The following is a 207,475-nucleotide window of genomic DNA, read 5'->3' on the forward strand; positions in this document are numbered from 1 at the left end:
TGATGCTGGACGTCGCGGGCGCGGCCGGCGGCCGCCTGGTCAACGGCGACCGGATGTGGCACTACACCGAGGGCATCGAGAACTGGAACCCGATCTGGGCCCGGCACGGCATCCGCATCCTGCCCGGCCCGTCCTCGCTCTGGCTGGACGCCACCGGACAGCGCCTTCCCGTCCCGCTGTTCCCCGGCTTCGACACCCTCGGCACCCTCGAACACATCATGCGCACCGGGTACGAGCACACCTGGTTCGTGCTCACCCAGAAGATCATCGAGAAGGAGTTCGCGCTCTCCGGCTCCGAGCAGAACCCCGACCTGACGGGCCGTTCGATCCGACAGGTGCTCGGCCGCGCGCTGCCCGGCGCCACCGGCCCAGTCGAGGCGTTCAAGCGGCACGGCCCGGACTTCGTGGTCGCCGACACGCTGGAGGAGCTGGTGCGCGGCATGAACGAACGCCAGGGCGGGGCGCCCCCGATCGACGGCGCCGAGCTGCACCGCCAGATCGAGGCCCGGGACCGCGAGATCGCCAACCCGTTCGGCAAGGACCTCCAGGTCACCGCGGTCCACGGGGCCCGGCGCTACCTCGGCGACAAGCTGATCCGCACCGCCGCGCCGCACCGGCTGCTCGACCCCGGGGCCGGGCCGCTGATCGCCGTCCGGCTCAACATCCTCACCCGCAAGTCGCTCGGCGGCCTGCAGACCGACCTCGACTCCCGGGTCCTGCGCGCCGACGGCAGCGTGCTGGACGGCCTGTACGCGGCCGGCGAGGCGGCGGGCTTCGGCGGCGGCGGCCTGCACGGCTACCGCTCGCTGGAGGGCACCTTCCTCGGCGGCTGCCTGTTCTCCGGCCGCGCCGCCGGCCGCGCGGCGGCGGCCGCCACCGCCTGAGCCGCCGCTAACGCCCGGTCACGCCGTCGATCTGCTCGCGCAGGATGTCGGCGTGCCCGGCGTGCCGGGCCGTCTCGCTGGTCATGTGGGCGACCACCCAGCGGACCGACAGGTACTCGTCCCTGATCGGGAGGGCCACCGGGCGGGTCAGGTCCTCGGAGGAGCGGAGCGCGGCGTCGCTGGCCGCGACCGCCGCCCGGTAGCGGGCCAGCACCTGATCGGCCGTCAGCTCCGCCGGCACGTCCATCCCGAAGTCGTGCTGCTCGTCCTCCGCCCGGCCCGCCACGTGGTGGCCGAACCAGTGCAGTTCGGCGGTGGCCAGGTGGTGCACCAGGCCCAGCAGCGACGTCCCCGTCGGCACCAGGGCCCGGCGCAGCTGCTCCTCGGTCAGCCCCTCGGTCTTCTTCACCACGCACTCCCGGGCGAAGGCCAGGAAGGCGAGCGCGGTGTCCGACTCCCCGTTGTCGTCGAAGGGCACGGGGCGGCGCTGCGTCTCGGTCTCGGTCATCCCGCGAACCTATCCGCCGACCCGGTGGCGGGGCACCGGGATTTCCGCCGGGGCCGGAGAATGGGGGCGTGAGCGGAGACGGCGTGGTGGCGGAGTTGGACGGGCGGCCGGTGACGGCGGACCAGTTGCAGGCGTTGGCGCTGACCAACTACGGGCACTTCACCACGATGGTGGTGGAGGACGGGCGGGTGCGCGGGCTCGGCCTGCACCTGGAGCGGCTGGAGCGGGACTGCGCGGCGCTGTTCGGGGTGCGGCCGGACCGGGGGCGGATCAGGGAGTTCGCCCGGCGGCGGGCCCCGGCGGCGGGGGCGGTCGCGGTCCGGGTGACGCTGTTCGACCCGGCGATCGACCTGGGCAGCATCGGCGGCCGGGCCGAGCCCCGGGTGCTGGTGACGTCCCGTCCGGTGGCCGCGGGGGCGCCGGGGCCGCTCCGGGTCCGGACGGCCCGGTTCGAGCGGGAGCTGCCCGAGGTGAAGAGCGTCGCCCTGTTCGGGGCGCTGCGCCAGCGCCGGCTGGCCCAGCAGGCCGGGTACGACGACGCGCTGTTCGTGGACGCCTCCGGCGCCGTCACCGAGGGCGGCACCTGGAACGTCGGCTTCCTGCGCGGCGGCGAGGTGCTCTGGCCGCGCGGCGCCTACCTGGCGGGTACCGCGATGGCGCTGCTGCGCGCGGCGGTCGGCGGCGCGGAGGAGCGGGTCGGGCCGGAACTGGCGGGCGTGGACGGGGTGTTCGCCACCAACGCGGCGGTCGGGGTGCGCCCGGTCGCGGTGGTGGACGGCCGGGAGTTCGGGGTGGAGGGGGCGGCCCGGCTGCGGGCGGCGTACCTGGCGGTGCCGGGCGAGCCGCTCTGAGCGGCCCGGCGGCCGGTCCACGAGCGGTTTTACCAACACATGGTCGGATCATGTGCTCGGCCAGACCGGCACGATGACGCTCGTTCACCGACCGGGCGGGTGGCGGCCATCGGCCGCTGACAGTCTCCCGCGCATGGATATCCCCAACATGGGCGTGCCCGCCCGGCTCGCCGCCCGGATGAGCATGGCCGAGCAGCACGAGTACCTCCGCAGCAAGCTGTCCCGCCGCACCCTGCTGCGCTCCGGCGCGGTGACGGTCAGCGCGCTCGCGGTCGGCGGGGCGCTGGGCTCCGGCACCGCGTCCGCCGCCCCGGCCGGCGGCACGGCGGACGCGGTGACCGGTTCGCTGGTCGCCCCGGTCGGCCGCCACCTGCAGTTCGGCGCCGAGGCCGACACCCAGATGCGGGTGTCCTGGCAGGTCCCGGCCCCGGTGAAGAAGCCGTTCCTGCGCTTCGGCCGCCACCCGTGGGACCTCAGTCACAAGATCGAGGCCGAGGTGCGCGCGCTGCACACCCCGGCGCTGACCCCGACCGGCACCCCGGTCGACCAGTACTACCTGCACGTCGCGCTGGACCGCCTGCAGCCCGGCACCACGTACTACTACGGTGTCGGCCACGAGGGCTTCGACCCGGCCTCGCACCAGGCGATCTCCACCCTGCAGACCTTCACCACCGCGCCGTCCCGGCACGGCCGGCACAACCGTCCGTTCGAGCCCTTCACCTTCACCGCCTTCGGCGACCAGGGCGTCAGCGCGCACGCGGCCGGCAACGACAACGTCATCCTGGCGCAGAAGCCGGTCTTCCACCTGCACGCGGGCGACATCTGCTACGCCGACCCGATGGGCCAGGGCCAGGACAGCGACAAGGTCGCGTACAACGCGCTGACCTGGGACGCCTTCCTGGCGCAGACCGAGACGGTGGCCTCGAAGGTGCCGTGGATGGTCTCCTACGGCAACCACGACATGGAGGCCTGGTACTCGCACAACGGGTACGGCGGCGACGACGCCCGCTTCACCCTGCCGACCGACGGCCCGGACCCGCGCAAGGCGCCCGGTGTCTACTCCTTCACCTACGGCAACGTCGGCGTGATCTCGCTGGACGCCAACGACGTCTCGTACGAGATCCCGGCCAACCTGGGCATCACCGCGGGCCGGCAGACCGAGTGGCTGGAGCGCCGGCTGCGCGAGCTGCGGGCCGACGAGTCGGTGGACTTCGTGGTGGTGTTCTTCCACCACTGCGCCTTCTCCACCACCCACCAGCACGCCTCGGACGGCGGCGTCCGGGACGCCTGGGTGCCGCTGTTCGAGAAGTACCGGGTGGACCTGGTCGTCAACGGCCACAACCACGTGTACGAGCGCACCGACGCGATCCTCGGCAACAAGGTCAGCAAGGCGGTGCCGTCCGGCGCGAGCATCGACCCGGCCAAGGACGGCGTGGTGTACGTGACGGCGGGCGCGGCGGGCCGCAGCCTGTACTCCTTCGACGCCCCCGACACCTACGAGGGCCACGAGAACCACCAGGACGAGGTGGTCACCTACCACTTCGACAAGGGCAGCGTGAAGGTCGCCGAGACCGTGCACTGGTCCCGGGTCCGCTACACCGGCTACTCCTTCATCAAGGTCGACGTCACCCCGGCCCACCGGGGCGCCGAGTCCACCATGACGGTCACCGCGCTGGCCGAGAACGGCAGCCGGATCGACCACTACTCGATCGTCCGCCGCGCGGGCCGCAGCGAGCACGGCCACTGACGGCGCGCCCGACGGCGCGTCGACGAACGGGGGGCGGGGCCTCCGGACCCGGTGCTGTCGGGTCCGGAGGCCCCGCCGTCTAGGGTGGGGCGGTGAGCACCGCCCGTTCCGTCCTGCTGTTCGCGCTGGCCGCCGTCCTGGAGATCGGCGGCTGCTGGCTGGTCTGGCAGTCCGTCCGGGAGGCCCGGCCGTGGTGGCTGGCCGGGCTCGGGGTGGTGGCGCTCGGGCTGTACGGGTTCACCGCCGCGCTCCAGCCGGACGCGGACTTCGGGCGGGTGCTGGCCGCGTACGGCGGGGTGTTCGTGGCGGGTTCGCTGCTGTGGGGCGTCGTCCTGGACGGCTTCCGCCCCACCCGCTGGGACGTGCTGGGCGTGCTGGTCTGCCTGGCCGGGGTCGGCCTGATCATGTACGGGCCGCGCCGCTGAGCGCTCTCCCTGACGGGGTGTCAGGAGGCGATCCAGCGCCAGCCGTTCTTGTCCACGCAGACGATGGTCCGGCCGGTGGCGTCGGTGCCGGACGCGCCGTGGTCGGAGTTCCGGCAGAACTGGCCCGCCTTGTAGCAGTTGCCCGCGTTCGACAGCGGGTGGCAGCCTGCGGCCTCGGTGGCGTGCGTCGGCTCGGCGGCCGGCTTGGCGGTGGTCCGGGTCGCGGCGGGCTTGGTGGTGGCGGGCGCGGGTGGCGGCGGGGTGCTCGGCGTCTCGACCACCGTCGGCGTCGGCGTCGGCGTCGGCGTGGGGGTCGGCGTGGGCGTGGGCGTCGGGCTGGGGCTGGGCGCGACGGAGGCGGGCGCGCTCGCGCTCGGCCGGACCGACGCGGCGGGCGTCGGGTCGGCGGGCTCGCAGGCGGTGGCGAACAGGGCGGCGGCCAGCAGCGCGCCGGCCGCGGAGGCCCGGCGCAGGCGGAGGGAGAGGGACAAGACGGCTCATCTCGGAAGGACGGCTCGGGACGGACGCCATCCTTCCGAGTGTGTGCGAGCGGTGCGTTTCGAGTGACTGGTTCGTTACCGTTCGGCAATCCGAACGCCGCGTCGGGCCGCGTCGGGCCGCGGCTACTGGCGGTAGGTGGCGAGGAAGCGGCCGATCCGGCTGATCGCGGTCTCCAGCTCGTCGGCGCGCGGCAGGGTGACGAAGCGGAAGTGGTCGGGGCGGGGCCAGTTGAAGCCGGTGCCCTGGACGATGTGGATCTTCTCGCGGAGCAGCAGGTCCAGGACGAAGCGCTCGTCGTCGACGATCCGGTGCACGGCCGGGTCGAGCCGGGCGAAGGCGTACAGCGCGCCCTTCGGCTTGACGCAGGAGACGCCGGGGATCTCGTTGAGGGCCCGCCAGGTGACGTCGCGCTGCTCGGTGAGGCGGCCGTTGGGCAGCACCAGGTCGTTGATGGACTGCCGGCCGCCGAGCGCGGCCTGCACGGCGTACTGGGCGGGCACGTTGGGGCACAGCCGCATGCCGGCCAGCATGGTCAGGCCCTCCAGGTAGTCCTTGGCGTGTTCCTTGGGGCCGGAGACCACCAGCCAGCCGCTGCGGAACCCGGCCACCCGGTACGCCTTGGAGAGGCCGTTGAAGGTGAGGGTGACCACGTCCTCGGCGAGGGCGCCCAGGCAGTGGTGCTCGGTGCCGTCGTAGAGGATCTTGTCGTAGATCTCGTCGGCGAAGACCAGCAGGTGGTGACGGCGCGCCAGGTCGAGGATGCCCTCCAGGAGTTCCTTCGGGTAGACCGCGCCGGTCGGGTTGTTCGGGTTGATCACCACGATCGCCTTGGTGCGGTGGGTGATCTTGGCGGCGATGTCGTCCAGGTCCGGGTACCAGTCGGCGCCCTCGTCGCACAGGTAGTGCACCGCCTTGCCGCCCGCGAACCGCACCACGGCCGTCCAGAGCGGGTAGTCCGGCATCGGGACGAGCACCTCGTCGCCGTCGTCGATCAGCGCCTGCACGGCCATCTGGATCAGCTCGGAGACGCCGTTGCCCAGGTACACGTCGTCGACCGTGACGCCCGGGACGCCGCGCTGCTGGTAGTACTGCACGACGGCGCGGCGGGCCGGGAGGATGCCGCGCGAGTCGGAGTAGCCGTGCGCGTTGGTGAGGTTGCGGACGATGTCCTGGACGATCTCCTCGGGGGCCTCGAAGCCGAACGGGGCCGGGTTGCCGGTGTTCAGCCGGAGCACGCTGTGGCCGGCCTCCTCCAGCGCGTTGGCGGTGTCGACGACCGGGCCACGGATCTCGTAGCACACGTCCTTCAGCTTGCTGGACTGGCGGAACTCCATCAGCGGCCTCCCGATCCCCGCCGGGCCCCTGCGGCCGGCTTGCTTCGTTCTACCAAGTAAGGACTTGGAAAGTCCAACCTCTTGGCTATGCTGACGGCATGCCACGCCGAAGCTACGACCAGTACTGCGCCGTCGCCCGCGCCCTGGACGCGGTGGGGGAGCGCTGGAGCCTCCTGATCGTCCGGGAGCTGCTCGGCGGCCCGCGCCGCTACACCGACCTGCACGCGGACCTGCCCGGCGTCTCCACCGACATCCTCGCCACCCGCCTCAAGCAGCTGGAGGCCGAGGGCCTGGTCGAACGCCGCCGCCTGGAGCGCCCCGCCAACGCCACCGTCTACGAACTCACGCCCCGCGGCACCGAGTTGCGCCCCGTCGTGGAGGCCCTCGCGCACTGGGGCGCCCCCGAGCTCGACCCCCGGCGCCCCACCGACGCCGTCCGCACCCATTGGTACACCGACCACCCCGGTGCGGCGGCCCGGCCGCCGGGGCGATAGCCTCCCCGCGGCCTGTCCCACCAGCCCCAGGAGACCCGCGATGTTCGAAGGCGACCACGTCCGGCTGCGCGTGCTGCGCGCCGAGGACGCCGAGCACCACCTGCGCTGGCGCAACGACCCCGAGGTGATCCACTGGGCCACCGCCGGGGACCCCGGCTTCGGGCCGATCACCGCCGAGGGGGTGTCCCTCTCCGTCGAGTCGATGCTCCGTCTGGTGCCGTCGCGGGAGGCCGTGTTCACGGTCGAGGACCGGGCGGACGGCCGCCCGATCGGCATGGTCGACTACCGCGACCTCGACCTGTACACGGGGACGGCCACGCTCGGCATCACCATCGGCGAGCGCGGGTCCTGGGGGCGGGGCCACGGCTCCGAGGCGCTGCGGCTCCTGGTGGACCACCTCTTCGGCGCGTTCCCGCTGCGGCGGCTGGAGCTGGACACCTGGAGCGGCAACGAGCGGGCCGTCCGCGCGTTCACCCGGCTCGGCTTCCGGGAGGAGGGACGCCGCCGGCGGGCCGTCCGGCTGGCCGGCGAGTGCTACGACCGGGTGCTCTTCGGCATGCTCCGGGAGGAGTGGCCCGCTCGCCCGGCCACCGGCGGTCCGGGCACCGGCGGTCCGGGCACCGGCGGTCCGGGCACGGCGGGCTGACGCCCCGTCGGCCTGTCGGCGCGGCGTGCTTGGCTGGGCCGCATGGACGACTCCTCGCGCATGTGGATCACCGCCGTTCCGCCCTTGGGACCGGAGGACGTCGGGGTGCTGCTCGCGGTCGACGGCGGCTCCGCCGAGCCGGGCGAGCGGGCCGCCTGCCGGCTGCTCGCGCTCGGGCACGAGGGCGAGGAGGGCGTGCTGTACCTGCTGCCCTTCGACCTCGCCGCCCGCTACGCCCGCGCGGGCGACCGGCTGGTGGTCACGCTGGTCGCCCCGCTCGGCGTGCTGGACGGTGTGCTGGACGGCGAACCCGCCGGGGCTGCCGGGGCGGACACCTTCACCGAGGACGGCGCCGAGTGGGCCGTCCTGCTGCGCCGCGAACTCGTCACCGACTTCGTCCCCGAGGAGCAGGACGGCGAGAAGCAGGCCGTCCTGCTGATCGAGCGCACCGGCGCCGGGGATGCCTCGCCGGACGCGCTGTTCGCCCTGTTCGAGGCGGGGGAGACGGGCATCGCGGTGCTCAACGCCCGGTGACCCCCCGACGGCCCGTCAGCGCAGGCTGCGGGCCGGCCACCAGACGCGCGCGCCGAGGTCGTGGACCAGGGCCGGGACGAGCAGCGAGCGGACCAGCAGGGTGTCCAGCAGCACGCCGAAGGCGACGATGAAGGCGATCTGCGCCAGGAAGGCCAGCGGGATCACGCCGAGCGCGGCGAAGGTCGCGGCCAGCACCACGCCCGCCGAGGTGATCACGCCGCCGGTCGCGGTCAGGCCGCGCAGCACGCCGACCCGGGTGCCGTGCGCCGCGGCCTCCTCGCGGACCCGGGTCATCAGGAAGATGTTGTAGTCCACGCCCAGCGCCACCAGGAACACGAACCCGTACAGCGGCACCGACGGGTCGGTCGCCGAGAAGCCGAACACGTGCGGGAACACCAGCGCCGAGACGCCCAGCGTCGCCAGGTAGGACAGCGCCACCGTCGCCGCCAGCAGCACCGGCGCCAGCACCGAGCGCAGCAGCAGCATCAGCACCGCCAGGATGCACAGCAGCACCACCGGCATGATCAGCGTCCGGTCGTGCCGGGCGGTGGCCCGGGTGTCGGCCTGCTGCGCCGAGTACCCGCCCACCAGGGCGTCCGCGCCGTCCACCGCGTGCACCGCGGCGCGCAGCCGCCCGACGGTGGCCAGCGCCGCGTCCGAGTCGGCCGGGTCGGCGAGCGTCGCGTCCAGCCGCACCCGGCCGTCGGCCACCACCGGCGGGGCGGTCGGCGCGCCGCCGGTGTACGGGCGGACCACGGCCACACCGGGCACCCGCGCGGCGGCGGCCGTCACGGCGTCCGCGTGCGCGGCGTCGGCGACGATCACCGCCGGGTTGCCGGAGCCGCCCGGGAAGTGCGCCGACAGCAGGCGCTGCGCGGCCACCGAGGGCTGCGCGGTGGTGAACAGCTCGGACTGCGGCACGCCCCGGGCGTCCAGCAGCGGGGAGCAGGCGGCCAGCGCGGCCAGCACCGCGACCGAGCCGATCCACAGCGCCCGCGGCCGACGGCCGACCAGGTCGGCGACCCGCTGCCAGATCCGGTGCGAGCCGCCCGTGCCGTCGGTCTTGGGCCGGGCCGGCCAGAACGCGGCCCGGCCGCAGAGCGCCAGCGCGGCGGGCAGGAAGGTCAGCGCCGACAGCACCGCGCAGGCGATGCCGATCGCGCCGACCGGGCCGAGCGCCCGGTTGTTCGTCAGGTCGGACAGCAGCAGCACCAGCAGGCCCAGGCCCACCGTCAGGCCCGAGGCGGCGATCGGCTCGACCGAGCGGCGCAGCGCGGTGCGGGCGGCGGTGAAACGGTCCTGCCCGGCGGCGAGCTCCTCCCGGAAGCGGGCCGCGAGCAGCAGGCCGTAGTCGGTGGCCGCGCCGATCACCAGGATCGACAGCAGGCCCTGCACCTGGCCGTCCACCCGCACCACGCCGTGCCGCGCCAGCGCGTAGACGACCGCGCAGGCCGCGGCGAGCGCGAACACCGCGCCGAGGATCACCAGCAGCGGCAGCAGCACCGCCCGGTACACCAGCAGCAGGATCAGCAGCACCACGCCGAGGGCGACCCCGAGCAGCAGCCCGTCGATGCCCGCGAACGCGCCGGACAGGTCGGCCAGCACCGCGGCCGGACCGGCCACCCCGGTCACCGCGCCGGGGACGTCGGCGAGTTCGCGGATCGTCGCGACGGCGTCCTTGGTGTCGGGGCCGAGGTCGGCGCGCAGCTGCACCACCGCCTCCAGCGCCCGGCCGTCCTCGGAGGGCAGCAGCGGCGAGACCTGGCCGGTGGCGCCGTCCACCTTCGCGGCGGCGGCGGCCAGCGCGGTCCCGGCCGCCGCCCGCAGGCCGTCGTCCACCTGTCCGGACCGGGCCTCCCAGATCAGCACCACCGGCAGCGTGGCGTCGGTGCGGAAGTCCTTCTCCAGCTGCGCGACCCGGGTCGACTCCGCGCTGCGCGGCAGGAACGCGGCCCCGTCGTTGGTCGACACCTCGCCCAGCCGCCCCGCGAACGGCCCGAGCGCGCCGCCGACGGCGAGCCAGACCAGCAACAGGACGAGCGGAACCAGGAAGCGGGCGCGCCGGGCGGTGCCGGCAGGGGGTGAAGTGGTGGCCATGACCGGAAGATATCTCAATCATTGAGAGACTTACCAGTCGAGACACCCGCGCGGCACCCCCCTTTCGGAGCAGCCCGCGCAACGGATGGGACGGGGCATAGGCTGGCGGGATGTCAGTACCACTGCCCGGGGCCGACGAGGCCGGGCTGAGCACCGGGGCGCTGGCCCGGCGGCTCGGGGTCGCGCCGACCACCGTGCGGTCCTGGGAGCGCCGGTACGGGATCGGGCCCGCCGAGCGGGAGGCCGGTCGGCACCGGCTCTGGCGGCCCGCGGACGTCGCGGTGCTGGAGGCGATGTGCGCGCTCACCGCGCGCGGCGTCGGACCCGCCGAGGCCGCCCGGCTGGCCCGGGCCGGGACGGCGGTCGGTGCCCGGCCGGTCGGGGTCGAGGCGCCGGACGGGGCCCCCGCGCCCGAGGTGCGGGGGCTGGCCCGGGCCGCCCGCCGACTGGACGGGCCCGAGGTCGCCCGCATCCTGGACGGCGCCGTCGGACGGCTCGGCACCGCCGCCGCCTGGACGGACGTCATGACGCCTGCGCTGCGCGCCGCCGGACGCCGCTGGGCCCGCGGCGGCGAGCAGTACGTCGAGGTGGAGCACCTGCTGTCCTGGCAGGTCTCCGGCGCGCTGCGCCGCGCCTCCGCCGGTCCCGGTCCCGGTCCCGTCCCCGCCGGGCCGCCCGTGCTGCTGGCCGCGATGCCCGGCGAGCAGCACGTCCTGCCGCTGGAGGCGCTGGCCGCCGTGCTCGCCGAACGCGGCCTGCCGTTCCGGATGTTCGGCGCCGCCCTGCCCGCCGCCGCGCTCGCCGACGCGGTCCGCCGCACCGGCCCCGCCGCCGTCCTGCTCTGGTCGCAGACCCGGGCCACCGCCGACCCCGGCCCCGCCCGGGCCGTCGCCGCCGGGGCCCGCGGCGGCCGGGGCGCCCGCACCGCCCCCGTGCTGCTCACCGCCGGCCCCGGCTGGACCGCCGCCCGCCGCCCGCCCGGCGCGCAGACCCCCCGTGACCTGCCGGGCGCGCTCGCGCTGCTGGCCGGGGCGCTAGGGTCGCGGACGTGGTGACGCATGGTGAGCGGGACGAGAAGCAGCAGCCGGGGCGGTCGGGACGGCCGGCCCCGGCGGGGCACGGGCGGCCCGGGCGGGAGCCCGGGGGCCGGGAGTTCGGGCGGCTGCTGCAGGGGCTGGCGTCCGAGATGAACCTGCTCGGGCACGACTTCGCGGGCGCCTCCGGCCTGCACGCCACCGACGTGCAGGCGCTGCTCGCCGTGCTGCGGGCCGACGACCCGCCCGGCATCACGCCCGGCGGGCTGCGGGCCGAACTCGGCCTCACCTCCGGCGCCGTGACCGCCGTGCTGGACCGGCTGGAGCGGGCCGGCCACGTGCACCGCACCCGGGACGCCGCCGACCGGCGGCAGGTCCACGTGCACTACCACCCCGACGCCGCCCGGATCGCCGGCGGCTGGTTCGCCCCCGTCGCCGAGTGCACCGACCGGGTCCGGGCCGAGTTCGAGCCGGAGCAGGTCGCCGCCGTGGTCCGCTTCCTCACCCGGATGACCGAGGAACTGGCCGTCCTCCGGCAGGCCCGGCGGGACGGCACCGCCTGAGGCCGAAGTCAACTCCACTGCTGGACAAGGGAGTTGACGGACAGTGAAGGCGTCGGGCGCGGGACACGCCCGCCGGGCGCCATGGCAGGGTCCGGGGCTTTTGCCCGGTATGGTCGGCGGGCGTCCGAACAACCCGGCAGCCCCCTGGGAGCCCCCACCATGCCGCAGCCCCAACCGGTCCTCGCCGCACTGACCGGGGCCGCCGTGTTCCTGGTGCTCGGTGTCGAGGAGGGCGGTGAACCGGCCGTCCGCGACCTGCTGCCGGACCTCGGCGGCATCGCCCGCACCGTCTCCACCCGGGCCCCGCACGACCGGGTCGGCCTGGTCCTCGGCATCGGCTCCGACGTCTGGGACCGCCTGTTCGCCGGCCCCCGCCCGGCCCGGCTGCACCCCTTCGTCGAACTCGCCGGCCCCCGGCACCTCGCCCCCGCCACCCCCGGCGACCTGCTGCTGCACATCCGCGCCGAACGCATGGACCTGTGCTTCGAGATCGCCGCCCTGATCACCCGCCGGCTCGGCGACGCCGTCACCGTGATCGACGAGACCCACGGCTTCCGGTACTTCGACTGCCGCGACCTGATCGGCTTCGTCGACGGCACCGAGAACCCGGTCGGCCCCGACGCCGCCGAGGCCGTGCTGATCGGCGACGAGGACCCGGACTTCGCCGGCGGCTCCTACGTCGTCGTGCAGAAGTACCTGCACGACATGGCCGGCTGGCACAGCCTCAGCACCGAACGCCAGGAACTGATCATCGGCCGGACCAAGCTCGACAACGTCGAACTCCCCGACGCCGCCAAGCCCGCCGACTCGCACGTCGCGCTCAACACCGTCACCGGCCCCGACGGCGAGGGCCGCGACATCTGGCGGCTCAACATGCCGTTCGGGTCCTTCACCGACGGCGGCGAGTGCGGCACCTACTTCATCGGGTACGCCCGCGACCCCGGGGTCACCGAGCAGATGCTCCGCAACATGTTCCTCGGCCGCGGCCCCGCCGCCCACGACCGGCTGCTCGACTTCTCCACCGCCGTCACCGGCACCTTCTTCCACGTGCCCGGTGCGGACTTCCTGAACGACCCGCCACCCGCCCCCGGCGCGGCCGCCGACGCCCCGCCGCCCCCGCTGACGGGGCTGCCGCCCGACGACGGCAGCCTCCGCATCGGCAGCCTGAAGAGGAGCACCGCACCGTGAACAACCTGCACCGCGACCTGGCGCCCGTCTCCGCCGCCGCCTGGGCCGAGATCGAGGAGGAGGCCCGGCGCACCTTCGAACTCCACGTGGCCGGCCGCCGGGCCGTCGACCTGCACGGCCCCGACGGGCCCGGGCTGGCCGCCGTCGGCACCGGGCACCTCGCCGACATCGCCGCGCCCGGCAGCGGCGTCCAGGCCCGGGCCCGCGAGGTCCAGCCGCTGGTCGAACTGCGGGTGCCGTTCAGCGTCACCCGGGCCGCCGTGGACGACGTCGAACGCGGCTCCAAGAACTCCGACTGGGACCCGGTCAAGGAGGCCGCCCGGACCGTCGCCCTGGCCGAGGACCGGGCCGTCTTCGACGGCTACCCGGCGGCCGGGATCACCGGCATCCGCGACGGCTCCAGCAACGCGCCGGTGCTGCTGCCCCCGGACGTCCGCGAGTACCCCAACGCCGTCAGCCGCGCCCTCACCGCGCTGCGCCTGGCCGGCGTCGGCGGCCCCTACTCGCTGCTGCTCGGCGCCGACACCTACACCGCCGTCAACGAGACCTCCGACCACGGCTACCCCGTCCACAACCACCTCGCCCGCCTCCTCGACGGCGACATCATCTGGGCCCCCGCCGTCGAGGGCGCCGTCCTCCTCTCCACCCGCGGCGGCGACTTCGAACTCCACCTCGGCCAGGACCTCTCGATCGGCTACCTCTCCCACGACGACACCGCCGTCCACCTCTACCTCCAGGAGTCCCTGACCTTCCAACTCCACACCCCGGAAGCCGCGGTGGCCCTCACCTCCTCCTCCTGACCGCGCTTCCCGGAACGGGGGCGGGAGGCCGAACGCCGGCCCCCGCCTGTGGCGGGCGGTGGGGGCGTGGGGTGATGGTGTGTCAGAGCCCCGGAGGCAGCGGTCATCCTCGCCTCTTCCTGGCCGCGCTTCCCGGGACGGGGGTGGGAGGCCGAATGCCGGCCCCCGCCTGCGGCGTGCTTCGGGAGGGGCGGGTCGTGGGGGCGGGGGGGTGATGGTGTGTCAGAGCCCCGGGGGCAGCGGTCATCCTCGCCTCTTCCTGGCCGCGCTTCCCGGGACGGGGGTGGGAGGCCGAATGCCGGCCCCCGTCTGTGGCGGGCTTCGGGAGGGGTGGGCCGCCGGGTCGTGGTGGCAGGGGTTGATGGTGCGTCAGAAAGCCTGTGGGGTAGTGGAGTTGGTGGATTTCGGCCAAACCGGTGGGGGGTCTTCCGGGGGTGTCGGGTGGGCACCATGATGTGACTGCGCCGAGTGTTCGACAGGTCACGGAGGGGAATCGGGGCCGTCGGGGGCGGGGCGTTCCATCGGGTGGAGGTGAGGGGAGCATCGCCATGTCGTCGTCCGCTTCGTCGTCCGGTACGGGGTGTCCGTTTCTCGATCCGGCGGGCAGTGCCCTGCACGAGGAGGCCGCGGAACTGCGGGCCGCGGGGCCGGCCGTGCTGGTCGAGCTGCCGGGGAAGGTGATGGCCTGGTCGGTGACCAGGTACGGGGTGATCCAGGCGCTGACCACGGACCCGCGGGTGTCGCGGGACTTCCGGCGGCACTGGCCGGGGGCGGCGGACGTGCCGGAGGGCTGGGTGCTGGGGCCGGTCGCGTTCCAGGACAGCTTCGTCAACGCGTACGGGGCCGAGCACCGCAAGGCCCGGGGCCGGATCGGACCGACCTTCCTGCCGCGCCGGGTGGAGCTGATGCGTCCTCAGGTGCAGGCGACCGCGGACCGGCTGGTCGCGGCGCTCGGCGAGGTTCTGCCGGGCGAGGCCGTCGACCTGCGGACGGCGCTGTCGCGGCCGCTCACGCTGACGGTGATCTGCGACCTGTTCGGCGTGCCGGAGGGGATGCGGGCCGCGCTCTGCGCGGTGATCGACGCAGTGCTGGACTCCTCGCTGGACGAGCGGCAGGCGCTGGCCGCGCAGACCGAACTGGCCGAGCGGCTGACCGCCCTGCTGGCGCACAAGCGTGCGCACCCGGGCGCCGACCTGGCCACCGACCTGCTGCTGTCGGAGCGTCCGGGCGTGGAGTCGCTCTCCGACGAGGAGCTGATCGGCACCCTGTTCACGATGATCACGGGCGGCTTCGAGACCGCCGTCAACCTGATCACCAGCGCCGTGCTGGCGCTGTTCGACCACCCGGCGCACCTGGCCGAGGTCCGGGCGGGCACGATCGGCTGGGCCGACGTGGTCGAGGAGACGCTGCGGGTCGAGGGCCCGGTGATGCACGTGCCGCTGCGCTACGCGGTGGCGGAGATCGACCTCGGCGAGGGCGTGGTGATCCCGGCGGGCGACCCGATCATCCTCGGGTTCGCCGCGGCGGGCCGCGACCCGGAGGCCCACCCCGACCGGCCGGACGCGTTCGACCCGACCCGGGCCGACAAGTCGCACCTGGCGTTCGGCTACGGCCCGCACTTCTGCGTCGGCGCGCCGCTCGCCCGCCTGGAGGCGGAGATCGCCCTGGACACGCTGTTCGACCGGCTGCCGGAGCTGGCCCCGGCCCGGCCCGGGGAGCGGCCGCCCCGGCTCCCCTCGATGATCATCAACGGCCCGGCGGAGCTGTCCGTCGTCCCGCGCCCGGCCGCCCGCGCCTGAACCGCGCCCGAACCGCACCCGCGTCCGCACCGCACCCGCACCGCCCCGCCGTGGAGGGAGCACCGCCATGCCGTCCCCGTCCCTGCCCGCACCTTCCTCTTCCGCCGACCCCGTCCCGAGATGCCCGGTCCTCGACCCGAGCGGCAGCGCCCTGCAGGAGGAGGCCGCCGAGCTGCTGGCCGCCGGGCCGGCCGTGCTGGTCGAACTGCCGGGCCCGGTGCGGGCCTGGTCGGTGACCCGGCACAGCGTGATCCAGGCGCTGACCACCGACCCCCGGGTGTCCCGGGACTTCCGCCGGCACTGGCCGGGCGCGGCCGACGCGCCGGAGGGCTGGGCGCTGGCGGCGGTCGCGTTCCAGGACAGCTTCTTCAACATGTACGGGGCCGAGCACCGCACCGCCCGGGGCCGGATCGCCCCGGCGTTCTCGCCGCGCCGGGTGGAGCTGATGCGTCCTCAGGTGCAGGCGACCGCGGACCGGCTGGTCGCGGCGCTCGGCGAGGTCCCGCCCGGCGCGGAGGTCGACCTGCGGCAGGCGCTGTCGCTGCCGCTGACGATGACGGTGATCTGCGACCTGTTCGGGGTGCCCGAGGAGTCCCGGGAGGCGCTCGGCCACGCCATCGACACCGTGCTGGACTCCACCCTCGGCCCGGCCGAGGCGCTCGCCGCGCAGGCCGAACTGCACACCCGGATCAGCGCGTTCATCGCGCACAAGCGCTCCCACCCGGGCCCCGACCTGACCACCGACCTACTGATCGGCGACGGCGACGGCGGCGCCCCGGGGCGGGAGCCGATCCCGGACCCGGTCCTGATCGGCACCATGTTCGCGATGATCGGCGCGGGCTACGAGACCGCCGTCAACCTGATCACCAGCGCCGTGCAGGAACTCCTCGACCACCCGGCGCACCTGGCCGAGGTCCGGGCGGGCACGATCGGCTGGGCCGACGTGGTCGAGGAGACCCTGCGCCTCGACGGCCCGGTGATGCACCTGCCGCTGCGCTACGCCCTGGCGGAGATCGACCTCGGCGAGGGCGTGGTGATCCCGGCGGGCGACCCGATCGTGATCGGCTTCGCCGCGGCGGGCCGCGACCCGGAGGTCCACCCGTCCTGCCCGGCGGAGTTCGACCCGGCCCGGGCCGACAAGTCGCACCTGGCGTTCGGCTACGGCCCGCACTTCTGCCTGGGCGCGCACCTGGCCCGGCTGGAGGCGCAGGTCGCCCTGGCCACCCTGTTCGGCCGGCTGCCGGACCTGGCGGCGGCCCGGCCCGGGGAACGGCCCGAGCGGATCGCCTCGATCATGGTGAACGGCCCGGCCCGGCTGGACGTCGTGCCCCGCCCCGCCGCCGCCGTTCCGCCGCCTCGGTAGGGTTGGGGGCACGGACGACCCAGGAGGCGGAGTGCGGCAGTACCGGGCGATGGTGGCGGTGGGGGACTCGTTCACCGAGGGGATGTGCGACGACCTGCTGCCGGACGGGCAGTACCGCGGCTGGGCGGACCGGGTGGCGGACGCGCTGGCCGCCGAGCGGCCCGGGTTCCGGTACGCCAACCTGGCGGTGCGCGGCAAGCTGATCGGCCAGATCCGGGCCGAGCAGGTCGGCCCGGCGGCGGCCACCGACGCCGACCTGGTGACGCTGGCGGGCGGCCTGAACGACGTGCTCCGCCCCGGCTGCGACGTGGCCGAGGTGGAGCGCCGGCTCGGCGAGTGCGCGGCCGTGCTGCTCGCCGAGGGCCGCACCGTGGTGCTGTTCACCTCCACCAACCCGACCCGCCGGATGGCGGGCAGCGCCCGGCTGCTGCCCGCGATCCTGCGGATGAAGGGCTTCGTGGAGGGCGTGGTGCGGGACAACCCGGGCCGCGCGGTGCTGGTCGACCTGTTCTCCGCCCCGGTCTTCGACGACCGCCGGCTCTGGGCCGAGGACCGGCTGCACCTCTCGCCGGAGGGCCACCGCCGGGTCGCGCTGGCCGTCCTGGAGGCGCTCGGCCGCCCCGCCGACGAGGACTGGCGGGCGCCGCTGGCCGCGCCCGACACCCGCACCCGGGCCGAGAAGGCGCGCGCCGACCTCCGCTGGATCGGCACCCACGTCGGCCCGTGGATCGGCCGCCGGCTGCGCGGCCGCTCCTCCGGCGACGGCCGCCCGCCCAAGCGCGCCGAGCTGCTCCCGTACGGGAGCTGACGGACCGTCAGGACCCTTCGGCGGGGCGGACGGTGATCCCGACGGTGCCCGCCGTACCGCGCCGCAGCCGGCTGCCGAGCAGGGTGAGCCGGCCGAGCAGGCCGTACTTGCGGGCCAGCAGCCGCCGGTAGCGCTCGGTGGTGGCGGCGTCGGCGATCACCGCGGTGGCGGGCACCGGCTCGCCGGTCGGGTTGCCGCGGACGTCGCACGGGCCGACCAGGACGTCGCCGCGCCGCCGGATGCGCTTGACCTTCCAGGAGTCGGCGACCGTCCACACCCCCAGGGCGTCGCCGTCGCGCACCGTCCAGACGGGGGTGGGCACGGCGCCGCCGTCCCGCTTGTAACTGGTGATCAGCAGGTACTTGCCGGCGGCGAGCCGGTCGAGCGCGGTGTCGGCCATGCGCAGGAGTGTACGGCCGGTTCAGCCGGCCCGGACGGGGTCGGCGGCCGGCGGCGGCGCGGCGGCCGGCAGCGGTGCGGCGGTGGCCCGCCAGAGCCGGGCGGCGGACCACAGCGCGGCGGCCAGCAGCAGCCCGTTGCGGGCCAGGATGACGGCGGTCGGCCGCCAGCCGCCGGCCTGCATCGCGTCGAAGAACAGCGGGAAGTCGAGGGTGGTGATGCCCGTCATCGGGAGCAGCAGCAGCGCCACCGGCCGCTGGGTGGTGCCCTCCACGGTCAGGCAGACCGCGGCCAGGCCGATCAGCCAGACCAGGTACTGCGGGGAGATCACCCGGCTGGTCAGGGTGAACAGCAGCACCGCGGTCAGCGCCGCGTCGTAGGGGGTGGCGGCCGTCCAGCGGCGGGCCCGGACCCGCCAGAGCAGCAGCCAGCCGAACGCGGCGGCGGTCAGCAGCAGCGACAGCTGGGAGATCCGGCGCACGTGCGGGCCGAGGAACTCCATGGAGCCGTAGTGCAGTTCGACCCGGCCGGACCAGCCGAACAGCCGGGCCACCTGGAGCACGCTGCCGCCCAGCGACTCGATCTCCACGCCCCGGCCGCGCTGCGCGTGCAGGAAGTCGAAGGTGTGGTCGAACAGCGCGGCCAGCACCAGCAGCAGGGCGAGCGCGGAGACCGCGGCGGCCGTCCAGGCCTGCCGGGTGGTGCGGCCGCGCGGGGTGCCCAGCAGCGTCAGCACCGGCCACACCTTGACCAGGGCGCCGATCCCGGCGAGCAGCCCGGCGGCCCGCGGCCGGGCGGGCAGCAGCAGGAGCGCGCCCACCGCGAGCGCGGTGGCCACCAGGTCGTAGCGCCCGTACGGCAGGCCCAGCAGCAGCGGCAGTGCCAGCGCCCACAGCCAGGCCCCGTACCGGGAGCCGCCGGGCCGCCCGAGCGGCACCCGGACCAGGGCGACCTGCACCGCGGCGTCGACCAGCAGCATCAGCAGCACGAAGCCCTGCAAGTACGTCAGGAACGGCAGCACGCCCGGCGCGAGCATCGGCAGCGCGGCGCCCGGCGGGTACTGCCAGGTGACGTCGTCGACCGGGAAGGTGCCGGTCCGCAGCACCCGGTACCAGGAGTGGTAGAGCCGGTACACCTCGACGGCCTGCTCGGCCCGGCCCGAGCGGACCATGCCGAGCATCAGCAGTCGGCTCGCGCACCAGAACGCGGCCAGCAGGAGCAGGTCGTGGGGCCAGGTCGCGGGGCGGGTCCAGCGGATCGGCCGGCCGGCGGCCGGGCTGCCGACGGGGGTGCCGGCCGGGGAGCCGGCCGGGGCGGGGGCCTGCGCGGGGGCCTGCGCCACCGTGTCCTCCAGTGCGGTTCGAACGACCGTGAGATCTCTCTCATATCAGACAAATCGGACCAGTCGGAGTCGGTGTCCCGCGTGTCCCCGCGCGTCCCCGGAACGCGCCACGCCACGGGCGGCCACCCGGCCCAGCCGCTTCCGTCGGCCGGACCTGCCAGAATGCACGGGCGACAGCAGCAACCGCAGAGAGGGTGACCGGCACCGTGACGATGTCCGTCGAACGCAAGATCGCCGAGGAGCTCGGCGTCCGCGAGAACCAGGTGCAGGCCGCCGTCGACCTGCTCGACGGCGGGGCGACCGTCCCGTTCGTCGCCCGCTACCGCAAGGAGGCCACCGGCGCCCTCGACGACACCCAGCTGCGCACCCTGGAGGAGCGGCTGCGGTACCTGCGCGAGCTGGAGGAGCGCCGCGCCGCCGTCCTGGAGTCCGTCGCGGCCCAGGGCAAGCTGGACGACGCGCTGCGCGCGCAGATCCTCGCCGCCGACTCCAAGGCCCGGCTGGAGGACATCTACCTCCCGTACAAGCCCAAGCGGCGCACCAAGGCGCAGATCGCCCGCGAGGCCGGCCTCGAACCGCTCGCCGACACCCTGCTGAACGACCCCGGCCAGGACCCGGCCGCGCTGGCGGCGACCTTCCTGAACGAGCAGGTCGCCGACGCCCCCGCCGCGCTGGAGGGCGCCCGCGCCATCCTGGTCGAGCGCTTCGGCGAGGACGCCGACCTGGTCGGCTCGCTGCGCGAGCGGATGTGGACCCGCGGCCGGCTGGTCGCCAAGGTCCGGGACGGCAAGGAGCAGGACGGCGCCAAGTTCGCCGACTACTTCGACTTCGCCGAGCCCTACACCAAGCTGCCCTCGCACCGCATCCTGGCCATGCTGCGCGGCGAGAAGGAGGAGGTCCTCGACCTCGACCTCTCCCCGTTCGACGGCGAGCAGGAGGCCGACCTGCCCGGCGCCAGCGACTACGAGCAGCGGATCGCCGCCCGGTTCGGCATCGCCGACCGCGGCCGCCCCGCCGACAAGTGGCTGACCGACACCGTCCGCTGGGCCTGGCGCACCCGGGTGCTGGTCCGGCTCGGCATCGACCTGCGGACCAGGCTGCGCGCCGAGGCCGAGGACGAGGCCGTCCGGGTCTTCGCCGCCAACCTGCGCGACCTGCTGCTCGCCGCCCCCGCCGGCACCCGCGCCACCATGGGCCTGGACCCGGGCTTCCGCACCGGCGTCAAGGTCGCCGTGGTCGACGCCACCGGCAAGGTCGTCGCGCACGAGACGATCTACCCGCACCAGCCCGCCAACAAGTGGGACGCCGCGCTCGCCACCCTGGCCGCGCTCGCCGCGAAGCACCACGTCGACCTGGTGGCGATCGGCAACGGCACCGCCTCCCGGGAGACCGACCGGCTCGCCGCCGACCTGATCACCCGTCACCCCGAGCTGGGCATCACCAAGGTGATGGTCAGTGAGGCCGGGGCCTCGGTCTACTCCGCCTCCGCGTTCGCCTCCCAGGAACTCCCCGGCCTCGACGTGTCGATCCGCGGCGCGGTCTCGATCGCCCGCCGGCTCCAGGACCCGCTGGCCGAACTCGTCAAGATCGACCCCAAGTCGATCGGCGTCGGCCAGTACCAGCACGACCTGAGCGAGCTCAAGCTCTCCCGCTCGCTGGACGCCGTGGTCGAGGACTGCGTCAACGCCGTCGGCGTCGACGTCAACACCGCCTCCGCGCCGCTGCTCACCCGGGTCTCCGGCATCACCGGCACGCTCGCCGACAACATCGTCGCGCACCGCGACGCCAACGGGCCGTTCCGGACCCGCAAGGCGCTCAAGGACGTCGCCCGGCTCGGCCCCAAGGCGTTCGAGCAGTGCGCGGGCTTCCTGCGCATCCCCGCCGGGGACGACCCGCTGGACGCCTCCGCCGTCCACCCCGAGGCGTACCCGGTGGTGCGCCGCATCCTCGCCGCGACCGGCGGGCAGCTCGGCGAACTGATCGGCAACGGCGCGGTGCTGCGCGCGCTGCGGCCCGGCGACTTCGCCGACGCCACCTTCGGCGTCCCGACCGTCACCGACATCCTCGGCGAGCTCGACAAGCCCGGCCGCGACCCACGCCCCGCCTTCCGGACCGCCACCTTCAAGGACGGCGTCGAGAAGATCGGCGACCTGGAGGTCGGCATGGTGCTGGAGGGCGTGGTCACCAACGTCGCCGCGTTCGGCGCCTTCGTCGACATCGGCGTCCACCAGGACGGCCTGGTGCACGTCTCCGCGCTGTCGAAGAACTTCGTCAAGGACCCGCGCGAGGTGGTCAAGCCCGGCGACATCGTCCGCGCCAAGGTCACCGCCGTCGACGTCCCCCGCAAGCGGATCGGCCTCACCCTCCGCCTCGACGACGACACCACCCCCGGCAGCGGCGGTGGCGGCAACCGCCGCGAGCAGTCCCCCCGCCAGGGCGCCCGCCCGCCGCGCCAGGACCGCCGCCAGGACCGCCGCCCGAACCCCGCCGCCGCGCCCGCCCCGGCCAACTCCGCGATGGCCGACGCCCTGCGCCGCGCGGGCCTGGGCAAGTAGCGCCGCACGCCGGAACGCCCGGCCGGGGTCTCCCGGCCGGGCGTTCCGGTGCGTGCGGTCGCGTGCGGTCGAGCGCGCCCGCTACGAGGCCCAGCCGCCGTACGGCACGGTGATGAGTTCCATCGCGTGGCCCGCCGGGTCCATGAAGTACACGCCGCGGCCGCCGTCGTTGTGGTTGATCGCGCCGGGCCGCTCCCGCCGGGGGTCGGCGTAGTGCTCCACGCCGCGCTGCCCGATCCGGGCGTACGCCGCGTCGAACTCCTCCTCGGAGACCAGGAAGGCGTAGTGCTGGGGGGTGATGCCGTCCGCGGGGACGGTGGCGAAGTCCAGCGTGACGCCGTTGCCCAGGGCGACGGCGATGAACGGGCCCCACTCCGAGGTGATTTCGAGGCCGAGCAGGTCCGCGAAGAACTCAGCGGACTCCCGGTTGTCCCGGGCGTGGACGATCGTGTGGTTCAGGTCGACTGACAAGGAATGCCTCCGAGGGCATGTCCCGACACCTCCATGTCTCACCCAGCCGGTGACCGACACGCGATGCTGCCGTGGACCCTAACTCCGGTCCACGGAGCGGGTCAACATCAGCCGGTGCGGGACTCGACGGCGAGCGCGACGAGTTCGGACCACCAGGGTTCGCGGTGGTGGGTGAGGAGGAGCCGGGCCTCCTCGGGGGTGACGGGGCGGACCTCGACGACCTGCTCGCCGTCGGCCGGGTTGGTGGGGGCGGCGTCGACGGCGACCTCGGCCCAGCCCCAGAGCCACGCCTTCACGGGGTGCGGCTGCCAGGGGCGGTAGGGGGTCGGGCCCTCGCTGACCGCGAGGTGGTGGCCGATCCAGGTGGGCGGGCCGAGCAGGCGCGCGCCGGCCTCCTCCAGGAGCTCGCGCTCCAGGCAGGAGTCGACGCTCTCGGCGGCCTCCCGGGTGCCGCCCGGCAGGAACCAGTGGCCGCGGGCGTCGCGGCAGAGCACCACCCGGCCCTCGGTGAAGCCCACCAGGTGGATGTTGGTGACCAGTTCGTCCGGCGGCAGCTCGGTGGTGAACCGGGCGTCGATGCCGCCCCACTCCCAGCGCTGCGGGGCGTGCAGGACCGGGTACCGGGCCGCGAGCGCGGCGCTGTCGCTCGTTCTGCGTGTGGTGTCCGTCATTGATCGATCGTAGTCCTGGGCGGTCCCGGACGGACCCGAATCGTCAACAGAGCGGACAAAACGTCACCCTTCAGTGGCAGAACGGCAACCCGCCGCCCCCGCAGTTCACTTGACGCCCCCTCACGCCGGACCGACCACCACCGCGAGCGCCGCCGCCCGGACGTCCGGATCGGCGTGGGCGCGCAGCGCGCCCAGCACGTCGAGCCAGCGGCCCGTCCAGGCACTGCGGGTGCCCAGCCGGTCGGCCAGCGCCACCGCCAGCAGGCCGGTGGCCGGACCGTCCCCCGGCAGCAGGGCGAGCAGCGCCGCACCCGCGGCGGCGTCCGCCGCGGGCGGCAGCGCCGCGCTCCCCGCGACGGTGTCGGCCAGCGCGGGCGCCAGGTGCGCGGCCAGCACCGGGCGGTGGGCCAGCGCCGCCGCCAGCCGTGCCACCGCGGGCCCGAACCCGGCGTCGGCCGGATCGGCGGCCCGGGCCAGCACGGCCGCCCGGACCTCCAGCAACTCCCCGTACGGGCACAGCAGTTCGGCCTGCGCCGCGAGCAGGCCGCGGTACCGGGGCGAGCGGTCCGGCGAGGTCAGCGCCTCGATCCGCCGCCGGACCGGCAGGTCGCGGGCCACGGCGGGGCGCGGATCGTCGGGCAGCGCGCCGAGCAGCGCGGCCAGCGCCCGGTGCGCGGTACTGCCGGGCGCGGCCCCGCCCACCGGGTGCGGCAGCCCGGAGACCGCCAGCTCCTGCACCGAGCGGACGGCCTGCCGCCAGAGCTGCCGCTCGTCGAGGTCGGCGACCAGCCCCGGCAGCACCTCGGCGGCCCCCGGCGCGTACCGGGCCCACTGCGGCAGCGCGGCGACCGCGGCCCGGGCGACCGCCGGATCGTCGCCCGGCCGGGACGCCACGGCGGTCACCAGCCCGGCCAGGAAAGCCCGGTGACGCTCCGGCAGCAGGTGCGGCGGGACACCGAGGACGGCCTGCCGGACCTGCGGCTCCGGCGCCCCGGCGGCCTCGGCGAGCACCGCCCGGACCGCCCCGGCGTCCAGCAGCTCCACGCCCCGGGAGGCCGCGGCGGCCCGCACGTCGGGATGCTGGCCGGGCGCCCGGAACGCCGCGGCCACCAGCTCGGCGGCCCGGGCCGGCGGCAGGTGCGCGGCGGCCAGCCGGACCGCCTCCTTGCGGGCGGTGACCTTGCTGCCGACGGTGCCGGTGGCCAGGCCGGTCAGCAGCGGGTCGAGCCGGGCGGGCGGCGTCAGCCGGGCCACCCGGGACGCCGTGTACAGCGCGACCCGGGCCCGGTCGTCGCCCGCGTGCGCCAGCAGCTCGGGCAGCGCGGCGGCCGGGTCGTCGGTCCGGGCGAGCGCGCCCAGCGCGGCCTCGGCGACCAGCACGTCCGGGTCGTCCAGGTACCGGCGGACCAGCGCCGCGCCGTGCCCCGGCAGCACGGCGGCCTGCCGGATCGCCGCCGCCCGCTCCTCCCTGGTCCGGCCGGTGTCGGCGGCGACCCCCGCGAACAGCTCGGCGACCCGGGCGACCTGACGGGGCGTCCAGCCGTCGGCCTGCCCGGTGGGCGGCAGCGGGCGGCGCTCCCCGGCCTTCAGGAACCGCCCGGTGGGCGGCCGTTCGGTCAGCGCCAGGTCCAGCAGATCGGTGCGGACGCCCGCCAGGTACCCCTGTACCGGCGGGAAGAACACGGCCGACGGGTCGAGCCGCAGCGCCGTCAGCACCTTCGCGTCCCGGCCCGGGCGCGGCCGCAGCCACAGCGTCAGCGCCTCGGCGAAGACCTGCTCCCGCTCGTCGCGCAGCGCCCGGCCGAGCCGCTCGTCCAGCTCCGGCAGCCGTTCGGCGCGCGGCCCCAGCGCCCGGGCCAGGGCGAACAGCAGCCGGTGCCGGCCGTGCGCCGCCTCCTTGTCCAGCCAGGGACGCAGCGCCTCCAGCACCTGCCGCTCCTGGCCGCGGCGCAGCCGGTGGGCCAGCGCCGGGAGGGTGAGCCCGCCGCCGCGGGCGGCCAGCCGCTCGACCGTGCCCAGCGCGAAGGCCAGCAGGTCGGGGCGGGCCCCGGTGGGGTGCGCGGCGAGCACGGCCGGTGCCAGCGCGGAGAGCGCGGCGCGGGTCGGCTGCGAGCAGTCGCGGGCGTCCAGCGCCCCGGCCACCAGCAGGCCGAGCGCCTCGGCGTGCTCGTCGGCGAAACGGTGCGCGGGGAACGCGGCCAGCGCGGCGAGCGCGGCCTGCCGGACCGGGTCCTGCTCGTTGCGGACCCGGGCCAGGTCGGCGAGCAGCCGCGCCGGGGCCGCCGGGTCGGGGTCGTCGGCGGCGACGGCCACCAGCAGCCGCCACGCCTCGGCGCGCTCGGCGGCGTCCGGGCGGCGGGTGGCGGGCAGCAGCGCCGCGCGGGCCTCGGCGGGTGCCAGCAGCGCGGTCAGCGGCCGCAGCGCCCGCTCCTCGGCACCCCGGGCCCGGCCCTCGGCGAGCAGCCGCCCGGCCTCGGCCCGGCGCCGCTCCCGGGGCAGCAGTCGCAGCGCCGGCACCGTCAGCCGGCCCGCGTCCAGCGGCTGCCCGTCGGCGGCGGCGTCCAGGAACGCGGCCCGCCGGGACGGCGGGACGGCCCGCAGCAGGACCGCGAACCGGTCCGGCGCGGCCAGCCAGCGGCGGCCCAGCGCGGCCAGCGCGGGCGGGTCGGCCTGCGCCAGCCGGTTCAGCGCGCTGCGGGACGGCCGGGGCTCCCAGCTCCGCCACGGCCGCTCCGGGTCGGCCAGCCAGGCGGCGGCGCGCCCGGCGTCCACGCCCAGCAGGTGCGGGAACCCGGACACCAGGACGGCGGGCAGCAGGTCGAGCGGACGGCGCTCCAACAGCGCCAGGACCCGGGCCGGCCGCAGCGGCAGCACGGCCGCCACCCGGTCCCCGAGCCGGTGCCACCACAGCGCGCGGTCCTCCGCCGGCAGCCCGGCCAGCTCCCGCTCGACCTGGTCGAGCACCAGATCGGGGTGGCGGGCGGCGAGCAGCGACCACGAACCCACCGCGACGGCCAGGCCAGGCAGTTCGGCCGCCACCGTCTCCGGCGGGCAGTGCGCCAGCAGCGCCGCGGCCTCGTGCGCGCCCCAGTGCTCCCGGGCCACCGGCAGCAGCAGCGCGGCCAGGTCGGTGCGCCGCCCGCGGACCACCGCCCGCCGCAGCCCCCGGCGGACCTCGGCCGAACCGTCCCGGTACGCGGCCAGCACCTCCGCCACCGGGAGCGGCAGGTCGCGGACGGCGGCCAGCGCGCGGCCGCGCACCTCGCGGTCCGGGTCGGTCAGGTGCGCGGCGAGGGCCGCCGTGTCCCGGCGGAGCGCGGCCGCGAAGACGTCCAGCCGCCGCCCGTACTGCCCGTGCCGGGCCAACTCGGCCCGCAGCGCTTCGAGTTCACCGGGCGAGGCGGCGCGGACGGTGCGCGCGAACAGGGCGGTCCGCCCCGCGCGGGGGAGGGCGTCCATGGCGGCCAGCAGGGCGGCGGCGTCGAAGGCTTCGGGGGTGTCGAGAGTGCTGGGGGCGTCGGGGGCGTCGGGGGTCGGCATGTCGGCCATTCTTCCCGGGCCGGGCAAGCGGTTTACCGGGACGCCCCGGGCTGTGCGGTGCTGTGGTGGGGCCCGGTCGGTCGCGCGTACTGACCGTGGGGGAGCGCGACCGCCGGGCCGACCGTTGACCGGCCCCAACCCCCGCCCCCGGGCAGGTGGTCGGACCGGTCCACGCGGCGGAGCCGCCGCCGCGTGTCCCTCAACATGGCCCGCCCGGCCAGGAGGCGTCAAGGCGTTCCCGTGCGCTTGGGCCGCCCTTAAGGCTCCCTTGGCCGACAGCACCGGTAGCGCCCCGTCCGCTTCCCCGGCTCAGGTGCCACCGGCCCGGCCGCCGTCGCCCCCCGGGTGCACCTCGCTCCACAGGTCGTCCCGCGCGACACCGCCGTTGCGCACGGCCGGTATGTGCCGGTGCCCCCAGCGGTCGCCCAGCGCGAGGGCCGCCAACACCCCCGGCACGTCCGGCGCCGGCCGGGTCAGCCGGACCTCCACCCGGTACCCCTGCGCGGTGACGTTCAGCCGGGCCTCCTCACCCCCGGCCGCCGTCAGCCGCTCGGCGATCGCCCAGGCGCGCCGCCGCGAGACCTCGAACAGGTGCTCCCGGTCCGCCACCGGCTCAGTGCGGACGGCCGGACGCGAGCAGCGTCACGACGAGGACCAGCAGGACCGCCAACGAGACCGCGTGGACGGCACGGGGCGGAGAAGGTTCGCGCGCGGGCTGCGGCACTTCGGCGGCGCGGGAGTCGTCGTGGTCGCCGCTCACCGGGCGGCGTCCGCTCCGGGCCTGCCGCCGCCGCAGCCTGCCGCCGGACCCTTCCGGCATTCGAAGTCGCCCCGTCGGACGGCGAGTCGGAGCAGCGACTCGGCCGGCACCCGGGTGTCCGGTCTCATTGATCATGGCGGACGCGACTATGTCGAGCTGCAGATTGCCAGGTCCGGTGAGACGGATCCGGGATACCGGGTTCAGGGATCATGGCGGTTCCTGGCATAGGTGTCAGGATCCTGATCGACGGAGGAACTCCGACACCGTCCGCGCAGTGCGGGGCGTGCTCGGATGCTCCGGCCCGGCAGTTGCCCGTTCGTCCACGGTCCGCCGCCGAGCCGCTGTTCCGGCGGCTACGAAGGCGGCCGGAGCGCCACGAGTTCCCGTGTCCATAGCAAGCCGTCGACCAGGGACTGGTTCTGAAGAACGATCACGCCGTGCTCGGGGTCCTCGGCGACGGACGTGACGCCGCTGACGACTGCGGGGACCTTCCAGGTCACGCGGCCACCGGCGGGGTCCAGCGCGACGAAGTCGAGTTTCGGGGCGGTCCCCGCCAAGACGCTTCGAGGATCCGGGGTGGGGGAGACGGCGGAGTTGTCGGCCATCGCCAACGCCAGCGGGTCGGACAGGTCGTGGGAGAACTCTCCCCGCGGGCCTTGGATCAGCCACAGCTGCTCCTTCTCCCAGCGGACATCGCCGGTTTTGAGGCCGTAGCAGCGGGCTGCGGGCGGCCGGGGCATCGTGTCGCCCTTGAACTGCATGGGTGCGACCAGCAGGCCGCCGCCGGTCAGTAGCATGCGGCAGTCCCAGCCCCGGTCCGGGAACTTCCCGCTCCACAGTTCCTTCCCGCTGTCGAGCGAGTACGCGGAGAACGTGAGGTACTGGGACTCGACGATCTCGTCCCCCTTCCTCCTGACGACGAACACGCGTCGGCCCGGATCCACGACGGCGAGCTCGGAGTGCCGGTCGCCGTGCCAGAGTTCGGACCCGTCGTCGGTGTTCAGCAGGATCAGCACCTCGTCCGGGGCGCGTTCCGCCGTCACGATCGCCCGGCCGCCGGAGCAGTGCTTGACATCGGTGGCCATGAGCCGCTTGCCCAGGGCGCGATCGGGCAGGGCGAGGAAGTGCAGGTACTCCCCCCGGTCGGCGTCGGCCGGGTCGCGGGGGCGGTCCAGCAGCAGCAGCGTGCTGTCCGACGGTGCCGCCAGGGCGGTGAACATCGGTTGGGGATCCACGTCGTACGACCAGATGCTTCGCGGTTGAGCCCCGTCGGAGGTGTTGAACGCCCTGACGAACTTCGTGCGTGCGACGTAGAGGGTCTTCCCGTCCGGCGAGAGCGCCGGAAGCGGAACCGTCCCGACGTTGACCCACCCGCCCCCGTCCGGCGGGTCGGGCAGGTCGTACTGCTCGGACCAGATCGGCTTTCCCGTGGCGGGGTCGAGCCGCTGGACCTCGAGGTCTTCGGTGACGACGTACAGGGAGCCGTCCCGGCCGGTGACGTGCACCCACTTGGGCAGCTCGTCCCCGGCATGCGGCGGCGGGAAGTCCCAGAGCTGTCCACCGGTGGCCAGGTCCACCCCGACGAGCCGGTCGCCCTTGCGCAGCAGGAGCGTCCCGCCGAGGATTCGGTCCAGCTCGATGTCGGTCCCGTCGGCCCCGCCGGCCCCGCCGGTCGGGAGGCGCCACAGCACCCTGCCTTCGCGGGGCGGGGCGTCCTTGCCCCCGGTGAGGGCGTCCTCCAGGTAGGGGAGCAGTTGGAAGCCGGTCGCGGCGGTCCCGCCGCCCGCCACCACGCAGATCCCGATCAGGAAGGTGCGCCGGCTCGGCCGACCCCGTCCGGTGGCGGCGCCGGACGGTCGCCTCAGGTGCAGTCGGCGCGGCTTGCGCCTCGCGGCCCGGGCGAGGGTGCCGTCGGCAGCCATGGCGGCCAGGTGCTCGGCCACCGCCACCGCCGAACCGGGCCGTTCCTCGGGCGACTTGGCGAGCAGCGCCAGCACCAGGTCGTCCAGGGCGCGCGGGATCCCGCCCTGCAGTCGGCCGGGCGGAACGGGTGCTTCCTCGACGTGGGCGACGATGAGGGAGTACGGGTCCTGCTGGTCGAAGGGCGGGCGGCCGGTGAGCAGGTGGTGAAGCAGACAGCCCACGGAGTACAGGTCGGAGCGGTGGTCGACCGGCCCGTTCCTCGCCTGTTCCGGAGGCATCCACGGGTACGACCCTATGGGCCCGGCCGTGGCGCTCAGCCGGGTCAGGTTGTAGGAGGCGTCGAAGCGTGCGATGCCGAAGTCGAGCACGGTCACGTGCCCGCGGTCGTTCACCATCACGTTCGCCGGCTTGATGTCGCGGTGCACGATGCCCTTGCTGTGCGCGGCGGCGAGTGCGAGGCACACCTGCCGCACATGGTCCGCGGCGACGGCCGCAGGCAAGGGCCCCCCGTCGAGGAGGACGTCCCTGAGGCTCCGGCCCTCCACCAGGGCCATCACGATGAACACCTCTTCACCGTCACGGCCGAAGTCGAAGACGGTCACCACGTGCGCGTCGTCCACCTGGGCGATCGCCCGCGCCTCGCGTTCCAGACGGTGGAAGTCCTCGGGCCCGGCAGCTGACAGGCCACGGATCAGCTTCACCGCCACCGTCCGGTTCAGCGCCGTGTCCCGGGCGCGCCACACCTCGCCCATCCCACCGGCCCCCAGCGCCCGCTCCAGCCGGTAGCGGCCGGCCAGTAAACGCCCTTCCGGGGACTGCTCCCGGACGTTCTCCATGTTCGTTCCCCCTCCTGTCGGAACCGGTGGCCCCGTTGCTCTGCCCTCGCCGACAGCTTGGCCGGGCCTCTGGGGTGACGTGTCGCCACAGCAGGAACTGTTGCGGTACTGATGCCCGAAGCTTCGCTCCGTCCTGGCCCCGCCCGGGGGCGCTGCTGCGAGGTTCGTCCCATCGGCACCCCGTCCTGTTTATCGAGACAGGACACTCATCCCGGACCAGGTCTGCCCGCTCGCCAACTTCATCGAGAATCCGCCGAGCTCACCGAGACCGGACACATGCTTCCCTTCTCGCTGTGGTGTGGGTGGTACGGGCTTTCGTGACGGCCTGTCAGGCGGCGTCCCGATCCCCGTCGGTGTCGGTGTTGCCGTTCCCGGCCCCGGTCGTGGTCGCGCAGCGCGGGCACCGGCAGGCCGGCCAGGTCAGCGCGGAGACCGGCGGGGGCATGATCGGTTCGTCCGACGTGCAGGACGAGACCGTCACCCGGGTGCCGTCGGCCCGCACCGTGTAGATACGGATCGTCAACTTCGCTGTCGGGCCGGGGTACTGGTGCTCGAACATGACGGTGGACCTCGCGGTTGCTCGTACCGTGCAGGGGGCTGGACGGGCAGCGCCCACGCCCACGGGGGCGGAAACGACCGACCGGACGCCCCGAGGGGGCCTCGCGCGCCGGTCACCGTCCGCGTCCTTCTTCTGCCTCTTCGTCACCAAGCATCGGCAGGAATGACTACGCTCACCAGTACTTGCCCGTTGACAGTTCGGGCGGGTTAAGGAGTCACAACAGTGAGCGAAGATCAGGAAATTGACGGCACGTCATCTCCGGCACTGCGCTTCGGGGAGGAATTCCGCAGGTCACGACGGGCTCGCGGCTGGTCCCAGACCGACGTGGGCGCCCGAATGGGGTACTCGGGCGGGCTGCTCTCGTACGTGGAAAGAGGGAAGAAGCCCGTAACCCTTAACCTCGCGGTCAAAGCCGATCAAGTGTTCGGCACCGGGGAGCGGTTCCAGCAACTCTGGCGGCAGTACTCGAACGCCAGTCTGCTGGAGGGGTTCGCGGAGTTCGTGGCGGAGGAGGCGAGGTGCCGACGGCTGCGGATCTTCGGGCTGGGACTGGTTCCTGGCCTGTTCCAGACGCCGGCCTACGCATCCGCGATCGCGGCGGCGGCCGTTCAGCGGGGCAGTATCAACGAGGAGCAGGCCGATGCGCGAGTGGCTCTGCTGGCAAATCGTCAGACACTGTTGGACCGGCCGAGTCCGCCCTTCGTCCATGTCGTCCTGGACGAGAGCTGCCTCCGGCGCCCCGTGGGTGGAAACGCAGTCATGGCCGAGCAGTTGAATCATCTCGAAGGGCTGGCTGCGCGTCCTGGGATCACCGTGCAGACGGCCCCGTTCGACCTCGGGGAGCGGGCGCCGTTCACGATGCCACTGATGTTGCTCGACCTGCCCGATCGGGTGGTTGTCGGCTACGCGGAATCCCAGGCCCGGAGCCATCTGGAGCGCACTAGGGACACGGTCGCCACCTGGTCCCGCGAGTATGATCTGCTCCAAGTGGAGGCCCTGTCTACGGTCGCTTCACTCGCCATGATTCGGGCTGTCAGGAAGGAACTCTCATGACCGACATCGACCTGTCCGAGGTGCGATGGGTGAAGTCCTCGTACAGCAACAACGGTGGCGACTGCGTGGAGGTGGCGCCCGCTGCTTCGGCGGGCCACATGCCGGTGCGTGACTCGAAGGACCCGCAGGGGCCGGTGCTGCTGTTCACCCGGGCCGAGTACGCCGCGTTCGTGGATGCTGTGGTGGCCGGGGAGTTCGGCGAGGTCTGACCCCTGATGACGTGTCGGAGCCCCGCGGACCCGCAGTTCGGGTCTGCGGGGCTTTCTGCTGCGACGCGCTGCCTGGCTGACGCTCGCTCAGTAGGATCGAGGAAGCTCGTGACCGACCGTCAGGAAGGAACTCCCATGGCTGACATCGACCTTTCCGGGGTGCGATGGGTGAAGTCCTCGTACAGCGACAACGGTGGCGACTGCGTGGAGGTGGCGCCCGCTGCTTCGGCGGGCCACATGCCGGTGCGTGACTCGAAGGACCCGCAGGGGCCGGTGCTGCTGTTCACCCGGGCCGAGTACGCCGCGTTCGTGGACGCGGTGGTGGCCGGGGAGTTCGGCGAGGTCTGATCCCGCTGTTGGAAGCGCTGCGGCCCCGTGGCCGCCGGCCCGGGGGCGGCCCATGGTGGTCGGCATGCTGTCGCTGCGGAGTGTTCGCCGAACCGTCCGCCCCCACGGCCCGGTCGTCGGGGGAAGGGTGTGCGCTTCTGTTCGACCGGTTCGACGCCGCCGTGCGGTTCCCCGGCGCCCACGGCGGGGTGGCATCCGGATTCCGGTGGCCCGGGCGGCGGCTGCGATCTGGACGGGCCGCCCGGTGTTGACGGCATCGGCGGTTGAGAGTCTTCGGAAGTCGTGCGGGGCGAACTTCGGCGGTGCCCCGTCGGTGGAGCGGACCCGGACGGTGGCCTGCGCGAGGAGTCCCGGCCCGCAGCGGTCGGGATCGCCGCTGTCGAGCTGGGGGGTCCTGCGGGGCGGCCGACGATGCCGCTGCTCGGTACCGGTTATCCTGCCGCGGTCCCTCATGGGGGCAGCGAGATCGACCAACGGGCAGGCAAGTTGGCGGGGAGGCCACTGGTGGTGCTGCAAGTGCGCGGTGTCGTGTTGCCCGAGCGGGAGGAACGGTCCTTCTGGATCGACGGTGACCGGCTGAGGGCCGGGACCGCCCCGGACGCCGACCTCGTCGTCGACGGCGGCTGGCTGCTGCCCGGCCTGGTCGATGCCCATACCCATCCCGGCACCGAGGACATCGACACCCCGTTCAGCGACGCGACACTCCGGCGGCACCTGGGCGATCACCGCGACGCCGGAGTGCTGCTGGTGCGCACGCCCGGTACCGCGGCCCGCATCCCCGACTGGGTCGACGAGGACCCGGACATGCCTCGGGTCCGCTCGGCCGGCCGCTGGCTGGCCACCCCGGGCCGCTTCTTCCCCGGCTTCGGAAGGCATGTGAGCGAGGCCGACCTGGTCCGCGCCGCCGTGGAGGAGGCCACCGCGTCCTCGGGTTGGTGCAAGGTCGTCGGGGACTGGAGGCCCGACGAACCGGCACTGCCGCTCGACGTCCTCACCGCTGTCGTCCAGGCCGTCCACGCGGTCGGCGGGCGGGTGGCCGCGCACTGCCAGACCAGCGAGGGCAGTCGCAACGCCGTCCTGGCCGGCGTCGACAGTCTGGAGCACGGCATGCACCTGGACCCGGGCCTGATCGATCGGATGGCGGACCAGGGCACCGCGTTCGTCCCCACGCTCAGCGTCTTCGGGGCCGGTGCCGATCGGCGGCGGGCCGCCGAACCGAGCGCCCGCCGAGACTGGTGGCTGGCCGGATGGGACGCGATGCTGCCCAACGTGGGAGCCGCGTACGAGGCCGGTGTCACTGTCCTGGCCGGCACCGACAGCTTCCCGTGCGGGACCGTCGGCTCGGAGATCGAATGGCTGATCCGCGCCGGCCTGCCGCCCGAAGCGGCGCTCGGCGCGGCCTCCTGGTCGGCCCGCTCCTACCTCGGCCTGCCCGGCCTGGTCGACGGAGCCCCCGCCGATCTCGTCGCCTACGACACCGACCCCGCACTCGATCCTTCCGCCCTGGCCCACCCCGGCCGCATCATCCTTCGCGGCCGGGTCGTGGCCTGAGGGCCGGGCGCCGATCCACCGCTCTTCGCAGTGACCCGGCGGGGGCGGCGCGGCGTCAGGTGGTGGCGGTGGCGGCTTCCGGGCCGGGGGCGGCGGGTTCGATCGTGCGGCGCTTGACGAGCACGAGGACGATCAGGGCGACCTGGAGCAGGATCGGCAGGACCACGCCGGGGGACGCCTCGGGGTCGGGGCCGACCGCGTTGGAGACGAGGCTGAAGTCCCACAGGCCGTGGACCAGCATCGGAAGCAGCAGGGTGGAGCCGACGCGCAGGCACAGGTAGAAGAAGTAGCCGGAGGTGGAGACGACCACGGCCTGGAGGAGGGCCTGCGCGCCCTCGCCGAAGGCGTTGCTGACGTGGACGAGGCCGAAGACCGCCGAGGACCACAGGGCGACCTTGCCCTCGCTCAGGCCGGCCCGCTTGAAGACCTGCACGCCGATGCCGCGGAACATCAACTCCTCGCCGATGCCGACGAACAGGGTCATCGCGACCAGGCTCAGCACCAGGGCGGGTGACTGGTCGGCGAGGTTGCGGTAGTTCACGCCGAGGACGGCGGCGACCAGCATGGAGATCGGCACGAACCGCACCCAACGCCGCACCGGCACCCGGTAGTTCAGGACACTGCCCCACCAGCCGAGCCAGGTCACCACCGCCGCGCCGAACAGCACCGACAGGCCGATCGGGAGCACGCCGTTGCGGACGACCGACTCGGTGGTGGGGAACTGGCTGTTGCCGTGGCCGCTGCGGTCGACGCCGATCAGCGCGCCGAGCCCCTGCAGGATCGCCAGGTAGGCGACGACCACGACCAGGAACCACGGCCAGGTCAGCCGGCGCCCGGCCGGGGCGGTGGACGGTTGCTCGGGCATGGCGGAACTCCTCGGGGTGGGGCGGGGCGGGGCCCGCGCGCACGGGCGGACAAATAGTCGCATGAGTGTGAAAAATTCATCAATCGTATGCAAAGTGTTGAACCGGACACCACACGACGGGGTGCGGGTCGGCGTCGGCGGAGCCTCCGGCCGGTCGAACCGATCGGGAACGGTGGCAGATGATCACCTTCCGGCTTCCCCGGCCCGGGGCGGGGCGGGGTGGTCGAATGATCGTCGACCGAATTCCCCCTGGCCCCGAAGGAGTTCCCGTGGACTGGCTCGCCGAGGTCCTGCGCGTCGGCACCGCCCTCGACCCGCTCCCCGCCCGCCGCCTCCCGGCCCGCGCCACCGCCCTGGTCGGGGTCGCACTCGTCCTGCTCGGCGGCACGGCGCTGCTCACCTACGGCACCTCCGCGGGCCACCTCTTCGACCTCACCGTGACGCTCGGCTCCTGAAGCCCGGACCGGCCGGCACCGGCCGTTTCCGACCCTCGGGACCGGCACCCGACCCCTCGGTCGCCCGCGCCCACCCGCTCGGGCTTCACCAGGCCACCGCGTGGGGGCGGACGGTGGGGAGGGCCCACGGTTCCACCGCGCCGCTGACCAGGTCGGCCAGGAACTGGACGGCCCCGCCGGTGTAGTGCCACCAGGCGGAGTTCCGCGAGGCGACGGTGACCGTCCACGCGTCGGGCCCGGCCGGGTCGGTGGTCCACAGGAAGTAGTCCCCGCGGTTCGATCCGGCCCAGGGGAGCAGGCCGCCCGGCGCGGGGTGGGGGTGGAGCGGAACGGCGAGGCCGGCTTCCTCGCACCACTCCTCGACGGTCTCCAGGCTCTCGCGGACCCCCGCCGCCCACGCGTGCTCGGCGCCGGGGGCCGGGCCGCCGACCCCGAGGAAGTCGCCGAGCACGAAAGGCGGGTAGAGCTCGCACAGCAGCTTGAAATCAGCGGGCAGGAGCACGCCCAGCCCGGTCTCCGCGACCTGCCACTCGATGTCGCAGGGCTCCGGAAGGCGCAGCGCGGCCAGGCCCGGCACCGCGCGTTCCAGTTCCCCGATCGTCTCGGCAGGGTCGGTGAGCCGCCGAACCGGCATCTGGGTGCCGACGAAATCGTCCATGCGACCAGGTTGTCAGAGCGGCCCCGGCCGTCGGGGGCGGGCCCGTGGCCGGGGGCGTCGGTGGGGTGCTCCGCGTTCCCGACGCCGGGCGGGAGGACTTCGCGTTCGACTCGACGACGTACACCGGGCCGCAGGAGGCCCCGCGGGCCCGACGCCCCGTCGTGCCGGGCCGTCGCGCGGGGCGCCGGGTCGGGCGGGGTCAGACGCCGGCCAGGGTCTTGCCGGCGGTGCGGGCGGCGTCCAGGGCCCGGGTGTGGTGTTCGGCGGCGAGGTCGCGGAGGTGGGCCATGGCCGGGTTGACGGCGGCCAGGGTGAGTTCGCGGCGGACGGTGGTCAGGTCGGCGCCCCAGACGTCGCGCAGGATGCGCTCCACGTACGGGGTGGAGTGGTCCCAGCCCTCGCGCGGGGTGCCCGGGGCGAAGCCGCCGCCGAGGGAGGTGACCAGGAGGACGGGCTTGTCCTTGAGGAGTTCGGCGGTCGGTCCGGCGCCCGCGACGACCAGGTCGACCCAGGTCTTGAAGTGCTGGGAGACGCCCCAGTTGTAGAGCGGGACGGCGACGATCGCGGCGTCGGCGGCGCGCAGTTCGTCGGCGAGTTCGACGCCGAGGCCGACGGCGGCCCGCTGTTCGGGGGTGCGCTGCTCCTCGGGGGTGAAGGCGGCGAGCGCGGCGGGGGCCCACAGGTCGCCGGGCAGCGGGGCGCTGCCCAGGTCGCGGCGGGTGACGGTGCCGGCCGGGTGGGCGGCGGACCACTCGGTCTCGGCGGCGGTGGCCAGTTCGGCGCTGGTGGAGGCGCCGGGCATGATACTGGTGTCCAGGCGGAACAGGTGCATGACAGATCTCCTCGGAGCGACTTGGGGCAGGGCAGGGCAAGGCGGGGCAGGGCGGTTCCGGCGTAAGCGGACTTTACCCCGCTCTCGCTGCAACCGGACTTTACCCCGTTTTCCCCGGGCGGTAAATTGTGGGCATGGACAGCCCCCTGGTCCCCTTCGGCAACCCCCCGGCGGAACGCGCGGACGCGGCCCGCAACCGCGAGGCCCTGCTCTGCGCCGCCCGCGCGATGATCGCCGAGCACGGCACCGGGAAGGTCACCATGGACGGGCTCGCCGAGCGCGCGGGCCTGGGCAAGGGCACCGTCTTCCGCCGCTTCGGCACCCGGGCGGGCATCTTCCGGGCCCTGCTGGACGCCGAGGAGCAGTGCTTCCAGCAGCAGGTGCTGACCGGCCCGCCCCCGCTCGGCCCCGGCGCCGACCCCGTCGACCGGCTGATCGCGTACGGGCGCGCCCGCACCGGCTTCCTGCTGGCCCGGCACGAGATCGCCCGGGCCGCCCTGGAGCGCAAGGGCCCCGTCCCGGCCGCCGGCGGGCCCGCCTTCACCCGTCCGCACGTCCGGATGCTGCTCGGGCAGGCCGACCTCGGCGTCGCGGACCTCGACAGCCTCGCCCTCCAGCTCACCAGCGCGCTCGAAGGCCCCCCGCTGCTCTTCCTCGCCGCCGACCCGCCCGCCCCGGACGACACGGCCGCCCCCGGGCGCTGCCAGGGCGACCTCGGCACCCTGCTCGCCGACAGCTGGCAGACCCTGGTCGAGCGGGTCGCCCGCCGCTGACGCGCCCGCCGCGGCTGCGGAAAACGGAAGGGGAACGCGGAAGGGGACGGCCGTCCGGCCGTCCCCTTCCTGTGCGCGCGGATTCCGTCAGCGCTCGGTGACCCAGAACATCTTCCGGCCGGTCTCGGCGGGGGCGGTCACGGCCGCCGACTCGATCCGGTCCAGGGTGTAGCCGAGCTTGCGCGGGACGGCGGCGCTGGCCGCGTTGGTCTCGTCGCAGTGGATCTCGACCCGGTCGATGCCCGGCAGCGCGAACCCGGCCCCGGTGAGCGCCCGGGCGGCGGCGGTGGCCAGGCCGCGGCCGGTGTGCGCGTGGTGCACCCAGTAGCCGATCTCCACCGCGCCGGGGCCGACCCGGCCGTGCAGGCCGAAGCCGCCGATCACCTTGGCGGGCTCGTCGTCCAGGCCCAGCAGGTAGAGGAAGTCCCGGCCCTCGTCCCAGGCGGCCTCGCCGCGCACCGACATCTGCTCGCTCTCGGCCAGGGTCGGGGCCTGGGCGGCCCAGAACATCCACGGACGCAGGTGGTCGAGGTTGGCGATCACCGAGGCGTTCAGTTCGGCGGCGTCCGCGAGCCGGCGTCTGCGCAGGTGGGCGCCGTTGCCGAGGGGGAGCAGTTCCGGGGGGCGGCCCGTGCTGATCGGTCGCGGCGCGTTGTCAGGTGCGTCGGTGGAGTGACTCATGGACGGAGTATGGGCCATCCGTCCGTGCGGTCACCAACCGGTTTCCCGCCGCCACTCCGGGTGAGAACGCGCAGGACGCGCCGGAGCGGCGCGCGGGACGGGCCCGCGCGCCGCCCGACGCTCCGTCAGAGCCGGACCAGCACCTCGTCCAGCGGCTTGCGCACCAGGTCGGGGACCAGGGCGCCGTCCGCCGGGTAGCCGACCGGGATGACGTACGCGGCGCGCTCCTCGGCCGGGCGCTCGCAGACCTCGTTGAGGAAGCGCATCGGGCTCGGGGTGTGCGTCAGCGTGGCCAGGCCCGCCTGGTGCAGCGCGGCCAGCAGGAAGCCGACCGCGATGCCCACGCTCTCCTTGGTGTAGTACGGGCGCGGCGAACTCGGGCCCTTGTGCACCTCGAAGACCACGATCACGGCGGGCGCGTCCTCCAGGAACGGCTTGCGCCAGTCGGTGCCGATCGGCGCCAGCGCGGCCAGCCACTCCTCGGACGCCCGGTGGTCGTAGAACTCCCGTTCCTCGGCCTCGGCGGCCTCCCGCAGCCGCCGCTTGCGCTCCGGGTCGGTGACCACCACGAACCGCCACGGCTGCACGTGCGCCCCGCTCGGCGCGGTGGACGCGGTGCGGATCGCCGCCTCCAGCACGCCCTCCGGCAGCGGACGGGTGGAGTAGTCGCGGACGGTGCGGCGCTGGGCCATCACCTCGTGGAAGGCCCGGCAGCGGTCGGCCGCCTCCTGGGCGGGGACGCTCCGCGGGCGGAGCGGCGTCGTCGGGTAGGACGGCGCTTCGGTGGATGCACTGTCAACCATGGCCGACAGCACAGCACATGAGGGGTGGCCGACGGAAGGGACCGAGCAATCGAAGGCGGGAAATGGTCCAGTCCGCGGTCCAGTCCACCCCTGGCGGCCCCGTCGGTCACTGCCCCAGGGTCCGGCTCGCCAGCACCCTCCCCTCGGCGTCGTACGCGGCGAGCACCACGTTCCCCGGCACCGGTTCGGTGCCCACCTGCTTGCGGTCGGGAGCCCAGGCCCAGCCGCTGGTCCAGCCCGGGTCGCCGGACAGCGCGACGGGGACGGCCCAGTACGCCGTGCCGTCCACCTCCAGCGCCATCCGGGCCACCTTCTCGGGGCCGTGGTAGATCAGGCCGTACAGGCCCTGCCCGGGGTGCGCCGCGTCCCCGGCGTACGTCGTGGTGATGCCGGTGGCGCCCGCCGCCCAGGAGTACCCGGCGCAGTCCGGGCGCTTCGCGTAGGCGGCCGGGTCGTGCGTGCAGATCTCCTGGCGGTCCAGCCGCATCCACCAGCCCTCGCGGCCCAGTTGGTACTGCTGCCCGGGCTCCAGCAGCACGGCCTCCGGGGCCGGGCCGGGCGGCGTTGCCGGCAGCCGCGCGGAGGACCCGGACGCCGCCCCCACCGGCGCCGCCGACGTCCCGGACAGCACCGCGCCGGTGCCCGCCACCAGCGACAGCGCCGCCGCCGCGACCGCCGCCCCCACCGCGGCCCGCCGCCCGCGCCGCTGCCGCCGCACGTGCGCGCGCGCCGGCCCCGCGGTCCAGGCCCCCACCGGGACCCGCGCGGCCTCCGCCCGCAGCGCCCCGCGCACCATGTCCTCGGTCCCGCTCATCGCCGTTCCCCCTCCGTGTCGTCGATCGCCGGGCCGGTGCCCGCCGCGTGCGCGGCCAGCGCGGGATGCACCCGCAGCTTCGCCAGGCCCCGGCTGGCCTGGCTCTTCACGTTCCCCACCGAGCAGCCGAGCACCTCGGCCACCCGGGTCTCGCTCAGGTCCTCCCAGTAGCGCAGCACCACCACCGCCCGCTGCCGGGGCGGCAGTTCGGCCAGCGCCGACAGCAGCGCCGGGCGCTCCTCCACCCCCCGGTGCCCGCCGCCGGCGTCCGCCCGGTCGGGGAGCACCGGCACCAGCAGTTGCCGCACCCGGCGGCGCCGGTGCCGGCTCAGGTTGTTGTTCACCAGGGCCCGGCGCACGTAGGCGTCCGGCTCGTCCAGCCGACTGATCCGGGACCAGTTCCGGAACACCTTGGCGAAGGTCGCCTGCACCACGTCCTCGGCCTCGTGGTGGTCGCCGGTCAACAGGTAGGCCGTGCGCACCAGCCGCTGCCAGCGGGTGGCCGCGAACCCCTCGAAGTCCGCCTCCCACCCGCCCGCGCCGTCCGCGGGCGCCCGCGCCGCGACCGGCCGGGGCACGTCCTCCACCGGGACGTCGAACACGCTCGTCGTCATCCGTTCCCTCTCCTCCCAGGGCCGCGACCCGCTCCGGACCGCCGCTCCGCCCTGTTCACCCCGACCCGGCCGGAAAGGTTGCACGGGCCCGGACCGCGTTCCCCCGGCTCCGGACGGCGCGTCGTGCGTCACGCCGTGGGCCTCGTGGGCCTCGTGGGTCTCCAGTGGGCCGTGGGCACGACTGTCGGCCGCGAAGCATAGGGTGACAGCGAACTGTCGCGCGTGCGACGGGTCGAAGGGGGAGGCAACGGATGTCCGTCGACGGATTCGAGCTGTTGGCAGAAGCACACGATTACCTGCTGGCCGCGGTGCGCGGGGTGCCCGAGGAGAAGTGGGGAGCCGCGACGCCGTGCAGTGAGTGGACGGTCCGTCAGGTCTTCCACCACGCCCGGCTCGACCAGCAGGCGCTGACCATGCAGATCACCGGGGAGGCACCCGAGGGCGACCCCTTCGAGCCCTCGGACGTCCTGGCCGCCGGTGGCGGCGCGGAGGCGGCGGCACAGTTGGAGACGACGCTGCGCGCCGCGCTGAAGGCGTGGGAGTCGGGGCGCGGGGCGGAGAGCGTGGCGACCCCGATGGGCCCGATGCCCGCGCAGGCCGGCGCCATGGTCGCCGCGCTCGACGCGGCCGTCCACGCCTGGGACATCGCCAGGGCGACCGGCCAGGACCTTCCGCTGACCGAGGACATGGCCGAGCGGCTGGAGATCCCGGCCGGGCAGGTCGTCGAGTTCGTCCGCCGGTCCTTCGGCAAGTACGCGCCCGTGGTCGAGGTACCCGCCGACGCGAGCCGGGCCGCCAAGTTCCTCGCGTTCACCGGCCGCGACCCGTACTGGTCCGCGACGGCGGTCTGACCGGCGGGTCCGGGCCGCCGCCCGCGGACGGCGGCCCGGACCACCAGGACCGGGCCTCGATCCGGTCGGGCGGCGAACCTCGGCCGACGCGGCATCAGAGGGCCTCGGAGACCCGCCCGTCCGCGACCACCAGACGGCGGTTGACCTGCACGGTGTCCAGCATCCGGCGGTCGTGGGTGACCAGCAGCAGGGTGCCGGTGTACGAGGCGAGCGCCTGCTCCAACTGCTCGATCGCGGGCAGGTCCAGGTGGTTGGTCGGCTCGTCCAGCACCAGCAGGTTCACCCCGCGGGCCTGCAGCAGCGCCAGCGCCGCCCTGGTCCGCTCGCCCGGGGAGAGCGTCGCGGCGGGCCGCAGCACGTGCACCGACTTGAGGCCGAACTTGGCCAGCAGGGTCCGGACGTCCTCCGGGTTCAGGTCCGGCACGGCAGCCGAGAACGCGGCCAGCAGCGGCTGCTCCGCGTCCCCGCCGAACAGGTGCCCGCGGGCCTGCTCCACCTCGCCGACCAGCACGCCCGAACCCAGCGCCGCGGAGCCCGCGTCCAGCTCCAGCCGGCCCAGCAGCGCCGCCAGCAGCGTCGACTTGCCCGCGCCGTTCGCGCCGGTGATCGCCACCCGGTCCGCCCAGTCGATCTGCAGGTCGACCGGGCCGAACGCGAAGTCGCCGCGCCGGACGGCGGCCTGCCGGAGCGTCGCCACCACCGAGCCGGAGCGCGGCGCGGCGGCGATCTCCATCCGCAGCTCCCACTCCTTGCGGGGCTCCTCCACCACGTCGAGGCGCTCGATCATCCGCTGGGTCTGCCGGGCCTTCGCGGCCTGCTTCTCGCTGGACTCGGCGCGCTGCGCCCGGGCCTTCTTGTCGTTGTCGCCGCCCTTGCGCCGGGCGTTGCGGACGCCGTTGTCCATCCAGTTGCGCTGCATCTGGGCGCGGGCCTCCAGGCCGGACTTGGTGTCCGCGTACTCCTCGTACTGCTCGCGGGCGTGCCGGCGGGAGATCGCCCGCTCCTCCAGGTACGACTCGTAGCCGCCGCCGTACAGGTTGACCTGCTGCTGGTGCAGGTCCAGCTCCAGCACCTTGGTCACGGTGCGGGCCAGGAACTCGCGGTCGTGGCTGATCAGCACGGTGCCCGCGCGCAGGCCCTTCACGAACGCCTCCAGGCGCTCCAGGCCGTCCAGGTCCAGGTCGTTGGTGGGCTCGTCCAGCAGGAACACGTCGTAGCGGGACAGCAGCAGCGAGGCCAGGCCCGCCCGGGCCGCCTGGCCGCCGGACAGCGCCGTCATCGGCAGGTCGAGCGAGACCTTCAGGCCGAGCTGGTCGGCGACCTCCTCGGCCCGCTCCTCCAGGTCCGCGCCGCCCAGCTCCAGCCAGCGGTCCAGGCTCACCGCGTAGGCGTCGTCCGCGCCCGGGCGGCCCTCCACCAGGCCCTCGGTGGCCTCGTCCAGCGCCGCCTGTGCGGCCGCCACGCCGGTGCGGCGGGCCAGGAAGTCGCGCACCGACTCGCCCTCCCGGCGCTCCGGCTCCTGCGGCAGGTGGCCGACGTTCGCGGTCGGCGGGCTGAGCTTCAGGCTGCCGCCCTCGGGGGCGTCCAGCCCGGCCAGCAGGCGCAGCAGCGTGGACTTGCCCGCGCCGTTCACCCCGACCAGGCCGATCACGTCCCCGGGGGCGACGACCAGGTCGAGCCCGGCGAACAGCGTGCGCTCACCGTGGCCGGCGGCGAGGTCCTTGACGACGAGAGTGGCAGTCATGATGGGTCGATTCTAGGCGGCGCCGCGCCCGCGCCCGCCGCCCCCGCCCGGGCTACCCGGACTCGGGCTGCCAGAGCTCGATCCGGTTGCCCTCCGGGTCGGTGACCCAGCCGAACCGGCCGACGCCCGGCATCCCCTGCACCTTCCCGTCCACCGCCGCGCCCGCGGCGCGCAGTTGGGCGAGCATCGCGTCCAGGTCGCGGACCCGGAAGTTCAGCATCACCTGCTGCGCGGGGGAGCCGAAGTAGTCCGTGCCGGACTCGAAGGCGGCGAACACCGTCGGGCCCGCGGCCTGCTGCCACTGCCCGTGCGGGCCGGTCTCCAGACCCAGGACGTCGCGGTACCAGGCGCTCAGCGCGGCGGGGTCGGCGGCGCGCAGGAAGCACCCGCCGATGCCGAGGACTCGTTCCATGCCGCCCATCCTGGCAGCCGCCCCCGACAACCGACCGCCGGATCGCCGCCGACCGCCGACCGCCGACCGCCGACCGCCGACCGCCTACCGCCGGGCCAGCAGCGCGCCGAGTCGGCCCAGGGTGCCGGAGAACCTGGCGGTCCCGTCGTTGAACGGGGAGACCGTCGCCTCGTCGCCCGCGGGGCCGGAGAGTCCGAAGCGCCCGTTGGGGCCGTCGATCACCGTGTACTGCCCGGGCCCGAACCGCTGCAGGAACAGCACGGCGTCCTCGCCCTCCCGGAACAGGGTGTCGTCCCCGTACTGGACGCCCTTCCCGCCCAACTGCCGGACCAGGACGGTCCGCGCGCCGGCCGCGTCGCCCCGGTGGTCGGAGAGCTGTGCGGTGACGGTGAACTCGAAGTCGGTCCGGGTGAGACCGCTGCCGTCGGTCTGCTCGCCGAGGTTCCTGCTGAACCGGCCGGCGACGGCCAGGTCGCTGTGGGCGTCCAGTTCCTCGACGTTCCGGTAGCCGGGCCCCCACGTGGTCGGGACGCGCCGGACGGGCTGCCCGCCGTGCTGGGAGCACCCGACGGCGAGGACGCCGACGGCGGCGGCCAGCACGGCGGGGGCGAGGATTCTGCCTCTGGACAGCACGGTTGCTCCGGTCCTCGGTGGGGCCGCGCGCGAGCTGCGCGGAGCCGGCGCGGGGAAGTGGCGGGTGGGAATGCGGCCCAGCATCCCCCGGCTGCTCCGCGCGGGGCAAGGACGGGACGGAGCCGGACCGGGGCGGGACTTAATTCCGTTGCGCCCGGTCGGAGGGGCTGCGTAAGGTCGGTGGAGTCACATTCCCGCACGTCTGGAGAAGGCCGTTGCTCGTCTGAGGTCATGAGACACCGCGCCACGCCGCACCTGTGTTGTTCCCGGGTGTCCGAGCGTGTACTGGGCGCGAGTGCGACCTCGGCAGGGCGGCGTTCCACGGCTCCCGTGCGGGTTCTTCGGTTTCCCGCGACGGCCCTTCCCGCTCCCGCGTCCCCGGTGTCTCCCGTGTTGCTCCCCTTCCCCGCGCGGCAACCTCCAGGAGGCCCCCATGGCGCAACCGACCACGTCCATCCTCTGCACCGACCTCGGCTTCGAGTGGCCCGACGGCCGCCCCGTGCTGAGCGGCTTCCACCTCGCGGTCGGCCCCGGCCGCACCGGTCTGGTCGGCCTCAACGGCGCGGGCAAGTCCACGCTGCTCCGGCTGATCGCGGGCGAGCTCACCCCGGCCTCCGGCACCGTCCGGATCGCGGGCGAACTCGGCTACCTGCCGCAGGACCTGACCTCGGCGGCGGACCGCCGGGTCGACGAGACGCTCGGCATCCGCGCCAAGCGCGAGGCCCTGCACGCCATCGAGTCGGGAGACGTCGACGAGCGGCACTTCACCGCCGTCGGCGACGACTGGGACGTCGAGGAGCGCGCCCGCGCCACCCTCGACCGCCTCGGCCTCGGCGAGCTGGAGTTCGACCGCACCACCGGTGAACTCTCCGGCGGCCAGGCCGTCCTGCTGCACCTGGCGGCCCTGCTGCTCCGCCGGCCGGACGTCCTGCTGCTCGACGAGCCGACCAACAACCTGGACGCCCGGGCCAGGGCCCGGCTGTACGACGCCGTGTCCGCCTTCCCCGGCGTGCTGCTGCTGGTCAGCCACGACCGCGAACTGCTCGACCGGGTCGACCAGATCGCCGACCTGCGGGACGGCGAAGTCACTTGGTACGGCGGCAACTTCACCGCCTACCAGGAGACGCTGACGAACGAGCAGGAGACCGCCGAACGCCTGGTCCGGACGGCCGGGGCCGACGTCAAGCGCCAGAAGCGGGACCTGATCGAGGCCGGCCAGAAGCTGGACAAGTCCGCCTCGTACGGCAAGGCCCGCTCGATCCGGCGCAACGACCCCAAGGCCCTGGCGGACAAGCTCCAGGCCAAGGGCGAGGAGACGGCCGGCCGGCTCAAGGGCATGCACACCGAACGGCTCAACGACGCCAAGGAGCGGCTGGCCGCCGCCGAGGAGGCGGTCCGGGACGACGCGGAGATCCGGATCGACCTGCCCCGCACCGCCGTCCCCGCCGGGCGCACCGTCCTGGTGCTGGACAAGGTCCGCCCGGCCTTCGGCGGCCTGGTCGACCTGGAGCTGCGCGGCCCCGAGCGGATCGCGCTGATCGGCCGCAACGGCTCCGGCAAGACCACGCTGCTGCGCACCGTCGCGGGCGAACTCCCGCCCGCGGCGGGCGAGGTGGCCACGCCGGTGCCGCTGCGGTACCTGCCGCAGCGCCTCGACGTGCTGGACGACGGCCTCAGCGTGTTCCGGAACGTCAAGGAGCACGCCCCGGCGGCCGGGGACAACGAGGTCCGGGCCCGGCTGGCCCGGTTCCTGTTCCGGGGCGCCCGGGCCGACCAGCCGGCCGGCACGCTCTCCGGCGGCGAGCGCTTCCGGGCCACCCTGGCGGCCCTGCTGCTGGCCGACCCGCCGCCGCAGCTGCTGCTGCTCGACGAGCCGACCAACAACCTGGACCTGGCCAGCGTCCGCCAGCTCACCCAGGCCCTCGCGGGCTACCGGGGCGCGCTGATCGTGGCCAGCCACGACTACCCGTTCCTGCGGGAGATCGGCATCACCCGCTGGATGGAGTGGGACGGGGGTGGGCTCCACGCGGTGGACCCGCAGTGAGCCCGCCCCCGCCGGGCGGCCCGGCGGCGGCTCAGACCTTCGTCACCGTCAGGTCGTCGCACCAGCCGTAGCCGCCGCCGCTGCGCGCGTAGCAGTAGACGCGCGCGCTGGTGGCGGTCGGCCCGGTGGTGAACACCGTCGAGCCCTGGCTGTACGCGGTGGCGGTGAAGGCGGCCCGGGTGCTGGAGCCCGCGCTGTCGTACTGCTTGACGCCCAGCGACAGTTCGGTGCCCGCGGCGGAGACCTTGCCCCAACCGCTCAGCCGGTAGGTGGTGCCCGGCTGCAGGGCGATCACCTGCTCGGCCGCCGCCTGCGCGGGGCCGACCCGGACGGCGTACGTCCCGCCGTGGGCGTTCGCGGCGTCCAGCTGCACGCCGCCGTAGGACGTCCACGGGGCGAGCGCGCCGCTCTCGAAGCCCCCGTTGGCGAGCAGGGCGGGCGCGGCGCAGGCGGTGTCGTCGAAGGCGGACGCCTGCTGGAAGCCGAGGTCGGGGCGGCAGGTCTGCGGCACGGGCGCGCCGAAGAAGTCCTGTCCGCCGTTGGCGGGCACGGTCGCGCCCGCGCCCCGGGCCGGGGAGGCGGCGGCGAGCCCGTAGTCGGCGGGGGCGGTGCCGCCGGGGTTGGCGAGCCGCGGGTCGGCGGTCAGCTTCCGGGCGTCGGCCGGCTCGTTCGCCGGGTGGTTGCCCCAGAAGGCGTTGGCGTCCCAGCCGAAGTCGCCCGGCTTGTAGGCGCTGGAGCCGAATCCGATGTAGCCGCCGCTGCCCAGGTTGTAGAACAGGTTGCCGCTCAGTGCGGTGGTCGAGGTGCCCGACCCCTGCTGGACGATCGCGGTGGTCGAACCGGCGGGCAGGTAGGCGGTGTTGTTGTACATCCGGGCGTTCTTCTCGCCGACGGCGAACAGCCAGCGGCTCTGGTCGGCCCGGCTCAGGTTGTAGCGCACCACCGTCCCGGTGGAGGAGGAGCCGGCCCCGCAGGCGCCGCAGAACAGCATGAAGCCGCCCTGGTTGTCGTGGCTGTAGTTGTACTGGAACAGCGCCCCGGTGTTGCCGTAGTCCGAGTCGAAGGCCATCCCGTCGTTGTTGTCCGACAGCCGGCGGACGTGGTGCACCTCGTTGTACTGCACCGTGGTGAAGTCCGAGTTGATGGTCCAGATCCCGGCGTTGGAGCCCATCGGGCGCATCGCCAGGTCGAAGGCCGTGTTGTGCTCGACCAGCGCGTGGTCGGCGGCCCGCACCACGATGCCGTCGCCGCCGGTGTCCTGGATCGTGTTGCCGCGGAACACCAGCCGGGTGCTGGCCCGCCAGTTGCTGGTGGTGCCGCAGCCGTCGCCGGTGCCGTAGGTCGGCCGGCACATCCAGGTCGAGCGGTTGGTCAGGCCCTCCCGGTCGACGTGCGCGATCAGCGAGTTCTGCACCGTCACGTCGTCGAAGTTGGTCGGGGTGGTGCTGCCGGAGACCCGGAACTGGATGCCGTTGGACCACTTGGTGGCGTCGCCGTTGACGTCGTGCACGTACACGTCGTCGACCAGGTAGTGGGTGCCGACGCCGTCCGGCAGGTCGGCGATCTCCACCAGCAGGCCGTTGCGCTCCCGCTTGGTGGCGGCGGTGTCGGTGTAGGTGATCTCCAGGTCGCGGATCTCCCACTGCTCGACGTTGTAGAGGCGCACGGCGGCGTTCTGGCTGCTCGCCGGGTCGCCGGCCACCACGGGGCGGGCGGTGCCGGTACCGTAGCCCGCCAGGGTGATCGGCGCGCCGGCCGTGCCGGAGCCCTGCGGCTGCAGGGTGCCGGTGCAGGTCGCGCCGCGCTTGAGCAGCAGCCGGTCGCCGGGCTGGAAGAGGTGCGCGTTGGCGGAGCCGAGGCTGTTCCAGGGCGCGGCCTGGCTGCCGGAGCCGTCGGCCGCGGCCGAGCAGTCCAGGTACCAGGAGGTGCCGCCGGCCGCCGCCGCCGCCGTGGCGGCGGGCAGCGCGGGGGAGAGGAGGGCGGCGGCCAGTGCGACAGCGGGCACGGCACGCCGGAGGGCGTGGGACAGGAGCATGGTGGGGACTCCCGAGAACGAGGGGTGGGATGGGCGCCCGCCCCGCACCGTAGGTTCACCATGTGATCGAGTCAATACATTCAGACCTTTCGATCGAATGGCGATCGAATGATACAAATTGATCGAGCAGTGTCACCGCGGCCCGACCGGGACCGCGGCCCGAACCAGGAAGGGGACGCCATGACCGTCTCGGCAGCGGAACGCCGGACGCGGATCCTGCAGGTCGTGCGCGACCTCGGCACCGTCAAGGTGGTCGACCTGGCCACCCGCCTCGGCATCCCCGCGGTCACCGTCCGCCGGGACGTCGCCGCCCTCGCCGACGCCGGCGAACTCGCCCGCTCGCACGGCTCGGTGGCCCTCCCCGACACCGGCCCGCAGGCCCGCCCCGGCCGACCCGACCGGGTCGTCGGCATGCTCGTCCCCACCGTCGGCTCCTACTTCGACGAGGTGATCGCCGGCGCCCGCGCCGCCGCCGCCACCGCCGGGGCCCGCCTGGTCCTCGGCATCGCCGCCTACGAGGCCCGCGACGACCGCGCCCAGGTCGACCGGCTGCTCGAATCCGGCGTCGACGGCCTGCTGCTCACCCCCAACTGGCAGCCCGGCGACACCCCGCCCCGCCCCGGCGACCAGCACTGGCTCGCCGAACTCCCCGTCCCCGCCGTCCTGGTGGAGCGCAAGGCCGCCCCCGGCAGCCCCGCCGCCGAACTCGACGCGGTCGGCTCCGACCACCGCCACGGCGTCCTGCTCGCCCTGCGCCACCTCGCCGCCCTCGGCCACCGCACCGTCCTGCTCGCCGCCCGCGCCGACACCTGGACGGCCCACCAGGTCCGCACCGGCTACACCGAGGCCGCCCCGCTGCTCGGCCTCGGCACCCGCCCCGTCATCGACATGCACCGCCCCGGCGCCCCGATCGCCGTCCCCGACCCCGAATGGGTCGCCCAGCAGATCGCCGAGGCCGCCGCCGACGGCGTCCGCGCCGTCCTCGTCCACAACGACCAGGACGCCATCCAACTCCCGCCGCTGCTGCGCAACCGCGGCCTGCGCGTCCCCGAGGACGTCGCCCTGATCTCCTACGACGACGTGTTCGCCGCCCTCGCCGCGCCCCCGCTCACCGCCGTCTCCCCGCCCAAGAAGGCCGTCGGCGAAGCCGCCCTCGACCTGCTGCTGCGCCGCCTCGACGGCCCGCCCGGCCGACCCGCCTCGCACCTCGAACTGCTCCCCACCCTCAAGATCCGGACCTCCTGCGGGGGTGACGGCGCCGCCGTTTGACCAGGTGCTACGGGTGCGACCTGCTTGAATGCCCGCATGACAGCCGTACGCGCCCGCCGCGCCGCCGCCGAACCCGAACTCCGCACCCCCCGCCGGGCCCTGACGCGCCCGCAGGCCCTCCGCCCCGCACCCGAGGGAGGGTGACCGCCATGACGCCGGACGACTTCGACGGCCCCGACTGGGCCCTGCTCTGCTCCGGCCCCGGCCACCGGCCCGGCGGCGGCACCGACGTCCCCGCCGCGCTCGCCGCCCTCGCGGCCGCCGCCGACCACCGCGCCGCCCGGCAGGCCGGCGGGCGGCTGTACGACCTGCTGCACCACGCGGACGGCTCGCACGGCTACCTGCTGCCCGCCGCCCCCGCCGTCCCGCACCTGGTCCGGCTGACCGGCGAAGGCCCCGTCGCGGCACGGGAGTCGGCGCTCGCCCTGCTGGTGGCGCTGGCCGGCGGCGGCCCGGCCGTCGCCGAGGACTGCCCCGGCGCGACCGGCCTGGACCGGCGCGTCGACACGGCGCTCCGGCAGGGCGAGGACGCCTTCCACCACCTGCTCACCGATCCCGAACCGGCCGTCCGCGCCACGGCGTTCGTGCTGCTCACCGTGCTGGAGCACAGCCCGCTGCTGCCCCTGTCCGGCGACGCCCGGATCGCCGCCCAGCTCGACCCGCGGCTCACCTCCGACCGCTACCGCCGGGCCGTCGAACACCTGCACGTCCACGACTGGGACCGCCGGGTCCGCATCCTGCTCGGCCTCGCCAAGGTCGACCCGCTGTTCGGCGCGGGCGTCGAGTACCACGGCGTGGAGTTCGGCCTGGAACACGGGTTCTGAGCGCCGCTCAGCGCACCCCGAGCCCCCGCAGGAAGCGCGCGCCGGACGGGAGCAGCGGAGCGAGCGGGGCGGCCGACGGGTGCCACGGCGCCTCGTACTCCCAGGACACCCACGCCCCGTCGCCCAGCGGGGCCAGGCAGTCGGCCAGCGGGAGGACGCCGTCGCCCAGCGCGAGCGGCGTCAGGTCGGCGGCCGAGGCGACGTCCTTGACCTGGACGTAGCCGAGGCGCGGCGCGAGCCACCGGTGCGACTCGGCCGGGGGCTCGCCCGCCAGCCAGGTGTGCAGCACGTCCCAGAGCGCGCCCACCGGCGCGTCCGGCACGCCGTCGAGCAGCGCCGCCAGCGCGGCCCCCGAACGGTGCGAGTCGTGCGTCTCGACCAGCACCCGCACCCCGAGCGCCCCCGCCGCCTCCGCCACCCCCAGCAGCCGCCGGGCCGCCCGCGCCCCGGCCGCCGCCACCGGGCCCGCCCCGCCGCGCGGGAAGACCCGGACGTAGGGCGCCCCCAGGTCGGCGGCCAGGTGCAGGTGGGCGAGCAGCCCCTCCACCACCCCCTTGTCCGGCCCCTCCTCGGCGACCCCGACGTACGAGGCCACCGCCAGCGGGACCACCCCCGCACCCGCGAACGCCCGCGCGACCCCCCGGCGTTCGGCCGAGGACAGTCCCACGTGCACGGGCTCGGACGGCGCGGCCCGCAGCTCCAGCCCCTGCCAGCCGCCCTCGGCGGCCAGCGCGAGCACGGCGGGGAGCGGGAGGCCGGGGAGGCCGAGGGTGGAGAGGGCGAGGGGCAAGGGGAGTCCCGGGGGTCGGGGGCGGGAAGGACGGAGTGACGGTCGGTCAGACGGCGAGGGCAGCGCGGGTGGTGGTGCCGTCCGGCCAGGTGAGGGACAGCTCCCGGCCGGCGGTGGTGAGGGTGAGGGCGGTCAGCGGGGGGAGCGGGTCGGGGGCGGCGGTGAGGCGGGCGGCCGAGACGAACAGGGCGGTGCCGAGCGGGCCGGTGGTGCCGTCCAGGACGGGGACGGCCGCGCGCGGGCCGAACGCGGTGCCCTCGGGGGCGTCGGCCGTCCCGGCGGTGCTCCAGCCGTGCAGGCCGAGGAGCGCGCCCCGCAGCCCGCCGTCCCCGGCCACCTCGGCGTGGCGGCCGTCGGCGACGGCGACCGGCCGGGCCCCCGCGACGGGCCAGCCGGTCTCGCGGACGGGGGTGCCGGGGGCCGCCCCGGCGACCAGGTGGACGCGGACCTCGTCGGGCCCGTGCGCGAGCGTCAACGAGACCACCACCACCCCGTCCACCGGCCCCCCGCCGCACCGGGGCCGGTGCCACGACGCCGCCCACCCGGGCCCGCCCCCGTCCCCGCCCCCGGACGACACCACCCGCACCCGGGGCCCGCCGGACCCCCCGCCCACGCCGGGCTCCCCGCCGAGCGGTCCGGTGCCGGTGCCCGCGTCCTGCCGGGCAGGGCCCGCGCCGAGGGGGGTGAGGGGGCCGCGGTCGGTGGGGGTGCCGTCGATCAGGAGGGCGAAGTGGTTGTCGGGGAGGGGCGCGGTGGGGGCGGTGCGGGTGGAGTGGGCGAGGCGGGCGTACAGCGGGTCGTCGGGGAGGGGGGTGTCGGCGGGCTGGTCGTCGCTGCCGTGGTTGTGGAGGCGGACCAGGCCGTCGGCGGCGGTGGACTGGATCAGCCAGCCGGGGGCGGGCAGGGCGGTGACGGCGTCCGCGGTCTCGGCGGGGCCGGGGGTCTCGGTGGCGGTCCAGACGGGGTGCCCGGGCGGCAGGAGCAGGCCGAGGAAGCCCTTGGACGCCCAGTAGGGGGAGGCGGGGCCGGAGTAGGGCTGGACGATCGGCGGGTAGGGGCCGTGCCAGCCGAGGGTGAGCAGGCCGCGGGCGTCGAGGGCGTCGCGGTCGAGGAAGTGGCGCAGCGTCCCGGAGGCGAGGCGGCGGGTGGTGCCGGGGGCCAGCGGGGTGCTGTCGAGCAGGGCGCCGGCCCACAGCGGGGCGGCGGCGGCGAACCGGTAGCTGAGCGAGCGGCCCTGGTGGACGGGCGCGCCGTCGCGGTCGAACAGGCGGGCGTAGCCGGTGAGGTGGTCGTGCAGGCGGGCGCCGTACCGGGCGGTGAGGGCGGGGTCGCCGGAGAGGTGGGCGTGCAGGGCGGGGTAGAGGTGCAGGGCCCAGCCGTTGTAGTGGTCGATCGCGCGGGGGCGGCCGTCGGTGTACCAGCCGTCGCCGAGGTACCAGTCGTCGAGGCGGCGCAGGCCGCGGTCGACGGCGGCCCGGGCGGCGTCGGTCTCGATGCCGGCCTCGGCGAGGAAGCCGCCGACGGTGAGCGGGAAGAGCCACCAGTTGTTGTCGACGGGCTGCCGGTGCAGGGCCCCGGCGAGCCAGGCGCCGGCGCGTTCCTGGACGCCGGGGTCGAGGCGGTCCCAGAGGTGGCGGCGGGTCAGGCGCAGGGCGAGGGCGACGGAGGCGGCCTCGACCATGGCCTGGCCGCGGTCGGTGACCGCGCCCCAGGAGACGGCGTCGCCGTCGGCGAGGTCGCGTTCGGCGGTGGGGCGGCGGGTGCCGGCGGCCAGGCCCTCGGCGTAGCGCTCCAGCAGGTGGCCGGGGTCGGCGCCGTCCGCGCCGGCCACCCGGAGGGCGGCGAGCAGGAAGGTGCGGGCGTAGCCCTCCAGGCCGTCGGAGCGGCGGCCGGACCAGCTGGGGCGCGCGCCGGGCAGGTTGATCAGCGCGTGCCGCGGTCCGGCGTGCGGGTGGACGGCGGCCAGCAGGCGGTCGGCGGCGGCCTCCCAGTGCGCCCTGGTCCAGCCGGTGCAGGGGCTGAGCTCGCGGTCTTCCGGCGGGAGCGGCACGGGGTGGGGCATGGCGGCCTCGGTTCCTGGGGGCGCGGGGGCTGTCCGGCCGACCCTAGGAAGTGCTGATCATCCCGTCAAGCAGCATCGATCGAATGATCTCCTTGATCCGATTGTGACCTCCGGAAAATCCCGGAAAACTCAAGGTGAAACCCGATTCGATGGCGAGATGCGATTGATCAGGTCGGATCATTTGATCCGGATGCCTTGACGTCTGATCGGAGGCCGTCCCAAGATAGCGGTCAACCCCGCCCGACCTGCTCAAATCGGGTGATCGGGTACCTACCCGGCGTTTCAAGGACCCCCCACAGGAGCCGTGCCATGCCCTCTCCCGCTCTCCACCGCCGCAGAGCCCTCCGCCTCGCCGCGGCCGCGACCGCCACCGTCCTGGGCGTCACCCTGCTCTCCGCCTGCAGCAGCGACGGCGGCGCCTCGGCCTCGGGCGCCGACGCGGGCAGCGACGGCAAGCCGGTCTCGATCACCTTCTGGGGCTGGGCCAAGGGCACCAAGGACGTGGTGCAGGCGTTCAACGCCTCGCACCCGAACGTCCAGGTCACCTTCGAGGAGATCCCGTCCGGCAACGCCGGCGGCTACGCCAAGATCTCCAACGCGGTGAAGGCCGGGAACGCCCCCGACGTGTTCAACGTCGAGTACCCGCAGCTGCCCGACTTCGTCAGCCAGGGCGCCGTCCAGGACATCAGCAAGCTGGTCCCCGCCGACCTGAAGGGCAAGTACCTGCCGCAGTCGACGGAGCTGACCACGCTCGGCGGCGCCACCTGGGCGCTGCCGCTGGACGCCTCCCCGCAGGCGCTGTACTACCGCAAGGACCTGTTCGAGAAGGCCGGCGTCACCGTTCCCAAGACCTGGGACGAGTTCAGGGCCGCCGCGCAGAAGCTCAAGGCCGCCGACGCCAACACCCGGATCGCCACCTTCTTCCCCGACGACCCGAGCACCTTCGAGGCGATGGCCTGGCAGGGCGGCGCCCAGTGGTTCGGCACCAGCGGCGACAGCTGGAAGGTCGACCTGGCGGGCGACGGGACCAAGAAGGTCGCCGACTACTGGCAGGGCCTGATCGCCGACGACCTGGTCCGGGTCCAGCCCTCGTTCAGCCAGCAGTGGACGGCCTCGCTGCAGAAGGGCGAGACCGCCGCGTACCTCGGCGCCGCCTGGGGCGGCGGCGTGCTCAAGTCCACCCTCGGCACCGACCCGGCCGCCAACGGCAAGTGGGCGGTCGCCCCGATGCCGAGCTGGGACGGGCAGCCCGCCTCCGGCATGCTCGGCGGCACCACCTTCGCGGTCTCCAAGGACAGCAAGAAGGCCAAGGCCGCCGTCGAGTTCGCCACCTGGGCGACCACCACCCCCGAGGGCATCCAGGCCCGGATCTCCTCCGGCTCCTCCTCCGCCTACCCGGCCGACCCGGAGCTGGTGCCGGTCGCCAAGGCCGCCTTCAAGACCGACTTCTACGGCGGCCAGGACGTCTACGCGATCTACCAGGACGCCGCGAAGTCGATCAGGCCGAACTGGGCCTGGGGCCCGACCATGGGCGCCACCAACGGCGCGATGAAGGACGCCTTCGGCAAGCTCGGCCAGGGCGGCACCGTGCCGTCCGCCGTCGACGCCGCCCAGCAGGCCACCCTCGCCGAGCTGAAGAACCGCGGTCTGAAGGCGGCCGGCTGATGTCCGGCACCACCCCCGCCCCGGGCGGCACCCCCGCCGCCGCCCGGGGCACCCGGAAGCGCCGGGCGCCGATCGGCGCCCCGGCCGTCCTGCTCGCCCCGTTCCTGCTGCTGTTCACCGCGTGCACGCTGATCCCGATCGGCTACGCCGTCCACCTCAGCCTGTTCGGCGAGAAGCGCTCCGGGCTCGGCTTCGGCGGCACCACCACCCGGGTGTTCACCGGCCTCGGCAACTACACCCGGGCGCTCGGCGACGCCGCGTTCCGCGACGGCTTCTGGAACACCGCCCAGTACTGCCTGCTGTACATCCCGCTGATGCTCGGCCTCTCGCTCGCGCTGGCCCTGCTGCTGGACTCCGCGCTGGCCCGCGCCAAGCGCTTCTTCCAGCTCGCGCTGTTCCTGCCGCACGCCGTCCCCGGCATCATCGCCGCCCTGGTGTGGACCTACCTCTACACCCCCGGCATCAGCCCCGTGATCGACGCCCTCGGCTCGGCCGGCGCCCAGGTCGACGTGTTCGGCCACCCGCTGTCCGCCGTGGTCAACATCGCGGTCTGGGAGTGGACCGGCTACAACATGGTGATCTTCTACGCCGCGCTGCAGGCCATCCCGCGCGAGGTGCTGGAGGCCGCCGTGGTCGACGGCGCCGGACCGCTGCGCACCGCCTGCTCCGTCAAGGTCCCGCTGATCCGGGCCTCGGTGGCGATGGTCGGCCTGTTCACCGTGATCGGCTCGCTGCAACTGTTCACCGAACCGATGATCCTGCACGACGTCGCCCCCGGCGTGGTCTCCACCTGGACCCCCAACATGTACGCCTACTCCGCCGCGTTCGAACGCAACGACTACGGCCTGGCCGCCGCCTCCTCGGTGCTGCTCGCCCTGGCCGCCGCCCTGCTCTCCTTCGCCGTCACCCGGCTCACCCGCGGCCGCGACGAGCAGCGCGCCCGCAGGCGGAACCGGACCGCGACGGAGACCGCCCGACGGAACGCGACGGAGACCGCCCGATGAGCAGCACCCTCACCCCCGTCCGCCCCGCCGCGCCCGGCCCGGCCGGGACCCGCCCGCCGCGCCGCCCCCGGACGATGTCGCGGACCGCCGTCAACGGCGCCCTCGTCCTCGCCACCCTCTACACCCTGCTGCCGCTCGGCTGGCTGCTCAGCGCCTCCGCCAAGAACACCGCCGACCTGATCGGCGGCCGCGCCCTCGGCACCGGCAACTTCCACCTCGCCCGGAACCTGGAGGACCTGGCCGCCGCCGGCGACGGCATCTACTTCCGCTGGTACCTCAACTCCCTGCTGTACGCCGGGATCGGGGCCGTGCTGTGCGCGCTGATCTGCGTCTGCGCCGGGTACGCGTTCCACGTCTACTCCTTCGCCGGCAAGGAGAAGCTGTTCGGCCTGGTGCTGCTCGGCGTGCTGGTGCCGACCACCGCGCTCGCCCTGCCGATGTACCTGCTCGCCTCCCAGCTGCACATCGTCAACACCTACTGGGCGGTGCTGCTGCCCTCGCTGGTCAACCCGTTCGGGGTGTACCTGGCCCGGGTGTTCTGCGCCGGCTACCTGCCCGGCGAGGTGCTGGAGGCCGCCCGGATGGACGGCGCGGGCGAGCTGCGGATCTTCCGGTCGATCGGCCTGAAGATGGTCATGCCCGGCTTCGTCACCGTGTTCCTGTTCCAGTTCACCGCGATCTGGAACAACTTCTTCCTGCCGCTGGTGATGCTCTCCGACAACCGGCTCTTCCCGGTCAGCCTCGGCCTGTACTCCTGGAACGCCCAGACCCGCGCCTTCCCCGAGTACTACCCGCTGGTGGTCACCGGCTCGCTGCTCGCCGTCCTCCCGCTGGTCGTCGCCTTCGTCGGGCTCCAGCGCCACTGGAAGGCCGGACTCACCGCCGGCAGCGTCAAGTAACCCCTTCCGTCCTCCACCCGCGCCCGATGGGGAGCCCCGCCATGCCCAACTCCGCGCCCGCCGAGGCCCCGCCCGGCGCCGCCGCCACCCGGACCCGCCCGCGCGCCCTGCTCGCCATGCACCGCGACCTCGCCGCCCGGCTGATCTCCCCCGAGGTGATGGCCCGGCTGGTCGAACTCGCCGACCTCGACCCGGAGCTGGTCGTCGACGACTTCACCACCCCGGAGGGCGCGGCCGCCCTCGCCGAGGCCGAGGTGATCGTCAGCAGCTGGGGCTGCCCGCCGCTCACCCCCGCCGTGCTGGACGCCGCGCCCCGGCTGCGGGCCGTGCTGCACGCGGCCGGCTCGGTCAAGCACCACGTCACCGACGCCTGCTGGGAACGCGGCCTCGGCGTCACCTCCGCCGCCTGGGCCAACGCCCTCCCGGTCGCCGAATTCACCGTCGCCGCCGTGCTGTTCGCCAACAAGCGGGTGCTCCGGCTGGCCGCCGACTACCGGGGCCGCCGGGCCCCGCACGACTGGCAGGCCGCCTACGCCGGGGCCGGCAACTACCGGCGCACCGTCGGCATCGTCGGCGCCTCCCGGATCGGCCGGCGGGTGCTGGAGCTGCTGGCCCCCTACGACTTCGAACTGCTGCTGCACGACCCGTACCTGACGGCCGACCAGGCCGCCGCCCTGGGCGCCGAACCGGTGACGATGGACGAACTGTGCGCCCGCTCCGAGGTGTTGAGCGTGCACGCCCCCGAACTCCCGGAGACCAGGCACCTGCTGGACGCCCGCCGGATCGCCCTGATGCCGGACGGCGCCACCCTGGTCAACACCTCGCGCGGCTCGCTGATCGACCAGGACGCGCTCACCGCCGAACTGCTCACCGGCCGGATCGACGCCGTCCTCGACGTCACCGTCCCCGAGACGCTGCCGGTCGACTCCCCGCTCTACGACCTCCCCAACGTGCTGCTCACCCCGCACGTCGCCGGCTCGCTCGGCGGCGAACTGCCCCGGATGGCCGCCGCCGCGGTCGACGAACTCGCCCGCTACACCGCCGGGTTGCCGTTCGCGCACCCGGTGACCCGGGAGGAGATCGGGCGCACCGCCTGAGCGCCCGCCCCGGGTCCCGGCCCCGCACCCCCGACGGGGCGCGGGGCCCGCGCGTCGGGACCGCGGTGTCCACACTGTAGAACGCGCCGCCCCGGAGCGGGTGCGGGAGGCAGGATCGGGGGAGTCCTGTCGTCCTGCCCCCGCTGGAGCGCTGCCCCGTGTCCCTGGTCGAGATTCCCGGTTCGAAGTCGGTCACCGCGCGCGCGCTGTTCCTCGCGGCGGCGGCGGACGGGGTCACCACGCTGTCGCGGCCGCTGGTGTCGGACGACACCGAGGGCTTCGCGGAGGGCCTGCGCACGCTCGGGTACGAAGTCGAGCGGGAGCCCGGCGAGTGGCGGATCACCGGGCGGCCGCAGGGCCCGGCGGCGGACGGCGCCGAGGTGTTCTGCCGGGACGGGGCGACCACCGCCCGGTTCCTGCCCGCGCTGGCCGCGGCCGGGCGCGGCGCCTTCCACTTCGACGCGTCCGCGCAGATGCGCCGCCGCCCGCTGGCCCCGCTCACCGGCGCGCTGCGCGACCTGGGCGTCGAGGTCACCCACCACGGGCAGGAGGGCCACCACCCGCTGAGCGTCCGCACCGACGGCGTCGAGGGCGGCGAGGTGGTGCTCGACGCCGGCCTGTCCTCGCAGTACCTGACGGCGCTGCTGCTGCTCGGCCCGCTCACCCGCACCGGCCTGCGGGTCCGCGTCACCGACCTGGTCTCGGCCCCGTACGTGGAGATCACGCTGGCGATGATGCGCAGCTTCGGCGTCGAGGTGCGGCGCGCCGGCGACGTCTTCGAGGTCCCGGCGGGCGGCTACACGGCGACCGCGTACCCGGTCGAGCCGGACGCCTCCACCGCCTCGTACTTCTTCGCCGCCGCCGCGCTCACCGGCCGCACCGTGACGGTGCCGGGGCTGGGCCGGAACGCGCTCCAGGGCGACCTGCGCTTCGTCGAGGTGCTGGAGCGGCTCGGCGCCGAGGTGGAGACCGGCGCGGACGCCACCACCGTCACCGGCCGCGAACTGCGCGGCGGCACCGTCAACATGCGGGACATCTCCGACACCATGCCGACGCTGGCCGCGATCGCGCCGTTCGCCGCCGCGCCGATCCGGATCGAGGACGTCTACAACACCCGGGTCAAGGAGTGCGACCGGCTGGAGGCGTGCGCGCGGAACCTGCGCCGCCAGGGCGTGGACGTCGCCACCGGCCGGGACTGGATCGAGATCCGCCCCGGCACGCCGAAGGCCGTCGAGATCGAGACCCACGGCGACCACCGGATCGTGATGTCCTTCGCCGTGGCGGGCCTGCGCACCCCCGGCACCACCTTCGACGACCCGGGGTGCGTGCGGAAGACCTTCCCCGGCTTCCACGACGCGTTCGCCGCCTGGGCGCAGCAGCGCGAAGGCTGAGCACCCGGGCGGCGCGACACCGTTGACGGCCCGTCAGTCCTTCACCGCGCCGCCCAGGCCGGACACCATGTGGCGCTGGACCAGCACGAAGAAGACCAGCACCGGCACGGTCATCAGGGTGGAGGCGGCCATGATGCCGCCCCAGTCGTTCTCGTCCGGCTTGAAGAACACCATCAGCGCCGCGGGGAGCGTCTGGTGGTCGGTGTCCAGGATCAGCGTCTTGGCGAAGACGAAGTCGTTCCACGCCGTGATGAAGGAGAACACGCTGGTCGCCGCCAGGCCCGGGGCGACCAGCGGGAACAGGATCCGCCACAGGACGGTGAACCGGCTCGCCCCGTCGATCCGGGCCGCCTCCTCCAGCGACTCCGGGACGGCCGCGACGAAACCGCGCAGCATCCACACCGCGAACGGCAGCGAGAACGCCAGGTTCACCAGCATCAGCGAGCCCAGCGAGGACAGGCCGAAGGCGGGCGCGACCGTGCCGACGTCCCGGACCAGGAAGAACAGCGGGATGGTCAGCGCCTCGACCGGCACCATCTGCGCCACCAGGAACATGATCAGGATCGTGGTCCGGAACCGGAACCTGAACCGGGACAGCGCCACCGCCGCCAGGAACGCGACCGCGGCGGACAGCACCACCACGACCACCGCCACCAGCAGGCTGTTCACGAAGTACCGCCCGAACCCGGACACCCCCAGCGCGTTCCGGAAGTTCTCCAGCGTCGGCGCGAACGTCCACGGCCGCGGGTGCGCCGAAGTGATCTCGCCCTTCGGCTTCAGCGCCGACAGCACCATCCAGTACAGCGGGAACACGGTGAGCAGGGCCAGCACCACGGCAACGGTGTTCGCACCCTGCCGGAGCACCCGGCTGTCACGCTTGCCGATGATCACAGTTCCTCCCCGGAGCGGCGCAGGGTACGGATGTACACGGCGGTGACGGCCAGCAGGATCAGCGTCATCAGGACGCCGATCGCCGCGCCGAGGCTGTAGTTCTCGGCGACGAAGGCCTTCTGGTAGGCGTAGACGTTGAGGACCAGGTTCTGGCCGGCGATGCCGCCGCCGCCGGTCATCACGTAGATCTGGGTGAAGACCTTGAAGTCCCAGATGATCGACTGGATGACGACGATCACCAGCAGCGGCCGGAGCATCGGCAGCATGATCCGGCGGAAGACCGTGGCGGTGCCGGCGCCGTCCAGGCGGGCGGCCTCCAGGACGGAGTCGGGGATGGCCTGGATGCCCGCGTAGAGGGTGATCATCACGAACGGGAAGCTGTGCCAGACCACGACCACGGCGACCATCGCGAAGGCCGACCACTTGTCGTACATCCAGTTGTGGCCCTGGGTGCCGAGCAGTTCGTTGACCAGGCCGGTGTTGGTGTCCAGCAGGAACATCCAGACCGTGGAGCCGGTCATCGCGGGCGCCGCCCAGGCGCCGAGCGCGCCGAACATCAGCATCAGCCGCGGCCCCCTGCCGACCCGGGTCAGCAGGACCGCGCAGACCGCGCCGGCCACCAGGGTGGCGACCACGCAGAAGGCGGCGAAGGCCAGGGTCTGGCCGAGCACCGACCAGAACTGGGCGTCGCCCAGCACGTCGGTGTAGTTGGCCAGGCCGAGGAACTCGGTGGGCACCCCGCCGGACGCCTGCGGCTGGCCGAACTTCAGCACCGAGAGCAGGCCCAGCTGGTACAGCGGATAGCCGAACAGCGGGATCAGCACCAGCGCGGCGGGCAGCAGCAGCCACAGCGGGGCGGGAACCCGGGCCAGTGGCCCGGGGCGGCGGCGGCCCTTCGCGGGGGCGCCGCCCGCCGGGCGGACCGGGGAGTCCCCGTGGTCCGCCCGGGCGGTGACGGTCGTGGCAGGCATCGACAACTTCCGGTCTCTTCTAGCGAGTTGACGGCTTCTCGGCCGCTTACTTACCGCTGAAGGCGGCGTTCATCGCGGTGGCCGCCTCCTTGCTCGCGGCCGCGACATCGGCCTTTCCGGTGATCACCTTCTGCAGCATCGTCGGGACCACGGCCTGGGCGTCGATCTTGGCCCAGGCGGCGTCCTTCGGCACGAACTTCGTGCCCGCCGCGATGGTGTCGGTGAACGGCTTCAGCCAGGGCTGCTTCTGCGTCACCTCGGCCTGCGCCGAGGACAGCGTCGGCAGGTTTCCCATCGCGTCGAACAGCGCCAACTGGTTCTTCTTCGAGGCGAGTTCCTTGATGAAGTCGGCGGCCAGACCGCGGTGCTGGGTGGACTTCATGACGCCCAGGTCGTTGCCGCCGGAGAACGCCGGGGCGATCTGCCCGGCGCTCGCGCCCGGCAGCGGCACGATCGCGTACTTGCCCTTCGCCGCGCCCGCCTCCACCGCGCTGCGCGAGGAGTTCGGCAGGATCGCCATGCCGGCCTTGCCCGCCGCGAACGCCTCGACGGTCTTGCCGCCGGTCAGGTCCGCGCACTGCTGGGCCGGGCAGATCCCGTCCGAGAACAGGTCGGTGTACGCCTTCACGCCCGCCTGCGACGCCGCCGAGTCGAGCGAGGAGGCGTACCCGGCCCCGCCCTTCGCGGCCAGGTCGCCGCCGTTCGCCCAGACGAACGGCAGCGCGCCGAAGGTGTACTTGCCGCCGACCGCGATGCCCAGCAGGTCGCCGTGCGCCGAACGGACCTTCTCCGCCGCCGACTTCAGCTCCGCGTAGCTGGTCGGCGCCTGCAGGCCCAGCTCGGTGAACACGTCGGTGCGGTAGTACAGCGCCCGCACGCCCAGCCACCACGGCAGACCGTAGGTCTTGCCGTCCACCACCGCGGTGTCCTTCAGGTCCTGCGGCAGGTCCTTGCCGTCCTCCCAGCTCGCCAGGTCGGAGGTGATGTCGGCCAGGCCGCCCGAGGCGGTGTAGCCGAACAGGTCGGTGTTGCCGAACTCCACCACGTCCGGCGCGGAGGACGGGTCGTTGAACGCGCCCTTCATCTTCTCGGCGCGCGGGCCCGCGTCGGTCGGGATGTACGAGACCTGGACGTCCACGCCCGCGTGCTTCGCCTTGAAGTCGGCGACGGCCTGCGCCACCACCTGCTCCTTCGGCGCCCGGTTCGCCTCGTCGTACAGCCACACCTTCACGGTGCCGGTCTGCTTGTCCGCCGAGGCGGTCGTCTTCGCGGTACCCGGCGCACAGGCCGTGGCCAAGGTGCCGGCCAGCACGGCAAGGGCCGCAACGACAACACCACGGGCCGGCTTCTTCATGCTCAACTCATCTCCTCGCCGCAGCGGGACGCACCTGCACAAGCCGGGACAGACCGGCACATGCAGTGGGGGATCGGTGTGTAGCGGGACGTTAGAAAGCCGCCGGGCACGCCGACAAGAGCAGAAGGTAAAAGTTGTGCAATGCAAAACGATGTGCTGCGGAACTGGCACCGGCCGGGTCCGACCCGTAGCGTCACACCCCATGACCAGCACCGCCGCCGACAGCCGGACGCCCGCCGAACGGCCGGAACGCAACCAGTCCGCGTCGCTGCGCCGCGCCCTCGCCGTGCTCGAACACGTCCGCGACCACGCGGCGGCCGGCACCGACCTCAGCCTCACCGCGCTCGCCGACGGACTGGAGATGTCCAAGTCCACCGTGCTCCGGCTGGCCGCCCCGCTGGTCGACGCCCAACTGCTCGCCCGCGACCGCGACACCGGCCACTACCGGCTCGGCCCCGGCGCGCTCCGCCTCGGCCAGGCCTACCTCGCCACCCTCGACCTGCGCACCGCCGCCTCCGAGGAGGCCCACCAGCTGATGCGCGAGGTCGGCGGCACCGTCCACCTGTGCGTCCCCGACGCCCCGTACGTGGTCTACGTCGACAAGGTCGAGAACGAGACCGCCGTCCGGATGGCCTCCCGGATCGGCAGCCGCGCCCCGATGTACTGCACCGCCGTCGGCAAGGCCATGCTCGCCTGGCTCCCCGAGGACGCCTTCGCCACCGTCGTCGCCGACGGCCTCCCCGCGATCACCACCCGCACCCTCACCTCGGCCGCCGCGCTGCGCACCGAACTCACCCGCATCCGCACCCGCGGCTACGCCGTCGACGACCGCGAGAACGAACCCGAGGTCCGCTGCATCGCCGCCCCCGTCTTCGACCACAACAACACCGTGATCGGCGCGATCTCCACCTCCGCCCTCACCTCCCGGATCACCGCCGCCCGGGTCCGCGAACTCGGCCCCGTCGTCGCCGCCACCGCCGCCCGGGTCTCCCGCACCATGGGCTCCACCCGCTGACGGCGCCGCCGCCCGGCGCCGGGCGGCGTCAGGCGGCGTCCGGGGTCGGGGCCGGGGTGCGGCGGAGCCTGGTGCCGAGGCGGTCGAGGCCGATGACCAGGGCGCCGAGGGCGACGAACTCGACGGTGAGCTGGACCATCTGGAGGCCGACCCAGCCGTAGCCGTGCTCGCCGGGGTCGAGGAAGAAGTAGGGGTAGCGGACCGGGAAGTCCGGGAAGAGGACGGCGCGGCCCTCGGTGAGGAAGGCGTAGCCCAGCGGGAAGGACAGCCACAGCGGCAGGTCGCGCCAGCGGGAGGCGTTGCGGGGGGCGAGCAGCAGCCAGTCCGCGAGCACCATCAGCGGGGTGGTGTAGTGCAGGAAGAAGCTCGACCAGTGCTGCAGCCGGTCCGGGCCGGAGACCAGGCCGGGCAGCGGGTTCTCGCCGTGGTTGAGCAGCACGTGCGCGACGATGCCGGTGATGGTGATGTACAGCACGGCGGCGCCGCGCAGGCGCGGGGCCGGGGCGTCGACGGTGTTCCGCTTCAGCATCCAGTACGCGGCCCCCAGGAAGTAGCCGAGCACGATCACGTTGCTCTGGATGGTGAAGTACACCAGCGAACTGTTGCTGGTGAAGATCCCCAGGAACGCGGAGAGGACGATGGCGCAGCGCCACCACAGGGCGGGGCGGGTCCGGACGGTCATGCGGTCACCGGTGTTCGTTTCGGCGGTGCCCCCCGTGGGCACGACAGATCGCCGCACTCTACCCGCCGGTCCGCCGCGGCGAGAAGATCACCCGACCCGGGCGGGCACCGGGACGGCGCCGGGGGAGAAGTGCAGTTCGGGGTCGGTGACCCGGTCGACGGCGAGCAGCCGGACGTCCTCCCGGTACCCGGCCGAGCCCCGCCACGGCCCCCGGTCGCCCTGCCGGGGCAGCACGTCGACGGCCCGCCGGACGTAGCCCGCCGCGAAGTCCAGGAGCGGCCGGACGGGCATCGCCGGGTCGGCGACCTCGGGGCGGCAGATCCGCTGCCCGTGCCGGTCCATGTGGGCCAGCAGCCGGCAGAGGTGCGCGCCGAGCAGGTCGACCTTCAGCGTCCAGGAGGCGTTGGTGTAGCCGATCGCGTACGCGAAGTTGGGCACGCCGGAGAGCATCACGCCCTTGAAGGCGACCGCGCCGGCCACGTCCACCGGCTCGCCGTCCACCAGCAGCCGGACGCCGCCGAACAGTTGGAGCTCCAGCCCGGTCGCGGTCACCACCAGGTCGGCCTCGACCTCCCGGCCGGACTCCAGCAGCACGCCGCGCTCGGTGAAGCTGCGGACCCGGTCGGTGGCGACCGAGGCCCGGCCCTCCCGCAGGGCCCGGAACAGGTCGCCGTCGGGGACGGCGCACAGCCGCTGCTCCCACGGGTCGTACGGCGGGGCGAAGTGCTCGTCGACCGGGTAGCCGGCCGGCAGCAGGCGGGAGTTGACCCGGCGGATCAGGCGGCGCGCCGCCCCCGGGTACCGGCGGCAGAACGACCAGATCAGCCGCTGCCGGGCGATGTTCTTGCGCCGGGCCAGCGCGTGGCCGCGCTCCTCGCCGAACAGGCGGCGCAGCAGTTCGGCGGCGGCGTCGCGGCGCGGCACCGGCATCACGTACGTGGGGGTGCGCTGCAGCATCGTCACGTGCGCGGCGCGGTCCGCCAGCGCGGGCACCAGGGTGACGGCGGTGGCGCCGCTGCCGATCACCAGGACCCGCCGGCCGGTGTGGTCGAGGTCGGCGGGCCAGTGCTGCGGGTGCACGACGGTGCCGGTGTAGCGCTCCCGGCCCGCGAACTCCGGGGTGTGGCCCCGGTCGTAGCGGTAGTAGCCGGTCGCGCCGAACAGCCAGCCGCAGGTCAGGGTGGAGCGCCCGCCGGTGTCGGTGTGCTCGACCTCGACCGTCCAGCGGGCCTCGGCGCTCGACCAGGACGCGCCGACCACCCGGCGGTGGCAGCGGACGCGCTCGCGCAGGCCGTGCTCCTCGACGGTCTCCCGCAGGTAGGCGAGGATCTGCCCGCCGTCGGCGAGCGACTCCCGGTGCCGCCACGGCTTGAACGCGTAGCCGAAGGTGTACAGGTCGGAGTCGGAGCGGACGCCCGGGTAGCGGAACAGGTCCCAGGTGCCGCCGCAGTCCGCCCGTGCCTCCAGCACGGCGAACCGCTTGTGCGGCAGTTCGGCGGCCAGGTAGCGGGCGGCGCCGATGCCGGACACCCCGGCCCCGACGATCAGGACGTCCAGGTGCTCGACCCCGCCCTCGGGCGCGGGCGGGGCGGGCGTCGGCTCGGCGGGCACGGGAACTCCTCGGACGGGGCGGACGGGGCGGACGGGGCGGATGGTGGACACTCCCATGATCGCTACCCCGCCGGGCCGCCGCGCAGCGGTGAGGTGCGCCACAGCGGCGAGGTGCGCCGCGGTGGCCCGCCCGGTGGCGCTCAGGGCGTGCGGAAGCCCCGGAAGACCACCGCGCGGCGGACCTCGAACCCGAGCCGCCGGTACAGCGCGAGCGCCGGGTTGCCCGCCGCGACGTGCAGGAACGGGCGCTCGCCGCGGGCGGTGATCCGGGCCGCGACCTCGCCCACCAGGTGGGCGGCGTGGCCCCGCCCGCGGGCCTCGGGCGCGGTGCAGACCGCCGACACCTCGGTGAAGCCGGGCGGGCGCAGCCGCTCCCCGGCCATCGCCACCAGCGCCCCGCCCTCGCGCACCCCCAGGTAGGTGCCGAACTCCCGGGTGCGCCCGCGGAACGGGCCGGGCCTGGTCCGCTCCACCAGGTCCAGCATCTCCGGGACGTCGGCCGGGCCCAGCTCGACCAGCTCGGCTCCCGCGCGCAGCGCCGGGCGGACGGTCTCCCGCTGCACCAACTGGAAGCCGTCCAGGGTGAATTCGGGCTCCCAGTGGGCGGGCGGCAGCGCCGGGCAGCTGAACAGGTCGGCGAAGGCGTCGGCGCCGAGCAGCCCCACCAGGTCGTCCCAGGCCCCGGCGGCCGGGCCCCCGGCCCCCGGACCCCCGGTCACCGCGCAGAAGGTCGACACCTCGGGGTCGTAGCGCACCGCGTCCCCGTGCCGCCGGGCCAGGTGCGCGTGCGCCCCGGCGAGCGAGGCCGCCACCGGGTCGTCCAGCACGGAGTCGTCCGGCCCCCCGGGGCCGTCGGGAGCGGAAGCGTCGAGGTCGTGCACGGTCGGGTCCCCCCTCGGGTCGGCGGTTCTCCGTCCCATGATCGCGCACGCCCGTCCGGGCACCCGACGGGCCCGGGGCGAACACCCGCGCGGGCCCCTTGTTACCGGCGGGTCACGTGCCTATCATCGCCACTGTGACAGCTCCACTGTCAAACCCTGGGAGACGGTCGATGACGACCCCCGCACCAACCCCGCCCGCCGACGCCCCCGCCAGCCGCCCGACCGGCCCGCTCGCGGGCGTCCGGGTCCTGGAACTCGCGGGCATCGGACCCGGCCCGTTCGCCGCCATGCTGCTCGCCGACCTGGGGGCGGACGTGGTGCGGGTCGACCGCCCCGGCGGACAGACCCTGGGACCGGCCCCGGAGCAGGACCTGACGAACCGGAACAAGCGCTCCGTCCTGGTCGACCTCAAGTCCGCCGAGGGCCCCGGCCTGGTCCTCGAACTCGCCGCCCGCGCCGACCTGTTGATCGAGGGCTACCGCCCGGGCGTGGCCGAGCGGCTGGGCGTCGGACCCGCGGACTGCCTGGCCCGCAACCCGGCCCTGGTCTACGGCCGGATGACCGGCTGGGGACAGGACGGCCCGCTCGCCCCGCGGGCCGGGCACGACATCACCTACCTGGCGACCTCCGGCCTGCTCGGCCTGATCGGCCCGCCGGACGGGCCCCCGGCGATCCCGGCGAACCTGCTGGGCGACTACGCGGGCGGCTCGCTCTACCTGGTGGTCGGCCTGCTCGCCGCCCTGCACCACGCCCGCGCCACCGGCGCCGGCCAGGTGGTGGACGCCGCGATCGTCGACGGCGCCGCCCACCTCTCCACCCTGCTCTGGGGCCTGCTCGGCGCCGGCCTCTGGCAGGACCGCCGGGGCGCCAACCTGCTCGACGGCGGCGCCCCCTGGTACGGCACCTTCGCCACCTCCGACGGGCAGTGGATGGCCGTCGGCCCGCTGGAGCCGCAGTTCTACGCCGAGTTCGCCCGCCTGCTGGACCTCGGCGCGGACGCCCCCGACCAGTACGACCTGGCGCGCTGGCCCGAACTGCGCGAACGGATCGCCGCCCGCTTCGCCACCCGCACCCGGGACGAGTGGACCGAGCTGTTCACCCCCCACGACGCCTGCGTCGCCCCCGTCCTGACGCTCCGCCAGGCCGCCGGGCACCCGCACCTGACCGCCCGCGGCAGCTACACCGTCCGGCACGGCACCCCGCAGCCCGGCACCGCGCCCCGCTTCTCCGCCACCCCCGCCGCCCTGCGCACCCCGCCGCCCGCCCCGGGCGCGCACACCGCCGAGGTGGCCCGCGACTGGGCCGTCCCGGCCCTGGCCCCGCCCGCCTCCTGACCCCACCCGCCTCCTGACCCCACCCGTCTTCCCGCCCGTCTCCCGAAGGGACGTCCGTTGCAGCGCGAGCTCTACACCGAGGAACACGAGGACTTCCGCGAGACCGTCCGGGCCTTCCTCGCCAAGGAGGTCACCCCGCACCACGCCCGCTGGGAGCAGCAGGGCGTGGTCGACCGCTCCGCCTGGTCGGCCGCCGGAAAGGCCGGCCTGCTCGGCATCGCCGTGGACGAGCGGTACGGCGGCGGCGGCGCGCCCGACTTCCGGTTCGCCGCGGTGCTGGCCGAGGAGTTCGTCCGGGCCGGGGCCAGCGGCCTGGCGATCGGCCTGCACAACGACATCATCGGCCCCTACCTGACCGGCCTGGCGAACGAGGAGCAGAAGGAGCGCTGGCTGCCCGGCTTCTGCTCCGGCGAGCTGATCGGCGCCATCGCGATGACCGAGCCCGACACCGGCTCCGACCTGCAGGCGATCCGCACCACCGCCGTCGACGCCGGCGACCACTACCTGCTGAACGGCGCCAAGACCTTCATCTCCAACGGCATCCTCGCCGACCTGGTCGTGGTGGTGGCGAGGACCACCGCCGAGGGCGGCGCGCACGGCCTGAGCCTGCTGGTGGTGGAGCGCGGCATGCCGGGCTTCGAACGCGGCCGCAACCTCGACAAGATCGGCCAGAAGGCCCAGGACACCGCCGAGCTGTTCTTCCAGGACGTCCGGGTGCCGAAGGCCAACCTGCTCGGCGAGGAGCACCAGGGCTTCCTGTACCTGATGCGCAACCTGGCCCAGGAGCGGCTGGCCATCGCGGTCGCCGCGATCGCCGCCGCCGAGTTCCTGGTCGAGGAGACCACCGGGTACGTCAAGCAGCGCACCGCGTTCGGCCGCCCGCTCGCCAAGCTCCAGCACGTCCGCTTCGAGATCGCCGAACTCGCCACCGAGTGCGCCGTCACCCGGGCCTTCGTGGACCGCTGCGTGACCGAGCACAACAAGTACGCGCTGACCCCGGTGGACGCCTCGATGGCCAAGTGGTGGGCCACCGAACTGCAGAAGCGCACCGCCGACCGCTGCCTGCAGCTGCACGGCGGCTCCGGCTACATGAGCGACAGCGCGGTCGCCCGGGCGTTCACCGACGGGCGCGTCCAGACCATCTACGGCGGCACCACCGAGATCATGAAGGAGATCATCGGCCGCTCCCTGCTCGCCTGAGGCCCGCCCGCCCGAAGCCCGCACCCCCCCGAAGCTCGCCCGCACCCTTCGCCCGAAAGGCATCTCCACCGTGACCACCGAAGCGTACGTCTACGACGCGATCCGCACCCCGCGCGGACGCGGCAAGCAGACCGGCTCCCTGCACGGCACCAAGCCGATCGACCTGGTGGTCGGCCTGATCCACGAGCTGCGCCGCCGGTTCCCGACCCTGGACCCGGCCGCGATCGACGACATCGTGCTCGGCGTGGTCAGCCCGATCGGCGACCAGGGCTCGGACATCGCCCGGGTCGCGGCGATCGCCGCCGGGCTGCCCGACACCGTCGCGGGCGTGCAGGAGAACCGCTTCTGCGCGTCCGGCCTGGAGGCCGTCAACCTGGCCGCGGCGAAGGTCCGTTCGGGCTGGGAGGACCTGATCCTGGCGGGCGGCGTCGAGTCGATGTCCCGGGTGAGGATGGGCTCGGACGGCGGCGCCTGGTTCGCCGACCCGATGACCGCGTACGAGACCGGCTTCGTCCCGCAGGGCATCGGCGCCGACCTGATCGCCACCGTCGAGGGCCTGAGCCGCACCGACGTGGACGCGTTCGCCGCCGAGTCGCAGGCCCGGGCCGCCAAGGCGCAGGCCGACGGCCTGTTCGACCGCTCGGTGGTGCCGGTGCGCGACCGCAACGGCCTGGTGGTGCTCGGCCGCGACGAGTTCATCCGCCCCGGCACCACCGTCGAGACGCTGGCCGGCCTCAAGCCGTCCTTCGCCGACATCGGCGAGCTCGGCGGCTTCGACGCCGTCGCGCTGCAGAAGTACCACTGGGTGGAGTCCATCGACCACGTCCACCACGCGGGCAACTCCTCCGGCATCGTGGACGGCGCCGCGCTGGTCGCGATCGGCTCGAAGGAGATCGGCGAGCGCCACGGCCTCACCCCGCGGGCCCGGATCGTCTCCGCCGCGGTCTCCGGCTCCGAGCCCACCATCATGCTCACCGGCCCGGCCCCCGCCACCCGCAAGGCCCTCGCCAAGGCCGGGCTGACCGCCGCCGACATCGACCTGGTCGAGATCAACGAGGCGTTCGCCGCCGTCGCGCTCCGCTTCATGCGCGAACTCGGCTTCCGCCACGACCAGGTGAACGTCAACGGCGGCGCGATCGCGCTCGGCCACCCGCTCGGCGCGACCGGCGCGATGCTGATCGGCACCCTGATCGACGAACTGGAGCGCCGCGACCTGCGCTACGGCCTGGCCACCCTGTGCGTCGGCGGCGGCATGGGCATCGCCACCGTGATCGAACGCATCAGCGCCTGACCACCCGTCAACTCACGTACTCACCCAAGGACTTCACAGACATGACCGACGTGAGCAGCCCCATCCGCTGGGAGCAGGACCAGGACGGCGTGGTCACCCTCGTCCTCGACGACCCCGCCCAGTCCGCCAACACCATGAACGCCGCCTTCACCGACGCGCTGGAGGCGACCGTCGAACGGCTCGCCGCCACCGCGGAGGTGACCGGCGTCGTGATCACCTCCGCGAAGAAGACCTTCTTCGCGGGCGGCGACCTCAAACTCCTCTCCACCGTCGGACCGGACGACGCCGAGCAGGTGTTCGCCAACTCGATGCGGATCAAGCGCGCGCTGCGCCGCCTGGAGACCCTCGGCCGGCCGGTGGTCGCCGCGATCAACGGCGCCGCGCTCGGCGGCGGCCTGGAGATCGCCCTCGCCTGCCACCACCGGATCGCCCTGGACGCCCCCGGCAGCAAGATCGGCCTGCCCGAGGTCACCCTCGGCCTGCTGCCCGGCGGCGGCGGCGTGGTCCGCACCGTCCGGATGCTCGGCATCACCGACGCCCTGCTCAAGGTGCTCCTGCAGGGGCAGCAGTACCGCCCGGCGCAGGCCCTGGAACACGGCCTGGTGCACGAACTCGCCGCCACCGACGAGGAGATGGCCGCCAAGGCGCGCGCCTTCATCGCAGCGAACCCGACCGCCGCCCAGCCCTGGGACGCCAAGGGCTACCGGATTCCCGGCGGCACGCCCAGCACCCCCGCGCTCGCCGCCAACCTGCCGGCCTTCCCCGCCAACCTGCGCAAGCAGCTGAACGGCGCGCCCTACCCGGCGCCGCGCAACATCCTGGCGGCGGCCGTGGAGAGCACCCAGGTCGACGTGGACACCGCGTTCGCGATCGAGGCCAGGTACTTCGTCGAACTCGCCTGCGGGCCCACCTCGAAGAACATGATCCAGGCGTTCTTCTTCGACATGCAGGCCGTCAACTCCGGTGCCTCCCGCCCGAGTTCGGTGCCCGCCCGGAAGGCCGCCAAGGTCGCCGTGCTGGGCGCGGGCATGATGGGCGCGGGCATCGCGTACTCCTGCGCCAAGGCGGGCCTGGACGTCCTGCTCAAGGACGTCACCCAGGAGGCCGCCGACCGCGGGAAGGCGTACAGCGCGGGCCTGCTGGACAAGCAGGTGGCGCGCGGCCGGACGACCGCCGAGGAGCGCGAGGCGTTCCTGGCCCGGATCACCCCCACCGCCGACCCGGCCGCGCTGGCCGGCTGCGACACCGTGATCGAGGCGGTCTTCGAGAACCCCGAGCTCAAGCACAAGGTGTTCCAGGAGATCCAGCACCTGGTCGCCCCCGACGCGCTGCTCTGCTCCAACACCTCCACCCTCCCGATCGGCCTGCTCGCCGAGGGCGTGGACCGGCCGGTCGACTTCATCGGCCTGCACTTCTTCTCGCCGGTCGACAAGATGCCGCTGGTCGAGATCATCCGCGGCCCGCAGACCGGCGACGAGGCACTGGCCCGCGCCTTCGACCTGGTCCGGCAGATCCGCAAGACCCCGATCGTGGTCAACGACTCCCGCGGCTTCTTCACCTCCCGGGTGATCGGCCAGTTCCTCAACGAGGGCGTCGCGATGATCGGCGAGGGCCTCGACCCGTCCTCCGTCGAGCAGGCCGCCGCCCAGGCCGGCTACCCCGCCAAGGTGCTCTCGCTGCTGGACGAGCTGACCCTCACCCTGCCCCGCAAGATCCGCAACGAGACCCGGCGCGCCGTCGAGGAGTCCGGCGGCAGCTGGACCGTCCACCCCGGCGAGGTGGTGATGGACCGGATGCTCGACGAGTTCGACCGCCCCGGCCGCAGCGGCGGCGCCGGCTTCTACGAGTACGAGAACGGGCGGCGCACCCGGCTCTGGCCCGGCCTGCGCGAGCACTTCGTCCGGGAGGGCGCGGAGATCCCGTTCGAGGACATGAAGGAGCGGATGCTGTTCGCCGAGGCGATCGACTCGATCCGCTGCCTCGACGAGCACGTGCTCACCTCGGTCGCCGACGCCAACATCGGCTCGATCCTGGGCATCGGCTTCCCCGCCTGGACCGGCGGCGTCCTGCAGTACGTCAACGGCTACCCCGGCGGCCCGGCCGGCTTCACCGCCCGGGCCCGCGAACTCGCCGCCGCCTACGGCGAGCGCTTCGCCCCGCCCGCCTCGCTGGTCGCCCTCGCCGAGAGCGGCGGCCGCTACGCGGACTGACCCTCCGGGCCCGCCTCCTCCCGGGGGCGGGCCAGCTCCTCCGCCAGCGAGCGCTGGAAGGCCGTGACCAGCGCCTGCACCACCATCGGCTGGATGCGGTCGGTCAGCTCCTTCATCCGCTCCAGCTCGGCCGGCTCCGGGCCGCTCTCCCGGTACGGGCGCCACACCGTGTCCCGGAACAGCCGGTGCAGGTCGTGCGCGGTGGCCCGGCTGTGCAGCCGCACCACCGCGCGTGCCGCCACCAGGGTCTCCAGCGGGATCGGCACGTCCAGCACCCGCACGCCCAGCGGCAGCAGGCCCGGCTCGACCTTGAACACCTCCGGGTCCTCGGTGCGGTGCAGCGCGCCCATCGCCGCCAGCCGGTCCAGGTCGGCGTCCGACAGCGCCCGCCCGGTCCGCCGCTCCAACTGCGCGCGGCTCGCCTCCTCCGCCGACTCCGGCGTCCAGGACGCCACCAGTGCCCGGTGGATCGCCAGGTCCAACGCGCCGATGTCCTGCGGCATCTCCGCCAGGTAGCGCTCGATCGCGGCCAGCGTCAGCCCCTGCCGCTGCAACTCCTCGATCAGCTCCAGCCGCCCCAGGTGCTCGGCCCCGTACAGCCCCACCCGGCGCGGCCCCAGCTCCGGCGGCGGCAGCAGCCCCTTGGCCCCGTAGAACCGCAGCGTCCGCACCGTCACCCCGGCCCGCGCCGCCAACTCGTCCACCGTGAACCGCGGCCCCGCGCCACCCATCGCACCCCAGCCCTCGCACCAGCACCACTGTGACACCAGCAGTGTGACACCGGCCGCCACCGTCGCACCAGGACGGGCCCGTCAGCAGCTCGGCGCCGTCGAGTCGCTGATCCGGTACTGCTCGCGCTTCACGTTCACGGTGTCGCCGGTCCGGACGTCCCACAAGGCGGCCCAGTCCCCAGCGGCCGGGAACACCAGGTACGGGTGGTCGGCGACCGGCGCGGCCCCGTCCCAGCCGCCCTCGCCGACCGCGCGCAGGCAGACCCGGCGCGCGGCGATGCCGAAGTACGGGGCGGGCTGCCGGCCGTCCCGGGCCTGCTGCTGGGCGGTGGCGGCAGCACGCGAGGCGGGGACGATGATCTGCGACCGGTACAGTGCGAGGGCCCCGGAGAAGGCGACGAACAGGAGCGCCGAGGCGACCGCCAGCCCGCCGAAGGTCCGGAAGGCGTGCAGGTGGCGGGCGTAGCCGAGCAGGGACACCGCCACCAGCGGGCCGGCCACCACCACCAGCGCCTTGCCGTCGGCGATCACCTGCCAGATGGCGGGGACCTGCGCGTCCTCCCGGTTCAGCCCGAACCCGTCCAGGTAGAAGGCGTGCAGCGAGAAACCGAACCCGGGCAGCCCGACCAGCAGGATCGGCAGCAGGGCGGGCACCAGCCAGGCGGCGGTCGCCTGCCAGCTCAGACCGCGCAGCAGCAGTCGCAGGCCGTTGCCGCAGAGCAGGATGCCGATCGTGGCCAGGGCTGCGGGCCACAGTTTCGGCGACGCCCCGGCGGCGAGGGCCGTCGCCGCCGCGAGGACCACGGCCACGACCGCACCGACCGCGCACGCCACCACCGGGCTGTGCCGGGGCCCGGCCGCCCAGTGGGCCGAGTGGACGACCACCGCGCCGGTCGTCGCACCGCTCAGCGCGGCGACCACCAGCCCCACGACCCAGGCCGGGACGCCGAGGTGCAGCCCGCCGAGCAGCAGCCCGGTCAGCAGGGCCAGGATCAGCAGGCCGCTCGCCAGCGGAACCGCCACCCGGCCCGGCAGCACCGGTGCCCCGGTCCGGCCGGGCCGGTCCAGTTCGGCGCCGACCGGCCGCGGCAGGCCGTCCGCCGGTGGCAGTGCGACACCGGGAAGGGCCCGGACGGCCTCGGCCTCGGCCCGGGCGCGAATGTCCGGGCCGGGCGGCAGGAACACCTCCCGGCCGGTGTCGTACAGCCTGGTCCGGGCTGCCAGCGGGCCGAACCGGGTGGGCCACCCCACCGGCCGCTGGACGAAGTAGCGTCCGCGCGGCGGCTCCTGGTGGACGATCGGTTCCTGCAGTCGCAGATCGACCTCGGCCGGACTGCGGCCCGCCAGCCTGCCCAGGGTCAGGCGTGCCGCCAGGGCCGCACCTGCCCGCGAACCCGTCACGCCCGCCTCGACGAGCCAACGGGCCCGGCGCGGCCCGTCCTCGTCCAGCACCGTCACCACCCAGCCGTGGGCCTCCAGCGCCTCCGCCAGCTTCGCCCGGCCCTTGGCCGTGCCGGTCACCTCGACGTCCATCCGGAACCAGTGGTCGTACGCGTCGTACGCGATCATCCCGCCCCTCCCCGTTGATAGGGCGGGGAGCCTACCCGGCCGGTCGGACAGCGAACGTCGCAGATCAGCCCGTCGGGAGCAGGTCGGCGTGGTGGCGGCGGGTGACCGCCGGGTGGGCGCGGGCGTAGCCCTTCAGTTCGTTGAAGCCGAAGTCGGCGTGCAGGGGGTTGGCGGGGTCCTCGGTGACGCCCGGGGCGTGGTGGGCGTGCGGGAAGTCGAGCGGGGCGATGTGGGCGTCCAGGCGGGGGTTGTAGAAGAACGGGACGGAGAAGCGCTCGCGGGCGGCGGGCGGCGAGACCACCCGGTGCGAGGTGGCGCGCAGGTAGCCGTCGGTGGCGACCTCCAGGAGTTCGCCGAGGTTGACCACGAAGGCGCCCTCCAGCGGCGGCACGTCGAGGAAGCTCCCGTCCGGGCGCTCGACCTGGAGGCCGCCGACGGTGTCCTGGAGGAGCAGCGTGATGAAGCCGTAGTCCTTGTGGGTGCCGACGCCCTGCGGGGCGCCGTCCGGGGCGGTGCCCGGGTAGCGGACCAGCTTGAGGTGCAGGTGCGGGTGCGGGGCGAAGGCGTCGTCGTAGAAGTCCGGGCGGGCGCCGATCGAGGCCAGCAGCGCGTGCAGCAGGCGGTGGCCCACCCCGTCCAGGCGGTCGATCCAGTGCAGGGCGGCGTCGCGCAGCTCCGGCAGGGCGGCGGGCCACTGGTTGGGCCCCTCCAGCCACCAGTACGCGGGCTCGCCCGGGGCGGGCACGTGCGGGGGCAGCTCGGTGCCGATGTCGAGCTGGTCGCGCCAGTCCCGGCTGCCGCCGGTGCGCTCGTCGCCGGTGCGGGTGTAGCCCCGGAAGTGCGGCGAGTTGAGGTTGCTGACGGCCAGCCGGTCGGCCTCCGGGAGGGCGAAGAACGCCCGCATCGCCGAAGTCAGGGCGGCCGTCTCGGCGGCCGTCACGCCGTGCCCGACGAGCTGGAAGAAGCCGACGCCGGTCGCGGCGTCGCGCAGCTCGCGGTGCAGCCGGGCACGGTCGGCGGGGCCGCCGTCGGCGAGCGACAGGTCGATGACGGGGAGGGAGGTGGGGTGCTGCAGCGTCATGGGTGTGCGTCCGCGGTGAACGAGCCCCGGCGGGGGCGGCGGGTCGCGCCGGACGGGCCGGGGGAGGCGGGTGCCCGCGCGGGCCGCGATGGCGGAGGGCGGGGCGGGGGTCTGGAGGACGAGGTCAGCCTGAGCGTCGACAGGACATGCTGATCACGCGGCACAGGTCCACGTGGCGGCGGCTGACGAGAAGGAGCACCCCACCAGGTTACAACCCCCGCCCGGAACCCGGCCGTGCGGTCGGTGCCCAGCGGTACCGTCAGTGCCCCGTCAGTACCCCGTCGCGCCGTCGACGCGCTCGCGCAGCAGGTCGGCGTGGCCGTTGTGGCGGGCGTACTCGGCGAGCAGGTGCACCAGGACGCGGCGCAGCGCGACCGGCTGCCCGCTGGCCTTGTGGACACCGGTGGCGTCCAGCGAGGGGGCCTCGGCGACGATCCGGCGGGAGCGCTCGACCTGGGAGCGCCAGACCGCCAGGTCCGCGGCGAAGTCGCCGTCGAGCCGCTCGAAGTCCTGCTCCGGGTCGTCGTCCGAGTAGTACAGCTGCGGCCGGGACTCGTCGCCGGCGAACTGGATCTCCAGCCACCACTGCTCGACCCCGGCGAGGTGCCGGACCAGCCCGTGCAGGCTCAGCCCGGACGGCGGCACCAGCCGCTCGGACAGCCGCTCCACCGGGACGCCCGCGCACTTCAGCGCGAAGGTCTCCCGGTGGAAGTCCAGGTAGGAGGTGAGGATCTCGCGTTCGTCGCCGACCAGCGGCGGCGTCCCGCGCCCCTCGGCGGCGGCCCACGGCTGGGCGAAGTTCAGGGGCGGTGCGGTCGGTTCGGTCATGACCGCCACCCTGCCAGGCCCCGCCGACAGCCGGACAGCCGGACAGCCGGACAGCCGGGCGCGACGGCCCGGGCGAACGGCGCGTCCGCCCCTTCCCGTCGACCGGCGGTCATGGTCGACGGGAAGGGGCGGTGCTGTCGCCCGGGTTCTCCGGCCGGGGTGTCAGGCGCCGACGTACTGGGCGAGGTGCTGGCCGGTGAGGGTGGTGGGGGCGGCGACCAGGGCGGCGGGGGTGCCCTCGAAGACGACGGTGCCGCCGTCGTGGCCGGCGCCCGGGCCGAGGTCGATGATCCAGTCGGCGTGGGCCATCACGGCCTGGTGGTGTTCGACGACGATGACGGACTTCCCGGAGTCGACCAGGCGGTCGAGCAGGCCGAGGAGCTGCTCGACGTCGGCCAGGTGCAGGCCGGCCGTCGGCTCGTCCAGCACGTAGACGTCGCCCTTGTCGGCCATCTGCGCGGCCAGCTTGAGGCGCTGGCGCTCGCCGCCGGAGAGGGTGGTGAGCGGCTGGCCGAGCGTCAGGTAGCCCAGGCCGACGTCGACCAGGCGCTTCAGGACGGTGTGCGCGGCGGGCGTGCGGGCCTCGCCGGAGCCGAAGAACGCCGCGGCCTCGTCCGCGGACATCGCCAGCACCTCGGCGATGTTCCGGCCGCCGAGCCGGTACTCCAGCACCGCCGCCTGGAAGCGCTTTCCCTCGCACTCCTCGCAGACCGTCGAGACCCCGGCCATCATCCCCAGGTCGGTGTACACCACCCCGGCGCCGTTGCAGGTCGGGCAGGCGCCCTCGGAGTTGGCGCTGAACAGGGCCGGCTTGACGCCGTTCGCCTTGGCGAAGGCCTTCCGGATCGGCTCCAGCAGGCCCGAGTACGTGGCCGGGTTGGAGCGCCGCGAACCCCGGATCGGGCTCTGGTCGATCGCCACCACCCCGTCGGGCGCACCGCCCTTCAGCGCGGCCCCGTTGACCAGCGAGCCGTGCACGAGCGAGCTCTTCCCGGAGCCCGCCACCCCGGTGACCACGGTCAGCACGCCCAGCGGCACGTCCACGTCGACGTCCCTGAGGTTGTGCGCGTCCGCCCCGCGGATCTCCAACACGCCCGTGGGGGTGCGGACTTCGGACTTCACCGCGGCCCGGTCGTCGAAGTGCCGGCCGGTCACGGTGTCGCTGCCGCGCAGGCCGTCCACGCTGCCTTCGAAGCAGACCGTGCCGCCCCCGGAGCCCGCGCCCGGGCCGAGGTCGACCACGTGGTCGGCGATCGCGATGGTCTCCGGCTTGTGCTCCACCACCAGCACCGTGTTGCCCTTGTCGCGCAGCCGCCGCAGCAGCCCGTTCATCCGCTGGATGTCGTGCGGGTGCAGGCCGGTGGTGGGCTCGTCGAAGACGTACGTGACGTCGGTCAGCGAGGACCCCAGGTGCCGGATCATCTTGACCCGCTGCGCCTCGCCGCCGGAGAGCGTCCCGGCCGGGCGGTCCAGCGACAGGTAGCCGAGGCCGATCTCGGTGAAGGAGTCCAGCAGCCGGCCCAGCGAGGCCAGCAGCGGCCCCACCGAGGGATCGCTCAACTCCCTTACCCAGTCCGCGAGATCGCTGATCTGCAGGGCGCAGGCGTCGGCGATCGACAGGCCCCGGATCTTCGAGGAGCGGGCGTCCGCGCCCAGCCGGGTGCCGTCGCACTCCGGGCAGGTGGTGAAGGCCACCGCCCGGTCCACGAACTCGCGGATGTGCGGCTGCAGGGCGGACCGGTCCTTGCTGAGCATCGACTTCTGGATGCGCAGCACCAGGCCCTCGTAGGTCATGTTGATGCCGGCGATCTTCATCCTGGTCGGCTCCAGGTACAGGAAGTCGTGCCGCTCCCGCTCGCTGTACGCGTCGATCGCCCTGTCCGGGTCGACCAGGCCGGACTCGGTGTACAGCCGGTAGTTCCAGCCGCCCGGCTTGTAGCCGGGGATGGTCAGCGCGCCCTCGTTCAGCGACTTCGAGCCGTCGTACAGCTGCCCCAGGTCGATGTCCGAGACGCTGCCCCGCCCCTCGCAGCGCGGACACATGCCGCCCGCCCGCCCGAACGTCCGCTCCTCGGTCTTCGTGCCCTCGCCGCGCTCCACCGTGATCGCCCCGGCGCCGTGCACCGTCGGCACGTTGAAGGAGAACGCGGGCGGCGGGCCGATGTACGGGTCGCCGAGCCGGCTGAACAGGACCCGCAGCATCGCGTTGGCGTCCGTCGCGGTGCCCACGGTCGACCGCGGGTCGGCGCCCATCCGCTGCTGGTCCACGATGATCGCCGTGGTCAGGCCCTCCAGCACGTCCACGTCCGGGCGGGCCAGCGTCGGCATGAAGCCCTGGACGAAGGCGCTGTACGTCTCGTTGATCAGCCGCTGCGACTCCGCCGCGACCGTCCCGAACACCAGCGAGCTCTTGCCCGACCCGGAGACCCCGGTGAACACCGTCAGCCGGCGCTTCGGCAACTCGACGCTGACGTCCTTCAGGTTGTTCACCCGGGCCCCGTGCACCCGGATCAGGTCGTGGCCGTCCGCCGTGTGCTCCCCGCCCGGCCCGCCCGGCCGTCCCGCGCCGCTCATCGTCCTCGTCCCTCCGTCCGGCGGCGCCCGTGGCGGCTCCGCCGCCCCGAATCCAACCATCCCGAACCACCAGGAACCGGCAGACATCGATTCTCGTCCGAACCATGCGCGGGTAAAGTGACCGGCCGAACCACGGGGAGGCACCGATGCGGACACCGGAACGGACAGCGGGACGGCGGCGGACCCCCGCCCCGGCCGCGCGCGCGGCCGCCGCGCTCACCGCCGTCCTCGCCACCGCGCTGCTGCTCACCGGCACCGGACCGGCCGCGGCCGCCGACCCGAGCACCCCGCCCGCCGGCACGAGCGCCGCGAACGCCCCGGGTAGTGCCCCGAGCGCCGCGCCGTCCGCCGCCGGGCGGCCCGCCGACAGCGCCACGCAGGCCGAACGCCTCGCCGCCGAGCTGCGCCGCGACCCGGTCTGGATCTCCCCGGACGCGCCGCGCCAGGTGCCCCGCTCGCTCGCCCCGCAGTTCGCGGCCCTCGCCGCCCGCACCGGCGTCCCCACCTACGTGCTGGTGCTGCCCGACGCCGACGCCTCGCTGCTCCCGCTGGTGCACGACCAGCTCGGCCGGGACGGCCTGTACGTGCTGGTGCAGAAGTACGGCGGCGTCACCGTCTCCGCGTTCGGCGTGAACCTCCCCACCGCCGACGACGCCCGCCGGATCGCCAACCACGTCACCCCGTACGACGCCGGGCCGACCGCCGCCCTCGCCGCCTTCGTGGACGCGCTCGCCCTCGGCCCGGACCAGGCCGCCGCCAAGGCCCGGGCCCTGTCCGACCACGACGACTACCCGGACGGGCGGTACATCTCCGCCACCGACCGGCAGAACCAGAACCTGCTGCTCGGCAACGCGGTCGTGGTGATCCCGGGCCTGGTGCTCGCCCTCGGCCTCTGGCTGGCGAGCCGCCGACGCCGTGCCACGGGCACCGCCTCCGCCGCCGGGAAGCCCGCCGTCGCGCTCACCAAGGAGCCCGCGAAGAACGCGAAGGCCGTCAAGAACGCGAAGGCCGCGAAGAACGCCAAGGCCGCGCGGCCGCCGGTCTCCCCGGCCGGGGTGGCGCTGCGCAGCACCGCCGTCCTGCTCGCGCTGGCCGCCACCGTCGCCGCCGTGTTCGCCGTGGTGCTCGCCGCGCCCAAGGTGTTCCCGCAGACCGTCGACGGCCCCGACCTCGGCGTCACCAAGGCCGACCTGCACGCCCGCATCGACGAGGCGGGCGCCGCGCTCGCCACCGGGAACGTCTACCAGGACGCGTCGGTCCGCAACCCGTTCACCCCGGCCGAGCTGGCGGCCGTCCAGCAGCGGATCAGCGCGCTCGCCGCCAAGACCCCGGTCCACCTGCTGTTCACGCCCTCGAGCAGCGACGACGAGAGCGGCGGCGACGGCGCCACCCTGCTCTACCAGACCTACCGGAGCACCGGCCGGGAGGGCGTGTACGTGCAGGTCGACCCGGAGCGGGGCTATCTCCAGCTCGCCGAGTTCAGCACCGCCGGCACCGACGTCGAGACCCGGTTCCGCTCCTCCGACCGCTACCCCGACCGCAGCACCGGCCACGACGACCTGCAGCTCCCGGCCCGGCTGAACCGGGTGCTGGACGCCGTGGACGCGGCCCGGGCCACCGGCAAGTCGAACACCGCCCGCGGCTCCGCCCGCGCCGAACTCCCCGAGGTGGTCGGCAACAAGCTGCCGCCGTTGTTCAGCAGCGACTTCGGGCCCGGCGTCACCCTCGGCGCGATGCTGCTGATCGTCCTGCTGCTGCTCGCCTGGGGCGTGATCGCCGCCGTCCGGGCCGTGGTCCGGCGCCGGCGCGCGCAGGCCGACGACCCGTCCCGCCCGCTCCCCGGCGCCCCGCCGCAGCACACCGAGGCGCAGCCGACGGTCCGCCGGCTCCGCGCCTGGTCCGCCGCCGACGTCCAGGCCCTCGCCGCGCTGCTCGCCGCCGCCGAGCAGGACGCCCCCGGGCGGGCCGCCGCCTGGGACTGCCTGGACGCCGCCCAACTGCTGGTCGGCGAAGGCCGGGGGCGCACCGCCGCCCCCGGCGACCTGGCCGCCGCCGCGGTCCTCGCCCGGGCCGGGGCCGACGCACTCCAGGGGCGGGCGGAGAAACGACTCTGCCGCCTCAACCCGCTGCACGGCGGCGCCACCGGCGGCAAGGCTCCGTCCTGGTTCGCCGAGGCCGGGCTCGGCCCCGCGGCCACCGCCCGGCTCTGCCCCGACTGCCACGCGGCCTTCCGCCGCACCGGCGCCCACCGCGGCCTCCCGAACGACCAGGTCGGCCGCGAGCAGGTCGACCGGCGGCTGCTGCGCCTGCCCGCCGCCGCCGACGACCGCGGCCGCACCGGCTGGTCCGAAGCCGGAGAGATCCTGCCCGCCGCGCTCGACGGCCTCGACGCACTCGTCCTCCGGGCCCGGGAGTCCGCCAGTGTCCAGTGACCGCCCCACCGACCCGTCGACCGCGCACCGGCCCGCCGCGTCCCGGCCCGCCGCGCTGCTGACCGCGCTGCTGCTGGCCGCCGCCGCGCTGCTCGGCCCCGTCGCGGTGCTCGCCCCCGCCGCGCCCGCCCGGGCCGCCACCGGCACCCCCAGCGCCGCCACCGGCGCGAGCATCGCCGAGGCGCTGAAGAGCGCCCCCGTGTACGTCGACCCGGCGTTCGCCGCCGCCGTCACCCCCGCCCAGCAGCAGCAGCTCGCCGAGCAGATCGCCGCCACCGGCCTGCCCGTCAAGGTGGTGCTGGTGCCGCTGCAGAAGGGCGACGCCTTCGACGGCAGCTCCAAGGCGCTGGCCGAGGTGGTGCAGCAGCGCCTCGGCCAGTCCCCGCTGATCCTGCTCACCAGCGACGACTACGGCAGCTGGCTGCGCGGCACCGAGTGGCCCGCCGACACCCACCAGGTCCGCGACTCCGCGAGCGCCGTCGGCATGCTCAAGGAACTCAAGGACGCCGGCCTCACCGCCAAGGTCGCCCGGGCGATCGACCTGATCAGCACCGGCAAGGGCACCGAGGTCTACAAGGCCGAGACCGCCCGGCTCGACCGCGAGTACTCGGCCCGCCCGCACACCGACGACAGCGCCGCCGCCCCCGGCGGCCCCGGGAGCTCGCACACCGGCCTGTTCGCCGGCGTCGCCGCCCTGGTGGTCGCCCTCGCCGTCGGCGCCGGCCTGTACGCGCGCCGCCGGGCGCCCCGGCACACCGCCTTCAGCTTCCCCGACGCCGTGTTCGCCGCCGACCGGGCCGCCGACGAGGCCGGGCTGCGCCGGCAGGCCGCCGACGAGGTGCTCGCCCTCGGCGAGGCCGTGGACGCCGCCGACGGCGCCACCACCCCCGGCCTGGCCCGCGCCCTGGACGCCTACGACGCGGCCGGGCGGGTCCTCGACGCCGCGCGGGACATCCCCGACCTGGCCGGCGTGCTCGCGCTCGCCGCGGAGGGCCGCGCCGCGCTCGGCACCGGAGCGGCGCTCCCGCTCTGCTTCTTCGACCCCCGCCACGGCGCGGCCGAACGCCGCACCACCTGGCGGCCGCTCGGCCGCCGCGAACGGGTCGACGTCGCCGCCTGCGCGGACTGCGTCCAGGCGCTGCGCTCCCGCCGCGCGCCCCAGGTGCTGGCCGTCCGCGAACAGGGCCGCACCGTCCCCTACTTCGAGGTTCCCGCGGACCGCAGCCTGTGGGCCGCCACCGGCTACGGCTCGCTGCTCTCCGGCCCCGAGGACACCCTCGCGGCCCGGGTCGGCACCGGCGGCTTCAGCCGCACCCGCGGCACCGGTCGGGGCGACGACCGCGACGAGGGCCGCACCGGCTGACACCGGGGCGGCCCGGCTCGCCCGGGCTCGGCCGTCCGCTCAGCGCAGCGGCTCGCGGCCCCCGCCGGGCGGCCCCGCGAACGCCTGGGCGATCGGCAGCCAGGCCCGGGCGGCGTCGCCCTCGGCGGTCAGCGCGAGATCGTCGCGGTGGCGGCGCTGGGTCACCAGCAGGCAGAAGTCCAGCGCCGGACCGCTCACCCGGTCGGCCGCGCCCTCCGCGCCCCAGCACCACAACTCGCCGTCAGGGGAGCGGAGTTCGAACCGGAACGGGGTCTCCGGGGCGGGGCGTCCGTGTGCGGCGAAGGCGAAGGCGACGGTGCGCACCCCGAGGTGGGCGACGTGCCGCAGCCGCCCGCTCGGGACGCGCTCCGCGCCCAGCGCGTCCGCCACGTCCTGCCCGTGCGCCCAGGTCTCCATCAGCCGGGCCGTCAGCATCGACCGGGCCTTCATCGGCGGCCCGAACCACGGCAGCCGGACGTCCGACGGCACCGCCGCCAGCACCCGTGCGACCTCCGCCCGCCCCGCCCGCCACCGCCCCAGCAGCGCCGCCGGGTCCTCCCCGGCCCCCTCCGCCGCGCCCCGGTCCACGGCGGCGAGGCCGTCCGTGAACTCCCGGCCGAGCGCCGCCGCGAAGCCCTCCGGGTCGGTGGCCGCGAGCAGCGTCCACCGGTCCGTCCAGGCCAGGTGCGCCACCTGGTGCGCCACCGTCCACCCCGCCGCCGGCGTCCCCGCCGCCAGCCCCCGGGCGTCCAATCCGCCCACCAGTCCGTCCAGTTCGTCCCCCTCCGCCAGCAGGTCCGCCACCAGCCCGTCCATCCGCCACCCCTCCCGCCGCACCACTTCCGTCCCCACCAGTCCTACCCCCACCGCCCCACCCCGACGACCCCCCGCGCACCCGCGGTGACCACCGTCACGCCGACAGGCCGCCCGGGGCCGGGCACCGCCCCACCCGTTCGCGTGGCGCTGCTCCGCGCAGCGGCAGTGCTCCGGCCCGTGCTCCGCCCGTTCGCGGGCCCGTCCGGTGGCGCCGTTCCCGTGGCCGGGGGCGGCCGCGTGGTCTGATGCAGTGTCAGGTTTCGGCGGCGGAGAGCGGGGCTGGTCGGGCATGCGGGTCGCGGTGATCGGGGCGAACGGCGGGATCGGCCGGTGCGTGGTCACCGAGGCGCTGGCCCGCGGCCACCTGGTGACGGCGGTGGTGCGGCGGCCGGAGGAGTACCAGGGGCTGGCGACCAGCGTGCTGCGCGGCGACGTGCTGGACCCGGCGGACGTGGCCCGGGTCGCGGACGGCCGGGACGCCGTGGTGAGCGCCGTCGGGGGCGGGGACGGTCCCGGCCGGGGCCGGCTGGTCGAGCCCGCCGCGCATGCGCTGGTCGCGGGGCTGCGCCGCCTCGCGGACGGCGCCCCGCGCCTGCTGGTGGTCGGCAGCGCGGGCAGCCTGACCACCCCGGCGGGCGTCCCGCTCTGGGACGACCCGGCGGTGCCGCCCCGCCAGTTCGAGCTGATGCGGGCCCACGGCCGGGCCCTGGACTACCTGCGTACGGTCCGCGACCTGGCCTGGACGGTCCTCAGCCCCCCGCAGAGCCTCCTCCCGGGCGAGCGCACCGGCCATTACCGCACCGACACCGACCACCTGGTCACCACCCCGGACGGCCTCTCCACCGTCTCCCTCCCGGACCTCGCCACCGCCGCCGTCGACGAACTCGAACACCCCGCCCACCGCGGCGAGCGCTTCACCTGCGGCTACTGAGCCCCCGACACTCCGACGGGCCGTCAGCCGAGCTGGACGGAGCGCTTGGCGAGGCCCATCCAGAAGCCATCGATGACGCTGCGCTGGGTGGCGAGGTCGGCCTCGCCGGCGCCGAGGGTGACGAAGAGCGGGGCGAAGTGCTCGGTGCGGGGGTGGGCGAGGCAGCCGGCCGGGGCCTTGTGCTCGAAGTCGAGCAGGGCGTCGAGGTCGCGGGCCTCCAGGGCGCGGCGGCCCCAGTCGTCGAACTCGGCCATCACGGAGGTGATCCGGCCGTCGGGGGAGAGGGCGCGCAGGTTGTGGGTGAAGAAGCCGGAGCCGACGATCAGCACGCCCTCGTCGCGGAGCGGGGCGAGCCGGCGGCCGATCTCCAGCAGCTTCTGCGGGTCCAGCGTGGGCAGCGAGACCTGCAGGACGGGGATGTCCGCGTCCGGGTACATCTCGACCAGCGGGACGTACGCGCCGTGGTCGAGGCCGCGGTCCGGCACGTCCTGCACGGGGGTGCCCGCGGTGCGCAGCAACTTGCGGACGGAGTCGGCGAGTTCGGGTGCGCCCGGGGCGGCGTACCGGACCTGGTAGTAGTGCTCGGGGAAGCCCCAGAAGTCGTACACGAGCGGCAGCGGCTCGACCGCGCCGATCGCCAGCGGGGCCTCCTCCCAGTGCGCGGAGACCATCAGGATCGCCTTGGGGCGGGGCAGGTCGGCGGACCAGGCGGCGAGCTGGCCGGGCCAGATCGGGTCGTCGGCGAGCGGGGGAGCGCCGTGCGAGAGGTAGAGAGCGGGCATGCGCTCGGTGGTGGGGGTGCTCATGGGTCCGTCCTCCTGCTGCCGGGGCCGCCCTGCCGTCCGGGCCGCCGACCATTAGTTCAAATTTGAACCTTGCGCTCCCGAAGGTACACCCGAGTTCGAATTTGAACAACCGGAGTAGACTGCCCGGCATGGACGATCCCCGCTGGCTCGACGAGACCGAGATGGCCGCCTGGCGCGGGTTCGTCGCAGCCACCAACCTGGTCGCCCGCCGACTGGAGCGCCAGCTCAAGGAGGACGCGGGACTCTCGCACACCCAGTACGAGATCCTGGTCCAGCTGTCCGCGGCCCCCGGCGGCTCGCTGCGGATGACCGACCTCGCCGACCGCCTGATCACCTCCAAGAGCGGCCTGACCTACCAGGTCACCCAGCTGGAGAAGGCCGGGCTGGTCGGCCGCCGCTCCTGCCCGAGCGACGTGCGCGGCGTCTTCGCCGAGATCACCGAGCGGGGCTGGCAGGTCCTGCGGGCGGCCGCCCCGGGCCACGTCGCCGCCGTCCGCGAGACCCTGATCGACGTCCTCACCCCGGCCCAGCTCGCCGGCCTCGCCGAGAGCCTGGGCGTGGTCAGTGACCGCCTGCGCGCCGCCGACTCCTGATCCCCCGGCCCCGCCCCGGCCGCTGCGTCCTCCCGTGCGCCCCGGGAATGCGTCGGCACCCCCCAATGGTTTAGGATTCAACAACATCCCGACGGAGGAGGACCCGATGGCATCCACGATCGACCTGCGCCGCGCCGACGAGCGCTTCCACACCCGCGCCGGCTGGCTGGACTCCAAGCACTCCTTCTCGTTCTCCCGCCACTGGGACCCGGCGAACACCCACTTCGGCCTGCTGCTGGTCTCCAACGACGACACCGTCGCCCCCGGCACCGGCTTCGACACCCACCCGCACCGGGACATGGAGATCATCACCTGGGTGCTCGACGGCGGCCTGGTCCACCAGGACTCCGAGGGCCACAACGGCGTCGTCTACCCGGGCCTGGCCCAGCGGATGAGCGCCGGGACGGGCATCCTGCACAGCGAGAAGAACGACTCCTGGACGCTCACCGGCGAGCCCGAGCACCGCGACCCGGTCCACTTCATCCAGATGTGGACCATCCCGGACACCGCCGGCATCGACCCCGGCTACGAGCAGCTCGACATCAACGACCAGCTCGCACAAGGCGGTTGGACCACCCTCGCGTCCGGCATGGGCAAGCACGCCAACCAGCGCGCGATCGGCATCCGGCAGAAGCACGCCGCCCTGCACGTCTCCCGGGTCCGCCCCGGCGAGACCCTCGAACTCGCCACCGCCCCCTTCGTCCACCTCTACGTCGCCCGCGGCGAGGCCGCCGTCGAAGGAGCCGGCCTGCTCCACCAGGGCGACGCCCTCCGCCTCACCGCCGCCGAGGGCCAACGCGTCACCGCCGGCCCCGAGGGCGCCGAACTCCTCCAGTGGGAGATGGACGCCACCCTCGACTGACCGCCCGCCCACCCCGGAGGCCCGCCCCGAGCGGGCCTCCGGCGCGTTCCCGCCCGGGCGCCCGGGCCTGCGGCAGGAAGGGGCGAGGGGGAGAAAAGCCGTAGGGGGCACCGGACGGGTCCGGTGCCCCCTACGGGGTGGTGGCGGGGCGGGTCAGCCGTCGGTGGCGCGGTCGGCGGCGACGCCCGCGTGGACCTCGGCCATGTCGAGCTTGCGGGCCTGGCCGATCAGGTCGTCCAGGACGGCCTCAGGGAGGGCGCCGGGCTGCGAGAAGACCATGACGCCCTCGCGGATGATCGCCAGCGTGGGGATCGAGCGGATCTCGAACGCCGCCGCCAGCTCCTGCTGGGCCTCGGTGTCGACCTTGGCGAAGGTGATGTCCTGGTGCTTCTCGGAGGCGCGTTCGAAGACCGGCGCGAACTGGCGGCAGGGACCGCACCAGGCCGCCCAGAAGTCGATCAGGACGAACCCCTTGCCGTCCTCACCCTGGACCACCTCGTCGAAGTTGTCCTTGGTCAGTTCCACCGTGCTCATCGTCGCCACCTGCCCTTCGCAGCCGGATGCCTTGCGAGTCCGGAACCCCCTCGGGCTCCTCGCCCGCCACAACCCCGCCACCGGGGGAACTATTCCGGCGCCGCACCCGCCGTGAACGCCCCGGGCCCGCCGTCCGTACCCCCGGACGAACCGACCCCCGTACGCTCCGCACCCTCCCGGACGGGAGCACCCCGATGACCACCACCGGACCAGGACGACCGGCCCCCGGACACCGCGCCCTGTTCGCCGCCGGAGCCCTCGCCGCCGCAGCGGCCCTGCTCGCCGGCTGCGGCGGCTACTCCAGCTCGACGGGCGGCGGCAGCACCGGGCCCGGCCCGAGCGGCACCGCCGGGCAGCAGGCCCCGGCGGCGCTGACCACCGAACACGACCCGACCCTCGGGACACTGGTCGCCGACGGCCAGGGCCACACCCTGTACCGCTTCGACCGGGACAGCGCCGACCCGCCCGCCTCGCACTGCACCGACGCCTGCGCCACCCTCTGGCCGCCCGAACTCGCCGACGCCACCGGCGGCGTCCCCGCGTCCACCGGCATCGACGCGCACCTGCTCGGGACCGTCACCCGCGCCGACGGGAGCCACCAACTCACGCTCGGCGGCCGCCCGTTGTACCGCTACGCCCCCGACAGCAGGCCGGGCGACACCAAGGGCCAGGGCGTCGACGGCACCTGGTACGCCGCCACCCCGACCGGCGACCGGGCGATGCCCACCGCCGGTCCGGCGATGCCCTCCGGCGGCTACTGAACGGGCCGCGGCGGATGGACGCCGGGCGGCCGGTCGAGGGGGTGCGGCGCAGGCGCCCGCGCCGCACCCCCGGGACGGTTATCGACACGAGCGGCCCGGGACTTGAGGGCCCCGGGGCGAATCCCCCGGCCGTCCGGCCCGCCCCCGCCGTCCGACCCGCCCCCGGGCCACCGCGCCCGATCGCCCCGCCCCGGCGCCCGCGTGAGGATGGCACGGTGGCCGAGCACCCCCGCGGCACCGGCCGCCCGGCCCCCGTCCCCGCCGCCGAGGAACGGCTGATGCGGGCGCTGTACCGGGAGCACGCCGGAGCGCTGTACGGCATGGTGCTGCACCTGGTCGGCGGCGACCGGCAACAGGCCGAGGACGTCGTCCAGGAGACCCTGCTGCGCGCCTGGCGGCAGCTGGACCGGCTCGACGCCGAACGGGGCGGCGGCAGCCTGCGGCCCTGGCTGGCCACCGTCGCGCGCCGGATCGTCATCGATGGCCGGCGCGGGGCCCGGGCCCGGCCGCCCGAGGTGCCGGACCGCGGGCTCGAACTGCTCCCCGACGGGGACGCCGAGGCCGAACTCGACCGCGCGCTGCGGCTGATGACGCTCACGGACGCCCTCGGCTCGCTCTCCGCGGCACACCGCCGGACGATCGCCGAGACCTACCTGCGCGGCCGCACCCCCACCGAGGCCGCCGCCGCCCTGGGCGTCCCGGCCGGCACCGTCCGGTCCCGCCTGCACTACGCCCTGCGGGCCCTCCGGCTCGCCCTGGAGGAACGGGGCGTCACCCCATGAGCACCGACCCCACCGACCCCGCCGACCCCACCGGCACGGCGGAGGACCCGCACGGCGACCCGCACGCCGACCCGCACGAGGACCTGGCCGCCCACCTGCTGGGCGTCCTCGAACCGGAGCGCGCGGACCGGTTCGCCGTCCACCTCGCGCACTGCCCGCGCTGCGCCGCCGGGGCGGCGGACCTCGCCCCGACCGCCGCCCTGCTCGCCGAACTCCCCTGCAGCAAAGAACAGTTGGCGGAGGCCGGCCCGCCCCCGGAGCTGCTCGACCGGCTGCTGGCGGAGGTGGCCGGCGACCGTCGGCGCGGCCGGGTGCGGCGGCGGGTGCTGGTGGCGGTCGCGGCGGTGCTGGCGCTGGGCGGGCCCGCGGCCACCTGGGCGGCCCTCGCCCCGACCCCGTCCCCGGGCCCGGTCGCCGTCGCGGAGCAGCGATTCAGCGCCGTCGACCCGGCGACGGGGGTGTCCGCGACGGTGGGCGTCGGCCCGGCGGCGTGGGGGAGCCGGATCACCCTCGACCTGGGGCACGTGCCGGGGCCGCAGACCTGCGAACTGGTCGCGGTGGCGGCGGACGGCACCCGGCAGACCGTCACCAGCTGGAGCGTCCCCGCCACCGGCTACGGCGCCACCACCGGGCTGCGGACCGCAGGCGGCACCGGCCTGGCCCCGTCCGCGCTGGCCCGGTTCGAGGTCAGGTCGGGGCAGACGGTGCTGGTCACCGTGCCCGTGTCCGCGCCCGTGTCCGCGCCGGGCTCCGTGCGCGGGTGAGCGGGGGCACACTGGAGGGAGAGGAGGCCACGCGGGCCCGGGACTGCCCGCCGCGGGGCGCGTGGACGGTCGTGATGAACCAGATCCCGCTGCTCTGCCCGCGCTGCGGCCGCCCGCAACTGGTCGAGCACGGCACGGACCCGCACCACCCCGTCCGGGTGGTGCACGCCGACACCGGCCGCGAGGAGTGCGCGCCCCGCCGGGCCGACGGCGCCGACACCGGCACCGCGCCCCCGGACCCGGGCACCTCGTAACGCGCATCCAGGACCACGGCACCAGGAGGTGGCGGCCATGCGGACACTGGTCGGCTGGCACATCGAGATGGAGTTCGCGGAGGACGGCGACCGCACCCGGGCCGCCGCGCTCGTCCGGCTCTCCGACGGGACGGAGCTGCGCGGCCACGGCAGCTCCGTCCGGCACCACGACGACCGCCCGCAGCTGCGGGTCGGCGAGGAGGTCGCCGGGGCCCGCGCCCTCACCGACCTCGCCATGCAGCTGCTCGGCAAGGCCCAGGAGGAGGTGGCCCGTCCCACCGGCGCACCGATGGCCCCGCTGATGTGAGAACGGGCCCGGCCGCTCAGAGTTCGGCCAGCGGCACCGCCGGATCGGCCAGCCGCTCCGGGTCCACCGGCCGCCCGGAGCGGACCAGCGCGCGGATCGGGTCGGTGACGTCCCAGACGTTGACGTTCATCCCGGCCAGCACCCGGCCGCCGGCCAGCCAGAACGCGATGAACTCCCGCCCGGGGACGTCGCCGCGGAACACCACCCGGTCGTAGCCGCCGGGCTCCACCCAGCCGGTGTACTCCATGCCCAGGTCGTACTGGTCGGTGAAGAAATACGGGACGCGGTCGTACACCGCGTCCTTGCCGAGCATCGCGGCCGCCGCCACGGCCGGCTGGTTCAGCGCGTTCGCCCAGTGCTCGACCCGGACCGGCCGGCCGAACAGCGGATGGAAAGCGTTTGCCACGTCGCCCGCCGCGTAGATGTCGGGGTGCGAGGTGGCCAGGTGCTGGTCCGTGCGGACGCCGTTGTCGACGGCCAGTCCGGCCCGCTCGGCGAGCGCCGTGTTCGGGCCGACGCCGACCCCGACCAGCAGCACGTCCGCGGGCACCGTCGTGCCGTCGCCCAGCCGCACCCCGTCCGCCCGCAGCTCCTCGACCCGGACGCCCAGCCGCAGGTCGACGCCGTGCGCGCGGTGCAGGTCCGCGAAGACCCGGGCGGCCTCCGGGCCGAGGACGCGCAGCAGCGGCAGCTCGGCGGCCTCCAGCACCGTCACCTCCGCCCCGGCGGTGCGGGCCGCGGCCGCCGCCTCCAGGCCGATCCAGCCCGCGCCGACGATCACCACCCGGGCGCCGGGGCGGAACGCCGCCCGCAGCCCGTCGCTGTCGCCGACCCGCCGCAGGGTCCGGACGAAGTCGCCGTCCCCGCCCGGCACCGGCAGCCGCCGGGGCGAAGCACCCGTGGCCAGCAGCAGCTTGGAGAACGGGAGCCGGTCGCCGCCGTCGAGGGTGACGGTGTGCCCGGCCGGGTCGATCCCGGTGGCCGCCGTGCCCGTCCGCAGGGTCACCTCGTGCTGCTCGTACCAGTCCGCGGGGTGGACGAACAGCTTCTCCCGCTCCGCCGTCCCCAGCAGGTAGCCCTTGGAGAGCGGCGGCCGCTCGTACGGCCGCTCCGCCTCGTCGCCGACCAGGGTGACCGGCCCCCGGTAGCCCTCCGTCCGCAGCGCCTCCGCGGCCTTCGCCCCGGCCAGGCCCGCTCCGACGATCACGATCCCGTTGTCCATGCCCGCTCTCCTTCCCGCGCCCGCGTCACTGCGTACACCTTCCCGACCATGGCACCGGCATCCCTCCGAACGGGGGACCCCGCGCCGGTCGCCGCCCCGGCGCGCGCGGGATTCGCCCGCGAGGCGGACCACGATCCGGCCGGGTCGCCGTCCTAGGCTGGGGCGGGCCCGGACCTCCCGGCCGGGGGAGCGGCGAAGGGAGCCCGCAGGATGCTGGAGCGAACGGCCACGGTGCGCTGCGTGCCCGCGGTGCCGTGCTGGGTCGGCCTGACGGCCCGTGACCTGGCGGTCGCGCAGGACTTCTACGGGCCGCTGCTGGGCTGGGAGTTCCGGCCGGGGCCGGACCGCTGGGGCCGGTACGCGCGCGCCGTGGTGGACGGCGTCGAGGTCGCCGGGCTGGGCGAGCCGGACGCCGGCTGGGAGCGCCCCGTCGCCTGGACCACCTACTTCGGCATCGAGAGCGCCGACCGGGCCGCCGACGGCGTCCGCGAACGCGGCGGCACCCTCGCGGTCGGCCCGCTGGCCTTCGACGCGGGCCGGATCGCGCTCGCCGCCGACCCGTTCGGCGCCACCTTCGGCATCTGGGAGGGCGAGCCCGGCGAGGACACCTGGATGTCCGAGCCCGGCGCCCCCGTCTGGATCGAACTGCGCACCGCCGACCCGTTCGCCGCCGCGCTGTTCTACGGCGAGGTGTTCCGCTGGGACGGCCGCGACCCCCGGCACTTCGAGGTCCGCTACGAGCACGAGCGGGTGGTGCTGCGCTCCGAGGGCCGCAGCGTCGCCGGGCTGCGCACCGCCCGGGACCTCGCGCCGCACTGGGAGGTGTTCTTCTCGGTGGCCGACGCCGACGAGGCCGCCCGGCGGGCCGCCGCGCTCGGCGGCCGGGTACTGGACGGCGTGGTCGAGTCCCCGTACGGGCGGGTGGCCCGGCTGGAGGACGCCGAGGGCGGGCACTTCTCGATCCTCGGGCCGAGTTCCTGACACGCCGTCAACCTGCTTTGCCGCCAGGGGAGTCAGGCGTCGTGGGGCGGGCCACCGAGGGTCGGGGCGGTGGCCCGGGCGGGCGCGAACAGCCGGTGCATGGCCTCGGGCAGCTCCGCGCAGTGGCGGACCGGGCGGTGGAACTCGAAGCGGGCGTCCAGCGCGGTGCCGGGGTCGGTGCCGAGCAGGCGCACCCGCAGGCCGCGCCGGTCCAGGGCGACCGGGCGGACCTCGCGCAGCCGGTCGGCGGCGGTCCAGCCGGGCGGGCCGACGGGGTGGTCCAGCGCCTGCGCGCCGAGCACCAGCAGCTGGTCGGCGTGCGCCTCGGCGAGGTGCTGGAGCAGCCCGGCCTCCTCGCCGGCGACCGGGTCGGGCGCGGCGGCGGCCACCTCGTCCGGGGCGACGCAGCACTCGGAGCCCCACAGGTCCTCCAGCGCGAGGTGGTCGAGGTCGAGCCGGAGCAGCACGCCCTCGCCGTGCGCCGGGCCGCGCCCGGGCGGGAACAGCCCGGCCGGGTCCTCGCCGGGGGAGCGGGAGAGCAGCCCCTGGGCCTGCAGGCGGCCGCGGATGCGGTGCGGCATCGCGACGGGCGCGACGTCCACGCAGTCGAGTTCGGCGGTGAGCGGGTCGCGGGCCAGCGCGGTCATCCGGTGCAGCGCCGACTCCCGGCCGACCAGGACCGCCACCGAGCCGTCCGGCCGCAGCGCGCAGGCGACCTGCGGGGGCAGGCCGGGGCGGGCGGTGAGGTCGGCGCCGCGGATGTCCAGGACGGCCGAGGAGGCGAACTCCAGCAGGGTGCGGGCGCGTTCGGCGGCGGTCGGGGCGGACGAGCGGCGGGCGGACTGGGGCAGCACGGGCAGCCTCCTTCGGAATTAGGTAAGGCTAACCTAATCTCGAAGGAGGCCCGTCGTCCAGCGGGCGGGGCGGGTTCCGGTCAGCCGTCCGTCGCGGCCGCCGGGGCGCCCAGCATGCGCAGCACCAACTGGCCGTAGCGGCGCCCCAGTTCCTCCGGGGACTCGCTGCTGCGGTCGGTGTACCAGCGCGACACGTCGATGCCCAGCGAGGTGACGGCGCGGGCCGCGGTGCGCCGGTCGGGCACCCGGAAGGCGCCCACCGCGACGCCCGCGGAGATGATCCGCAGCACCGTCTCCTCGATCCTGATCCGCAGCTCGGCGACGGCCGCGAAGTCCTCCTCGGCCAGCGCGTGCAGCTCGTGGTTGACGATCCGTCCGACCGTGTGGCCGCGGGCGTGCCAGGCGGTGAAGGACTCCGCCAGGACGCGCATCTGCTCCACCGGGTCGGTCGAGGCGTCCTCGGCCCGCTCCACCAGTTCCAGCGTGGCGCGGTGCCCGGTGCGGGAGATCTCGGCGAGCAGCGCGGCCTTCGACGGGTAGTGGATGTACAGCGCGGCGGGGCTCATGCCGGCGGCGGTGGCGATGTCCCGGGTGGTGGTGGCGTGGTAGCCGCGGCGGGCGAAGGAGTCCACGGCGGCCAGCAGCAGTCGCCGGGCGGCCTCGGTGCGCTCCCCGGGCCAGAGTGCGGCGGTCGCGGGGTCGGTCATGGGGCAATCCTCGCAGACGGTTCGACGCGGCCCGGCGGTCGGTGCGGCGCGGCCCGCGGCGGCGCCTCCCGCCGGTCGGCCGGGGCGGGCTGTTGACAGTGTCGCCCGTCCCCAAGATGCTGAGCAAGCGCTTAGTCACGGACGGGCGCCCAGGGTTCCCGCACAGCGAGAGGTACGGCGATGACAGTGTCGTTCAAGGGCCAGGTGGCCGTGGTCACCGGGGCGAGCCGGGGCATCGGGCTCGGCATCGCGCACGAACTGGTCCGGCGCGGGGCCAAGGTCTGCATCACCGCCCGCACCAAGGAGACCCTGGACGAGGCGGTGCAGGCCCTCGGCGGCCCCGAGCACGCCCTCGCCGTCGCCGGGAAGTCCGACGACGCCGCGCACCAGGAGGAGACCGTCGCCACGGTGATGGAGACCTTCGGCCGGCTCGACCTACTGGTCAACAACACCGGCATCAACCCGGTCTACGGCCCGATCCTGGACACCGACCCGGCCGCCGCCGCCAAGATCCTCGCCGTCAACGTGCTCGCCCCGCTGGCCTGGACCCGCCGCGCGCACGCCGCCTGGATGGCCGAGCACGGCGGCGCCGTGGTCAACGTCGCCTCGATCGCCGGCATCCGCGCCTCCAACGGCATCGGCATGTACGGCGTCTCCAAGGCCGCGCTGATCCGCCTCACCACCGAACTCGCCTCCGAACTCGGCCCGGACGTCCGGGTCAACGCGGTCGCCCCCGCCGTGGTCAAGACCAAGTTCGCCGAGGCGCTCTACGAGGGCCGCGAGGAGAAGGTCGCCCGCGCCTACCCGCTCGGCCGCCTCGGCCTGCCCGAGGACGTGGCCGGCGCGGTCGCCTTCCTGCTCTCCGCGGACGCCGGCTGGATCACCGGCCAGACCCTGGTGGTGGACGGCGGCGTCACCCTCGGCGGCGGGCTGTGACCGGCCGCCCGGACACCCCCTTCGAGGGCCTCGGGGCCGTCGTCACCGGCGCCGGGCACGGCATCGGCGCGGCCCTCGCCCGGGCCCTGACCGCCGCCGGGGCCCGGGTGGTGGTCAACGACCTGGACGCCGACGCCGCCCGCGCGGTCGCCGCCGACCTCGGCGCACACGCCGTCCCCGGCGACGCCGCGAGCGCCGAGGGCGTGGCCGCGCTGATCGGCGCCGCCCGCGACCACCTCGGCGCGATCGACCTGTACTGCGCCAACGCGGGCGTCGCCACCACCGGCGGCCCCGACGCCCCGCCCGCCGCCTGGGAACTCGCCTGGCAGGTCAACGTGCTCGCCCACGTCCGGGCCAGCGAACTCCTGCTCCCCGACTGGCTGGAACGCGGCACCGGCCGCTTCCTCGCCACCGTCTCCGCCGCCGGACTGCTCACCATGCTCGGCTCCGCCCCGTACGCCGTCACCAAGCACGGCGCGCTGGCCTACGCCGAGTGGCTGTCCGCGACCTACCGGCACCGCGGCGTGCGGGTGCACGCGCTCTGCCCGCAGGGCGTCCGGACCAGGATGCTCGACGGCACCGGCGAGCACGGGCAGGTGCTGCTCGCGCCCACCGCGATCGAACCCGCCGAGGTCGCCGAACAGGCCCTGCGCGGCATGGCGGCGGGGGAGTTCCTGATCCTGCCGCACCCCGAGGTCGCCGACTACTACGCGGCCCGCGCCACCACCCCCGACCGCTGGCTGCACGGCATGAACCGGCTCCAGCAGCAGATCGAGGCCCGGACGGCCGGACAGGAGACCCGATGAGAGCCTGGCAGATCGCCGAACCCGGCGCCCCGCTCGACGTGATGAAACTCGTCGAGGGCGCCGACCGGCCCGTCCCCGGCGAGGGGCAGCTGCTGGTCAAGGTCCGGGCCGCGGCCGTCAACTTCCCCGACGCGCTGATGGCCGCCGGCCGCTACCAGGTCCGCCCGCCGCTGCCCTACACCCCCGGCGTCGAACTCTGCGGCGAGGTCGCCGAGGGCCCCCGGGCCGGCGAACGCCTCGTCGGCACCGCCGAGTTGCCCGCCGGGGCGTTCGCCGAGTACGCCCTGATGGACGCCGCGACCGCGCTCCCCGCCCCCGAACGGCTGGACGACGCCGAGGCCGCCGCGCTCCACATCGCCTACCAGACCGCCTGGTTCGCCCTGCACCGGCGGGCCGCCCTGGCCGCCGGCGAGACCCTGCTGGTGCACGCCGCGGCCGGCGGCGTCGGCAGCGCCGCCGTCCAACTCGGCAAGGCCGCCGGGGCGTTCGTCATCGCCGTGGTCGGCGGCCCCGAGAAGGCCGCCACCGCCCGGGAGCTGGGCGCCGACCTGGTGATCGACCGGCGGACCGAGGACTTCGTCGCCGCCGTCAAGGCCGCCACCGGCGGCCGCGGCGCCGACGTGGTCTTCGACCCGGTCGGCGGCCCGGCCTACACCGGTTCCACCAAGTGCGTCGCCTTCGAGGGTCGGATCGTCGTGGTGGGCTTCGCCTCCGGCGAGATCCCCGCCCCGCCGCTCGGCCACGCCCTGGTGAAGAACTACACCGTCCTGGGCCTGCACTGGGGCCTCTACGTCACCCGCGCCCCCGCCCTGGTCCGCCACTGCCACGAAGCCCTCACCGCCCTCCCCGCCGTCCGCCCCCTGGTCTCCGAACGCCTCCCCCTCCCCGCCGCCGCCGACGCCGTCCACCGCGTCGCCACCGGCGCCACCACCGGCCGGATAGTGATCCACCCTTGAGGGAAACCGGTCCGTACACAAGAAGAGCGAACACTTTCCGAACCGTCTCCCCCGGGAGCCGAATGTTCGGATAGCGTTTTCCGCCTGCGTTGTCTCCGAGCTGGGAGCGTGGCAACTGTTACGGCGACACTTCAGGCTTCGGCTGCGCAATGTCGCAGTTCCGTTGATCCGGCGTGACTTGGACGATTTCGATTCCTTGCCCATGGACCAGGGTCGGCGGTCGCGTCTTCGAGTGCGTATCCTCGGCGCTGCGGTGCGGCATCATGTGGCAGCCGAGTGCAAAGCCGAGGGGATGGGGCTCCTGGCTGCGATCACAGTCTGCTTCGCGTACATCGCGACGCTCAGACCTGTTCTGAAGGAAGAGAGGAGACCCGGCGCTGATGCCGGAGCGATCACGCACACCTGGCAGTTCGTCGTCGGTACCCTGCTCGGCCTGGTGGTGTTCATGGCGATTGACTTCATGCTGCAGCGCGGGCGGCTGATCCCTCTTCCGGTATCGGTTCGGGTCCCGGTCCGGTTCGGGCTCGCCGCCGCGGGAATGATGTTGCTCCCGATGGGTGTGCCCGGACTCCTGCAGAACCAGTTGCTGGCATCCGTCACCACTGGCGTCGCAGTGGAATCCGTGACGATCATCGCGGGGATCGTTCGTTCGGCGATGCGGGAACGTGTGTGCATGCGCTTTCGCCATCGCCGCGGGAAGCCGTTCGATCAGCTGTCAATCAGACTTGTCCGGTTGATCGCCTACCTCCATCGGAACACCGGTCGGCGGATCAGCGGCCCCGTCATCCGTAGCGCGTGTGACGAGTTGGAAATCCTCTCCTACCTCGTGCAACGGGAATTTGCGATGCCGGGGCGGGCCAGTAGGAAAGCCCGGGAGCCGCTGGCCGAGGAGGCGCGGCGGGTCGCGCTGGTCCTCCGTCGGCACGGGACAGCCCTCGCCGCAGTATCGAGCTCGAGAGATGTGCGAGTTGTCGTCGAATCCATGCTCCACGGAATGGAGGCGTTCGCGGTCGCCGACCGGGAGGCACTGCTTGCCCACGCACCGGCAGAGGCGGAAGTGTCGCGTCGGGCGACCCTCGTTGCCCGCCTCTGGCCGGCGGTGGTGCTCGTTGCCTCGGGAGTGTTGGTTCCGATGCTCCCTGCGGTAGCCGACAGGCCCGGCGCGGCCGACAGCCTGCGGTGGATGCTGCTGGTGACCGGAGCCCTCACGCTGGTGGCGCCCCCGGACACGATCGGGCGGGTGACAGCCTCCATGGACAAAGCAGTTCCGTGGAAGTGACGCGGCCTCACCGGAGCCCGGCAGAGCGGTGCCGTCAGCGGTACTTCTTCAGTTCGCGGCGGGCCAGCGAGCGGCGGTGGACCTCGTCCGGGCCGTCGGCGAGGCGCAGGGTGCGGTTGCCGGCCCAGAGCTGGGCGAGGACGGTGTCCTGGCTGACGCCGGCGGCGCCGTGGGCCTGGACGGCCTTGTCGAGGATCCACTCGACGGCGGACGGGACGGCGATCTTGATGGCCTGGATCTCGGTGTGCGCGCCCCGGTTGCCGACGGTGTCCATCAGCCAGGCGGTCTTCAGGACCAGCAGGCGGGCCTGCTCGATCCGGACCCGGGCCTCGGCGATCCACTCCTGCACCACGCCCTGGTCGGCGAGCGGACGGCCGAACGCGACCCGGGAGTTGACCCGGCGGCAGGTCAGTTCGAGTGCCCGCTCGGCGATGCCCAGGGCCCGCATGCAGTGGTGGATGCGGCCCGGCCCCAGCCGGGCCTGGGCGATGGCGAAACCGGTGCCCTCCGCGCCGATCAGGTGGTCGGCCGGCACCCGGACGTCCTCGAACAGGATCTCGGCGTGCCCGCCGTGGTCGGCGTCCTCGTAGCCGAACACCCGCATCCCGCGCAGGACCTGGACGCCCGGCGTGTCCCGGGGCACCAGGATCATCGACTGCTGGCGGTGCGGCTCGGCGGCCGGGTCGGTCTTGCCCATCACGATGAACACCTTGCAGTCCGGGTTCATCGCCCCGGTGATGTACCACTTGCGGCCGTTCACCACGTACTCGTCGCCGTCGCGCTCGATCCGGGTGGTGATGTTGGTGGCGTCCGAGGAGGCCACCTCCGGCTCGGTCATCGCGAACGCCGAACGGATCGTGCCCTCCAGCAGCGGCCGCAGCCAGCGCTCGCGCTGCGCGTCCGAGCCGAACTGCGCCAGCAGCTCCATGTTGCCGGTGTCGGGCGCCGCGCAGTTGAACGCCGCCGGGGCCAACAGCACCGAACGGCCGGTGAGTTCGGCCAGCGGCGCGTACTGCAGGTTGGTCAGTCCGGCCCCCGGCCCACCGGGCAGGCCGTGCTGGTCCACGAAGAACAGGTTCCACAGGCCGCGGGCCTTCGCCGCCGCCCGCAGCTCGCCGACCACCGGCGGGACGGCCCACGGCTCGCGCTTCGGGTCCGCCAACTGCTCGGCCAGCACCGGCTCCGCCGGGTAGACGAACTCGTCCATGAACGCGCCGGCTTCGCCGAGCAGCTCGACCGTCCTGGCATCGGGTGCGAAATCCACGGCTCAACCTTCCTGGGAGGTGGGGGAGTCGAGCGAGGACAGCCCGAACCCGACGAACAGCGGCACCAGTTCACCGACCCGGTCGAAGCCCGCGCCGACCGTGCCGCCCCGGGTGTAGCGGAAGTGGATGCCCTCCAGCACCACCGCCAGCTTGAACGAGGCGAAGCCCACGTACCAGCCCAGCCCGGAGACGTCGCGGCCCGACGACTCGGCGTAGCGGCCGACCAGTTCGGCGGTGGACGGAAAACCGGGGGCGAGCGCCGCGCCCGGCAGCACGCCGTCGAAGCGGCGGGCCAGTTCGGTGTACATCACCAGCAGGCCGAGGTCGGTGAGCGGGTCGCCGACGGTGGACATCTCCCAGTCCAGCACCGCCGCGATCCGGTCCGCCCCGTCCACCAGCACGTTGTCCAGCCGGTAGTCGCCGTGCACCAGCGCGGGCGCGGGCGAGACCGGCAGGGTCTCGGCGAGCCGCCGGTGCAGCTCGTCCACGCCCGGCACCTCACGGCTCCGCGAGGCGTCCAACTGCTTCCCCCAGCGCCGCAGTTGGCGCTCCAGGAAGCCCTCGGGCCGGCCGAAGTCCGCCAGTCCGACCGCCGCCGGGTCCAGTGCGTGCAGCGCCACCAGGGTGTCCACCAGCTGCTCGCCGAGCCGGTGCACCCGCTCCTCGCCGAGCGCGGCCAGCTCCTTCGCGTCCCGGTGCGCGGTGCCCCCGACGTACTCCATCAGGTAGAACGGCGCGCCGATCACCCCGGTGTCCTCGACCAGCAGCACCGGGCGCGGCACCGGCACCGCCGTCCCCGCCAGCGCCCCGAGCACCCGGTACTCGCGGCCCATGTCGTGCGCCGTCGCCAGCACGTGCCCGAGCGGCGGACGGCGCAGCACCCAGCGCGAGGCCCCGTCCTCCACCAGGTAGGTCAGGTTCGACCGCCCGCCCTCGAACAGCCTGGCCGTCAGCGGCCCGGCGGTCGGCGCGGGCAGCGCCCCGTCCAGGTGGGCGCGCAGCCTCTCCAGGTCCAGGCCGGGCGGAGCAGTGGCGGTCATCCGGGGCACCTCGCAAGGGGTAGCAGAGTTTGACTAAGCGCTTGCTTAGGATCATCCGCCCGCCCCCGCTTGTCAACGAGCAGCACGCCGCCCGCCCCGGGAACGGCTCCGGGACGGGCGGCGCGGCGGGCGGGCGGCGCCTCAGCGGGCGACCGCCGCGGCGACCCGGTCGCCGAGGTCCCGGTCCACGTTGCGCCAGTACTGGAAAGCGCGTTCCAGCACCGGGGCGGAGACGCCGTCCTGCAGGTGGCCGGCGATGTTGGCGACCAACCGGTCCCGGGCTGCGTCGTCCAGCACCTCGCGCACCAGCGTTCCGGCCTGCCCCCAGTCGTCGTCCTCCCGGTGCAGCGGGTGCGGCTCGCGCACCATCCGCCCGGCGACGTCCCAGCCCATCGGCCCGCCCCACAGTGACGGGTCGGCCACCGGGCCGCCGTACGAGTTCGGCGCGTACGGGCGTCCGGTGCGGGCGACGTCGAAGCGCATCGGCCCGTCCTTGCTGTACGAGTGCACCGGGACGTGCGCCCGGTTCGGCGGCAGCTGCGCGTAGTTCGGGCCGATCCGGTACCGGTGCGCGTCCGGGTAGGACATGATCCGGCCCAGCAGCATCTTGTCCGGCGAGACGCCGATGCCCGGCACCAGGTTGGACGGCTCGAAGGACGCCTGCTCGATGTGGACGAAGTGGTCCTCCGGGTTGCGGTTCAGGGTGAACCGGCCGACCTCGATCAGCGGGTAGTCGCCGTGCGGCCACACCTTGGTCAGGTCGAACGGGTCGAACCGGTAGTCCCACGCCTCGTCGAACGGCATCACCTGCACGTGCAGCGTCCAGGACGGGAACGCGCCGCCCTCGATCGCGTCGAACAGGTCCCGCCGGTGGTGGTCGCCGTCCGCGCCCGCCAGCCGGTCCGCCTCCGCCTGCGGGAGGAAGTCGACGCCCTGGTCGGTCTTGAAGTGGTACTTCACCCAGAACCGCTCCCCGGCCGCGTTCACCCACTGGTAGGTGTGCGAGGAGAAGCCGTCCATGTGCCGCCAGTTCTTCGGGATGCCCCGGTCGCCCATCAGCCAGGTCACCTGGTGCGCCGACTCCGGGGAGAGCGTCCAGAAGTCCCACTGCATGTCGTGGTCGCGCAGGCCGTTGTCCGGGCGGCGCTTCTGCGAGCGGATGAAGTCCTGGAACTTCATCGGGTCCCGGACGAAGAACACCGGGGTGTTGTTGCCGACCATGTCGTAGTTGCCGTGCTCGGTGTAGAACTTCAGCGCGAAGCCGCGCGGGTCGCGCCAGGTGTCGGGCGACCCCATCTCGCCCGCCACGGTCGAGAACCGGGCCAGCATCTCGCACCGCTTCCCGGGCTGGAACAGGTCCGCCCTGGTGAACCGGCTGACGTCCTGGGTCACTTCGAAGAAGCCGTACGCGCCGCTGCCCTTCGCGTGTACCACCCGCTCCGGGACCCGCTCCCGGTTGAACTGGGCCATCTTCTCGATCAGGTAGTGGTCGTGCAGCAGGATCGGACCGGCCGGGCCCGCGGTCAGCGAATCGCTGTCGCTCTCGACCGGGACGCCGGCGTTGTTCGTGGTGAAGGGGACGTGCTGGGACATCGGGGGAATCCTCCTCGGGCGCCCCGCCGGGCACCGTCGCGACCGCGCGGCGGCGAGGGTCGGCCGCCGCGACTCCCCCCACTCGAACACCGGCCGGGGCCGCCCACAACCGCAGCCCCGGCCGGTCGGCGCCGGGTCAGGAGTCCGCCGCGCCCTCCTGGTCGACCGGCCCGTCCCCGCCGGAGCCGTCGGCGGGCAGGCCGGGCGCGGCGGGCGCGGCCGGGGTCGCCGGGGCCGGCGGCGTCACCGGAACGGTCGGCACCGGTGCGGAGGGGGACGGTGCGGAGGGGGACGGTGCGGCGGGCCGAGTCGGCGCGGCGGGGTCGGCCGGGGCGGTCCCGGCGGCCGGGGCCATCGGCTCCGCCGAGGCCGCGGGGCCGGCAGTGGCGGACGGGTCGGTCGGGCTCGCCGACGCGGACGGGGCGGTGCCGCCAGGGGCGTGCAGGGTGGCCAGGTCGACGCCCACCGGGTCGCCCAGCGAGGTCACCGCGTAGAACGTCCCGCGCGGGTCCGCCACCGTGTGGCCGGCCGTCTCGCCGGGGCCGTGGTCGCCCGCGCAGAAGTACAGCGGGTGGCCCTTGTACAGCACCTGCGCCGTCCCGTCCGGCAGCGCCGCCGCGCCCAGCAGCCCGTCGTCGACGCCCGGCCCCGCCAGCGGGAAGCCCGGCGTGGTGACCGGCGGCCAGGACTTCGCGCACTCGTCCAGGCAGCTCGCGTGCACCGAGGTGTCCGCGCCGTACAGGTACAGCGTGCGGCCCTGCGCGTCCACCAGGATCGGGCCCAGCTTCCCCACCCCGGCCAGCGCCACCCGGACGCCCGCCGAGGTGGCGAAGGAGGACTTCACGGGCCCGCCCGTCGGCCCCGGCGCGGCGGCGCTCGCGGCGGCCGGACCCGACGCGGGACCGGCGGTGGCGGGCGGGGCGCTCGGGGCCGGGTCCGCCGCACAGCCCGCGGCCGAGAGGGCGGACAGGGAGAGCACCGCGGCGGCGGCGGCACGGCGGGTACGGGGCATCACGGCTCCTGGGAGTCGGCGCGGCGAGGGCTGGACACCATCCACTCCCGCCGCCCGCCGCCCGGCCACTCCAGAGCGGGCCCGCTCCGCACAAGGGGTACGCCATTGCCCTGGACGGCCCACCGCCGGGCCCGCGGACTCAGCCGCCCGGGGGCGCCTCCGGCTGCTCCTGGGCCCAGACGGTGCGGTCGCCGCCGCGCCACGCCACCAGGTCGGGATCGTCCAGGTCGGGCTCGGTGACACCCGCCCGCCGGACGAACTCCGCCACGTCCTCCGGTGCGGTCGCCCGCCCCACCGTCCGCCCGTAGATCTCCACCCGCCGGTACGGCCGTGCCCCGCGGGTCGGCGGGAGGACCACGACCGGCGGGTGGAATATGTCTCCGGACTTGCTCATGAACCCAGTGTCCCGCGCTCCGGACGGACCGGCATGGGTGCAGGTCGGAGCGGGTGCGACGGGGTGCCGGGCGGCGGAGCGGGGCGGGGGGGTGTTCCGCGGGCCGGACGGACCGGCATGGGGGCGGGCCGGGGCACGGGCGACGGGGTGCAGGCGGGTGCGACGGGCCTCCGGCCGGCCGGTGCGGCGGGCAGTCGGCGGTGGGGGCGGGTCAGGGCAGGTGGGGCGGGGTGTGGTCGCGGGGGGACGGGAGGTCGGTGGGGAAGAGGGCGGCGGCGCGGTTCAGGGCGGTCAGGGCGGTGATGTCGGCGAGCAGCGGGACGTCGTGGGGGAGCGGGCCCGGGACGGTGCGGTCGGGGGCGGCGGGGGCGCGGTGGGTGAGCAGGTGGCGCAGGGCGCGGCGGGCGGGGCCGCGGCCGGCGGGGTGGCGGCCGAGGGCGATCAGCGCGTAGCCGGTGGAGACCGGGTCGGAGGGCCGGTCGGGGGTGTGGCCCCAGCCGCCGTCGGGGCGCTGGGTGTCGAGCAGGCGGCCGAGGGACTGGGCGCGGGCCTGCGCGGCGAGCGCGGACACCTGGGCCGCCGCGCCGCCGCCGGAGCGCTCCAGCGCCTCGTGGGCGAGCACCGCGCGGGAGAGCAGGGCGCCCTCGGCGAGGCTGCGGCGCCGTTCGACGGCGGGGGCGGCGAGCTGCCGCTCGGCGAGGAAGCGGACGGCGTCCCGCACGGCCGCCCGGTGCTCCGGGTTCCCGGCCAGTGCCGCGACCGCGCCCGCGGTCACGGCCGGGTCGGAGTCGCCGCGCGGGTGGGCGGGGAAGCCGCCGTCCCGGTTGCGGCTCTCCAGCAGGTACCGCTCGCCGTCGGCGAGCGCCCCCGTCAGCGGTTCGGAGCGCACCCGGTCGGCGACCGCGCGGAGGAAGGCCACGGCGTACGCGGTGTCCTCGACGCCGGACTGCCCGGCGCCGGGGGTGGACGGCCAGCCGCCGTCCGGGAGCCGGTGCTCCGCGAGGGCGCGGGCCGGCGGGCGCAGGGTGGCGGCCGGGGCGTCGGCGGCGGCCAGCGCGAGGCCCCCGGCGGCGGTGGCGAGCACGTCCGCGCCGGTGACGGGCGGCAGCCCGCCGTCCGCGGCGGCCCGGCGGCCCAGCTCGGCGGCCCGCGCCCGGACGGCGGGCAGCGACTCGGGGCAGTGGCGCAGCGCCAGCAGGGCGAGCAGGCGCAGCGAGTGGTCGGCGAACGGCGGCGGGCCGGGCTCGGCGGCGGGAGCCAGGACGCGCCGGTCGGCGGCGCCCACCGGGCGGGCGGCGCCGGAGCGGGCCGCGTGCAGCACCCGCAGCGCGGCCGTCTCGACGGCCTGCCGGGCGGACTCGCCGCGGCCGCCGAACCCGGCGGCGCTGTCCGGCGGCCCGGGGAGCGGTCCGGCGCCCAGGTCGGCGAGCAGCAGCCGGAGCGCCAGCAGGTCGCGGGGCGCGGCCGTCCCGGGCAGTTCCGCCACCGGATCGCCCCCGGCGGCCGGACCGCCGAGCGCGGCCCGGGCCGCCGCGGTCTGCACCGGGTCGGCCCCGCCCCGGGCGAGCGCCTCCCGCAGCCGGTCGGCGGGGCCCGCGCCCAGGGCGGGCGCGGCACCGGTGGCGGTCAGCAGGTGCAGGGTCAGCGCGGTCTCCCAGGGTCGGCCCGCGCACGGGGCGTGCAGCAGCCCGTTGGGGCCGGTGGCGGCGGTCAGCCGGGCGACCAGCCCGGCCCGGGCGGCGGCCAGCGGTCCGAGCCGGGCCGGGTCGAGGGTGTCGATCGCCATGGTGGGGCCGGACCTTTCGGTGCGGGCGGGCGGGCCGGGGGCCTGACGCACGGTCAACACCCGGACACGCCACGATTGTTGCACGAAATGCCCGAAAAATGACGGATCAGAGTGTTTCGTGCGCGCCGCCGGGCCGCCCGTCGCCCCTGCCCCCGTCGCCCCTGCCCCCGTCGCCTCCGCCTCCTGCCCCACGCCCCCTGCTCAGCGCGCCAGGAGGCCGACGGCTGCCCGGAACACCGGGGGCAGCGCCGCCGCCAGCGGGACGATGCGCGGGCCGACCGCCGGGTGCCGGCGGGCCGTCAGCAGGGCGGCGGTGAGCAGGCGGTAGGGGCGGGTGGCGCGGTGCCAGGCCCGCTCGTAGTCGGCGGGGCGGCCCGCGGCGACGGCGGCGACGGCGGCCTCGGCGGAGGCCAGCGCCAGCGCGACGCCCTCGCCGGTCAGCGCGTCCAGGTAGCCGGCGGCGTCGCCGACCAGCAGCACCCGCCCCCGGACCCGGGCGGCGGCCTGCTGGCGCAGTGGGCCCGCACCCCGGACCGGGCCGCCGGGCGCGTCGCCCAGCCGCTCCAACAGCTTCGGGAAGGCGGCGAGTTGGCGGTCGAACGGGAGCCGCTCGGTGCCCAGCACCGCGACCCCGACGGTGCCGTCGGCGACCGGCGTCACGTACGCCTCGGCGTGCCGCGACCAGTACACCTCGACCAGGTCGCTCCACGGCCGGACCGCGAAGTGCCGGCGCTGCCCGTACCGGGCCGGGCGGCTGCCGCCGGTGGGGGCGGGCGGGCGGTGCAGGCCGAGGGCGCGCCGCAGCGGGGAGTGCAGGCCGTCCGCCGCGACGACATGTCGACAGGTCAACTCCCCGACCGCGACGCCGTCCGGCAGCGGCGTCAGCCCGTCCGCCCGCACCGGCAGCCGCCGCACGCCGAGCCGGTCGGCCTGCTCGGCGAGCGCCGCGTGCAGGACGGTGCGGCGCACGCCCAGGCCGTGGCCGGTGCGGAACCGGGCCTCGGCGGAGCGCGGGCCGGCCGCCTCCAGGTAGCGGACGCCGTGGAACGGGCGGCCCTCGACGGCGACCCCGAGCCGGGCCAGCGCCCGGACCGCGCCCGGCATCAGGCCCTCGCCGCACGCCTTGTCGACGGGCGTGGCACGCGGCTCCAGGACGGTCGCGGACAGGCCCGCCCGGGCCGCGTGGATCGCGGCGGCCAGGCCCGCCGGACCGCCGCCGACCACCAGCAGGTCGATCACGCGGCGGCCCGGCACACCGTCAGGGCGCGCTCCTCGCAGCGCAGCCGGGTCGCCAGCAGCCAGGCGTTCAGCGCCGAGAAGCAGAGCGCCGTCACCCAGGCCGTGTGCACCAGCGGCAGTGCGAAGCCCTCCACCACCACCGCCAGGTAGTTGGGGTGCCGCAGCCACCGGTACGGGCCGCCCGCCACCAGCGGCAGCCCCGGCACCACGATCACCCGGGTGTTCCAGCGCGGCCCCAGCGTCCGGATGCACCACCAGCGCAGGCCCTGCGCGGCCAGCGCCAGGACCAGCATCGGCCACCCCAGGGCGGGCAGGAACGGCCGCCCCGCGCCCCAGACCTCCAGCAGGCAGCCCGCCAGCAGCGCGGTGTGCAGCGCCACCATCGGCGGGTAGTGGCCGCGCCCGTGCTCCACCCCGCCCCGGGCCAGGCTCCAGGCGGTGTTGCGGCGGGCCACCACGAGTTCCGCCAGCCGCTCCACGGCGACCAGCACGATCAGCAGGGTGTAGGGGAGCATCGGCGACTACCAGCGCAGCAGGGCGAGTTCGGAGGCGAAGCCCGGGCCGAGCGCCAGCATCAGCCCGAACGAGCCCGGCGGGGGCGGGCCCTGGGCGAGCACGTCGCGCAGGATGTGCAGCACCGAGGCCGAGGACAGGTTCCCGCAGCGCGCCAGCGAGGCCCGGCTCGGCGCCAACGCCCCCTCGGGCAGGCCGAGTTCGTCGCCCAGCGCGTCCAGCACCCGGGGGCCGCCCGGATGGCAGACCCAGGCCGTCACGTCGCCCGGCTTCAGGTCGTGCCCGGCCAGGAAGGAGGACACCTCCTCGGCCACGTGCAGCCGTACCAGCTCCGGGAGTTCGGCCCCCAGCAGGATGCCGAACCCGTCGTCGCCGACCTCCCAGCCGAGCAGCCGCTCGGTGCCCGGGTACAGCCGGGCCCGGGTCGCCACCACCTCCGGCCCGGCCGCGCCCGCCGCCGGGTGCGCGTCGCCGACCGCGAGCAGCGCGCCCGCGCCGTCCCCGAACAGGGCCGCGGCCAGCAGGTTCGCCGGCGAGTCGTCGGCCCGCCGGAAGGTCAGCGAGCACACCTCGGTGGCCAGCAGCAGCGCCACCCCGTCCGGACGCCCCGTCAGCAGCTCGTGCACCGCCGCCGTCCCCGCCGCGCCGCCCGCGCACCCCAGGCCGAACAGCGGCAGCCGCCGGACGTCCCCGCGCAGGCCGAGCCGGGCCGCGATCCGGGCCTCCAGCGAGGGCGCGGCCACGCCCGTGACGGTCGTCGACACCACCAGGTCGACCTGCTCGGCCGCCATCCCGGCCGTCTCCAGCGCCGCCCGGGCGGCCCGCTCGGCCAGCTCCGCCGCCGCCACCAGCCAGGCGTCGTTGGCCCGCCCGAAACCGTCGAACTCCGGGTACCGCTCCCACGGGAACGCCAGGTGCCGGAACTCCACGCCCGCCCCCGCGAAGAACCGCTCCGCCAGCGCGCGCCGCTCCCCGCCCGCCCCACCCCGCAGCGCCGCCACCGCCCCGGCCAACTCCCGCTGCCGGTACCGGTGGGCCGGGAGCACCCCACTCACTGCCGCGATCCGCGTCACCGGCCCAGGATAGGGAGCAGACCGGCACGAACCCGGGCAATCATCCCGGAGCGGGCGCGTCGCCACCGCCGGCGCCGGAGCCGCCCGACCGTCAAATCCCTTGGGGTGCCCAGGAGTCGACGCCTATGCTGCGCGGCATGGACGAGTCCGAGGGCATCCGGTACGCCGTGCTGCTCTGCGACCACACCGACCACGACGTGCTGCTGCTCGACCCCGGTCCCGCGCCGTTCGAGGTCGTCAAGGTCCACCGCGCGCTCACGGGCGTCGGCATCCTGGCCGCCCGGCAGGCGGTCACCGGCCCGCTCCCGGTCCCGGTCCTCACCGGGATCGAGGAACGCGCCGCCCACCGCCACGCCGCCCGCCTCCGCGCGGCCGGCGCCACGGTCGAGGTGCGGCCGCACGCCTGATCACCCGTCGGGGGCGACACGTCGGCGGATGCCGGGACGGCGGGCGGGGCGGGCCTAGCCTGGGCGGGTGAGTGGTGCGGTGGTGGCCGGGCGGCCCGGGCGGGCGCTGGTGCGGGCGTGTCATCCGGGGCCCGCGGCGGCGGTGACGGGGCTGGCGGCGGCGATGGCGGTCGGGGCCGGGCGCGGGGTGGTCGGGACGGTGCTGACCACCGGGGCGGTCGCGGCCGGGCAGCTCTCGATCGGCTGGAGCAACGACCTGGTGGACCGGCGGCGCGACCTGGCCGCCGGGCGCGGCGACAAGCCGTTCGCCGCCGGGGAGTTGACGGAGCGTCAGGGGTGGGTGGCGACCGCCCGGGCGGTGGCCTGCTGCGTCGCGCTCTCGGCGGCGTGCGGCCCGGCGGCGGCCACGGTGCACCTGGTCGCGGTGGCCGCGGGCTGGGCGTACAACCTGCGGCTGAAGGCGACCGTGTGGTCCTGGCTGCCGTACGCGCTGGCGTTCGCCCTGCTGCCCGCGTTCGTGACGCTGGCCCTGCCCGGCCGCCCGTGGCCCGCCGCGGCCGTGCTCGGCGCGGGCGCGCTGCTCGGCGTCGCCGCGCACTTCGCCAACGTCCTGCCGGACATCGCCGCCGACCGCGCGGCCGGTGTCCGCGGCCTCCCGCAGCGCCTGGGCCCGCGCGCCTCGGCGGCCGTCGCGGTGCTGGCCGCGGCGGCGGCCGCGCTGGTGCTGGCGCCGGGCTGGCCGGTCGCGCTGGTCACCGCCCCGCCGGTGCTGGCCGTCCTGCGCGCGCCGCGCGGCCGGCTGCCCTTCCTGGCGGTGATCGCCGCCGCCGCGCTGGCGGTCGGACTGCTGCTGCTCGACGGCGGTCTGCGGGCGGGCGCCTGACGCCGCGTGAGGGAGTCCGGGAAAACCCCTTGCCCAATGGTCAAGAAACGTTGACCATTGGGGCGTGCCCACCGAAGACCGCCCAGAGGCGCTCCACGTCACCACGGCCGAGCAGTTGCGCGCCGTCTCCAACCTCACCCGCCACCGGATCATGGCGGTGCTCCGCTTCGAACCCGCCACCATCACCCAGATCGCCGCCCGGGTCGGCCTGGCCAAAGGCAGCTCCAGCTACCACGTCCGGCTGCTCGAACGGGCCGGCCTGGTCAAGGTGGTGCGGACGCAGAAGGTCCGCGGGGTCACCGAGCGGTACTACGCGATGGCCGCCCGGAGCATCGTCCTGCCGGACCCGACCGACGGCGGCCCCGACGTGGTGATGCGGCACGCGGTGGCCGACCTGGAAGCCTCCCCCGCGGACGCCGAACGGCACGTGCTGATGGCCCACCTGCGCCTCACCGACCAGCAGTTCACCGAACTCGGCGCCCGCCTGAAGGCCCTGGCCGACGAGTACCGGGCGCTCTCCGACCCCGCCCTGCCGGACGCCTCGCTGGCCTTCGCGCTGTTCCACCCCGCCGCCATCCCCGCCCCCGCCGCCACGACCGGGCAGACCGAAGAGGACGACAAGTGACCCGGAAGACCACGGAACTGCCCGCCGGGTTCGGCCGGCTCTGGACGGCGCAGACCGTCTCCTCGCTCGGCGACGGCGTCGCGCACGCCGCCCTCCCGCTGCTCGCGCTGAGCCTCACCCGCGACCCGCTGGCCCTCGCCGTGGTCGCCGCCGCCGGCACCCTGCCCTGGCTGCTCTTCGGCATCCTCGGCGGCGCGCTGGTCGACCGCTGGGACCGCCGCCGCACCATGTGGGTCGCCGACGCGGTCCGGACGCTGCTGCTCGCGATACCGGCCGCCGCGGCCGCGCTCGACCTGCTCAGCATCCCGCTGCTCGCGGCCGTCGGCTTCCTGCTCGGCCTCGGCGGACTCTTCTTCGACACCGCCGCCACCGCCTACCTGCCCGACCTGCTCGGCCGCGACCCGGCCCTGCTGGAACGCGCCAACTCCCGCCTGCGCGGTGCCCAGACCGCCGCCTCCGGCTTCGTCGGCCCGCCCGCGGGCAGCGCCCTGCTGGCCCTCGGCCGGGCGTTCCCGCTGCTCGCCGACGCGCTCTCGTTCGCGGTCTCCGCCGTCCTGGTCCGCTCGCTGCCCGCCGTGCCCCGGCCGGTGCCGCAGGCCCGCGAGTCGCTGCTGCGCCAGGCCCGGGCCGGCGCCTCCTACGTCTTCCGGGACACCCTGCTGCTCGGGCTCGCGCTGCGACCGGCGGTCGGCAACATCGCCTTCCTCGCCGTGGAGACCGTGCTCGCCCTCTTCGCGCACGACCGGCTCGGCGTCGGCGCCACCGGCTTCGGCCTGCTGCTCACGACCGAGGCCGCGGGCGGCCTGGCCGGCGCGGCCCTCGCCTCCTTCCTCGGCCGCCGACTCGGCACCGGCGCCGCGCTCACCTGCACCGCCGCGGTCGAGGGCGTCGCCATGCTGGGCCTCGCCGCCGCCCCGAACGCGTACGTCGCGGGCCTCGCGCTCGCCGTCTGCGGGGCCGGCATGGGCGCCACCATGGTGCTCGGCCCCTCGCTCCGGCAGACCGTCGTCCCCGCCCACCTGATGGGCCGGGTCGCCTCCACCTCCCGGATGCTCGCCATGTGCGCCGCCCCGTTCGGCGCCCTCCTCGGCGGCTGGCTGGCCACCGCGCAGGGCGTCCGCGCCCCGCTCTTCGCCGCCGCGGGCCTGCTCCTCACCATGACCGCCGTCACCGCCACCATGACCAGCAACCGCCGGGTCGAGGCGGCGCTGCGCGCGGCCGCGGAGGACAAGAAGGGGACGGAAGAGCCGCAGCCCGTGCTCCAGGGCGCGACGAGCAACTGACGACCAGCAACTGACGAGCAGCAACTGACGACGAGCAACTGACGGAGCGTCGGCACGCGGCGGACCGGAGGGGAGGCGGCACCGTGCGCGGCGGGTGCCGCCCGCGTCGCCCGTGGGTGCTGTCCAGGGCGTCGCGGGGGATCAGGGGGTGGGGCGGGCCGGGGCGAGGAGGAGTTCGGCGTCCTGGTCGAGGAGGGCGCCGGCGACGGCGGCACCGAGCTTCTCGGGTTCGGCGGGGTTGCCGGAGAGGGTGGCCGCGATCTGGCGGGTGCCGTCGACCGAGGTGACCTGGCCGTGCAGGGTGAGGATGCCGTCGGCGGTGGTGGCGTACGCGCCGACCGGGACGGAGCAGCCGCCGTGCAGTTCGGCGAGCATCGCGCGCTCCGCCCGGACCTCCGCGTCGGTGACCGGGTCACCGGTGCCCGCCAGCAGTTCGCGGGCCCGGCCGTCGTCCGCGCGGATCTGGATGCCGAGCGCCCCCTGGCCGGGGCTGGGCGGGAACTGCGCGACCGGGAGGAACTCGGCGGCCTCCCCGGCCCGGCCCAGCCGGTGCAGCCCGGCCGAGGCGAGCACCACGGCGTCCAGGGTGCGCAGCCGGCCGAGCCGGGTCGGGACGTTGCCGCGGATCCGCTCCGGGGCCAGGTCCGGCCGGACGTGCAGGAGTTGGGCGATCCGGCGGGCGGCCGAGGTGCCGACCCGGGCGCCGGTCGGGAGGGCGGCCAGCGGGGCGCCGCAGAGCGCGTCCCGGACGTCGGCCCGGGTGGGGGAGGGCAGCAGGACCAGACCGGCCGGGTCCGCGGTGGGGAGGTCCTTGAGCGAGTGGACCACCACGTCCACCTCGCCGTCGAGCAGCGCCGCGGCCTGCCGCCCGGCGAACGCCGAGCCGCCGCCCCGCTCGGAGACCTCGCGCAGCGGGGACGTCCGGTCCAGGTCGCCGTCCTCCAGGATCACCCGGTGCCGGAACACCACGTCGGGGTGGCGCTCGCGCAGCGGGGCGAGGAACTCCTTGACCTGGGCCCGGGCCAACTGGCTGGCCCGCGATCCCACCACCAGTTCGATCATCGTCAACTCCTGCTGCCGCGCCTCACTCTGACGGCATGTTAGCGCGCCGGAACCGGCCCGGTTTCCGACGGAATGTCGGGAACCGGGCCGACCGGCCGCTCCAGCCGGAGCAGGCCGGGGACGGCGACCAGCGAGGCCGCCAGCAGGAACAGCCAGGGCCAGGACGGGCCGTGGGCGAACAGCAGGGTGAGCAGGCCGGGGGCGAGCGCCTGGCCCAGGTTCCAGGAGAGCTGGTTGACCGCCAGGTAGCGGCCGCGCCGCCCCGGCCGGGCCAGCGCCACGCTCAGCTCCTCGCGGCCGGGGGTGGCGACCGTCTCGGCCAGGTTGTAGACCAGCATCGCCAGCACCAGCCCCGCCACCAGCACCGGGCCGGGCGCCCCGGCGGGCAGCAGCGCGAACCCGGCGAAGGCCAGCGCGTTCAGCAGCGCCCCGGCGGCGGCCGTCCGGGTCGGGCGGCAGCCCTCCAGCAGCCGCGCCACCGGGCCCTGGGTGAGCACCACCTGCACGCCGTTGAGCACCAGCAGCGCCGCGGCCACCGGGGCGCCCAGGCGCAGCGCGGCGGTGACGTGCACGGCCAGCAGGACGCTCAGCACCATCGAGGCCAGCACGAACGACAGGTTCGCCGCGACCATCAGCAGGTACCGGCGGTCCGCCAGCACCGCCCGGTACCCGCCGGGCCCGGCCGGAACGACCGGAACGGCCGTCGACGACGGGGGTGCCGGGGACGCCGGGGGCGCCGTCGGCTCGGGCCGCCAGCGCGCCAGCAGGACCGCCGCGACCAGGTACGAGGCCGCGTTCAGCGCCACCAGCAGCCGCAGGCCGCCCGCCCCGCCGCCGCCGACCAGCACCGCGCCGAGCGCCCCGCCCAGGCCGAGGCCGGTGTTGCGCAGGGTCTGCACCAGGGCGAACCAGCGGGTCCGCCCGCCCTCCGGCGCGGCCAGCACCACCAGGCCGGTGCTGGCCGTCCAGTAGGCGGCCTGGCCGACCTGGGCCAGCAGGCAGACCAGCACGATCGACCAGGCCCGGTCGGCGAGCAGGAACCCGCCGTGGGCCAGCGCGGAGAGCGCGTTGGCCGCCGCCGCGACCCGCCGGGCGCCATGCCGGTCGATCAGCGGGCCGACCAGCAGCGCAGTGGGCAGGGCCAGCAGCCGGGCGGTGGAGACGGCCGCGCCGATCGCGGACAGCGACAGGTCGGTGCTGCGGACGAAGAACACCAGGGTGAACGCCAGCACCAGGCCGGTGCCCAGGCTGTCGATCAGGTGCGCGCCGATCAGGCGGCGGTGCCGGCCCGCGGTGGCGGGCAGGCCGAGGCGGTCCCGGAGCGGGACGGGGGAGGCGGTGGTCATGCCCCCGAGCCTGGCTGCGATGATCGACCCCGCCCAGGAATTCGACCCTGCTCGAATCCTCGAAGGGCTCACGACCGTCGGCCGGAGGGGCCCGTGCTCACCTGGGAGTTCTCGGCGCAGGACCTGGCGCTGACCAGGTTCGCCCGCTCGCCGCTGTGCGAGGTGGTGACCAGCGTCGAGGTGCTCAAGGACCCGGGGCGGCGGGCCGTCCACCTGCCCTGGGTGCGGAAGGTCCGGCCCCGGCTCGCCGGGGTGGAGTGGGAGCTGCTGTCCCAGCTGGTCCGGCTGCCGACGGTGTACGTGCCGGACTTCCTCACCCCCGTGCCGGACGGCGGCAGCCCGACGCTGGAGCAGCAGCTGGCCGCGCTGACCGCCCTCGAACCGGCCGCGGTCCGCCGCGACCTGGCCCGGCTGGACGGCGAACCGCCGCCGCTGGTCGCGGAGTTGGCCAAGGACCCGGAGCGCGGGATGTCCCGGCTGGCGGCGGAGGTCGCGGCGTACTGGCAGGCCGCGATCGCCCCGTACTGGTCCCGGACGGAGCGGCTGGTCGAGGGCGAGATCCTGCGCCGGGCCCGGCAGGCCGCCGAGTCCGGCCCGGCCGGGCTGTTCACCGACCTGCACCCGCAGGTGGGTTGGGAACGCGACCTGCTGCGGATCGGGCACCGCCACGTCGACGTGCACCGGCGCCTGGACGGGGCCCGCGGACTGGTGCTGGTCCCGACCGTGTTCGCCTGGCCCGGGGTGTTCTCCCAGCTCAACCCGCCCTGGCAGCCCGGCCTGGTCTACCCGCCGCGCGGGGTCGCCACCCTGTGGGAGGAGGCGGTGGCGGTGCCGGACGGGCTGGCCCGGGTGATCGGCCGGGCCCGGGCCCGGCTGCTCGCCGAACTCGCCGTCCCGGCCACCACCACCGAACTCGCCGCCCGCACCGGCCTGTCGGCCGCCACCGTCTCGCACCACCTGTCCGCCCTGCACGACGCCGGGCTGGCCGCCCGGCACCGCACCGGCCGCACCGTGCTGTACCTGCGGACGGCCGCCGCCGAGCTGCTGCTCGCCGACTGACGGTCCGTCAGTGTCCTGGCAAAATAAGGGTGTTGGACCGTCAGCGGGCGAAGACCGCCCAGGAGAAGCCCTCGGCGCGCAGTACCGAGTGGGTCATCGACACGCCCTGCCCCGCCAGCAGGCGGCCCGGCAGCTCGCGTTCGACCGGCAGGCCGGCGGGCGCGCGACGCGGGTTGACCACCACCAGCAGGTCGCCGCGCAGGTACGTCAACGGGTAGCCGTCGTGCAGGACTTCGACCGGCCCGTCCGGGCCGAGCGCGGGGTGGGCGCGGCGCAGCGCGATCAGCCGCCGGACGTGGTGCAGCAGGGAGTTCTCGTCGGCGCGCTGGGCCGCCACGTCGGGCCGGTCGGGGGACGGGTCGAGCGGCAGGTAGAAGCGCTCGGCGGGCGCGTCGGAGAACCCGGCGCCCGGGGTGGCGTCCCACTGCATCGGGGTGCGGCAGCCGGCCCGGTTGTAGCGCGGGCCGAGCGCGCTGCCCTCGGTGTCGGGCAGGCCGGGGACGTAGCGCATGCCGATCTCGTCGCCGTAGTAGATCGCCGGCGCGGTCGGCCAGGTCAGCTGGAAGGCGAAGGCGGCGGCCAGCTGCTCGCGGGTGCGCGGGCCGGTGGCCAGCCGGGAGTAGTCGTGGTTGGCGGTGGGCAGGAAGGCCGCCCCGGCCCCGGCGGTCCCGGCGCGGGCGCGCTCCCACTCGGCGAGGAAGCGGCGCATCGAGCCGCGGCCCTCGGCGTCGAAGAAGCACGGCTCCGCGGGCCAGTGCTCGTGCACGGTGCCCGCGCCGTTGTCCCAGAGCGAGCGCAGCGGCGCGCCGTCCTCCGGGCCGCCGAACTGCAGGAAGAAGTCGCCGTGGAAGCCCATCGGGACGGAGCGGGCCGGGTCGCCCCACTCGGCCAGGATCGCCCGGTCCGGGTGCTCGGCGTCCAGCCAGGCCCGGGTCTCCCGCCAGAGCCGGCCGGTCTCGACGAAACCCGGGTCGTCCTTCACCAGCGAGGACGCCATGTCGACCCGGAAGCCGGAGACGCCCAGCGCGAACCAGTGCGCCATGATCTCGCGCAGCGCCGCCCGGTTCGCCCGCGGGCCCTCGGCGTCGACCGGCAGCCGCCAGGGCTCGTCCGGGTCGGTGCGGGCGTGGCCGAAGTTCAGCGCGGGCTGGAAGTCGAAGAAGTTCGGCTTGTACCAGCCCGGCCGGGAGCCCGGCGAGGCGACGTACCCGGGCGCGGGGCGGTCGGCCCAGATGTAGCGGTGGTCGGACGGGTCGTCGGCCGAGCGGGCGAACCAGGGGTGCCGGTCCGAGGTGTGGCCCGCCACCAGGTCCAGCAGCACCCGGATGCCCGCGCCGCGGGCCGCGTCGGTGAACTTCGCCAGCTCCTCGGCGGTGCCGTAGCGCGGCGCGGTGCCCAGGAAGTCCGCCACGTCGTAGCCCGCGTCGCCGAACGGCGAGACGAAGCACGGGTTCAGCCAGACCGCGTCCACGCCCAGCCAGCGCAGGTACTCCAGCCGGTCCGTCAGCCCCGCGAAGTCACCGGTGCCGTCCCCGTTCCCGTCCGCGAAGCTCTGCGGATAGACCTGGTACAGCACCGCGTCCCGCACCCACTCCGTACCCACCACGGCCCCTCTCGTCCCGGCGGCCCCCGACGGCCCACCGGTCTCCCGGAGCGATTCCCGGCCCCGGGCCCCCCGGAAACCCCGGACCGGCCCGTCCGAGGGACGGGACGGGGGGAGCGGGGCAAGTGCCCTGCCCGCTAGGGTGGTTGGCATGACCCCGTTGGTGAGCCGCCGCCATGTCGACCACGGCCGCGCCACCACCACGGGCTGTCGCCGCGCCGGCTGACGCGGCCCTCCCCTTCCTCCTTCGGCGCGTTCCGCCGAGGGCCGCTCACGCCCCCCGCCGAGCGGCCCCGACACGTCCTGCCCCGGTGCCGCCCGGCGTCCGCACCCGTCCGTCTCCCGGAACAGGAATCCGCCATGCGCCCACGCCCCTTGCTGTCCGCGTCCGCCCTGCTCGCCGCCGTCCTGCTCGGCGGCGCGGGCTCCACCGCCACCGCCGCCGCGCCCGCGTTCGGTCCGCCGCCCCCGCAGAACCCGGCCACCGCGCCGAACGGCAACGCCGGGATGCACGGCGACTCGGCCTCCAGCGACACCACCCCGTACCCGGGCCCCGGCGCCGGGCCGGTCGCCTGGAGCCGGACGGCCCTGGCCTCGGCCTGCCCGACGGTGACGGTCGGTCAGGACGGCTACCCCGTCGCGCTGTGCACCACGATCTTCGGGCAGACCCCGACCGTGCACCTGCTCGACCCGGCGACCGGCAAGGACCTGGCCGCGCTGGAACTCCCCAAGGGCGCGCTGTTCGGCGGCGTCTACGCCTACCTCGACCGCGCCGACGCCCTGGTCGCCGTGGACGCGAACGGCGACCTGCTGCGGATCGGCCACCACCGCACCGCGAGCGGCTGGCAGCTGACGGTCGATCGGCGGACCCCGCTGGCCGCCGCGCTGCCGGCCGGGGACAGCGTCGTCGGGCTGGCCCCCGACTGGGACGGCGCGGTCTGGTTCGCCACCACCGGCGGCGTGATCGGCACCGTCGACCCCGGCACCGGCGCGGTCCGCACCCTGGCCACCGGCGAGGGCGTCGCCAACAGCATCTCCACGGTGCCCGGCCACACGGCCGTGGCCACCGACCACGCGCTGTACCTGCTCGGCAAGTCCGCCGACGGCACGCCCGTCGTCCAGTGGCGGGCACCCTACGACCGGGGCCCCGGCCGCAAGCCCGGCCAGCTCAGCTGGGGCACCGGCGCCACCCCGAGCTTCTTCGGGCCCGGGAACGGCACCGAGTACGTGACGATCACCGACAACGCCGCGCCGCACGAGAACCTGCTGGTCTACCGGGTCGACGGCGGCCCGCGGCCGGTCTGCGCCACGCCCGTGCTCACCAGGTGGGCGGCCGGCGGCACCGAGGACGCCGTCATCGCCTCCGGCCGCAGCGTGTTCGTCACCAACACCTACGGCTACCCGTACCCGGCGCTGCCCGCGGGCGCGCCCGCCAGTGTGCCCGCCTCGGCGTCCTTCCAGGGCGGCCTGGCCCGGATCGACCTGAACGAGGCCGGCACCGGCTGCGCCACCGTGTGGGAGAGCGACGTCAAGTCGGCGGCGCTGCCCCGGCTCTCGACCGCCGACGGGAAGATCTACACCGTCACGGTGAGCGGCCCGACCGACGCGGCGGGCGCGCAGACCTTCGCCGCGTACGCGCACGCCGTCGTCGACCCGGCCACCGGCGCCGTCCTGAGCAGCACCGCGTTCGGGCTCGGCCTGCTGTACAACCCGCTGCAGATGACCGGCACCACCGCCCCCGACGGCACCCTCTACCAGGGCACCGAGACCGGCGTGCTCCGGATCGTCCGGAAGTAGCGCGCGGGACGGACCCCGCAGGGCCCCGGGACGACCGTCCCGGGGCCCTTCCCGTGCCCGTCCCGAAGTTCCCGGGCGGCCGGGAAGAACGCCCTATCCGCGGGGAAGCCCGGCTTCCTAGGTTTCTCGACGCGACGAGGCCGCGAGCAGAACCCGAGCGAAACCCGAACGGAACCCGCGCGGAAACCGAGCGGGAACCGGACGGGGCGGGCGGGCCGCGGCGAGCACGCGATCAGGAACTGCCGACGAAGCGGCAGGGGCGGACGAATCCCCCCTGGCCGCACCCGAGTTCACGAGGGGGAAGTGTGGCTGACCTAGAGGTGGGCGTACTGGCGATCGGCGCCGGCCCGGCGAACCTGGCCCTCGCGGCCGCGATCGAGGAGAGCGGATCGGCCGAACTGGCCGAGCGCACCCTGCTGCTGGAGCAGGCCCCGGACATCAAGTGGCAGCGCGACCTGCTGATGCCCTGGGCCCGCAGCCAGGTGTCCTTCCTGAAGGACCTGGTGACCCTGCGCGACCCGCGCAGCCGGTTCTCGTTCCTGAACTTCCTGCACCAGCACGACCGGCTCGACCAGTTCATCAACCTGGGCACCTTCCACCCGCACCGCTGGGAGTTCTCCGACTACCTCCAGTGGGTCGCCAAGTCGCTGGAGAAGGTGCGGATCCGCTACGACGCGAAGGCCACCTCCACCGAGCCCCGCTACGACGCCGACGGGAAGCTGGCCGGCTGGACGGTCACCCTCGCCGACGGCGACACCATCCACTGCCGCGACCTGGTCGTCGGCGCGGGCCGCGACATGCACATCCCGGCGGTCTTCGCCGACCTGCCCGCCGAGCGGATCGTGCACAGCGCCCGGTTCCGCAGCCGGATCAACGCCGTCGACAAGAACGCGCCGCTGCGCACCGTGGTGATCGGCGGCGCGCAGAGCGCCGCCGAGATGTTCATGGCCCTGTACGAGAACCTGCCGAACTCCACCGTCACCATGCTGGTCCGCTCGATCGGCCTGCAGAACTACCAGACCAGCAAGTTCGTCAACGAGCTGTTCTACCCGTCCTTCGTCGACGAGTTCTACGAGGCCCCGGCCGAGACCCGGGCCCAGGTGCTCGACGAGATGCGGTTCACCAACTACGCCGCCCTCGCCCCGCCGTTCCTGGACGAGCTGTACATGCTGCTCTACCGGGAGAAGATGATCGGCACCGGCCGGGCCGAGGTCCGGGCGATGACCGAGGTGCTCGCCGCCCGCGAGGAGGACGGCGAGGTCGTGCTGGAACTGCGCGACCGGCGCACCGGCAAGACCGCCGAGCACCGCTGCGACCTGGTCCTGCTCGGCACCGGCTACGACAGCCGGATGCCCGCGCTGGTACGGGAGCTGACCGAGAAGGCCGGGCTGGACGGGGTCACCGTCAGCCGCGACTATCGGGTCGACCTCGGGGCGGGCACCGAGGCCGCGCTCTACCTCCAGGGCGTCAACGAGGCCACCCACGGCATCGCCGACTCGCTGATCAGCGTGCTCGCCCACCGGGCCCGCGACATCACCGGCGACCTGCTGGACCGCCACGGCCTGGCCGCCGAAGCACGCACCGGCACCCGCACCGGCACCCGCACCGCCGAAGCCGGGGCTGCCCGCTGATGGGCGCGCTGCTGGTCGTCGCCCCCGGCCCCACCGCCAACGGGGACCTGCACCTGGGCCACCTGGCCGGGCCGTTCCTGTCCGCCGACGTGTGCGCCCGCTGGGCCCGCGCCACCGGCCGCGACACCCTGTTCGGCACCGGCGTGCACTTCACCCAGAACTACATCGTCACCACCGCCCGCCGGCTCGGCGAACAGCCCGAGGAACTGCGGCTGCGCGCCGCCGAACAGGTCGAGGCCACCCTCGGCGCGGCCGGCATCGTCCCGGACGGCTTCGTCCGCTTCGACGACCGCTACCTGAAGACCGTCCGCCGCTTCTTCGAACGGCTGCACGGCGAGGGCCACCTGAGGCTCCGCAAGGTGCGGTTCCCGTACCTGCCGGCCACCGGCGAGTACCTCACCGACGCCTACGTGCGCGGCGGCTGCCCGGTCTGCCTGGCCGAGGGCTGCGCCGGGCTGTGCGAGAGCTGCGGCCACTGGATCGCCTCCGGCGAGCTGATCGACCCGCGCTCCACCCGTCACCCCGAACTCGCCGTCGAACTGCGCGAGTGCGAGGTGCTGGTGCTGCCGCTGGAGGAGCACCGGGCCGCCCTGGCCTCGTACTTCGCCCGGCTCGCCCCCACCATGCGGCCCCGGCTCGCCCAGCTGGTCGAGGAGCTGATGGCCCGCCGGCTGCCCGACTACCCGATCACCCTGCCGATCGACTGGGGCATCCCCGCCCCGTTCGCCGAGACCCCCGGCCAGGTGCTGTACTCCGACACCGAGACCGTGGCCTGGAGCCTGCACACCGTCGAACTGGCCGCCGAGGCCCGCGGCGAGGTCCCCGGCGACGAGGAGCGGCACTGGGCCGCCGAGGCCGGGCCCGAGGTGGTCTACTTCTTCGGCTCCGACGCCAGCTTCGCCTTCGCGCTGGCCGGCACCGCCATGCTGCTCGCCCTCGGCGGGCTCGCGCTGCCCGCCCACTTCGTCACCAACGAGTTCTACGAACTCGACAGCGACAAGTTCTCCACCAGCCGCGGCCACGTGGTGACGGGCCGCCAGCTCACCGCCGAGGTCCCGCGCGACCTGGTCCGCTACTACCTCGCCGCCACCGGACCGGACTTCCAGCGCACCAACTTCACCCGGGCCGCGATGGACCGGGTCTGCGGGCAGCGCCTGGTCGAACCCTGGAACCGGGTCGCCGAGAAGGCCGAGGCGTACCTCGGACGCGGCCCGCTGCCGATCGGCGACCGCTCCCGGCACGCCGCCGCGCTGATCGCCGAACGCTTCGCCGCCGCGCTGCGCCCGCGCCGGTTCAGCCTCAGCGCCGCCGCGTTCACCCTCACCGAGCAGCTCGGCCGGCTCGACCGCTGGGAGGTCACCGACGCCGACGCCGGCGACTTCTGGCACGAGCTCGACCTGTTCCTGCGCTGCGCCGCCCCGCTGCTGGTCGACCTCGGCGCCGAGGCGCTGCCCGACCCCGCGGTGCCCGCCGCGCACACCGCCACCACCGTCCACCCCCGCCCGCTGCCCCGGCTGGCGACCCGCGTCCGCGGCGGCGGACGGTGAGCAGGAGCGCCGCCGCGCACGTGGTGGTGGTCGGCGCCGGGGTCACCGGGCTGCTGACCGCCGTCGCCTGCGCCCGGGCCGGGCACCGGGTCACCGTGCTGGAACGCGGCCCGGTGCCCAACCCCGACGCCACCTCGCACGACCAGCACCGCGCCATCCGCACCCTGCTCCCCGGCGACCCCGACGGCACCGCCCGCCGGCTGGCCGCGCACCGCCACTGGGAGGAGCTGGAGCAGCTGCTCGGCGCCGCGCTGTACCGCCGGGTCGGGGTGCTCACCGCCTGGCCCGCGGACCGGCTCGACGAACTGCTGAACGAGGCCGAGAAGGCCGGCGTCCCGGTCGACCTCCCGACGGAGGGTCAACTGCCGCCGCTGGGAATGCCCGAGGGCACCGTCGCGGTCCGTGAGCGGACCGGCGGGGTGCTGCTCGCCGACCGGGTGCTGCGGGCCGCCGCCCGCTGGCTGTCCGTCCGGCCCGGGGTGGAGCTGCGCCCGCACAGCACGGTCCGCTCGGTGTTCACCGGCTCCGGGCGGATCGTGCTGGACACCGGCGAGGTGGTCCGGGGCGACCTGGCGCTGCTGGCCGGCGGCCCGTGGACCCGGCGGCTGACGGCCGGTCAGGTCACCCTGTACCGGCAGACCATGCTCTACCTGGGCCGACCGCCGGGCGGCGACCGGTGGGACGGGGCGCCCGCCGCGGGCGGCCTCGGCCGGGACGGGCGGGGCTGGGTGCTGCCCCCGGGCGCGGGCACCCTGCTCAAGCTCTCCTCCGACTCGGTGTGCCGCCCGGTCGAGCACACGGACAGCCGCGGCGAGGACCAACTCCCTTACGTGGAGCGTCTGATGGCCGAATCGATCCTCCCTGACCTGGAACGTTGCCCGGTGGCCGGCATTCGGGTATGCCACTACACCGCGGACACCGCCACCGGCGGTCCGCGACTGGTCCGGGTCTCCCCGGGCCTGTGGACCCGGGCCGCCTGCGGGGGGAGCGGGTTCTCCACCGCTCCGCTGGTCGCGGAGCGGATCACTGCGGCGCTCCAGGAGGCGGCATGACCGACGAAAGCCCCATCGGTGTCCTCGACACCCTCAGGGCCACCCCGACCACCGTCCGGTACCTGCTCGGCGGGGTACTGGTCAACCAGCTGGGCGCGTTCGTCCAGACCTTCCTGGTGCTCTACCTGACGCACCGGGGCATGTCCGACGGCACCGCCGGACTCGCCCTCGGCGCGTACAGCCTGGGCACCGTGTTCGGCACCGTGCTCGGCGGGGAGATCACCCAGCGGCTCGGCGCCCGCACCACCATCGTCGCGGCGATGGCCGGCTCCGCCCCGCTGGTGGCGGTGCTGCCGCTGCTGGCGAAGCCCGGGCTGACCGTCCCGCTGCTGCTGGCCGTCGCACTGGCCGGCCTGTTCGCCCAGGCGTACCGGCCCGCCGCGGCGGTGCTGCTCAGCGACCTGATGCCGGAGCGGTACCAGGTGATGGCGTTCTCGATGATGCGGATCGCCCTCAACACCGGTGCGGCGCTGGCCCCGCTGATCGCCGCCGGGGTGATCCTGCTCGACTGGGACCTGCTGTTCTGGATCGACGGCGCCACCACCCTGGTCTACGCGGCGCTCGCCTTCCGCCTGCTGCCCCGGCACGCGGTCCCCGAGCGGGAGCCGCAGGACGCCGCCGAGCGGCGCTCCGGCGGCCGGGCCGCGTACGCCGCGATGCTCCGCGACAAGGCGTACCTGGCCTACCTGGCCGCCGTGATGCTCGGCACCGTCGCCTACGTGCAGTCGGCGATCTCGCTGCCGCTGGAGATCGTCCACGACGGCTACTCGACCGGCCTGTACAGCGCCGTGCTGACGGCCTCCTCGCTGGTGCTGATCACCTGCGAACTGAAGATCACCTCGTACATCACCCGCATCCCCACCTATCTCGCGGTCGGCGTCGGCCACCTGGTCAACTCCGTCGGGCTCGCGGTGTACGGCCTGGCCGTGCACTCCGGGGCGTTCGTGCTGTTCGGCGCGGTGCTCGCGGTCAGCGGCCTGATGATCGCCGGCCCCAGCATGTTCGCCCACCCGGCGACCTTCCCGGACGAGTCCAAGGCCCGCTACCTCGGCACCATGCAGGCCGCGGCCGGCCTGGCCTCGGCGGTCGGCCCGCTGTTCGGCGTCTGGGCCTGGACCCACCTGCACGCCGGCTTCTGGGTGCTGATGGCCGTCGTCAACGGCCTCGCCGGAGTGCTGGCGGTGGTCGGCATCAAGCACCGGGCGGACCTGCGGGCCGCCGCCGAGCAGCAGGCAGAGCAGAAGACCGATCCCGATCCCGACCCCGTAGGAGAGACGGTATGAGCAGTCAGGACACGCCCCGCCGGCCGGTGCTGATCGTCGGCTGGTCCGCGTTCGCGGTCGGCGGCATCGCCGCCTTCCAGCCCGCCGACTCGGTGATCTACATCGAGGAGCCGGACGTCGCCCGCAAGCGCAACGTCGCCGAGGCGCTGAAGGAGGTCGAGTACGCCCGCGGCCTGATCGAGTGGGAGTACCACCTGCCCGGCCGGGCCGACGCCTTCTTCGCCGCCCACCCCGACCTCGACCCGGCCGCGGTGATCCCCGCGGTCGAGTACGCGGTGCCGTTCGTGGCCCGGCTCGCCGAGCGCTACGGCCTGCCCGGCGCCGGCCTCGGCGCGGCCCAACTGCTGCGCGACAAGCACCAGTTGCGCACCGTCGCGGCCGCCGCGGGGATCGCCAACCCGGCCTCCGAGCCGGTCCGCAGCGCCGCCGAGCTGGCGGACTTCGCGGCCCGCAACCCCGGCCCGGTGGTGCTCAAGCCCGCCAACCGGCAGGGCTCGGTCGGTACCCGGGTCCTCCGCACCCCCGAAGAGGCCGCCGCGGCCTGGGAGTTCGGCCTGGTCCAGGACGAGGGCCCGTTCGTCCCGGACCGCCCCATCCAGCACTCGATGCTGGCCGAACGCTTCGTCAGCGGGCCGGAGTACAGCGTCGAGATGCTGGTCCGGGCCGGCCGCCCGGTGTTCGCCAACACCACCGGCAAGGTGCTGTTCCCCGGCCCGTACCCGGTCGAGGCCGGCCACACCGTCCCCGCCGACCTGCCCGAGGACCAGCACAAGGCGCTGGTCGCCGAGACCGAGCGGCTGGTCGCCGCCGTCGGCTTCGGCGACGGCGTGCTGCACTGCGAGTGGATCCTGGAGGACGGCGTCCCGGTGCTGGTCGAGTGCGCCGGCCGCTTCCCCGGCGACTCCATCGTCGACCTGATCGAGGCCGCCTACCCCGTCCAACTGGTGCGCGCCTACTACACCCTGATGAGCGGCGAGCCGGTCGACCCGCTGCCCGAGCGGGCCGAACGGGCCGCCGCCGCCCGGTTCTTCGCCTCCGACACGCCCGGCACCATCACCGCCGTGCACGGACTGGAGGAGGCCGGGGAGCGCGAGGGCGTGCAGCTGGCCGTCGGCATCGTGGTCGGCCACCGCACCGGCGGGCTGCGCAGCTCCTGGGACCGCTTCGGCATCGTCACCACCCTCGCCGACACCCCCGCCGACGCCCGCCGGCTCGCCGACGAGGCCGCCGACTCGGTCCGGATCGACCTCGACACCACCGGGGAGGAGCTGTGACGGACCGTCAGGAAACCACCGGCGGAACGCTGCTGGTGATCGGCAGCGGCCTCAAGGAGTACCGCGAGTACCTGGTCGGCCCGATGAGCCGCCGGGCCCGGGCGGCCGGCCTGGACCTGGTCCTGGTCAACAACCTGCGGCCGACCTGGCAGCAGGAGTACTTCGACGAGATCGTGGTCGCCAACGTCTTCGACACCGCCACCATGAACGCCACCGTCCGGGAGATCGCCGCCCGCCGCCACGTGGTCGGCCTGCTCTGCTGGGACGAGCCGCTGGTGCTGGACGCCGGACTGCTGGCTGCCGAACTCGGCGTCCCCGGCCTGTCCGAGCGCGGCGTCCGCGGCGTCCGCGACAAGGAGCGCACCCGCAGCGTGCTCACCGAGGCCGGCCAGCACCAGCCCGGCTTCGCCCTCACCACCGACCTGGACGCGGCCCGCGCCGCCGCCGAGCGGATCGGCTACCCCGTGGTGCTCAAGCCGCGCGCCATGGGCGCCTCGATCGGCGTCGTGCACGCCGCCGACCGGGCCGAACTCGACGCGGCGTTCGCCACCGCGCTCTCCGCCAGCCAGGTCGACCCCGGCCCCTACCGGGCCGCCGTCATCGTCGAGGGCTACGCGGGCGGACCGGAGATCAGCATCGACGGCGCCGTCCACAAGGGCGAGTACCTGCCGCTGTTCCTGGCCCGCAAGTACAGCAGCGACGAGCCGTACTTCGAGGAGGTCGGCCACATCGTCGACGCCGCCGACCCGCTGCTCGCCGACCCCGCGCTGCTGGCCGTGCTCGCCGACGCGCACCGCGCCCTCGGCGTCGAGGACGGCATCACCCACACCGAGCTGCGGCTCACCCCCGACGGCCCGCTGATCATCGAGGTCAACGGGCGGCTCGGCGGCGACCTGATCCCGCTGCTCGGCCGGATCGCCACCGGCCTGGAACCCGGCGAGGTGCTGTTCGACGTCGCCGTCGGCCGCCGCCCGGAGATCACCCCGACCCGGGCCCGGGTGGCCGGCATCCGGTTCGGCTACCCCGAGGAGGACTGCCGGCTGGAGGACATCGCACTGCCGGAGCCCGGCGCCGCCCCGGGCCTGGTGCACGCCGCGCCGATGGCCCCGCCCGGCACCGTGCTCCGGCTGCCCCCCGGCGGCTACCTGGCCCGGCACTCCTTCGTGATCTGCGAGGCCGACACCGTCGCCGACTGCGAGCAGCGCCTGACCGCGGCCGCCGCGCTGGTCGACCTCGCCGTCTCCGCGGTCGGCCCCGCCGACCCCGACGCCCCGTTCGCGATGCCCGCCGGACTGCTGGACGTGGACGAGTGAGCGCCGCACCGTGGGCCGGGCCGCCGCAGGACGCGGCCGAGGTGCTGGCCCGGGCGAAGCAGGCCGCCCCGCTGCTGCGCGAACGCGCCGCCGCCATCGAGGAGAACCGCACCCTGCCCGCCGACGTGGTCGAACTGCTGCGCGGCACCGGGGTGTTCCGGATGTGCTTCGCCCGCGCGTGGGGCGGCCCCGAACTGACCTCGACGGAGCAGCTGGCCGTGGTCGAGGCGCTGGCGTACGGCGACGCCTCCGCCGCCTGGTGCGGCGTGATCGGTGCCAACAGCGGGCTGCTGGCCAACTTCCTCGACCAGTCGGTGGTCAAGGAGGTCTACCCGAGCCTCGACCTGATCACCGCGGGCGTGCTCGCCCCGGCCGGCCGGGCCGAGCGGGTGCCCGGCGGCTACCGGCTCAGCGGCCGCTGGCCGTTCGGCTCCGGCATCAAGCACAGCGACTGGGTCACCTCCGGGGCGTTCATCTTCCAGGACGGCGAGCCGTGGGCCGCCCCCGGCAGCGAGCACGCGCACGACTCGCTGCAGTTCCTGGTGCCGCGCTCCGAGGTCGTGGTGGTGGAGAACTGGGACACCACCGGCCTGCGCGGGACCGGCAGTTGCGACTACACGATGACCGACGTGTTCGTGCCCGCGAACCGCACCTTCACCTTCTACGAGACCCGCGCCGAGCCCAGCCCGCTCGGCCAGCCCGACTCCTTCATGCGGGCGCTGTGCGGCGTCCCGCTCGGGGTGGCTCGGGCCGCGCTCGACCACGCCCGCGAGGTCGCGTCCACCCGGTACGACCGGATGGCCGGGCAGTCGTGGGCCGACAGCTGGCGGGTGCAGACCGAACTCGCCTCCTGCGAGGCCGAGTTCAACGCCGCCCGGGAGGGCGTGTACGGCGCGCTGCGGCGCCAGTGGGAGGTGCTGGCGGTCGGCGGCACCCTGGACGACCTCACCCCGACCGAGCGGGCCGCCCCGCCGCTGGCCTGGCTGCACGCCTTCCGGGCCTGCCGGGAGATCGTCCGGCGGCTCTACGACCTGCTGCAGACCTGGTCGATCTTCCGTTCCTCGCCGATGGACCGCTGGCTGCGCGACACCGCCGTCATGTGCCAGAACCTCACCGCCCAGGACGCCGTGCTGGAGTCGGTCGGCGCCTACCTGCTCGGCCGGCCCCCGCTGTTCCGGATCAGCCTCGGCCTGCAGCGCTGACGCCCGTGCGGCATCCGCGTGACGACCTGTCACGCCCGTGAAGCCTTCTAACGAAAGTGACGACATGTCATCGGAGATCCTGCGGCGGGCCCGGGACCTGGCACCGCTGCTGCGCGAACGCGCCCCCGAGATCGAGGCCAACCGCACCCTGCCCGCCGAGGTGGTCGAACTGCTGCGTGGCACCGGCGTGTTCGGCATGTGCTTCGGCCCCGACCGGGGCGGCCCCGGCCTGACCTCGATGGAGCAGACCGAGGTGGTCGAGGCGCTCGCCTACGGCGACGCCTCCGCCGCCTGGTGCGCCGTGATCGGCGCCAACACCGGCATCTACGCCAACTTCCTCGACCCGGCCGTCGCCAAGGAGGTGTTCTCCCGCCCCGACCTGGTGGTGGCCGGCCTGCTCCAGCCGGCCGGCCGGGCCGAGCGCGTCCCCGGCGGCTTCCGGCTCAGCGGCCGCTGGTCGTTCGGCTCCGGCGTCAAGCACGCCGACTGGGTCACCTCCGGGGCGTTCATCTTCCAGGACGGCGAGCCGTGGGCCGCCCCCGGCAGCAAGCACCGGCACGACTCCCGGCAGTTCCTGGTCCCGCGCGCCGAGGTCGAGGTGATCGACAACTGGGACACCACCGGCCTGTGCGGCAGCGGCAGTTGCGACTACACCGTCACCGACGTGTTCGTGCCCGAGGAGCACACCTACACCTTCGCCACCCCGCAGAGCGCCCCCGGCCCGCTCACCCAGCCCGACTCCTTCACCCGCGCCATGTGCGGCGTCCCGCTCGGGGTGGCCCGGGCCGCGCTCGACCACGCCCGCGAGGTCGCCTCCACCCGGTACGACCGGATGGCCGGGCAGCCGTGGGCCGACAGCTGGCGGGTGCAGACCGAACTCGCCCGCTGCGAGGCCGAGTTCAACGCCGCCCGGGAGGGCGTCTACGGCGCGATGCGGCGCCAGTGGGAGGTGCTGGCGGCCGGCGGCACCCTGGACGACCTCACCCCCACCGAGCGGGCCGCCTCCCCGCTCTCCTGGCTGCACGCCTTCCGGGCCGCCCGCGACATCGTCGCCCGGCTCTACGACCTGCTGCAGACCTGGTCGATCTTCCGCACCTCGCCGATGGACCGCTGGCTGCGCGACACCACCGTGCTGGTCCAGCACCTGGTCGCGCAGGACCGCATCCTGCAGTCCGCCGGCGCCTACCTGATCGGCGGCGAGCCCGAGTTCGGCATCAGCCTCGGCATCGTCTGACGCACCGCCACGCACCACCGCACGACGCACCGCCACGCACCATCGCACGACGCACCATCGCACGACGCACCGCCACGCACCATCGCACGACGCACCACCGCAACCACTGCACGGCCCACCGGGGAGGGAACCCATGAGCAGACCCGTTCTACTGGTGAACCCCAACAAGGTGCACCCGCCGATCGCCCCGTACGCCCTCGACGTGCTCACCACCGCTCTGGAGGACGCCGGCTTCGAGGTGGAGGTCCTCGACCTGACCTTCCGCCGCGACGACTGGAAGACCTGCCTGCACGAGTACTTCGCCGAACGCGACCCGCTGCTGGTCGGCGTCACCGTCCGCAACACCGACACCGTCTACGCCTTCGAGCAGCGCCCGTTCGTCGGTGAGCACCGCGAGATCATCACCGAGATCCGCCGGCTCACCGACGCGCCCGTGGTCGGCGGCGGCATCGGCTTCTCCACCATGCCGTTCGCCCTGGTCGAGTACTTCGGCATCGAGTACGGCGTCAAGGGCCCCGGCGAGAAGATCCTCTGCGAGCTGGCCGCGGCGATCGCCGAGGGCCGCTCCACCGAGGGCATCGCCGGACTGATCCGCAACACCGAGCACGGCGCCGTCCGGGTGCCGCCCGCGTTCCTGACGGTCCGCCACGGCGAGACCCGGGAGGCCGACCCCACCGGCCAGTTCGAGCCCCGGGTCTGGCAGGTCGACCGGGAGTCCGTCTACCGGCGGCGCTCCGGCGTCCCGCACCGGGTCGACAACCTGCAGTACTACCGGCGCGGCGGCCTCGGCTCGATCCTCACCAAGAACGGCTGCGCCTACCGCTGCTCGCACTGCGTCGAACCCGACGCCAAGGGCGTCAGCTACGGGCGGCGCGACCTCGCCGCGGTGGTCGACGAGATGGAGTCGCTGGCCGCCCAGGGCATCCTGGACCAGCACACCACCGACAGCGAGTTCAACCTGTCGATCGCGCACGCCAAGAACCTGCTCCGCGAGATCGTCCGCCGCCGGCACGCCGACCCGGACAACCCGCTGAAGGACCTGCGGCTGTGGGTGTACTGCCAGCCCAGCCCGTTCGACGAGGAGTTCGCCGACCTGCTGGCCGCGGCCGGCTGCCGGGGCGTCAACGTCGGCAGCGACCACATCCGCCCCGAACTGCTCAGCGGCTGGAAGGTCACCGAGAAGGGCGGCACCTACTACAGCTTCGAGGACACCGAGCGGCTGGTCCGGCTCTGCCACGAGCGCGGCATCCTCACCATGGTCGAGGCGCTGTTCGGGATGCCGGGGGAGACCCCCGAGACGGTCCGCGCCTGCGTCGACGCCTTCATGGCGCTGGACGCCACCGTCACCGGCTTCTCGCTCGGCCTGCGGCTGTTCCCCTACACCCCGATGGGCATCGACATCGCCGAGCAGTGCGCGGGCGTGCGCACCGTCCCCGGCCTGCAGTCCAACACCGCGAGCGGCCCGATCGTGCTCAAGCCGCTCCGGATGTGCGCCTCCCCGGCCGAGTACGAGCGGCAGTTCATGTTCGACGAGCACGGCAACTTCCGGCTGGTCTGCTGGTTCTCGCCGGACCTGCTGCCCGACCCGGCCCGGGCCGCCGACCCCGAGGAGCGCTGGCACGGCGCCGTCCACGACCTGTGGGCGCTGATCGACCCGGCCGACCACCACCGCGTCATGCTGCCCACCGTCGAGGGCATGAGCGAGCACGACAACAACTACGCCGACAACCCGTTCCTCACCAGCCTCGGCGGCCTCGGCTACACCGGGGCGTTCTGGTCGCACTGGCGCGGCCGCGAGGAGATCATGCGCCGGGCCCGCGAGGGCAAGCCCCTGGGCGGGGCCGCCGAATCGTCACATCTGCCAACTCCTGTATGACATTGAACACTTGAGTAAGGACCTTGACCGGACCATGCTGAAGCGACGGAACCGTCACCGCCGGTGATCACCACTCCCCGACGGCGCACCGCCTCTGCCGCCCACCACACGCCGCGAGGGGACGATGAACCAGCACGGGAGCACCGCACCGCTGACCGTGCTGCTCGCCGACGGCCAGCCGGCCGTCCGGCAGGGCGTCCGCTCCATGGTCGAGGCGACCGGCGGCGCGACGGTGGTCGGCGAGGCGGGCACCGCCGGTGAACTCCTCGCCGCCACCGCCCGGCACCGCCCCGACGTCCTGGTCCTCGACCCGCAACTGGACGACACCGCGGGCGTGCGGATGATCGGCCAGATCCTGCGGCTCGCCCCCGACACCGGCGTCCTGGTCTTCAGCGCCTCCGACGACGACCGGGCCGTGGTCGCCGCCTTCCACGCCGGCGCCCGCGGCTACCTGGTCAAACGCGCCACCGCCGAACAGATCGTCCGCGGCGTCCACGCCGTCGGCAACGGCGAGGCCATCGTCGACCGCACCATCGCCGCCCGGCTCGGCACCCTGATCGGCACCGGCCCCCGCCCGCGCAGCTACCCGTTCCCGCAACTCGGCGACCGCGAACGCGACGTGCTCGAACACCTCGCCGCCGGCCGCTCCAACACCGCCATCGCCCGCGAGCTCGCGCTCGCCCCCAAGACCGTCAGCAACCGGATCTCCGGCATCCTCGGCAAGCTCGGCGTCGCCGACCGCGTCCAGGCCATCGTGCTGGCCCGCGACGCCGGCCTCGGCCGACCCGCCACCCGCTGACCCGCGACCCGCTGACCCGCCGCCGACGGTCCGTCACCCGACGCCTCGCCGGCCGTTGACGCCCCGCCGCGCCCCGACGGCCCGCCACGCTCTCGAATCGGAGCCCCGCCATGCCCGAAACCACCCTGCCGCCCGGCCTGGTGATCCGCCGCCAGGAACCCGCCGGCCTGGAACGCGCCCACGGCCTCGACCTCAAACTCCTCCACCCCTGGGGCGAGTTGACCACCCCCTTCCACGGCGCCTGGTGCGTGCTGCGCCCCGGCGACCTCACCGACACCCACCAGCACACCGAACGCGAACTCTTCATCTGCATCAGCGGCCGCGGCGAGGTCCGCACCGCCGACGGCGGCAGCCACCCCATCGCCGCCGGCGACCTGGTCCTGCTGCCCGCCGACACCGACCACGCCGTCGCCAACCCGTACGACGAGGACTTCGCCTACTACGCCATCTGGTGGCAGGCGTGAACCCCCGCGGGCTCGACTACGAGGGACGGCGCTTCCACGCCCCCGACGGCGACCACCGCACCGTCGCCGTCTACCACCAGCAGGACGACCTGGTCTGGGGCGAGGTGGCCGGCGGCGCGATCCGGCGCGGCTGGACCGCCGGCACCCGGGAGGCCGACGGCACCCTCGCCATGGGCTACACCTTCGTCCTCGACAGCGGCGAAGTGATCTGCGGCCGCACCCGCAACACCCCCACCCTCACCCCCGACGGCCGGATCAGGCTGCACGAGCAGTGGGAGCGCTACGGCCCCCACCCCGCCACCGGCACCTCCACCATCGAGGAGGTCGCCCCGTGACCGCCCCCGACTGGGCCCTGCTCGACAAGCACACCACCGGCCCGCTGCTGCACCCCGGCGACACCGCCTTCCACGACTCCAGCGCCGCCTTCAACGAACGCTGGGCGCACCGCGCCCCCGCCGCCGTGCTGCGCGCCGCCGACCGCGCCGACGTGCTGCGCGCCGTCGACTGGGCCCGCGACAGCGGCGTCCCGATCGTCCCGCGCGGCGGAGGCCACTCCTACGCCGGACACTCCGTCAACTCCGGCCTGGTGGTCGACCTCCGGGCCCTCGACACGATCACCGTCGACCCCGGCACCGGCCTGGTCACCGTCGGCGGCGGCACCCTCACCGGCGCCCTCTACGCCGCCCTGCGCCCGCACGGCCTCGCCCTCCCGCTCGGCAACGGCGCCGGCGTCGGCATCGCCGGACTCGCCCTCGGCGGCGGCTCCGCCGCCACCTCCCGCCGCCTCGGCCTGACCGCCGACACGCTGCGCGCCACCACCCTCGCCACCGCCGCCGGCACCGTGCTGACCTGCGACGCGCAGCAGAACGACGACCTGTACTGGGCCTGCCGGGGCGGCGGCGGAGGCAACTTCGGGATCAACCTCGACCTCACCTTCCAGGCCGTCGAGGCCCCCGCCGCCGCCACCTGCCTGCTGCTCTGGGACGCCGCCGACGCCCCCGCCGTCCTCGCCGCCGTCCAGGACCTGATGCGCGGCGCCCCCGACAGCACCTCGCTGCGGCTGGGCGTGGCCGGCTCCGGCGACCGCACCGTCGTCTCCACCATCGGCCTGCACCTCGGCCCGGCCGCCGAACTGCGCGAGCTGCTCGCCCCCGCGTTCGCCGCCGCCGAACCGCTGCGCGCCGAGATCGCCGACCGGGACTTCTGGGACGCGATGGACTACCTGCAGCACGAGACCAGCGGCGGCGCGTTCGCCGTCCGCACCCACTTCGCCACCGACCCGCTGCCGCCGGCCGCCGTCGCCGCCGTGCTGGAGCACCTCGCCGCCCGCCCCCGCAGCGGCAACCCCGACGGCTGCGGGTTCGCGCTGTTCGGCTGGGGCGGCGCGATCAACCGGGTCGACCCGCAGGCCACCGCCTTCGTCCACCGCGGCGCCGAGTACCTGGTCAGCCTGGACACCTCCTGGCTGCCCGGCGAGGACCCGGCCCCGCACCTGGCGTGGCTGGCGGAGCTCGACCACCTGATCGTTCCGCACGCCGTCGACGGTGCGTACCTGAACTTCACCGATCCGGACCTTCGGGAGTGGCGCACCGCCTACTACGGTGCCAACTACCCGCGGCTGGTGGCCACCAAGCACCGCCACGACCCGGACGGACTGTTCACCTTCCCGCAGTCCATCGGCAGTTGAGCCCCGCAGCCCGTAGCCCGTCGCAGCCCACCGCAGACCCGCCGACCGACCGTCGGCCGGGCCGCCCCGCCCGGAAGGACACCACCGTGTCGCCGCGTACCGCCCCCCCGCGCCGCTACCTGATGTGCCGCCCCGCGCACTTCACCGTCGACTACTCGATCAACCCGTGGATGGACCCGGCCAAGCCCACCGACACCGGCACCGCCCTCGCCCAGTGGGACCAGCTGCACGCGCTGTTCCTCCGGCTCGGCCACACCGTGGAGCTGATCGACCCCGTCCCCGGCCTGCCCGACATGGTGTTCGCCGCCAACGGCGCCACCGTGGTCGGCGGCAAGGTGTACGGCGCCCGCTTCCGGTACCCCGAGCGCGCCGCCGAGGGCCCCGCCTACACCGACTGGTTCCGGGCCAACGGCTGGACCGAGGTCCGGGACGCCGAGCAGGTCAACGAGGGCGAGGGCGACCTGCTGGTGGCCGGCGAGCGCATCCTGGCCGGCACCGGCTTCCGCACCGAGCCGGCCGCGCACGCCGAGGCCGCCGCCTTCCTCGACCGCGAGGTGGTCACCCTGCGGCTGGTCGACCCGCGCTACTACCACCTCGACACCGCGCTCGCCGTGCTCAGCGACACCGAGATCATGTACCACCCGCCGGCCTTCGACGACGCCTCCCGGGCCCTGCTGGAGCGCCTCTACCCCGACGCGATCACCGCCGGGCCCGAGGACGCCCGGGTGTTCGGCCTGAACGCGGTCTCCGACGGCGCCAACGTGGTGCTCCCCGAGGCCGCCGTCGGCCTCGCCGAGCAGCTGCGCGAACGCGGCTTCCACCCGATCGGCGTCGACCTCACCGAACTGCTCCGGGCCGGCGGCGCCGTCAAGTGCTGCACCCTCGAACTGCGGCCCTGAGCACGCCGGTCCGCCCCAGGACGCCGGAGGGCCCGGAACCGCCGAAGCGGTTCCGGGCCCTCCCGTCACCCGGTCACACCAGGTCGAAGCGGTCCAGCTCCATGACCTTCGTCCAGGCCGCGGCGAAGTCCTTCACGAACTTCTCCTTCGCGTCGTCCGAGGCGTACACCTCGGCCAGCGCCCGCAGCTCCGAGTTCGAGCCGAACACCAGGTCCGCCCGGGTGCCGGTCCACTGCACCGTGCCCGCCGCGTCCCGCGCCTCGTACACGCCCTGCTCGCCGGCCGGGGCCCAGGTGGTGCCCAGCGCCAGCAGGTTGACGAAGAAGTCGTTGCTCAGCGTGCCCGGACGCTCCGTCAGCACGCCGTGCTGCGAACCGCCGGTGTTGGCGCCCAGCACCCGCAGGCCGCCGACCAGCACCGTCATCTCCGGGGCGGACAGGTTCAGCAGGTTCGCCCGGTCCACCAGCAGGTACTCGGCCGGCAGCCGGGTGTCCTTGCCCTGGTAGTTGCGGAAGCCGTCGGCCCGCGGCTCCAGCGCGGCGAACGACTCCACGTCGGTCTTCTCCTGCACCGCGTCCACCCGGCCCGGACGGAACGCCACCTCGACGTCCACGCCGCCCGCCTTCGCGGCCGCCTCGACCGCGGCGGTGCCGCCCAGCACGATCAGGTCGGCCAGCGAGACCTGCTTGCCGCCCCGCGCGTTGAACTCCTGCTGCACGCCCTCCAGCACCCGCAGCACCTGCGCCAGCTGCTCCGGGTCGTTGACCTCCCAGCCGCGCTGCGGCTCCAGCCGGACCCGGGCGCCGTTCGCGCCGCCGCGCAGGTCGCTGCCGCGGAAGGACGCCGCCGAGGCCCAGGCGGTGGACACCAGCTGAGCCGTCGTCAGGCCGGAGTCCAGCAGCTTCGCCTTCAGCTCCGCCACGTCCGCCGCGTCGACCGGCTCGCCCTGGGCGGTCGGCAGCGGGTCCTGCCAGATCAGCTCCTCGGACGGGACCTCGGGGCCGAGGTACCGGACGACCGGGCCCATGTCACGGTGCGTCAGCTTGAACCAGGCCCGGGCGAAGGCGTCCGCGAACGCCGCCGGGTCGTTCAGGAAGCGGCGGGAGATCTGCTCGTACGCCGGGTCGAAGCGCAGCGACAGGTCGGTGGTGAGCATCTGCGGGGCGTGCTTCTTCGCCGGGTCGAACGCGTCCGGCACGGTGCCCTCGCCGGCGCCGTCCTTCGGCTTCCACTGGTGCGCGCCCGCCGGGGACTTCGTCAGCTCCCACTCGTGGGCGAACAGGATCTCGAAGAAGGAGTTGTCCCAGGCGGTCGGCGTGTTGGTCCAGGTGACCTCCAGGCCGGAGGTGATCGCGTCGGCGCCCTTGCCGGAGCCGTACGTGCTCCGCCAGCCCAGGCCCTGCTCCTCGATCGGCGCGCCCTCGGGGTCGGCCTGCACGTTGTCCGCCGGGCCCGCGCCGTGGGTCTTGCCGAAGGTGTGGCCGCCCGCGATCAGCGCGACGGTCTCCTCGTCGTCCATCGCCATCCGGCGGAAGGTCTCGCGGATGTCGCGGGCCGCCGCCAGCGGGTCCGGGTTGCCGTTCGGGCCCTCCGGGTTGACGTAGATCAGGCCCATCTGGACGGCGCCCAGCGGCTCCTCCAGGTGGCGGTCGCCGGTGTAGCGCTCGTCACCCAGCCAGGTGGTCTCCGGGCCCCAGTACACGTCCTCGTCGGCCTCCCAGACGTCCGCCCGGCCGCCGCCGAAGCCGAAGGTCTCGAAGCCCATCGACTCCAGCGCCACGTTGCCCGACAGGATCAGCAGGTCGGCCCAGGACAGCGACTGGCCGTACTTCTGCTTCACCGGCCAGAGCAGGCGGCGGGCCTTGTCCAGGTTGGCGTTGTCCGGCCAGGAGTTGAGCGGGGCGAAGCGCTGCTGGCCGGCGCCCGCGCCGCCGCGGCCGTCCGAGATCCGGTAGGTGCCGGCGCTGTGCCAGGCCATCCGGATGATCAGCGGGCCGTAGTGGCCGAAGTCGGCCGGCCACCAGTCCTGCGAGGTGGTCAGCACCGTCTCGATGTCCCGCTTCACGGCCGGGAGGTCGAGCGACGCGAAGGCCGCCGGGTAGTCGAAGTCCGCGCCCAGCGGGTTCGCCACGGCCGGGTTCTTCGCCAGGATCTTCAGGTTCAGCCGGTCCGGCCACCACTGCCGGTTGCCGCCGCCCTGGGTCGGGTGCGCGGCGCGGCCGTGCGCCACCGGGCAGCCTCCCGCACCCTCGGACTTGGGGTCGGTGACGATGGCGTCGTCGTTCTCGGGCATGGGAGTCCCTCCGGGTCGGGCGGATCGCACTCTGCTGACAGGCACCTTGGCTGTTCGCCGGAGCCGATCCTAAGATAGACGAAGTCTAAGTCAAGAAGCGGGCCAAACAGGTGATCCGCCCGAGCGAATCGGAGGCGTCGTCACACCCCCTGTACAGTTCGGGCGTCTGTTGAGCTGAATGGATGAACACCATGAGTGACCTGCTGGAACGGCTGCGCGACCGGGGCTGGCGACTGACCTCCCAGCGCCGGGTGGTCGCCGAGGTGCTCGACGGCGACCACGTCCACCTCACCGCCGACGAGGTCCACGCACGCGCCGCCGCCCGCCTCCCGGAGATCTCCCGCGCCACCGTCTACAACACCCTCGGCGAACTCGTCACCCTCGGCGAGGTCCTCGAAGTCGCCACCGACGGCCGCGCCAAGCGCTACGACCCCAACGCCCACCGCCCGCACCAGCACCTGGTCTGCTCCGCCTGCGGCACCATCCGCGACGTCCACCCCACCGGCGACCCCCTCGCCGCCCTCCCCCCCGCCGAACGCTTCGGCTTCGCCCTCACCACCGCCGAAGTCACCTACCGCGGCCTCTGCCCCGACTGCGCCTGACCCCGCCCCGCCGACAGCGCGGGCGGCGGAAGGGGGCGCGTCGAGAACGGCGAACCGATGACGACCATTCCTGCGGAACGCGAGCACCCGGGCGAGGGCGAGGTCGCGGTCCACCGCGGCGTGCCGTACCCGGCCCGGCCCGCCGTCGACCGGTGGCCGCTGGTCGAGCTGCTGCCCGGCCCCGGACTCCCCGCGCCGGAGGGCGTCCCGGCCCGGCCCGCCGAGGACGGCACGGTCGCCGGCCACCCGGTCGCGCCGGAGCAGCTCGACGCCTGGTACGCCGTGCACTGGACCTTCCGCTGGCACGGCGAGCCCTTCGCGTGCACCGGGCGCAGGGGCGGCACGATCGTCGGCGACTACCTCGGCGAGGACGAGGACTTCGCCGAGGAGTACCTCGAGGAGCGCGCCATCAGCCACTGGGGCGCCTTCCCGCTGGAGGAGGTCACCGACCCGGAGGAGCACCACGAGGACCTGCTCGGCCCCCGCCTCGCCCTGATCCGCCGGCTCGACGAGGCGCACCACTTCCGCCCCGAGGCGTACGCCGTCCTGCACGGCACCACCTGCCTCGCGGCCGCCGAACCCGACCCCGCGGGCGAGGTGCGGCTCACCGCCCCCGACGGCACCCGGCTGGCGGTCACCCCGAACCAGCTGGACGCCTGGTACCTGACCCACTGGACCTTCACCTGGCGGGGCGGCCCCTTCGACGCCGTCGGCACCGACCAGGGCCGGATCAAGGGCGTGTACACCGGCGGCAGCTGGGGCTTCGCCGACAGCTACCAGCTCCGCCCGGAACCGGGCCCCGACGGCCGGCACGACCGCTACACCACGGCGGTCGACCTGGACAGCGTCACCGACCTCGAACAGCACCGCACCGACCTGCTCGCCGCCCACCGCTGAACCCGCCCGCCCGGCGGCCGCCCCAGGCCGCCGGGCGGGCGGGGCAGGGCGGGAACGGGAAGGAACGGGCGGGAGCGGGCGCAAAACGCAGAAGACCCCAGCTCAGCTGGGGTCTTTCCTGGTGTCCGAGGGGGGACTTGAACCCCCACGCCCGATAAAGGGCACTAGCACCTCAAGCTAGCGCGTCTGCCATTCCGCCACCCGGACCGGGTGTTCACCTCGGGGCTTCCTCGCGGCTGCTCCCTGGCGACAGAGAGAACACTACCAGGCTCGCGGAGTGCTTCTCACCTGCGTTTTCGGGGGTCGGCGCGGGGTGTGGCGGGGGGAATGGGGCGGAAGTGGACAAGTCGGGCGGGCGGGGTGCACGGGGCGCGGCGATTGTGCTGGTGGGCGCGGGGGCGGGGCGATTTCGGACGGGCGTTCCGGTGGCAGCAGTGGGCCGCGGGTGGGTCGGGACCGGGCAGGAGGGTGCACGAGGCGCACGGAATCGGTCGGGAACCTTCACGACACGCGTAGTTCCAGTCCCGGTGCGGGTCATCGGGGAGTGCTCTCCTAGCCTCTGTGCACCAGGGAGCCTTGAGCGGAACGCCCGATTCCCGACAGCCGCCGCCGGCCAGGACCGGCGCGGGAGCCTCCCGTTCACCGCGTGAAGGGCGGCATGCCGTGGAACAGACCGAGCGGACGGTGGCCGCGGACGCCACCGGCTGGTGGCCCGGCCGCGAACCCCAGCCCGGCCCGGGGGCCGGGGCGTGGCGGTTCTCGGCGGTCTCCAACGAGGCGTCGGTGCCGCGCACCCGGCACGCGGTGCGGGACCGGCTGCTGGCCCAGGGGATGGCGGGGGAGCGCTACCAGGAACTGGTGGACGACCTGCTGCTGATCGTCTCCGAGCTGGTGTCCAACGCCGTCACGCACGCCGCGGTGCTCTCCCCGGAGGTGGTCTGCGAACTGGCCATCGGCCCGGACCGGGTGCGGATCGCGGTGACCGACCGGCACCCGTACCGGCCCAAGGCGCAGGAGAACGACCCGGCCCGCCCGGGCGGCCGCGGCCTGCTGCTGGTCAAGAGCGTCACCCTGCAGGCCGGCGGCGAGTGCGACGTCGAGCGGACCGCCGACGGCGGCAAGGTGATCTGGGCCAGCCTGCCGCTGCCGAGGCCGGCCGCCGCCGGGGCGGACGCCGACCCCGACGACGACCCGGACGACGACCCGGACTACTGACCGCGGGCCGCCCGGAGGACCGGGGGCGGCCCTACCAGTCGTGGCCGGCGATCTCCCGGATGCCGGGCAGCGCGGCCTCGAAGACCGTCTCGAACCAGACCGAGAACGGCTTCTCGGCGCGCAGCTCGCGCAGCTCGGCCGCGGTGACGAACCGGGTGTCCTCGACCTCGTCCGGATCGGGGTCCGCCTCGACGGTGACCAGTCCCACGAACAGGTGGTTCCACTCCCGCTCGATCAGGCCGCTGGCCTCGTCCGGCAGGTCGTAGCGGACGGTGCCCGCCTCGCACAGCAGGGCCGGGGCGATGCCGAGCTCCTCGGCGGTGCGGCGGGCCGCGGCGACGAAGGGCTGCTCGCCGGGGTAGGGGTGGCCGCAGCAGGTGTTCGACCAGACCCCGGGGGAGTGGTACTTGCCCAGCGCCCGGCGCTGCAGCAGCAGGCGGCCCTGGCGGTCGAAGAGGAAGACCGAGAAGGCCCGGTGCAGTCGGCCCGGCTGCTGGTGGGCCCAGTGCTTCTCACCGGTGCCGATGGTCACGCCGTCGTCGTCGACCAGCTCCAGCCGGATCTCGCCCGGGGCGGCGGACTCCGGCGCGACGGCGCCGAGGGTGTCGGGCGTTCCGGGCGGGCTGACAGCAGGACTCATGGGCTCGGATGCCCCTTTCGGCACGCGGACCGGGGTCGCCGCCCCGGCGGGGCCGGGGGCCGCCCACCCCGGTCCTGAGGTCGGCTGCGCGCACGTCGGCCCGGACCGGCCGGTCCGCCGACGGCGTCGGGGCCCAAGTCTGCCGCATGCCCGGGGGGCCGTGGGCCCACCACGCACACCCCGGGGTGAGAGGACCGGACGACCGGCAGAAGTGTTCGATTCGCGGTCGTTCCCCGACACCGGCCGGTCACCGACCGGCCACGGACGATCGGCGAACGGCACCGGGCCGCGTACGGGCCGTTCGCCGAGGTCGCCTACCATCAGTGGCACCGGGCCGCCCGCAGGGAACGCCCGCTCGGCGCGCCGCAGCCGCGGCCGCACCCAGGCCCGCGCGGCGACGGCACCGAACCGGTTCGGCCGCCGGGCGGCACCCGAGAGACCCAGGAGTCCCGCATGATCGGCCTCGTCCTGGCCGCCGGCGCCGGCCGCCGGCTCCGTCCCTACACGGACACCCTGCCCAAGGCGCTGGTGCCGGTCGACGGTGAGCGGACGGTGCTCGACCTGACGCTGGGGAACTTCGCGGAGGTCGGCCTGCGGGAGGCCGCCATCGTGGTCGGCTACCGCAAGGAGGCCGTGGCCGAGCGCAAGCAGGCGCTGGAGCAGAAGTACGGCGTCAAGCTCACCCTGGTCGAGAACGACCGGGCCGAGGAGTGGAACAACGCCTACTCGCTGTGGTGCGCCCGCGAGCTGTTCGCCGAGGGCCTGCTGCTCGCCAACGGCGACACCGTGCACCCGGCCTCGGTGCAGCGCACCATGCTGGACGGCAACGACCGCCGGGCCAAGGAGGGCCGGGCCCCCGGCATCCTGCTGGCGCTGGACACCGTGAAGAAGCTCGCCGACGAGGAGATGAAGGTCGTCGTCGACCCCGAGCTGGGCGTCCGCCGGATCACCAAGCTGATGGACCCGCTGGACGCCACCGGCGAGTACATCGGCGTCACCGTGATCAACCCGTCCGCCGCCGGGCCGCTCGCCGACGCGCTCAAGGCCGTCTACGAGCGCGACCCGCAGCTGTACTACGAGGACGGCTACCAGGAGATGGTCGACCGCGGCCTGACGATCGACGTGCAGCCGATCGGCGAGGTCTCCTGGGTCGAGATCGACAACCACGAGGACCTCGCCAAGGCCCGGGGGATCGCGTGCCAGTACTGACCCGCCTGGTCCCCTCGCCGGTCTTCGTGGAGATCCGCGCCGGGGCGCTGGACTCGCTCGGCGGCATCCTGGCGGACCAGCGGCTGTCCTCCGGCGGCCGGATCGCGGTGGCGGTCAGCGGCGGCTCCGGCGCCCGGCTGCGGGCCCGGCTGGAGCCCGCGCTGCCGGTCGCCGACTGGTACCGGGTCGCCGACGGCACCCTGGACGCCGCGGTGCTGCTGGCCGACGAGATCCGCCGCGGCCACTACGACGCGCTGGTCGCGCTCGGCGGCGGCAAGATCATCGACGCCGCCAAGTACGCGGCCGCCCGGGTCGGCCTGCCGGTGGTCTCGGTCGCCACCAACCTGGCCCACGACGGCCTCTGCTCCCCGGTCTCGATCCTCGACAACGACGCCGGGCGCGGCTCCTACGGGGTGCCCAGCCCGATCGGCATCGTGGTCGACCTGGACGTCGTCGCCGAGGCCCCGAAGCGCTTCGTGGCGGCCGGGATCGGCGACGCCCTCTCCAACATCTCCGCCTGCGCGGACTGGGAGCTCTCGCACGCCGTCACCGGCGAACCCGTCGACGGACTCGCCGTCGCGATGGCCCGGGCGGCGGGCGAGAACCTGCTCCGGCACCCCGGCACCCTGGACGACCCGGACCTGCTGACCACGCTGGCGGAAGCCCTGGTACTGTCCGGCATCGCGATGAACATCGCGGGCAGCACCCGGCCCAGCTCGGGGGCCTGCCACGAGATCTCGCACGCCCTGGACGTGCTGCACCCCAAGCGGTCCGCCCAGCACGGCGAGCAGGTCGGCCTCGGCGCGGCCTTCGCCTGCCACCTGCGGGGCGAGCGGGAGCTGTCCGGACTGATCGTGCAGCGCCTGCGCTCGCACGGCCTGCCGGTGACCGCCGATCAGCTCGGCTTCACCGAGGCGGAGTTCACCGAAGCGGTGCACTACGCTCCGAACACCAGACCGGGGCGCTTCACCATCCTCGAACACCTCGACCTTCCCGTCACCGACATCAGGGACGCGTACGCCGACTATGTCCAAGCCGTCAACAGCTGAACGCCCTCCGGTCGACCTCACCCGTCGGCCGTCGATCGAGGAGCTCCGGGCGGTCATCCACCCCGAGGGCATGCTCCAGCGCCGCAGTGCCGAGCACTGGGCCGGCCGCCTGTACATGCGGAAGATCTCGCTGCGGATCACCCGGGTGCTGTCGACCGTCACGGCGATCACGCCCAACGGGCTGACCTACCTGATGATGCTCACCGGCATCCTGGCCGGCGCCGCCCTGGTCGTCCCCGGCCTGACCGGCGCGGTCCTCGGCGCCGTGCTGATCCAGGTCTACCTGCTGCTGGACTGCGTGGACGGCGAGGTGGCCCGCTGGCGCCGGCAGACCTCGCTCACCGGCGTCTACCTGGACCGGGTCGGCCACTACATGTCGGAGGCCGCGCTGCTCACCGGCCTCGGCCTGCGCGCCACCGACCTGTTCCACCGCGAGGGCTCCGCCAGCGCCTGGCAGTGGGCCTTCCTCGGCACGCTGGCCGCGCTCGGCGCGATCCTGATCAAGTCCGAGACCGACCTGGTCGACGTGGCCCGGGCCCGCTCCGGCCTGACCGCGGTCGAGGACAGCGCCTCGGTGCCGCGCTCGACCGCCGTGGCCAAGGCCCGCCGGGCCGCCTCGCTGCTGAAGTTCCACCGCCTGGTCGGCGCGGTCGAGGCCTCGCTGTTCGTCCTGGCCGCCGGCATCGCCGACGCGGTCCGCGGCGACCTGTTCTTCACCCGGCTCGCGGTCGTGGTGCTGGCCGCCATCGCGATGCTGCAGACCGTCCTGCACCTGCTGTCCATCGTGCTGTCCAGCAGGCTGCGATGAGCGACGACTTCCGCCTCGGCGCGGTCATCATCACGATGGGCAACCGGCCCGCCGAGCTGAACGCCCTGATCGAGTCGGTCCGCGCCCAGCAGGGCCCGGCGGTCGAGCTCGCGGTGGTCGGCAACGGCGCCCCGCTGCCCGTGCTGCCCGAGGGCGTGCGCGCCGTCGAGCTGCCGGAGAACCTCGGCATCCCGGGCGGCCGCAACGTCGGCATCGAGCTGTTCGGCCCGGACGGCCGGGACGTCGACGCGGTGCTCTTCCTGGACGACGACGGCCTGCTGCCGAACACCGACTCGGCGAAGCTGCTGCGCGAGGCGTTCAGCGCCGACCCGGCGCTCGGCATCGTGTCCTTCCGGATCGCCGACCCGGAGACCGGCACCACCCAGCGCCGGCACGTGCCCCGGCTGCGGGCCAGCGACCCGATGCGCGCCTCCCGGGTCACCACCTTCCTGGGCGGCGCCAGCGCGGTGCGCTCGGCGGTCTTCCCGCAGGCCGGACAGCTGCCCGCGGAGTTCTTCTACGCGCACGAGGAGACCGACCTGGCCTGGCGGGCACTGGACGCCGGCTGGGCCATCGACTACCGCCCGGACGTGGTGCTGTTCCACCCGGCGACCTCCCCGGCCCGGCACGCCGCGTACTTCCACAACGTGGCCCGCAACCGGGTCTGGCTGGCCCGGCGCAACCTGCCGGCCCCACTGGTGCCGCTGTACCTGGGGACCTGGTTCCTGCTGACGCTGGCCCGCCGTCCCTCCGGCCCGGCGCTCAAGGCGTGGCTCGGCGGCTTCCGGGCCGGCTGGGCCGAACCGTGCGGTCCGCGCCGTCCGATGCGGTGGTCCACGGTCTGGCGCTTGACCAGGCTCGGCAGACCGCCAATCATCTGATCGCAACCGGTCGGAGGTCCCCGCCGGCCGCACGCGGCAGCAGCAGAGTTCCTCGCGGTACCCCCCGGTTCCCCGTCCGTCCCCCCGGGCGGGGGATTTCGACCCCCTGAAGGACGAATGTGTCGACACTGAGTGACCCGGTCAACCTCTCCGCACCAAGGGGCACCGACGCGGGTCTGACCCCGAAGCAGCTCGCGGACAAGTACGGGCTGTCCGTCAGTGGCAAACGGCCGGGCCTCCCGGCGTACGTGCGCCAGCTGTGGGCGCGGCGCGCCTTCATCAGCGCCTTCGCCACCGCCCGGCTGGTCGCGCAGTACACCACGGCGAAGCTCGGCCAGGTCTGGCAGGTGCTCACCCCGCTGCTCAACTGCGCGGTGTTCTACCTGGTCTTCGGTGTGATCATGAAGAGCCGGGACGGCGTCCCGGTCTACATCGCCTGGCTGTGCGTCGGCGTCTTCGTCTTCCAGTTCTCGCAGAGCGCGATCCAGGCCGGCACCCGGTCGATCTCCGACAACCTGGGCCTGATCCGGGCGCTGCACTTCCCGCGGGCCTGCCTGCCGATCGCCTTCACCGTGATCCAGCTCCAGCAGCTGCTGATCTCGATGGTGGTGCTGGTCGCGATCGTGCTGATCAGCGGCATCACCCCGGCGATGACCTGGTTCCTGATCATCCCGATCCTGCTGCTGCAGTCGCTGTTCAACACCGGCCTGGCCATGGTGATGGCCCGGATCGGCGCGAAGACCTCCGACATCTCGCAGCTGATGCCGTTCCTGCTGCGCACCTGGATGTACGTCTCGGGCGTGATGTACAGCGTCTCCGGCTACATCCAGAACTGGCCGCCGCTGTGGCGGACGCTGTACTCGTGGAACCCGGCGACCATCTACATGGACCTGATGCGCTACGCGTTCATGCCGGACAGCTTCAACAAGCACATCTACGACGGTCACCTGGACGCGCAGGGCAACGCGACGCCCAAGGCGCTGATCCTGCCGGACCACATCTGGATCATGGCCGGCACCTGGGCGGTCGTCGCCTTCGTCGTCGGCTTCGTGTTCTTCTGGAAGGCCGAGGAGGAGTACGGCCGTGGCTGACGCAGCTCTCGACACCGTCAAGGAGGCCACCGCGGTGGACGCCGACCAGGCCCGGGTCCCCACCGTGGTGGTGGACGACGTGCACATCGTCTACAAGGTGCACGGCGCGGGCGCCGGCAAGGGCAGCGCCACCTCCGCGCTGAGCCGGATCATCACCCGCAAGAAGGCGCCCTCGATCCGCGAGGTGCACGCGGTGCGCGGGATCAGCTTCACCGCGTACAAGGGCGAGGCGGTCGGCCTGATCGGCTCCAACGGCTCCGGCAAGTCGACCATGCTGGCGGCGATCGCCGGCCTGCTGCCGACCGAGAAGGGCGCCATCTACACCAACGGCCAGCCCTCGCTGCTGGGCGTCAACGCGGCGCTGATGAACGACCTGACCGGCGAGCGCAACGTGGTGCTGGGCTGCCTGGCGATGGGCATGTCCCCGGCCCAGGTGCGCGAGCGCTACCAGGACATCGTCGAGTTCTCGGGCATCAACGAGAAGGGCGACTTCATCTCGCTGCCGATGCGCACCTACTCGTCCGGCATGGGCGCCCGCCTGCGGTTCTCCATCGCGGCGGCGAAGACCCACGACGTGCTGCTGATCGACGAGGCCCTCGCCACCGGCGACCAGGGCTTCCAGCAGCGCTCGAAGGCCCGGATCAACGAGCTGCGCAAGGCGGCCGGCACGGTCTTCCTGGTCAGCCACGACAACAACTCGATCCGCGAGGTCTGCGAGCGGACCATCTGGATCGAGCACGGCGAGCTGATCATGGACGGCCCGACCGAGGAGGTCGTCCGGCGGTACGAGAAGGGCGAGCGCCCCTGACCGGGGCGCGGTCGCACGGCGCAGGGCCGGTGTGCGGGGAGCGGCTCCCCGGGCACCGGCCCTGTGCCGTGCGGCGGGCCGAGCAGTGGGTGAAGGCGGGGCGACGGATGCGTGTCCGGTGCGCGGTGGCGGCCGGGACCGGTGTAGAACGGGGGAGTGACGGCTGTGTCGGCTTCAACTAAGTCAGATAACCAGACAGCGGCGTTGACGCTGGACAAGGCGGACCTGGAGAACTTCCCGGTCGCCCCGTCCTTCCTGCCCGCGGCCTGGCGCACCGACCTGATGGCGGTCTACGGCTTCGCCCGGCTGGTCGACGACGCCGGCGACGGCGACCTCGCCGACCCGGCCGCCGCCGCCCACCTGCTGGACGTCCCCGGCGCGCCCGGCGACGACGGCTTCCGGCTCGCCCTGCTGGACGGCCTGGAGCACGACCTCGACCGGGCCTTCGCCACCGCCCTCGGCGGCGTCGACGAGGCCCCGGGCGGCACCGTGCTCGGCACCGCGGCCGGCGAGCCCCGGCACCCGCTGATGCGCGCCCTGGTCCCGGTGATCGAGCGGCACGCCGTCACCCCCGAACCGTTCCGGCGGCTGATCGAGGCCAACCGGGTGGACCAGACCACCACCCGCTACCCGACCTACGCCGACCTCCGGCACTACTGCACGCTCTCCGCCGACCCGGTCGGCCGCCTGGTGCTGGCGCTGGCCGGCCGCGCCACGCCCGACCGGATCGGGCGCTCCGACGACATCTGCACCGCCCTGCAGATCGTCGAGCACCTGCAGGACGTCGCCGAGGACCTCGACCGCGGCCGGATCTACCTCCCGCAGGAGGACCTGGCGACCTTCGGCGTCACCGAGGACGACCTCGCCCGCCCCACCGCCTCCCGCGCCGTGCGCCAGCTGGTCGCCTGGGAGGCGAGCCGGGCCCGGACCCTGCTCGACCGCGGCGCACCGCTGGTGGGTACGGTTCACGGGAGGCTCCGACTGCTGCTGGCGGGATTCACCGCCGGCGGATACGCGGCCCTGGACGCCATCGCGGCGGCCGGGTTCGACGTGCTCGCGCACCGGGCGAAGCCCGACAAGCGCCACCTGGCCGGCCGGGCGGCGGCACTCTTCGTGAAGGGAAGGTGAGCGCCCGCGTGGGGGCATCACCACTGGCGTCCGCGCCGGTCATGGCGGCCTACCGGTACTGCGAGGCGGTCACCGCCCTGCAGGCCCGCAACTTCAGCTACGGCATCCGACTGCTGCCCGAGCCCAAGCGGCTGGCGATGTCCGCGCTGTACGCGCTGGCCCGCCGGGTCGACGACATCGGCGACGGCGAACTGCCCGCCGAGCAGAAGACCGAGGCGCTGGCCCGCACCCGCGCCCTGCTCGACGAGATCCGGGCCGGCGAGGTCGCCGAGGAGGACACCGACCCGATCAAGGTCGCCCTCGCCGACGCGGCCCGCCGCTTCCCGATCCCGCTCGGCGGCTTCGACGAGCTGATCGACGGCGTCGAGATGGACCTCAAGGGCGTCGAGTACGGCACCTTCGAGGAGCTCAAGGTCTACTGCCGCTGCGTGGCCGGCTCGATCGGCCGGCTCTCGCTCGGCGTCTACGGCTGCGAGGACGAGAAGCGCGGCGCGGAGTACGCCGACACCCTCGGCCTGGCCCTGCAGATCACCAACATCCTGCGCGACCTGCGCGAGGACGCCCTGAACGGCCGCACCTACCTGCCCGCCGAGGACCTGGCCCGGTTCGGCTGCCAGCAGGGCTTCGCACTGCCGCGGCTCCCGGTCGGCGCCGACTTCACCGGCCTGATCGCCTTCGAGGCCGACCGCGCCCAGCGCGCCTTCGAGGAGGGCCTGCGGCTGCTGCCGATGCTCGACCGCCGCAGCCGCGCCGCCACCGCCGCGATGGCCGGCATCTACCACCGCCTGCTCGGCCGGATCGCCGCCGACCCGCACTCGGTGCTCCGCGGCCGGGTCTCGCTGCCCGGCTGGGAGAAGGCGTACGTGGCACTGTCCGGGCTCGCCGGAGGGCGTTCTTGATTCTCGCGCCAGTTCTGTCACGCTGTGTCAACGGGGCCCCGGGGCGCGTCCGCACCTCGCCGTTCCCGCAGTCCACCGCAGTCCGGGAGGACCGATGAGCACGCCGACGCCCCCGCGGGAACGCACCGCCGTGGTGGTCGGCGGCGGCCTCGCGGGCATCACGGCGGCCCTCCGGCTCGCCGACGCCGGGGTCCGCACCACCCTGCTGGAGGCCCGCCCCCGGCTCGGCGGCCTGGCCTTCTCCTTCAAGCGCGGCGAACTGACCGTCGACAACGGCCAGCACGTCTTCATGCGCTGCTGCACCGCCTACCGCGGCCTGGTCGACCGGCTCGGCGCCGCCGCCCTGGTCGAGGTCCAGGACCGGCTGGACGTCCCGGTGCTCGGCCTCGCCGCCGACGGCACCCGCCGCCTCGGCCGGCTCCGCCGCGCCGACCTGCCCGTCCCGCTGCACCTGACCGGCAGCCTGGCCACCTACCGCCACCTGTCCCCGGCCGACCGGCTGCGGGTGGTGCGCGGCGCGCTCGCCCTGCAGCGGCTCGACCCCGCCGACCCGGCGCTGGACGACCTCTCCTTCGGCGACTGGCTGCGCCGGAACGGCCAGACCCCGGCCACCGTCGCGGCGGTCTGGGACCTGGTCGGCGTCGCCACCCTGAACGCCACCGCCGACCGCACCTCGATGGCGCTGGCCGCGATGGTCTTCAGGACCGGCCTGCTCTCCGACCCCGGCGCCGCCGACATCGGCACCGCCCGGGTCCCGCTCGGCGAGATCCACCACGACCGGGCGCTGGCGGAACTGGAACGGGCCGGCGTCCGGGTGCTGCTGCGCACCCGGGCCGCCGAACTGAAGGCCGCCGAGCCCAACGCCGTCCGGCTGGAGGGCGGCGAACTGCTCACCGCCGACACCGTGGTGCTGGCCGGCGCCCAGGACACCGCGGCCGCGCTGCTGCCGCCCGGCGCGCTCCCCGAGCAGCACCGGCTGGCCGGGTTCGGCACCGCCCCGATCCTGAACGTGCACGTGGTCTACGACCGGCCGCTGATCCGCCGCCCGTTCTTCGCGGCGCTCGGCTCCCCGGTCCAGTTCGTCTTCGACCGCACCCGGCACTCCGGCCTGGCCGTGCCCGGCGCCCAGTACCTGGCCCTCTCGCAGTCCGCCGCCGAGGACGAGATCGACCTGCCGGTCGCCGCACTGCGGGCCCGCTACCTGCCCGAACTGGAGCGGCTGCTGCCCGCCGCCCGCGGCGCCGGGGTGCTGGACTTCTTCGTCACCCGGGAGCGCACCGCCACCTTCGACCCGGCGCCCGGCACCGCCCGGCTGCGTCCCGGGGCCCGCACCGCGCACCCCGGCGTGCTGCTCGCCGGGTCCTGGACGGCCACCGGCTGGCCCGCGACCATGGAGGGCGCGGTGCGCAGCGGCCACGCGGCGGCCGACGCCGCCCTGGCCGGCCACGGCCGGCTCCCGGCCGACCGCGGGGACGGGCGGTGGCCCCGATGACGCCGGGCCCCCACACCCCGACCACCGACACCGCACCCGGTCGGCCGCCCGCCGCGGCCGACCGGACGTACCGAGAGGGAACGCACGTGGAGGCACGCACCGGCTCGACGGTCAAGGACACCCCGACGGTCCTGGACCTGCTGGCGCGCGGACGCACGCTCTGCACGCCGCCGATGCGCGCGGCCGTCGCCCGGCTGGCCGCACCGATGGACACCGTCGCGGCGTACCACTTCGGCTGGATCGACCGCGACGGCCGCCCCGCCGCGGGCGACGGCGGCAAGGCGGTGCGCCCCGCGCTGGCCCTGCTGTCGGCCGAAGCGGTGGGCGCGGACGCGCAGCTGGGCGTACCCGGCGGCGTGTCGGTCGAGCTGGTCCACAATTTCTCGCTGCTTCATGATGATCTGATGGACGGTGACGAGACGCGTCGGCACCGGGCCACCGCCTGGACGGTGTTCGGCCCGGCGCAGGCCGTGCTGGTCGGCGACGCGCTGGCCACCCTCGGCACCGAGGTCCTGCTGGACGCCGCGGTGACCGGCGGGGCCGCCCCGGCCGACGCCGCCCGTGCCGTCCGACTGATCACCACCGCGACCCGGCGGCTGATCGACGGACAGGCGCTGGACGTCTCGTTCGAACAACGGGACGCGGTGACGGTCGAGGAGTGCCTGGCCATGGAGGGCGGCAAGACCGGCGCCCTGCTGGCCGCCTCGGCGGCGATCGGCGCGGTGCTGGCCGGCGCCGACGACCGGGTGTCCGACGCGCTCCAGCGCTACGGCCACCACCTGGGACTCGCGTTCCAGGCGGTGGACGACCTGCTGGGCATCTGGGGCGCCACCGAGGTGACCGGGAAGCCGCACTGGAGCGACCTCCAGTCGCGGAAGAAGTCGCTCCCGGTGTGCGCCGCGCTGGCCGAGGGGGGCGCCGCCTCCCGCGAGCTGGCCGCACAGCTGGCCGACCCGACCGGCCGCGGCGAGGAGAGCGAGCAGCGGCTCGCCGCCCGCGCCGCGCTGATCGAGCAGGCCGGCGGCCGGGCCTGGACGCAGGAAGAGGCCCGCCGCCAGTACGACACCGCCCTCGCCGCCCTCGGCGAGGTGCCCATGACCGACCTGGTGCGCGAGCACTTCGTCGCACTCGCCGAATTCGTGGTGGTCAGAGAGAGGTGACGCAGGAGTGACAGCAACCGCGGGCGGAAGGCTCGACCCTGGAGCCTCAGTAGCACCAGTACGATCCGACGATTCCTCACCCGCGGCGGCGCTCGGCCGCGCCACCGCACACCTGCTGTCACTCCAGCACGCCGACGGCTGGTGGAAGGGCGACCTGGAGACCAACGTCACCATGGACGCCGAGGACCTGCTGCTCCGCGAGTTCCTGGGCATCCGCACCGAGGAGCAGACCCGGGCCACCGCGGCCTGGGTCCGCTCCCGGCAGCGGGAGGACGGCACCTGGGCCACCTTCCACGGCGGCCCGCCGGAACTCTCCACCACCGTCGAGGCGTACGTCGCGCTCCGGCTCGCCGGGGACGCCCCCGACGCGCCGCACATGCGGGCCGCCGCCGCCTTCGTCCGCGAACGCGGCGGGATCGCCGCCGCCCGGGTGTTCACCCGGATCTGGCTCGCCCTGTTCGGCTGGTGGCCCTGGGAGAAGCTCCCCGAACTGCCCCCCGAACTGCTGTTCCTGCCGAGCTGGGCGCCGCTGAACATCTACTCCTTCGGCCAGTGGGCCCGGCAGACCATCGTCCCGCTGACCGTGGTCTCCGCGCACCGCCCGGTCCGCCCCGCCCCGTTCGGGCTCGCCGAACTGCACACCGACCCGGCGAACCCCTACCCGGCCCGGCCGCTCGCCCCCTCGCACAGCTGGGAGGGACTGTTCCAGCGGCTCGACCGGCTGATGCACCGCTACCACCGGCACGCCGTCAAGCCGGTCCGCCGGCTCGCCCTGCGGCAGGCCGCCGCCTGGATCGTCGAACGGCAGGAGGCCGACGGCTGCTGGGGCGGCATCCAGCCGCCCGCCGTCTACTCGCTGATCGCGCTCCGGCTGCTCGGCTACCGGCTCGACCACCCGGTGATGAAGGCCGGACTCGCCGCCTTCGAGGGCTTCACCGTGCACACCGAGGACGGCAAGCGCTGGATGGAGGCCTGCCAGTCCCCGGTCTGGGACACCTGCCTGGCCGTCGTCGCGCTCCGCGACGCCGGACTGCCCGGCGACCACGCCGCGCTGGTCCGGGCCGCCGACTGGATGCTCGGCGAGGAGATCACCACCCGCGGCGACTGGGCGGTCAAGCGCCCCCGGCTCGCCCCCGGCGGCTGGGCCTTCGAGTTCCAGAACGACACCTACCCCGACATCGACGACACCGCCGAGGTGGTGCTCGCGCTGCGCCGCGTCGACCACCCCGACCGGGACCGGCTGGCCGGCGCCGTCGAACGGGCCGTCAACTGGAACCTCGGCATGCAGTCCAAGGACGGCGCCTGGGGCGCGTTCGACGCCGACAACACCAGCCCGCTCCCCAACAAGCTGCCGTTCTGCGACTTCGGCGAGGTCATCGACCCGCCCTCGGCCGACGTCACCGCGCACGTCGTCGAGATGCTCGCCGACACCGGCCGCACCCGCGACCCCCGCACCCGGCGCGGCGTCGCCTGGCTGCTGCGCCACCAGGAGGCCGACGGCTCCTGGTTCGGCCGCTGGGGCACCAACTACATCTACGGCACCGGCTCGGTGCTGCCCGCCCTGGTCGCCGCCGGGCTCGCCCCCGACCACCCGGCGATCCGGCGCGCCGTCGCCTGGCTGGCGGACCGCCAGAACGCCGACGGCGGCTGGGGCGAGGACATGCGCTCCTACGAGGACCCGGCCACCTGGGCCGGCCGCGGCGAGTCCACCGCCTCGCAGACCGCCTGGGCGCTGATGGCGCTGCTCGCCGCCGGCGAACGCGACTCCGCGCAGGTCGGGCGCGGCGTCGCCTGGCTGACCGCCACCCAGCGCCCCGACGGGACGTGGGACGAACCGCAGTTCACCGGCACCGGCTTCCCCTGGGACTTCTCCATCAACTACCACCTGTACCGGCTGATCTTCCCGGTCACCGCGCTCGGCCGCTACCTGCACGACGCCCCGCTCGGCCTCGGCCTCGGCGGTGAACGGTGAACCGGCCGCTGCTGGTGCTCTGCGCGCTCGGCCCCGAGGCCTGGGCGCTGCGCGGCGGCGACTGGTCCGGCGCGGCCGGCGGCCCCCCGGTGCTGGCCCGCACCGGCATGGGCCGGAAGGCCGCCGGACGGAAGGCCGCCGCCCTGCTCGACGCGGGCGGCTACGGGGCGCTGCTGGTCGCCGGGTTCGGCGCCGCGCTCGGCCCCGGGGTGCGGCCCGGCGAGGTGATCGTCGCCGACCGGGTCACCGACCCCGAGGGCAACGCGTACCCGCTGGCCTCCGCGCCCGCGCTGGCCACCGCGCTGGAGGAGGCCGGCCTGCGGGTCCACCTCGGCACCCACCGCACCGTCGACCAGGTGGTGCGCGGCCCCCGGCGGGCCCGGCTGCACCGGGAGGGCGCGCTGGCCGTCGACATGGAGGCCGCCGCCGTCCTCGCCGCCCGGGCCGCACACGCCCCCGACCTGCCCGCGGCCGTGCTGCGGGTGGTCGTCGACACCCCCGACCACGAACTGCTCCGCCCCGGCACGCTGCCCGCCGGGGTGCGCGCCTGGCGGGCCCTGCGCGCCGCCGTCCCCGCCCTCACCGCGTGGCACCGGCAACTCGCCGCCGCGCCCGCCCAGCTGACGACCCCACAGCCCTCGACGCTCCCCCAGGAGGCGAGCTAAGCCATGGCCATGCCGCTGCGTCAGACGATCCGCGTGTCCACCTACCTCATGCAGCAGAAGCTCCGGCGCCGGGACAAGTTCCCGCTGATCGTCGAACTGGAGCCGCTGTTCGCCTGCAACCTGAAGTGCGAGGGCTGCGGGAAGATCCAGCACCCCGCGGGCGTCCTCAAGCAGCGGATGCCGGTCGCCCAGGCGGTCGGCGCGGTGCTGGAGTGCGGCGCCCCGATGGTCTCCATCGCCGGCGGCGAGCCGCTGATGCACCCGCAGATCCACGAGATCGTCCGCCAGTTGGTGGAACGCCGCAAGTACGTCTTCCTGTGCACCAACGCCCTGCTGCTGCGCAAGAAGCTCGACAACTTCACCCCGTCGCCGTACTTCACCTTCGCCGTCCACATCGACGGGCTGGAGGAGCGGCACGACGCCTCGGTCGCCAAGGAGGGCACCTTCGCGGAGGCCGTCGAGGCGATCAAGGAGGCCAAGCGGCGCGGCTTCCGGGTCACCACCAACTCGACCTTCTTCAACACCGACACCGCGCAGACCGTGGTCGAGGTGCTGGACTTCCTCAACGACGACCTCAAGGTCGACGAGATGATGATCTCCCCGGCCTACGCCTACGAGAAGGCCCCCGACCAGGACCACTTCCTCGGCGTCGAACAGACCCGCGAACTGTTCCGCACCGCCTTCGCCGGCGGCAACCGGCGCCGCTGGCGGCTCAACCACAGCCCGCTCTTCCTGGACTTCCTGGAGGGCAAGGTCGACTTCGAGTGCACCGCCTGGGGCATCCCCAACTACTCGCTGTTCGGCTGGCAGCGCCCCTGCTACCTGATGTCCGACGGCTACGTCCCCACCTACCGCGAACTCATCGAGAAGACCGACTGGGACAAGTACGGCCGCGGCCGCGACCCGCGCTGCGACAACTGCATGGCCCACTGCGGCTACGAGCCGACCGCCGTGCTCGCCACCATGGGCTCGCTCAAGGAGTCCATCCGCGCCGCCCGCGAGACCCTCGCCTCGCCCAAGGCGGTCTGACCGCCCGTCAGGCCCGGCGCGGGCGGCCCACGCCGACAGGCGACCGCGCCCGCCGGGCCGCAGGCTGGAGAGCGACACTCCACCGCACCGCACGCCGGGAGAGGGACGCCATGCCACTGCTGAGCCGGATCACCGGGCCCGAAGACCTCCGACGGCTGCGCCCCGAGCAGCTGCCCCTGCTCGCCGACGAGATCCGCGACTTCCTGATCGACGCCGTCACCCGCACCGGCGGCCACCTCGGACCCAACCTCGGCGTGGTCGAGCTCAGCATCGCCCTGCACCGGGTCTTCGACTCCCCGCACGACCGCATCCTCTGGGACACCGGCCACCAGAGCTACGTCCACAAGCTGCTCACCGGCCGGCAGGACTTCACCCGGCTGCGCGCCAAGGACGGCCTCTCCGGCTACCCCTCGCGCGCCGAGTCCCCGCACGACCTGATCGAGAACTCGCACGCCTCCACCGCGCTCGGCTACGCCGACGGCCTCGCCAAGGCCGACCAGCTGCTCGGCGTCGACCGCTGCACCGTCGCCGTGATCGGCGACGGCGCGCTCACCGGCGGCATGGCCTGGGAGGCACTCAACAACATCGCCGAGGCCGAGGACCGACCGCTGGTCATCGTCGTCAACGACAACGAACGCTCCTACGCCCCCACCGTCGGCGGCCTCGCCCACCACCTCGCCACCCTGCGCACCACCCGGGGCTACGAGCGCTTCCTCGCCTGGGGCAAGGACGCCCTGCAACGCACCCCCGTGGTCGGGCCGCCGCTGTTCGACGCCCTGCACGGCGCCAAGAAGGGCTTCAAGGACGCCTTCGCCCCGCAGGGCATGTTCGAGGACCTCGGCCTCAAGTACCTCGGCCCGATCGACGGCCACGACACCGCCGCCGTCGAACAGGCGCTCCGCCAGGCCCGGAACTTCGGCGGCCCCGTCATCGTGCACTGCCTGACCGTCAAGGGCCGCGGCTACCGGCCCGCCGAGCAGGACGAGGCCGACCGCTTCCACGCCGTCGCCCCGATCGACCCGTACACCTGCCTGCCGATCTCGCCCGCCGCCGGGGCCTCCTGGACCTCGGTGTTCGGACAGGAGATGCTCGCCCTCGGCGCCGAGCGCCCCGACCTGGTCGCCGTCACCGCCGCCATGCTCGACCCGGTCGGCCTCGGCCCGTTCGCCGCCGCCCACCCCGGCCGCACCTTCGACGTCGGCATCGCCGAGCAGCACGCCGTCGCCTCCGCCGCCGGGCTGGCCACCGGCGGGCTGCACCCCGTCGTCGCGGTCTACGCGACCTTCCTCAACCGGGCCTTCGACCAGGTCCTGATGGACGTCGCGCTGCACCGGCTGGGCGTCACCTTCGTGCTCGACCGGGCCGGCGTCACCGGCACCGACGGCGCCTCGCACAACGGCATGTGGGACATGTCGATCCTGCAGGTCGTCCCCGGCCTCCGGCTGGCCGCCCCGCGCGACGCCGACCGGCTGCGCGAGCAGCTGCGCGAGGCCGTCGCCGTCGACGACGCCCCCACCGTGGTGCGCTTCCCCAAGGGCGGCCTCGGACCGGAGATCCCCGCCCTCGAACGGATCGGCGGCGTCGACGTGCTGGCCCGCACCGGACCCGCCCCCGACGTGCTGCTGGTCGCCGTCGGCGCGACCGCCCCCGCCTGCCTGGACGCCGCCGCGCTGCTCGCCGCCGACGGCATCACCGCCACCGTCGTCGACCCGCGCTGGGTCAAGCCCGTCGACCCCGCCCTGGTCGCGCTGGCCGCCGCGCACCGGATGGTGGTCACCGTCGAGGACAACGGCCGGGCCGGCGGCGTCGGCGCCGCCGTCGCCCAGGCCATGCGCGACGCCGGGGTCGACACCCCGCTGCGCGACCTCGGCATCCCGCAGGAGTTCCTGGCGCACGCCTCGCGCGGCGAGATCCTCGAGGAGATCGGCCTCACCGGCACCGGCGTCGCCGCCCAGACCGCCGCCCACGCCCGCCGCCTGCTGCCCGGCACGCGGACCGGCGCCCAGGAGTACCGGCCCCGGGTGCCGCGCAAGTAGCCACCGATTGGAGCGAACCAGCGTGACCCAGGCCGAACCGCTCGACCTCGCCGCCCTGCTCGACGCCCGGGGCGGCGAGCGCTACGAGCTGCACGCCCGCTACCTCAACCCGCAGCTGCCCCGGATGCTGCACACCATCGGCTTCGACCGGACCTACCAGCGCGCCAAGGGCCCGTACTTCTACGACGCCGAGGGCAACGAGTACCTCGACATGCTCGCCGGGTTCGGCATCTTCGCGCTCGGCCGCCACCACCCCGCCGTCCGGGCCGCGATCCGGCAGGTGATGGAGCTGGAGACGGCCGACCTGACCCGGTTCGACTGCTCCCCGCTGCCCGGCCTGCTCGCCGAGCAGCTGATCGCCCTGGCCCCCGGCCTGGACCGGGTGTTCTTCGGCAACAGCGGCACCGAGGCGGTCGAGACCGCGCTCAAGTTCGCCCGGTGCGCCACCGGGAAGCGCCGCGTCCTGTACTGCGACCACGCCTTCCACGGCCTCACCGTCGGCTCGCTGTCCGTCAACGGCGAGGGCGGCTTCCGCAAGGGCTTCGAGCCGCTGCTGCCCGACACCGCGATCCCGCTCGGCGACCTGGCCGCGCTGAAGAAGGAGCTGAAGAAGGGCGACGTCGCGGCGCTGATCGTGGAGCCGATCCAGGGCAAGGGCGTGCTCGCCCCGCCGCCCGGCTGGCTGGCCGCCGCCCAGGCACTGCTGCACGAGCACAAGGCACTGCTGATCTGCGACGAGGTGCAGACCGGCGTCGGCCGCACCGGCACCTTCTTCGCCCACCAGGCCGAGGAGGGCGTCCACCCCGACCTGGTGTGCGCCGCCAAAGCGCTCTCCGGCGGCTACGTGCCGATCGGCGCGACCCTCGGCAAGTCGTGGATCTTCGAGAAGGTCTACTCCTCGATGGACCGCGTCCTCGTCCACTCCGCCAGCTTCGGCTCCAACGCCCAGGCGATGGCGGCCGGCCTGGCCACCCTGCACGTGATGCGGCAGGAGGGCGTGGTCGAGAACGCCGCCCGGGTGGGGGAGCTGTTCAAGGCCCGGCTGGCCGCGCTGACCGAACGCTACGAACTGCTCGCCGAGGTGCGCGGCCGCGGCCTGATGATCGGCATCGAGTTCGGCCGCCCGAAGTCGCTCAAGCTGCGCACCGGCTGGACGGCGCTGCAGGCCGCCCGCAAGGGCCTGTTCGCGCAGATGGTGGTCGTCCCGCTGCTGCAGCGGCACCGCATCCTCACCCAGGTCTCCGGCGACCACCTGGAGGTGATCAAGCTGATCCCGCCGCTGATCATCACCGAGAAGGAGGTCGACCGCTTCCTGGACGCCTTCACCGAGGTGATGGACGACGCCCACCGCGGCAGCGGCCTGATGTGGGACTTCGGCCGCACCCTGGTCAAGCAGGCCGTCGGCGCGCGCTAGCCGCTACAGCTCGGTCCGGCGGCGGCGCACCACCACCCACAGGTCCACCGCCGCCACCAGGGTCAGCACCCCGCAGGCCACCGCGAACACCGTCAGCGTGCCCGCGCCGGGCACGTCGCCGGGGGCGGCCAGCGCCGCCCAGAGCGCGAAGCCCGCGGTGCAGAGCGCGAAGAACGGCAGGAACAGCACCGACAGCAGGAACCGCAGTTTCAGGTCGGTGCGCGCGGTGGCCGGCTCCGTACCGCTGCGCCACACCCTCGGGGTCCTCGCCCGTCGCATCCGCGACCGCCTCCCTCGCTACCCTTCCAGGGTAGGACCGGGGACGGCGCGGGAGGCGGGACGATGGACGACCGGATCGAGGACGACCGGATCGAGGACTACCCGGGCCTGCCCGAGGAGCGGGCCCGGGCACTGGCCGCCGCCCGCGGCCGGCGCACCGTCCGGGCGGTGGCCCCGGACGCGGTACTGACCATGGAGTACCGCTCCGACCGGCTCAACCTGACGGTGCGCGACGGCGTGGTCGAGCGCGCCTGGACGGGCTGAGACCGCACCGGCGGCACGGTCGGCAGCCGATTCCCGGAGCATTCGGGCCAGGTCGGCACGTCGCCGACATCACCGGTCCGCTCCGATCCGTCCGGCCTTTTCCGGGGGAATTCCGCCCGGCGGCGGACGGCGGCCGGAAGTTTCGCATACGCGCAGTTCAACCGGTATGGAGACGGTTCGGGACAGGGCCATCGGATGCGGCGGAACGCAGCGCTCCGGCGGCTTTCCCGCATACCCGGCAGGTGGTGCGGACGCGAAAGAGGCGGCCGATTTCCGCGGGGAAATCGGCCGCCTCCGCACCGGTGTGCGGTGGAATCAGGGCAGCAGGCGTTCGACGGCCGCCGCGCCGTGTTCCGCCAGTTCCTTCCTGGCCTTCTCGACCAGCTCCGGCGTGGGGGTGCGGCCCGAGGCCATCACCAGGTCCTCGGGGTCGACCGGGTGCTCCGCCCCGGTGTGCAGCAGGCGGTCGGGGGTCGGCATGGAGTCGCTGTCCGTGGCATCGGTCATCGGTGTCCTCCGTCGATGGAGCGCCGGGCGGGCCCGGACCCGGGGCCGCCCGGCGGGGCGCCCGCCGCCGGGGTCGGCGGCGGGAGGTCTGCCATCGAGTCTGGACCCGCCTCCCGCCCGCCGCACCACGAAGCCGCCCGCCCCCGGGCCCGGTGGGGCGCCGACTAGTCGAGCGGGCCGCCCGCCACGTAGATGACCTGGCCGGAGACGAAGCCGGCGCCCTCGGAGGCGAGGAAGGAGATGGTGTGCGCGATGTCGTCCGGGGTGCCGACCCGCTGGACCGGGATCGCCGAGGCGGCGGCCTGCTTGAAGGCCTCGAACTCCATGCCGACCCGGGCCGCGGTGGCCGCGGTCATGTCGGTGGCGATGAAGCCCGGGGCGACCGCGTTGGCGGTGACACCAAACTTGCCGAGCTCGATCGCCAGGGTCTTGGTGAAGCCCTGCAGACCAGCCTTGGCCGCCGAGTAGTTGGCCTGGCCGCGGTTGCCCTGGGCGGAGGAGGAGGACAGGTTGACCACCCGGCCGAACCCGGCGTCCACCATGTGCTTCTGCACCGCGCGGGTCATCAGGAAGGCGCCCTTGAGGTGCACGCTCATCACGGTGTCCCAGTCCGACTCGGACATCTTGAACAGCAGGTTGTCGCGGAGCACGCCGGCGTTGTTCACCAGCACCACCGGCGCGCCCAGCTCGGCGGCGATCCGGTCCACCGCGGCCTGCACCTGCGCGGCGTCGGAGACGTCGGCGCCGACCGCGAGCGCCCGGCCGCCCGCGGCCTCGATCGCCTCGGCGGTGCCCTTGGCGTTCGACTCCTCCAGGTCGACCACGGCGACCGCGTACCCGTCGGCGGCGAGCCGCAGCGCGGTGGCCGCGCCGATCCCACGGGCCGCACCCGTCACCACGGCCACCCGCGCCGGAACAGGGGTGGTCACGGACGTGCTCTGCTCGGTCATCTTCGTACTCGTCTCTCTCGAAGTCGGACGACGGGACCGGCGCGCGCCGCCGATCCCAGGATGAGAAATAAATGAGTGGCGCAAGGCGCAGCGGAGAAACCCTACCCGCGAGTAAGGTTTCCGGCCAGGGGCAGCGCCGCAGGTGACAGAGGGTGAGTGCGGTTGGCGGCCGGGTGGGTGAACCGGGTCGGGAGCGGTCCCGACATACGGGGGAAATATGCCAACTTCGCCGATCCTGCGACTACTCTGCGCCCCTACCTGCCGGTCCAGGCCGACCGTTTGTATAGTGTGCGCCAGCAGCCACCGGCTGCACGGCCGCAGCGTCCTTACTCACAGCGGGATGCTCACTCGCCGTTACTGCCCCGCTCGGGTGTCCCACACACACCCAGAGCGTGACACCGGGACGGATTTCATGGTGCTGGGGGAGATCCCGACAACCCGCGTGCCCGGCCGACTGCAGCAGTCGCCCGGTCACCTCATCCGCGTGGCCCAGCAGGTGCACACCCGCTTGTGGTCCGAATACGTCGGTACCGAGCTGACGGCTCCGCAGTTCGCGGTGCTGCTGGTACTGGCCCTGGAGCCCGGAGCCGACCAACGCACGGTCGGCGAACGGGCCTCGCTCGACAAGGCGACGATGGCCGAAATGGTCGCCCGGCTGGTCCGGCGGGGCCTCGTGCTCCGCCGCCGCGACCCCGCCGACGGCCGCCGCAAGCTGCTGGCGCTCTCGCAGAACGGCGCTCAGGCCGTGCGCGAGGCGACCGGCGGCGTGGTCCGGGTCCAGCGGACCCTGTTCGAGCCGCTCGGCCCGGACGAGCAGCTGGAAATCGTCCGGATCATGGCGAGGATAGCCCGCCTCGAACCGGCCGCGGTCGCCGTGATGGCGGACGCCCGGCCGACGCTGGACGCCCAGCGGGCCATCGGCTACCTGATCCGGGTCGCCCAGCAGGTGCACACCAAGCTCTGGTCGGAGAAGGTCGGCACCGAGCTGACGGCTCCTCAGTACGCCGTGCTGGACGCGCTGGAGACCGAACCGGGCGCCGACCAGCGCACGGTCGGCGAGCTGGCCTCGCTCGACAAGGCGACGATGGCCGAGATGGTCAGCCGGCTGGTCCGGCGCGGCCTGGTGCTCCGCCGCCGCGACCCCTCGGACGGGCGCCGCAACCTGCTCTCGCTCTCCCCGACCGGCCAGGAGCTGCTGCACCGCTCCACCGCCGGGGTCCGCGAGGTCCAGGAGGCGCTGCTCGCCCCGCTGGAGCCGCACGAGCACGCGCAGGCGCTGGCGTTGCTCTCCAAGACGGCCAGGCTCTGACCGTTACGAGGTAACGATTCTGCAAAGCGCGGCCCGTTCGTTCGGGCGGCGACCACGCCCCGGCCGGTCACGCGGCACCGGCCGGGGCGAACCCGAAGGGGCCGACACCACGCCAGGTGTCGGCCCCTTCGGGCTGCTGGTGGTGTCGGCCCCTTCGGGGTGCCGCGGAGGCGTCAGTTCCAGTCGAAACCGGCCGGGTCCGGGCCGATCCGCCTGCCGGTGGCGATCCCGGCGATCGCGGCGAGGTCCTCGGCGTCCAGCTCGAAGCCCGCCACGTCCAGGTTCTCCCGGATGCGGGCCGGCGTCACCGACTTCGGGATGGCGACCACGCCGGACTGCAGGTGCCAGCGCAGCACCACCTGGGCCGCCGTGCGGCCGTGCTTGGCGGCGACCGCCAGCAGGGCCGGCTCGGCCAGCAGGTCCTTGCCCTGGCCGAGCGGGCTCCACGCCTCGGTGGCGATGCCGTGCTCGGCGTGGAAGGCGCGCAGCTCCTCCTGCGGGAAGTACGGGTGCAGCTCCACCTGGTTGAGCACCGGCTTCACCGCGGACTCCTTGAGCAGCAGCTCCAAGTCCGGCACCCGGAAGTTGGAGACGCCGATCGCCCGGACCCGGCCCTCCGCCCGCAGCTCCTCGAAGACCGGCCAGATGTTCAGGAAGGTGTTCCCGTGCATCGGGCGCGGCCAGTGGATCAGGTACAGGTCCAGCTGCTCCAGGCCGAGCCGGGACAGCGACTCGTCGAAGGCGCGGCGGACCCGGTCCCGGCCCTGCGGCCCCGACCAGTCGACGGTGCCGGAGTTCCACAGCTTGGTGGTCACGAACAGCTCGTCGCGGGCCACGCCGGACTCGGCGATCGCCTGGCCGGTGCCCGCCTCGTTCTCGTAGATGGCGGCGGTGTCGATCGAGCGGTAGCCCGCCTCGATCGCGGCCCGGACCGCCGGGACGGCCTCGGCGTCCGGCACCTGCCAGACGCCGAAGCCGAGCTGCGGGATGCGGGTGCCGTCGTTCAGCGTGACCACGGGGATCTGGGGTACTGCGGGAGTGCTGCTCACGGGAAGGAGTGCCCTTCGGTCGTCCGTCTGCTTCCGGAAGGGCCGCAACGGCCGTGAACAGCGGTCTATTCCCGATTCGGGTGGGTTCCCCGGAACGGGTGAAGACCTGCGGGGTCGGCGGCCGGATCGGGCCGATCCGCCGGAAAACCTGTTGCGTGCGCCGGTCGCGGACGGCGAGGCTCACCGGCATGTGACGCAGACCACTCTCCCGGTGCGCCGTTCCGAGGCGCGCCCGCCGTGTCCGTGCCCGTGCCCGTGCCCGTGCCTCCGCCGTGCCCGTGCCGCGCCCCTGCCGTGTCCCCGCCGTGCCCCCGCCCTGCAACGGAGCGACCATGCCGCTCGTCCCCCTGCCGCTGTCCGACCCGGGCAGCCCCGACCTCAGCTCCCCGCTCGCCTTCCTGCGCTGGCTGCAGCGCGCCCAGCGCCGGGGCCAACTGCTCGCCACCCTGTGGAGCACCCTCGAACTCGGCTGCATGGCGGGCCTGCCCGTCGCGGTCGGCCGCGGCGTCCAGGCCGTCGTGGACGCCGACACCCGCGCGCTGCTCGCGGCCGGCGGCCTCGCCCTGCTGCTCTCGGCCGGCCAGACCGCGATGACGGTGCTGCTGCACCGCCAGGTGGTCTGGAACTGGATCCACGCCGCCTCCCAGGTCCGCCAGCTGATGGCCCGTCAAGCCTCGGCGCTGGGCGCCGGGCTGAGCCGGCGGATCGCCACCGGCGAGATCGTCGCCGTCTCCAGCGGCGACGTCGAGAAGATCGGCTGGTACGTCGAGCTCACCGCCCGGCTGTACGGCGCGGTGCTGGCCTGGCTCGGCGTCGGCCTGGTGGTGCTCTGGCGGCAGCCCGGTCTCGGCCTCGCCGTGCTGCTCGGGGTGCCCGTGCTGGCCGCCGCCGTCTGGCCGCTGCTCGGCCCGTTCGAGCGCCGCTACCGGGAGCAGCGCGCGCTCGGCGGCAAGGCCTCCGCGCTCGCCGCCGACACCGTGGCCGGCCTGCGGGTGCTGCGCGGCATCGGCGGCGAGGAACTCTTCCTGCGCCGGTACCGGGCCGCCTCCCAGCAGGTCCGGGCCGCCGCCGTCCGCACCGCCCGGACGTGGGCCGTCATGCAGGCCCAAGAGGTGCTGCTGCCCGGCCTGTTCGTCATCGGGGTGACGTGGTACGGCGCCCGCCTCGCCCTCGACGGCTCGCTCGGCATCGGCGAACTGATCGCCGTCTACGGGGCCGCCGCCTTCCTGGCCGCCCCGCTGCGGGTGCTCGGCGAGGCCGCGCACGCCTGGAGCGTCGCCCGGGTCTCGGCCGGCCGCGCCGTCCGGGTGCTCTCGCTCACCCGGGACGGCGAACCGACGGAGCGTCAGGAAGCTTCGGAGGCTGCGCAGTTGGACGGGGCCGCGGTGGGCGAGCTGCTCCGCCGGGCCGCCCGCTCCGACCTGCACGACCCGGTCAGCGGGCTGACCGCCCGGGCCGGGCGGCTCACCGCCGTGGTCTGCGGCGACCCGGACGCCGCGGGCGCGCTCGCCGCCCGGCTCGGCGGGCAGCCCGCGCTCGCCGAGGGGGAGCGGCCCGCCCCCTCCGCCCGGCTCGGCGGGGTGGAACTGGCCGCCCTGCCGCTGGCCGCCGCCCGGGCCGCCGTGCTGGTCCACGACAAGGAGCCCGTCCTGCTCTCCGGCACGCTCGCCGAACTGCTCGACGTGCCCCGCTCCGGCCGGGTCGAACCGGCCGCCGCCCTCACCGCCGCCCGCGCCCAGGACGCGCTGGACGCCCTGGTCGACGGCTCGCCCGAGTGCGCCGGCGACCCGATGGCGGCCCGGATCACCGAACGCGGCCGGGCGCTCTCCGGCGGCCAGCGGCAGCGCCTCGCGCTGGCCCGGGCCCTGGTCGCCGACCCGCCGGTGCTGGTGCTCGACGAGCCGACCAGCGCCGTCGACGCCCACACCGAGACGCGGATCGCGGCCGGCCTGCGCGAACTGCGCTCCGGCCGCACCACGGTGCTGCTGGCCACCAGCCCGCTGCTGCTCGACCGGGCCGACACCGTGCTGCTGCTCCAGGACGGCCGGGTCGCCGCCACCGGCACCCACCGCGAGCTGATGGCCGCCGATCCGCGCTACCGCGCGGTCGTCACCCGGGAGGAGGCCGACCGCGCACCGGTCGCCCCCGCCCCCGCCCCCGCCCCCGCCGTCGCCGAGGGCGGTGCGAGGTGAGGCCGCCGCACCGCCGGACCGCCGTCCGCCCGTCCCCCGACCCGCGAAGGAGCACACCGTGAAGCCCCCGACGATCCACGAGCAGGGGCCGGCCACCACGCTGCCGGTCGGCTCGCCGCAGGCCGTCCGGGCCTACGGCCGGATGCTGGCGCGGCGGCACCGCGGCGGCCTGGCCCTGATGGTGGGCCTGCACGGGACGGCGACGATCGCGGGGCTGGTCGGGCCCGCCGTGCTCGGCTCGCTGGTCGAGTCGCTGTCCACCGGCGGCGGCACCGCCGGGGTGACGGCCGCCGTCGCCTGGTACCTCGGCGCGCTGCTGGTCCAGTCGGTGTTCACCGGGCTGTCGCTGATGCGCGGCAGCATGCTCGGCGAGGAGGTGCTGGCCGACCTCCGGGAGGACTTCCTGGTCCGCTCGGTGGCGCTGCCGCTCGGCGTGCTGGAACGGGCCGGCACCGGCGACCTGGTCTCCCGCGGCACCACCGACATCGACCGGCTCGCCCGCTCGGTGCGCGACGCCGTCCCCGAACTCGTGGTCGCCGCCGTCTCCGTGGTGCTGGTGCTCGGCGCCCTGGTGGTGACGTCCCCGCTGCTCGCCGCCACCGCCGTGTTCGGCCTGCCCCCGCTGCTGCTCACCTCCCGCTGGTACTTCCGGCGGGCCCCGCAGTCCTACCGCAACGAGTCCGCCGGGTACGCCGCGGTCAACACCGTGCTCGCCGAGACGGTCGACGCCGGGCAGACGGTGGAGGCGCTCCGGCTCGGCGACCGGCGGGTGGAACTGACGGACCGGAAGATCCGCGAGTGGATCTCCTGGGAGCGCTACACGCTGTGGCTGCGCACCGTCTGGTTCCCCACCGTCGACGGCACCTACGCGCTCGCCGTGCTCGGCACCCTGGTGCTGGGCGGCCTGTTCGCCCTGCACGGCTGGATCACCCCGGGCGGCCTGACCACCGGGGTGCTGTACGCGCAGGCCCTGGTGCACCCGGTCTCCCGCATCCTGCGCTGGTACGACGAACTGCAGATCGGGCAGACCTCGCTGGCCCGGCTGGTCGGCGTCCACGAGGTCGCCGAACCGGACACCGACGCCGGGCTCCGGCCGGTCGGGCGCCGGGTCGAGGCGCACCGGGTCGGCTTCGGCTACCGCGAGGGGACGGACGTGCTGCGCGACATCACGCTGGACGTCGAACCCGGCAGCCGGGTCGCCCTGGTCGGGCCGTCCGGGGCCGGCAAGTCCACCCTCGGGCGGCTGCTCGCCGGGATCTACGCCCCCGGCCGCGGCCGGGTCACGCTCGGCGGCGCCCCGCTGTCCCGGATGCCCGCCGAGCGGGTCCGCACCGAGGTCGCGCTGGTCAACCAGGAGCACCACGTGTTCGTCGGCACGCTCCGCGACAACCTGCGCCTCGCCCGCGCCGAGGCCGACGACACCGAACTGCGGGCCGCGCTCGCCGCCGTCGACGCCACCGCCTGGGCGGAGGCGCTGCCCGAGGGCCTGGACACCGAGGTCGGCTCCGGCGGCACCGCGCTGACGCCCGCCCAGGCCCAGCAGCTGGCGCTGGCCCGGCTGGTGCTGGCCGACCCGCACACCCTGGTGCTGGACGAGGCCACCTCGCTGCTCGACCCGCGGGCCGCCCGGCACCTGGAGCGCTCGCTGTCCCGGGTGCTGGCGGGCCGCACCGTGGTGGCGATCGCGCACCGGCTGCACACCGCGCACGACGCCGACGTGATCGCGGTGGTCGAGCGCGGCCGGATCACCGAGTACGGCCCGCACCCGGAGCTGGTCGCCTCCGGCGGACCGTACGCGGCGCTCTGGCGCTCCTGGCGGGACGAACGGCCCGAGGGCGGCGAGGGAGGAGGGCCCGGGGCGCCGCGCTGTGGCGCGGACGGGTGAACGGGACGACCCGGCCGGTGGTGGCGCACCGGTCCGGGCCCGGTCCGGGCGCAGACTGCGGAGGTGACCAAGACATCAGGTGGTTCTCCGTCCGGTACCCGTGGCAGTGGTGAGATCGCGGGCGTCCCGACCCGGTACATCGGCATCGGCGTCATCGTGGTGCTGGCGATCTGGTTCCTGTTCGCCAACCTGGACAAGGTGAAGATCCAGTTCTGGGTGTTCACCGTCACCTGCCCGCTGTGGATCGCCCTGCTGGCGACCCTGCTCGGCGGCGCGGCGCTGGGCTGGCTGATGAAGGGGCGGCGCAGCAGGTGACGGCCCCGGGGGAGACCGCGGGGCCGCCGCCGGGCCGACCGGTGGGGGAGCCGCTGATCGAACTGCGCGGGGTCGACAAGCACTACGGGCCACTGCACGTGCTCCAGGGCATCGACCTGACGGTGGGTCGGGGCGAGGTCGTGGTGGTGATCGGCCCGTCCGGGTCGGGCAAGTCCACGCTCTGCCGGGCGATCAACCGGCTGGAGACGGTGGAGAGCGGCGAGATCCTGATCGAGGGCCGGCCGCTGCCCGCCGAGGGCAAGGGCCTGGCCGGGCTGCGCGCCGAGGTCGGGATGGTCTTCCAGTCCTTCAACCTGTTCGCGCACAAGACGGTGCTGCAGAACGTGACGCTGGCCCAGGTCAAGGTCCGGCGGCGGCCGAGGGCCGAGGCCGAGACCAAGGGCCGGGCGCTGCTGGAGCGGGTCGGGCTGGCCGCGCACGCCGACAAGTACCCGTCCCAGCTCTCCGGCGGCCAGCAGCAGCGGGTGGCGATCGCCCGCGCGCTGGCGATGGACCCGAAGGCGCTGCTGTTCGACGAGCCCACCTCCGCGCTCGACCCCGAGATGATCAACGAGGTGCTGGAGGTCATGCGGGCGCTCGCCGCCGAGGGCATGACCATGGTGGTGGTCACCCACGAGATGGGCTTCGCCCGCTCCGCCGCCAACCGCGTCGTGTTCATGGCCGACGGCCGGATCGTCGAGGACCGCGTCCCCGAGGAGTTCTTCGCGGACCCGCACAGCGAGCGGGCCCGGGACTTCCTGTCCAAGATCCTGAAGCACTGAGGGGCGGCGGTGTTGAGGAAACACATCGTCCGGCCCGCGCTGCCCGTGCTCCTGCTGCTCGCGGTGCTGTCCGGCTGCGGCAAGGAGGGCACCCCGCCGCCGAAGGGCCCGCAGCCCGGCGCGCTGCCCAGCTACCAGGTCCGCGGCCCCGACGCCGTCACCGGCTCGCCGACCCTGGACGCGGCCCGCTCGCGCGGCCACCTGGTGGTCGGCGCCAAGGAGGACCAGCCGTACCTGGGGGAGAAGAACCCGGCCACCGGCGCGTACTCCGGCTTCGACATCGAGATCGCCAGGATGCTCGCCGCCGACCTCGGCTTCGCCCCCGGACAGGTCGAGTTCCGCACCATCGCCTCCGCCAACCGCGAGACGGCGCTGCAGAACGGACAGGTCGACTACTACGTGGGCACCTACACCATCAACGACAACCGCAAGAAGCTGGTCGGCTTCGCCGGACCGTACTTCGTCGCCGGACAGGCGCTGCTGGTCCGCAAGAACGAGACGAAGATCAACGGCCCGCAGGACCTGGCCGGCCGGAAGGTCTGCTCGGCCGCCGGCTCCACCCCGTACCAGCGCATCCAGAAGGACTACCCCAAGGCGAAGCTGATCGGCTACGACACCTACTCGGCCTGCGTGGACAACCTGATCAGCGGTCAGGTCGACGCCGTGACCACCGACAACGCGATCCTGCAGGGCTACGCGGCGAAGGTCCCCGACGAGATGAAGGTGGTCGGGCAGCCGTTCTCCACCGAGCCGTACGGCATCGGCGTCCCGAAGAGCGACACCGCGCTGCGCCTCGCCCTCGACGACGCGCTGCAGCGGCACGAGGAGAACGGCGACTGGAAGAAGGCGTACGACGCCACCCTCGGCCTGTCCGGGGTGCCCGCGCCGCAGCCGCCCGCCATCGACCGCTACCAGTAGGGAGGGAGCACGGATGAACGTCCTGACCGACAACTGGTCCACCTACTGGCACGGGTTCCTCGGCACGCTCTGGCTGACCCTGGTCAGCGCGGCGCTGGCGCTGGTGCTCGGGGTGCTGATCGCGGGCTTCCGGGTCTCGCCGGTCAAACCGCTGCGGGCCTTCGGCACCGGGTGGGTGACGGTGCTCCGCAACACCCCGCTGACCCTGCTGTTCTTCATCGTCGTGCTGGGCCTGCCCCGGTTCGACATCACGCTGCCGTTCTTCGCCTTCGCCGTGCTCGCGCTCGGCTGCTACACCTCGGCGTTCGTCTGCGAGACGCTGCGCTCCGGGGTCAACACCGTGCCGACCGGGCAGGGCGAGGCCGCCCGCAGCCTCGGCATGACGTTCACCCAGACCCTGGCGCTGGTCGTGCTGCCGCAGGCGTACCGCTCGGTGGTCGCCCCGCTGGGCAGCGTGATGATCGCGCTGGCGAAGAACACCGCGATCGCCGGCTCGTTCAGCGTGGTCGAACTGCTCGGCAGCTACCGGACCATCAACGAGCTGGGCTACGGCATCGTCTGGACCTTCGTCTGGATCGCGGTCGGCTACCTGGTCCTCACGCTGGCGATCAGCGCCCTGTTCAACCTGCTGGAACGACGGGTGGCGGTGTCCCGATGACGGTCGAGTCCTCCGCGCTGTACGACGTCCCCGGCCCGAAGGCCCGGGCCCGGCACCGGCTGTACGGGTGGCTGGCGCTGCTGGCGATCGCCGCGGTGCTCGGCTGGGTGGTGTACATGCTGTTCCACACCCAGCAGTTCACCTACCAGAAGTGGATGCCCTTCGCGTACAAGGGCGTCCAGGAACTGCTGCTCCGCGGCCTCGGCAACACCCTGCGGGCCTTCGGCTGGACGGTGCTGTTCGCGCTGCCGTTCGGCGCGCTGTTCGCCGCCGGGCGGCTCTCCGACCACCGGCCGGTGCGCTGGGCGTCCACCGTGGTGGTGGAGTTCTTCCGGGCCATGCCGCTGCTGGTGATGATCTTCTTCATCTTCGTGGCGCTCAAGGCCCCGCCGATGTGGGCCCTGGTCGCCGGGCTGACCCTCTACAACGGCTCGGTGCTGGCCGAGGTGTTCCGGGCCGGCGTGCTCGCCGTCCCCAAGGGCCAGAAGGAGGCGGCGTACGCGCTCGGCCTCCGCAAGACCCAGGTGATGGCGTACGTGCTGGTGCCGCAGGCGAACCGGGCGATGCTGCCGACCATCGTCAGCCAGCTGGTCGTCGCGCTGAAGGACACCTCGCTCGGATTCCTGATCACCTACGAGGAGTTCCTGCACGCTGGGAAGCTGATCGCCACCAACCTCGACTACGACCTGCCGTTCATCCCCGTGGTGATGGTGATCGCCCCCGTCTACATCGGCATGTGTCTGCTGCTCTCCTGGTTCGCCAAGTGGCTGGAACGGCGCGGCCACCGCGACCCCAAGGTGAAGGGCGGCGCGCCGGTCGCCCCCGCCGGGCTCACCCCCGACCCGCAGGGGTAGCGGAAGGTGACCGCCCCGGTCGGTTAGGGTCAGGGGTCGACGACGGCGTCCAGAGCCAGAGGAGTCCCGATGCCCCTGCTGCCCACCCGCGACGGCCTCCCCGAGGCCGAGGTGATCGACCGGCGGCAGGGCCCGTACGGCGAGGTGGCGCTGCGCCGCCGCGGCGGGCACTACGAGATCATCGCCAACGGCTGCTTCCTGATGGACACCGCCGACGGCCGCTCCGAACGGCTGCTGGTCGACGCCGCGCTGGACGCCCTCGCCGCCGACGGGCGCCCGGTCGACCGCCCGAGCGTGCTGATCGGCGGCCTCGGCGTCGGCTTCTCGCTCGCGCACGCCGCCGCCGACCCCCGCTGGGGCCGGATCACCGTGGTCGAACGCGAGGCCGCGATCATCGACTGGCACCGCACCGGCCCGCTCGCCGCGTTCTCGGCCGGAGCACTGGACGACCCCCGGGTCGACGTCCGGCACACCGACCTGGTCGCCCACCTCGCCCGGGACGGCGAACGCCACCACGCGCTCTGCCTCGACATCGACAACGGCCCCGACTGGACGGTCGACGCCGACAACGACCACCTCTACGGCCCCGCCGGACTGGCCAACGCCGCCGCCCGGCTCCACCCCGGCGGCGTCCTCGCGGTGTGGAGCGCCCGCCCCTCCACCGCCTTCGAACAGGCGCTCCGGGCCGCCGGGTTCACCGACGTCCGGACCGTGGAGATCGCGGTCGGACGCGGCCTGCCCGACGCCGTCCACCTGGCCCGCCGCCCCTGAACGCGCACCCTCCGTACCTGCGGGGACACCTGCCGTGCCCGCAACCGGGAAGCGACGGCCGTGTGAGGAAATCGTGAGAGTGACGCGGTTCCGCCGCGGCCTCCGGTAGGGCATGATCACCGCCATGGCGGACCACCGGACCGATCTCCTGGAACAGCTCCGGGACGAGGTCGGCACCATGCCCTTTCCCCCGGGCTGGTACCAGCACGAACCCGGGGGCCACAGCCTGGTGATCCTGCGGACCACCCTGGTCGGCAGCGCGGCCGCCGTCCTCGACGGCCCGCTCGACGAACGGCACCGCGACCACCTGCGCAGCCACCTCGCCGCGCTGACCAGGCTGCTCCCCGAATTCGCCCACGACCCTTACGCCGCACGGTACTTCGCCGCCGTCCACCGGATGGCGCTGCTGGCGGAGCGGATCGACGGCGAGCGCGGCACCGGCTGACCGGCCGCCGGGGCGGGCCGTCGGTGGCGGCCGGTCGGATGGCGGTCAGGCGGTGGCGGCAGTGGTCAGGACGGCGCGCAGGCGGTCGACGTCCGCCCGCCAGGCCGGGCCCTCGTCCGTCTCGTCCCAGAGTTCGGCGAGTTCGGACTCCTCGGCCAGGACCCGGGTCAGGGCCGCCGCGGCGAGCGGGCGCAGCTCCGGGGCGAGGGCCGGGAGGGGCTGCTGCGGGCCGTACGCCGTGGTGACCGGGGTGCCGCCCGGGCACTGGGCGGCGATCAGGGCGGCGGCGGCCACGGCGGTCACCGCCACGTTCGAATCGAGGTAGTCGTCGGCGTCGACGGCCAGGACCTCCGTCAGGGCCGTGCGGAGCAGGGCGCCGCGCTCGGCGGGGGCCGCCTCGTCCAGATCGCCGCTGAAGTCGGCGGCGTGGTCGTTGTCGAACGCGCCGATGTCCCAGGTACCCATGTCGTCTGCTCCCTCCGAGGCCGGTGCCGTGATCTTCGCAAGGGGCACTGACAGGCGGGAACGCGAACGGCGAGCCGCGGTGGGCGGCTCGCCGTTCTGACGGGGCGTCGGGCCGGATCAGCCGAACGGGCTGGTCGCCGGCGGCGGCGGGGCCTGCTGGGCCGACGCCGCCGGGGCGGCGGGCGGGGGTGCCATTTGGCCGAAGGGGTTGAAGTCCGGCGGCGGGACCTTGACCAGGGTGCCCTTGGGCTCCTCGCCGTCCTGGGCGGCGGCCGCGGTCGCGGCGGCCGGGGCCGGGGGAGCGAACGGGTTGAAGTCCGCCGGCGGGACCTTCACCAGGGTGCCCTTGGTCGGGTCCGCCGGTTCGGCCGGGGCCGGGACGGTCGGCGGGGTGGTCGGCCGCGGCGGGATGCCGGCGGGCGGCCCGGTGACGGTGCCGAACGGGTCGGACGGCTCGGCGGAGAGCGTGGTGCCGAACGGGTCCGCCGCGGCCGCCGGGCGCGGGGCCGCCACGACCGGGGCGGGGGCCGGAGCGGCGGCCGTCGGGGCGGCGGGCGGGGGTGCCATTTGGCCGAAGGGGTTGAAGTCCGGCGGCGGGACCTTGACCAGGGTGCCCTTGCGCTCTTCGCCGTCCTCGGCGGCGGCGGTCGCGGCGGCCGGGGCCGGGGCCGCAGGTGCGGGTGTGGCGAAGGGGTCGTTCCCGCCGAACGGGTCCGCGGTTGGTGCAGTGGCCGGGGCCGTCGGGGCGGCGGGCGGGGGTGCCATTTGGCCGAAGGGGTTGAAGTCCGGCGGCGGGACCTTCACGAAGGTGCCCTTGCGTTCCTCGCTGTCCCCGGCGGGAGCCGGAGCCGCAGGTGCGGGCGTGGCGAAGGGGTCGCTCCCGCCGAACGGGTCCGCGGCCGGGGCCGTGGGCGCGGCCGGTGCGGCCGCCGGGGGCGCGCTCTGGCCGAAGGGGTTGAAGTCCGGCGGCGGCACCTTCACGAAGGTGCCCTTGGGACGGTCCTCGGTCGCGGCCGGAGCGGCGTCCAGCGAGGCCAGTACCGGCGTGGCCTGCGCGGGCAGATCGGCCGGGGCCGGGGCGGCGAAGGGGTTGAAGTCGGCGGGCGGCACTCGGACCGCCGTGCCCGCAGCGGTCTCCACGGGCTCGGGCACCGGCAGCGGGGCGACCGGCGGCGCGACGGGCGGCGCGACCGGAGCGGTCGGCGGCAGCGGGGCCGCCGGGACGGCCGGCGCGGCGGGCGGGGCCTGGACGACCGGGGGAGCGGCGACCGGCGGTGCGGCGACCGGCGGCGCGGCCTGGGCCGGGAGCGCGCGGCCCACCGGCACCGGCTCGGGGGCCACCGCGACGCCGTCCCAGGCGAGTTGGACCGAGCAGAGCAGGTCGGCGAAGACCGCCGTGTACAGGTCCCAGTCCTCGGTGTCCGAGGTGCTGAACTGCACGGCCAGCACGGTGTTCCCGTCCGGCATCGGCACGAAGGCCTCGGCGACGGTGCTCACCCCGCCGTTGCCGCCGTCCCGCAGCTCCTTCAGCGCGGGCACCGCCCGGCTCTCCACCAGCACCGCCGCCGGGCCGGCCGGCAGCAGCACCGTCCACACCTCGGCGTACGGGCGGTCGGTGGACAGCTCCACCGCCAGTTCCTGGATCGGCTGCGAGCAGCGGACCGTCGACACCACCAGCGACACCCGGGCCCGCCGACCGCCGACCACCAGCGCGCCGACGCCCGCGTACGCGACGTCCGCCGCGGCGAACCGCTCGGCGAGCAGGGCCGCCACCACCGCGAAGTCGTTGCGCTCGGCCGGGGACGCGCCGGAGAACAACTCCTCGGCGGTCTCGGACAGATGGGCCGAGAGCGCGTTGCCCGAACCGCGGACCGTCAGGGTGTGGAACACCGGCGGGACCACCAGTCGCGCCTCCACCCCCGAACCGGTCGGCAGCTCGTCCGGGGCCACCGTCGCCCGGGGCTCGGCCAGGGCGGCCAGCGCCGGGGTGAAGCCGACCGTCGGCTCGTCGCCCAGCGGGGCCGGCTCCACCGCCAGTTGCAGGGTGGAGGCCGACGGCAGGTCGGTCAGGCCGAGCAGGGACGCGCCGAAGCGGTTGGTCAGCACCGGGACGGCCTCGCGGCCCGCGGTCGTGTTCGGGCGGCGGGTGCCGGAGACCTCGATCACGGTGCCCAACCGGGGCACCGAGAGCAGGCCGGGGCCGATCTGGCTGATCCGCAGCCCGAACAGGGCCTTGGCGGCCGGGTGCGCGGAGCGGCGGAACGCGGTCAGCGCGTCGACCGGGTAGTGGGTGGCGCGGCTGCCGAGAAGTGCGGCGCACGCCGCGTCCAGCGTGGCCGTGATCCGGTCTGCGGCGGCGAAGCCGTCCTGCGTCATTCGCCGAGCCCCCTCGTTCTCGGGTGTGGACAGTCCAGGCACTTTTTATCAGACGTGGACGACCCGGCACCGGGGGACGGGGCAAGGGCCTGCGGCACCGGGGCGGTCGGGGCGGGTGCGGAAGGCGGGAAGGATGGGACGGCGCGGCACCGGGAGAGGGGGAAGGACCCGTCCTGCCGGGTGGGTGGGGCTGATGAGAGTGCCGGGGTGGAGCGGGACGACGCGGCACCGGGGGACGGGGCAAGGGCCTGCGGCGCCGGGGCGGGGAGGGCCGGTGAGCCGCTCAGGGGGCCGGTGGGGTGGCGAGGCGGAGGAGGGCGTCGGTGAGGGCGGGGGCGGCGAGGGTGGTGGCGAGGTCGCGGACCAGGCGGGCGGTGGGGCCGTCGGGCTGTTCGGTGGCGAAGAACTCGCCGAGCAGGGCGGCGAGTTCGGGTTCGCGGGTGGCGGCGACGGCGAGGGCGGCGACCAGTTCCTGGACCAGTTGGAGCTGGAGGGTCTCGACCGGGACGGGCTTGTCGGCGAGCCAGTCCAGCGAGCTGATCTCGGCGTTGGCGATCCAGGCCCGGACGGTGCGGCGCAGCGTCGGGCCGGGGTCGGGCAGGCCGAGGTGCCAGAGGATCTGCTTCTGGGCGGCCCGCCGGACCTGGTCGATGACGGCGTCGGCGTCCGGGCTGGCGGCGACCGAGCCGCCGCGCAGCAGCGCGGTGAAACCGGCGGCGTGCGACTGGACGAAGTCGAGGTAACGGCCCATCACCCGGTACAGGCGCTCGGAGAGCGGGCCGTCGGCGGGCTCCTCGAAGCGGCCGGCGAGTTCGCGGCCGGCCCGGCGCAGGGCCTCCTCGTAGAGCGCCTGCTTGCCGGGGAAGTAGTGGTAGACCAGCGGGCGGGAGGCGCCGGCGGCGGCCGCGATGTCGTCGATCGAGACGTCCTCGGGGGCGCGGTCCGAGAACAGTTCGAGGGCGACCGCGATCAGTTGCTCGCGGCGCTCGTCGACGCTGAGCCGCCGCCGGGGGGCCCGGGCGGGGGGCTGTTCCTGCGCGCTGGGCGCCACGGACGGCGTTCGGGAGGCCATGCGGCCCACCCTAGTTCGTCGGGGGCGGCGGGGGACAGCGCGGACCGGCCGGTCAGCCGGTGGCGCGCAGCTCCAGGTAGCGCTGCCAGGCCTCCCGGCCGTCGGGGACGAACTCCCAGGTGGCGAGGCGCTCGGTGAGTTCGTCCTCGGTCAGCCAGTCGTACCAGCCGACCTCGGAGGTCTGCGGGGAGACCGGGCCGTCCCACTCGGCCTCGTGGACGTCGGACCACCAGCTGTACTTCTCGCCGTCGGAGTAGCGGAAGCGGAACAGCGGGCGGGTGCGCAGGCCGGTGACGCCCAGTTCCTCCTCGGCCTCGCGGACGGCGGCGTCGGCGTAGCTCTCGCCGGCGCCGACCACGCCGCCGACGAAGCAGTCGTAGGCGTTCGGGGCGAAGGTCTTGGCGGGGCTGCGGCGGTGGGTGAAGATCCGTCCGCGCGGGTCGCGGACCAGGATGAAGACGCAGCGGTGGATCAGGCCGTCGCGGTAGACCTCGGAGCGGGGGGCGGTGCGCAGCACCCGGTCGTGCTCGTCGACCACGTCGAGGATCTCGTCCAGGTCGGTGGCGGGGGCGTCGGAGTTGTCCATGCCCGCCATTGTGGCCCCGGGGCACCGTCACCCGAAAGAGTTGGTGTACGGAGTGTTCTGTCGGGGGAGGAAACGGGCGAACCGTCAGATCACGCCCCCGGGAGCAGAGTTGAAGATCCGTGCCGTCGTCCTGTCCCTCGCCACCGCGCTGGTCGCGGTCGGCACCGCCCTGCCCGCCCTGCCTGCCTCCGCCGCGCCGGTGGAGTCCGTCCGCTCGGGCCTGGACTGCACCACCTGGGTCCACAACAACGACCCGCTCTACGGCGGCGTCGACTGCCGGAACGACACCGGCGGCCCGGTCACCTTCCACGCGAACATCGTCTGCGGCTGGGCGCCGGACGTGACGGGCAACTCGGTGACGGTGCAGCCGGGGCAGGTCGGCGAGTCCTCCGGCCACTGCGCCTTCTACTCCACCGGCATCGGCGGCATCGGGTGGACGGTGGAGTGACAGGGGAGTGGGAGGGGGAGTGACAGGGGTGCCTAGAGTGGCCGGGTGGAGATCCAGGGATACACGGCGGACGGCTTCGAGCCGGTCCGGGAGGCGTTCGCGGGCAACTTCCGGCAGCACGGGGAGTTGGGCGCGGCCTTCGCGCTGTACCTGGACGGCCGCAAGGTGGTCGACCTGTGGGGCGGCGACGCCCGGCCCGAGGTCGGCGCGCGCCCGGCCCCGGCGGTCGGCTGGGGCGAGGGCACCGCGCAGGTGCTCCGCTCGGTCACCAAGGGCCTGACGGCCGCCGCCGCCCTGCACCTGGCGCAGCGCGGGCGGCTCGACCTGGACGCCCCGGTCGCCTCCTACTGGCCGGAGTTCGCGCAGGCCGGCAAGGGCCGGATACCGGTCCGCTGGCTGCTCTCGCACCAGGCCGGGCTGCCCGTGCTGGACGTGCCGCTGCGGATCGAGGACGTCCTGGCCTGGGACCCGGCGGCCGCCGCCGTCGCCGCGCAGGCCCCCGCCTGGGAGCCCGGCACCGCGCACGGCTACCACCCGCTGACCTTCGGCTGGCTGGTCGGCGAGGTGGTGCGGCGGGCGGACGGCCGCAGCGTGGGGCGGTACTTCGCCGAGGAGATCGCCGGCCCGCTCGGCCTCGACCTGTGGATCGGCCTGCCCGGCTCGGAGGCCGGCCGGGTCGGCCGGCTGGTCGACCTGCCCGCCCCGGAGGCGGCCCGGACCGCCCCGAACGGGATGCGGACCCGCCCCAAGCGGTCGGTGCTGGACGCCTACGGCGACCCGACCTCGCTCACCGCCCGCGCGTTCGGCGCGGTGCGCAGCAGCGTGGACCTGAACGACCCGGCGGTGCGGGCCGTCGAGGTGCCGGGCGCGGGCGGCATCGGCACGGCCCGCTCGCTGGCCCGGTTCTACGCGGCGCTGATCGGCGCCGCGGACCGGACGGACGCCCCCGGGCAGCGGCTGCCCGCGCTGTTCGGACCGGCGACGCTGGCCGAGGCGGCCGGCCCCTCGGTGCACGGCCCGGACCGGGTGCTGATCGTCAACACCACCTTCGGCCAGGGCTTCTTCCGGCACGGCGGTACCTCGCCGATGGCCTCCCCGGCGAGCTTCGGCCACCCCGGCCGGGGCGGCTCGCTGGGCTTCGCCGACCCGGAGCTCGGCCTGGGCTTCGGCTACGTCACCAACGGCATGCAGCCCGGCGTCACCGGCGACATCCGCTCCCGGGCGCTGATCGAGGCGGTCCGCCGCTGCCTGCCGGCCCGGGGCTGAACCCCGGGCCGCCGGCTCACCAGAGCTGGTCCCACCACCAGGCGATCTCCGGGTAGGGCGGCGGGGTGAGCCGACCGTCGGCGGGGCGCTCGGCCCGGGGGGCCACCGGGCTGCTGCCGGGCAGGCGCTCGCCGTACCGGGCGGAGGTGAAGCCCCACTCCAGGTTCCCGCTCACCAGGTTGGACAACTGCTGGATGTAGCGCCGCAGTTCGGCGCCGCCGCGGCGGGCGGTGCGGTCCGACAGGCGGAGGAACAGGCACATCGTCCGGTCGTGCAGGGCGGCGGCCTCCAGCAGTGCCTGCTCGCGGCCGCAGCCGAGGTGGCGCTGGAGCGCGTCGACGATGTTGCTCTCCAGCGCGCCGTGGCTGTCCTCCCGCCGGTAGGAGTAGAGGTCGGCGGAGACCAGCACCAGGAACTTGGCGGCCTCGGTGAGCGCGTGCACCCGCGGCGAGTCCAGCTGGGACTGCGGGACCGCGGTGCGCTCGCAGACCTCGATGACGTCGATGCAGGAGCGGCTGCCGCGGTCCAGCGGGCCGATCGTCAGGTACTCGGCGAGCGTCATGGTCCGGCCCTCGGTGCGGTACGCCACCACCGTGGCCGCGCCCATGAAGGACTCCAACTGGCTGTCCGCCCAACGCTTCACGGCCAGCGCCGGGGCCCACTCGCGGGCCCGGTGGAACACGTCGCGGACCGCGGTGACGTACGGATCGGATTCGTGCGGATGCGAGTTCGCCGAGTTGATAACAGCCAGTAGCGTGGCTGCTATGGTGAGTACACGGGAGGGGTTCCGGCTCAGTCGGCCGGTGTCCCACTCGTCGTCGAGCGTGAGCATGCTGCACAGCCACTGCGAGACCAGCTCCAGCCCGACGGTGCCATCGGCGTCCTTCGCGATCCGGCAGACGAACTCGTGGGCCCCGATGGCCAGGAGGCGGCGCCGCCGCTCGGCGTCACTGCTGAACCCCATGGCCTCGAGCCACAGCTCGGTGCTCTTCCCCACCGCTTCGTGGTCGGGGTGCAAGGCCGACGGAATGGGGCAGAAAAGCGGGGGTATGGCAGCCAACGTTTCTCCAGAGCAGCCTGTGCCGGTGGGTCACTGTGCGAGGTCTTCCGACCCGGGCGATGGCCTTCCCCCACTAAGATCCACTACACCCCGGTGATCCGAACGTTACCCAATCGGATCGTCAGATGTCCTGAGTAGTAAGGCATTTGCCCCCGGCACCACCGACTAACCCTGCATCAGGTCCCCGGCCTGCACGAACGCCGCCCGCAGGGCCCCCGGCGGCGCTAAGGTCGGGAACGGAGTGCCGGACGGCGAGGCGGAGGGACGGACGTGGCCGAGGAACAGGGCGGACCGCAGCAGGGTGCGGCGGGCGGGGCGGTCGGGCCCGGCGAACGGCTCTGGGAACGCGAGCAGGAGCTGAGGTCCGCCGAACAGGCCGTGGAGCGGCTGTGTCGCGAGTTCGCCGCAGGCGGCACCAAGATCGGCGAACTGCTGGTCTTCTACGGCAAGCCCGGCATCGGCAAGACCTCGGTGCTGGAGCAGGTCCGGCGGATCGCCGGGGCGCGGCAGGACTCCACCGTGCTGTTCGCGCGCGGCAACGAACGGCAGCGCCAGGCCCCGTTCCGGGTGCTGCGCCAACTGCTGCTGCCGGTGCTCGGCGAACTCGACGAGTCCGAGCGCGCCGAGGTGTTCGGCAACTGGTACAACATCGTCGCGCCCGCCGTCGGCCTGGAACCGCCCTCCGACGAGGTCGAGCGGATCGACCCGCAGGGCATCCACGACGGCCTCGACTTCGTGATCACCCAACTGGCGCCCCGGCGCGCCCCGCTGGTGGTGGCCGTCGACGACCTGCACGCCGTCGACCAGGAGTCGCTGGCCTGGCTCGCCTCCTTCGCGCTGCGCGCCCGCGACCTGCCGGTGCTGCTCGCCTTCGCCTACCGCGAGGAGTTCACCGCCGAGGGCCGGCCCTACGCCGACCAGATCGCCGCCCAGGCCGTCCGCCAGCACGAACTGCGGCCGCTCAGCCCGGTGTCGATCGCCGAGATCGTGCACGCCGAGTTCGCCGAGGCCGACGACGCCTTCTGCCGCCAGGTCTGGGCGGTCACCGCCGGAGCCCCGTACGACACCGTGGCGCTGCTGCGCGAGGTCCGCGACCAGAACCTCGAACCCGTCGACGAGAACTCGCCCCGGCTGCGCGACCTCGCGGCCGCCGCCCGGGGCGAGGGCCTCGACTACTGGCTCGACAAGCTCGGCCCCACCTCGATCCGGTTCGCCTGGGCCGCGGCCCTGCTCGGCACCGACATCAAGGAGGACCTGGCCGCCGCGATCTGCGGGCAGGGCCCGGCCCAGGCCGCCGCCTCGGTCCGCGAACTGCGCCGCCTGCGGGTGCTCACCAGCCAGCCCAACGGCCGACTGGAGTTCGTCCACCCCCTGATCGCCACCTCGATCTACCAGTCGATCCAGCCCGCGATCCGGGCGGGCATGCACGGCATGGCCGCCAACGTGATCGAGAACAGCGGCGGATCGCTGCTCACCGCCTCCCGCCACCTGCTGGAGACCCACCCCGGCGAGGGCGACGACCTGATCGTCCGCAAGCTCCGCCGGGCCGCCGCCGAGAACCTCGCGATCGGCGCCCCCGAAGCCGCCCGCCGCTGTCTGGAGCGCGCCCTCAACGAGCCGCCGGACGAGGAGGACCGGGCCGAGGTGCTGTACGAACTCGCCTGCGCCAGCCTGCTCACCGACCCCGAGTCCACCGCCAACCAGCTGCGCCGCGCCCTCGACATCGAGGACGGCCTCAGCCCCGACCTGCGGGTCGAGGCGGTCTTCCGGCTCTCCGAGGTGATCGCCCACGGCGGCGACCTGAGCGGCGCCGCCGAACTCTGCCTGGAGGAGTCCGGGCAGACCCCCGAGGGCCCCGGCCGGCTCCGGCTGCTGGTCGCCCACCTGCTCTACACCGCGCTGCGCCGGGACGAGGACAACGGCCCCGAGCGCGCCGCCCAGGTCGCCCGACTGGTGGCCGAGGTCGACCCGGAGAGCGAGGCCGCCCGCCCGGTCCGCGCCCTGCACGCCTGGGACCTCACCCTCCAGGGCCGCGGCACCGCCGAGGCGCTGGCCGCCGCCGAGAGCGCGCTGTGCGACGGCCGGCTGCCGCGCGGCCTCGGCTGGACCAACACCACCTGGAACTTCGAACTCCCCGCCCTGCTCGGCCTCTGCTTCGCCTACAACGACGAACTCGCCCGCGCCGAGAAGCTGTTCAGCTCCGCCGTGCTGGAGTTCGAGATCGCCGGATGGAGCGGCGCGCACCGGGGCTTCGCCTACTTCCTGATGGGCTTCGCCCGGCTGCGCCGCGGCTTCCTGCCAGAGGCCGAGGACTTCCTGCGCCGCGGCCTGCGGATCGCCGACCGGATGGGCGACGCCCTGCCGCTGCAGCTGAACCTGGTCGGCACGCTGATCGACACCCTGCTGGCCCGCGGCCGCGCCCACGAGGCGTCCGAGATCGCCCGCAAGTACCGCTTCGCGCCGCCGTACCACCACACCGCGCTGCTGCTCCCCGACGTGGCGACGATCTACGGCAAGCTGCTGATCTCCCGCGGCGACTACGACATGGCCGTCGAGGTGCTGGCCGAGACCGGCATGCGGCTGGACCGGCGCGGCTGGCGCTCCCCGGTGCACGCCCCGTGGGCCGGCCACCTGGCGGTGGCGATGGCGCACCGGGACCTGCCGTCCGCCCGGAAGAACGGCGACGACGCGATCGCCCGGGCCAAGGAGTCCGGTTCGCGGTCGGCGCTCGGCTCCGCGCTGCGGCTGGCCGCCAGCGTCTGGGAGGGCGCGCACGCGGTGGAGCTGCTGCAGGAGGCGGTCGCGGTGCTGGGCCTGTCCCCGGCCAGCTACGAGCACGCGCACGCCCTGGTCGACCTCGGCGCCGCCCTGGTCGGGGTCGGCCGCAGCGTGGAGGCCGCCGAACACCTCTACCAGGGAATGGAGTTGGCCAAGCACTGCGGCGCGGACGGCCTGGAGATCCGGGCCCGCAACGTGCTCGCCAGCTCCAACCTGCGGCCCAGCCGGGCGCTCCAGCCCCCGCTGGACGCCCTGGACCCGCAGGAGCGCCAGATCGCCGAGCTCGCGGCGCACCGGATGCCGCCGCAGCGGATCGCCGAGCACCTGCAGCTGTCGGTCGGCCTGGTCCGGCAGCGGCTGGCCGCCGTCCACCGCAAGCTCGGCACCGGGCCGGAGGGCCTCGCGGAGGCGCTCGGGCTGCCCACCGACGGTTCCGGGCCGGGCGCCTGACGGCCCGCCGGTCGCTCCGGCGCGCGGGGGCGGCTCACCGGGCCGCGCGCCGGAGCGGGCTAGGCTGGCCGGGCAGGAAGATCACGAACCGAGGAGCAGCCCCATGACCGCGTCGGACCGGCCCACCGAGGTGCTCCGGGCACCCTTCGACCACTCCGGTGCGGGCGTGGGCCTGGAGCGGTGGACGCTGCGCTCCGGCCCGGTCGAGGCCACCGTGATCACGCTCGGCGCGGCGCTGCACACCCTGACCGCCCCGGACCGGGACGGCGTGCCCGCCCAGGTGCTGCTGACCACGGACGACGTCGGCCTGCTGCTCGGCCCGGCCCGGCACTACGGGGTGACGGTCGGCCGGTTCGCCAACCGGATCGCGGACAGTCGGATCACCCTGGACGGCGAGGAGTTCGCGCTGCTGCCGACCGGCCACGGCGTCACGCTGCACGGCGGCCCGGACTCCTTCTCGCACCGGGTCTGGGCGGCCGAGGAGATCCCCGGCGGGGTCCGGATGCACCTGCACTCCCCGGACGGCGACCAGGGCTTCCCGGGCGCGCTGGACGTCTGGGCGGACTTCACCCTGACCGGCTCCGACCTGGTCATCTCCTACCGGGCGGTGACCACCCGGCCCACCGTGGTCAACCTGACCAACCACGCCTACTTCAACCTGGCCGGCGAGGGCAGCGGCGACGTGCTGGGGCACCTGCTGACGCTGGACGCCGACCACTACACGCCGGTCAACGAGCAGCAGGTGCCGTACGGCCCGTACGAGCCGGTGGCGGGCACCCCGTTCGACTTCACCGCGGCCCGGGCGATCGGCGAGGGGATCGCGGCGGGCGGCGCCGAGGGGCACCCGCAGCTGAAACTTTCGCGCGGCTACGACCACAACTGGGTGCTGCGCGAGCGCCCCGCGGACGGCCCGCCGGTGCGCGCCGCACTGCTGGCGGACCCGGGCAGCGGCCGCACCCTGGAGGTGCTGACCACCGAGCCGGGCCTCCAGGTGTACACCGCGAACGGCTTCGACGGCTCGGTCACCGGCCCGTCCGGCGCGGCGCACGGCCCGTTCGCGGGAGTGGCGCTGGAGACCCAGCACCACCCGGACTCGCCGCACCACCCGCAGTACCCGTCGACCGAGCTGCGGCCGGGGCAGGAGTTCCGCTCCACCACTGTGCTGCGGCTGGGCACCGCCGGCTGAGCCGACCCGCCCGTCCGAAGGCCCCCGGGAGCACCGCTCCCGGGGGCCTTTCCGCATGTCCAAGGCCCGTTGACTGCAAGGAGTTTCCGCAAGGCGACGGATGGTCAAGACGCGTGACGGCAACTCTAAGGACACGTGGACGTAACGATCCCCGTCATCTTGCAGAAACTTGCTGCAAGGGCTTTCAGCAACGATGAAGCCGCTGTTACGTTCCTGGTCAAGCCCGACGGCCGCAACGGCGCAGTCGGCTGGGACAGCCATTATGCGCCGTCCACCTCCATCTCGGGCACCCCCACCTTTCTAGGAGTTTCCATGCGGCGTGGCATCGCGGCCTCCGCTCTCGTTGCGGCTCTGGCGGTCTCCATGGCGGCTTGCAGCAGCAGCGGCTCCGGCTCGGACGCCAAGGGCGACGGCGGACCGGTCACCATCACCTACTGGGACACCTCGAACGCCACCAACGAGGCGCCGAACTACCAGGAGCTGGTCAAGAAGTTCGAGGCCGCGAACCCGAACATCAAGGTCAACTTCGTGAACGTGCCGTTCGACACGGCGCAGAACAAGCTGCAGACCGCGATGGGCGCCAAGGGCGCGCCGGACGCCTTCCGCTCCGAGGTCGGCTGGACCTCCGCCTTCGCCAAGGCCGGCTACCTGGAGCCGCTGGACGGCACCCCCGCGCTGACCGACGCCTCGGTCTTCCAGCCCTCGCTGATCCAGCAGGCCAAGTACTCCGGCAAGACCTACGGCGTGCCGCTGGTCACCGACACCCTCGGCCTGATGTACAACAAGGAGCTCTTCGCCAAGGCCGGCATCACCGCCGCCCCCAAGACCTGGGACGAGCTCAAGGCCGACGCCGCCCAGCTGAAGGAGAAGGCCGGCGTCGACGGCTTCTGGCTGAAGGCCGGCGACGGCTACTACGCCATGCCGTTCCTGTACGGCGAGGGCACCAACATGGTGGACGCCGCGGGCAAGAAGATCACCGTCAACTCGCCCGAGGCCGCCAAGGCCGTCGAGACCTACAACTCGATGTTCACCGCCCCCGGCACCGTGAAGGCCGACGTCACCACCGACGCCTACGCGCACATGATGGACGCCTTCAACAGCGGCAAGGTCGCGGCGATCATCCAGGGCCCCTGGGAGGTCACCAACGTCTACAAGGGCGCCGCGTTCGCCGACAAGAAGAACCTCGGCATCGCCGCCGTCCCGAACGGCTCCGCCGGCAAGGGCGGCGCGCCGACCGGCGGCCACAACGTCTCGGTCTACGCCGGCTCCGACAAGGCCCACAAGGAAGCCGCGGAGAAGCTCGCCGCGTTCCTGACCTCCGCCGAGAGCCAGACCTTCCTCGCGCTGAAGAACGGCACCCTGCCCACCCGCAGCGACGCCTACACCGCCGAGGTCAAGGCCAACCCGGGCATCGCCGACTTCCAGGCGATCCTCACCTCCGCCCAGCCGCGCCCCGAACTGCCCGAGTACGCCTCGCTGTTCGGCTCCTTCGGCACCAACCTGGGCAAGATCGTCCAGGGCCAGTCGGACATCAAGACCGGCCTGGACGCCACTGCGACCGACTACGCGAAGCTCCTCCCGGACTTCAAGAAGTAATCGGATCGGCCGGCCCGGCCCACACCTGACGGTGGGCCGGGCCTCTCCTGTCGGAACCCCGTCGGAACCCCCGTCAGAACCCCGTCGGAACCCCCTTCAGCCCCCCAGCAGTCGCCGCGGCAGGCGGCGGACCCCCGGAGAAGGTGCAAACCCATGGCAGTTGCGGTCGCACAGCGCATCAAGCTGTCGTACTCGAAGTACTGGTACGCGTACGCGATGATCGCGCCGGTCGTGGTCGTCCTCGGGGTGCTGGTCGGCTACCCGCTGGTCCGCGGCGTCTACCTGACGCTGACCAACGCCACCAGCCTCAACGTCGGCCGGCAGATCGGCGTCAACCACATCCCGGACAGCTTCGACTTCATCGGGCTGGACAACTACGCGGACATCCTGTGGGGGCCGACCGCCTACGACCGCTTCTGGTCGCACTTCATCTGGACCGTCGCCTGGACCGCGATCTGCGTGGTCCTGCACTACAGCATCGGCCTCGGCCTGGCGCTGCTGCTCAACCGGAAGATGCGCGGCCGCGGCCTGTACCGGCTGGTGCTGATCCTGCCCTGGGCGGTCCCGACCTTCGTCACCGTCTTCTCCTGGCGGCTGATGCTCGCCGACAGCGGCGCCGTCAACGGCCTGCTCGGCTTCCTGCACCTGCCCGAACCCGCCTGGCTGTCCGACCCGCTGGCGCAGAAGGCCGCCGCGATCCTGGTCAACACCTGGGTCGGCGTGCCGTTCATGATGATCTCGCTGCTCGGCGGACTCCAGTCGATCCCGCAGGAGCTGTACGAGGCCGCCGAGATGGACGGCGCCAGCGCCTGGCAGCGGTTCCGCCACGTCACCCTGCCCGGCCTGCGGACCGTCTCCTCCACCGTCGTGCTGCTCGGCGTGATCTGGACCTTCAACCAGTTCGCCGTCATCTTCCTGCTGTTCGGCTCCGGCGCCCCCGACGCGCAGATCCTGGTCACCTGGGCCTACCGCCTCGGCTTCGGCCAGCAGCCCTCCGACTACGCGCAGTCCGCGACCTACGGAATCCTGCTGCTGTCGATCCTGATCGTCTTCACCAGCTTCTACCGCCGCTGGCTGGCCCGGAACGAGAAGGCCAACGGATGAGCACCGCCACCGCCTCCCAGCCCCAGGAACCCGACCAGGCAGGTAGCCCCATGACCCTCACCGCCGACCGCCCCGCCGCCGGAACGGCCCCCGCGAAGCGCCCGGCCAAGGCCCGCGGGCGCGGCCAGTCCTCCCCGCTGGCCGCCGTGCTCTCGCACGGCGCGCTGATCGCCGCCAGCCTGATCGCCCTGTTCCCGGTGCTGTACATCGCGTACATCTCGTTCGGGCCGGACGACAACGACTACCTGCACCCGACGAAGATCTTCGACAAGATGACCTTCGCCAACTACGGCAAGGTGCTCGGCGACACCGACTTCCTCACCTGGTTCGGCAACTCGGCGATCGTGGCCGGCGGCACCACCCTGATCGGCGTGCTGATCGCCGCCTCCACCGGCTACGCGGTCTCCCGGATGCGCTTCCCCGGCTACCGCCAGCTGATGTGGACCCTGCTGGTCACCCAGATGTTCCCGATCGCGGTGCTGATCGTCCCGATGTACTACATCCTGTCGAACCTCGGCATGCTGGACAGCTACACCGGCCTGATCCTGGTCTACTCGTCCACCACCGTGCCGTACTGCGCCTGGCTGCTCAAGGGCTACTTCGACACCATCCCGATGGAGATCGACGAGGCCGGCCGGGTCGACGGGCTCTCCCCGATCGGCACCTTCTGGCGGCTGATCCTGCCGCTGGCCCGCCCCGGCCTGGCGGTGGCCGCGTTCTACTCCTTCCTCACCGCCTGGGGCGAGGTCGCCTACGCGTCGACCTTCATGCTCTCCTCCGACAAGTACACGCTGGCGGTCGGCCTCTCCTCCTTCGTCAGCGAGCACGACCACCAGTGGCAGCTGATGGCCGCCACCTCGGTGCTGATCGCCCTCCCCGCCGCGGTCGTCTTCTACCTGGTGCAGCGCCACCTGGTCACCGGTCTGACGGCCGGCGCCGCGAAGTCCTGACCCCGCGCCGCGCAGTCCCGAACCCGCGCCACTCCCACGTCACTTCCACAGCCTCCGAGGGATGACTGTCCAATGACCCAGAACCTGGCCGACGCCTCCCGGCCCGCCGCCGCTCCCGCCGCTCGGACCACCGCAGCGAGCGCCGGCGCCGCCAGAGGCGACTGGTGGCGGGACGCGGTCATCTACCAGGTGTACCCGCGCAGCTTCGCCGACGGCAACGGGGACGGCATGGGCGACCTGCCCGGCGTCCGCGCCCGCCTGCCCTACCTGCGCGACCTGGGCGTGGACGCGGTCTGGCTCTCGCCGTTCTACGCCTCCCCGCAGGCCGACGCCGGCTACGACGTCGCCGACTACCGGGCCGTCGACCCGATGTTCGGCACCCTGCTGGACGCCGACGGGCTGATCCGGGACGCCCACGAGCTGGGCCTGCGGATCATCGTCGACCTGGTCCCCAACCACTCCTCCGACCGGCACGAGTGGTTCCGCCGGGCGCTGCGCGAGGGCCCCGGCTCCCCGCTGCGCGAGCGCTACCACTTCCGCCCCGGCAAGGGCGAGAACGGCGAACTCCCGCCCAACGACTGGGAGTCCATCTTCGGCGGCCCCGCCTGGACCCGCACCACCGACCCGGACGGCACCCCAGGCGACTGGTACCTGCACCTGTTCGCCCCCGAGCAGCCCGACTTCAACTGGGACAGCCCCGCCGTCGCCGACGAGTTCCGCTCCATCCTGCGGTTCTGGCTCGACATGGGCGTCGACGGCTTCCGGATCGACGTCGCGCACGGCATGGTCAAGGCCCCCGGCCTGCCCGACCTCGGCAGCCACGACCAGCTCAAGCTGCTCGGCAACGACGTCATGCCGTTCTTCGACCAGGACGGCGTGCACGCCATCTACCGCGAGTGGCGGAAGATCCTCGACGAGTACCCCGGCGCCCGGATCGGCGTCGCCGAGGCGTGGACCCCGACCGTCCAGCGGACCGCCAACTACGTCCGCCCCGACGAACTGCACCAGGCGTTCAACTTCCAGTACCTGGGCACCGGCTGGGACGCCGCCGCGCTGCGCGAGGTGATCGACCTCTCGCTCGACTCGATGCGCCCGGTCGGCGCCCCCACCACCTGGGTGCTCTCCAACCACGACGTCACCCGGCACGCCACCCGGTTCGCCAACCCGGCCGGCCTCGGCACCCAGATCCGCACCCCCGGCGACCGCGCCCTCGGCCTGCGCCGGGCCCGCGCCGCCACCCTGCTGATGCTCGCGCTGCCCGGCTCCGCCTACCTCTACCAGGGCGAGGAACTCGGCCTGCCCGACGTCACCGACCTGCCCGACGAGGTCCGCCAGGACCCGTCCTTCTTCCGGCAGGCCGGCCAGGACGGCTACCGCGACGGCTGCCGGGTCCCGATCCCGTGGTCCGGCACCGAGGCCCCCTACGGCTTCGGCCCGAACCCGGGCGGCCCCAGCTGGCTGCCGCAGCCCGCCGAGTGGGCCGAGCTGTCGGTGGAGGTCCAGACCGGCGACCCGACCTCGACCCTGGAGCTGTACCGCTCCGCGCTCGCCGTCCGCCGTGCCCAGCCCGCGCTCGGCGCCGGCACCGAGGTCGCCTGGCTGCCCGCCCCCGAGGGCGTGCTGGCGTTCCGCCGCGACTCGGCCGAGGGCTCCTTCGTGTGCACCGTGAACACCACCGGCGAAAGCGTCCGACTCCCCGCCCCCGGCCGTATGCTGCTCTCCTCCGCCGAGGCTGTCGCGGCGGAGGACGGCGTCGAACTCCCGGCCGACAGCACCGCATGGTGGGCGGTCTGACGTGGTTGCAATAGGCTCTGGGATCGTGACTACGGCGCGACTCTCCGACATCGCGGCGCAGGCGGGGGTCAGCGAAGCCACCGTCAGCCGCGTCCTCAACGGCAAGGCGGGCGTCTCCGCGACCACCCGGCAGACCGTGCTGGCCGCCCTGGACGTGCTCGGCTACGAGCGCCCCACCAGGCTGCGCCAGCGCAGCGCCGGGCTGATCGGCCTGATCACCCCGGAGCTGAGCAACCCCATCTTCCCGGCGCTGGCCCAGGTCATCGAGCAGGTGCTCAGCCGGCACGGCTACACGCCGGTGCTGTGCACCCAGACCCCGGGCGGCTCCACCGAGGACGAACTCGTCGAGATGCTGGTCGAGCGCGGCGTCGCCGGCATCGTGTTCGTCTCCGGCCTGCACGCCGACACCACCGCCGACCACGACCGGTACGCCAAACTGACCGGCCGCCAGGTCCCGTTCGTGCTGATCAACGGCTACAGCGAGAAGATCGCCGCGCCGTTCATCTCGCCGGACGACCGGGCCGCGATGTGGATGGCCGTCCAGCACCTGGTGGAACTCGGCCACGAGAACATCGGCCTGGCGGTCGGCCAGAAGCGGTACGTGCCGGTGCTGCGCAAGATCGAGGGCTTCACCGCGGCGCTGCGGCAGCTCACCGGGCGCACCGCCGAACAGGCCGAACAGCTGGTCCACCACACCCTGTTCAGCGTGGAGGGCGGGCACGCCGCCGCCCAGGCGCTGCTCGACAAGGGCTGCACGGCGATCGTCTGCGGCTCCGACATGATGGCGCTCGGCGCGATCCGGGCGGTCCGGCAGCGCGGGCTGTCGGTGCCGCAGGACGTCTCGGTGGTCGGCTTCGACGACTCGCCGTTGATAGCGTTCACCGAGCCGCCGCTGACCACCGTCCGGCAGCCGGTCGAGGCGATGGCCACGGCCGCCGTCGACGCCCTGCTGGAGGAGGTCGGCGGGAACCCGGCGCAGCGCTCCGAGTTCATGTTCCAGCCCGAGCTGGTGATGCGCGGCTCCACCGGCTCCGGCCCGCGCAACGGCTGACGGCCTGTCCGAGCGACGGTCTGTCCGAGGGCCCCGGGAGGCGACTCCCGGGGCCCTCGGCGCGCTCGGGCGGACAGTTGCCCGGTGTTCAGGCGTACAGCTGCTCGATGTCGCGCCGGTAGGCGGTGGTGACGGCCTGCCGGCGGACCTTCAGCGACGGGGTGAGCAGGCCGCGCTCCTCGGTGAAGTCGCCCGCCACCACCCGCACCCGGCGGATCGACTCGGCCCGCGAGACGGTCGAGTTGACCGCCCGCACCGCCTCGGCGAGCGCCGTCAGCACCGCGTGGTGGACCGGGACGGCGCTGACGATCTCCACCGGCTCCGGCCCGCCCGCCGGGGTCTGCGGGCGCAGCTCCAGGAACTGCTCGACCGCCTCCGGGTCCAGGGTCAGCAGCGCGCCCACGTACGGGCGGCCGTTGCCGACCACCAGGGCCTGGCTGATCATCGGGTGGGCGCGCAGCCGGTCCTCCAGCGGGCCGGGGGAGACGTTCTTGCCGCCGGAGGTCACCAGGATCTCCTTCTTGCGGCCGGTGACGGTCAGGTAGCCGTCCTCGTCCAGCCGGCCCAGGTCGCCGGTGGCGAACCAGACCGGACGGGCCGGTCTCGGCGCCCCCAACTCGTAGTAGCCGTCGAAGATCTGACCGCCGCTCAGGAACACCTCGCCGTCCTCGGCGATCCGCACCGCGCTGCCCGGCACCGGCGGTCCGACCGTGCCCGGCCGGGGCCGCAGCGGCGGGTTCACGGTGGACGGGCCGCTGGTCTCGGTCAGCCCGTAGCCCTCGTACACCAGGACGCCCGCGCCCGCGAAGAACAGCAGCAGCTCCGGGTCGATCGAGGAGCCGCCGCTGATCGCGTACCGGACCTTCCCGCCCATCGCGGCCCGGACCCGGCGGTACACCAGCGCGTCGTACAGGCCGTGCGCGACCCGCAGCGTGAACGGGGCGGGCCGGCCCTCGCCGGCCAGCGCGGCCAGTTCGGCCCGGGCGTAGCGCACCGCCACGTCCGCGGCCCGGTCGAAGACCTTCACCGCGCCCTTGGCCTGCGCCTCGGCCCGCCCGACCTGGTGGATCTTCTCGAACAGGTAGGGCACCCCGGCCAGGAAGGTCGCGCCGAAGGAGGCCAGGTCGGGCCGGAGTTCGGCGGGCTTCAGCGAGGGGCTGTGGCCGAGCCGGACCCGGCCGTACACGCAGGTGACCTGGAGCATCCGGCCCAGCACGTGGGCCAGCGGCAGGAACAGCAGGGTGCACGGCGGCTCCCCGGTGACCTCCTCGAACACCGGCTCCATCAGGGCGTGGCAGTTCGCGGCCTCGGTGAGGAAGTTGGCGTGGGTGAGCAGGCAGCCCTTCGGGCGGCCGGTGGTGCCGGAGGTGTAGATCAGGGTGGCCTCGCTGTGCGGCCCCAGCCCGGCCCGGCGGCGCTCCAACTCGGCGGCGGGGACGGCCTTCCCGAGCTCGCCGAGCGCCCCGACCGCGTCCTCGTCCAGCCGCCACAGCGGCACCGTGCCGCCGGTCCGGGCGATCGCGACCGTCAGCACCTCGGCGGTGTCGGCGTCCTCCGCGACCGCCAGCACCGCCGCCGAGTCCCGGACGATCCACTCGGCCTGCTCGACCGAGGCGCTCGGGTAGACCGGCACCACGGCGGCGCCGGCCGCCCAGGCCGCGAAGTCCAGCAGCGTCCACTCGTACCTGGTCCGGGACATCAGCACCACCCGGTCGCCGGGCCGGACGCCCACCGCGACCAGCCCGCGGGCGGCCGCCGCGACCTCCTCGGCGAACTGCCGGGCCGTCAGGTGCTGCCAGGGGCCGCCGTCCTGACGCCGGGTCATCACCACGGTGTCCGGGGCCTGTTCGGCGTTGCGGAACGGCAGGTCGGCCAGGCTCCCGCGGGCGGGCGGCGGCACCAGCGGGCCGGTGCGGGCCTCGACCACCCGGCCGCCGGACCGTAAGACCTCGACGGGCGCCCGGTCGCGCAGCTGCTCGTCGCGCCCGGCGCGGGCGAGGGGGTGGGCCATGGCGGACTCCCTTGGGTGGGTGGGGTCCGCCCAGGGTAGGTACTCGCCAGTAAACTTACTAGACGGTAAGTTCCTTGACAGTTCAGGATCTTGCGCCGTAATGCGGGGCCGGCCGCGCCGGTGCGCCCCGGGGCTCAGCCCTCCTCGACGGGCGCGGCGGGGCCGGTGAAGCGCTCGCCCCGGTGCGGGTTCCCGGTGCCGGCCCGGGTGGCCAGGTAGTCGCGGACGATCAGCTCGACCGCGTCCTGCGGGCTGCTCGCGCCGACCCGCATCATCACCTCCAGCGCGAGGTCCGCGTCGAGGGAGATGGTCAGCTTCGCCATGGGTGCGCTCCGGGGTCGGGCCGCCGCCGGACGGGCTCGGGCCCGGCGGGTCGTCCGGCCGAGCATAGGCCGCTGCCCCCGGAGCCGACCAGGGTCTCCGGGGGCAGCGGTGCCACGGGGGGGTGCCGTGCGCCGACGAAGGGTCGGGCGCGGCCGGGCGAGGGGTCAGACGCGGCCGGCGAAGTCCGGCGCCCAGTTGGCGATCGTCTCGGTGCGGACGCCGGAGCGCGGGTTCGCGGCCTCGACGTACTTGCCGTCGCCCAGGTAGATCGCCACGTGGTAGACGCCCGAGTTGGAGCCGTTGTTGGACCAGAACAGCAGGTCGCCGGCCTGCAGGTTGTTCAGCGAGACCCGGGTCGCGTAGTCGGCCTGGTCGGCGGCGACCCGCGGCAGGCTGATGCCGGCCTGGCGGAACGCGGCCTGGGTCAGGCCCGAGCAGTCCCAGCCGCCGTTGCCGGTGCCGCCGTAGATGTAGGCCTGGCCGAGCTTGCCGAGCGCGAAGTCGATCGCCGCGGCCTTGGAGCCGGTCGCCTTGACGGCGGTGCCGGTGGACGCCTTGGTCTCCTGCGCGGCGGGCTTCGCCGCGGCGGAGGTGCCCGGGGCGGACTTGGCCCGGTTCCAGGACGAGGACGGGGACTTGGTGGCGGGCGCCGACTGCTGGGCCGGGGCCTCGGCGACGGCGACGTTGCCGAGGGCCAGCTGCTGGCCCGGGTAGATCATGTCCGGGCCCTCGGTGAGGACGGACCGGTTCAGGTCGTACAGCGCCTGCCAGCCGCCGTCCACGTGCTCGCGCTGGGCGATGGTGGACAGCCAGTCGCCGGCCTGCACCGTGTAGCTGCCGGCCGAGGCGCTCGCGGCCTGCTGCTGGGGCTGCTGCTGGGCCTGCGGCTTGCTCTGGGTCCGGGACTGCTGCCAGCCGGAACCCGACTTCGGAGTCTCGGACTTCGGGGCCTGCGGCTTCGCGGCGTCGCCCGAGGACTGGGTGCCCGAGGACTTGGTGCCGCTCGGGGCGGAGGCGTCGACCTGCGGGGCGCCGCCGCCCTTGGTCAGGCCGGCCTGGATCGAGCACACCGGCCAGGCGCCGGGGCCCTGCGAGGCGAGCACCTTCTCGGCGACGGTGATCTGCTGGTCCTTGGAGGCCAGGTCGGCGCGCGAGGCGTACGCGGTGCCGCCGAACTCGGACCAGGTGGAGGCGGTGAACTGCAGGCCGCCGTAGAAGCCGTTGCCGGTGTTGATCGACCAGTCGCCGCTGGACTCGCACTGCGCGACCTTGTCCCAGGTGGAGACGGAGGCGGCGGAGGCGGTGTTGGCGGTCAGGCAGGGAACGGTGAGGCCGATGCCGACCACACCGGTGGTCGCGATCAGGCGGCGGGCGCGCTTGGCACTGATGGGCAGCATGAAGAAGCGTTCCTCTCCCACGCCTGCGAGGTGAGCTGTCGGATTCGGGCCGGAGCAGCCCGGCCGCGCGGCACCCGCAGGTGCGCACGGCTTCACCCCTAGCCCCGGGCCGGTCCGTTGGACCGTCCCCGGGCGACCTACCTGGTTCCCCCGCCCCTGCCGCGGTGCGTTTCGCATGAGCCGACCCACCCGGCGGCAGGACTCGGCGTTCCGGGAGGGCTGGGTCCGTGTGTCCACGAACGTGGGCAGGAGATTAAGCAGGTGGAAAGGGAATTCGCAAATGCCTGTGACGACCGTCACGGCGCGCGGAATTCACGATCAAGGAATTCCCGCCGAACTCGCAGATCTGCGAAGGGAGCTGGCCGGGCGTCAGGCAATTGGTGATCTTGTGCCCGTTTTGGGTGATTATGAGAATCGGTGGGTCGATATTCGGTTTCGATGGGTTTTGCTCCGGCTGATTCGGGCACTTGGTTCGCTTTGTCCGGCCCGGGTGGTGCCACCGGGGCGGCCCGGCCGAGGACGTCCGAATTCCGCCCACCGCATTCCCACGCGCCCGAATGCGCCCCGGGCGCGCCCCGCCCGCGCCGCCGCCCGCCCGGCGCCGCCACCGCCCGGCCGCCCGGACCGGGGTGTCGAACGGGAGACTGACGGTACGTCAGGATGCTTAAGCGAAACGGAAGACGCCGCTTCCCGGCCGGGATTCTGCCTATGCTGCCCCCGGACGAGTCGGAGTTCCCAGCGCCCCGGGAGGGCGGCGATCGTGGACCAGCGCGACAACGAACAGCAGGCGCCCCGCCGGCACCGGCGGCCGGTGGTCGAGCGGCGGCGGATGCTCACCTGGCTGGCGGTCGGGGCGGTGACGGCGGTCGGCGGCGGGGCGGTGCTGCGGCAGTCGCTCGCCGGGGCCGACGAGACCGCCGCCGGCCGGCCCCACCCCGGCGGCCCGCCGACCGGCCACCAGCACGGCACCGCCGCCCCGCCGCCCGCCTCCGCGAGCCCGCAGCCCACCGAGCCGCCCCCGCCGGTCGACCAGGGCGGCCGCAAGTGGTCCGACGCCAAGGGCTGGGGCGGCAAGGTCCCGGCCCCGGGCAGCGCGGTGCGGATCACCGACAAGGTGCTGCTCGACACCGACGCCCGGGTCGGCTCGCTGCTGGTTGAGGCCACCGGCTCGCTGGTCTTCGCCAAGGACCGCTCGCTCACCCTGGCCAGCTCCGGCAACGTCGAGGTGCGCGGCACCCTGGCGCTCGCCCCCGACGACGCCCACGCCCACACCCTGCTCTTCCCGGACGTCGACGAACGCCGCTTCAAGGGCGGCGGCATGACGGTCGTCGACAGCGACACCGGCCTGTGGGTCACCGGCCGGGGCTACCTGCGGCTGGACGGCGCCCCCCGCACCGCCTGGGTCCGGGCCGCCGCCGACCTGCGGGCCGGCGACGTCACGCTGAAGCTCGCCGCCGCCCCGGACGGCTGGCAGCCCGGCGACGAACTCGCCGTCACCCCGACCGCCGCGCCCGACACCGACGGCTTCTCCACCTCCTACGACCTGGTGACGGTCCAGCGGGTGGACGGCACCACCGTCACGCTCACCGCCCCGCTCAAGTACGCCCACCCCCGGGTCGCGGTCGGCGGCGGCCCCGCCTTCGGCGCCGAGGTGCTCAACCTGACCCGCAACGTCCGGGTCGAGGGCACCGAGCAGGGCCGGGCGCACGTCCACCTCACCTCCAGCCGCCCCGCCGACGTCCGGCACACCGCGATCCGCTGGATGGGCCCGCGCGCCAACGGCAAGGACAGCTGGAACGGCAAGCCCGTCACCGAGCCGGTGCTCGGCCGCTACGGGCTGCACTTCCACATGCTGCTGGACAGCTCGCGCGGCACCGAGGTCGAGGGCGTGGTGGTCCGCGACACCGGCAGCCACGCCTTCGTGCCGCACGCCGCGCACGGCATCACCTTCCGCGGCTGCATCTCCCACCAGACCTGGGAGGACGCCTACTGGTGGGACGGGCCGATCGACACCCGCACCCCGCAGGGCCCGTCCAACGACATCGCCTACCAGGGCTGCGTCGCCTCCCGCACCGTTTACGAGCCCAACCCGCGCGGCTACCGGCTGACCGGCTTCAGCCTCGGCGCGGGCACCGGCTCCTCGGCCCGGGACTGCGTGGCCGTCGGCGTCCAGGGCGCCACCGGCGCCTCCGGCTACGAGTGGCCGGAGACCAGCGAGGGCGTCTGGACCTTCGAGAACTGCCTGGCCCACAACAACCTCGAGAACGGCATCTTCGTCTGGCTCAACGCCGAGCACCACCACACCGTCAGCCGCTTCGTGGCCTACCACAACGGGGGCTGGGGCATCGAGCACGGCGCCTACCTGAACGACTTCGACTACAGCGCCTCGGTGCTGCACGGCAACGCCGCCGGCGGCATCGCCGTGCACGCGCTCGGCCGCGACAAGGGCACCGTCTTCGACGGCTTCCTGATCGACGCCGCCGGCCAGTCCGACTACGCGGTGGCCACCCTCAAGCACCAGCTCGACGGCGAGGCCGTCACGCTCAGCCGCAGCCGGCTGACCGGCTACCGCAAGGCCGGGGTGGCGTTCCGGGCCACCGACGACGGCAAGCCCGACGACATCGCCGTGCTCGACTGCGAGTTCGCCGGCACCGGCCCCGAGGTGTGGCTCGACCCGGAGTCACCCGCCCCCAAGCAGATCCTGTTCCGCCAGGCCGGCCGGACGCAGACCGTCTCGCTCACCAAGGGCAGCGGCGGGCAGGGCCTGGCCGGCACCCCCTGGAACGCCGCCACCGCCCCCGCGGACGCGCCCGGCCCGCCGCGCCCGGTCGCACTGCCCGCGCTCGCCTTCACCGCCGCCGCGCCGCGCACCGGGCGGGTCACCGGCTGACGCCCGCCCGGGGGCCGTGCCGCCCGCGGGCCGCCGCGCCCCGTCCGGGCCTGTCCGGGCCTGTCCGAGCCTGTCCGAGCCCGTCCGGGCCCGTCCACGCCCCCGTTCCGGCCCCGGACAGCGCGACGGGCGGGGGCGCGTCGATGCGCGGCCCCCGCCCGCGGCGGTCCTGGTGCGGCGTCAGCGCGCCGCGTGCGCCCCCGGGGTGCGCGGTTCGGCGGCCGCCGCGGCGGCCTCCAACTGCTCCTGGGTCGGCTCCGGGAGCACGGACAGGTAGCTGGCGGCGATCAGCTGACCGACCGTCGGGTACGCGCCGATCGGGGCGGCGCTCGGGCAGCCGGTCTCCTCGGCGGCGGTGGCCAGCAGCTCCGGGTCGGCCTCCGGGCCGATCACCAGCGGGGCCAGCGCCGGGCGCTCGGCGCCCATCGCCTTCAGGTGCGCCACGGCCCCGGCCACCGAGCCCGGCACGTCCAGCGCGGCCGCGACCACCGGCACGGCCAGCCGGGAGGCCAGCAGCACGCCCGTCATCGCGGCGGCCTCGGCGGCCTCCTGGCCGCCCACCGTGGTCAGCACCACGCCGTCGGCGGCGGTGGCGATGGCGAACAGCCGGGCCCGGTCGGCCCGGGCCAGGTTCGCCTCGGACAGGCGCACGTGCACGGCCTCGGACAGCTTGGTGTGCGGGCCCAGCGGGTCCAGCACCCGGGCGCCGGTCTCCGCCGCGGCCTTGTGCAGCCCGGGCAGGAAGCCGTGCGGCCCCGGCACCAGCGGCTGCACGATCGGCGCGGCCAGGCCGGCCTCCGCGGCGGCGGCCAGCAGGCCGGCCACGGTCGGCGCGTCCTCGCCGCCCAGATAGGCGGCCGTCACCTCGATGCCCGGCTGCTCGCCGCGCACGACGGACAGCAGCTCGTCGACGATCGGACGGGTCTCCGGCCCGGCGACGGCCGGAACGGCCAGCACCAGGGCAGGCGAACCGGCCAAGACCTCGCGGCGCTCGGGAGCGCGGTGGCGCCCCCGCGCACGGGAGCCTGGGGTACGGACGGGCAGTGGCGCGCCCGGGATGGCTGCGGTGCTCATGGGCCAGATCGTAGGACATCGACCCCGGCCCCTTGCAGCCGGATGCCGGGAGCGGGCGGCTTTCCGCCAGGAAGTGACGGTCATCACAGTGCCGGTTGTGACTCCGGGTGAACCGCGTGATAAGGGGTGATGATCGACAAAGCGCTGACGAGCGTGTGCGGACGGTCATGGCGGGACTGGTGTTTCGTCCGGCTGTGTCCGCTTACGCCCCGTCAATTACGGTGCTGTGAAGGCTTGGTGTCGGCATCGGCACGTTCTTCTGCACGGGAAGTAGCCCATGCTGATGCACGTGCAGGCGGGCTATCATCACGTCAAGTGAGGCGATTCGCCAGGCTCTGGGGAGAAGACAATGCGTGAGGCGTACAACGGCATGGCGGCAGCGGACCTCGACGGGGTGGTCTGGCAGAAGAGCCGGCACAGCAACTCGAAGGGCAACTGCGTGGAGTTCGCCGCGCTGCCGGGCGGCGACGTGGCGATGCGCAACTCGCGCTTCCCCGACGGCCCCGCGCTGGTCTACACCCGGGACGAGATCACCGCGATGCTGCTCGGTGTGAAGGACGGCGAGTTCGACCACCTGGGCGGCGCCCTCTGACGAGGCGTCAACACCCGTCCACTCCGGCCGTCGTGGGAGCATCCGCGACGGCCTCCGTGTTTTCCCGCCCGCGCCCGGTGCGTCCTCCCGCCCGCGCCCGCGCCCGGGCACGCCGAAGCCCCGACCCGGGGTCGGGGACGGTGGGGGAGCGGGGGTCGGGGTGGGGCGGAGCGGGTTCAGGCGGAGCGGCGGTGGCGGCCGAGGTTCACCGGCAGCGGCGACTCGGCGGGCGGCTCGGCCGCGCGGGCGTCGAACAGCGCCCAGACCACCTTCCCGGCGCCGGCCAGCGGGTGCCAGCCCCAGGAGCGGGAGAAGGAGTCCACCAGGTGCAGGCCGCGGCCGGACTCGGCCACGAAGTCGGCCTCGCGGGCCACCGGGCCGTTGCTGGACGGGTCGCTCACCGCGCAGACCACCTGCGGCGCCCGGTGCACCAGGCTGATCCGGATCGGCAGGGTCTCGGCGGACAGCTGGGGCATGCTCTGGGCCGGGACCCGGGAGGGCTCGCTCTGGCCGAGCGCGTGCCGCAGCGCGTTGGTCACCAGCTCCGAGGCCACCAGGGCCACGTCGTCGAAGAGTTCGCCCAGGCCCCAGCCGTTCAGGGTGTCCCGGGTGAACTCCCGCGCGGTGCGCACGGCTTCGAAGCGGGGAGCGAGGGTGCAGCTGACCACATGGGGGTCGGTCGCCAGGGCCGTACCGGTGCTCATGAAGAGCTCCTCCCATAAGGGGGCGGACACGGCGGGACCCACCGGGGTCATGCCGGTCACCTCCGACTCGCTCGGTCGCTCGACCACCGGGACGGCCCGGTGCGCGCGCACACAAGTACCCAGCGACGCACGGGCGTTGCCGGGAGGGTGTGCGGATGCGCGTGGGGTCGACGCGGTGTCCGCGGGATTGCCAAGGGCGTGCAAGTGCACGTGCACCATGGTCCCGTGCGCTCACGGCAGATGCAAGAGTCGATTCACGTGCAGTCGTGCGATTGGCATATGCATGGCCCGAATGCACGTGCAGGATGATGGGGGAGTGACCGAAGCGGTAGCACCCCGCACCACTACCGGCACGCAGCGCGCCCAAGTGATGGCAGACTGTGCAACTGGTCTGTCCGAGTGGAGGTTTGGTCCGATGACCACAGTTCAGCCCGGCGGGGGCTCGATGGTGCGCCGCATCCTCCTCGGCTCGCAGCTCCGCCGGCTCCGCGAAGGCTGCGCGATCACCCGGGAGGACGCGGGCTACGCGATCCGCGCCTCCGAGTCCAAGATCAGCCGGATGGAGCTCGGCCGGGTCTCCTTCAAGGAGCGCGACGTCGCGGACCTGCTCAGCCTCTACGGCCTGGCCGCCGGCCCGGAGCGCGAGTCGCTGCTCGCCCTCGTCCGGGAGGCCAACAAGTCCGGCTGGTGGCACAGCTACAACGACGTGCTGCCGAACTGGTTCCAGACCTACATCGGCCTGGAGGAGGCCGCCGCGCTGATCCGCACCTACGAGGTGCAGTTCGTGCCCGGCCTGCTGCAGTGCGAGGAGTACGCCGGGGCGATCTTCGCGCAGAACCGGCCGCCGCTCGCCGCCGACGAGATCGAGCGCCGCGTCACCCTGCGCACCCGGCGGCAGAAGCTGCTCACCGAGGGCCGCGGCCCGCGGCTGTGGGCCGTCATCGACGAGGCCGCGCTGCGCCGCCCCGTCGGCGGCCCCGAGGTGATGCGGGCCCAGCTGGAGCACCTGGTGGAACTGGCCCAACTCCCCAGCGTCGTCATCCAGGTGATGCCGTTCAGGTTCGGCGCGCACGCGGGGGAGAGCGGGGCCTTCTCGGTGCTGCGCTTCCCCGAGCAGGACCTGCCCGACGTGGTCTACCTGGAGCAGCTCACCAGCGCGCTCTACCTGGACAAGCGCGACGACGTGGACGAGTACCTGCAGGTGATGGAGCGGCTCTGCGTGGACAGCCTGACCCCGCAGCAGACCCTCGAACTGCTCCGGACGATCCTCAAGAGCCAGTAAAGGCCCGGCCAAGGGCCCGGAACGGGCCGCGGGGGCCGCGGCCGGGCGGTGCCGTCGGGCACCGTCGCTGAGCGGTACGGGAGTTCACGGTCCGTCGACCAATCCGATTGACCGGGGCCCGGCAAGCTGCCATGGTTTCTGCTCCGAGCGTCCGCGCCGCCCCGGCGGACCGGACGCCGGCCGCGCTCCGGCTCCACCAATACGGGGGTTTGGTGGAGCCGGTCTCCCGCACCGCCCGGTCCGCCGGGCGGGCGGGGTGCGCCGGTGCGCGGCGAGGAACGGCGGGGGAGCGGCGGGGCGGCGAGGGGTCGACCGCCCGGGGATTCAGCGCTTCGACAGCACCTCCGTGTCGTCCGCCGCGGCAGTGGCCGCCCCGTAGGCGTAGTCCGGCACCGGGTGCGACCCGGCGGCGACGGCGGAGGCCGGGGCCCGCCCCGAGCGCACCGCGCCCGTCAGCGCCAGCAGCAGGCCGACCACGATGGTGCCCGTCACCAGCAGCAGGGCCGGGCGGTAGCCCGCGAGTTGGGCCTGCGCGTCGGTGCCGCCGCCGCTGCCCGCCGTCAGCACCGCGGTGGTGACGGCCAGCACGATCGCGCCGCCGACCTGGAGCCCGGTGTTCACCAGGCCGGAGGCCAGGCCCTGCTCGTCGTCCGGCACGCCGCCGGTGGCCGCCGCGTTGATCGACGGGAAGGCCAGCGCGAAGCCGCCGCCGATCAGCAGCATCGCCGGGAGCACCAGGCCGAGGAAGCCGCTGTGCTCGTCGAGTCGGAGGAAGGACGCGTAGCCGACCGCCATCAGCGCCACCCCGACCGGGAGCAGCCGCTCCGGGCCGTACCTGTCCAGCAGGCGGCCGACCGCGCCGGCCGAGAAGGCGACGATCGCGCCGCCCGGCAGCAGGCCGAGCGCCGTCTCCAGCGCGGACCAGCCGAGCAGGCGCTGGAGGTAGAGCGTGGCCACGAACTGGAAGCCCGCGTAGGCGCCCATCAGCGTCAGCGCCGTGAGGTTGGCCCGGCGGACCGAGGGGTTGCGGAAGATGCCGAGCCGGACCAGCGGGTGCGCGGTGCGCGCCTCGATCAGCAGGAAGGCCGCGGCCAGCGCGGCCACCAGCAGCAGCGAGCCGACCGTGCGCGGCGAGAGCCAGCCGACGCCCTGCGCCTCGGTGACCGTGAAGACCAGCAGCAGGACCGAGCCGGTGCCGGTCAGCGCGCCGGCCACGTCGTAGCCGCCGGCCGGGCGCTCGGTGTGCCGGCGGGGCAGCAGCCGGACGCCGGCCACCAGGGCGAGCAGCGCGACCGGGACGGGCATCAGGAACGTCAGCCGCCAGCCCGCCGACGTCAGCAGGCCGCTGATCACCAGGCCGAGCGAGAAGCCGGCCGCGGCGCAGGTCGTGTAGATGGAGAGCGCGCGGTTGCGGGCCGGGCCCTCGGCGAACGTCGTCGTGATGATGGACAGGCCGGCCGGGGCGGTGAACGCGGCGCTGACGCCCTTCAGGAAGCGGGTGGCGATCAGCAGCGGCCCGCTGTCGACCAGGCCGCCGAGCAGCGAGGCCCCGGCGAACGCGGCCAGCGCGACCAGGAACACCCGGCGGCGGCCCAGCAGGTCGGCGGCCCGGCCGCCGAGCAGCAGCAGCCCGCCGTAGCCGAGGACGTAACCGCTGACCACCCACTGCAGGGCGGAGTCGGACAGGTGCAGGTCGGCGCCGATCGAGGGCAGGGCGACGCCGACCATCGAGACGTCGAGGGAATCCAGGAACATCGCGGCGCAGAGCACCACCAGGGTGCCCCAGAGCCGTGGGGTCCAATGCGCGTGGGTCGTGCCGGTCGTGCCGGTCGTGTCGGTCATGGCACAGAACGCTACATGCATGTGCATGGAATGCAAGTGCATTTAATGTGGGCGCAACAGATGCGCATGCATGTGCTAGGTTGGCGGTGTGACCGACCTCGACCCGGACCAGGACCCCGCCGCGGAGACGGCTCTCACCGAGCAGTGGCGCGCCCTGTTGGCCCGCCACGCCGCGACCTCCTGCGCCATCGACCGCGCCCTCGGCGACGCCTACGGCCTGGGCGTCAGCGAGTTCGAACTGCTGGAACGGCTCTGGGAGTTCGAGCAGGAGCCGGACCACGGGGACGTCCGCTCCCGGGTGGTCGCCGGCACCGTCCACCTCAGCCAGAGCGCCTTCTCCCGGCTGGTCGCCCGGATGGAGAAGGCCGGCCTGGTCCAGCGCTCGCTCTGCGAGGCCGACCGCCGCGGCATCAACCTCACGCTCACCGACGACGGCCGCGCCCGGTACCTCGGGGCCCGCCCCGTGCACCGCCGCATCCTCGCCGAGACGCTCGGCGAGACCCCCTGACGGACGGCCCGCCCGCGGCGGCCCGGCCGGAACTCCCGCCGGGCCCGGGCGTCGGGCTCGGAGACGTCGGGGTCAGGGGCGTCGGGGTCAGAACAGCGTCGACAGCCCCGGCGCCGCCGCCAGCAGCGCCGCGCCCAGCGGGGCCGCCAGCGCCGCCAGCGTCCACCCCAGCCGGGCCGGCACCGGCAGCCGCGGCGCGCCCAGCAGCAGCCGGTCCACCCGGGCCGGGGACTGCGCCAGCTGCCGCGGCGGGCAGGAGGCGAACACCTCGCTGTTCAGCTCCGCCAGCGCCAGCGCCGTGGTCACCCGCCCGTGCCGCCGCGCCGCCCGGTCGTCCGCCGCCAGCTCCACCAGCACCGCCACCTGGTCCCGGAACGCGGAGAACACCCCCACCCCCGGGAACCCGGTCGCCAACGCCTGCGCGCACTGCGCCAGCCAGTGGTGCCGGGCCCGGACGTGCCCGCGCTCGTGGCTCAGCACCGCCGCCAGCTCCCGGTCCGACAGCTGCTGCAGCGCGCCCGTGGTCACCACCAGCCGGGCCTGCGGCCCCGGCAGCGACCACGCCTGCGGCCGCAGGTTCTCCAGCACCACCAGCGGCTCCCTGACCCGCCGACGGGGCGTCAGCGAATCCGGCAACTCCGGTGCACGCCGGACCAGTTGGGCATGGCGGTGGCCGCGCTCCGCCCGCGCCGAGCGGACCTCCCGGGCCAGCGACACCGCCGTCCACAGCCCGCCCGCCGCCAGCACCGCCGCCGACAGCCGCCCCCAGCCCTCCGCCCCGGCCAGCCCGTAGGCGTCCTCGACCCCCGTCGGCGCGCCCGCGAACACCAGCGCGCGCCAGGACGGGAGGGCCGCCGCGCTCGCCAACAGCAGGCTCAGCACGCAGCACAGCAGCACCGCCACCACCAGCATCTGCCACACCAGCAGGGCCAGCACGGGTTCGCGCTCCGGCCAACGGGCCCGGGCCAGACGGCTCGGCGCCACGGTGGCGAGCAGCAGTCCGAGCAGCAGCAGGTCCAGCAGTGCCGTCATGCGGGGCTCCCCAGGAGGGATCGGGGGCGCGGCGATGCGCTCCTCCCAACCTATGCGCCCGTACGCCCGCGCGGAACGCCGGGGCCGCGCCAGTGACCAAGGCCACCCCGTACCCGACCCGCCCCCGGACCGCCGCCCGCCCGGGCCCGCCCGGCCCCCGACGGGCCGTCAGCTCCGCACCGCGCTCAGGCGGTCAGCAGCATCGCGAACATCCCGATCCCCATCGCCGCCCGGCAGGCCCGCGGCAGCGGCGCCGCCACCGTCCCGCCCGCCCCCGGGCCCGCTCCGGCGGCGGCCAGCACCCGGCTGCCCTCCCAGAGCGCGTAGCCGCCGAAGTACACCAGCAGCAGCCCCGTCAGCACCGGCGGCCCGCCCATCCGCACGTGGTGCCCGGCATGCCCGCCCGCCGGACCGCCCGCCATCGCCAGCGCCATGTACGCCATCGCCAGCGCGCCGATCCCGTGGTGCAGCCGGTGCGCCCGCAGCCCCCCGTCCCGGCCCGCCAGCGCGCCGACCAGCAGCACCGCCGCCAGCAGCGCGTACGGCCAGCCCCAGAACACCCCCGGCAGCAGCGCCATCCCCGCCATGCCCAGGGCCATCGCGGCCTCCAGCACGTCCGGCTCGTGGCGGGACCGGTGCGCCCCGCCGCAGGGGGGCTGGGCGCGGCGGCGGTGCACCCGCCACCCGCAGTAGCCGCCGGTGCCCGCGGACAGGACCGCCAGCAGCCAGCTCACCAGTGCCGGACCGTGCATCGCCGCCCCCTCCGCCCCGCCGCCGGACGTCCCGTCCCCCCACTCCACCAGCGCCGGACCGCGCTCCGCTTCCTCCGTCGTGCTCCGTCCGCCGCCGCCCCTCCACGATCACCGACCGGACGCGGGCGCAGCAGGGCGTGAACGGGGGCGCACCGAGGCGCGCACGGGTCCGTGCCCGGCGTGGACGCCCCGGTGGCGGGCCGCTCCGGGCCGGGGCAGGGTCGGCGTACCGGGCCCGCGGCCCCGCCGCCGACGGATCTGTCCGTTTCATCCACTTCGGAGGGGAGGTGATCGGCGGCGCTACGAACTGGAGCGTCCCCGGGCGCCCGGATGGCGTGTCCGCCGTCAAACCGGTCTTGAACCGGAGAACCTTTCGCATTTAACGTGGTCTTGTCGAAATAACTCCTGTCGAAGTGAGCCTGTGATGCAGAATCTTTCGCCGACGCTCGCGGTAGCGGGCAACGCCCCCGCCGCGGACCCGGCCGGCCACCCGGCCTGGCGGCGCCTCAAGGACGCCGTCGAGGCCCTCCGGCCGCTGCAGTCCAAGGACGGTTCGATCGACCTCGCTGCCGTGCCGCGCCACACCGTCGACCCGCTCGTGGAGACCGTGCAGGACGCCGTCGCCGAACTCGCCCCGCTCTTCCCGCACGACGCCGAGTACCTCGCCGCCGTCCGCGCCGACCTCGCCAAATGGGCCGACACCGGCTACCGCCAGCCCGACTTCCTCGACTCCCTGCTCGCCTTCCGCCCGAACGAGCAGCGCGTCGACGGCATCGGCCACCTGGTGGTCTTCCCGATGTACACCCAGAACGGCAACCCGGACCGCAACCTGGAGGCCGTGCTGCTGAAGGTCGTCTGGCCCGAGTGGATCGCCGAGCTGGAGCGCACCCGCTTCGACAACCCCGGCTACATCGGCATCGCCTTCGAGGACTTCACGGCCGGCTACGACACCAACTCCGCCGTCCTCTTCCCCGAGACCGTGGCCGTCCGCGAGGCGCCGGAACGTTTCACCTGGGGCGGCATCTTCTGCGACCGCGAGGCCGCCCGCTTCCGCGCCGTCACCACCAGCGCCGTCCGCCAGCTCGGCCTCGACATCCCCGCCGACGCCGCCGACCTGCTCCAGGACCAGCAGCGCACCCAGCAGACCTTCGTCCTCTGGGACCTCGTGCACGACCGCACCCACAGCCACGGCGACCTGCCGTTCGACCCCTTCATGATCAAGCAGCGCAGCCCGTTCTGGATGTACGGCCTCGAAGAACTCCGCTGCGACCTCAACACCTTCAAGGAGTCGGTCCAGCTGGAGGCCGAGGGCTACGCCCAGGGTCGCGACGTCCAGTACGCCATCCTCTTCGACCGGATGTTCCGCTTCCCGGTCAGCGGCGACCGGGTCCGCAACTACGACGGCATGGGCGGCCAGCTGCTCTTCGCCTACCTGCACAAGCACGACGCGCTCCGCTGGCGCGACAACCGCCTCACCATCGACTGGGACCGCGTCGCCGACGTGACCAATGCGCTCTGCGCCGAGATCGAGACCCTCTACCGCGAGGGCATCGACCGCCCCAAGACCGCGCACTGGATCGCCGCCTACCAGCTGGTCTCCCGCTACCTCACCCCGCACCCCGCCTCCACCTGGGCCAAGGGCCCCGAGGCGCTCCCGCTCGACCTCGCCGACGACAAGGCGCTCCGCAAGGCCCTCTGCGACGCCGTCCACCCCGACGAGTTCCCGCTCAGCATGTTCTACGAAGCCCTGTCGAAGAAGCTCGGCCGGGTCATCGCCGGCACCAAGGGCATCACCGGCACCACCACCGAGGAGGCCGCCGCGTGAGCGCCGCCCAGCACCTGCAGGACAAGGTCGTCGCCGTCGCCGGAGCCAGCGGCCCCGCCGGCCAGGCCACCATGCGCCGCCTGGCCGCCGACGGCGCCACCGTCATCGGCGCCGACATCGACCAGCACCGCCTGGACGCCGCCCTCGACGCCGTCCGCACCGCCGTCCCCGGCGCCAAGGTCGCCGGCCAGGTCATCGACCTGCTCGACCCCCAGGAGGTCCACGACTGGGCCGACCACCTGGAGGCCGAGCACGGCCACGTCGACGGCCTGCTCCACCTGGTCGGCGGCTGGCGCGGCGGCAAGACCTTCTTCGAGACCCGGATCGACGACTGGGACTTCCTGCACGACACCGTCGTCCGCACCCTCCAGCACACCTCGCTGGCCTTCCAGCCCGCACTGCTCCGCAGCCCCGCCGGCCGGTACGCGATGGTCTCCGCCGCCGCCGCCCACAAGCCCACCGCGGGCGGCGCCGCGTACGCCGCCGCCAAGGCCGCCACCGAGGCCTGGACCCTCGCGCTGGCCGACTCCTTCGCCAAGGAGACCACCGCCCCCGACGGCACCCCCACCGCCGCGGCCGCGATCCTGGTCATCAAGGCCCTGGTCAGCCCCGAGATGCGCGCCGCCAAGCCCGACGCGAAGTTCGCCGGCTTCACCGACACCGCCGACCTGGCCACCACCCTGGCCTCCCTCTGGGAGCGCCCCGCAGCAGAACTGAACGGACAGCACCTGTGGCTGACAGCCCGATGACCCCCCTGACCGGCCCGACCGACGCGGTGCGGCACCACGACCCCGCCGTCCGGGGCTTCGCCAGCGACAACTACGCCGGCATCCACCCCGAGGTGCTCGCCGCGATCGCCCTGGCCAACGACGGCCACCAGATCTCCTACGGCGAGGACCAGTACACCGAGCACCTGCAGACGGTCTTCCGCCGCCACTTCGGCGACCGCGCCGAGGCGTACCCCGTCTTCAACGGCACCGGCGCCAACGTGGTCGCCCTGCAGGCCCTGCTCCCGCGCTGGGGCGCGGTGGTCGCCGCCGAGAGCTCCCACATCAACGTGGACGAGGGCGGCGCCCCCGAGAAGCTCGCCGGCATCAAGATCCACACCGTCCCCACCCCCGACGGCAAGCTCACCCCCGAACTGATCGACCAGCAGGCCTGGGGCTGGGGCGACGAGCACCGCGCCCAGCCGCTCGCCGTCTCGATCACCCAGTCCACCGAACTCGGCACCCTCTACACGGTCGACGAGGTCCGGGCGATCTGCGAGCACGCCCACGAGCGCGACATGCTCGTCCACATGGACGGCTCCCGGCTCGTCAACGCCGCCGCCTCGCTCGGCGTCCCGTTCCGCGAGTTCACCACCGACGTCGGGGTCGACGTCCTCTCCTTCGGCGGCACCAAGAACGGCCTGCTGCTCGGCGAGGTCGTGGTCGTCCTCAACCCCGAGCGGGTCCAGGGCATCAAGTTCCTCCGCAAGACCTCGATGCAGCTCGCCTCGAAGATGCGCTTCGTCTCCGTCCAGTTCGAGGCCCTGCTGGCCGGCGACCTCTGGCTCCGCAACGCCAGCCACTCCAACGCCATGGCCCGCCGCCTCGCGGACGCCGTCCGCGAGATCCCCGGCGTCACCGTGGTCCGCCCCGTCCAGGCCAACTCCGTCTTCGCGCTCCTCCCGCGCGAGGTCAGCGAACGCCTCCAGAAGACCTACCGCTTCTACTTCTGGAACGAGCACACCGGCGAGGTCCGCTGGATGGCCGCCTTCGACACCACCGAGGCCGACATCGACGCCTTCGCCGCCGCCATCGCCGAGGAGATGGCCCGCCACGGGGCCTGACACACACCCGCTGGGCACCCGCAGCACCCGCGGCACCCGTCACGGCCGGTTCGGAACCCGCTTCCGAGCCGGCCGTCGGCGTTCCACCTGCGGTCCCGCCCCCGAACGGCCCGTCACCCGATCGGGGGCGATGTTTGCACCACGGACGAATCCGGCGTAGTGTTCACTGGTCGCTCGGCAGGGAGCACCGGACACGCAATCCGTGTGGACGGTCCCGGAGCGGCCAATCCCTGATCAACCACTCAGCCGGTCCGTAGCGGGTCGCGTTCTTTCGCGGCTTCGTTCGTATTTGCTGTGCGCTTTTTCGGAGATTGCGGCGGATTCGCTTTTCGGAGCGGGGATCGG

At 74.5% G+C, this 207,475-nt stretch carries 189 protein-coding genes, 1 tRNA gene, 1 pseudogene and 1 riboswitch (1 of these 192 cut by a window edge); of the genes and pseudogenes, 115 read left to right on the top strand and 76 right to left on the bottom strand.

The window, feature by feature from the left end; translation table 11 throughout:
* A protein-coding gene (locus tag ACIQBJ_RS18315) for an FAD-binding dehydrogenase (RefSeq protein WP_400710788.1) crosses the window boundary here: on the top strand, nt 1–884 show its 3' portion. It extends 775 nt beyond the left edge of the window; the window shows 884 of its 1,659 coding nt (coding positions 776–1,659); its start codon lies beyond the left edge, outside the window; the stop codon is at nt 882–884.
* A 7-nt stretch (nt 885–891) separates the two neighbouring features.
* Here the strand turns inward: ACIQBJ_RS18315 and ACIQBJ_RS18320 are convergent, their stop codons facing one another.
* Entirely contained in the window at nt 892–1,392 is a 501-nt protein-coding gene (locus ACIQBJ_RS18320; RefSeq protein ID WP_400710791.1) for a DinB family protein, read from the bottom strand.
* A gap of 86 nt (nt 1,393–1,478) precedes the next feature.
* Between ACIQBJ_RS18320 and ACIQBJ_RS18325 the strand changes: the two genes are divergently transcribed.
* The 3 genes from ACIQBJ_RS18325 to ACIQBJ_RS18335 all read left to right on the top strand — a co-directional run bounded on the left by ACIQBJ_RS18325 (nt 1,479) and on the right by ACIQBJ_RS18335 (nt 4,415).
* Complete coding sequence (locus ACIQBJ_RS18325) at nt 1,479–2,243, top strand: aminotransferase class IV (RefSeq protein ID WP_400711374.1); 765 nt, start codon at nt 1,479–1,481, stop codon at nt 2,241–2,243.
* 133 nt (nt 2,244–2,376) lie between these two features.
* On the top strand, nt 2,377–3,990 hold the full coding sequence (locus ACIQBJ_RS18330) for a purple acid phosphatase family protein (RefSeq protein WP_400710794.1): 1,614 nt from the start codon (nt 2,377–2,379) through the stop codon (nt 3,988–3,990).
* Between the two features lie 92 nt (nt 3,991–4,082).
* Nucleotides 4,083–4,415, top strand: a complete 333-nt coding sequence (locus ACIQBJ_RS18335; protein ID WP_400710797.1) for a YnfA family protein — start codon at nt 4,083–4,085, stop codon at nt 4,413–4,415.
* A gap of 20 nt (nt 4,416–4,435) precedes the next feature.
* On the opposite strand, the gene ACIQBJ_RS18340 is transcribed toward ACIQBJ_RS18335, so the two are convergent.
* Nucleotides 4,436–4,906 (bottom strand): hypothetical protein, encoded by a 471-nt coding sequence (locus ACIQBJ_RS18340; RefSeq protein ID WP_400710800.1) that lies wholly within the window; start codon nt 4,904–4,906, stop codon nt 4,436–4,438.
* Between the two features lie 132 nt (nt 4,907–5,038).
* Nucleotides 5,039–6,250: a pyridoxal phosphate-dependent aminotransferase gene (locus ACIQBJ_RS18345; protein ID WP_400710803.1), complete on the bottom strand. Its 1,212-nt coding sequence runs from the start codon at nt 6,248–6,250 to the stop codon at nt 5,039–5,041.
* A 98-nt stretch (nt 6,251–6,348) separates the two neighbouring features.
* Between ACIQBJ_RS18345 and ACIQBJ_RS18350 the strand changes: the two are divergent.
* The 3 genes and pseudogenes from ACIQBJ_RS18350 to ACIQBJ_RS18360 form a co-directional block, all read left to right on the top strand.
* Nucleotides 6,349–6,702 (top strand): annotated as a pseudogene (locus ACIQBJ_RS18350) (winged helix-turn-helix transcriptional regulator); the annotation flags it as partial.
* An 82-nt stretch (nt 6,703–6,784) separates the two neighbouring features.
* The gene (locus tag ACIQBJ_RS18355) at nt 6,785–7,390 is read left to right on the top strand and encodes a GNAT family N-acetyltransferase (protein WP_400710806.1); all 606 of its coding nucleotides are present in this window, start codon (nt 6,785–6,787) and stop codon (nt 7,388–7,390) included.
* Nucleotides 7,391–7,432: 42 nt separating this feature from the next.
* Nucleotides 7,433–7,924, top strand: coding sequence for a hypothetical protein (locus tag ACIQBJ_RS18360; RefSeq protein WP_400710809.1), 492 nt, complete (start codon nt 7,433–7,435; stop codon nt 7,922–7,924).
* Nucleotides 7,925–7,939: 15 nt separating this feature from the next.
* Here ACIQBJ_RS18360 and ACIQBJ_RS18365 read toward each other — a convergent pair whose 3' ends face one another.
* Nucleotides 7,940–10,021, bottom strand: coding sequence for an MMPL family transporter (locus tag ACIQBJ_RS18365; RefSeq protein WP_400710812.1), 2,082 nt, complete (start codon nt 10,019–10,021; stop codon nt 7,940–7,942).
* 110 nt (nt 10,022–10,131) lie between these two features.
* On the opposite strand from ACIQBJ_RS18365, the gene ACIQBJ_RS18370 reads away from it, so the two are divergent.
* The 7 genes from ACIQBJ_RS18370 (at nt 10,132) to ACIQBJ_RS18400 (ending at nt 17,576) form a co-directional block, all read left to right on the top strand.
* Complete coding sequence (locus ACIQBJ_RS18370; RefSeq protein WP_400710815.1) at nt 10,132–11,076, top strand: MerR family transcriptional regulator; 945 nt, start codon at nt 10,132–10,134, stop codon at nt 11,074–11,076.
* Nucleotides 11,070–11,618 carry a MarR family winged helix-turn-helix transcriptional regulator gene (locus ACIQBJ_RS18375; RefSeq protein WP_400710818.1) on the top strand — a complete coding sequence of 183 codons (549 nt, stop codon included), beginning with the start codon at nt 11,070–11,072 and terminating at the stop codon, nt 11,616–11,618. Before ACIQBJ_RS18370 ends, ACIQBJ_RS18375 begins: the two co-directional genes overlap by 7 nt.
* Before the next feature lie 159 nt (nt 11,619–11,777).
* Nucleotides 11,778–12,806, top strand: coding sequence for a Dyp-type peroxidase (locus ACIQBJ_RS18380; protein ID WP_400710821.1), 1,029 nt, complete (start codon nt 11,778–11,780; stop codon nt 12,804–12,806).
* Nucleotides 12,803–13,606: a family 1 encapsulin nanocompartment shell protein gene (locus ACIQBJ_RS18385; RefSeq protein ID WP_400710824.1), complete on the top strand. Its 804-nt coding sequence runs from the start codon at nt 12,803–12,805 to the stop codon at nt 13,604–13,606. The genes ACIQBJ_RS18380 and ACIQBJ_RS18385 overlap by 4 nt, the downstream gene beginning before the upstream one ends.
* Nucleotides 13,607–14,154: 548 nt before the next feature.
* The gene (locus ACIQBJ_RS18390) at nt 14,155–15,405 is read left to right on the top strand and encodes a cytochrome P450 (RefSeq protein WP_400710827.1); all 1,251 of its coding nucleotides are present in this window, start codon (nt 14,155–14,157) and stop codon (nt 15,403–15,405) included.
* Between the two features lie 67 nt (nt 15,406–15,472).
* Nucleotides 15,473–16,768 (top strand): cytochrome P450, encoded by a 1,296-nt coding sequence (locus tag ACIQBJ_RS18395; protein ID WP_400710830.1) that lies wholly within the window; start codon nt 15,473–15,475, stop codon nt 16,766–16,768.
* 31 nt (nt 16,769–16,799) lie between these two features.
* Nucleotides 16,800–17,576 carry an SGNH/GDSL hydrolase family protein gene (locus ACIQBJ_RS18400; RefSeq protein WP_400710833.1) on the top strand — a complete coding sequence of 259 codons (777 nt, stop codon included), beginning with the start codon at nt 16,800–16,802 and terminating at the stop codon, nt 17,574–17,576.
* A gap of 7 nt (nt 17,577–17,583) precedes the next feature.
* Here the strand turns inward: ACIQBJ_RS18400 and ACIQBJ_RS18405 are convergent, their stop codons facing one another.
* Together ACIQBJ_RS18405 and ACIQBJ_RS18410 are read right to left on the bottom strand one after the other, a co-directional pair.
* The gene (locus ACIQBJ_RS18405; protein ID WP_400710836.1) at nt 17,584–17,976 is read right to left on the bottom strand and encodes a PPOX class F420-dependent oxidoreductase; all 393 of its coding nucleotides are present in this window, start codon (nt 17,974–17,976) and stop codon (nt 17,584–17,586) included.
* A 21-nt stretch (nt 17,977–17,997) separates the two neighbouring features.
* Complete coding sequence (locus ACIQBJ_RS18410) at nt 17,998–19,317, bottom strand: glycosyltransferase 87 family protein (protein WP_400710839.1); 1,320 nt, start codon at nt 19,315–19,317, stop codon at nt 17,998–18,000.
* Nucleotides 19,318–19,523: 206 nt separating this feature from the next.
* On the opposite strand from ACIQBJ_RS18410, the gene ACIQBJ_RS18415 reads away from it, so the two are divergent.
* Nucleotides 19,524–21,872: a Tex family protein gene (locus tag ACIQBJ_RS18415; RefSeq protein WP_400710842.1), complete on the top strand. Its 2,349-nt coding sequence runs from the start codon at nt 19,524–19,526 to the stop codon at nt 21,870–21,872.
* Between the two features lie 81 nt (nt 21,873–21,953).
* On the opposite strand, the gene ACIQBJ_RS18420 is transcribed toward ACIQBJ_RS18415, so the two are convergent.
* The 7 genes from ACIQBJ_RS18420 to ACIQBJ_RS18450 all read right to left on the bottom strand — a co-directional run bounded on the left by ACIQBJ_RS18420 (nt 21,954) and on the right by ACIQBJ_RS18450 (nt 30,632).
* Nucleotides 21,954–22,343, bottom strand: a complete 390-nt coding sequence (locus tag ACIQBJ_RS18420; protein ID WP_400710845.1) for a VOC family protein — start codon at nt 22,341–22,343, stop codon at nt 21,954–21,956.
* A 107-nt stretch (nt 22,344–22,450) separates the two neighbouring features.
* Entirely contained in the window at nt 22,451–23,014 is a 564-nt protein-coding gene (locus ACIQBJ_RS18425; protein WP_400710848.1) for an NUDIX domain-containing protein, read from the bottom strand.
* Between the two features lie 120 nt (nt 23,015–23,134).
* Complete coding sequence (locus ACIQBJ_RS18430) at nt 23,135–26,554, bottom strand: hypothetical protein (protein ID WP_400710851.1); 3,420 nt, start codon at nt 26,552–26,554, stop codon at nt 23,135–23,137.
* A gap of 309 nt (nt 26,555–26,863) precedes the next feature.
* Nucleotides 26,864–27,163, bottom strand: coding sequence for a hypothetical protein (locus ACIQBJ_RS18435; RefSeq protein ID WP_400710854.1), 300 nt, complete (start codon nt 27,161–27,163; stop codon nt 26,864–26,866).
* Between the two features lie 4 nt (nt 27,164–27,167).
* Nucleotides 27,168–27,314: a hypothetical protein gene (locus ACIQBJ_RS18440; RefSeq protein WP_400710857.1), complete on the bottom strand. Its 147-nt coding sequence runs from the start codon at nt 27,312–27,314 to the stop codon at nt 27,168–27,170.
* A gap of 353 nt (nt 27,315–27,667) precedes the next feature.
* The gene (locus ACIQBJ_RS18445; RefSeq protein WP_400710860.1) at nt 27,668–30,073 is read right to left on the bottom strand and encodes a protein kinase; all 2,406 of its coding nucleotides are present in this window, start codon (nt 30,071–30,073) and stop codon (nt 27,668–27,670) included.
* 328 nt (nt 30,074–30,401) lie between these two features.
* Nucleotides 30,402–30,632, bottom strand: coding sequence for a hypothetical protein (locus ACIQBJ_RS18450; RefSeq protein ID WP_400710863.1), 231 nt, complete (start codon nt 30,630–30,632; stop codon nt 30,402–30,404).
* Between the two features lie 222 nt (nt 30,633–30,854).
* Here ACIQBJ_RS18450 and ACIQBJ_RS18455 point away from each other — a divergent pair, with 222 nt between their 5' ends.
* The 4 genes from ACIQBJ_RS18455 to ACIQBJ_RS18470 all read left to right on the top strand — a co-directional run bounded on the left by ACIQBJ_RS18455 (nt 30,855) and on the right by ACIQBJ_RS18470 (nt 33,793).
* On the top strand, nt 30,855–31,685 hold the full coding sequence (locus ACIQBJ_RS18455; protein ID WP_400710866.1) for a helix-turn-helix domain-containing protein: 831 nt from the start codon (nt 30,855–30,857) through the stop codon (nt 31,683–31,685).
* A complete protein-coding gene (locus ACIQBJ_RS18460; RefSeq protein WP_400710869.1) occupies nt 31,682–31,894 on the top strand; it encodes a DUF397 domain-containing protein in 213 nt (70 codons plus the stop codon). The genes ACIQBJ_RS18455 and ACIQBJ_RS18460 overlap by 4 nt, the downstream gene beginning before the upstream one ends.
* Nucleotides 31,895–32,029: 135 nt before the next feature.
* Nucleotides 32,030–32,242 (top strand): DUF397 domain-containing protein, encoded by a 213-nt coding sequence (locus ACIQBJ_RS18465; protein WP_400710872.1) that lies wholly within the window; start codon nt 32,030–32,032, stop codon nt 32,240–32,242.
* Between the two features lie 504 nt (nt 32,243–32,746).
* A complete protein-coding gene (locus ACIQBJ_RS18470; protein ID WP_400710875.1) occupies nt 32,747–33,793 on the top strand; it encodes an amidohydrolase family protein in 1,047 nt (348 codons plus the stop codon).
* Nucleotides 33,794–33,848: 55 nt separating this feature from the next.
* On the opposite strand, the gene ACIQBJ_RS18475 is transcribed toward ACIQBJ_RS18470, so the two are convergent.
* Nucleotides 33,849–34,658, bottom strand: a complete 810-nt coding sequence (locus ACIQBJ_RS18475; RefSeq protein WP_400710878.1) for a lysostaphin resistance A-like protein — start codon at nt 34,656–34,658, stop codon at nt 33,849–33,851.
* Nucleotides 34,659–34,927: 269 nt separating this feature from the next.
* Here ACIQBJ_RS18475 and ACIQBJ_RS18480 point away from each other — a divergent pair, with 269 nt between their 5' ends.
* Nucleotides 34,928–35,113 (top strand): hypothetical protein, encoded by a 186-nt coding sequence (locus ACIQBJ_RS18480; protein ID WP_400710881.1) that lies wholly within the window; start codon nt 34,928–34,930, stop codon nt 35,111–35,113.
* Between the two features lie 85 nt (nt 35,114–35,198).
* On the opposite strand, the gene ACIQBJ_RS18485 is transcribed toward ACIQBJ_RS18480, so the two are convergent.
* Together ACIQBJ_RS18485 and ACIQBJ_RS18490 are read right to left on the bottom strand one after the other, a co-directional pair.
* The gene (locus ACIQBJ_RS18485) at nt 35,199–35,771 is read right to left on the bottom strand and encodes an SMI1/KNR4 family protein (protein WP_400710884.1); all 573 of its coding nucleotides are present in this window, start codon (nt 35,769–35,771) and stop codon (nt 35,199–35,201) included.
* Between the two features lie 199 nt (nt 35,772–35,970).
* A complete protein-coding gene (locus ACIQBJ_RS18490; RefSeq protein WP_400710887.1) occupies nt 35,971–36,603 on the bottom strand; it encodes an FMN-dependent NADH-azoreductase in 633 nt (210 codons plus the stop codon).
* Nucleotides 36,604–36,737: 134 nt separating this feature from the next.
* On the opposite strand from ACIQBJ_RS18490, the gene ACIQBJ_RS18495 reads away from it, so the two are divergent.
* Entirely contained in the window at nt 36,738–37,376 is a 639-nt protein-coding gene (locus ACIQBJ_RS18495) for a TetR/AcrR family transcriptional regulator (protein ID WP_400710889.1), read from the top strand.
* 87 nt (nt 37,377–37,463) lie between these two features.
* Here ACIQBJ_RS18495 and ACIQBJ_RS18500 read toward each other — a convergent pair whose 3' ends face one another.
* The 4 genes from ACIQBJ_RS18500 to ACIQBJ_RS18515 form a co-directional block, all read right to left on the bottom strand.
* The gene (locus ACIQBJ_RS18500) at nt 37,464–38,057 is read right to left on the bottom strand and encodes a GNAT family N-acetyltransferase (protein WP_400710891.1); all 594 of its coding nucleotides are present in this window, start codon (nt 38,055–38,057) and stop codon (nt 37,464–37,466) included.
* 125 nt (nt 38,058–38,182) lie between these two features.
* Complete coding sequence (locus ACIQBJ_RS18505; protein ID WP_400710893.1) at nt 38,183–38,860, bottom strand: nitroreductase family protein; 678 nt, start codon at nt 38,858–38,860, stop codon at nt 38,183–38,185.
* A gap of 106 nt (nt 38,861–38,966) precedes the next feature.
* The gene (locus ACIQBJ_RS18510; RefSeq protein ID WP_400710895.1) at nt 38,967–39,674 is read right to left on the bottom strand and encodes a hypothetical protein; all 708 of its coding nucleotides are present in this window, start codon (nt 39,672–39,674) and stop codon (nt 38,967–38,969) included.
* The gene (locus ACIQBJ_RS18515; RefSeq protein WP_400710897.1) at nt 39,671–40,288 is read right to left on the bottom strand and encodes a SigE family RNA polymerase sigma factor; all 618 of its coding nucleotides are present in this window, start codon (nt 40,286–40,288) and stop codon (nt 39,671–39,673) included. Before ACIQBJ_RS18515 ends, ACIQBJ_RS18510 begins: the two co-directional genes overlap by 4 nt.
* 251 nt (nt 40,289–40,539) lie before the next feature.
* Here ACIQBJ_RS18515 and ACIQBJ_RS18520 point away from each other — a divergent pair, with 251 nt between their 5' ends.
* A complete protein-coding gene (locus ACIQBJ_RS18520) occupies nt 40,540–41,139 on the top strand; it encodes a TIGR03086 family metal-binding protein (RefSeq protein WP_400710900.1) in 600 nt (199 codons plus the stop codon).
* 94 nt (nt 41,140–41,233) lie between these two features.
* Here ACIQBJ_RS18520 and ACIQBJ_RS18525 read toward each other — a convergent pair whose 3' ends face one another.
* From ACIQBJ_RS18525 to ACIQBJ_RS18535, 3 genes are all read right to left on the bottom strand, one after another.
* The gene (locus ACIQBJ_RS18525; protein ID WP_400710903.1) at nt 41,234–42,883 is read right to left on the bottom strand and encodes an ABC-F family ATP-binding cassette domain-containing protein; all 1,650 of its coding nucleotides are present in this window, start codon (nt 42,881–42,883) and stop codon (nt 41,234–41,236) included.
* A gap of 52 nt (nt 42,884–42,935) precedes the next feature.
* The gene (locus ACIQBJ_RS18530) at nt 42,936–43,295 is read right to left on the bottom strand and encodes a VOC family protein (protein ID WP_400710906.1); all 360 of its coding nucleotides are present in this window, start codon (nt 43,293–43,295) and stop codon (nt 42,936–42,938) included.
* Between the two features lie 84 nt (nt 43,296–43,379).
* Nucleotides 43,380–43,928, bottom strand: coding sequence for a hypothetical protein (locus ACIQBJ_RS18535; protein WP_400710909.1), 549 nt, complete (start codon nt 43,926–43,928; stop codon nt 43,380–43,382).
* Nucleotides 43,929–44,361: 433 nt separating this feature from the next.
* Between ACIQBJ_RS18535 and ACIQBJ_RS18540 the strand changes: the two genes are divergently transcribed.
* Nucleotides 44,362–45,972, top strand: a complete 1,611-nt coding sequence (locus ACIQBJ_RS18540) for an ABC-F family ATP-binding cassette domain-containing protein (RefSeq protein ID WP_400710912.1) — start codon at nt 44,362–44,364, stop codon at nt 45,970–45,972.
* 31 nt (nt 45,973–46,003) lie between these two features.
* On the opposite strand, the gene ACIQBJ_RS18545 is transcribed toward ACIQBJ_RS18540, so the two are convergent.
* Nucleotides 46,004–48,007, bottom strand: a complete 2,004-nt coding sequence (locus ACIQBJ_RS18545) for a carbohydrate binding domain-containing protein (protein ID WP_400710915.1) — start codon at nt 48,005–48,007, stop codon at nt 46,004–46,006.
* Nucleotides 48,008–48,187: 180 nt separating this feature from the next.
* On the opposite strand from ACIQBJ_RS18545, the gene ACIQBJ_RS18550 reads away from it, so the two are divergent.
* The gene (locus ACIQBJ_RS18550) at nt 48,188–49,276 is read left to right on the top strand and encodes a substrate-binding domain-containing protein (protein WP_400710918.1); all 1,089 of its coding nucleotides are present in this window, start codon (nt 48,188–48,190) and stop codon (nt 49,274–49,276) included.
* Nucleotides 49,277–49,425: 149 nt separating this feature from the next.
* Nucleotides 49,426–50,100 carry a hypothetical protein gene (locus ACIQBJ_RS18555; RefSeq protein WP_400710921.1) on the top strand — a complete coding sequence of 225 codons (675 nt, stop codon included), beginning with the start codon at nt 49,426–49,428 and terminating at the stop codon, nt 50,098–50,100.
* A 7-nt stretch (nt 50,101–50,107) separates the two neighbouring features.
* Here ACIQBJ_RS18555 and ACIQBJ_RS18560 read toward each other — a convergent pair whose 3' ends face one another.
* Both ACIQBJ_RS18560 and ACIQBJ_RS18565 read right to left on the bottom strand, forming a co-directional pair.
* On the bottom strand, nt 50,108–50,890 hold the full coding sequence (locus tag ACIQBJ_RS18560; protein ID WP_400710924.1) for a sugar phosphate isomerase/epimerase family protein: 783 nt from the start codon (nt 50,888–50,890) through the stop codon (nt 50,108–50,110).
* Between the two features lie 46 nt (nt 50,891–50,936).
* Entirely contained in the window at nt 50,937–52,952 is a 2,016-nt protein-coding gene (locus ACIQBJ_RS18565) for a DUF2264 domain-containing protein (protein ID WP_400710927.1), read from the bottom strand.
* Between the two features lie 309 nt (nt 52,953–53,261).
* On the opposite strand from ACIQBJ_RS18565, the gene ACIQBJ_RS18570 reads away from it, so the two are divergent.
* From ACIQBJ_RS18570 to aroA, 5 genes are all read left to right on the top strand, one after another.
* Nucleotides 53,262–54,617, top strand: a complete 1,356-nt coding sequence (locus tag ACIQBJ_RS18570) for an ABC transporter substrate-binding protein (RefSeq protein WP_400710930.1) — start codon at nt 53,262–53,264, stop codon at nt 54,615–54,617.
* A complete protein-coding gene (locus ACIQBJ_RS18575; RefSeq protein WP_400710933.1) occupies nt 54,617–55,621 on the top strand; it encodes a carbohydrate ABC transporter permease in 1,005 nt (334 codons plus the stop codon). The genes ACIQBJ_RS18570 and ACIQBJ_RS18575 overlap by 1 nt, the downstream gene beginning before the upstream one ends.
* Before the next feature lie 74 nt (nt 55,622–55,695).
* Nucleotides 55,696–56,520 carry a carbohydrate ABC transporter permease gene (locus ACIQBJ_RS18580; protein WP_400711376.1) on the top strand — a complete coding sequence of 275 codons (825 nt, stop codon included), beginning with the start codon at nt 55,696–55,698 and terminating at the stop codon, nt 56,518–56,520.
* 41 nt (nt 56,521–56,561) lie between these two features.
* A complete protein-coding gene (locus ACIQBJ_RS18585; RefSeq protein ID WP_400710936.1) occupies nt 56,562–57,617 on the top strand; it encodes a hydroxyacid dehydrogenase in 1,056 nt (351 codons plus the stop codon).
* A gap of 158 nt (nt 57,618–57,775) precedes the next feature.
* Nucleotides 57,776–59,008, top strand: coding sequence for a 3-phosphoshikimate 1-carboxyvinyltransferase (gene aroA / locus ACIQBJ_RS18590; protein ID WP_400710939.1), 1,233 nt, complete (start codon nt 57,776–57,778; stop codon nt 59,006–59,008).
* 33 nt (nt 59,009–59,041) lie between these two features.
* Here the strand turns inward: aroA and ACIQBJ_RS18595 are convergent, their stop codons facing one another.
* The 3 genes from ACIQBJ_RS18595 to ACIQBJ_RS18605 are packed head-to-tail and all read right to left on the bottom strand — an operon-like array spanning nt 59,042 to nt 62,224.
* Entirely contained in the window at nt 59,042–59,899 is an 858-nt protein-coding gene (locus tag ACIQBJ_RS18595; RefSeq protein ID WP_400710943.1) for a carbohydrate ABC transporter permease, read from the bottom strand.
* Nucleotides 59,896–60,870, bottom strand: coding sequence for a carbohydrate ABC transporter permease (locus tag ACIQBJ_RS18600; protein WP_400710946.1), 975 nt, complete (start codon nt 60,868–60,870; stop codon nt 59,896–59,898). Before ACIQBJ_RS18600 ends, ACIQBJ_RS18595 begins: the two co-directional genes overlap by 4 nt.
* Nucleotides 60,871–60,916: 46 nt before the next feature.
* Nucleotides 60,917–62,224 (bottom strand): extracellular solute-binding protein, encoded by a 1,308-nt coding sequence (locus tag ACIQBJ_RS18605; protein ID WP_400711379.1) that lies wholly within the window; start codon nt 62,222–62,224, stop codon nt 60,917–60,919.
* Between the two features lie 202 nt (nt 62,225–62,426).
* Here ACIQBJ_RS18605 and ACIQBJ_RS18610 point away from each other — a divergent pair, with 202 nt between their 5' ends.
* Nucleotides 62,427–63,239 (top strand): IclR family transcriptional regulator, encoded by an 813-nt coding sequence (locus tag ACIQBJ_RS18610; RefSeq protein ID WP_400710949.1) that lies wholly within the window; start codon nt 62,427–62,429, stop codon nt 63,237–63,239.
* Between the two features lie 28 nt (nt 63,240–63,267).
* On the opposite strand, the gene ACIQBJ_RS18615 is transcribed toward ACIQBJ_RS18610, so the two are convergent.
* From ACIQBJ_RS18615 to ACIQBJ_RS18625, 3 genes are all read right to left on the bottom strand, one after another.
* A complete protein-coding gene (locus ACIQBJ_RS18615) occupies nt 63,268–63,921 on the bottom strand; it encodes a Pr6Pr family membrane protein (protein WP_400710954.1) in 654 nt (217 codons plus the stop codon).
* A gap of 87 nt (nt 63,922–64,008) precedes the next feature.
* Complete coding sequence (locus ACIQBJ_RS18620) at nt 64,009–65,589, bottom strand: flavin-containing monooxygenase (protein WP_400710957.1); 1,581 nt, start codon at nt 65,587–65,589, stop codon at nt 64,009–64,011.
* Nucleotides 65,590–65,672: 83 nt separating this feature from the next.
* On the bottom strand, nt 65,673–66,413 hold the full coding sequence (locus tag ACIQBJ_RS18625; RefSeq protein ID WP_400710960.1) for a GNAT family N-acetyltransferase: 741 nt from the start codon (nt 66,411–66,413) through the stop codon (nt 65,673–65,675).
* A 170-nt stretch (nt 66,414–66,583) separates the two neighbouring features.
* Here ACIQBJ_RS18625 and ACIQBJ_RS18630 point away from each other — a divergent pair, with 170 nt between their 5' ends.
* The 4 genes from ACIQBJ_RS18630 to ACIQBJ_RS18645 all read left to right on the top strand — a co-directional run bounded on the left by ACIQBJ_RS18630 (nt 66,584) and on the right by ACIQBJ_RS18645 (nt 72,448).
* Complete coding sequence (locus tag ACIQBJ_RS18630) at nt 66,584–67,747, top strand: CaiB/BaiF CoA transferase family protein (protein ID WP_400710963.1); 1,164 nt, start codon at nt 66,584–66,586, stop codon at nt 67,745–67,747.
* A gap of 57 nt (nt 67,748–67,804) precedes the next feature.
* Nucleotides 67,805–68,947: an acyl-CoA dehydrogenase family protein gene (locus ACIQBJ_RS18635; RefSeq protein WP_400710966.1), complete on the top strand. Its 1,143-nt coding sequence runs from the start codon at nt 67,805–67,807 to the stop codon at nt 68,945–68,947.
* A gap of 70 nt (nt 68,948–69,017) precedes the next feature.
* Nucleotides 69,018–70,238, top strand: a complete 1,221-nt coding sequence (locus ACIQBJ_RS18640) for an acetyl-CoA C-acetyltransferase (protein WP_400710969.1) — start codon at nt 69,018–69,020, stop codon at nt 70,236–70,238.
* A gap of 41 nt (nt 70,239–70,279) precedes the next feature.
* Complete coding sequence (locus tag ACIQBJ_RS18645) at nt 70,280–72,448, top strand: 3-hydroxyacyl-CoA dehydrogenase NAD-binding domain-containing protein (protein WP_400710972.1); 2,169 nt, start codon at nt 70,280–70,282, stop codon at nt 72,446–72,448.
* Here ACIQBJ_RS18645 and ACIQBJ_RS18650 read toward each other — a convergent pair.
* The 6 genes from ACIQBJ_RS18650 to ACIQBJ_RS18675 form a co-directional block, all read right to left on the bottom strand.
* Nucleotides 72,436–73,179, bottom strand: coding sequence for a MerR family transcriptional regulator (locus ACIQBJ_RS18650; RefSeq protein ID WP_400711382.1), 744 nt, complete (start codon nt 73,177–73,179; stop codon nt 72,436–72,438). The two genes, ACIQBJ_RS18645 and ACIQBJ_RS18650, sit on opposite strands and share 13 nt — an antisense overlap.
* Before the next feature lie 81 nt (nt 73,180–73,260).
* Entirely contained in the window at nt 73,261–74,748 is a 1,488-nt protein-coding gene (locus tag ACIQBJ_RS18655; RefSeq protein ID WP_400710975.1) for a hypothetical protein, read from the bottom strand.
* A 64-nt stretch (nt 74,749–74,812) separates the two neighbouring features.
* Complete coding sequence (locus ACIQBJ_RS18660) at nt 74,813–75,829, bottom strand: isopenicillin N synthase family dioxygenase (protein ID WP_400710978.1); 1,017 nt, start codon at nt 75,827–75,829, stop codon at nt 74,813–74,815.
* A gap of 124 nt (nt 75,830–75,953) precedes the next feature.
* Nucleotides 75,954–76,028 (bottom strand): putative leader peptide, encoded by a 75-nt coding sequence (locus ACIQBJ_RS18665; RefSeq protein WP_399171238.1) that lies wholly within the window; start codon nt 76,026–76,028, stop codon nt 75,954–75,956.
* A 71-nt stretch (nt 76,029–76,099) separates the two neighbouring features.
* The gene (locus ACIQBJ_RS18670; RefSeq protein ID WP_400710981.1) at nt 76,100–76,657 is read right to left on the bottom strand and encodes a DinB family protein; all 558 of its coding nucleotides are present in this window, start codon (nt 76,655–76,657) and stop codon (nt 76,100–76,102) included.
* Nucleotides 76,658–76,819: 162 nt separating this feature from the next.
* A complete protein-coding gene (locus tag ACIQBJ_RS18675) occupies nt 76,820–79,231 on the bottom strand; it encodes an ATP-binding cassette domain-containing protein (protein WP_400710984.1) in 2,412 nt (803 codons plus the stop codon).
* A 146-nt stretch (nt 79,232–79,377) separates the two neighbouring features.
* On the opposite strand from ACIQBJ_RS18675, the gene ACIQBJ_RS18680 reads away from it, so the two are divergent.
* Both ACIQBJ_RS18680 and ACIQBJ_RS18685 read left to right on the top strand, forming a co-directional pair.
* Entirely contained in the window at nt 79,378–81,663 is a 2,286-nt protein-coding gene (locus ACIQBJ_RS18680) for a hypothetical protein (protein ID WP_400710987.1), read from the top strand.
* Nucleotides 81,653–83,026 (top strand): hypothetical protein, encoded by a 1,374-nt coding sequence (locus ACIQBJ_RS18685; RefSeq protein ID WP_400710990.1) that lies wholly within the window; start codon nt 81,653–81,655, stop codon nt 83,024–83,026. Before ACIQBJ_RS18680 ends, ACIQBJ_RS18685 begins: the two co-directional genes overlap by 11 nt.
* Before the next feature lie 39 nt (nt 83,027–83,065).
* Here the strand turns inward: ACIQBJ_RS18685 and ACIQBJ_RS18690 are convergent, their stop codons facing one another.
* Complete coding sequence (locus tag ACIQBJ_RS18690; RefSeq protein ID WP_400711386.1) at nt 83,066–83,842, bottom strand: TIGR03084 family metal-binding protein; 777 nt, start codon at nt 83,840–83,842, stop codon at nt 83,066–83,068.
* Between the two features lie 289 nt (nt 83,843–84,131).
* On the opposite strand from ACIQBJ_RS18690, the gene ACIQBJ_RS18695 reads away from it, so the two are divergent.
* Entirely contained in the window at nt 84,132–84,773 is a 642-nt protein-coding gene (locus tag ACIQBJ_RS18695) for an NAD(P)-dependent oxidoreductase (RefSeq protein WP_400711389.1), read from the top strand.
* Between the two features lie 23 nt (nt 84,774–84,796).
* Here the strand turns inward: ACIQBJ_RS18695 and ACIQBJ_RS18700 are convergent, their stop codons facing one another.
* Nucleotides 84,797–85,579, bottom strand: a complete 783-nt coding sequence (locus ACIQBJ_RS18700) for a dioxygenase (RefSeq protein WP_400710993.1) — start codon at nt 85,577–85,579, stop codon at nt 84,797–84,799.
* A 128-nt stretch (nt 85,580–85,707) separates the two neighbouring features.
* Between ACIQBJ_RS18700 and ACIQBJ_RS18705 the strand changes: the two genes are divergently transcribed.
* Together ACIQBJ_RS18705 and ACIQBJ_RS18710 are read left to right on the top strand one after the other, a co-directional pair.
* Nucleotides 85,708–86,172, top strand: coding sequence for a MarR family winged helix-turn-helix transcriptional regulator (locus ACIQBJ_RS18705; protein WP_400710996.1), 465 nt, complete (start codon nt 85,708–85,710; stop codon nt 86,170–86,172).
* A gap of 106 nt (nt 86,173–86,278) precedes the next feature.
* Nucleotides 86,279–87,034 carry a pirin family protein gene (locus tag ACIQBJ_RS18710; protein WP_400710999.1) on the top strand — a complete coding sequence of 252 codons (756 nt, stop codon included), beginning with the start codon at nt 86,279–86,281 and terminating at the stop codon, nt 87,032–87,034.
* A 153-nt stretch (nt 87,035–87,187) separates the two neighbouring features.
* On the opposite strand, the gene trxA is transcribed toward ACIQBJ_RS18710, so the two are convergent.
* A complete protein-coding gene (trxA, locus tag ACIQBJ_RS18715) occupies nt 87,188–87,568 on the bottom strand; it encodes a thioredoxin (RefSeq protein WP_400711002.1) in 381 nt (126 codons plus the stop codon).
* 194 nt (nt 87,569–87,762) lie between these two features.
* On the opposite strand from trxA, the gene ACIQBJ_RS18720 reads away from it, so the two are divergent.
* From ACIQBJ_RS18720 to ACIQBJ_RS18740, 5 genes are all read left to right on the top strand, one after another.
* Nucleotides 87,763–88,329, top strand: a complete 567-nt coding sequence (locus tag ACIQBJ_RS18720; protein WP_400711005.1) for a hypothetical protein — start codon at nt 87,763–87,765, stop codon at nt 88,327–88,329.
* A gap of 215 nt (nt 88,330–88,544) precedes the next feature.
* On the top strand, nt 88,545–89,111 hold the full coding sequence (locus ACIQBJ_RS18725) for a sigma-70 family RNA polymerase sigma factor (RefSeq protein ID WP_400711008.1): 567 nt from the start codon (nt 88,545–88,547) through the stop codon (nt 89,109–89,111).
* Nucleotides 89,108–89,875 carry an anti-sigma factor family protein gene (locus ACIQBJ_RS18730; protein WP_400711011.1) on the top strand — a complete coding sequence of 256 codons (768 nt, stop codon included), beginning with the start codon at nt 89,108–89,110 and terminating at the stop codon, nt 89,873–89,875. The genes ACIQBJ_RS18725 and ACIQBJ_RS18730 overlap by 4 nt, the downstream gene beginning before the upstream one ends.
* Before the next feature lie 74 nt (nt 89,876–89,949).
* Nucleotides 89,950–90,129 carry a hypothetical protein gene (locus ACIQBJ_RS18735; RefSeq protein ID WP_400711014.1) on the top strand — a complete coding sequence of 60 codons (180 nt, stop codon included), beginning with the start codon at nt 89,950–89,952 and terminating at the stop codon, nt 90,127–90,129.
* A 37-nt stretch (nt 90,130–90,166) separates the two neighbouring features.
* Nucleotides 90,167–90,436 (top strand): DUF1876 domain-containing protein, encoded by a 270-nt coding sequence (locus tag ACIQBJ_RS18740; RefSeq protein WP_400711017.1) that lies wholly within the window; start codon nt 90,167–90,169, stop codon nt 90,434–90,436.
* 16 nt (nt 90,437–90,452) lie between these two features.
* On the opposite strand, the gene ACIQBJ_RS18745 is transcribed toward ACIQBJ_RS18740, so the two are convergent.
* The gene (locus tag ACIQBJ_RS18745; RefSeq protein WP_400711020.1) at nt 90,453–91,658 is read right to left on the bottom strand and encodes an NAD(P)/FAD-dependent oxidoreductase; all 1,206 of its coding nucleotides are present in this window, start codon (nt 91,656–91,658) and stop codon (nt 90,453–90,455) included.
* A gap of 210 nt (nt 91,659–91,868) precedes the next feature.
* Here ACIQBJ_RS18745 and ACIQBJ_RS18750 point away from each other — a divergent pair, with 210 nt between their 5' ends.
* A complete protein-coding gene (locus ACIQBJ_RS18750) occupies nt 91,869–92,639 on the top strand; it encodes a VOC family protein (protein ID WP_400711023.1) in 771 nt (256 codons plus the stop codon).
* 32 nt (nt 92,640–92,671) lie between these two features.
* Here the strand turns inward: ACIQBJ_RS18750 and ACIQBJ_RS18755 are convergent, their stop codons facing one another.
* Nucleotides 92,672–93,493, bottom strand: coding sequence for a DUF2470 domain-containing protein (locus ACIQBJ_RS18755; RefSeq protein WP_400711025.1), 822 nt, complete (start codon nt 93,491–93,493; stop codon nt 92,672–92,674).
* An 80-nt stretch (nt 93,494–93,573) separates the two neighbouring features.
* Nucleotides 93,574–94,200 carry a TetR/AcrR family transcriptional regulator gene (locus ACIQBJ_RS18760; RefSeq protein ID WP_400711028.1) on the bottom strand — a complete coding sequence of 209 codons (627 nt, stop codon included), beginning with the start codon at nt 94,198–94,200 and terminating at the stop codon, nt 93,574–93,576.
* 180 nt (nt 94,201–94,380) lie between these two features.
* Between ACIQBJ_RS18760 and ACIQBJ_RS18765 the strand changes: the two genes are divergently transcribed.
* The 4 genes from ACIQBJ_RS18765 to ACIQBJ_RS18780 all read left to right on the top strand — a co-directional run bounded on the left by ACIQBJ_RS18765 (nt 94,381) and on the right by ACIQBJ_RS18780 (nt 98,177).
* Nucleotides 94,381–95,136, top strand: a complete 756-nt coding sequence (locus tag ACIQBJ_RS18765; protein ID WP_400711031.1) for an SDR family oxidoreductase — start codon at nt 94,381–94,383, stop codon at nt 95,134–95,136.
* Nucleotides 95,133–95,942 (top strand): SDR family NAD(P)-dependent oxidoreductase, encoded by an 810-nt coding sequence (locus ACIQBJ_RS18770; RefSeq protein ID WP_400711034.1) that lies wholly within the window; start codon nt 95,133–95,135, stop codon nt 95,940–95,942. Before ACIQBJ_RS18765 ends, ACIQBJ_RS18770 begins: the two co-directional genes overlap by 4 nt.
* The gene (locus ACIQBJ_RS18775; protein ID WP_400711037.1) at nt 95,939–96,898 is read left to right on the top strand and encodes an NADPH:quinone oxidoreductase family protein; all 960 of its coding nucleotides are present in this window, start codon (nt 95,939–95,941) and stop codon (nt 96,896–96,898) included. Before ACIQBJ_RS18770 ends, ACIQBJ_RS18775 begins: the two co-directional genes overlap by 4 nt.
* A 232-nt stretch (nt 96,899–97,130) precedes the next feature.
* Nucleotides 97,131–98,177: a hypothetical protein gene (locus ACIQBJ_RS18780; RefSeq protein WP_400711040.1), complete on the top strand. Its 1,047-nt coding sequence runs from the start codon at nt 97,131–97,133 to the stop codon at nt 98,175–98,177.
* Nucleotides 98,178–98,211: 34 nt separating this feature from the next.
* Here the strand turns inward: ACIQBJ_RS18780 and ACIQBJ_RS18785 are convergent, their stop codons facing one another.
* The 9 genes from ACIQBJ_RS18785 to ACIQBJ_RS18825 all read right to left on the bottom strand — a co-directional run bounded on the left by ACIQBJ_RS18785 (nt 98,212) and on the right by ACIQBJ_RS18825 (nt 108,092).
* Nucleotides 98,212–99,441, bottom strand: a complete 1,230-nt coding sequence (locus ACIQBJ_RS18785) for an acyl-CoA dehydrogenase family protein (RefSeq protein ID WP_400711043.1) — start codon at nt 99,439–99,441, stop codon at nt 98,212–98,214.
* 3 nt (nt 99,442–99,444) lie between these two features.
* Nucleotides 99,445–100,482, bottom strand: a complete 1,038-nt coding sequence (locus ACIQBJ_RS18790) for a phosphotransferase family protein (RefSeq protein WP_400711046.1) — start codon at nt 100,480–100,482, stop codon at nt 99,445–99,447.
* A 141-nt stretch (nt 100,483–100,623) separates the two neighbouring features.
* Entirely contained in the window at nt 100,624–102,075 is a 1,452-nt protein-coding gene (locus ACIQBJ_RS18795) for a catalase (RefSeq protein WP_400711049.1), read from the bottom strand.
* Nucleotides 102,076–102,211: 136 nt separating this feature from the next.
* A complete protein-coding gene (locus ACIQBJ_RS18800; RefSeq protein ID WP_400711052.1) occupies nt 102,212–103,087 on the bottom strand; it encodes a hypothetical protein in 876 nt (291 codons plus the stop codon).
* A gap of 139 nt (nt 103,088–103,226) precedes the next feature.
* The gene (locus ACIQBJ_RS18805; RefSeq protein ID WP_400711055.1) at nt 103,227–103,481 is read right to left on the bottom strand and encodes a hypothetical protein; all 255 of its coding nucleotides are present in this window, start codon (nt 103,479–103,481) and stop codon (nt 103,227–103,229) included.
* Nucleotides 103,482–103,692: 211 nt separating this feature from the next.
* Complete coding sequence (locus ACIQBJ_RS18810) at nt 103,693–105,267, bottom strand: prenyltransferase/squalene oxidase repeat-containing protein (RefSeq protein WP_400711058.1); 1,575 nt, start codon at nt 105,265–105,267, stop codon at nt 103,693–103,695.
* A 201-nt stretch (nt 105,268–105,468) separates the two neighbouring features.
* Nucleotides 105,469–106,506, bottom strand: coding sequence for an NAD(P)/FAD-dependent oxidoreductase (locus ACIQBJ_RS18815; RefSeq protein ID WP_400711392.1), 1,038 nt, complete (start codon nt 106,504–106,506; stop codon nt 105,469–105,471).
* The gene (locus ACIQBJ_RS18820) at nt 106,503–107,021 is read right to left on the bottom strand and encodes an isoprenylcysteine carboxyl methyltransferase family protein (protein WP_400711061.1); all 519 of its coding nucleotides are present in this window, start codon (nt 107,019–107,021) and stop codon (nt 106,503–106,505) included. Before ACIQBJ_RS18820 ends, ACIQBJ_RS18815 begins: the two co-directional genes overlap by 4 nt.
* 6 nt (nt 107,022–107,027) lie before the next feature.
* On the bottom strand, nt 107,028–108,092 hold the full coding sequence (locus ACIQBJ_RS18825) for a type III polyketide synthase (protein WP_400711064.1): 1,065 nt from the start codon (nt 108,090–108,092) through the stop codon (nt 107,028–107,030).
* Nucleotides 108,093–108,229: 137 nt separating this feature from the next.
* Between ACIQBJ_RS18825 and ACIQBJ_RS18830 the strand changes: the two genes are divergently transcribed.
* The 4 genes from ACIQBJ_RS18830 (at nt 108,230) to ACIQBJ_RS18845 (ending at nt 111,290) form a co-directional block, all read left to right on the top strand.
* Nucleotides 108,230–108,499, top strand: a complete 270-nt coding sequence (locus ACIQBJ_RS18830; RefSeq protein ID WP_400711067.1) for a ribosomal protein L7/L12 — start codon at nt 108,230–108,232, stop codon at nt 108,497–108,499.
* A 67-nt stretch (nt 108,500–108,566) separates the two neighbouring features.
* Entirely contained in the window at nt 108,567–109,382 is an 816-nt protein-coding gene (locus tag ACIQBJ_RS18835) for a UbiA family prenyltransferase (RefSeq protein WP_400711070.1), read from the top strand.
* 64 nt (nt 109,383–109,446) lie between these two features.
* Nucleotides 109,447–110,007, top strand: coding sequence for an ArsR/SmtB family transcription factor (locus ACIQBJ_RS18840; protein ID WP_400711073.1), 561 nt, complete (start codon nt 109,447–109,449; stop codon nt 110,005–110,007).
* Nucleotides 110,008–110,024: 17 nt separating this feature from the next.
* Nucleotides 110,025–111,290, top strand: coding sequence for an MFS transporter (locus ACIQBJ_RS18845; protein ID WP_400711395.1), 1,266 nt, complete (start codon nt 110,025–110,027; stop codon nt 111,288–111,290).
* Nucleotides 111,291–111,431: 141 nt separating this feature from the next.
* On the opposite strand, the gene hemC is transcribed toward ACIQBJ_RS18845, so the two are convergent.
* Together hemC and ACIQBJ_RS18855 are read right to left on the bottom strand one after the other, a co-directional pair.
* Entirely contained in the window at nt 111,432–112,352 is a 921-nt protein-coding gene (gene hemC / locus ACIQBJ_RS18850) for a hydroxymethylbilane synthase (RefSeq protein ID WP_400711076.1), read from the bottom strand.
* 38 nt (nt 112,353–112,390) lie between these two features.
* Nucleotides 112,391–113,698 carry an MFS transporter gene (locus tag ACIQBJ_RS18855; protein ID WP_400711079.1) on the bottom strand — a complete coding sequence of 436 codons (1,308 nt, stop codon included), beginning with the start codon at nt 113,696–113,698 and terminating at the stop codon, nt 112,391–112,393.
* Between the two features lie 93 nt (nt 113,699–113,791).
* Between ACIQBJ_RS18855 and ACIQBJ_RS18860 the strand changes: the two genes are divergently transcribed.
* Nucleotides 113,792–114,757 carry a DUF5937 family protein gene (locus ACIQBJ_RS18860; protein WP_400711082.1) on the top strand — a complete coding sequence of 322 codons (966 nt, stop codon included), beginning with the start codon at nt 113,792–113,794 and terminating at the stop codon, nt 114,755–114,757.
* A gap of 40 nt (nt 114,758–114,797) precedes the next feature.
* Here ACIQBJ_RS18860 and ACIQBJ_RS18865 read toward each other — a convergent pair whose 3' ends face one another.
* Nucleotides 114,798–116,363 (bottom strand): alpha-amylase family glycosyl hydrolase, encoded by a 1,566-nt coding sequence (locus ACIQBJ_RS18865; protein WP_400711085.1) that lies wholly within the window; start codon nt 116,361–116,363, stop codon nt 114,798–114,800.
* 357 nt (nt 116,364–116,720) lie between these two features.
* Between ACIQBJ_RS18865 and ACIQBJ_RS18870 the strand changes: the two genes are divergently transcribed.
* The 15 genes from ACIQBJ_RS18870 to ddaH all read left to right on the top strand — a co-directional run bounded on the left by ACIQBJ_RS18870 (nt 116,721) and on the right by ddaH (nt 134,418).
* Entirely contained in the window at nt 116,721–118,157 is a 1,437-nt protein-coding gene (locus ACIQBJ_RS18870; RefSeq protein WP_400711088.1) for a hypothetical protein, read from the top strand.
* A gap of 305 nt (nt 118,158–118,462) precedes the next feature.
* Nucleotides 118,463–119,788, top strand: a complete 1,326-nt coding sequence (locus ACIQBJ_RS18875) for a lysine N(6)-hydroxylase/L-ornithine N(5)-oxygenase family protein (RefSeq protein ID WP_400711091.1) — start codon at nt 118,463–118,465, stop codon at nt 119,786–119,788.
* Nucleotides 119,788–121,335, top strand: coding sequence for a class I tRNA ligase family protein (locus ACIQBJ_RS18880; protein WP_400711094.1), 1,548 nt, complete (start codon nt 119,788–119,790; stop codon nt 121,333–121,335). Before ACIQBJ_RS18875 ends, ACIQBJ_RS18880 begins: the two co-directional genes overlap by 1 nt.
* Nucleotides 121,332–122,387, top strand: a complete 1,056-nt coding sequence (locus ACIQBJ_RS18885; RefSeq protein ID WP_400711097.1) for an NAD(P)/FAD-dependent oxidoreductase — start codon at nt 121,332–121,334, stop codon at nt 122,385–122,387. The genes ACIQBJ_RS18880 and ACIQBJ_RS18885 overlap by 4 nt, the downstream gene beginning before the upstream one ends.
* Nucleotides 122,384–123,670: an MFS transporter gene (locus ACIQBJ_RS18890; protein WP_400711100.1), complete on the top strand. Its 1,287-nt coding sequence runs from the start codon at nt 122,384–122,386 to the stop codon at nt 123,668–123,670. The genes ACIQBJ_RS18885 and ACIQBJ_RS18890 overlap by 4 nt, the downstream gene beginning before the upstream one ends.
* Nucleotides 123,667–124,944 (top strand): ATP-grasp domain-containing protein, encoded by a 1,278-nt coding sequence (locus ACIQBJ_RS18895; protein WP_400711103.1) that lies wholly within the window; start codon nt 123,667–123,669, stop codon nt 124,942–124,944. Before ACIQBJ_RS18890 ends, ACIQBJ_RS18895 begins: the two co-directional genes overlap by 4 nt.
* On the top strand, nt 124,941–126,257 hold the full coding sequence (locus tag ACIQBJ_RS18900) for an ATP-grasp domain-containing protein (RefSeq protein ID WP_400711106.1): 1,317 nt from the start codon (nt 124,941–124,943) through the stop codon (nt 126,255–126,257). Before ACIQBJ_RS18895 ends, ACIQBJ_RS18900 begins: the two co-directional genes overlap by 4 nt.
* Nucleotides 126,254–127,459: an acyl-CoA dehydrogenase family protein gene (locus tag ACIQBJ_RS18905; RefSeq protein ID WP_400711109.1), complete on the top strand. Its 1,206-nt coding sequence runs from the start codon at nt 126,254–126,256 to the stop codon at nt 127,457–127,459. The genes ACIQBJ_RS18900 and ACIQBJ_RS18905 overlap by 4 nt, the downstream gene beginning before the upstream one ends.
* A gap of 64 nt (nt 127,460–127,523) precedes the next feature.
* Nucleotides 127,524–128,693 carry an acyl-CoA dehydrogenase family protein gene (locus tag ACIQBJ_RS18910; protein ID WP_400711112.1) on the top strand — a complete coding sequence of 390 codons (1,170 nt, stop codon included), beginning with the start codon at nt 127,524–127,526 and terminating at the stop codon, nt 128,691–128,693.
* 133 nt (nt 128,694–128,826) lie between these two features.
* Complete coding sequence (gene tsrT / locus ACIQBJ_RS18915; RefSeq protein ID WP_400711115.1) at nt 128,827–130,569, top strand: tryptophan 2-C-methyltransferase; 1,743 nt, start codon at nt 128,827–128,829, stop codon at nt 130,567–130,569.
* A 124-nt stretch (nt 130,570–130,693) separates the two neighbouring features.
* Nucleotides 130,694–131,368: a response regulator gene (locus ACIQBJ_RS18920; protein ID WP_400711118.1), complete on the top strand. Its 675-nt coding sequence runs from the start codon at nt 130,694–130,696 to the stop codon at nt 131,366–131,368.
* A gap of 110 nt (nt 131,369–131,478) precedes the next feature.
* Complete coding sequence (locus ACIQBJ_RS18925) at nt 131,479–131,832, top strand: cupin domain-containing protein (protein WP_400711121.1); 354 nt, start codon at nt 131,479–131,481, stop codon at nt 131,830–131,832.
* Nucleotides 131,829–132,167 carry a hypothetical protein gene (locus tag ACIQBJ_RS18930; RefSeq protein ID WP_400711124.1) on the top strand — a complete coding sequence of 113 codons (339 nt, stop codon included), beginning with the start codon at nt 131,829–131,831 and terminating at the stop codon, nt 132,165–132,167. Before ACIQBJ_RS18925 ends, ACIQBJ_RS18930 begins: the two co-directional genes overlap by 4 nt.
* Nucleotides 132,164–133,519: an FAD-binding oxidoreductase gene (locus ACIQBJ_RS18935; RefSeq protein ID WP_400711127.1), complete on the top strand. Its 1,356-nt coding sequence runs from the start codon at nt 132,164–132,166 to the stop codon at nt 133,517–133,519. Before ACIQBJ_RS18930 ends, ACIQBJ_RS18935 begins: the two co-directional genes overlap by 4 nt.
* A gap of 86 nt (nt 133,520–133,605) precedes the next feature.
* Nucleotides 133,606–134,418, top strand: a complete 813-nt coding sequence (gene ddaH, locus ACIQBJ_RS18940; RefSeq protein WP_400711130.1) for a dimethylargininase — start codon at nt 133,606–133,608, stop codon at nt 134,416–134,418.
* A gap of 73 nt (nt 134,419–134,491) precedes the next feature.
* On the opposite strand, the gene katG is transcribed toward ddaH, so the two are convergent.
* Nucleotides 134,492–136,711, bottom strand: coding sequence for a catalase/peroxidase HPI (katG, locus tag ACIQBJ_RS18945; protein ID WP_400711133.1), 2,220 nt, complete (start codon nt 136,709–136,711; stop codon nt 134,492–134,494).
* 191 nt (nt 136,712–136,902) lie between these two features.
* Between katG and ACIQBJ_RS18950 the strand changes: the two genes are divergently transcribed.
* Entirely contained in the window at nt 136,903–137,313 is a 411-nt protein-coding gene (locus tag ACIQBJ_RS18950; protein WP_400711398.1) for a Fur family transcriptional regulator, read from the top strand.
* A gap of 57 nt (nt 137,314–137,370) precedes the next feature.
* The gene (locus tag ACIQBJ_RS18955) at nt 137,371–138,210 is read left to right on the top strand and encodes a hypothetical protein (RefSeq protein ID WP_400711136.1); all 840 of its coding nucleotides are present in this window, start codon (nt 137,371–137,373) and stop codon (nt 138,208–138,210) included.
* A 119-nt stretch (nt 138,211–138,329) separates the two neighbouring features.
* Here ACIQBJ_RS18955 and ACIQBJ_RS18960 read toward each other — a convergent pair.
* Nucleotides 138,330–138,417, bottom strand: a tRNA-Leu gene (locus tag ACIQBJ_RS18960).
* Between the two features lie 456 nt (nt 138,418–138,873).
* On the opposite strand from ACIQBJ_RS18960, the gene ACIQBJ_RS18965 reads away from it, so the two are divergent.
* A complete protein-coding gene (locus ACIQBJ_RS18965; RefSeq protein WP_400711139.1) occupies nt 138,874–139,425 on the top strand; it encodes an ATP-binding protein in 552 nt (183 codons plus the stop codon).
* A 31-nt stretch (nt 139,426–139,456) separates the two neighbouring features.
* On the opposite strand, the gene idi is transcribed toward ACIQBJ_RS18965, so the two are convergent.
* Entirely contained in the window at nt 139,457–140,065 is a 609-nt protein-coding gene (gene idi, locus ACIQBJ_RS18970) for an isopentenyl-diphosphate Delta-isomerase (protein WP_400711142.1), read from the bottom strand.
* Nucleotides 140,066–140,518: 453 nt separating this feature from the next.
* Between idi and ACIQBJ_RS18975 the strand changes: the two genes are divergently transcribed.
* The 15 genes from ACIQBJ_RS18975 to ACIQBJ_RS19045 all read left to right on the top strand — a co-directional run bounded on the left by ACIQBJ_RS18975 (nt 140,519) and on the right by ACIQBJ_RS19045 (nt 157,706).
* A complete protein-coding gene (locus ACIQBJ_RS18975) occupies nt 140,519–141,274 on the top strand; it encodes a sugar phosphate nucleotidyltransferase (protein ID WP_400711145.1) in 756 nt (251 codons plus the stop codon).
* Entirely contained in the window at nt 141,262–142,323 is a 1,062-nt protein-coding gene (locus tag ACIQBJ_RS18980) for an iron-containing alcohol dehydrogenase family protein (protein WP_400711148.1), read from the top strand. Before ACIQBJ_RS18975 ends, ACIQBJ_RS18980 begins: the two co-directional genes overlap by 13 nt.
* Before the next feature lie 70 nt (nt 142,324–142,393).
* The gene (locus tag ACIQBJ_RS18985) at nt 142,394–143,131 is read left to right on the top strand and encodes a CDP-alcohol phosphatidyltransferase family protein (protein ID WP_400711401.1); all 738 of its coding nucleotides are present in this window, start codon (nt 142,394–142,396) and stop codon (nt 143,129–143,131) included.
* Complete coding sequence (locus tag ACIQBJ_RS18990) at nt 143,128–144,012, top strand: glycosyltransferase family 2 protein (RefSeq protein WP_400711151.1); 885 nt, start codon at nt 143,128–143,130, stop codon at nt 144,010–144,012. The genes ACIQBJ_RS18985 and ACIQBJ_RS18990 overlap by 4 nt, the downstream gene beginning before the upstream one ends.
* Before the next feature lie 119 nt (nt 144,013–144,131).
* Complete coding sequence (locus tag ACIQBJ_RS18995; RefSeq protein WP_400711154.1) at nt 144,132–145,103, top strand: ABC transporter permease; 972 nt, start codon at nt 144,132–144,134, stop codon at nt 145,101–145,103.
* On the top strand, nt 145,096–145,911 hold the full coding sequence (locus tag ACIQBJ_RS19000; RefSeq protein ID WP_400711157.1) for an ABC transporter ATP-binding protein: 816 nt from the start codon (nt 145,096–145,098) through the stop codon (nt 145,909–145,911). The genes ACIQBJ_RS18995 and ACIQBJ_RS19000 overlap by 8 nt, the downstream gene beginning before the upstream one ends.
* A 204-nt stretch (nt 145,912–146,115) precedes the next feature.
* On the top strand, nt 146,116–147,039 hold the full coding sequence (hpnC, locus tag ACIQBJ_RS19005; protein ID WP_400711160.1) for a squalene synthase HpnC: 924 nt from the start codon (nt 146,116–146,118) through the stop codon (nt 147,037–147,039).
* Nucleotides 147,036–147,938, top strand: coding sequence for a presqualene diphosphate synthase HpnD (gene hpnD / locus ACIQBJ_RS19010; RefSeq protein ID WP_400711163.1), 903 nt, complete (start codon nt 147,036–147,038; stop codon nt 147,936–147,938). Before hpnC ends, hpnD begins: the two co-directional genes overlap by 4 nt.
* Before the next feature lie 94 nt (nt 147,939–148,032).
* Entirely contained in the window at nt 148,033–149,430 is a 1,398-nt protein-coding gene (hpnE, locus tag ACIQBJ_RS19015) for a hydroxysqualene dehydroxylase HpnE (RefSeq protein ID WP_400711166.1), read from the top strand.
* An 86-nt stretch (nt 149,431–149,516) separates the two neighbouring features.
* Nucleotides 149,517–150,590 (top strand): polyprenyl synthetase family protein, encoded by a 1,074-nt coding sequence (locus ACIQBJ_RS19020; protein WP_400711169.1) that lies wholly within the window; start codon nt 149,517–149,519, stop codon nt 150,588–150,590.
* A gap of 7 nt (nt 150,591–150,597) precedes the next feature.
* Nucleotides 150,598–152,562 (top strand): squalene--hopene cyclase, encoded by a 1,965-nt coding sequence (gene shc, locus ACIQBJ_RS19025; RefSeq protein ID WP_400711172.1) that lies wholly within the window; start codon nt 150,598–150,600, stop codon nt 152,560–152,562.
* Nucleotides 152,559–153,227 (top strand): 1-hydroxy-2-methyl-2-butenyl 4-diphosphate reductase, encoded by a 669-nt coding sequence (locus tag ACIQBJ_RS19030; protein ID WP_400711175.1) that lies wholly within the window; start codon nt 152,559–152,561, stop codon nt 153,225–153,227. The genes shc and ACIQBJ_RS19030 overlap by 4 nt, the downstream gene beginning before the upstream one ends.
* A gap of 3 nt (nt 153,228–153,230) precedes the next feature.
* Nucleotides 153,231–154,256 (top strand): adenosyl-hopene transferase HpnH, encoded by a 1,026-nt coding sequence (gene hpnH, locus ACIQBJ_RS19035; RefSeq protein WP_400711178.1) that lies wholly within the window; start codon nt 153,231–153,233, stop codon nt 154,254–154,256.
* A gap of 110 nt (nt 154,257–154,366) precedes the next feature.
* On the top strand, nt 154,367–156,292 hold the full coding sequence (gene dxs, locus ACIQBJ_RS19040; protein WP_400711181.1) for a 1-deoxy-D-xylulose-5-phosphate synthase: 1,926 nt from the start codon (nt 154,367–154,369) through the stop codon (nt 156,290–156,292).
* A 22-nt stretch (nt 156,293–156,314) separates the two neighbouring features.
* Nucleotides 156,315–157,706, top strand: a complete 1,392-nt coding sequence (locus tag ACIQBJ_RS19045; RefSeq protein ID WP_400711404.1) for an aspartate aminotransferase family protein — start codon at nt 156,315–156,317, stop codon at nt 157,704–157,706.
* Nucleotides 157,707–157,709: 3 nt separating this feature from the next.
* Here the strand turns inward: ACIQBJ_RS19045 and ACIQBJ_RS19050 are convergent, their stop codons facing one another.
* Complete coding sequence (locus ACIQBJ_RS19050; RefSeq protein ID WP_400711184.1) at nt 157,710–157,961, bottom strand: DUF6343 family protein; 252 nt, start codon at nt 157,959–157,961, stop codon at nt 157,710–157,712.
* Nucleotides 157,962–158,048: 87 nt separating this feature from the next.
* Between ACIQBJ_RS19050 and ACIQBJ_RS19055 the strand changes: the two genes are divergently transcribed.
* The gene (locus ACIQBJ_RS19055; RefSeq protein ID WP_400711187.1) at nt 158,049–158,249 is read left to right on the top strand and encodes a proteinase inhibitor I78; all 201 of its coding nucleotides are present in this window, start codon (nt 158,049–158,051) and stop codon (nt 158,247–158,249) included.
* A 315-nt stretch (nt 158,250–158,564) separates the two neighbouring features.
* Here the strand turns inward: ACIQBJ_RS19055 and ACIQBJ_RS19060 are convergent, their stop codons facing one another.
* Together ACIQBJ_RS19060 and fabG are read right to left on the bottom strand one after the other, a co-directional pair.
* Nucleotides 158,565–158,756, bottom strand: a complete 192-nt coding sequence (locus tag ACIQBJ_RS19060) for a hypothetical protein (RefSeq protein ID WP_400711190.1) — start codon at nt 158,754–158,756, stop codon at nt 158,565–158,567.
* Nucleotides 158,757–158,920: 164 nt separating this feature from the next.
* Nucleotides 158,921–159,706 (bottom strand): 3-oxoacyl-ACP reductase FabG, encoded by a 786-nt coding sequence (gene fabG, locus ACIQBJ_RS19065; protein ID WP_400711193.1) that lies wholly within the window; start codon nt 159,704–159,706, stop codon nt 158,921–158,923.
* 508 nt (nt 159,707–160,214) lie between these two features.
* Between fabG and ACIQBJ_RS19070 the strand changes: the two genes are divergently transcribed.
* Nucleotides 160,215–161,015: a MarR family winged helix-turn-helix transcriptional regulator gene (locus ACIQBJ_RS19070; protein WP_400711196.1), complete on the top strand. Its 801-nt coding sequence runs from the start codon at nt 160,215–160,217 to the stop codon at nt 161,013–161,015.
* A 173-nt stretch (nt 161,016–161,188) separates the two neighbouring features.
* Here the strand turns inward: ACIQBJ_RS19070 and ACIQBJ_RS19075 are convergent, their stop codons facing one another.
* Nucleotides 161,189–162,064 carry an aldo/keto reductase gene (locus ACIQBJ_RS19075; protein ID WP_400711199.1) on the bottom strand — a complete coding sequence of 292 codons (876 nt, stop codon included), beginning with the start codon at nt 162,062–162,064 and terminating at the stop codon, nt 161,189–161,191.
* Between the two features lie 332 nt (nt 162,065–162,396).
* On the opposite strand from ACIQBJ_RS19075, the gene ACIQBJ_RS19080 reads away from it, so the two are divergent.
* The 9 genes from ACIQBJ_RS19080 (at nt 162,397) to ACIQBJ_RS19120 (ending at nt 170,884) form a co-directional block, all read left to right on the top strand.
* Nucleotides 162,397–164,256 (top strand): ABC transporter transmembrane domain-containing protein, encoded by a 1,860-nt coding sequence (locus ACIQBJ_RS19080; RefSeq protein WP_400711202.1) that lies wholly within the window; start codon nt 162,397–162,399, stop codon nt 164,254–164,256.
* A 58-nt stretch (nt 164,257–164,314) separates the two neighbouring features.
* Nucleotides 164,315–166,141, top strand: coding sequence for an ABC transporter ATP-binding protein (locus ACIQBJ_RS19085; protein ID WP_400711205.1), 1,827 nt, complete (start codon nt 164,315–164,317; stop codon nt 166,139–166,141).
* A gap of 63 nt (nt 166,142–166,204) precedes the next feature.
* A complete protein-coding gene (locus ACIQBJ_RS19090) occupies nt 166,205–166,456 on the top strand; it encodes a LapA family protein (protein WP_400711208.1) in 252 nt (83 codons plus the stop codon).
* A 53-nt stretch (nt 166,457–166,509) separates the two neighbouring features.
* Entirely contained in the window at nt 166,510–167,238 is a 729-nt protein-coding gene (locus ACIQBJ_RS19095) for an amino acid ABC transporter ATP-binding protein (protein ID WP_400711407.1), read from the top strand.
* A gap of 9 nt (nt 167,239–167,247) precedes the next feature.
* Nucleotides 167,248–168,156 carry a glutamate ABC transporter substrate-binding protein gene (locus tag ACIQBJ_RS19100; RefSeq protein WP_400711211.1) on the top strand — a complete coding sequence of 303 codons (909 nt, stop codon included), beginning with the start codon at nt 167,248–167,250 and terminating at the stop codon, nt 168,154–168,156.
* 13 nt (nt 168,157–168,169) lie between these two features.
* On the top strand, nt 168,170–168,814 hold the full coding sequence (locus tag ACIQBJ_RS19105; RefSeq protein ID WP_400711214.1) for an amino acid ABC transporter permease: 645 nt from the start codon (nt 168,170–168,172) through the stop codon (nt 168,812–168,814).
* Nucleotides 168,811–169,668 (top strand): amino acid ABC transporter permease, encoded by an 858-nt coding sequence (locus ACIQBJ_RS19110; RefSeq protein ID WP_400711217.1) that lies wholly within the window; start codon nt 168,811–168,813, stop codon nt 169,666–169,668. Before ACIQBJ_RS19105 ends, ACIQBJ_RS19110 begins: the two co-directional genes overlap by 4 nt.
* A 69-nt stretch (nt 169,669–169,737) precedes the next feature.
* Nucleotides 169,738–170,439, top strand: coding sequence for a spermidine synthase (locus ACIQBJ_RS19115; RefSeq protein ID WP_400711220.1), 702 nt, complete (start codon nt 169,738–169,740; stop codon nt 170,437–170,439).
* A gap of 124 nt (nt 170,440–170,563) precedes the next feature.
* On the top strand, nt 170,564–170,884 hold the full coding sequence (locus ACIQBJ_RS19120) for a hypothetical protein (protein WP_400711223.1): 321 nt from the start codon (nt 170,564–170,566) through the stop codon (nt 170,882–170,884).
* Nucleotides 170,885–170,929: 45 nt separating this feature from the next.
* On the opposite strand, the gene ACIQBJ_RS19125 is transcribed toward ACIQBJ_RS19120, so the two are convergent.
* The 4 genes from ACIQBJ_RS19125 to ACIQBJ_RS19140 all read right to left on the bottom strand — a co-directional run bounded on the left by ACIQBJ_RS19125 (nt 170,930) and on the right by ACIQBJ_RS19140 (nt 175,383).
* Nucleotides 170,930–171,349, bottom strand: coding sequence for a DUF4259 domain-containing protein (locus ACIQBJ_RS19125; protein ID WP_400711226.1), 420 nt, complete (start codon nt 171,347–171,349; stop codon nt 170,930–170,932).
* 117 nt (nt 171,350–171,466) lie between these two features.
* The gene (locus tag ACIQBJ_RS19130) at nt 171,467–173,725 is read right to left on the bottom strand and encodes a hypothetical protein (RefSeq protein WP_400711229.1); all 2,259 of its coding nucleotides are present in this window, start codon (nt 173,723–173,725) and stop codon (nt 171,467–171,469) included.
* Between the two features lie 283 nt (nt 173,726–174,008).
* On the bottom strand, nt 174,009–174,797 hold the full coding sequence (locus ACIQBJ_RS19135; protein ID WP_400711232.1) for a TetR/AcrR family transcriptional regulator: 789 nt from the start codon (nt 174,795–174,797) through the stop codon (nt 174,009–174,011).
* A gap of 52 nt (nt 174,798–174,849) precedes the next feature.
* Nucleotides 174,850–175,383: an NUDIX hydrolase gene (locus ACIQBJ_RS19140; RefSeq protein ID WP_400711235.1), complete on the bottom strand. Its 534-nt coding sequence runs from the start codon at nt 175,381–175,383 to the stop codon at nt 174,850–174,852.
* A gap of 109 nt (nt 175,384–175,492) precedes the next feature.
* Between ACIQBJ_RS19140 and ACIQBJ_RS19145 the strand changes: the two genes are divergently transcribed.
* Entirely contained in the window at nt 175,493–175,831 is a 339-nt protein-coding gene (locus tag ACIQBJ_RS19145) for a hypothetical protein (RefSeq protein WP_400711238.1), read from the top strand.
* Nucleotides 175,832–175,876: 45 nt separating this feature from the next.
* Nucleotides 175,877–177,097 (top strand): serine hydrolase domain-containing protein, encoded by a 1,221-nt coding sequence (locus tag ACIQBJ_RS19150; RefSeq protein WP_400711241.1) that lies wholly within the window; start codon nt 175,877–175,879, stop codon nt 177,095–177,097.
* 16 nt (nt 177,098–177,113) lie between these two features.
* On the opposite strand, the gene ACIQBJ_RS19155 is transcribed toward ACIQBJ_RS19150, so the two are convergent.
* Complete coding sequence (locus tag ACIQBJ_RS19155; RefSeq protein WP_400711244.1) at nt 177,114–178,094, bottom strand: hypothetical protein; 981 nt, start codon at nt 178,092–178,094, stop codon at nt 177,114–177,116.
* Nucleotides 178,095–178,427: 333 nt separating this feature from the next.
* On the opposite strand from ACIQBJ_RS19155, the gene ACIQBJ_RS19160 reads away from it, so the two are divergent.
* The 7 genes from ACIQBJ_RS19160 to ACIQBJ_RS19190 all read left to right on the top strand — a co-directional run bounded on the left by ACIQBJ_RS19160 (nt 178,428) and on the right by ACIQBJ_RS19190 (nt 189,066).
* Entirely contained in the window at nt 178,428–181,385 is a 2,958-nt protein-coding gene (locus tag ACIQBJ_RS19160; RefSeq protein WP_400711247.1) for an ATP-binding protein, read from the top strand.
* 103 nt (nt 181,386–181,488) lie between these two features.
* Entirely contained in the window at nt 181,489–182,571 is a 1,083-nt protein-coding gene (locus ACIQBJ_RS19165; RefSeq protein ID WP_400711250.1) for an aldose epimerase family protein, read from the top strand.
* Between the two features lie 312 nt (nt 182,572–182,883).
* Nucleotides 182,884–184,167 (top strand): extracellular solute-binding protein, encoded by a 1,284-nt coding sequence (locus ACIQBJ_RS19170; protein WP_400711253.1) that lies wholly within the window; start codon nt 182,884–182,886, stop codon nt 184,165–184,167.
* A gap of 153 nt (nt 184,168–184,320) precedes the next feature.
* Nucleotides 184,321–185,271, top strand: a complete 951-nt coding sequence (locus ACIQBJ_RS19175) for a carbohydrate ABC transporter permease (protein WP_400711256.1) — start codon at nt 184,321–184,323, stop codon at nt 185,269–185,271.
* Complete coding sequence (locus tag ACIQBJ_RS19180; protein WP_400711258.1) at nt 185,268–186,221, top strand: sugar ABC transporter permease; 954 nt, start codon at nt 185,268–185,270, stop codon at nt 186,219–186,221. The genes ACIQBJ_RS19175 and ACIQBJ_RS19180 overlap by 4 nt, the downstream gene beginning before the upstream one ends.
* 72 nt (nt 186,222–186,293) lie before the next feature.
* Nucleotides 186,294–188,015, top strand: a complete 1,722-nt coding sequence (locus ACIQBJ_RS19185; protein ID WP_400711261.1) for a glycoside hydrolase family 13 protein — start codon at nt 186,294–186,296, stop codon at nt 188,013–188,015.
* A 25-nt stretch (nt 188,016–188,040) separates the two neighbouring features.
* Nucleotides 188,041–189,066: a LacI family DNA-binding transcriptional regulator gene (locus ACIQBJ_RS19190; RefSeq protein ID WP_400711264.1), complete on the top strand. Its 1,026-nt coding sequence runs from the start codon at nt 188,041–188,043 to the stop codon at nt 189,064–189,066.
* An 88-nt stretch (nt 189,067–189,154) separates the two neighbouring features.
* Here the strand turns inward: ACIQBJ_RS19190 and ACIQBJ_RS19195 are convergent, their stop codons facing one another.
* The 3 genes from ACIQBJ_RS19195 to ACIQBJ_RS19205 form a co-directional block, all read right to left on the bottom strand.
* Nucleotides 189,155–191,077, bottom strand: a complete 1,923-nt coding sequence (locus tag ACIQBJ_RS19195; RefSeq protein WP_400711267.1) for an AMP-dependent synthetase/ligase — start codon at nt 191,075–191,077, stop codon at nt 189,155–189,157.
* A 134-nt stretch (nt 191,078–191,211) separates the two neighbouring features.
* On the bottom strand, nt 191,212–191,400 hold the full coding sequence (locus ACIQBJ_RS19200) for a hypothetical protein (protein ID WP_400711270.1): 189 nt from the start codon (nt 191,398–191,400) through the stop codon (nt 191,212–191,214).
* A gap of 165 nt (nt 191,401–191,565) precedes the next feature.
* On the bottom strand, nt 191,566–192,798 hold the full coding sequence (locus tag ACIQBJ_RS19205) for a transglycosylase family protein (protein WP_400711273.1): 1,233 nt from the start codon (nt 192,796–192,798) through the stop codon (nt 191,566–191,568).
* Nucleotides 192,799–192,803: 5 nt separating this feature from the next.
* Nucleotides 192,804–192,977, bottom strand: a riboswitch (cyclic di-AMP (ydaO/yuaA leader).
* Nucleotides 192,978–193,558: 581 nt separating this feature from the next.
* Between ACIQBJ_RS19205 and ACIQBJ_RS19210 the strand changes: the two genes are divergently transcribed.
* Nucleotides 193,559–195,688 (top strand): hypothetical protein, encoded by a 2,130-nt coding sequence (locus ACIQBJ_RS19210; protein ID WP_400711276.1) that lies wholly within the window; start codon nt 193,559–193,561, stop codon nt 195,686–195,688.
* 180 nt (nt 195,689–195,868) lie between these two features.
* On the opposite strand, the gene ACIQBJ_RS19215 is transcribed toward ACIQBJ_RS19210, so the two are convergent.
* On the bottom strand, nt 195,869–196,762 hold the full coding sequence (locus ACIQBJ_RS19215) for a hypothetical protein (RefSeq protein WP_400711279.1): 894 nt from the start codon (nt 196,760–196,762) through the stop codon (nt 195,869–195,871).
* Between the two features lie 349 nt (nt 196,763–197,111).
* Between ACIQBJ_RS19215 and ACIQBJ_RS19220 the strand changes: the two genes are divergently transcribed.
* Nucleotides 197,112–197,354, top strand: a complete 243-nt coding sequence (locus ACIQBJ_RS19220; RefSeq protein ID WP_400711282.1) for a DUF397 domain-containing protein — start codon at nt 197,112–197,114, stop codon at nt 197,352–197,354.
* A gap of 176 nt (nt 197,355–197,530) precedes the next feature.
* On the opposite strand, the gene ACIQBJ_RS19225 is transcribed toward ACIQBJ_RS19220, so the two are convergent.
* A complete protein-coding gene (locus tag ACIQBJ_RS19225; protein ID WP_400711285.1) occupies nt 197,531–198,058 on the bottom strand; it encodes an ATP-binding protein in 528 nt (175 codons plus the stop codon).
* A gap of 415 nt (nt 198,059–198,473) precedes the next feature.
* On the opposite strand from ACIQBJ_RS19225, the gene ACIQBJ_RS19230 reads away from it, so the two are divergent.
* Entirely contained in the window at nt 198,474–199,340 is an 867-nt protein-coding gene (locus ACIQBJ_RS19230; RefSeq protein WP_400711288.1) for a helix-turn-helix domain-containing protein, read from the top strand.
* Nucleotides 199,341–199,664: 324 nt separating this feature from the next.
* Here ACIQBJ_RS19230 and ACIQBJ_RS19235 read toward each other — a convergent pair whose 3' ends face one another.
* Entirely contained in the window at nt 199,665–201,182 is a 1,518-nt protein-coding gene (locus ACIQBJ_RS19235) for an MFS transporter (RefSeq protein ID WP_400711291.1), read from the bottom strand.
* A gap of 88 nt (nt 201,183–201,270) precedes the next feature.
* On the opposite strand from ACIQBJ_RS19235, the gene ACIQBJ_RS19240 reads away from it, so the two are divergent.
* Complete coding sequence (locus tag ACIQBJ_RS19240; RefSeq protein WP_400711294.1) at nt 201,271–201,690, top strand: MarR family winged helix-turn-helix transcriptional regulator; 420 nt, start codon at nt 201,271–201,273, stop codon at nt 201,688–201,690.
* Between the two features lie 87 nt (nt 201,691–201,777).
* Here ACIQBJ_RS19240 and ACIQBJ_RS19245 read toward each other — a convergent pair whose 3' ends face one another.
* Together ACIQBJ_RS19245 and ACIQBJ_RS19250 are read right to left on the bottom strand one after the other, a co-directional pair.
* The gene (locus tag ACIQBJ_RS19245; RefSeq protein WP_400711297.1) at nt 201,778–202,722 is read right to left on the bottom strand and encodes a M56 family metallopeptidase; all 945 of its coding nucleotides are present in this window, start codon (nt 202,720–202,722) and stop codon (nt 201,778–201,780) included.
* A 185-nt stretch (nt 202,723–202,907) separates the two neighbouring features.
* Complete coding sequence (locus tag ACIQBJ_RS19250; protein ID WP_400711301.1) at nt 202,908–203,474, bottom strand: DUF5134 domain-containing protein; 567 nt, start codon at nt 203,472–203,474, stop codon at nt 202,908–202,910.
* A gap of 424 nt (nt 203,475–203,898) precedes the next feature.
* Here ACIQBJ_RS19250 and ACIQBJ_RS19255 point away from each other — a divergent pair, with 424 nt between their 5' ends.
* From ACIQBJ_RS19255 to ACIQBJ_RS19265, 3 genes are read left to right on the top strand one after another with little or no spacing between them, the layout of a single operon-like run.
* Entirely contained in the window at nt 203,899–205,299 is a 1,401-nt protein-coding gene (locus ACIQBJ_RS19255; RefSeq protein WP_400711304.1) for a DUF6421 family protein, read from the top strand.
* Nucleotides 205,296–206,048 (top strand): SDR family NAD(P)-dependent oxidoreductase, encoded by a 753-nt coding sequence (locus ACIQBJ_RS19260; protein ID WP_400711307.1) that lies wholly within the window; start codon nt 205,296–205,298, stop codon nt 206,046–206,048. The genes ACIQBJ_RS19255 and ACIQBJ_RS19260 overlap by 4 nt, the downstream gene beginning before the upstream one ends.
* Nucleotides 206,045–207,130 (top strand): threonine aldolase family protein, encoded by a 1,086-nt coding sequence (locus ACIQBJ_RS19265; RefSeq protein ID WP_400711310.1) that lies wholly within the window; start codon nt 206,045–206,047, stop codon nt 207,128–207,130. The genes ACIQBJ_RS19260 and ACIQBJ_RS19265 overlap by 4 nt, the downstream gene beginning before the upstream one ends.
* Nucleotides 207,131–207,475 lie beyond the last annotated feature (345 nt).

Source organism: Kitasatospora sp. NPDC088391 (genome assembly GCF_044753345.1).
Lineage (GTDB): Bacteria > Actinomycetota > Actinomycetes > Streptomycetales > Streptomycetaceae > Kitasatospora.

Coding starts and splice junctions, on each gene's coding strand:
- ACIQBJ_RS18320 (WP_400710791.1), bottom strand. CDS start 1,392: ATGACCGAGACCGAGACGCAGCGCCGCCCCGTGCCCTTCGACGACAAC.
- ACIQBJ_RS18330 (WP_400710794.1), top strand. CDS start 2,377: ATGGATATCCCCAACATGGGCGTGCCCGCCCGGCTCGCCGCCCGGATG.
- ACIQBJ_RS18345 (WP_400710803.1), bottom strand. CDS start 6,250: ATGGAGTTCCGCCAGTCCAGCAAGCTGAAGGACGTGTGCTACGAGATC.
- ACIQBJ_RS18355 (WP_400710806.1), top strand. CDS start 6,785: ATGTTCGAAGGCGACCACGTCCGGCTGCGCGTGCTGCGCGCCGAGGAC.
- ACIQBJ_RS18360 (WP_400710809.1), top strand. CDS start 7,433: ATGGACGACTCCTCGCGCATGTGGATCACCGCCGTTCCGCCCTTGGGA.
- ACIQBJ_RS18365 (WP_400710812.1), bottom strand. CDS start 10,021: ATGGCCACCACTTCACCCCCTGCCGGCACCGCCCGGCGCGCCCGCTTC.
- ACIQBJ_RS18370 (WP_400710815.1), top strand. CDS start 10,132: ATGTCAGTACCACTGCCCGGGGCCGACGAGGCCGGGCTGAGCACCGGG.
- ACIQBJ_RS18380 (WP_400710821.1), top strand. CDS start 11,778: ATGCCGCAGCCCCAACCGGTCCTCGCCGCACTGACCGGGGCCGCCGTG.
- ACIQBJ_RS18390 (WP_400710827.1), top strand. CDS start 14,155: ATGTCGTCGTCCGCTTCGTCGTCCGGTACGGGGTGTCCGTTTCTCGAT.
- ACIQBJ_RS18395 (WP_400710830.1), top strand. CDS start 15,473: ATGCCGTCCCCGTCCCTGCCCGCACCTTCCTCTTCCGCCGACCCCGTC.
- ACIQBJ_RS18405 (WP_400710836.1), bottom strand. CDS start 17,976: ATGGCCGACACCGCGCTCGACCGGCTCGCCGCCGGCAAGTACCTGCTG.
- ACIQBJ_RS18425 (WP_400710848.1), bottom strand. CDS start 23,014: ATGACGGACACCACACGCAGAACGAGCGACAGCGCCGCGCTCGCGGCC.
- ACIQBJ_RS18430 (WP_400710851.1), bottom strand. CDS start 26,554: ATGCCGACCCCCGACGCCCCCGACGCCCCCAGCACTCTCGACACCCCC.
- ACIQBJ_RS18445 (WP_400710860.1), bottom strand. CDS start 30,073: ATGGAGAACGTCCGGGAGCAGTCCCCGGAAGGGCGTTTACTGGCCGGC.
- ACIQBJ_RS18450 (WP_400710863.1), bottom strand. CDS start 30,632: ATGTTCGAGCACCAGTACCCCGGCCCGACAGCGAAGTTGACGATCCGT.
- ACIQBJ_RS18460 (WP_400710869.1), top strand. CDS start 31,682: ATGACCGACATCGACCTGTCCGAGGTGCGATGGGTGAAGTCCTCGTAC.
- ACIQBJ_RS18465 (WP_400710872.1), top strand. CDS start 32,030: ATGGCTGACATCGACCTTTCCGGGGTGCGATGGGTGAAGTCCTCGTAC.
- ACIQBJ_RS18475 (WP_400710878.1), bottom strand. CDS start 34,658: ATGCCCGAGCAACCGTCCACCGCCCCGGCCGGGCGCCGGCTGACCTGG.
- ACIQBJ_RS18485 (WP_400710884.1), bottom strand. CDS start 35,771: ATGGACGATTTCGTCGGCACCCAGATGCCGGTTCGGCGGCTCACCGAC.
- ACIQBJ_RS18490 (WP_400710887.1), bottom strand. CDS start 36,603: ATGCACCTGTTCCGCCTGGACACCAGTATCATGCCCGGCGCCTCCACC.
- ACIQBJ_RS18495 (WP_400710889.1), top strand. CDS start 36,738: ATGGACAGCCCCCTGGTCCCCTTCGGCAACCCCCCGGCGGAACGCGCG.
- ACIQBJ_RS18500 (WP_400710891.1), bottom strand. CDS start 38,057: ATGAGTCACTCCACCGACGCACCTGACAACGCGCCGCGACCGATCAGC.
- ACIQBJ_RS18505 (WP_400710893.1), bottom strand. CDS start 38,860: ATGGTTGACAGTGCATCCACCGAAGCGCCGTCCTACCCGACGACGCCG.
- ACIQBJ_RS18510 (WP_400710895.1), bottom strand. CDS start 39,674: ATGAGCGGGACCGAGGACATGGTGCGCGGGGCGCTGCGGGCGGAGGCC.
- ACIQBJ_RS18515 (WP_400710897.1), bottom strand. CDS start 40,288: ATGACGACGAGCGTGTTCGACGTCCCGGTGGAGGACGTGCCCCGGCCG.
- ACIQBJ_RS18520 (WP_400710900.1), top strand. CDS start 40,540: ATGTCCGTCGACGGATTCGAGCTGTTGGCAGAAGCACACGATTACCTG.
- ACIQBJ_RS18525 (WP_400710903.1), bottom strand. CDS start 42,883: ATGACTGCCACTCTCGTCGTCAAGGACCTCGCCGCCGGCCACGGTGAG.
- ACIQBJ_RS18530 (WP_400710906.1), bottom strand. CDS start 43,295: ATGGAACGAGTCCTCGGCATCGGCGGGTGCTTCCTGCGCGCCGCCGAC.
- ACIQBJ_RS18540 (WP_400710912.1), top strand. CDS start 44,362: ATGGCGCAACCGACCACGTCCATCCTCTGCACCGACCTCGGCTTCGAG.
- ACIQBJ_RS18545 (WP_400710915.1), bottom strand. CDS start 48,007: ATGCTCCTGTCCCACGCCCTCCGGCGTGCCGTGCCCGCTGTCGCACTG.
- ACIQBJ_RS18550 (WP_400710918.1), top strand. CDS start 48,188: ATGACCGTCTCGGCAGCGGAACGCCGGACGCGGATCCTGCAGGTCGTG.
- ACIQBJ_RS18555 (WP_400710921.1), top strand. CDS start 49,426: ATGACGCCGGACGACTTCGACGGCCCCGACTGGGCCCTGCTCTGCTCC.
- ACIQBJ_RS18565 (WP_400710927.1), bottom strand. CDS start 52,952: ATGCCCCACCCCGTGCCGCTCCCGCCGGAAGACCGCGAGCTCAGCCCC.
- ACIQBJ_RS18570 (WP_400710930.1), top strand. CDS start 53,262: ATGCCCTCTCCCGCTCTCCACCGCCGCAGAGCCCTCCGCCTCGCCGCG.
- ACIQBJ_RS18575 (WP_400710933.1), top strand. CDS start 54,617: ATGTCCGGCACCACCCCCGCCCCGGGCGGCACCCCCGCCGCCGCCCGG.
- ACIQBJ_RS18580 (WP_400711376.1), top strand. CDS start 55,696: ATGTCGCGGACCGCCGTCAACGGCGCCCTCGTCCTCGCCACCCTCTAC.
- ACIQBJ_RS18585 (WP_400710936.1), top strand. CDS start 56,562: ATGCCCAACTCCGCGCCCGCCGAGGCCCCGCCCGGCGCCGCCGCCACC.
- ACIQBJ_RS18600 (WP_400710946.1), bottom strand. CDS start 60,870: ATGCCTGCCACGACCGTCACCGCCCGGGCGGACCACGGGGACTCCCCG.
- ACIQBJ_RS18605 (WP_400711379.1), bottom strand. CDS start 62,224: ATGAAGAAGCCGGCCCGTGGTGTTGTCGTTGCGGCCCTTGCCGTGCTG.
- ACIQBJ_RS18610 (WP_400710949.1), top strand. CDS start 62,427: ATGACCAGCACCGCCGCCGACAGCCGGACGCCCGCCGAACGGCCGGAA.
- ACIQBJ_RS18615 (WP_400710954.1), bottom strand. CDS start 63,921: ATGACCGTCCGGACCCGCCCCGCCCTGTGGTGGCGCTGCGCCATCGTC.
- ACIQBJ_RS18620 (WP_400710957.1), bottom strand. CDS start 65,589: ATGGGAGTGTCCACCATCCGCCCCGTCCGCCCCGTCCGCCCCGTCCGA.
- ACIQBJ_RS18630 (WP_400710963.1), top strand. CDS start 66,584: ATGACGACCCCCGCACCAACCCCGCCCGCCGACGCCCCCGCCAGCCGC.
- ACIQBJ_RS18645 (WP_400710972.1), top strand. CDS start 70,280: ATGACCGACGTGAGCAGCCCCATCCGCTGGGAGCAGGACCAGGACGGC.
- ACIQBJ_RS18650 (WP_400711382.1), bottom strand. CDS start 73,179: ATGGGTGGCGCGGGGCCGCGGTTCACGGTGGACGAGTTGGCGGCGCGG.
- ACIQBJ_RS18655 (WP_400710975.1), bottom strand. CDS start 74,748: ATGATCGCGTACGACGCGTACGACCACTGGTTCCGGATGGACGTCGAG.
- ACIQBJ_RS18660 (WP_400710978.1), bottom strand. CDS start 75,829: ATGACGCTGCAGCACCCCACCTCCCTCCCCGTCATCGACCTGTCGCTC.
- ACIQBJ_RS18670 (WP_400710981.1), bottom strand. CDS start 76,657: ATGACCGAACCGACCGCACCGCCCCTGAACTTCGCCCAGCCGTGGGCC.
- ACIQBJ_RS18675 (WP_400710984.1), bottom strand. CDS start 79,231: ATGAGCGGCGCGGGACGGCCGGGCGGGCCGGGCGGGGAGCACACGGCG.
- ACIQBJ_RS18680 (WP_400710987.1), top strand. CDS start 79,378: ATGCGGACACCGGAACGGACAGCGGGACGGCGGCGGACCCCCGCCCCG.
- ACIQBJ_RS18690 (WP_400711386.1), bottom strand. CDS start 83,842: ATGGACGGGCTGGTGGCGGACCTGCTGGCGGAGGGGGACGAACTGGAC.
- ACIQBJ_RS18695 (WP_400711389.1), top strand. CDS start 84,132: ATGCGGGTCGCGGTGATCGGGGCGAACGGCGGGATCGGCCGGTGCGTG.
- ACIQBJ_RS18700 (WP_400710993.1), bottom strand. CDS start 85,579: ATGAGCACCCCCACCACCGAGCGCATGCCCGCTCTCTACCTCTCGCAC.
- ACIQBJ_RS18705 (WP_400710996.1), top strand. CDS start 85,708: ATGGACGATCCCCGCTGGCTCGACGAGACCGAGATGGCCGCCTGGCGC.
- ACIQBJ_RS18710 (WP_400710999.1), top strand. CDS start 86,279: ATGGCATCCACGATCGACCTGCGCCGCGCCGACGAGCGCTTCCACACC.
- trxA (WP_400711002.1), bottom strand. CDS start 87,568: ATGAGCACGGTGGAACTGACCAAGGACAACTTCGACGAGGTGGTCCAG.
- ACIQBJ_RS18720 (WP_400711005.1), top strand. CDS start 87,763: ATGACCACCACCGGACCAGGACGACCGGCCCCCGGACACCGCGCCCTG.
- ACIQBJ_RS18730 (WP_400711011.1), top strand. CDS start 89,108: ATGAGCACCGACCCCACCGACCCCGCCGACCCCACCGGCACGGCGGAG.
- ACIQBJ_RS18735 (WP_400711014.1), top strand. CDS start 89,950: ATGAACCAGATCCCGCTGCTCTGCCCGCGCTGCGGCCGCCCGCAACTG.
- ACIQBJ_RS18740 (WP_400711017.1), top strand. CDS start 90,167: ATGCGGACACTGGTCGGCTGGCACATCGAGATGGAGTTCGCGGAGGAC.
- ACIQBJ_RS18745 (WP_400711020.1), bottom strand. CDS start 91,658: ATGGACAACGGGATCGTGATCGTCGGAGCGGGCCTGGCCGGGGCGAAG.
- ACIQBJ_RS18750 (WP_400711023.1), top strand. CDS start 91,869: ATGCTGGAGCGAACGGCCACGGTGCGCTGCGTGCCCGCGGTGCCGTGC.
- ACIQBJ_RS18760 (WP_400711028.1), bottom strand. CDS start 94,200: ATGACCGACCCCGCGACCGCCGCACTCTGGCCCGGGGAGCGCACCGAG.
- ACIQBJ_RS18765 (WP_400711031.1), top strand. CDS start 94,381: ATGACAGTGTCGTTCAAGGGCCAGGTGGCCGTGGTCACCGGGGCGAGC.
- ACIQBJ_RS18775 (WP_400711037.1), top strand. CDS start 95,939: ATGAGAGCCTGGCAGATCGCCGAACCCGGCGCCCCGCTCGACGTGATG.
- ACIQBJ_RS18790 (WP_400711046.1), bottom strand. CDS start 100,482: ATGACCGCCACTGCTCCGCCCGGCCTGGACCTGGAGAGGCTGCGCGCC.
- ACIQBJ_RS18795 (WP_400711049.1), bottom strand. CDS start 102,075: ATGTCCCAGCACGTCCCCTTCACCACGAACAACGCCGGCGTCCCGGTC.
- ACIQBJ_RS18800 (WP_400711052.1), bottom strand. CDS start 103,087: ATGCCCCGTACCCGCCGTGCCGCCGCCGCCGCGGTGCTCTCCCTGTCC.
- ACIQBJ_RS18805 (WP_400711055.1), bottom strand. CDS start 103,481: ATGAGCAAGTCCGGAGACATATTCCACCCGCCGGTCGTGGTCCTCCCG.
- ACIQBJ_RS18810 (WP_400711058.1), bottom strand. CDS start 105,267: ATGGCGATCGACACCCTCGACCCGGCCCGGCTCGGACCGCTGGCCGCC.
- ACIQBJ_RS18820 (WP_400711061.1), bottom strand. CDS start 107,021: ATGCTCCCCTACACCCTGCTGATCGTGCTGGTCGCCGTGGAGCGGCTG.
- ACIQBJ_RS18830 (WP_400711067.1), top strand. CDS start 108,230: ATGGACGAGTCCGAGGGCATCCGGTACGCCGTGCTGCTCTGCGACCAC.
- hemC (WP_400711076.1), bottom strand. CDS start 112,352: ATGATCGAACTGGTGGTGGGATCGCGGGCCAGCCAGTTGGCCCGGGCC.
- ACIQBJ_RS18855 (WP_400711079.1), bottom strand. CDS start 113,698: ATGACCACCGCCTCCCCCGTCCCGCTCCGGGACCGCCTCGGCCTGCCC.
- ACIQBJ_RS18870 (WP_400711088.1), top strand. CDS start 116,721: ATGCGCCCACGCCCCTTGCTGTCCGCGTCCGCCCTGCTCGCCGCCGTC.
- ACIQBJ_RS18880 (WP_400711094.1), top strand. CDS start 119,788: ATGGGCGCGCTGCTGGTCGTCGCCCCCGGCCCCACCGCCAACGGGGAC.
- ACIQBJ_RS18890 (WP_400711100.1), top strand. CDS start 122,384: ATGACCGACGAAAGCCCCATCGGTGTCCTCGACACCCTCAGGGCCACC.
- ACIQBJ_RS18895 (WP_400711103.1), top strand. CDS start 123,667: ATGAGCAGTCAGGACACGCCCCGCCGGCCGGTGCTGATCGTCGGCTGG.
- ACIQBJ_RS18910 (WP_400711112.1), top strand. CDS start 127,524: ATGTCATCGGAGATCCTGCGGCGGGCCCGGGACCTGGCACCGCTGCTG.
- tsrT (WP_400711115.1), top strand. CDS start 128,827: ATGAGCAGACCCGTTCTACTGGTGAACCCCAACAAGGTGCACCCGCCG.
- ACIQBJ_RS18920 (WP_400711118.1), top strand. CDS start 130,694: ATGAACCAGCACGGGAGCACCGCACCGCTGACCGTGCTGCTCGCCGAC.
- ACIQBJ_RS18925 (WP_400711121.1), top strand. CDS start 131,479: ATGCCCGAAACCACCCTGCCGCCCGGCCTGGTGATCCGCCGCCAGGAA.
- katG (WP_400711133.1), bottom strand. CDS start 136,711: ATGCCCGAGAACGACGACGCCATCGTCACCGACCCCAAGTCCGAGGGT.
- ACIQBJ_RS18950 (WP_400711398.1), top strand. CDS start 136,903: ATGAGTGACCTGCTGGAACGGCTGCGCGACCGGGGCTGGCGACTGACC.
- ACIQBJ_RS18955 (WP_400711136.1), top strand. CDS start 137,371: ATGACGACCATTCCTGCGGAACGCGAGCACCCGGGCGAGGGCGAGGTC.
- idi (WP_400711142.1), bottom strand. CDS start 140,065: ATGAGTCCTGCTGTCAGCCCGCCCGGAACGCCCGACACCCTCGGCGCC.
- ACIQBJ_RS18975 (WP_400711145.1), top strand. CDS start 140,519: ATGATCGGCCTCGTCCTGGCCGCCGGCGCCGGCCGCCGGCTCCGTCCC.
- ACIQBJ_RS18985 (WP_400711401.1), top strand. CDS start 142,394: ATGCTCCAGCGCCGCAGTGCCGAGCACTGGGCCGGCCGCCTGTACATG.
- ACIQBJ_RS18990 (WP_400711151.1), top strand. CDS start 143,128: ATGAGCGACGACTTCCGCCTCGGCGCGGTCATCATCACGATGGGCAAC.
- hpnE (WP_400711166.1), top strand. CDS start 148,033: ATGAGCACGCCGACGCCCCCGCGGGAACGCACCGCCGTGGTGGTCGGC.
- hpnH (WP_400711178.1), top strand. CDS start 153,231: ATGGCCATGCCGCTGCGTCAGACGATCCGCGTGTCCACCTACCTCATG.
- dxs (WP_400711181.1), top strand. CDS start 154,367: ATGCCACTGCTGAGCCGGATCACCGGGCCCGAAGACCTCCGACGGCTG.
- ACIQBJ_RS19055 (WP_400711187.1), top strand. CDS start 158,049: ATGGACGACCGGATCGAGGACGACCGGATCGAGGACTACCCGGGCCTG.
- ACIQBJ_RS19060 (WP_400711190.1), bottom strand. CDS start 158,756: ATGACCGATGCCACGGACAGCGACTCCATGCCGACCCCCGACCGCCTG.
- fabG (WP_400711193.1), bottom strand. CDS start 159,706: ATGACCGAGCAGAGCACGTCCGTGACCACCCCTGTTCCGGCGCGGGTG.
- ACIQBJ_RS19080 (WP_400711202.1), top strand. CDS start 162,397: ATGCCGCTCGTCCCCCTGCCGCTGTCCGACCCGGGCAGCCCCGACCTC.
- ACIQBJ_RS19105 (WP_400711214.1), top strand. CDS start 168,170: ATGAACGTCCTGACCGACAACTGGTCCACCTACTGGCACGGGTTCCTC.
- ACIQBJ_RS19110 (WP_400711217.1), top strand. CDS start 168,811: ATGACGGTCGAGTCCTCCGCGCTGTACGACGTCCCCGGCCCGAAGGCC.
- ACIQBJ_RS19115 (WP_400711220.1), top strand. CDS start 169,738: ATGCCCCTGCTGCCCACCCGCGACGGCCTCCCCGAGGCCGAGGTGATC.
- ACIQBJ_RS19120 (WP_400711223.1), top strand. CDS start 170,564: ATGGCGGACCACCGGACCGATCTCCTGGAACAGCTCCGGGACGAGGTC.
- ACIQBJ_RS19125 (WP_400711226.1), bottom strand. CDS start 171,349: ATGGGTACCTGGGACATCGGCGCGTTCGACAACGACCACGCCGCCGAC.
- ACIQBJ_RS19130 (WP_400711229.1), bottom strand. CDS start 173,725: ATGACGCAGGACGGCTTCGCCGCCGCAGACCGGATCACGGCCACGCTG.
- ACIQBJ_RS19135 (WP_400711232.1), bottom strand. CDS start 174,797: ATGGCCTCCCGAACGCCGTCCGTGGCGCCCAGCGCGCAGGAACAGCCC.
- ACIQBJ_RS19140 (WP_400711235.1), bottom strand. CDS start 175,383: ATGGACAACTCCGACGCCCCCGCCACCGACCTGGACGAGATCCTCGAC.
- ACIQBJ_RS19165 (WP_400711250.1), top strand. CDS start 181,489: ATGACCGCGTCGGACCGGCCCACCGAGGTGCTCCGGGCACCCTTCGAC.
- ACIQBJ_RS19170 (WP_400711253.1), top strand. CDS start 182,884: ATGCGGCGTGGCATCGCGGCCTCCGCTCTCGTTGCGGCTCTGGCGGTC.
- ACIQBJ_RS19175 (WP_400711256.1), top strand. CDS start 184,321: ATGGCAGTTGCGGTCGCACAGCGCATCAAGCTGTCGTACTCGAAGTAC.
- ACIQBJ_RS19180 (WP_400711258.1), top strand. CDS start 185,268: ATGAGCACCGCCACCGCCTCCCAGCCCCAGGAACCCGACCAGGCAGGT.
- ACIQBJ_RS19185 (WP_400711261.1), top strand. CDS start 186,294: ATGACCCAGAACCTGGCCGACGCCTCCCGGCCCGCCGCCGCTCCCGCC.
- ACIQBJ_RS19195 (WP_400711267.1), bottom strand. CDS start 191,077: ATGGCCCACCCCCTCGCCCGCGCCGGGCGCGACGAGCAGCTGCGCGAC.
- ACIQBJ_RS19200 (WP_400711270.1), bottom strand. CDS start 191,400: ATGGCGAAGCTGACCATCTCCCTCGACGCGGACCTCGCGCTGGAGGTG.
- ACIQBJ_RS19205 (WP_400711273.1), bottom strand. CDS start 192,798: ATGCTGCCCATCAGTGCCAAGCGCGCCCGCCGCCTGATCGCGACCACC.
- ACIQBJ_RS19215 (WP_400711279.1), bottom strand. CDS start 196,762: ATGAGCACCGCAGCCATCCCGGGCGCGCCACTGCCCGTCCGTACCCCA.
- ACIQBJ_RS19220 (WP_400711282.1), top strand. CDS start 197,112: ATGCGTGAGGCGTACAACGGCATGGCGGCAGCGGACCTCGACGGGGTG.
- ACIQBJ_RS19225 (WP_400711285.1), bottom strand. CDS start 198,058: ATGAGCACCGGTACGGCCCTGGCGACCGACCCCCATGTGGTCAGCTGC.
- ACIQBJ_RS19230 (WP_400711288.1), top strand. CDS start 198,474: ATGACCACAGTTCAGCCCGGCGGGGGCTCGATGGTGCGCCGCATCCTC.
- ACIQBJ_RS19235 (WP_400711291.1), bottom strand. CDS start 201,182: ATGACCGACACGACCGGCACGACCGGCACGACCCACGCGCATTGGACC.
- ACIQBJ_RS19245 (WP_400711297.1), bottom strand. CDS start 202,722: ATGACGGCACTGCTGGACCTGCTGCTGCTCGGACTGCTGCTCGCCACC.
- ACIQBJ_RS19250 (WP_400711301.1), bottom strand. CDS start 203,474: ATGCACGGTCCGGCACTGGTGAGCTGGCTGCTGGCGGTCCTGTCCGCG.
- ACIQBJ_RS19255 (WP_400711304.1), top strand. CDS start 203,899: ATGCAGAATCTTTCGCCGACGCTCGCGGTAGCGGGCAACGCCCCCGCC.
- ACIQBJ_RS19265 (WP_400711310.1), top strand. CDS start 206,045: ATGACCCCCCTGACCGGCCCGACCGACGCGGTGCGGCACCACGACCCC.